Annotated in this window: 208 protein-coding genes and 1 pseudogene (2 of these 209 only partly in view); 71 read left to right on the top strand and 138 right to left on the bottom strand. The window is 66.1% G+C overall.

The window, feature by feature from the left end:
- From H7F35_RS24550 to H7F35_RS24500, 11 genes are all read right to left on the bottom strand, one after another.
- A protein-coding gene (locus H7F35_RS24550; RefSeq protein WP_261803332.1) for a DUF1800 domain-containing protein crosses the window boundary here: on the bottom strand, window positions 1–625 show its 5' end (the start). The gene continues 965 nt to the left of window position 1, outside the view; only the first 625 of its 1,590 coding nucleotides appear in the window; it begins with the start codon at window positions 623–625; the stop codon falls past the left edge of the window.
- 5 nt (window positions 626–630) lie between these two features.
- Window positions 631–1,110, bottom strand: a complete 480-nt coding sequence (locus H7F35_RS24545) for a hypothetical protein (RefSeq protein ID WP_187109163.1) — start codon at window positions 1,108–1,110, stop codon at window positions 631–633.
- 120 nt (window positions 1,111–1,230) lie between these two features.
- On the bottom strand, window positions 1,231–1,905 hold the full coding sequence (locus H7F35_RS24540) for a DsbA family oxidoreductase (RefSeq protein WP_187109162.1): 675 nt from the start codon (window positions 1,903–1,905) through the stop codon (window positions 1,231–1,233).
- Between the two features lie 46 nt (window positions 1,906–1,951).
- A complete protein-coding gene (locus H7F35_RS24535) occupies window positions 1,952–3,361 on the bottom strand; it encodes an MFS transporter (RefSeq protein WP_187109161.1) in 1,410 nt (469 codons plus the stop codon).
- Window positions 3,362–3,395: 34 nt separating this feature from the next.
- Complete coding sequence (locus H7F35_RS24530; RefSeq protein ID WP_187109160.1) at window positions 3,396–5,288, bottom strand: bifunctional sugar phosphate isomerase/epimerase/4-hydroxyphenylpyruvate dioxygenase family protein; 1,893 nt, start codon at window positions 5,286–5,288, stop codon at window positions 3,396–3,398.
- 134 nt (window positions 5,289–5,422) lie between these two features.
- Window positions 5,423–6,187 carry an alpha/beta fold hydrolase gene (locus H7F35_RS24525; protein WP_187109159.1) on the bottom strand — a complete coding sequence of 255 codons (765 nt, stop codon included), beginning with the start codon at window positions 6,185–6,187 and terminating at the stop codon, window positions 5,423–5,425.
- On the bottom strand, window positions 6,184–7,410 hold the full coding sequence (locus H7F35_RS24520) for a multidrug effflux MFS transporter (RefSeq protein ID WP_187109158.1): 1,227 nt from the start codon (window positions 7,408–7,410) through the stop codon (window positions 6,184–6,186). The genes H7F35_RS24525 and H7F35_RS24520 overlap by 4 nt, the downstream gene beginning before the upstream one ends.
- Window positions 7,407–7,841, bottom strand: a complete 435-nt coding sequence (locus H7F35_RS24515; RefSeq protein WP_187109157.1) for a carboxymuconolactone decarboxylase family protein — start codon at window positions 7,839–7,841, stop codon at window positions 7,407–7,409. The genes H7F35_RS24520 and H7F35_RS24515 overlap by 4 nt, the downstream gene beginning before the upstream one ends.
- Window positions 7,838–9,052, bottom strand: coding sequence for a 3-carboxy-cis,cis-muconate cycloisomerase (pcaB, locus tag H7F35_RS24510; protein WP_187109156.1), 1,215 nt, complete (start codon window positions 9,050–9,052; stop codon window positions 7,838–7,840). The genes H7F35_RS24515 and pcaB overlap by 4 nt, the downstream gene beginning before the upstream one ends.
- Before the next feature lie 16 nt (window positions 9,053–9,068).
- The gene (locus H7F35_RS24505) at window positions 9,069–9,902 is read right to left on the bottom strand and encodes a shikimate dehydrogenase family protein (RefSeq protein WP_187109155.1); all 834 of its coding nucleotides are present in this window, start codon (window positions 9,900–9,902) and stop codon (window positions 9,069–9,071) included.
- Window positions 9,903–9,938: 36 nt separating this feature from the next.
- On the bottom strand, window positions 9,939–10,862 hold the full coding sequence (locus tag H7F35_RS24500; protein ID WP_187109154.1) for a shikimate dehydrogenase family protein: 924 nt from the start codon (window positions 10,860–10,862) through the stop codon (window positions 9,939–9,941).
- A 199-nt stretch (window positions 10,863–11,061) separates the two neighbouring features.
- Here H7F35_RS24500 and H7F35_RS24495 point away from each other — a divergent pair, with 199 nt between their 5' ends.
- The 7 genes from H7F35_RS24495 to H7F35_RS24465 all read left to right on the top strand — a co-directional run bounded on the left by H7F35_RS24495 (window position 11,062) and on the right by H7F35_RS24465 (window position 17,157).
- Window positions 11,062–11,847, top strand: a complete 786-nt coding sequence (locus H7F35_RS24495) for an IclR family transcriptional regulator C-terminal domain-containing protein (protein WP_187109153.1) — start codon at window positions 11,062–11,064, stop codon at window positions 11,845–11,847.
- Window positions 11,848–11,861: 14 nt separating this feature from the next.
- A complete protein-coding gene (locus H7F35_RS24490; protein ID WP_187109152.1) occupies window positions 11,862–12,509 on the top strand; it encodes a hypothetical protein in 648 nt (215 codons plus the stop codon).
- Window positions 12,510–12,578: 69 nt separating this feature from the next.
- Window positions 12,579–13,586: a Bug family tripartite tricarboxylate transporter substrate binding protein gene (locus H7F35_RS24485; protein WP_187109151.1), complete on the top strand. Its 1,008-nt coding sequence runs from the start codon at window positions 12,579–12,581 to the stop codon at window positions 13,584–13,586.
- Between the two features lie 25 nt (window positions 13,587–13,611).
- The gene (locus H7F35_RS24480) at window positions 13,612–14,277 is read left to right on the top strand and encodes a response regulator (protein ID WP_187109150.1); all 666 of its coding nucleotides are present in this window, start codon (window positions 13,612–13,614) and stop codon (window positions 14,275–14,277) included.
- Window positions 14,278–15,696 (top strand): sensor histidine kinase, encoded by a 1,419-nt coding sequence (locus tag H7F35_RS24475; RefSeq protein WP_410010728.1) that lies wholly within the window; start codon window positions 14,278–14,280, stop codon window positions 15,694–15,696.
- Between the two features lie 19 nt (window positions 15,697–15,715).
- Window positions 15,716–16,732, top strand: a complete 1,017-nt coding sequence (locus H7F35_RS24470) for a Bug family tripartite tricarboxylate transporter substrate binding protein (protein ID WP_187109149.1) — start codon at window positions 15,716–15,718, stop codon at window positions 16,730–16,732.
- A 20-nt stretch (window positions 16,733–16,752) separates the two neighbouring features.
- Complete coding sequence (locus H7F35_RS24465) at window positions 16,753–17,157, top strand: DUF6194 family protein (RefSeq protein ID WP_187109148.1); 405 nt, start codon at window positions 16,753–16,755, stop codon at window positions 17,155–17,157.
- Window positions 17,158–17,169: 12 nt separating this feature from the next.
- Here the strand turns inward: H7F35_RS24465 and H7F35_RS24460 are convergent, their stop codons facing one another.
- The 4 genes from H7F35_RS24460 to H7F35_RS24445 form a co-directional block, all read right to left on the bottom strand.
- Window positions 17,170–18,393 (bottom strand): ROK family transcriptional regulator, encoded by a 1,224-nt coding sequence (locus H7F35_RS24460; protein WP_187109147.1) that lies wholly within the window; start codon window positions 18,391–18,393, stop codon window positions 17,170–17,172.
- On the bottom strand, window positions 18,386–19,183 hold the full coding sequence (locus tag H7F35_RS24455; RefSeq protein ID WP_187109146.1) for an ATP-binding cassette domain-containing protein: 798 nt from the start codon (window positions 19,181–19,183) through the stop codon (window positions 18,386–18,388). The genes H7F35_RS24460 and H7F35_RS24455 overlap by 8 nt, the downstream gene beginning before the upstream one ends.
- A gap of 416 nt (window positions 19,184–19,599) precedes the next feature.
- The gene (locus tag H7F35_RS24450; protein ID WP_187109145.1) at window positions 19,600–20,559 is read right to left on the bottom strand and encodes an ABC transporter permease; all 960 of its coding nucleotides are present in this window, start codon (window positions 20,557–20,559) and stop codon (window positions 19,600–19,602) included.
- 40 nt (window positions 20,560–20,599) lie between these two features.
- Window positions 20,600–21,601 (bottom strand): sugar ABC transporter substrate-binding protein, encoded by a 1,002-nt coding sequence (locus H7F35_RS24445; protein ID WP_187109144.1) that lies wholly within the window; start codon window positions 21,599–21,601, stop codon window positions 20,600–20,602.
- A 505-nt stretch (window positions 21,602–22,106) separates the two neighbouring features.
- On the opposite strand from H7F35_RS24445, the gene aspT (H7F35_RS24440) reads away from it, so the two are divergent.
- The 3 genes from aspT (H7F35_RS24440) (at window position 22,107) to H7F35_RS24430 (ending at window position 27,345) form a co-directional block, all read left to right on the top strand.
- Window positions 22,107–23,795 carry an aspartate-alanine antiporter gene (aspT, locus tag H7F35_RS24440; RefSeq protein ID WP_261803331.1) on the top strand — a complete coding sequence of 563 codons (1,689 nt, stop codon included), beginning with the start codon at window positions 22,107–22,109 and terminating at the stop codon, window positions 23,793–23,795.
- A 154-nt stretch (window positions 23,796–23,949) separates the two neighbouring features.
- A complete protein-coding gene (gene aspT / locus H7F35_RS24435) occupies window positions 23,950–25,638 on the top strand; it encodes an aspartate-alanine antiporter (RefSeq protein ID WP_187109142.1) in 1,689 nt (562 codons plus the stop codon).
- Window positions 25,639–25,692: 54 nt separating this feature from the next.
- A complete protein-coding gene (locus tag H7F35_RS24430; protein WP_187109141.1) occupies window positions 25,693–27,345 on the top strand; it encodes a bifunctional aspartate transaminase/aspartate 4-decarboxylase in 1,653 nt (550 codons plus the stop codon).
- Window positions 27,346–27,372: 27 nt separating this feature from the next.
- Here the strand turns inward: H7F35_RS24430 and H7F35_RS24425 are convergent, their stop codons facing one another.
- The 9 genes from H7F35_RS24425 to H7F35_RS24385 form a co-directional block, all read right to left on the bottom strand.
- Complete coding sequence (locus H7F35_RS24425) at window positions 27,373–28,566, bottom strand: MFS transporter (RefSeq protein WP_187109140.1); 1,194 nt, start codon at window positions 28,564–28,566, stop codon at window positions 27,373–27,375.
- Window positions 28,566–29,678 (bottom strand): chorismate synthase, encoded by a 1,113-nt coding sequence (gene aroC / locus H7F35_RS24420; RefSeq protein WP_187109139.1) that lies wholly within the window; start codon window positions 29,676–29,678, stop codon window positions 28,566–28,568. Before aroC ends, H7F35_RS24425 begins: the two co-directional genes overlap by 1 nt.
- A gap of 32 nt (window positions 29,679–29,710) precedes the next feature.
- Window positions 29,711–29,896 (bottom strand): hypothetical protein, encoded by a 186-nt coding sequence (locus H7F35_RS24415; protein WP_187109138.1) that lies wholly within the window; start codon window positions 29,894–29,896, stop codon window positions 29,711–29,713.
- Between the two features lie 51 nt (window positions 29,897–29,947).
- Window positions 29,948–31,531, bottom strand: coding sequence for an MFS transporter (locus H7F35_RS24410; RefSeq protein ID WP_187109137.1), 1,584 nt, complete (start codon window positions 31,529–31,531; stop codon window positions 29,948–29,950).
- Window positions 31,528–31,914, bottom strand: coding sequence for a YciI family protein (locus H7F35_RS24405; protein ID WP_187109136.1), 387 nt, complete (start codon window positions 31,912–31,914; stop codon window positions 31,528–31,530). The genes H7F35_RS24410 and H7F35_RS24405 overlap by 4 nt, the downstream gene beginning before the upstream one ends.
- On the bottom strand, window positions 31,911–32,282 hold the full coding sequence (locus H7F35_RS24400; RefSeq protein ID WP_187109135.1) for a YciI family protein: 372 nt from the start codon (window positions 32,280–32,282) through the stop codon (window positions 31,911–31,913). Before H7F35_RS24400 ends, H7F35_RS24405 begins: the two co-directional genes overlap by 4 nt.
- Window positions 32,283–32,374: 92 nt before the next feature.
- On the bottom strand, window positions 32,375–33,619 hold the full coding sequence (locus tag H7F35_RS24395) for an RNA polymerase sigma factor (RefSeq protein ID WP_187109134.1): 1,245 nt from the start codon (window positions 33,617–33,619) through the stop codon (window positions 32,375–32,377).
- Window positions 33,616–34,092, bottom strand: a complete 477-nt coding sequence (locus H7F35_RS24390) for an SRPBCC domain-containing protein (protein WP_187109133.1) — start codon at window positions 34,090–34,092, stop codon at window positions 33,616–33,618. Before H7F35_RS24390 ends, H7F35_RS24395 begins: the two co-directional genes overlap by 4 nt.
- The gene (locus tag H7F35_RS24385) at window positions 33,975–34,439 is read right to left on the bottom strand and encodes an ArsR/SmtB family transcription factor (protein WP_187114396.1); all 465 of its coding nucleotides are present in this window, start codon (window positions 34,437–34,439) and stop codon (window positions 33,975–33,977) included. The genes H7F35_RS24390 and H7F35_RS24385 overlap by 118 nt, the downstream gene beginning before the upstream one ends.
- Window positions 34,440–34,544: 105 nt before the next feature.
- On the opposite strand from H7F35_RS24385, the gene H7F35_RS24380 reads away from it, so the two are divergent.
- The 4 genes from H7F35_RS24380 to H7F35_RS24365 all read left to right on the top strand — a co-directional run bounded on the left by H7F35_RS24380 (window position 34,545) and on the right by H7F35_RS24365 (window position 39,294).
- Window positions 34,545–34,967 carry a cupin domain-containing protein gene (locus H7F35_RS24380; RefSeq protein ID WP_187109132.1) on the top strand — a complete coding sequence of 141 codons (423 nt, stop codon included), beginning with the start codon at window positions 34,545–34,547 and terminating at the stop codon, window positions 34,965–34,967.
- Window positions 34,968–35,194: 227 nt separating this feature from the next.
- Window positions 35,195–37,492 carry a TonB-dependent receptor gene (locus tag H7F35_RS24375; protein WP_187109131.1) on the top strand — a complete coding sequence of 766 codons (2,298 nt, stop codon included), beginning with the start codon at window positions 35,195–35,197 and terminating at the stop codon, window positions 37,490–37,492.
- A gap of 27 nt (window positions 37,493–37,519) precedes the next feature.
- A complete protein-coding gene (locus tag H7F35_RS24370; RefSeq protein WP_187109130.1) occupies window positions 37,520–38,206 on the top strand; it encodes a Fe2+-dependent dioxygenase in 687 nt (228 codons plus the stop codon).
- A 53-nt stretch (window positions 38,207–38,259) separates the two neighbouring features.
- Window positions 38,260–39,294 carry a DUF2167 domain-containing protein gene (locus H7F35_RS24365; RefSeq protein WP_187109129.1) on the top strand — a complete coding sequence of 345 codons (1,035 nt, stop codon included), beginning with the start codon at window positions 38,260–38,262 and terminating at the stop codon, window positions 39,292–39,294.
- A gap of 6 nt (window positions 39,295–39,300) precedes the next feature.
- Here the strand turns inward: H7F35_RS24365 and H7F35_RS24360 are convergent, their stop codons facing one another.
- From H7F35_RS24360 to H7F35_RS24335, 6 genes are all read right to left on the bottom strand, one after another.
- Window positions 39,301–40,089: an enoyl-CoA hydratase/isomerase family protein gene (locus H7F35_RS24360; protein ID WP_187109128.1), complete on the bottom strand. Its 789-nt coding sequence runs from the start codon at window positions 40,087–40,089 to the stop codon at window positions 39,301–39,303.
- A 324-nt stretch (window positions 40,090–40,413) separates the two neighbouring features.
- Window positions 40,414–41,244, bottom strand: coding sequence for an SDR family NAD(P)-dependent oxidoreductase (locus tag H7F35_RS24355; protein ID WP_187109127.1), 831 nt, complete (start codon window positions 41,242–41,244; stop codon window positions 40,414–40,416).
- 37 nt (window positions 41,245–41,281) lie between these two features.
- Complete coding sequence (locus H7F35_RS24350) at window positions 41,282–41,701, bottom strand: MaoC family dehydratase (RefSeq protein WP_187109126.1); 420 nt, start codon at window positions 41,699–41,701, stop codon at window positions 41,282–41,284.
- Window positions 41,702–41,718: 17 nt separating this feature from the next.
- Window positions 41,719–42,159 carry a MaoC family dehydratase N-terminal domain-containing protein gene (locus tag H7F35_RS24345; RefSeq protein WP_187109125.1) on the bottom strand — a complete coding sequence of 147 codons (441 nt, stop codon included), beginning with the start codon at window positions 42,157–42,159 and terminating at the stop codon, window positions 41,719–41,721.
- Window positions 42,160–42,170: 11 nt separating this feature from the next.
- Complete coding sequence (locus H7F35_RS24340) at window positions 42,171–43,355, bottom strand: lipid-transfer protein (protein WP_187109124.1); 1,185 nt, start codon at window positions 43,353–43,355, stop codon at window positions 42,171–42,173.
- Between the two features lie 47 nt (window positions 43,356–43,402).
- Window positions 43,403–44,962 (bottom strand): long-chain-fatty-acid--CoA ligase, encoded by a 1,560-nt coding sequence (locus H7F35_RS24335; RefSeq protein ID WP_187109123.1) that lies wholly within the window; start codon window positions 44,960–44,962, stop codon window positions 43,403–43,405.
- Between the two features lie 136 nt (window positions 44,963–45,098).
- On the opposite strand from H7F35_RS24335, the gene H7F35_RS24330 reads away from it, so the two are divergent.
- Window positions 45,099–46,136: an AraC family transcriptional regulator gene (locus tag H7F35_RS24330; protein ID WP_187109122.1), complete on the top strand. Its 1,038-nt coding sequence runs from the start codon at window positions 45,099–45,101 to the stop codon at window positions 46,134–46,136.
- 50 nt (window positions 46,137–46,186) lie between these two features.
- Window positions 46,187–46,771 (top strand): GbsR/MarR family transcriptional regulator, encoded by a 585-nt coding sequence (locus tag H7F35_RS24325; RefSeq protein WP_187109121.1) that lies wholly within the window; start codon window positions 46,187–46,189, stop codon window positions 46,769–46,771.
- A 341-nt stretch (window positions 46,772–47,112) separates the two neighbouring features.
- On the opposite strand, the gene cydX is transcribed toward H7F35_RS24325, so the two are convergent.
- The 12 genes from cydX to H7F35_RS24265 all read right to left on the bottom strand — a co-directional run bounded on the left by cydX (window position 47,113) and on the right by H7F35_RS24265 (window position 61,837).
- A complete protein-coding gene (cydX, locus tag H7F35_RS24320) occupies window positions 47,113–47,262 on the bottom strand; it encodes a cytochrome bd-I oxidase subunit CydX (protein WP_187109120.1) in 150 nt (49 codons plus the stop codon).
- Window positions 47,263–47,277: 15 nt separating this feature from the next.
- Window positions 47,278–48,432 (bottom strand): cytochrome d ubiquinol oxidase subunit II, encoded by a 1,155-nt coding sequence (cydB, locus tag H7F35_RS24315; RefSeq protein ID WP_187109119.1) that lies wholly within the window; start codon window positions 48,430–48,432, stop codon window positions 47,278–47,280.
- Window positions 48,429–50,045, bottom strand: a complete 1,617-nt coding sequence (locus tag H7F35_RS24310) for a cytochrome ubiquinol oxidase subunit I (protein ID WP_187109118.1) — start codon at window positions 50,043–50,045, stop codon at window positions 48,429–48,431. The genes cydB and H7F35_RS24310 overlap by 4 nt, the downstream gene beginning before the upstream one ends.
- 45 nt (window positions 50,046–50,090) lie before the next feature.
- Entirely contained in the window at window positions 50,091–51,797 is a 1,707-nt protein-coding gene (cydC, locus tag H7F35_RS24305; protein ID WP_187109117.1) for a thiol reductant ABC exporter subunit CydC, read from the bottom strand.
- Window positions 51,794–53,488 carry a thiol reductant ABC exporter subunit CydD gene (gene cydD, locus H7F35_RS24300; protein WP_187109116.1) on the bottom strand — a complete coding sequence of 565 codons (1,695 nt, stop codon included), beginning with the start codon at window positions 53,486–53,488 and terminating at the stop codon, window positions 51,794–51,796. The genes cydC and cydD overlap by 4 nt, the downstream gene beginning before the upstream one ends.
- Before the next feature lie 155 nt (window positions 53,489–53,643).
- Window positions 53,644–54,753 (bottom strand): acyltransferase family protein, encoded by a 1,110-nt coding sequence (locus H7F35_RS24295; protein WP_187114395.1) that lies wholly within the window; start codon window positions 54,751–54,753, stop codon window positions 53,644–53,646.
- Window positions 54,754–54,815: 62 nt separating this feature from the next.
- Window positions 54,816–55,778: an NAD(P)H-dependent flavin oxidoreductase gene (locus H7F35_RS24290; protein ID WP_187109115.1), complete on the bottom strand. Its 963-nt coding sequence runs from the start codon at window positions 55,776–55,778 to the stop codon at window positions 54,816–54,818.
- 87 nt (window positions 55,779–55,865) lie between these two features.
- Window positions 55,866–57,656 (bottom strand): acyl-CoA dehydrogenase, encoded by a 1,791-nt coding sequence (locus H7F35_RS24285; protein WP_187109114.1) that lies wholly within the window; start codon window positions 57,654–57,656, stop codon window positions 55,866–55,868.
- 86 nt (window positions 57,657–57,742) lie between these two features.
- A complete protein-coding gene (locus H7F35_RS24280; RefSeq protein ID WP_187109113.1) occupies window positions 57,743–58,675 on the bottom strand; it encodes an electron transfer flavoprotein subunit alpha/FixB family protein in 933 nt (310 codons plus the stop codon).
- Window positions 58,676–58,677: 2 nt separating this feature from the next.
- Window positions 58,678–59,427 (bottom strand): electron transfer flavoprotein subunit beta/FixA family protein, encoded by a 750-nt coding sequence (locus tag H7F35_RS24275; protein WP_187109112.1) that lies wholly within the window; start codon window positions 59,425–59,427, stop codon window positions 58,678–58,680.
- A gap of 136 nt (window positions 59,428–59,563) precedes the next feature.
- Window positions 59,564–60,844: a mechanosensitive ion channel family protein gene (locus H7F35_RS24270; protein ID WP_187109111.1), complete on the bottom strand. Its 1,281-nt coding sequence runs from the start codon at window positions 60,842–60,844 to the stop codon at window positions 59,564–59,566.
- 39 nt (window positions 60,845–60,883) lie between these two features.
- Window positions 60,884–61,837, bottom strand: coding sequence for a histone deacetylase family protein (locus H7F35_RS24265; protein WP_187109110.1), 954 nt, complete (start codon window positions 61,835–61,837; stop codon window positions 60,884–60,886).
- 75 nt (window positions 61,838–61,912) lie between these two features.
- Between H7F35_RS24265 and H7F35_RS24260 the strand changes: the two genes are divergently transcribed.
- From H7F35_RS24260 to H7F35_RS24240, 5 genes are all read left to right on the top strand, one after another.
- Entirely contained in the window at window positions 61,913–62,833 is a 921-nt protein-coding gene (locus tag H7F35_RS24260; RefSeq protein WP_187109109.1) for an AAA family ATPase, read from the top strand.
- Between the two features lie 61 nt (window positions 62,834–62,894).
- Window positions 62,895–63,872, top strand: coding sequence for a DUF58 domain-containing protein (locus H7F35_RS24255; protein ID WP_187109108.1), 978 nt, complete (start codon window positions 62,895–62,897; stop codon window positions 63,870–63,872).
- Window positions 63,866–65,890 carry a transglutaminaseTgpA domain-containing protein gene (locus H7F35_RS24250; protein ID WP_410010727.1) on the top strand — a complete coding sequence of 675 codons (2,025 nt, stop codon included), beginning with the start codon at window positions 63,866–63,868 and terminating at the stop codon, window positions 65,888–65,890. Before H7F35_RS24255 ends, H7F35_RS24250 begins: the two co-directional genes overlap by 7 nt.
- A 54-nt stretch (window positions 65,891–65,944) precedes the next feature.
- A complete protein-coding gene (gene mltB, locus H7F35_RS24245; protein ID WP_187109107.1) occupies window positions 65,945–67,042 on the top strand; it encodes a lytic murein transglycosylase B in 1,098 nt (365 codons plus the stop codon).
- Between the two features lie 5 nt (window positions 67,043–67,047).
- Window positions 67,048–67,668, top strand: coding sequence for an N-methyl-D-aspartate receptor NMDAR2C subunit (locus H7F35_RS24240; RefSeq protein WP_187109106.1), 621 nt, complete (start codon window positions 67,048–67,050; stop codon window positions 67,666–67,668).
- A 3-nt stretch (window positions 67,669–67,671) separates the two neighbouring features.
- Here the strand turns inward: H7F35_RS24240 and H7F35_RS24235 are convergent, their stop codons facing one another.
- The 9 genes from H7F35_RS24235 to H7F35_RS24195 all read right to left on the bottom strand — a co-directional run bounded on the left by H7F35_RS24235 (window position 67,672) and on the right by H7F35_RS24195 (window position 75,504).
- Window positions 67,672–68,175, bottom strand: coding sequence for a hypothetical protein (locus tag H7F35_RS24235; RefSeq protein ID WP_187109105.1), 504 nt, complete (start codon window positions 68,173–68,175; stop codon window positions 67,672–67,674).
- Window positions 68,172–69,242 (bottom strand): beta-ketoacyl synthase N-terminal-like domain-containing protein, encoded by a 1,071-nt coding sequence (locus tag H7F35_RS24230; protein WP_187109104.1) that lies wholly within the window; start codon window positions 69,240–69,242, stop codon window positions 68,172–68,174. The genes H7F35_RS24235 and H7F35_RS24230 overlap by 4 nt, the downstream gene beginning before the upstream one ends.
- Window positions 69,239–69,511, bottom strand: coding sequence for an acyl carrier protein (locus H7F35_RS24225; protein WP_187109103.1), 273 nt, complete (start codon window positions 69,509–69,511; stop codon window positions 69,239–69,241). The genes H7F35_RS24230 and H7F35_RS24225 overlap by 4 nt, the downstream gene beginning before the upstream one ends.
- Window positions 69,508–70,668 carry an ABC transporter permease gene (locus H7F35_RS24220; protein ID WP_187109102.1) on the bottom strand — a complete coding sequence of 387 codons (1,161 nt, stop codon included), beginning with the start codon at window positions 70,666–70,668 and terminating at the stop codon, window positions 69,508–69,510. Before H7F35_RS24220 ends, H7F35_RS24225 begins: the two co-directional genes overlap by 4 nt.
- A 17-nt stretch (window positions 70,669–70,685) precedes the next feature.
- Window positions 70,686–71,594 carry an ABC transporter ATP-binding protein gene (locus H7F35_RS24215; RefSeq protein ID WP_187109101.1) on the bottom strand — a complete coding sequence of 303 codons (909 nt, stop codon included), beginning with the start codon at window positions 71,592–71,594 and terminating at the stop codon, window positions 70,686–70,688.
- A 341-nt stretch (window positions 71,595–71,935) separates the two neighbouring features.
- Window positions 71,936–72,916 (bottom strand): BtrH N-terminal domain-containing protein, encoded by a 981-nt coding sequence (locus H7F35_RS24210; RefSeq protein ID WP_187109100.1) that lies wholly within the window; start codon window positions 72,914–72,916, stop codon window positions 71,936–71,938.
- Complete coding sequence (locus tag H7F35_RS24205) at window positions 72,913–73,308, bottom strand: hypothetical protein (RefSeq protein WP_187109099.1); 396 nt, start codon at window positions 73,306–73,308, stop codon at window positions 72,913–72,915. The genes H7F35_RS24210 and H7F35_RS24205 overlap by 4 nt, the downstream gene beginning before the upstream one ends.
- Window positions 73,309–73,310: 2 nt before the next feature.
- Window positions 73,311–74,447: a beta-ketoacyl-ACP synthase III gene (locus H7F35_RS24200; protein WP_187109098.1), complete on the bottom strand. Its 1,137-nt coding sequence runs from the start codon at window positions 74,445–74,447 to the stop codon at window positions 73,311–73,313.
- Window positions 74,437–75,504, bottom strand: a complete 1,068-nt coding sequence (locus tag H7F35_RS24195) for a dialkylrecorsinol condensing enzyme (protein ID WP_222621965.1) — start codon at window positions 75,502–75,504, stop codon at window positions 74,437–74,439. The genes H7F35_RS24200 and H7F35_RS24195 overlap by 11 nt, the downstream gene beginning before the upstream one ends.
- Window positions 75,505–75,581: 77 nt before the next feature.
- On the opposite strand from H7F35_RS24195, the gene H7F35_RS24190 reads away from it, so the two are divergent.
- Window positions 75,582–76,313, top strand: a complete 732-nt coding sequence (locus tag H7F35_RS24190) for a tetratricopeptide repeat protein (RefSeq protein ID WP_187109097.1) — start codon at window positions 75,582–75,584, stop codon at window positions 76,311–76,313.
- A gap of 16 nt (window positions 76,314–76,329) precedes the next feature.
- Here H7F35_RS24190 and H7F35_RS24185 read toward each other — a convergent pair whose 3' ends face one another.
- The 8 genes from H7F35_RS24185 to glpD form a co-directional block, all read right to left on the bottom strand.
- The gene (locus H7F35_RS24185; protein ID WP_187109096.1) at window positions 76,330–77,037 is read right to left on the bottom strand and encodes a hypothetical protein; all 708 of its coding nucleotides are present in this window, start codon (window positions 77,035–77,037) and stop codon (window positions 76,330–76,332) included.
- A gap of 180 nt (window positions 77,038–77,217) precedes the next feature.
- Complete coding sequence (locus H7F35_RS24180; RefSeq protein WP_187109095.1) at window positions 77,218–78,948, bottom strand: ABC transporter substrate-binding protein; 1,731 nt, start codon at window positions 78,946–78,948, stop codon at window positions 77,218–77,220.
- 91 nt (window positions 78,949–79,039) lie between these two features.
- Window positions 79,040–79,348 carry a DUF2160 domain-containing protein gene (locus H7F35_RS24175; protein ID WP_187109094.1) on the bottom strand — a complete coding sequence of 103 codons (309 nt, stop codon included), beginning with the start codon at window positions 79,346–79,348 and terminating at the stop codon, window positions 79,040–79,042.
- 10 nt (window positions 79,349–79,358) lie between these two features.
- The gene (locus H7F35_RS24170; RefSeq protein ID WP_187109093.1) at window positions 79,359–80,171 is read right to left on the bottom strand and encodes a carbohydrate ABC transporter permease; all 813 of its coding nucleotides are present in this window, start codon (window positions 80,169–80,171) and stop codon (window positions 79,359–79,361) included.
- Between the two features lie 349 nt (window positions 80,172–80,520).
- Window positions 80,521–81,411, bottom strand: a complete 891-nt coding sequence (locus H7F35_RS24165) for a carbohydrate ABC transporter permease (protein WP_187109092.1) — start codon at window positions 81,409–81,411, stop codon at window positions 80,521–80,523.
- Entirely contained in the window at window positions 81,408–82,478 is a 1,071-nt protein-coding gene (locus tag H7F35_RS24160; RefSeq protein ID WP_187109091.1) for an ABC transporter ATP-binding protein, read from the bottom strand. Before H7F35_RS24160 ends, H7F35_RS24165 begins: the two co-directional genes overlap by 4 nt.
- A gap of 1 nt (window position 82,479) precedes the next feature.
- Window positions 82,480–83,553, bottom strand: a complete 1,074-nt coding sequence (locus tag H7F35_RS24155) for an ABC transporter ATP-binding protein (protein ID WP_187109090.1) — start codon at window positions 83,551–83,553, stop codon at window positions 82,480–82,482.
- A gap of 27 nt (window positions 83,554–83,580) precedes the next feature.
- The gene (gene glpD, locus H7F35_RS24150; RefSeq protein ID WP_187109089.1) at window positions 83,581–85,230 is read right to left on the bottom strand and encodes a glycerol-3-phosphate dehydrogenase; all 1,650 of its coding nucleotides are present in this window, start codon (window positions 85,228–85,230) and stop codon (window positions 83,581–83,583) included.
- Between the two features lie 122 nt (window positions 85,231–85,352).
- Between glpD and H7F35_RS24145 the strand changes: the two genes are divergently transcribed.
- The 3 genes from H7F35_RS24145 to H7F35_RS24135 all read left to right on the top strand — a co-directional run bounded on the left by H7F35_RS24145 (window position 85,353) and on the right by H7F35_RS24135 (window position 89,770).
- Window positions 85,353–86,120: a DeoR/GlpR family DNA-binding transcription regulator gene (locus H7F35_RS24145; RefSeq protein ID WP_187109088.1), complete on the top strand. Its 768-nt coding sequence runs from the start codon at window positions 85,353–85,355 to the stop codon at window positions 86,118–86,120.
- Window positions 86,121–86,496: 376 nt separating this feature from the next.
- Window positions 86,497–87,990: a glycerol kinase GlpK gene (glpK, locus tag H7F35_RS24140; protein WP_187109087.1), complete on the top strand. Its 1,494-nt coding sequence runs from the start codon at window positions 86,497–86,499 to the stop codon at window positions 87,988–87,990.
- A gap of 115 nt (window positions 87,991–88,105) precedes the next feature.
- Complete coding sequence (locus H7F35_RS24135) at window positions 88,106–89,770, top strand: sulfatase-like hydrolase/transferase (RefSeq protein ID WP_187109086.1); 1,665 nt, start codon at window positions 88,106–88,108, stop codon at window positions 89,768–89,770.
- A 117-nt stretch (window positions 89,771–89,887) separates the two neighbouring features.
- Here the strand turns inward: H7F35_RS24135 and H7F35_RS34860 are convergent.
- From H7F35_RS34860 to H7F35_RS24110, 5 genes and pseudogenes are all read right to left on the bottom strand, one after another.
- Window positions 89,888–90,028 (bottom strand): annotated as a pseudogene (locus H7F35_RS34860) (hypothetical protein); the annotation flags it as partial.
- Window positions 90,029–90,354: 326 nt separating this feature from the next.
- Window positions 90,355–91,311 carry an alpha-E domain-containing protein gene (locus tag H7F35_RS24125; protein ID WP_187109085.1) on the bottom strand — a complete coding sequence of 319 codons (957 nt, stop codon included), beginning with the start codon at window positions 91,309–91,311 and terminating at the stop codon, window positions 90,355–90,357.
- A gap of 14 nt (window positions 91,312–91,325) precedes the next feature.
- Window positions 91,326–92,819 (bottom strand): circularly permuted type 2 ATP-grasp protein, encoded by a 1,494-nt coding sequence (locus H7F35_RS24120; protein ID WP_187109084.1) that lies wholly within the window; start codon window positions 92,817–92,819, stop codon window positions 91,326–91,328.
- Between the two features lie 96 nt (window positions 92,820–92,915).
- The gene (locus H7F35_RS24115; protein WP_187109083.1) at window positions 92,916–93,761 is read right to left on the bottom strand and encodes an oxepin-CoA hydrolase, alternative type; all 846 of its coding nucleotides are present in this window, start codon (window positions 93,759–93,761) and stop codon (window positions 92,916–92,918) included.
- A gap of 166 nt (window positions 93,762–93,927) precedes the next feature.
- Window positions 93,928–96,423 carry a DNA internalization-related competence protein ComEC/Rec2 gene (locus H7F35_RS24110; protein ID WP_187109082.1) on the bottom strand — a complete coding sequence of 832 codons (2,496 nt, stop codon included), beginning with the start codon at window positions 96,421–96,423 and terminating at the stop codon, window positions 93,928–93,930.
- Window positions 96,424–96,564: 141 nt separating this feature from the next.
- Between H7F35_RS24110 and H7F35_RS24105 the strand changes: the two genes are divergently transcribed.
- The 6 genes from H7F35_RS24105 to H7F35_RS24080 all read left to right on the top strand — a co-directional run bounded on the left by H7F35_RS24105 (window position 96,565) and on the right by H7F35_RS24080 (window position 105,902).
- A complete protein-coding gene (locus H7F35_RS24105) occupies window positions 96,565–100,092 on the top strand; it encodes a DUF2126 domain-containing protein (RefSeq protein ID WP_187109081.1) in 3,528 nt (1,175 codons plus the stop codon).
- Between the two features lie 62 nt (window positions 100,093–100,154).
- A complete protein-coding gene (locus H7F35_RS24100) occupies window positions 100,155–102,917 on the top strand; it encodes a circularly permuted type 2 ATP-grasp protein (RefSeq protein WP_187109080.1) in 2,763 nt (920 codons plus the stop codon).
- Window positions 102,918–102,949: 32 nt separating this feature from the next.
- Window positions 102,950–103,771, top strand: coding sequence for a basic amino acid ABC transporter substrate-binding protein (locus tag H7F35_RS24095; RefSeq protein WP_187109079.1), 822 nt, complete (start codon window positions 102,950–102,952; stop codon window positions 103,769–103,771).
- Between the two features lie 32 nt (window positions 103,772–103,803).
- The gene (locus H7F35_RS24090) at window positions 103,804–104,769 is read left to right on the top strand and encodes a transglutaminase N-terminal domain-containing protein (protein WP_187109078.1); all 966 of its coding nucleotides are present in this window, start codon (window positions 103,804–103,806) and stop codon (window positions 104,767–104,769) included.
- Window positions 104,766–105,224 carry a RidA family protein gene (locus H7F35_RS24085; RefSeq protein WP_187109077.1) on the top strand — a complete coding sequence of 153 codons (459 nt, stop codon included), beginning with the start codon at window positions 104,766–104,768 and terminating at the stop codon, window positions 105,222–105,224. Before H7F35_RS24090 ends, H7F35_RS24085 begins: the two co-directional genes overlap by 4 nt.
- 75 nt (window positions 105,225–105,299) lie before the next feature.
- Window positions 105,300–105,902, top strand: a complete 603-nt coding sequence (locus H7F35_RS24080) for a nucleotidyltransferase family protein (RefSeq protein WP_187109076.1) — start codon at window positions 105,300–105,302, stop codon at window positions 105,900–105,902.
- On the opposite strand, the gene H7F35_RS24075 is transcribed toward H7F35_RS24080, so the two are convergent.
- The 6 genes from H7F35_RS24075 to H7F35_RS24050 form a co-directional block, all read right to left on the bottom strand.
- A complete protein-coding gene (locus H7F35_RS24075) occupies window positions 105,874–106,887 on the bottom strand; it encodes a hypothetical protein (protein WP_187109075.1) in 1,014 nt (337 codons plus the stop codon). The genes H7F35_RS24080 and H7F35_RS24075 overlap by 29 nt on opposite strands.
- Window positions 106,884–107,801: a hypothetical protein gene (locus H7F35_RS24070; protein ID WP_187109074.1), complete on the bottom strand. Its 918-nt coding sequence runs from the start codon at window positions 107,799–107,801 to the stop codon at window positions 106,884–106,886. Before H7F35_RS24070 ends, H7F35_RS24075 begins: the two co-directional genes overlap by 4 nt.
- Window positions 107,802–107,898: 97 nt before the next feature.
- Window positions 107,899–109,212 (bottom strand): MFS transporter, encoded by a 1,314-nt coding sequence (locus H7F35_RS24065; RefSeq protein WP_261803330.1) that lies wholly within the window; start codon window positions 109,210–109,212, stop codon window positions 107,899–107,901.
- Between the two features lie 36 nt (window positions 109,213–109,248).
- Complete coding sequence (locus tag H7F35_RS24060) at window positions 109,249–109,911, bottom strand: aspartate/glutamate racemase family protein (RefSeq protein WP_187109072.1); 663 nt, start codon at window positions 109,909–109,911, stop codon at window positions 109,249–109,251.
- A 20-nt stretch (window positions 109,912–109,931) separates the two neighbouring features.
- Window positions 109,932–111,386 (bottom strand): MFS transporter, encoded by a 1,455-nt coding sequence (locus H7F35_RS24055; protein WP_187109071.1) that lies wholly within the window; start codon window positions 111,384–111,386, stop codon window positions 109,932–109,934.
- Window positions 111,387–111,733: 347 nt separating this feature from the next.
- Window positions 111,734–112,576, bottom strand: a complete 843-nt coding sequence (locus H7F35_RS24050; RefSeq protein ID WP_187109070.1) for a MurR/RpiR family transcriptional regulator — start codon at window positions 112,574–112,576, stop codon at window positions 111,734–111,736.
- A gap of 81 nt (window positions 112,577–112,657) precedes the next feature.
- Between H7F35_RS24050 and H7F35_RS24045 the strand changes: the two genes are divergently transcribed.
- Window positions 112,658–113,071, top strand: a complete 414-nt coding sequence (locus H7F35_RS24045; RefSeq protein ID WP_187109069.1) for a hypothetical protein — start codon at window positions 112,658–112,660, stop codon at window positions 113,069–113,071.
- A 25-nt stretch (window positions 113,072–113,096) separates the two neighbouring features.
- Here the strand turns inward: H7F35_RS24045 and H7F35_RS24040 are convergent, their stop codons facing one another.
- The 12 genes from H7F35_RS24040 to H7F35_RS23985 form a co-directional block, all read right to left on the bottom strand.
- A complete protein-coding gene (locus H7F35_RS24040) occupies window positions 113,097–114,011 on the bottom strand; it encodes a LysR family transcriptional regulator (RefSeq protein ID WP_187109068.1) in 915 nt (304 codons plus the stop codon).
- A 27-nt stretch (window positions 114,012–114,038) separates the two neighbouring features.
- Complete coding sequence (gene fdxA, locus H7F35_RS24035) at window positions 114,039–114,368, bottom strand: ferredoxin (RefSeq protein WP_187109067.1); 330 nt, start codon at window positions 114,366–114,368, stop codon at window positions 114,039–114,041.
- 18 nt (window positions 114,369–114,386) lie between these two features.
- The gene (locus H7F35_RS24030; protein WP_187109066.1) at window positions 114,387–115,163 is read right to left on the bottom strand and encodes an enoyl-CoA hydratase-related protein; all 777 of its coding nucleotides are present in this window, start codon (window positions 115,161–115,163) and stop codon (window positions 114,387–114,389) included.
- Window positions 115,160–116,326 carry a CaiB/BaiF CoA transferase family protein gene (locus H7F35_RS24025; protein ID WP_187109065.1) on the bottom strand — a complete coding sequence of 389 codons (1,167 nt, stop codon included), beginning with the start codon at window positions 116,324–116,326 and terminating at the stop codon, window positions 115,160–115,162. The genes H7F35_RS24030 and H7F35_RS24025 overlap by 4 nt, the downstream gene beginning before the upstream one ends.
- Complete coding sequence (locus tag H7F35_RS24020) at window positions 116,323–117,705, bottom strand: FAD-dependent oxidoreductase (protein WP_187109064.1); 1,383 nt, start codon at window positions 117,703–117,705, stop codon at window positions 116,323–116,325. Before H7F35_RS24020 ends, H7F35_RS24025 begins: the two co-directional genes overlap by 4 nt.
- Before the next feature lie 52 nt (window positions 117,706–117,757).
- Window positions 117,758–118,606: an ABC transporter permease gene (locus H7F35_RS24015; RefSeq protein ID WP_187109063.1), complete on the bottom strand. Its 849-nt coding sequence runs from the start codon at window positions 118,604–118,606 to the stop codon at window positions 117,758–117,760.
- A 10-nt stretch (window positions 118,607–118,616) separates the two neighbouring features.
- The gene (locus H7F35_RS24010) at window positions 118,617–119,420 is read right to left on the bottom strand and encodes an ABC transporter ATP-binding protein (RefSeq protein WP_187109062.1); all 804 of its coding nucleotides are present in this window, start codon (window positions 119,418–119,420) and stop codon (window positions 118,617–118,619) included.
- Window positions 119,421–119,424: 4 nt separating this feature from the next.
- Complete coding sequence (locus H7F35_RS24005) at window positions 119,425–120,456, bottom strand: ABC transporter substrate-binding protein (protein ID WP_187109061.1); 1,032 nt, start codon at window positions 120,454–120,456, stop codon at window positions 119,425–119,427.
- Window positions 120,457–120,740: 284 nt separating this feature from the next.
- On the bottom strand, window positions 120,741–121,277 hold the full coding sequence (locus tag H7F35_RS24000; RefSeq protein WP_187109060.1) for a hypothetical protein: 537 nt from the start codon (window positions 121,275–121,277) through the stop codon (window positions 120,741–120,743).
- 181 nt (window positions 121,278–121,458) lie between these two features.
- Complete coding sequence (locus H7F35_RS23995) at window positions 121,459–123,657, bottom strand: hypothetical protein (protein WP_187109059.1); 2,199 nt, start codon at window positions 123,655–123,657, stop codon at window positions 121,459–121,461.
- Between the two features lie 180 nt (window positions 123,658–123,837).
- Window positions 123,838–124,485: a response regulator transcription factor gene (locus H7F35_RS23990; protein WP_187109058.1), complete on the bottom strand. Its 648-nt coding sequence runs from the start codon at window positions 124,483–124,485 to the stop codon at window positions 123,838–123,840.
- Between the two features lie 30 nt (window positions 124,486–124,515).
- The gene (locus tag H7F35_RS23985; RefSeq protein WP_187109057.1) at window positions 124,516–126,075 is read right to left on the bottom strand and encodes a serine hydrolase domain-containing protein; all 1,560 of its coding nucleotides are present in this window, start codon (window positions 126,073–126,075) and stop codon (window positions 124,516–124,518) included.
- Between the two features lie 229 nt (window positions 126,076–126,304).
- On the opposite strand from H7F35_RS23985, the gene H7F35_RS23980 reads away from it, so the two are divergent.
- Entirely contained in the window at window positions 126,305–128,038 is a 1,734-nt protein-coding gene (locus H7F35_RS23980) for a GMC family oxidoreductase (RefSeq protein WP_187109056.1), read from the top strand.
- Here the strand turns inward: H7F35_RS23980 and H7F35_RS23975 are convergent.
- The 8 genes from H7F35_RS23975 to H7F35_RS23940 all read right to left on the bottom strand — a co-directional run bounded on the left by H7F35_RS23975 (window position 127,938) and on the right by H7F35_RS23940 (window position 134,801).
- Window positions 127,938–128,963, bottom strand: a complete 1,026-nt coding sequence (locus H7F35_RS23975; RefSeq protein ID WP_187109055.1) for a LacI family DNA-binding transcriptional regulator — start codon at window positions 128,961–128,963, stop codon at window positions 127,938–127,940. The two genes, H7F35_RS23980 and H7F35_RS23975, sit on opposite strands and share 101 nt — an antisense overlap.
- Before the next feature lie 124 nt (window positions 128,964–129,087).
- The gene (locus tag H7F35_RS23970; protein ID WP_187109054.1) at window positions 129,088–130,074 is read right to left on the bottom strand and encodes a 2-hydroxyacid dehydrogenase; all 987 of its coding nucleotides are present in this window, start codon (window positions 130,072–130,074) and stop codon (window positions 129,088–129,090) included.
- Entirely contained in the window at window positions 130,074–131,027 is a 954-nt protein-coding gene (locus tag H7F35_RS23965; protein WP_187109053.1) for a sugar kinase, read from the bottom strand. Before H7F35_RS23965 ends, H7F35_RS23970 begins: the two co-directional genes overlap by 1 nt.
- 12 nt (window positions 131,028–131,039) lie before the next feature.
- Window positions 131,040–131,783 (bottom strand): sugar phosphate isomerase/epimerase family protein, encoded by a 744-nt coding sequence (locus H7F35_RS23960; protein ID WP_187109052.1) that lies wholly within the window; start codon window positions 131,781–131,783, stop codon window positions 131,040–131,042.
- Complete coding sequence (locus H7F35_RS23955; protein WP_187109051.1) at window positions 131,783–132,565, bottom strand: amino acid ABC transporter ATP-binding protein; 783 nt, start codon at window positions 132,563–132,565, stop codon at window positions 131,783–131,785. Before H7F35_RS23955 ends, H7F35_RS23960 begins: the two co-directional genes overlap by 1 nt.
- A 33-nt stretch (window positions 132,566–132,598) precedes the next feature.
- Entirely contained in the window at window positions 132,599–133,396 is a 798-nt protein-coding gene (locus tag H7F35_RS23950) for a transporter substrate-binding domain-containing protein (protein ID WP_187109050.1), read from the bottom strand.
- A gap of 52 nt (window positions 133,397–133,448) precedes the next feature.
- A complete protein-coding gene (locus H7F35_RS23945) occupies window positions 133,449–134,102 on the bottom strand; it encodes an amino acid ABC transporter permease (protein WP_187108627.1) in 654 nt (217 codons plus the stop codon).
- 27 nt (window positions 134,103–134,129) lie between these two features.
- A complete protein-coding gene (locus H7F35_RS23940; protein ID WP_187108626.1) occupies window positions 134,130–134,801 on the bottom strand; it encodes an amino acid ABC transporter permease in 672 nt (223 codons plus the stop codon).
- A 205-nt stretch (window positions 134,802–135,006) separates the two neighbouring features.
- Between H7F35_RS23940 and H7F35_RS23935 the strand changes: the two genes are divergently transcribed.
- On the top strand, window positions 135,007–135,744 hold the full coding sequence (locus H7F35_RS23935) for a metallophosphoesterase family protein (protein ID WP_187109049.1): 738 nt from the start codon (window positions 135,007–135,009) through the stop codon (window positions 135,742–135,744).
- 9 nt (window positions 135,745–135,753) lie between these two features.
- Here H7F35_RS23935 and H7F35_RS23930 read toward each other — a convergent pair whose 3' ends face one another.
- Together H7F35_RS23930 and H7F35_RS23925 are read right to left on the bottom strand one after the other, a co-directional pair.
- Window positions 135,754–136,293, bottom strand: a complete 540-nt coding sequence (locus H7F35_RS23930; RefSeq protein ID WP_187109048.1) for a cysteine hydrolase family protein — start codon at window positions 136,291–136,293, stop codon at window positions 135,754–135,756.
- A 64-nt stretch (window positions 136,294–136,357) separates the two neighbouring features.
- Complete coding sequence (locus H7F35_RS23925) at window positions 136,358–137,950, bottom strand: esterase/lipase family protein (RefSeq protein ID WP_187109047.1); 1,593 nt, start codon at window positions 137,948–137,950, stop codon at window positions 136,358–136,360.
- Window positions 137,951–138,425: 475 nt separating this feature from the next.
- Between H7F35_RS23925 and H7F35_RS23920 the strand changes: the two genes are divergently transcribed.
- Entirely contained in the window at window positions 138,426–139,544 is a 1,119-nt protein-coding gene (locus tag H7F35_RS23920) for an MBL fold metallo-hydrolase (protein WP_187109046.1), read from the top strand.
- Window positions 139,545–139,581: 37 nt separating this feature from the next.
- Here H7F35_RS23920 and H7F35_RS23915 read toward each other — a convergent pair whose 3' ends face one another.
- The 9 genes from H7F35_RS23915 to H7F35_RS23875 form a co-directional block, all read right to left on the bottom strand.
- A complete protein-coding gene (locus tag H7F35_RS23915; RefSeq protein WP_187109045.1) occupies window positions 139,582–139,773 on the bottom strand; it encodes a hypothetical protein in 192 nt (63 codons plus the stop codon).
- On the bottom strand, window positions 139,773–142,187 hold the full coding sequence (parC, locus tag H7F35_RS23910) for a DNA topoisomerase IV subunit A (protein ID WP_187109044.1): 2,415 nt from the start codon (window positions 142,185–142,187) through the stop codon (window positions 139,773–139,775). The genes H7F35_RS23915 and parC overlap by 1 nt, the downstream gene beginning before the upstream one ends.
- A gap of 34 nt (window positions 142,188–142,221) precedes the next feature.
- Window positions 142,222–143,157 carry a lytic transglycosylase domain-containing protein gene (locus H7F35_RS23905; RefSeq protein ID WP_410010726.1) on the bottom strand — a complete coding sequence of 312 codons (936 nt, stop codon included), beginning with the start codon at window positions 143,155–143,157 and terminating at the stop codon, window positions 142,222–142,224.
- 22 nt (window positions 143,158–143,179) lie between these two features.
- On the bottom strand, window positions 143,180–144,289 hold the full coding sequence (locus tag H7F35_RS23900) for a DegT/DnrJ/EryC1/StrS family aminotransferase (RefSeq protein ID WP_187109043.1): 1,110 nt from the start codon (window positions 144,287–144,289) through the stop codon (window positions 143,180–143,182).
- Window positions 144,286–144,708 carry a sugar 3,4-ketoisomerase gene (locus H7F35_RS23895; RefSeq protein ID WP_187109042.1) on the bottom strand — a complete coding sequence of 141 codons (423 nt, stop codon included), beginning with the start codon at window positions 144,706–144,708 and terminating at the stop codon, window positions 144,286–144,288. Before H7F35_RS23895 ends, H7F35_RS23900 begins: the two co-directional genes overlap by 4 nt.
- Before the next feature lie 43 nt (window positions 144,709–144,751).
- Complete coding sequence (locus H7F35_RS23890; protein WP_187109041.1) at window positions 144,752–146,119, bottom strand: hypothetical protein; 1,368 nt, start codon at window positions 146,117–146,119, stop codon at window positions 144,752–144,754.
- Window positions 146,116–146,757 (bottom strand): GNAT family N-acetyltransferase, encoded by a 642-nt coding sequence (locus tag H7F35_RS23885; RefSeq protein ID WP_187109040.1) that lies wholly within the window; start codon window positions 146,755–146,757, stop codon window positions 146,116–146,118. Before H7F35_RS23885 ends, H7F35_RS23890 begins: the two co-directional genes overlap by 4 nt.
- A 6-nt stretch (window positions 146,758–146,763) precedes the next feature.
- Window positions 146,764–148,761, bottom strand: coding sequence for a DNA topoisomerase IV subunit B (locus H7F35_RS23880; protein ID WP_187109039.1), 1,998 nt, complete (start codon window positions 148,759–148,761; stop codon window positions 146,764–146,766).
- Between the two features lie 75 nt (window positions 148,762–148,836).
- Entirely contained in the window at window positions 148,837–149,745 is a 909-nt protein-coding gene (locus tag H7F35_RS23875; RefSeq protein WP_187109038.1) for a LysR family transcriptional regulator, read from the bottom strand.
- A gap of 90 nt (window positions 149,746–149,835) precedes the next feature.
- On the opposite strand from H7F35_RS23875, the gene H7F35_RS23870 reads away from it, so the two are divergent.
- The 8 genes from H7F35_RS23870 to H7F35_RS23835 all read left to right on the top strand — a co-directional run bounded on the left by H7F35_RS23870 (window position 149,836) and on the right by H7F35_RS23835 (window position 157,301).
- A complete protein-coding gene (locus tag H7F35_RS23870) occupies window positions 149,836–151,038 on the top strand; it encodes a serine hydrolase domain-containing protein (protein ID WP_187109037.1) in 1,203 nt (400 codons plus the stop codon).
- Window positions 151,031–152,239 (top strand): MFS transporter, encoded by a 1,209-nt coding sequence (locus tag H7F35_RS23865; RefSeq protein WP_261803329.1) that lies wholly within the window; start codon window positions 151,031–151,033, stop codon window positions 152,237–152,239. Before H7F35_RS23870 ends, H7F35_RS23865 begins: the two co-directional genes overlap by 8 nt.
- Before the next feature lie 109 nt (window positions 152,240–152,348).
- Window positions 152,349–153,572, top strand: a complete 1,224-nt coding sequence (locus tag H7F35_RS23860) for an MFS transporter (protein WP_187109035.1) — start codon at window positions 152,349–152,351, stop codon at window positions 153,570–153,572.
- Between the two features lie 18 nt (window positions 153,573–153,590).
- Entirely contained in the window at window positions 153,591–153,731 is a 141-nt protein-coding gene (locus H7F35_RS23855) for a hypothetical protein (protein ID WP_187109034.1), read from the top strand.
- 13 nt (window positions 153,732–153,744) lie between these two features.
- Window positions 153,745–154,314 carry a class I SAM-dependent methyltransferase gene (locus tag H7F35_RS23850; RefSeq protein ID WP_187109033.1) on the top strand — a complete coding sequence of 190 codons (570 nt, stop codon included), beginning with the start codon at window positions 153,745–153,747 and terminating at the stop codon, window positions 154,312–154,314.
- Window positions 154,315–154,435: 121 nt separating this feature from the next.
- Window positions 154,436–155,284, top strand: coding sequence for a 4-hydroxy-tetrahydrodipicolinate synthase (dapA, locus tag H7F35_RS23845; RefSeq protein WP_261803707.1), 849 nt, complete (start codon window positions 154,436–154,438; stop codon window positions 155,282–155,284).
- 143 nt (window positions 155,285–155,427) lie between these two features.
- Complete coding sequence (gene bamC, locus H7F35_RS23840) at window positions 155,428–156,519, top strand: outer membrane protein assembly factor BamC (protein WP_187109031.1); 1,092 nt, start codon at window positions 155,428–155,430, stop codon at window positions 156,517–156,519.
- A gap of 5 nt (window positions 156,520–156,524) precedes the next feature.
- Window positions 156,525–157,301 (top strand): MBL fold metallo-hydrolase, encoded by a 777-nt coding sequence (locus H7F35_RS23835; RefSeq protein WP_187109030.1) that lies wholly within the window; start codon window positions 156,525–156,527, stop codon window positions 157,299–157,301.
- Window positions 157,302–157,371: 70 nt separating this feature from the next.
- Here the strand turns inward: H7F35_RS23835 and H7F35_RS23830 are convergent, their stop codons facing one another.
- The 3 genes from H7F35_RS23830 to H7F35_RS23820 all read right to left on the bottom strand — a co-directional run bounded on the left by H7F35_RS23830 (window position 157,372) and on the right by H7F35_RS23820 (window position 159,383).
- Window positions 157,372–157,656, bottom strand: coding sequence for a hypothetical protein (locus tag H7F35_RS23830; RefSeq protein ID WP_187109029.1), 285 nt, complete (start codon window positions 157,654–157,656; stop codon window positions 157,372–157,374).
- A 94-nt stretch (window positions 157,657–157,750) separates the two neighbouring features.
- Window positions 157,751–158,251 carry a hypothetical protein gene (locus H7F35_RS23825; protein ID WP_187109028.1) on the bottom strand — a complete coding sequence of 167 codons (501 nt, stop codon included), beginning with the start codon at window positions 158,249–158,251 and terminating at the stop codon, window positions 157,751–157,753.
- Window positions 158,241–159,383 carry a cupin domain-containing protein gene (locus H7F35_RS23820; RefSeq protein WP_187109027.1) on the bottom strand — a complete coding sequence of 381 codons (1,143 nt, stop codon included), beginning with the start codon at window positions 159,381–159,383 and terminating at the stop codon, window positions 158,241–158,243. Before H7F35_RS23820 ends, H7F35_RS23825 begins: the two co-directional genes overlap by 11 nt.
- A gap of 14 nt (window positions 159,384–159,397) precedes the next feature.
- Between H7F35_RS23820 and H7F35_RS23815 the strand changes: the two genes are divergently transcribed.
- Window positions 159,398–159,922, top strand: coding sequence for a peptidylprolyl isomerase (locus H7F35_RS23815; protein WP_187109026.1), 525 nt, complete (start codon window positions 159,398–159,400; stop codon window positions 159,920–159,922).
- Between the two features lie 75 nt (window positions 159,923–159,997).
- On the opposite strand, the gene H7F35_RS23810 is transcribed toward H7F35_RS23815, so the two are convergent.
- From H7F35_RS23810 to coaBC, 4 genes are all read right to left on the bottom strand, one after another.
- Window positions 159,998–160,498, bottom strand: a complete 501-nt coding sequence (locus H7F35_RS23810; protein WP_187109025.1) for a glycine zipper 2TM domain-containing protein — start codon at window positions 160,496–160,498, stop codon at window positions 159,998–160,000.
- A 174-nt stretch (window positions 160,499–160,672) separates the two neighbouring features.
- A complete protein-coding gene (dut, locus tag H7F35_RS23805) occupies window positions 160,673–161,119 on the bottom strand; it encodes a dUTP diphosphatase (RefSeq protein WP_187109024.1) in 447 nt (148 codons plus the stop codon).
- Window positions 161,120–161,578, bottom strand: coding sequence for a hypothetical protein (locus H7F35_RS23800; RefSeq protein ID WP_187109023.1), 459 nt, complete (start codon window positions 161,576–161,578; stop codon window positions 161,120–161,122). It lies immediately after the preceding gene.
- A complete protein-coding gene (coaBC, locus tag H7F35_RS23795) occupies window positions 161,578–162,801 on the bottom strand; it encodes a bifunctional phosphopantothenoylcysteine decarboxylase/phosphopantothenate--cysteine ligase CoaBC (protein WP_187109022.1) in 1,224 nt (407 codons plus the stop codon). Before coaBC ends, H7F35_RS23800 begins: the two co-directional genes overlap by 1 nt.
- A gap of 123 nt (window positions 162,802–162,924) precedes the next feature.
- Here coaBC and H7F35_RS23790 point away from each other — a divergent pair, with 123 nt between their 5' ends.
- The 8 genes from H7F35_RS23790 to H7F35_RS23755 are packed head-to-tail and all read left to right on the top strand — an operon-like array spanning window position 162,925 to window position 169,704.
- Window positions 162,925–164,604: a CTP synthase gene (locus H7F35_RS23790; RefSeq protein ID WP_187109021.1), complete on the top strand. Its 1,680-nt coding sequence runs from the start codon at window positions 162,925–162,927 to the stop codon at window positions 164,602–164,604.
- Window positions 164,601–165,458, top strand: coding sequence for a 3-deoxy-8-phosphooctulonate synthase (gene kdsA / locus H7F35_RS23785; RefSeq protein ID WP_187109020.1), 858 nt, complete (start codon window positions 164,601–164,603; stop codon window positions 165,456–165,458). Before H7F35_RS23790 ends, kdsA begins: the two co-directional genes overlap by 4 nt.
- Entirely contained in the window at window positions 165,455–165,745 is a 291-nt protein-coding gene (locus H7F35_RS23780; RefSeq protein ID WP_187109019.1) for a DUF1330 domain-containing protein, read from the top strand. The genes kdsA and H7F35_RS23780 overlap by 4 nt, the downstream gene beginning before the upstream one ends.
- Before the next feature lie 52 nt (window positions 165,746–165,797).
- Entirely contained in the window at window positions 165,798–167,081 is a 1,284-nt protein-coding gene (eno, locus tag H7F35_RS23775) for a phosphopyruvate hydratase (protein WP_187109018.1), read from the top strand.
- A 15-nt stretch (window positions 167,082–167,096) separates the two neighbouring features.
- Window positions 167,097–167,375, top strand: a complete 279-nt coding sequence (ftsB, locus tag H7F35_RS23770; protein WP_187109017.1) for a cell division protein FtsB — start codon at window positions 167,097–167,099, stop codon at window positions 167,373–167,375.
- A gap of 22 nt (window positions 167,376–167,397) precedes the next feature.
- Window positions 167,398–168,021 carry a nicotinamide riboside transporter PnuC gene (gene pnuC, locus H7F35_RS23765; RefSeq protein ID WP_187109016.1) on the top strand — a complete coding sequence of 208 codons (624 nt, stop codon included), beginning with the start codon at window positions 167,398–167,400 and terminating at the stop codon, window positions 168,019–168,021.
- Window positions 168,018–168,692 (top strand): AAA family ATPase, encoded by a 675-nt coding sequence (locus tag H7F35_RS23760; RefSeq protein WP_187114391.1) that lies wholly within the window; start codon window positions 168,018–168,020, stop codon window positions 168,690–168,692. The genes pnuC and H7F35_RS23760 overlap by 4 nt, the downstream gene beginning before the upstream one ends.
- 37 nt (window positions 168,693–168,729) lie before the next feature.
- Window positions 168,730–169,704: a hypothetical protein gene (locus H7F35_RS23755; protein WP_187109015.1), complete on the top strand. Its 975-nt coding sequence runs from the start codon at window positions 168,730–168,732 to the stop codon at window positions 169,702–169,704.
- 27 nt (window positions 169,705–169,731) lie between these two features.
- On the opposite strand, the gene H7F35_RS23750 is transcribed toward H7F35_RS23755, so the two are convergent.
- Complete coding sequence (locus H7F35_RS23750; protein ID WP_187109014.1) at window positions 169,732–170,730, bottom strand: Hsp33 family molecular chaperone HslO; 999 nt, start codon at window positions 170,728–170,730, stop codon at window positions 169,732–169,734.
- Between the two features lie 41 nt (window positions 170,731–170,771).
- A complete protein-coding gene (locus tag H7F35_RS23745) occupies window positions 170,772–171,296 on the bottom strand; it encodes a gamma carbonic anhydrase family protein (RefSeq protein ID WP_187109013.1) in 525 nt (174 codons plus the stop codon).
- A 37-nt stretch (window positions 171,297–171,333) separates the two neighbouring features.
- On the opposite strand from H7F35_RS23745, the gene H7F35_RS23740 reads away from it, so the two are divergent.
- Complete coding sequence (locus tag H7F35_RS23740) at window positions 171,334–172,146, top strand: ferritin-like domain-containing protein (protein WP_187109012.1); 813 nt, start codon at window positions 171,334–171,336, stop codon at window positions 172,144–172,146.
- A complete protein-coding gene (locus H7F35_RS23735) occupies window positions 172,143–172,829 on the top strand; it encodes a pentapeptide repeat-containing protein (protein ID WP_187109011.1) in 687 nt (228 codons plus the stop codon). Before H7F35_RS23740 ends, H7F35_RS23735 begins: the two co-directional genes overlap by 4 nt.
- 2 nt (window positions 172,830–172,831) lie before the next feature.
- Here H7F35_RS23735 and H7F35_RS23730 read toward each other — a convergent pair whose 3' ends face one another.
- The 7 genes from H7F35_RS23730 to H7F35_RS23700 form a co-directional block, all read right to left on the bottom strand.
- Window positions 172,832–173,311 carry a MaoC family dehydratase gene (locus H7F35_RS23730; RefSeq protein ID WP_187109010.1) on the bottom strand — a complete coding sequence of 160 codons (480 nt, stop codon included), beginning with the start codon at window positions 173,309–173,311 and terminating at the stop codon, window positions 172,832–172,834.
- A 46-nt stretch (window positions 173,312–173,357) separates the two neighbouring features.
- Complete coding sequence (locus tag H7F35_RS23725; protein ID WP_187109009.1) at window positions 173,358–174,491, bottom strand: thiolase family protein; 1,134 nt, start codon at window positions 174,489–174,491, stop codon at window positions 173,358–173,360.
- A gap of 96 nt (window positions 174,492–174,587) precedes the next feature.
- Window positions 174,588–175,163, bottom strand: a complete 576-nt coding sequence (locus tag H7F35_RS23720; protein ID WP_187109008.1) for a TetR/AcrR family transcriptional regulator — start codon at window positions 175,161–175,163, stop codon at window positions 174,588–174,590.
- Window positions 175,164–175,223: 60 nt separating this feature from the next.
- On the bottom strand, window positions 175,224–176,222 hold the full coding sequence (locus H7F35_RS23715; protein WP_187109007.1) for a Bug family tripartite tricarboxylate transporter substrate binding protein: 999 nt from the start codon (window positions 176,220–176,222) through the stop codon (window positions 175,224–175,226).
- A gap of 23 nt (window positions 176,223–176,245) precedes the next feature.
- Window positions 176,246–177,211: a Bug family tripartite tricarboxylate transporter substrate binding protein gene (locus H7F35_RS23710; protein ID WP_187109006.1), complete on the bottom strand. Its 966-nt coding sequence runs from the start codon at window positions 177,209–177,211 to the stop codon at window positions 176,246–176,248.
- Between the two features lie 48 nt (window positions 177,212–177,259).
- Window positions 177,260–178,180 carry a site-specific tyrosine recombinase XerD gene (gene xerD / locus H7F35_RS23705; RefSeq protein ID WP_187109005.1) on the bottom strand — a complete coding sequence of 307 codons (921 nt, stop codon included), beginning with the start codon at window positions 178,178–178,180 and terminating at the stop codon, window positions 177,260–177,262.
- Window positions 178,181–178,247: 67 nt separating this feature from the next.
- Window positions 178,248–179,222, bottom strand: a complete 975-nt coding sequence (locus H7F35_RS23700) for a tripartite tricarboxylate transporter substrate binding protein BugE (protein ID WP_187109004.1) — start codon at window positions 179,220–179,222, stop codon at window positions 178,248–178,250.
- Between the two features lie 103 nt (window positions 179,223–179,325).
- Here H7F35_RS23700 and H7F35_RS23695 point away from each other — a divergent pair, with 103 nt between their 5' ends.
- On the top strand, window positions 179,326–180,243 hold the full coding sequence (locus tag H7F35_RS23695; protein WP_187114390.1) for an AEC family transporter: 918 nt from the start codon (window positions 179,326–179,328) through the stop codon (window positions 180,241–180,243).
- 14 nt (window positions 180,244–180,257) lie between these two features.
- Here the strand turns inward: H7F35_RS23695 and H7F35_RS23690 are convergent, their stop codons facing one another.
- From H7F35_RS23690 to H7F35_RS23680, 3 genes are read right to left on the bottom strand one after another with little or no spacing between them, the layout of a single operon-like run.
- Window positions 180,258–186,239 (bottom strand): DUF3320 domain-containing protein, encoded by a 5,982-nt coding sequence (locus H7F35_RS23690; protein WP_187109003.1) that lies wholly within the window; start codon window positions 186,237–186,239, stop codon window positions 180,258–180,260.
- A 38-nt stretch (window positions 186,240–186,277) separates the two neighbouring features.
- On the bottom strand, window positions 186,278–187,030 hold the full coding sequence (locus H7F35_RS23685; RefSeq protein ID WP_187109002.1) for a sulfite exporter TauE/SafE family protein: 753 nt from the start codon (window positions 187,028–187,030) through the stop codon (window positions 186,278–186,280).
- A gap of 40 nt (window positions 187,031–187,070) precedes the next feature.
- On the bottom strand, window positions 187,071–188,321 hold the full coding sequence (locus H7F35_RS23680; RefSeq protein WP_187109001.1) for an MFS transporter: 1,251 nt from the start codon (window positions 188,319–188,321) through the stop codon (window positions 187,071–187,073).
- A gap of 89 nt (window positions 188,322–188,410) precedes the next feature.
- Between H7F35_RS23680 and H7F35_RS23675 the strand changes: the two genes are divergently transcribed.
- From H7F35_RS23675 to H7F35_RS23660, 4 genes are all read left to right on the top strand, one after another.
- Window positions 188,411–189,292 carry an AraC family transcriptional regulator gene (locus H7F35_RS23675; RefSeq protein ID WP_187109000.1) on the top strand — a complete coding sequence of 294 codons (882 nt, stop codon included), beginning with the start codon at window positions 188,411–188,413 and terminating at the stop codon, window positions 189,290–189,292.
- 56 nt (window positions 189,293–189,348) lie between these two features.
- A complete protein-coding gene (locus tag H7F35_RS23670; RefSeq protein WP_261803328.1) occupies window positions 189,349–190,059 on the top strand; it encodes a phosphatase PAP2 family protein in 711 nt (236 codons plus the stop codon).
- A 115-nt stretch (window positions 190,060–190,174) separates the two neighbouring features.
- Window positions 190,175–190,429 (top strand): acyl carrier protein, encoded by a 255-nt coding sequence (locus tag H7F35_RS23665; protein ID WP_187108999.1) that lies wholly within the window; start codon window positions 190,175–190,177, stop codon window positions 190,427–190,429.
- On the top strand, window positions 190,426–191,634 hold the full coding sequence (locus H7F35_RS23660) for a beta-ketoacyl-[acyl-carrier-protein] synthase family protein (RefSeq protein WP_187108998.1): 1,209 nt from the start codon (window positions 190,426–190,428) through the stop codon (window positions 191,632–191,634). The genes H7F35_RS23665 and H7F35_RS23660 overlap by 4 nt, the downstream gene beginning before the upstream one ends.
- A gap of 8 nt (window positions 191,635–191,642) precedes the next feature.
- Here H7F35_RS23660 and H7F35_RS23655 read toward each other — a convergent pair whose 3' ends face one another.
- The gene (locus tag H7F35_RS23655) at window positions 191,643–192,554 is read right to left on the bottom strand and encodes a LysR family transcriptional regulator (RefSeq protein WP_410010725.1); all 912 of its coding nucleotides are present in this window, start codon (window positions 192,552–192,554) and stop codon (window positions 191,643–191,645) included.
- Window positions 192,555–192,700: 146 nt separating this feature from the next.
- Here H7F35_RS23655 and H7F35_RS23650 point away from each other — a divergent pair, with 146 nt between their 5' ends.
- From H7F35_RS23650 to H7F35_RS23635, 4 genes are all read left to right on the top strand, one after another.
- Window positions 192,701–194,053, top strand: coding sequence for a M20/M25/M40 family metallo-hydrolase (locus H7F35_RS23650; RefSeq protein WP_187108997.1), 1,353 nt, complete (start codon window positions 192,701–192,703; stop codon window positions 194,051–194,053).
- Window positions 194,054–194,137: 84 nt separating this feature from the next.
- A complete protein-coding gene (locus tag H7F35_RS23645) occupies window positions 194,138–194,596 on the top strand; it encodes a DUF2501 domain-containing protein (RefSeq protein ID WP_261803327.1) in 459 nt (152 codons plus the stop codon).
- Window positions 194,597–194,710: 114 nt separating this feature from the next.
- Window positions 194,711–196,438: a SulP family inorganic anion transporter gene (locus H7F35_RS23640; RefSeq protein WP_187108995.1), complete on the top strand. Its 1,728-nt coding sequence runs from the start codon at window positions 194,711–194,713 to the stop codon at window positions 196,436–196,438.
- A gap of 10 nt (window positions 196,439–196,448) precedes the next feature.
- A complete protein-coding gene (locus tag H7F35_RS23635; protein WP_187108994.1) occupies window positions 196,449–197,333 on the top strand; it encodes a LysR substrate-binding domain-containing protein in 885 nt (294 codons plus the stop codon).
- Between the two features lie 24 nt (window positions 197,334–197,357).
- On the opposite strand, the gene H7F35_RS23630 is transcribed toward H7F35_RS23635, so the two are convergent.
- The 5 genes from H7F35_RS23630 to H7F35_RS23610 form a co-directional block, all read right to left on the bottom strand.
- On the bottom strand, window positions 197,358–197,933 hold the full coding sequence (locus H7F35_RS23630) for a DUF3299 domain-containing protein (RefSeq protein ID WP_187108993.1): 576 nt from the start codon (window positions 197,931–197,933) through the stop codon (window positions 197,358–197,360).
- 70 nt (window positions 197,934–198,003) lie between these two features.
- Entirely contained in the window at window positions 198,004–198,411 is a 408-nt protein-coding gene (gene arfB / locus H7F35_RS23625) for an alternative ribosome rescue aminoacyl-tRNA hydrolase ArfB (RefSeq protein WP_187108992.1), read from the bottom strand.
- Window positions 198,412–198,427: 16 nt separating this feature from the next.
- Window positions 198,428–199,612 carry an acetyl-CoA C-acyltransferase family protein gene (locus tag H7F35_RS23620; protein WP_187108991.1) on the bottom strand — a complete coding sequence of 395 codons (1,185 nt, stop codon included), beginning with the start codon at window positions 199,610–199,612 and terminating at the stop codon, window positions 198,428–198,430.
- A 31-nt stretch (window positions 199,613–199,643) separates the two neighbouring features.
- The gene (locus tag H7F35_RS23615; RefSeq protein WP_187108990.1) at window positions 199,644–200,426 is read right to left on the bottom strand and encodes an enoyl-CoA hydratase/isomerase family protein; all 783 of its coding nucleotides are present in this window, start codon (window positions 200,424–200,426) and stop codon (window positions 199,644–199,646) included.
- Window positions 200,423–201,121 carry a TetR/AcrR family transcriptional regulator gene (locus H7F35_RS23610; protein WP_187108989.1) on the bottom strand — a complete coding sequence of 233 codons (699 nt, stop codon included), beginning with the start codon at window positions 201,119–201,121 and terminating at the stop codon, window positions 200,423–200,425. The genes H7F35_RS23615 and H7F35_RS23610 overlap by 4 nt, the downstream gene beginning before the upstream one ends.
- A 140-nt stretch (window positions 201,122–201,261) precedes the next feature.
- On the opposite strand from H7F35_RS23610, the gene H7F35_RS23605 reads away from it, so the two are divergent.
- The 6 genes from H7F35_RS23605 (at window position 201,262) to H7F35_RS23580 (ending at window position 208,328) form a co-directional block, all read left to right on the top strand.
- Complete coding sequence (locus H7F35_RS23605; RefSeq protein ID WP_187108988.1) at window positions 201,262–202,134, top strand: ABC transporter ATP-binding protein; 873 nt, start codon at window positions 201,262–201,264, stop codon at window positions 202,132–202,134.
- On the top strand, window positions 202,134–203,012 hold the full coding sequence (locus H7F35_RS23600) for a branched-chain amino acid ABC transporter permease (RefSeq protein WP_187108987.1): 879 nt from the start codon (window positions 202,134–202,136) through the stop codon (window positions 203,010–203,012). The genes H7F35_RS23605 and H7F35_RS23600 overlap by 1 nt, the downstream gene beginning before the upstream one ends.
- Before the next feature lie 408 nt (window positions 203,013–203,420).
- Window positions 203,421–204,458, top strand: coding sequence for a branched-chain amino acid ABC transporter permease (locus H7F35_RS23595; protein ID WP_187108986.1), 1,038 nt, complete (start codon window positions 203,421–203,423; stop codon window positions 204,456–204,458).
- A 35-nt stretch (window positions 204,459–204,493) separates the two neighbouring features.
- Window positions 204,494–205,675, top strand: a complete 1,182-nt coding sequence (locus tag H7F35_RS23590; RefSeq protein WP_187108985.1) for an ABC transporter substrate-binding protein — start codon at window positions 204,494–204,496, stop codon at window positions 205,673–205,675.
- Window positions 205,675–206,511: an ABC transporter ATP-binding protein gene (locus H7F35_RS23585; RefSeq protein ID WP_261803326.1), complete on the top strand. Its 837-nt coding sequence runs from the start codon at window positions 205,675–205,677 to the stop codon at window positions 206,509–206,511. Before H7F35_RS23590 ends, H7F35_RS23585 begins: the two co-directional genes overlap by 1 nt.
- A complete protein-coding gene (locus tag H7F35_RS23580) occupies window positions 206,508–208,328 on the top strand; it encodes an AMP-dependent synthetase/ligase (RefSeq protein WP_187108984.1) in 1,821 nt (606 codons plus the stop codon). Before H7F35_RS23585 ends, H7F35_RS23580 begins: the two co-directional genes overlap by 4 nt.
- Before the next feature lie 11 nt (window positions 208,329–208,339).
- Here the strand turns inward: H7F35_RS23580 and H7F35_RS23575 are convergent, their stop codons facing one another.
- Both H7F35_RS23575 and clpB read right to left on the bottom strand, forming a co-directional pair.
- Window positions 208,340–208,669, bottom strand: coding sequence for a hypothetical protein (locus H7F35_RS23575; RefSeq protein ID WP_187108983.1), 330 nt, complete (start codon window positions 208,667–208,669; stop codon window positions 208,340–208,342).
- A gap of 6 nt (window positions 208,670–208,675) precedes the next feature.
- Window positions 208,676–211,297 (bottom strand): ATP-dependent chaperone ClpB, encoded by a 2,622-nt coding sequence (gene clpB, locus H7F35_RS23570; RefSeq protein WP_187108982.1) that lies wholly within the window; start codon window positions 211,295–211,297, stop codon window positions 208,676–208,678.
- A gap of 154 nt (window positions 211,298–211,451) precedes the next feature.
- On the opposite strand from clpB, the gene H7F35_RS23565 reads away from it, so the two are divergent.
- Window positions 211,452–212,447: a Bug family tripartite tricarboxylate transporter substrate binding protein gene (locus tag H7F35_RS23565; protein WP_187108981.1), complete on the top strand. Its 996-nt coding sequence runs from the start codon at window positions 211,452–211,454 to the stop codon at window positions 212,445–212,447.
- Window positions 212,448–212,780: 333 nt separating this feature from the next.
- Here the strand turns inward: H7F35_RS23565 and H7F35_RS23560 are convergent, their stop codons facing one another.
- The 5 genes from H7F35_RS23560 to H7F35_RS23540 form a co-directional block, all read right to left on the bottom strand.
- Complete coding sequence (locus H7F35_RS23560) at window positions 212,781–213,257, bottom strand: molybdenum cofactor biosynthesis protein MoaE (RefSeq protein WP_187108980.1); 477 nt, start codon at window positions 213,255–213,257, stop codon at window positions 212,781–212,783.
- 91 nt (window positions 213,258–213,348) lie between these two features.
- Window positions 213,349–214,023 carry a hypothetical protein gene (locus tag H7F35_RS23555; protein WP_187108979.1) on the bottom strand — a complete coding sequence of 225 codons (675 nt, stop codon included), beginning with the start codon at window positions 214,021–214,023 and terminating at the stop codon, window positions 213,349–213,351.
- 210 nt (window positions 214,024–214,233) lie between these two features.
- Entirely contained in the window at window positions 214,234–214,785 is a 552-nt protein-coding gene (locus H7F35_RS23550) for a hypothetical protein (protein ID WP_187108978.1), read from the bottom strand.
- A 1-nt stretch (window position 214,786) separates the two neighbouring features.
- On the bottom strand, window positions 214,787–216,619 hold the full coding sequence (locus H7F35_RS23545; protein ID WP_187108977.1) for a LysM peptidoglycan-binding domain-containing protein: 1,833 nt from the start codon (window positions 216,617–216,619) through the stop codon (window positions 214,787–214,789).
- On the bottom strand, window positions 216,619–219,405 hold the full coding sequence (locus tag H7F35_RS23540; protein ID WP_261803324.1) for a type VI secretion system Vgr family protein: 2,787 nt from the start codon (window positions 219,403–219,405) through the stop codon (window positions 216,619–216,621). The genes H7F35_RS23545 and H7F35_RS23540 overlap by 1 nt, the downstream gene beginning before the upstream one ends.
- A 601-nt stretch (window positions 219,406–220,006) precedes the next feature.
- Between H7F35_RS23540 and dapA (H7F35_RS23535) the strand changes: the two genes are divergently transcribed.
- Complete coding sequence (gene dapA, locus H7F35_RS23535) at window positions 220,007–220,900, top strand: 4-hydroxy-tetrahydrodipicolinate synthase (protein WP_187108976.1); 894 nt, start codon at window positions 220,007–220,009, stop codon at window positions 220,898–220,900.
- Here dapA (H7F35_RS23535) and moaD read toward each other — a convergent pair.
- The 5 genes in view from moaD to H7F35_RS23510 are tightly spaced (at most 56 nt apart) and all read right to left on the bottom strand, a layout consistent with a single transcriptional unit that may run on beyond the window.
- Window positions 220,887–221,138, bottom strand: coding sequence for a molybdopterin converting factor subunit 1 (gene moaD, locus H7F35_RS23530; protein WP_187108975.1), 252 nt, complete (start codon window positions 221,136–221,138; stop codon window positions 220,887–220,889). The genes dapA (H7F35_RS23535) and moaD overlap by 14 nt on opposite strands.
- A gap of 5 nt (window positions 221,139–221,143) precedes the next feature.
- Window positions 221,144–222,430 carry a gephyrin-like molybdotransferase Glp gene (gene glp / locus H7F35_RS23525; protein ID WP_187108974.1) on the bottom strand — a complete coding sequence of 429 codons (1,287 nt, stop codon included), beginning with the start codon at window positions 222,428–222,430 and terminating at the stop codon, window positions 221,144–221,146.
- Window positions 222,423–222,968, bottom strand: a complete 546-nt coding sequence (gene mobB / locus H7F35_RS23520) for a molybdopterin-guanine dinucleotide biosynthesis protein B (RefSeq protein ID WP_187108973.1) — start codon at window positions 222,966–222,968, stop codon at window positions 222,423–222,425. Before mobB ends, glp begins: the two co-directional genes overlap by 8 nt.
- A gap of 18 nt (window positions 222,969–222,986) precedes the next feature.
- Window positions 222,987–224,402 (bottom strand): threonine synthase, encoded by a 1,416-nt coding sequence (thrC, locus tag H7F35_RS23515; protein WP_187108972.1) that lies wholly within the window; start codon window positions 224,400–224,402, stop codon window positions 222,987–222,989.
- Window positions 224,403–224,458: 56 nt separating this feature from the next.
- On the bottom strand, window positions 224,459–225,763 hold the 3' portion of the coding sequence (locus tag H7F35_RS23510) for a homoserine dehydrogenase (protein ID WP_187108971.1). The gene runs 18 nt beyond the window's last position; the window shows 1,305 of its 1,323 coding nt (coding positions 19–1,323); its start codon lies off the right edge, out of view; its stop codon occupies window positions 224,459–224,461.

Below are 225,763 nucleotides of genomic sequence, written 5' to 3'. Positions count from 1 at the left end.
GATCGCGGAACTTGCCGAGCGCATGCGGGCGGATGGCGTTCTCTTCGTAGTCGCCCACCATCGCGCGGATGTTGTCCTTGCGCAGGTTGACATTGAAGTGGTTCATCCAGAACCAGGTCATCTGCTCCTGGAGCTGGTTCGGCGAATAGAGCGCGCGCAGCACGAAGCGTTGCTCGGCTTCACGCGCGAGCTTGTTCAGTTCCTGCTGGTAGGCCTGACGCGCGGCCTTCTTCTGGTCTTCGTCGGGCATCGCATCGGCGGCCTTGCGCTGGGCATCGAGCCCGAGCACGAGCTGGTCGAGCGGCGTGTGCGAGATCGTCATCGCGTCGATCTGCGCCTGCGCGGCGGGCGGCAGCGGCGCTGGGCGCGGGTTCAATTGGTCGCGCATCCACAACGCGAGGCCGCGCTGCGTGAGCTGCGCGTCGCTGCTGGCGTTGGCGCCCCAGCTCACGCGGTCGAGCCAGCGCAGGCGCGTGGCTTCGTTCACCGGCGCGGACGGCAGCGAGACCGAGACCAGCGGACGCTGGTTACCCGGTGCGGTAGCGCAGGCCGCAAGCAGCGCCAGCGCACAGGCACCGAGCGTCAGCGACGCGCGGCGATGCAAAGACAGGCCGGAAGCTGTCACCGGCCTCACTCCCGGCGCATGTCGTGATGGCGAACGTCGCCGATGGCGTGCTGCGCAACATTGAGCGCCACGTCGACGTGCGCGAGGCCGCGTTGCTGGAACACCCGCGAGCGCGGATCGTCTTCTTCGCGCGCCACATCCGAGCGCACCTTGCGCAGCAGGTCGACGGCAGCGTGCAGCCGGCCTTCGCGTGGCAGCCAGGCGTCGGTGGGTTCGCGCCACTCGATGGGCTTGCCGTCGAGCCATGCGGCGCGTTGCAGGTCGCCAATGGCGGCATTGATCTCGTCGTGCACCACCATCTCGTCGCGCGAGACCTGTCCGTCTTCAGGGCGGCGGTGATCGACCTGCCAGGCGGCGGTGCGCAGGTCGGACAAGGCATGAAGGTAGAACGGATGCTTGCCGTATTCGTCCGCCAGTGCTGGCAGGGAGACCGCGGCCATGAGGGCCAGTGCGGCGGTGGCGGCGAGTAGGCTTTTCTTCTTCATTGGAGCTCCTGACGGTGACAGTGACTGAGGATGCTCTTCTCAACCACCGTGCACGGCTCCACGTTGACGCTCTTTACGTTCGTAACGGCGCGCAAAGTTGCGGCCGTTTGCACCGCCAGGTCAGGCCGTGGACAGGGTTGCTGGCGCAGCGCCGGCAATCTGGCGCAGCGCCCGCTCGAACACCTCGACCGGCTGGCCGCCCGAGATCAGGTGCTGGTCGTTGATGATGATCGCGGGCACCGAGTGAATGCCGGCGTCGGTGTACATGCGTTCGCGCTCGCGGGTCTCGGCCCCGAACTCGTCGCTTGCCAGAATCTCGCGGGCGCGTGCCGCATCAAGGCCCGCCTCGGTGGCCGCGTGCACCAGCACTTCGGTGTCCGAAGGGTTCTGGCTGTCGGTGAAGTAGGCCTTCAGCAGCAGCTTTTTCAGCGCCGCCTGCTTGGCGGGGCTTTCAAGCTCGGCCCAATGCAGCAGGCGATGTGCGTCGAAGGTGTTGTACACGCGTGGGCGGCCTTCGGGGCTGAACTCGAAACCCACGGCCGCGCCGCGCTGGCGGATCATCTCGCGCGACTGCGCCTGTTGTTCACGCGTGGAGCCGTACTTCTGGTTCAGGTGCTCGAAGGTGTCCTGGCCTTCGGGTGGCATCTGCGGGTTCAGCTCGAAGGGCTGGAAGTGCAGTTCCACGGACACGTCCGGTGCCACCCGCTGGATGGCCGCCTCGAGCGAACTCAGGCCAACGGCGCACCAGGGACAGGACACATCGGAGACGAAATCGATCTTGAGGTGGGAGGTCATGGCGCCATTCTTCACGGCGCCACAACCCTTTGCGCGGACAAGGTTTTCAGGCAGCGGCCTTGGCCATGCGGGCGTCCACCAGCGTCTGCTCGCGCAGGCGGTCGTATTCCTGCTTGTCGACCGGCACGGCATCGGGCTTGCCGAGGTCGTTCATGCGGATGCGGTAGGTCTCGCGTGCGCTCATGGCCGCGAGTGCCGCCAGGATGGTCACTGCGAAGGTGATCGCACCCACGGTCAGCCACACATTGGTCGAGCCCGGAGGCGCCACGGCGGCGAACAGCGCAGGCAGCAGCGCGGTGATGGTGGTGCCGATGTTCTGCGAGATGGCCATGGCCGACACGCGGTTGCGGGTGCGGAACAGCTCCGGATAGAAGCTCGGGAAGGTCGCGTTGTAGCCCTGGTAGACGATGCCCCACATCAGCAGCGACATGGCAATGGCCAGCGGCACGTTGCGGATGCTGATGGCATACAGGTACACGAAGGACAGCAGCCCCGAAGCCAGCGCGCCCACGATGATCGGCGGCTTGCGGCCGATGCGGTCCGACAGGTTGCCCACGTACGGAATCACCAGCACCGCGAGGATGTTGCCGAGCACCGGAATCCACAGGTACACGTCTTTCTGGAAGCCGATGCCGTAGGCGGCCTGCACGGCATAGGCCGCGCCGAACACGGTGGCCACCACCGGAATGACGTTCATCAGCGCCATGCAGACCACGCGCAGCATGTCGGCCCAGCTGTCGGTGAAGGCCTGCACGATGGGCGACTTCGGCACTTCGCCCTTCTTGTCGACTTCGGCGAAGGCCGGCGTTTCATCGACCTCGCGGCGGATGATGTAGCCGGCCACGATGACGAGGAAGCTCAGCAGGAACGGAATGCGCCAGCCCCACGAGTTGAAGGCTTCTTCAGGCATGTAGTGCGCGAGCGGCAGGAAGACGGCAGCCGCCAGGATCTGGCCGGCCTGCACGCCCTGCAGCGTGAAGCTCGCGAAGAAGCCGCGACGACCGAAGGGTGCGTGCTCAAGAATCATCGAGCTGGCGCCCGAGATTTCGCCGGCCACCGCAAAGCCCTGGATGAGCCGCAGCAGCACCAGCAGCGCGGGGGCCAGCAGGCCGACCTGGTCATAGGTCGGCAGCAGGCCGACGGCCACGGTCGAGAAGCCCATCAGGAACATGCACAGCACCAGCACCTGCTTGCGGCCGTGCGTGTCGCCCCAGTGGCCGAGCACAAAGGCGCCGATGGGGCGCGCGACATAGCCCACGCCGTAGGTCGCGAGCGACGCGATGATGGCGGTCTTGGGGTCGCCCTTGGGAAAGAAGATCTGCGGAAAGATCAGCGCCGCGGCAGTGGCGTAGATGAAGAAGTCGTAGTACTCCAGCGCCGAGCCGATCCAGCCGCTTGCCGCGGCCTTCTTCGACTGGTGCCTGCCTTGCGGCTCATGGGCTGTGGTGTTGGCCATGTGTTGTGTCTCCAGTGTTGACGAAAAAAATCAATCAGTCCTGCGCTTGCGAAGCCATGCGCGCCGGTGCGTTGAGGGCACCGTAGGCGTCGTAGGCACCGACGCGCTGTGCGACCTCGAAGAACAGTCCTCCCTCGAAACTCTCGGTATAGATATGCAGGTAGTCGCCGGCCGGCGAGCGGTCGAACAGCACGCCCGCCGCACGCATGCGTGCCAGCAGTTCGGGCGCGATGTCGATGCGCGTCGCAAGGTCGTCGTAGTAGTTGTCGGAGATGGGCACGAAGCGCGTGCCGTTGGCGCGCAGCCTGGCGACCGAATCGAAGATGTCTTCGCAGCTCAGCGCGATGTGGTGCACCGCACCGCCGCCCGTCACGCTCAGCGTGCGCGCGGTGCGGGTGCGCTGGCTCAGCGACACGTTGAGCACCAGGCGCAGGCGGCGGTCTGCATTGGCCACACCGCGGCTGCGAATGAGGCCGAAGGGGTCTGCCAGCTCCAGGCTTTCGCCAGGCTCCAGGCCGAGCACGGCGCGCGTGAACAGCACCCAGGTGTCGAGCTGGTCGAGCGCAAGGCCCAGGGCCACGTGGTCGATACGCTGCAGGCCGGCGTCGTTGGCGGCCTCGCCTTCGTCTTCTTCGAGGATGAAGTCGGCCTCGTACAGCCCGTTCGCGCCCAGCGCTTCCGGCACGAAATGAATGAGGTTGCCGCCCGGCGCGATGACGGCCGGCACACGCATTTCGTTCGGGCCGACCGGGCTGTCGTGCCGCTGCGAACGCATGGCGGTGGCGCGGCCCACGGCCGCGAGCGGGTCGGCGCAGCGCACGCCCAGCGCGCAGACCGAGGTGCCGTGTGCATCGAAGCGGCTGCGCGCGAAGGAGTCGGGCTGCGCGTTGACGATGAGGTGCGTCTCGCCCTGGCGGTACAGCGTCACGGCCTTGGAGCGGTGCGTACCGACGCGGCGAAAGCCCAGTTGCCGCAACAGCGTGCCCAGCGTTTCGGCCGAAGCCTCGTCGGCCGCGAACTCGATGAACGACAGGCCCGAAAGCGCCGGCGCCGCCGGCGGATGGAACAGCTCGACGCGCTGCGGCTGCGCGGGCGCATTCGCTGCCGAGGCCAGCCGCTGACGCGTTTCGCTTTCGAGGTACAGCAGCGAGCGCATCGCATCGACGGCGGTGCGGCGGTTGGGTGTCTCGCGAAAGATGTCGTTGAAGATTTCCAGCGACAGCGGCCCGGTGTAGCCCGCCAGCAGCACCTTCTCGAAGAAGCCGACCACCTCGAAATCGCCCTGCCCCGGGAACGAGCGGTGGTGCCGTGCCCACTGCAGCACATCCATGGCCAGCAGCGGCGCATCGGCCATCTGCAAGAAGAAGATCTTGTCGCCCGGAATGTCGACGATGCCCGCCGGATCGTCCTTCAGCGACAGCGTGTGAAAGCTGTCGAGGATCAGGCCGAGGTGCGCGTGGTTCGCCTGCTTCACGATGTCCCAGGCCTGGCGGTAGAGCGATGTGTGGCGGCCCCAGGCCAGCGCCTCGAAGCCCACGCGCAGGTTGCGGCGCGCGGCGCGCTCGGCCAATTCATGCAGTTGCGCGGCTGCACGCGCCGGGTCGTTGATTGCCAGCGGCGAGGTGTTGGAGCAGCACAGCACCATTGGCGCGCCCATCGCCTCCATCAGGTCGAACTTGCGCTCGGCGCGCTCCAGGCTGCGGCGGAACTGCGGCTCGGGCATGCCCTCGAAATCGCGGAAGGGCTGGTAGAGGTCGATGGCCAGGCCCAGGTCGGCGACGATGCCGCGCAACTCGGCGGCCGTGCCCTTGAAGTTGATGAAGTCGGCCTCGAACAGCTCGATGCCATCGAAGCCCGCGGCCGAGACGGCTTCGAGCTTCTGGCGAAGGGTGCCGCTGAGCGACACGGTGGCAATGGAGCGGTGCATGGGGGTGGACTTTAGGAACACCCGGGCCGCGCCACAATCTATTCGACGTCCACCTGATCGATTATCGAACGCCAGCGTTCATTATTCGGACGAAATACGGGATACACCTAGGTCAAGGAGCCGGCCGGCAGCCGTCAAAGGCTGCGCCAGAAATCGATCAGCAGTTGCGCGAACTCGGCCGGGCGCTCGACCGCGCTCACGTGCGCCGCGTCAATGGTCGCCAGGCGCGCACCCGGAATGGCCGCCGCCACGGCTTCGGACATCGCCATCGGCGTGGCCTCGTCCTGCAGCCCGCCGATCACCAGCGTGGGCACGGCAATGCGGTGGTTGCTGTCGCGAAAGTCGATGGCCGCCACGGCGTTGCAGCTCTCGATGTAGCCCTGCGCATCGGTGCGCACCAGCACGTCGTGCAGCGCCTTCGCCGCGATGGCGCCTTCGGGCGTGGCGACAAAGGCCGGCGTGAGCCAGCGCGCCACGGCGCCGGGTGCGATGGCAGCCACGCCCTTGGCGTTGACCGTTTCGGCGCGGGCGCGCCACGGAGACTGATCGGGGTAGTGCGCCGACGAATTGGCGATCACCACGGTCTTGAGCAGTTCGGGGTGACGCACTGCCAGCGCCTGCGCGGTCATGCCGCCCATCGACAGGCCCACGAAGTGCACGGGCTCGCCGTCCGCCTCGCGCTGGATGAGGTCGGCCGCGTCCTGCGCCAGCGTCTCGATGCGCAGCGCGCCGGGCACCACCTCGGACGCGCCGTGGTTGCGGTGGTCGTAGCGGATCACCGTGTGGGCGCGCGCCAGTCGCGCGGCCACGCCGTCCCACATGTGCAGGTCGCAACCGAGCGCATGGCTGAGCACGACGATCGGGCCATCGCCCTCGCGAACGACATTCAAACGGGTCATGGTGAGCTTTCCTTTATCGGGTGTTGATGAAGACGCGGCAGCCACAGGAACGCAATGGCCATCAGCACGCTGCCGGCGAGCAGCATCGGCACGACCATCGGCCAGGCGCCGTGCGAAAAATCGGCATCGACAAAACGCGCGGCCAGTTGCCCCGCGCAGAACGCAACCATCATCATGCCGAAGCCGGACCAAGACACGGCCCGGCCCGCAAGGTGCGGCAGGTCGCCCACCGCGCCGGCCTGCCCGCACGGTTGATGAATGCCGTGACCCAGGCAGTACACGGCATGGCCGAAGAGCAAAGGCACGGCGCTCAGCGGCATCAGCCAGCAGCCCAGCGCCTGGATGACGGCGCCCGTCAGGCTCAGCGAGGCACCGAGCCGCACGGTACGCACCGGCCCGTAGCGGCGCAAGAGGCTGCGGCACATGGTGGTGCTGAAGATGTAGACCAGCGAGCCACCGGCCGGAATCCAGCCGTACATCGCGGGCGACCAGCCCAGGTAGCCGATGTAGACCATCGGCGACAGCAGCAGAAAGCAGAACAGCCCGCCATAAGTCGTCGCCGCCACCGAGGCCCAAGCCCGGAAGGAACGGCTGGCGAACACGGCGCGCGTGCTGCCGCGCGGCGCGGACGATTCGCCATCCGCCATCGGCTTGCGCGTTTCGCCGAAGGAGCGCCAGCACAGCGCAAACAGCAGCAGCGAATAGACGGCCATCGCGACCATCACCCAACGCCACCCTGCGCCCTGCACCAGCCATGCACCGAGCAGTGGCGCCACCAGCCCGACCATGCCCAGCCCCGTGAGGCCGCGGGCCATGACATGCGGGCCTTCGTGCGCCGGATAGAGATCGCGCACCGCCGCGCGCGAACACACGAGGATGGCCGCCATCGAAAAGCCCTGCAGCGTGCGCCAGCCCGCGAGCACCGCCACGCTGCCTGCGAAGGCGCCGCCAAAGGCCGCGATCACGTAGCAGGCGAGTCCCGCGAGCAGCACGGGCCTTCTGCCGAAGCGGTCGGCCAGCGGGCCGCACAGCAGTTGCGCAAAGCCGAAGGCCAGCACGAACAGCGTGAGGCTGGTGCTGGCCGAGCCCAGCTCCTTCGCGATGGCGGGGAGCGCGGGCAGGTAGCTGTCGGTGGCCACCGGTTGCGCTGCCAGCAGCAGCGGCAGCAGCAAGGTGAAGCTGACGTCGAAGCGGCCCCTCTTCGGGGCGACCGGCGCGTTCACTGCGCCGCGGGCGCAGGTGTCGCGGGCAGCAGGCCTTTCTCGCGCAGGATGTTCGTGGCAATGCCGAAGGCATGGTTGGCCACCGGCACGCCGCAGTAGATGGCGGCCATCATGATCACTTCCTTGATGTCTTGCGGCGTGAGGCGCGACTCGGGCGGGCCGTCGAGCGCGGCGCGCACATGCATCGCGAACTCTTCGTAGGCGTGGATGCCCAGCATCATCGACAGCACCATGTAGCGGCGCGTCTTGTCGCCCAGCGCGGGGCGACCCCAGATGTCATTCCACGCGTGGCGCGTGATCAGTTCCTGGAACTCGGCGTTGAATTCATTGCGGTTGGCCAGCGACTTGTCGACCCAGGCGTCGCCGAGCACGCGGCGGCGGTTGAGCAGCCCGTCTTCATAGTCGTTGCTCGGGGTTTGGGGGGCGGTCATTGAGCGAGTTCCTTGTTTTCTGAAAGCTTGGCTTGAAGCGCTTTCACTTCCGCGAGCGCAATCTGGCCGGCGTTGATGGCAAGCGCGGGGTCGAACCATTCGTCGGCCGCGTCGCGCGGCAGCTCAGCGCGCAAGCGATCGATGTTGGCGCGCATGCGTGCAGCGTCGACCTGGAGGCCGGGCAATGCCCCGGCCATGGCGCGCACGCTGCCATGCGCCGACATCAGCAGTTGCGGCCATTCGGCCAGTTCGGCCTGCCATGCGCCGAGCGCGCGTTCGTGCTGCTGCGGCATGGCACCGAGCAAGGCGGCCACGCGCTGCGGCGCGCGGTGCGCGGCGGCAATGGCGACCATCGAGGCGACAGGGTTGCGCTTGTGCGGCATTGCCGACGAACCGCCACGGCCGGGCTCGCTGGGCTCGGCGACTTCGCCCACTTCATATTGGCCGAGCAGCGCGATGTCGACGGCGATCTTGCCAAGGCTGCCGGTGATCAGGCCCAGCTCGCAGCCGAGCGCGACCCATTCGTCGCGCTGTGTATGCCACGTCGCGCCGGGATCGCCCAGGCCCAGTTCCTTGGCCATGCGCTGGCGCACTGCTGCCCCCTGCCCCTTCATCTGCGCCAGCGTGCCGACGGCGCCACCGAGCTGCAACTGCAGCGCATGCCTGGCCGCCTCGCGCAGGCGGATGCGACTGCGCACCAGCGGCGCAGCCCAGCCCGCGCACTTGAAGCCGAAGCTGGTGACCGAGGCCGGCTGCATCAGCGTGCGCGCGAGCATCGGCGTTTCGGCGTGCGTGGTCGCCAGGCGCAGCAAGGCATCTGCCGCCTTGGCGAGATCGGCCTCGATGAGCGCCACCGCCTCGCGCGTGACCAGCGCCATCGCGCTGTCGATCACATCCTGGCTGGTGCTGCCGAAATGCACGAAGGGCACGGCGTCGGCATTGAACAGGCCCACGGCCTCGCGCAAAGCCTTGACCAGCGGGATCGCGACGCTGCCGGCACGTCCGCTTTCGCGGACGATCTTCGCCACGTCGAACAGCTCGACCTTGCAACTGCTGACGATCGAATGCGCGGCGCTTTCGGGAATCAGCCCTTCCGCGGATTGCGCCCGCGCGAGCGCGGCCTCGAAACGCAACATTGCGTCGACGAACGCGCGGTCGCTGAATGCGCCGAGCGTTTCGGATGTGGAAAGAAAACCTTCAAAAATACTCATGCGGTGACCTGGTCTTTCAGTATTTCAATTGGGCCACGGCACGCAATTCCTCCGGGGACGCTGTGCCAAAACCGAAGAACTCCAGGTAGGCCGGGATCATCTCGAAGAGCATGTCGGTGCCGACCTGCACCTGGCAGCCTTTGGCCTTGGCGGCCTGCAGCAGCGGCGTGTATTCGGTCTTCATCACGACCTCGCCGACGAAGGTGTCGGGGCTGATGCGGTCCACGTCGAAGGGCAGCGGGTCGCCCTCCTTCATGCCGAGCGGCGTGGCGTTGACAACCACGTCGAAGCCGGCCGGGTCTTTGGAGCCCGTGGTCACCGTCATCTGCGGGTAGTTTTCGCGCAGGCGCGCGGCCAGCGCATTGGCCGACGCATCGCTCATGTCGAACAGCATCAGCTCGGCCGCACCGGCCGCCGCGATCGACGCCGCAATGGCCGAACCCACACCACCGGTGCCGGACACCAGCACCCGCGTGCCCTTGAACAGCCGTCCCTTGCGCTCCACGCCGCGCACGAAACCGGCGCCGTCGAACTGGTCGCCCAGCAGCGTGCCGTCGGGCCGCTTGAGGATGGCGTTGCAGGCGCCCGCGACGCGCGCGGTCGGCGTCACTTCGTCCACCAGCGCCATCGTCGTGACCTTGTGCGGCATCGTGACGAGCGCGCCGCGGATGTTCGAGAGCTTGAAGATCTGCGGCAGCGAGGCCGCGTAATCCTCGGGCTTCACACCCATCGGCACCACTACCGCATCGATGCCCTGCTTGTCGAACCAGGGGTTGTAGATCATCGGCGCCTTGAAGGCCTCGGTGGGATAGCCGAGGTGGGCGATGAGCGTTGTCTTGCCGGAAATCATGGGACTCGTTTCGTTGAAAGGATGAGGCTCACCTTGTCAGGCGACGTTCACGGAGTGGTAGCGGATCGGCTGCGAAATCTCGCCATGCATGGCCGGCGGATAGACGATCTCGCGCAAAAAATTCGCATCGGCCCGCAGCGCCGTGGCCGCATCGGCGTGACCGAAGTAGCGCAGGTAATGCGGCATCTGCTGGATCAGCATCTCGAAGCCGGCCTGTGCATGAAGCCCGCGCGCACGGGCCGCGCGCACCAGCGGCGTGGGCTGGTTGCGCAGAAGAATGTCGAACAGCGCCGCATGGCTGTCCATGCGCGCCACGTCGAGCGGCAGCGCATCGCCCTCGACCAGCCCCAGCGGCGTGGCGTTGATCACGAGGTCGTAGCCCTCGGGCGCGTTGCTGTCGACCGCGACCACCGTGGCGTCGAAGAAGGCATCGAGCTTGGCGGCCACGCCAGCCGCCTTGCCCGCTGCGCTGTCGTAGAAGGCGATGTGCTCCGCGCCATTCACCGTGCCGCCCTCGGCCAGCGCCACGCCGATGGCCGCGGCGCTCACGCCCGCGCCGAGGATCAGCACGCGCTTGCCGCGAAAGGGCGTGTTGTAGTGGTCGAGCGCACCGATGAGGCCTTCGCCGTCGAACAGGTCGCCTTCGAGCTGGTCGCCCTCGGTGCGTCGCACCACGTTGACCGAGCCTGCCACGCGCCCGAACAGGCCGCAGCCGTCGAGCAGGTCGACCACCAGCGGCTTGTGCGGCGGCGCGATCACCATGCCGCGCACATTGCGCGCAAGAAAGGCCGACTTGAAGAACACCGCGAAGTCGCGCACCGGCACCTGCATGGGCAGCAGCACGGCGTCGATGCCGAAGCGCTCGAAGGCGGCGTTGAACATGCGCGGCAGCCGCACGTTGCGGACCGGATCGCCCGGGATCAGATACGCCTGGGTGCTGCCGCTGATGGAATGGCTCATGTGCTTGCTTTCCGTTCGTCAATCGCTCTTTGGGAGGCCGGATGCCGAGCTTTATAGTCCGATCCTCTCTCTTGCGCAGCCCCGAACAGGCCAAACGTTCGATCATCGATCTTTAAAAATCGTTAATCGTTCAAACCAAGGGTTTTCACCCCCACTTTATGCAGCTTCAAAACCGGCCACCGCAGGCACACTTCCGCCCATGAGCAAGGACGATTCGACCCCGCCCACCGGCCTGGACAAGCGCGACTGGATTGCCGGCCTGGAGCGCGGCGTGAGCATCATCGAAGCCTTCGACGATGCCAACCCGCGCCTGACCGCCAGCCAGGCCGGCCAGCGCACGGACATGACGCGCACCGCCGCAAGGCGCTACCTGCTGACGCTGCAGCACATGGGCTACGTGGCGAGCGACGGCAAGCTGTTCTGGCTCACGCCGCGTGTGCTGCGCCTGGGCCGCTCGTACCTGGAATCGGCCCGCCTGCCGCGCGTGGTGCAGCCCTTTCTGCAGCGCGTGGCCGCCGGCACCAACGAGATCGCCTACCTCAGCGTGATGGACGGCGACGAGGTGATCTACATCGCGCGCAACGGCCCCAACCGCAGCATGAGCACCGGCTACGTGCTGGGCGCGCGCGTGCCGGCGCAGGTCACGGCCGCGGGCATGCTGATGCTCGCGCTGCGCGGCGACGCGGAGCTGAACGAGTGGCTGTCGACGCGGCAACTGCAGGTGTTCACCCCGCACACCATCGCGAGCATGGAACGCATGAAGCTCGAACTCGCGCGCATCCGGACGCAGGGCTGGGCGCTGTCGGAGCAGCAGCTCGACCTCAATTCACGCGGCATCGCGGTGCCGCTGCGCGACCGGCACGGCGCGCTGGTGGGTGCGCTGAACATCACGATGCCGATGGGGCATGAAAGCTCCGAAGACGCGGTGGCGCGCGTGCTGCCGGTGCTGCGCGAGACGGCGCAGGCGATGCGCAACCTGATCTGATCGTCGCCACCGCCATGACCCTCCCCGCGCCCGAACTGCCTGAGTGGGCCCGGCAATCCGAGCCGGTGGAAGGCGTGCAGATCGACATCGGCTTCGTGATTGCGCCGTCGTTTTACTTCGGCCCAGAGAACGGTTTTTCGGCGGTGCAATGGGAAGCCCTGCGCGAGCCGCTGGAGCCGCCGGCGATTCCCCTCGTGGCGCAGCACTTCGTTCTGTCAGCAGACAGTATCGGCAAGGCAGACGCGCTGTGCCGGCACTACCGCGACGTGTTCGACAAGGCCGCGCACCACGGCAAGGACCCGCGCCGCGGCGCCTATTTCTGGAACCGACCGGTCGTCCATGTGCCGGGCGGGCTTGTGCTGAGCTTTCCGTGGCATGACCACTTCATCGACGGCCGGCTCTTCATCGAGTCGCTGGCCACCGACGAAGCGGGCGAAGTGTTTTCCTGCTATGAGCAGGGTTGGGAGTTCGACCTGCACCTGCACGACGGAACGCTCTACCTGCGGGAGGGCGACCCAGACTCGGGCGCCACGCACCACAACCTGCGCTTTGCCCACGAACCCGTGCGGGCGCAGGTCGCGGGCGTGATGACTCGCGTCGAAGCGCTCATCGCCAGGCTCACCCGCGAATTCGGCCGGGATTATTGGACCCCTAGAAACTGACAGCATTCCGACAGCATCCACCGGGCAGGATGCGCGCTTTCAAACCAAAAGCGCTGGAGACAAAGCCCCATGTCCGACCTCTTCCCGAATGACGCAGCACTGAACCGCCGCCACTGGCTGCAAGCCGGCGGCGCCCTGACGCTCGGCGGCCTGCTGCCTTCCCTGGCCTCGGCGCAAGACACCTGGCCCAGCAAGTCGATCCGCTTCGTTGTGCCCTTCGCGCCGGGCGGCAGCTCGGAAATCGTCGCGCGCTCCACGGCCGCTGAACTCTCGCGCACCTTGGGCCAGAGCGTGTTCGTCGACAACAAGCCGGGCGCGGCCGGCAACATCGCGATGAGCGAGGTGGCGCGCAGCACCGACCAGCACACGATCATCCTCGGACACATCGGCACGCTAGCGGTCAACCCGTACATCTTTGCCAAGCTGCCCTACGACGCCAACAAGGACTTCAAGCCCGTGAGCCTGCTGGCCAAGGTGCCCAGCTTGTACGTGGTGCACCCCGACGTGCCGGCGAAGAACCTCAAGGAATTCATCGCCTACGCCAAGTCGAAGCCGGGCAAGCTGAGCTACGGCTCCGCCGGCAACGGCAGCGCCGGCCACCTGGCCTTCGAGTACCTGAAGATGACGGCCGATGTGTTCATGCTGCACGTGCCCTACCGGGGCACCGGGCCGATGGTGACCGACCTGCTCTCGGGCCGGCTCGATGCCTCGGCCATCGGTGCGGCGGCCATCATTCCCTTCATCAAGGCCGGCAAGTTGCGCTGCATCGCCACCGGCTCGGTCAAGCGGCTGCCGCAGTTGCCCGATGTGCCGACCGTGGCCGAGCAAGGCTTCCCCGGCTTCGAGATGACGCAGTGGTACGGCATGCTGGCACCGGCCAATTTCGCGCCGGCCAACCTGGTCAAGCTCTCGGCCGAGACGATGAAGGCGGTGAAGTCGCCCGACTCGATGCAACGCCTGACCGCCGATGCGGCCGAAGCCGTTGGCGGCACGCCCGAGCAGTTCACGCAGTTCATCGCGGCCGAGCAGGCGCGCTGGCAGAAAGTCATCGCAAGGGCAAACATCAAGCCTGATTGAGCGTTTCACGCTCTAGCATCGCGCCATGCGCATCCTGCTGGCCGAAGACGAACACACCCTGGGCACCTGGCTCTGCAAGGCGCTGGAGCATGCGGGCATCCAGGTCGAATGGGTGGACGACGGGCGGCTGGCCGACCGGGCGCTGCAGCAGCGCGACCACGACGCACTGGTGCTCGACCTGGGCCTGCCCGGCATGGACGGCCACACGGTGCTGCAACGCCTGCGCGAGCGCGACCAGCGGCTGCCGGCGCTGATTCTCACGGCGCGCGATTCGGTGAACGAGCGTGTCGCCTCGCTCAACGCGGGTGCCGACGACTTTCTGGCCAAGCCCTTCGCACTGGCCGAACTGGAAGCGCGCCTGCATGCGCTGGTGCGCCGGGCGCGCGGCGTCGAGCATCCGCGCCTGGCTTGCGGCCCGCTGGTGTACGACAGCGCGCGGCGGCATTTCACGCTGAACGGCGAAGCACTCGCCCTGTCGCCGCGCGAGCTGGCGGTGCTGCGCGTGCTGGTGCAGCGCAGTGGCGAGCCGCTGTCCAAGCAGCAGATCCTGGAGCGGGTGTTTTCCGACGACGAAGAAGTGCACCCCGAGGCGGTAGAGGTTTTTGTCTATCGGTTGCGCAAGCGCCTGGACGGCAGCGGCGTGCGCATCGTCACGCTGCGCGGGCTCGGCTACGTATTGGAAGCGGACTGAGTGAGCGCGTTGCTGCGCCTGCGTGAACGGCTGCGCCGCGCGAGCCTGTGGCAGCGGCTCGCGCTGCTGCTGTTCCCCGCCCTGCTGGTGGTGACGGGCCTCGAACTGTGGATGACGCGGCACGATGCATTGGCTGCTGCCAATGCGGCCTACGACCGCTCGCTGCTGGGCGCGCTGAAATCCATCGACGCCAATATCTCGACCGCCTCGGGTGGCCTCTCGGTCGAACTGCCGTACACGATGTTCGAGTTCTTCGAGCTGACAGCCAGCGGTCAGGTGTTCTTTCGGGTCGCGACCTCCGACGGGCTGGTCGAACTGGGCAGCGCGGACCTGCCCGCACCGCCGGTCGAACTGGCGATGGGCGTGCCGGCCTTCTACGACGCCATCTACTTCGGCGAAGCCGTGCGGCTGGCCGCCTACCGGCGTGACCTCGACCGCGCACCAGCCGGCAGCGCGGGCCGCAGCGTGCTGATCCAGGTGGGTGAGAGCACGCGCTCGCGGCAGGAGTTCAGCGCGCGCTTCGTGCGCAGCGCAGCGCTGCGTGACGGGCTGGTGCTGGCGATGCTGTTGTGCGGCACCGCCTTTGCGCTCGCAGCGGCGCTGCGGCCGCTGTCGCGGCTGGCGCGCGAGGTGCAGTCACGCACGCCCGACGACCTGACGCGCATCGCGGAGGCCGACCTGCCGGCCGAGGTGCGGCCGCTGGTGGCAGCGGTCAACCAGCAGATGTCACGCACGCAAGACCTGGTGACGCAGCAGCGCCAGTTTCTGGACGATGCCTCGCACCAGTTGCGCACGCACCTGACCACGCTGCAGATGCAGGCCGACTACGCACGGCGCGAACAAGATCCGGCGCAGGTGCAGGTCGCGCTCGATGCGCTGGGCACCGAGATCGGCCGCGCGACGCGCAGCGCACAGCAACTGCTGGCGCTCGGCCGCAGCGACACGGTATCGGTCGAGCCCGCCGAATTCGATCTTGCGGCGCTGCTGCGCGAAGTGGCGGTCGACCTGCTGCCGCTGGCGCGTGCCAAGCGCATCGACCTGGGCATTCATTCGCCCGTGCCGGAATTTGCGGCCACTGCAGATCGGGGGCTCATGCGCGAGGCATTGAGCAACCTGGTGACGAACGCCATCGCCTACACGCCCGTCGAAGGAACGATCACGCTCTTCGCCGCGGGCGATGCGGCAGGCTGGAGCCTCAACGTCGAAGACGACGGCCCAGGCCTGAGCGAAGAAGAACGCGCCGCGCTGGGCCAGCGCTTCCGGCGTGGCGCGCGCGCAGGCAAGGGCGGATTCGGACTCGGTCTGGCCATTGCACGCTCCATCGCGCAGCGGCACCGTGGCGAGTTGCGACTCGAATCCCGCGAGGCCGGCACGGGCTTGCATGCGATCATCTGGTGGCCTCGCCCTGCCGCTGCCTGAACGGCACGCCGCCACACTCATGCAGCCAATCCCCGCCACCCGCCGCCATGCCCTTCGCGCGCTGTCCGCGCTGCTGATGCCATGGTTCGGCCTGCGCGCAATGGCGGCGGACGATCCCTCGCAGGGCCCTGCCGAATGCGTGATTCCCGCCAAGGCCGGCGGCGGCTTCGCATTGACTTGCGCGCTCGCACGCGACGCGTTGCAGGCGGTGCGCCCTGCACGTGCGCCGTTGGCGCAACGCTATCTGCCGGGCGGCATCGGCGCTGTCGCCTTCGACCGCATCGCCACCGGTCGCCTCGGCGGGCCGGGCACGCTGGTTGCGTTTTCAAGTGGCTCGCTGCTCAACCTCGCGCAAGGCCGCTTCGGCCCGCATCCGCCATCGGCCGTGCGCTGGATCGCCACGCTGGGCACCGACTACGGCGTGATTGCGGTGCACCGCGACTCGCCCTACAAGCGCCTGCAGGACCTGGTCGCCGCGCTGCGGCTAGAGCCGTCGCGCATCGCCTTCGGCGCGGGCGGCACCGTCGGCAGCCAGGACTGGGTGAAGGCCGCGCTGCTGGTGCGCGCCGCGGGGCGCGACCACAAGGCCATGCGCTTCGTGTCCTTCGAGGGCGGCGGCGACGCGCTGGGCGCAATGCAGGGCAAGCACGTCGACGTGTTCCCCGGCGACGCGGCCGAAGCCCTGCAGGCCATTGCGAGCGGCGCGACGGTGCGCCTGCTGGCCGTGCTGTCCGACAAGCGCCTGGGCGGTGTGCTCACCGGCGTGCCGACCGCGCGCGAGCAAGGCGTGGACCTGGTGTGGCCGACCGTTCGCGGCCTCTACCTGAGCGCGGACGTGCCCGAGGCCGCCGTGCGCGCATGGACCGCTGCCTTTCGCGAAGCGAGCGCCGCGCCCGGCTATGCCGCATTGCGCGAACAGCACGGGCTCTACCCCTTCGACCTGACCGGCCCCGCGCTCGACGACTACGTGCAGGCGCAGATCAAGACCTATCGCCAGCTTGCAGACGAACTGGGCCTTCGGCGCTGGCATCCCTGAACGCAGGCAAGATCGCGCCCATGACCGAAGACGCCATCACCGAACACTTCATCGACCTCCTGGCCGGCGGCCACTTTCAGGTGGCTGACGACAACACCTTCTTCTTCCACAACGCGGACAACAAGTTCCCCTTTGCCACGATCGTGACGAAGGACAGCGAGTTCGACAGCGCCTCGAAGCTGGACCGCCCCGGCGTGTTCCGCCTGAACACTGGCGTGGGCAAGGAGACCTTTCGCGCGCTGTTTGGCGAGGCGGATACCGCTGGCGTCGACTACGCCGCGTTGGACAAGCTGATGCCGCATCCCGTGTACGCCAAGATGTACTGGGTCAGCGTCATCAACCCGAGCGCGAAGACCTTCGCGACGGTGAAGCCGCTGATCGCCGAAGCACTCGCTCTCGCACGTTCGCGCGACAAGGCGAAGTAGCTGCAGTCCGTCTCAGGCAGCCTTCAGGAAGACATCGTGATCAGGCGCGAAGTTGGCGTGCAGCGGCAGCATCGCGCCACCGAGCGCGCAGGCCTGCGCGCCTGCCCTGCCGCCGTGTAGCTGCGGCGCCCACAGGCCTTCCCAGTTGCATTGCGCCAAGGCGGCGCGGGTCTGGTCGAGCAGCGCTTGCAGCAGCCCGCGCGACATTGAACCATCCATCACCACATCGGGCAGGTCGAGCATCGCGGTGCCGCTCACGATGGCGTGCGCCAGCGCCTGCGATGCGGTCGCCAGCCATGCCTGGGTGGCGGCGGCGTATGGCGCCTGCAACGCGCGGTCGTCATAGGCTGCGGTGGCATCGAGGCCTTCGCTGCGCAGGCGCTGCTCCAGCTCCCACAGCGAGGCTTGCGCCATCAGTTGCTGCGGCAGCGCGCCGCCGACGCTGGGTGGCTGCACGGGCAATGAAGCGAGTGCACCCGCATTGCCATGGCCACCCGTGTGCAGGTGCGAGTTGATGACCAGGCCGCCCCCCACGAAGGTATCGACAAAGATGTAGAGAAAGCTCTTGAGGTCGTGCCCCCGCCCACCGACCAGTTCGGCCACGCAAGCAGCCACCGTGTCGCGCGCGAAGCTCACCGGCACGTCGGTGCGCGCACGCACCTCGGCCGCCAGATCCATCTGGTTCCAGCGGTCGGACTGCGCCTTCGACAGCCCCAGCGTGCGGTGCCAGCCGCCGAGCTGGAACGGCGCCGCCACGCCTGCGCCGACATTGCGAACCGCCAACGGCCCGAGCCCGTCACGCAACCGATGGATGTGCTGCGCGATGGCGGGCAACAGCTCTTCCACGTCCGGAAAGGCATAGCTGATCGCATGGCGCTCGCGCACCTGCGCGGTGAAGTCGATCAGCAGCCATTCGGCGCCGCGCCGCCCGACCTTGATGCCAATGGCGAAGGCGCCATCGGGGTTGAGCGCCAGCGGCACCGAAGGTTGCCCTATGCGGCCGCGCACGCGGCTCTGCTTGACGATCAGTTGGTCTTCTTCGAGCCGCGCGGTGATGAGCCCGATGGTCTGCGCGCTCAGCCCGGTCAGCCGTGCGAGGTCGGCCTTGGGCAGGCTCGTGTGAACGCGCAGCGCCTGCAGTACCACGCGTTCGTTGAACTGGCGCATGCCGACCTGGTTGGAGCCGCGCGGGCGCAGCAGGTCGGGTGGGCGCGCAGTGGTTCCTGCATCAGGCATGCGCCTCCGCGGGCAACTGGTCGGCGGTCATGGCGCCGGTCATCACGGCCACCGTGTCGCTCATGCTGATCTTCTTCGGGTTGAGCACGGCGGCGCGTTTGCCGAGACGCGCGACGTGGATGCGATCGGCCACCTCGAACACGTGTGGCATGTTGTGGCTGATGAGCACCACGGGCAGGCCGCGATCGCGCACGCGGCGGATCAACTCCAGCACCATGTTGCCTTCTTTCACGCCGAGCGCGGCGGTGGGCTCGTCCATGATGACGACGTGCCGCGCGAAGGCCGCGCTGCGTGCCACCGCCACGCACTGGCGCTGTCCGCCCGAGAGCGTTTCGACCGCCTGCGTCATCGACTGGATGCCGACCTTCAGGTCGGACATGCGCGCCATGCTTTCCTGCAGCATCTTCTTCTTGTCGAGCATGCCAAGCACGTTGCCCAGGAAGCCGGGGCGACGCAATTCGCGGCCGAGGAAGAGGTTCTCGTAGATGGTCATGGCGGGTGCCACGGCCAGGTCTTGATAGACCGTCTCGATGCCGGCGCGGCGCGCATCGAGCGGATTGCGAAAGTGCACGAGCGCACCGTCGAGCAGGATCTCGCCCTGGTCGGGCACAACCGCACCCGACAGCGCCTTGATGAGCGAAGACTTGCCTGCGCCGTTGTCGCCGATCACCGCGAGGATTTCTCCTTCGCGCAGTTCGAAGTCGACACCGTCGAGTGCGACGACCTGGCCGTAGCGCTTCACCAGGCCCTTGGCCTGCATCACGATCTTGGGGTTTGCCACTGCGTTCATTTCAGTTTTCCATCACGCTGGTGTGCGCCCCACGACGCGCATGAAACTGGTCGAGGTGCTTTTGTTGACTTTGCTGTTTCGGGGGCGGCTGCATTCGGGGTGCGTGCGAATGGCACCAGGAGCTCCCCTCCGCGAATGTCCCCCGCTTCGCTCCTCCTTTATTTCGCTGCGGGGAGCACCCGGTGTCATTCGCACATGGGCACGCTGCTGGTGATCCTGCGATCAACCACCGCTCGGTCCAACGCTCACGTCGATACGGGGCTCTTTTTCGCGAAATAAAGGAGGAGCGAAGCGGGGGACATTCGCGAAAAAGAGCACCGTGTCGGCGTGAGCGACGCCCTGAACAGCAGCCCGAAACACCAAGAGCCGACCCAACAGCAACACAAAGTGCGCGAAGACAAAAGGAGCGTCTCATGCTAGCGAGCTCCCCGACGCGACAGCTGATCAGCAGCCACCGCAAGAATCACGAGCACGCCCGTCACCAGCACCTGGTAGATCGACGACACGCCCATCAGCGTGAGCCCGTTGCGGAACACGCCCACGATCAGCACACCGATCAGCGAGCCCAGCACGATGCCGCGTCCGCCGAACAGGCTGGTGCCGCCGAGCACCACCGCCGTGATGGCGTCGAGGTTCTCGGTCTGGCCTGCGTTCGGGTCGCCCACGCCAGTGCGTGCCACCGACAACAGCGAGGCAATGCCATACAGCACACCCGCCGCCACGTACACACCGAGCAGCACGCGCTGCGTCGGAATGCCGACCAGCCGCGTGGCCTCGGCGTTGTTGCCGACCGCGTAGATATGACGCCCCGCCGCCGTCTCGCGCAGCACGAACCACGCAAGCGCATAGAGCGCCACCATCAGCACCGAGCCCCACGCCACTTCGGCGCTGCCGATGGCGAAGGTGGTGCCCAGCCCCGTGAGGCCGGCGGGCAGGTCGGTGATGGTCTGCGACGACGAATAGAGTTGAGTGATCGCGAAGGCGATGTTCAGCGTGCCCAGCGTCACGATGAAAGGCGGCAGCTTGATGCGCGTGACCAGCAGGCCGTTGAGCAAACCGAACAGCGTGGTCACACCGATGCCGCACAGGATGGCCACCGGCACCGGCATGCCCAGCTCGGTCGCGAACTTGGTCATGATGATTCCGCCCAACGCCATCACCATGCCGCACGACAAGTCGATGCCCGCGGTGAGGATGATGAGCGTCTGGCCGATGGCGATCACGCCGACCACCATCACCTGCTGCAGGATCAGCGAGAGGTTGCCGCCCGTGAGGAAACGGTCGGACTGGGTCGCAAAGAAAATGCATGCGCCAAGAAGGGCCAGCCACGGCCCCAGGGCGCCCCACGGAATGTGGTGCGTTGCGGATTTCGCCATCGGTGTGTTCTCCCTGGGGCTCTCTGTTCTGTTCGCTTGTTTACTTCTTGCCCCAGCACAACTCGGCGCCGGTCTTGGTGTCCTTGCTTTCGACACCCGTCACGCTCTTGCCGGCGATCAGCGTCACGCCGGTGTCGACATAACCCGTGGCCTTCTTGCCGGTCTTGGCGAACTCCACGCCCGCGGCCACGCCCATGGCGGCCATCTTCAGCGGGTACTGCTGCGAGGTCGCGGCGATGATGCCGGCGTTGGTGTCCTTGATGCCCTGGCAACCGCCGTCGACCGAGACGATCATCACGCCCTTCTCCTTGCCTGCGCGCTTGAGCGCGTTGTAGGCACCGGCCGCTGCGGGTTCGTTGATCGTGTAGACCAGGTTCACCTCGGGCGCCTTCTGCAGGCAGTTTTCCATCACCGTCTGCGCCTTGGCCTGGTCGCCGTAGCTGTCGGCCATGCAGACGATCTCTGGCGCCTTCGACAGTTCGTTCGACTTGGCGTCGTTCGCTGCGAGCCCGAAGCCCTTCATGAAACCGTTGTGGCGTTGCGCGCCCACCGGGTGGCCCGGCAGCAGGTCGAGCGCGACGATCTTGGGCGTCTTGCCGGCCATCGCGGCCTTGGCGTATTCGCCGATCAGCACGCCGGCGGTGTAGTTGTTGGTGGCGAAGAGCGCGTCGGTGGCATCCGGTGGATCGGCCGGGCTGTCGAGCGCGATCACCATGATGCCCTTGTCGCGCGCCTTCTTGATCGCCGGCACGATGGCCTTCGCGTCGCTCGGCGTGATCAGGATGGTCTTGGCGCCGGCCGCGATCATGTTTTCCATCGCGGTGATCTGGCCCGCGTTGTCGCCGTCGGCCTTGCCCGCGCCCGACAGCAGCTTGGCGCCGAGCTTCTTGGCTTCTTCCTGCGCGCCTTCCTTCATCTTCACGAAGAAGGGGTTGGTCTCGGTCTTGGTGACCAGGCCGATGATGGGCTGGTCTGCTGCAAAGGCGGCCGATGCGGCCAAAGACATGGCCGCCATGGCCAGGATGGAGCGGGAGCTGAACATGGTTTGTCTCCGTGGGCAGGCGGCCATGCGCCTGCGGTCTGTTGAACCGGATGCGTGCCCTGCAAGAAGGCGCGGTATCCGAACGCAGGAGGACTATCGGTCAGCGAGGCGACTAAATCAAGTGACTTTAGTTATCGAAAACCCGAAGGCCGATGCGTTGAATTTGTAGCTGCAGATCGCCTTCGGCTCAGCGCGAGAAGTGCTGATCGACGATGGCATGGGACGACTTGTCGATTCTGAAAACAGGTTCCGGAAAGCCTGCCATCGCGCGGCCCGCCATGTCATTCATTTGCATGCCGTTCATCGCAAGAGGGTGCACAAAAAAATAGTCGACTCATTGCGTCAGAACAAAGTTTTCCCTCTTTCATCTGCTTTCCCAAAATTGATGCAAATAGGTGTCGCGCCCTTCCACGTCCTCGCGCATCAGCCTTGCGCATTGACCGAATCTCGACAGAATGGCCTGACGCCAATTCGGCAAAACAATCAGCGACGAGAGGAATGGCGGGTGATCGGTGATCTGACCGGAATACTGAAAAGCCAGCCCGAAATAGCGCTCTTCCTCGTGCTCGCCATCGGCTATGCCGTGGGCCAGATCCGCTTCGGGCCCATCCAACTCGGCGGCATCTGCGGCACGCTGATTGCCTCGCTCGTTGTCGGCCAGTTGGGCATCACGCTCGACGACAGCGTGAAGAACGTGTTCTTCATGCTCTTCATCTTCGCGCTCGGCTACGCAGGCGGCCCGCAGTTCTTTGCCAACCTCGATGCCAAGGGTTTGCGGCTCGGGTTGCTGTGTCTTGTCGAAGTCGTCGTGGTGCTCGCGCTGGTGCTGGGCGCCACCTTCTTGCTGTCGCTCGACCAAGGCACCGCTGCGGGCCTGATGGCCGGGGCCGCGACCGAATCGGCGGTGGTGGGCACGGCGACCGACGCCATCTCCAAGCTGGCCCTGCCGCTGTCGGACATCCAGCAGTTGCAGGCCAATGTGGTCACGGCTTATTCCATCACCTATGTGTTTGGCCTGATCGCCATCGTGGTCGTCACGAGCCAGGTCTTTCCGCTGCTGCTGCGCGTCGACCTGCGCGCCGAGGCCGACAAGCTCTGGAAGACGATGGGCGGTGGCGGCGACGATCCGGACGCGGCCAGCGCCACGCCCGAGATGGTGGGCCGCGTGTTCCAGGTCACGGTGGGCCGGGGCCGCACGGTCGGCGAACTCACGACCATCTTCGGTGGGCAGGCCCACATCGAGCGCGTGATGCGGCGCGGCCAGAGCCTCGCGGTCGAGCCCACGCTGCGGCTGCAGGCCTTCGACCAGGTGCTGGCCATCGGACGCCGCGCCGCGCTGGTCAACGTGGCCGAGTTGCTGGGCCGCGAGTTCGCAGACACCACGGCCTTCGATGCGGTCGTGGAGACCACCGAGGTCGTGGTCAACCGGCGCGAATGGTTCGGCCGCGAACTGCGCGTGCTGGACGCGGCCCTGCCGCCTGCCGTGCAGATCGTGGGCCTGGCACGCGATGGCAACGTCATGCCGCTGCTGCACGACGTGAAGCTGCAGCGCGGCGACGTGCTCAAGCTCTATGCGCCCGTGCCCGACATGAACAAGGCGCTGCCGCTGGTCGGCGACCGCGTGGTCGTTTCCACGCGCAGCAACATCAGCTTCGCGGCCATGGGCATCCTGCTCGGCGTGTTCATCGGCGGCTTCAGCGTCAAGCTCGGCGGCATTCCGTTCTCGCTCGGCACCGGCGGCGGCGCGCTGCTTACCGGCCTGGCCTTCGGCTGGTATCAGGCAAAGAACCCGCACCGCCTGAGCGTGCCGCCGGATGCGCTCGCGCTGATGAAAGACCTGGGCCTGGCCACCTTCATCGCCTGCGTCGGCCTGGCCTCGGGGCCGCAGGCGCTGTCGTTGATCAAGAAGTTCGGCATCGCGCTGCCGCTGGTCGGCGTGGCCGTCGCGGTGGTGCCGGCAACCATTTCGCTCTTCGTCGGCCACCGGCTGCTCAAGCTCGAAGCGCCGGTGCTGCTCGGCGCCATTGCCGGCCAGCAATGCAGCACGCCTGCGCTCAGCGCGGTGCAGAACGCTGCCGGCAATGCCACGCCGCTGCTCGGCTACACGATCACCTATGCCATCTCGAATGTGGTGCTGCCGCTGATGGGCCCGTTGATCGTGGCGCTGGCGGGGGTGGTGCATGCGGCGAAGTAAGGGATTGGCTCCTTCCCCTCCCGGGGGAAGACTGGGATGGGGGCAAGCGGCGCTTGCAACACGGCGGCGCTCAATCGATGGCCGTCGTGCCCCCACCCCAACCCGCCCCCGAAAGGGGAGGGAGAAAAACGAAAACCTGAAAGGACATTGACCTATGGAATGGCTGCATGAACTCTTCAAGAAGTCGCCAGAGATGGCGCTCTTTCTTTCGCTGGCGGTCGGCTACTGGATAGGCAAGATCAAGTTCGGCAAATTCCAGCTCGGCGGCGTGGCGGGCTCGCTGCTGGTGGCGGTGATCGTGAGCCAGGTGGGCGTGCACGTCGACGGCGGCGTGAAGGCCGTGCTGTTCGCCCTCTTCATCTATGCGGTGGGCTTCGAGAGCGGGCCGCAGTTCTTCAGCTCGCTCGGCAGGCAGTCGGTCAAAGAGATCATCCTGGCCGCGGTGATGGCGGCGACCGGCCTGGCGACCGTGGTGATCATGGCCAAGCTGGTCGGGCTCGACAAGGGCCTGGCGGCGGGCGTGGCGGCGGGTGGCCTGACGCAGTCGGCCATCATCGGCACGGCCAGCGATGCCATCGGCAAGCTCGGGCTCGCGGCGGCCGAAACAGCGCGGCTGCAGAGCAACGTGGCCATCGGCTATGCGGTGACCTATGTGTTCGGCTCCTTCGGCGCCATCATCGTGTGCGTCAACATCCTGCCCAAGCTGATGGGCCGAACCATCCGCGACGACGCCATCGCGGCCGAGACGGCCATGCAGGCCGGCGTGAAGGTGCTGGGCCCCGACCAGGAAGAAGCGGCGCCCTCGCTGGTCGGCCGCATCTACGAACTGACGAGCGATCCGAAGCGCACGGTGGCCGACATCGAGAACCAGAACCCGGCGACCACCATCACCATCGAGCGCGTGAAGCGCGGCGGCAAGTTCATCGAGGTCAGCCCCGAGCTGATGCTGCACCAGGGCGACATCGTGCTCGCGGTCGGCCGGCGCGATGCGGTGGTGGGCAGTGCCCCGCTGCTGGGGAAAGAGGTCTACGCGGTCGACGGCATGGAACTCACCCTGCAAAAGCGCGAGATCGTGCTGACCAACAAGCAGTTCGACCACAAGACGGTAGACGAGATCCGCAAAACCACCGCCGGCGGCGTGCGCCACGGCATCTTCGTGACGGGGCTGAGCCGCATGGGCAAGGTGCTGCCGATGCAGCCCGACACCGTGGTGCAGACCGGCGACCTGGTGTCGATCTTCGGTGCCGAGCAGGATGTGAAGCGCGTGGCCGCCATCATCGGCGACGTGATCGTGCCGAGTGCCAAGACCGACTTCGTGTACCTGGGCGCGGGACTGGTGGTGGGGCTGCTGGTCGGCCTGCTGAGCGTGAAGGTCGGCAACATCCCGCTGACGCTGGGTGCCGGTGGCGGCGCACTGCTGTCGGGCCTGCTCTTCGGCTGGTATCGCGCCAAGCGCCAGACCTTCGGCGCACTGCCGCCGAGCGCGGTGCAGTTGCTGAAAGACCTGGGCCTTGCGGGCTTCGTCGTGGTGGTGGGCCTGTCTTCGGGCCTGCAGGCGGTGGAGACGATCAAGCAACTGGGCCTGACCATCTTCGGCGTGGGCGTGGTGGTGACCATCGTGCCGATGCTGCTGACCATGCTGTTCGGCCGCTACGTGCTGCGCTACAGCAACACGGCCATCTTCGCGGGCGCGCTGAGCGGTTCGCGCAGCGCCAACCCGGCCTTCGGCGAAGTGCTCGACAAGGCGGAGAACACCACGCCCACCGTGCCGTTTGCCATCACCTATGCGCTGGCGAATGTGTTCCTCACCCTGCTCGGCCCGTTGATCGTCGCGCTCGTCTGAGCGCGGCACGCGGCCGCTTCCTTTCTCTTTTTTTCCTCAACCAGGAGCTTTGCAATGGACTTCAGCGACGTGAAAAAACTCGGCGGACTGAGCCCCTTCGAACTGAAGGATGCCCTGATCCAGGTCGCCAAGCAGAGCGACCGCCTCATGCTCAATGCGGGGCGCGGCAACCCGAACTTCCTGGCGACCACGCCGCGGCACGGCTTCTTCCAGTTCGGGCTGTTCGCAATGACCGAGAGCGAGCGCTCGTACATCTACATGGAGGGCGTGGGCGGGTTTCCGCAGCGCGAAGGCATCGAGTCGCGCTTCGAGATTTTTGCCAAGTCGCATGCGGGTGAGCCGGGCACGCGCTTCATCGAGGCGGCCGTCTCGTATGTGCGCGACCAGCTCGGCCTGTCGGCCGGCGATTTCATCTACGAGATGTGCGAGGCCATCCTCGGCTGCAACTACCCGGTGCCCGACCGCATGCTGCGCCTGTCCGAGATCATCGTGGGGCAGTACATCCACAAGGAGATGATCGGCACGCACCCCTTCGTGGGCAAGTTCGACATGTACGCGGTCGAGGGCGGCACCGCCGCCATGACCTACCTGTTCAACAGCCTGCGCGAAAACCACCTGCTGCAGCCCGGCGACACCATCGCGCTGGGCATGCCGATCTTCACGCCGTACATCGAGATTCCGCACCTCAACGACTACCAGTTGATCGAGGCGCTGATCGATGCGCCGCCGGAAAACAACTGGCAGTTCACCAAGAAGGAACTGCAGAAGCTGCTCGACCCGAAGGTCAAGGCCTTTTTCCTGTGCAACCCGAGCAACCCGCCCTCGGTGAAGATCAACGACGAGGTGCTGGGCTACATCGCCGACATCGTGAAGCAGCGGCCCGACCTCATCATCCTGACGGACGATGTGTACGGCACCTTCGCGGACAACTTCCGCTCGCTGTTCGCGATCTGTCCGAACAACACCATCCTGGTGTATTCGTTCTCCAAGTACTTCGGCGCCACCGGCTGGCGCATGGGCGTGGTGGCCACGCATGAGGACAACATCCTCGACCGCCAGATCGCGGCGCTTTCCGAAGCCAAGCTGAAGGAACTCGACGCGCGCTACAGCTCCATCACCACCGAGCCGCGCAAGCTGAAGTTCATCGACCGGCTGGTGGCCGACAGCCGCACCGTGGCGCTCAACCACACGGCCGGGCTTTCCACGCCGGTGCAGGCGCAGATGGTGATGTTCTCGCTGTTCTGCCTGATGGACGAGCCGGACGCCTACAAGAAATCGATGAAGCACATCGTCCTGCGCCGCAAGGAAGCGCTGTACCGCGAACTGGGCCTGCCGCTGGAGGTCGACCCGAACTCGGTGAGCTACTACCACCTGCTCGACCTGCAGGACATCGCCACGCAGATGCACGGCGAGCGCTTTGGCAAATGGATCGTGACCAAGCTGCAGCCGAACGAAGCGCTGTTCCGCATCGCAGAGGAAACAAGCATCGTGCTGCTGCCGGGACGCGGCTTCGGCGGGAAGCACGCGTCAGGCCGCGTGTCGCTGGCCAACCTCAACGAATACGACTACGCGAACATCGGGCGCTCGCTGCGCAAGCTGGCGTCGGAGTACTTTGCGTTGTTCGAGAAGGAGGACGGGGGTGGGCGCGCGGCCAAGGGCGGCGGAGCAGCCAAGAGCAAGAAGCCGGGCAAGGCCGGGAAGAAATAGATCTGTGCCCGGGGCAACCGCCTGCGGTCAGCCCCGGCTCTCGCGCTCCTGCCTGTCGAGCGTCACCACCCGCCAAGCGCACAGGCTGCCCACCACCGCGAGCACCGCAGCCAGCGCGAACATGGTCCGATACCCGAACTCCTGCGCCACGGCCCCGCCGAGCAGCACGCCCAGCACACCGCCGAAGCCGTAGCCGATCACCGTGAACAGCGCCTGCCCTCGCCCGCGCAACTGGCCGGGGAAGCGGCGCGACACCATGGCGATGCAGGTCGTGTGATGCGCCGCGAAGCTCAACGCATGGAGCCATTGGGCCACGATCAGCGCTGCGATGAAGCCGCCCAGCCCCGCCGTCAGGCCCAGCCGCGCAACGGCGGCAACGCCGCACAGCAGCATCCAGTGCGGCATCGGCAGCAGGCCGATGAGCCGGCCCTGCAGGAAGAACCAGACGATCTCTGCCACCACCGACAGCGCCCACAGCAAACCGATGGTGCTTTTGCCGTAGCCGATCGAATCCAGATAAAGCGAGAAGAAGGCGTACACCGAGAAGTGCGACATCACCTGGAAGAACAGGGCCGCAAAGAACCACCGCACCACCGGGTTGCGCATCACCGGCCCGATAGGCATCTTGACGGCATCGTGCGCCGCCGGCGGTTCGCGCAGATCGGGCAGCTTCATCGTCGCGATCAGCACGATGGCCAGCGTGCCGGCCGCCCAGAACGGAAAGTGCTTCATGCCGAAGCGCTCGAACCATTCACCCGCGACGAACACTGTGACGAGGAAACCGGCCGAGCCGCACAGCCGAATGCGCCCGTAGCGGCCCCAGTCGCCAGCCACCAGTTGCGCCATGGCCGCTTCGGTGAGCGACATCATCGAGCTGGTGTGGGTGAACATCACGAGCAGCACCAAGGCGAGCCACCATGCACCGCCGTGCCACCACAGGCCGAAGGAACTGGCCAGCGCCACCGCCGCGCTGAAGCGCAGCAGCTTCACGCGCTGCCCGGTGTGATCGCTGAGCGCGCCCCAGGCATAGGGCGCGAACACCCGCGTGATCGACTGGACCGAGGCCAGCAGGCTGATGGTGAAGATCGGCAGCCCCAGGTCCTTGAGCCACAGCGGCAGGTAGGGGTTGAAGAAACCGATGTGCGCGAAATAGCTGGCCGACAGACCAGCGAATGCCAACAGGTGGCCGCGTCCGGCGGCCACTGGTGGCGGGGCGGACACTAGAGGAAAGACGCCTGGGGCGACGAGGCTTCGGTCTTTTGTGCGTCGGTCTGCGTGTCACCGCACTGCGCGCGGTTGCGCAGCACGTGCTCGATGACCACCAGCGCCAGCATGGCCTCGGCGATGGGCGTGGCACGGATGCCGACGCACGGATCGTGACGGCCCTTCGTGACCACCTCGACCGGTTTGTTGTGGATGTCGATGGACTGGCGCGGGCTGATGATCGAGCTGGTGGGCTTGATCGCGATGCTCACCTCGAGGTCTTGCCCCGAGCTGATGCCGCCGAGGATGCCGCCGGCGTTGTTGGTGACGAAGCCGGTCGGCGTGATCGAGTCGCCGTGCGTGGTGCCGCGCTGCGTGACGCTGTCCCAGCCGGCGCCGATTTCGACCGCCTTCACCGCGTTGATGCCCATCATCGCGTAGGCGATCTCGGCGTCGAGCTTGTCGAACAGCGGCTCGCCCAGGCCGACGGGCACGTTCGTCGCGGTGACGCGGATGCGCGCGCCGCACGAATCTCCGGCCTTGCGCAGGCGGTCCATGTAGGCCTCGAGTTCGCTCACATCGGCGATGGGGGCGAAGAAGGGGTTGTGGGGCACGTGCTCCCAACTCTCGAAGGGAATGGTGATCTCGCCGATCTGCGTCATGCAGCCACGGAACACCATGCCGTATTTTTCGGCCAGCCATTTCTTGGCGACCGCGCCGGCCGCCACCATGGGCGCCGTCAGCCGAGCTGAAGAACGGCCGCCGCCGCGTGGATCGCGGATGCCGTACTTCTTCCAGTAGGTGAAGTCGGCGTGGCCGGGGCGGAACTGCTGGGCGATCTGCCCGTAGTCCTTGCTGCGCTGGTCGGTGTTCTGGATCAGCAGTGCGATCGGGGTGCCGGTGGTCTTGCCCTCGTACACGCCGGACAGGATCTGCACGACATCGGCTTCCTGCCGTTGGGTCACGTGGCGGCTGGTGCCGGGGCGTCGACGGTCCAGGTCGCCCTGGATGTCGGCCTCGCTCAGTGCCATGCCCGGTGGGCAGCCATCGATGACGCAGCCGATGGCCGGGCCATGCGACTCGCCGAAATTGGTGACTGCGAAGAGTGTTCCGAAGGTGTTGCCGCTCATGGCGGGGATTATCCCCACAAAGGGGCTGCCACTCAGTCTGTCGTGTTTTCCATGCGCCGGGTGAGCGTGCCGAGCTGCAGCTCGATGGAGAACAGCCGCTCGTTCAGCACGGCCGTCTGCAGCCGGATCGCCTCGATGATGGCCTTGGTCTGCGGGTCGGTGGTCTTCTCGGACAGTTCCGCCAGGTCATGCAGCTTCTTGCGCAGTTCGTTGCTCATGGGAGGCTCCGGTGATCTATCGCGTCGTGGAAGCCTCAGTATGGGGTTTCGTCAGCGCTCCGGCAATGCGGCGGCACCCGGTGGTACTTTGGGCGCGTCTTCGCCGCTGGCCCCGGTCCCGCGCAGCCGCACCGCCACCAGCACGCCCACGAACAGCAGCACCGCCGCGCAGATGCCGGCGGTGAGGCGCAGGCCGTGCATCAAGGCGCCACGGGCCGTGTCGAGCAACTCGGTGCCAGCGCCGCTGCCGAGCTGCCCTGCCAAGGCGACGGCGCCGCCGAGCGTGCTGCGCGCCGCCTCGATTTCGGCCGGGCCAGCCAACCCCATCGGCACGGCATCGGCCATGGTGCTGCGGTAGATGGCCGCGCCGATGCTGCCGAGGATGGCGATGCCCAGCGCACCACCGAATTCAGAACTGGTCTCGGAGATGGCCGAGGCCACGCCCGCGCGCTCCGGCGGCGCGCTGCCGACCACGAGGTCGGTGGCCAGCGTGAACACCGGCGCCAGGCCTAGCGAGGAAACGACCGCGCTCGCCACCATCCACGCCAGGCCGTCCTGCACCGGGAGCACGACGAGCATGCCGAAACCCAGCGCTGCCACCGCCAGCCCGCCGCCCATGACAAAGGCCGGCCGCATGCGCCGCGCCAACACCGGCACGACCATCGAGCCGACGATGAAGGCGCCCGCGCTGGGCATGCTCCACAGGCCGGCATGCAGCGGCGACAGGCCGAGCACCAACTGCAGGTACTGGGCGTTGTAGAGAAAGATGCCGAACATCACGAAGCAGGCCAGCATGTAGGCACCGAGCGAGACGCTGAAGGCCGGCAGGCTGAACAGGCGCAGGTCGATCATCGGATTCGGCAGCCGCTTCTGCCTGCGAATGAACACCCAGCCGAGCACCCCACCCACCGCGATCGACAGCAACGACACCACATCGGGCCCATGTTCCGCCGTCTGCTTGATGCCGTAGATGACGGTCAGCACCGCGGCCAGCGACAGCGCCACGCTGAGCAGGTCGAGCCGCGCCGCATCGGGGTCGCGGTACTCCGGCAGCAGCATCGGACCGAGCACCAGCAGCAGCACCATCACCGGCACGCCGATCAGGAACACCGAGCCCCACGGAAAGAACTGCAGCAGCACGCCGCCCAGCACCGGGCCGATGACAGCGCCCGCCGAGTAACTGGAAATCCACACGCCGATGGCCACGGTGCGCTGTGCCGGGTCGAGAAACATGTTGCGGATCAGCGAGAGCGTGGACGGCGCCAGCGTCGCCCCCGCTACGCCCAGCAGCGCGCGGGTGGCGATGAGCATGTTGGCGCTGGTCGAGAACGCTGCCAGCACCGAGGCCACGCCGAAAGCCGCCGCGCCGATCAGCAACAGGCGCCGGCGCCCGATGCGGTCGCCCAGCGTGCCCATGGTGACCAGCAGGCCGGCCACGAAGAACCCGTAGATATCGACGATCCACAGCAGTTGCGAGGCCGTGGGCTTGAGCTCTTCGCTGATCGCCGGGATCGCGAGGTTCAGAACCGTGAGGTCCATCGAATAGAGCATGCACGGCAGCGCGATGACGGCCAGGCCGGTCCATTCGCGCGCCGTGGCGCGGGCGGGAGGCGATGCGGTGTCGGCAACGTTCATCGACCTCCCTCGCTGCCCTGCTCGCCCTGGCTGCGGGCGAACGACTTGACCGGCCGCACCTCGATGCTGCTGAAGCGCGCCGAAGGAATGCCGGCCGCGAGCTGCAGCGCTTCTTCTTCGCTGTCGGCCTCGACCAGATAGAAGCCACCGAGCTGCTCGCTGGTTTCGGCGAAGGGGCCGTCGGTGACGGACAGCTTGTTGCCGCGCATGCGCACGGTGGTCGCCGTGTCAGCGCTCTGCAGCGCCTCTGAAACGACGAGCTTGCCGCGGTCGTGCAACTGCGCGTCGTAGTCGATGTGTTCGTTGATGTACATGTCCATTTCTTCAGGCGAGAGGTGGCTCGTCTGGTCTTCGGTTCCGTAGATCAGGCAAAGGTATCTCATGCGGCATTCCCCTCTGTCTTTCCGATGATTTCGATGGGCCGGACCTCGATGGCGCCGTAGCGCGCCATCGGGATGTGGCCCGCGATCTGGATCGCGGCGTTCAGGTCGCGGGCGTCGATCAGGATGAAGCCGCCGAGCTGCTCGCGCGCCTCCGCGTACGGGCCGTCGACATGCGAGCGCTTGCCGTTGCGCACCTGCACGACCTTGGCGGACTTGACCGACCCCAGCGCCTCGGCGGTGATGAAGTGCCCGCTCTTCTCAAGCTCGCGGTCGTAGGCCATGGATTGTTCGTTCAGTGCCTTGAGTTCATCGGGTGGCAGCGCGCGGATCACCGCTTCGTCGCAAAAAACGAGGCAGAGGTATTTCATGCGGAATCTCCTTGCAGATTGAATGTGGACACCAGTGGTCGATTGGCCGTCGCCGAAATCGACAAGTCGGCGCGATGGGTGTCAAAAAATTTCTAAGACGGCAACGACGCCAGTTGCCGTTCCAGGAATTGCCGCTCGGGCAACTGGCGAGCCAGCGACAGGGCACGCCCGTAGGCGGCGCGCGCATCGTCGATACGGCCGAGGCGGCGGCACAGTTCGGCACGCGCGCCGTGCGCCAGGTGGTAGTCGGCGAGTTCGCCGCGCGCGAGCAGCGCGTCGATCAGCGCCAAGCCGGCCGCCGGGCCGTCGCGCATCGCGATGGCGGCGGCGCGGTTCAGTTCGGCCACGGGCGAGGGGTCGAGCCGCAGCAGCACGTCGTAGAGCCCGACGATCTGCGGCCAGTCGGTGGCGCCGGGTCCGCTGGCTTCGGCATGCACGGCGGCAATGGCGGCCTGCAGCGTGTAGGGGCCGAAGCGGCGGGACAGCAGTGCGCGTTCGACCAGCGCCGCGCCCTCCTCGATCTGGCCGCGGTGCCAGAGGCTGCGGTCTTGCGCATCGAGCAGCACGATGTCGCCCTCGGGCGAGGTGCGCGCGGCGCGGCGGGAGTCGTGCAGCAGCATCAACGCCAGCAGGCCCAGTGCCTCGGGGTCGGGCAGCAGGTCGATCAGCAGGCGGCCCAGCCGGATCGCTTCCACCGAAAGATCGGCGCGCGTGAGGCTGTCGCCTGACGACGCCGCGTAGCCCTCGTTGAACACGAGGTAGACCACGCGCAGCACCGCATCGAGTCGCTCGGTCAACTCGGCCAGCGCGGGCACCTGGTACGGGATGCGGGCATCGCGAATGCGTGCCTTGGCGCGCACGATGCGCTGCGCGACCGTGGGTGCCGGCACGAGGAAGGCGCGCGCGATTTCCTCAGTGGCCAGGCCGCAGACCTCGCGCAGCGTGAGCGCGACTTGTGCATCGGGCGCTAGCGCCGGGTGGCAGCAGGTGAAGACCAGGCGCAGTCGGTCGTCTTCCAGGTCTTCGGTGTCGTCGTCCCAGGCGGGCGCGGGGTCGGCGAGTGCGGCGGTGTGCTCGGCCGCATCGTCCCAGGCGGTGAAGCGTGCTTGCCGCCGGATGCCGTCGATGGACTTGAAGCGCCCGGCCGACACCAGCCAGGCGCGCGGGTTCGCGGGCAGGCCGTCGCGCGGCCATTGCTCCAGCGCGCTGCGAAAGGCATCGTGCAGCGCTTCTTCGGCCAGGTCGAAATCGCCGAGCAGGCGCACCAGCGTGGCGAAGATGCGGCGCGACTCGGTGCGGTAGATCGCATCGACGCCGTCGGCAATCGATGCCGTCATGCAGCCCCGTTGCCTTGGCCAAGCCAGCCTTCGAGCTTGACGAGGGAGCCGGTCCAGCCGTGGTTGTGCCCGTCGCGTGCCGCTGCGTCGAAGAACTGCTCGTGCATCAGCACCAGCTCGCAGCCTTCGGCGTCGGGCTCGATCCTCACCGTGACGCGCGACTCGCGCTCTGGCGTGCTGCGCCATGCCCAGCTGAAAACCAGCTTGCGGTTGGGCACAAGCTCCAGGTAGGTGCCGCTCACGTCGTGCGTTTCGCCATCGGCCGCGCGCATGGCGACGCGGAAACGTCCTCCGACGCGCAGGTCGACTTCGGCCAGCGGCACCGAGACGATTTCCTCGGGGCCGAACCAGAGCTTCAGCGCTTGCGGGTCGGTCCACGCGCGCCAGACTTTGTCGGGCGAGACGCGATAGTGCCGGCGGAGGGTGAGCGAGGGGCGCTCTTCTTCGGCTCCTCTGTTGGCAGGGTTCGCCATTCGGTCTCCTCTTGGTGATAGAGAAAGCGCGCCAGCGCATCGAGGCGGCCGGTCCAGAATTTCTCGTAGCGCGACAACCACACGGCGGCCTCCTGCATGGGCCGCGCCGACAGTTCACAGCGCACGACACGGCCCTCTTTCGTGCGCGAGATGAGCCCCGCGTCTTCGAGCACGCGCAGATGCTTCATGAAGCCGGTGAGTGACATGCCATGTGGCTCGGCCAGTTCGGTCACGCTGAGGCTGCGTTCGCCCAGGGTTTCGAGCACCGCGCGGCGCGTCCGGTCGGAGAGCGCAGCGAAGACGGCGTCGAGGGTGGCCGGGTCGGACGGGGCTTCTGGGTGAACCATGCGGTTGAGTATCTTGATGGGGGATGGGGGCGTCAAGCGATCTCAGGAACGCTTTATGCGTGCTGCAACGCAGCACACAACCACCACCTGAAAAGGAGCCGCCCCATGCTGGACCGTACCGCCACCCAGTTTTCCCACGTGAAGCCTGGCGACACTGAATTCGTCTCAGGCGGCCTGCGCGACTTTTTCCTGTACCGCGACCTGGGCATTGCCGAGGCCACCAACGGCAAGGTCATCGCGCATCTGGTCAAGGCCAACATGGCACCGGAAACGGGCACCGGCTGGCACCGCCACGAGGCGGACTTCCAGATCGTGATCATGGTCAAGGGCTGGGCGCGTTTCATGTACGAGGACAAGGAAACGCTGGTTCAGGCGGGCGACGTGGTGCATCAGCGGCCGGGCATCAGGCACTTCCTGTTCGACTACTCGCCCGACATGGAATACCTGGAGATCGTCTCGCCGGCGGACTTCAAGAGCATCGATGTCGAACCGGTGTGCGAGATCCCGCCGCCTACGCCCTGGAAGTAATCCCGCAGCGCCAGGCTCGTCAACGCATCTCGGCGCCAGCCCATCGAAATCTGTCTTCCACCTGACCTGCAAGGTAAAGATGGAGCGCTGTCTCTCATGCCAGACACCGGGTCGGCAGACACTTTAAATAAGAGCGATTCGCAGTCAGAATTTCCGGCGATGGTGCTTTTGTTTGCACCACATTGCCCGGGCGCCATCGCCCGCGCCCCTTCCGGAAAGCCTCTCGAATGACCCGCCTCTACCGCCCGATGCGCCGCCGCACGCCCGTTGCCCTTGCCCTCATCGGTCTCTTTTCCTCGTTGCCCGCCGCGTTTGCACAGCAGGCTGTTCCGCCCGCAGCGCCAAGCGCCGCATCGGCGCCCTCGCCTGCCGTGGGCACTTCGGTGCCGGGCACGCTGCGTGAAGTGCAGGTTCAGGGAGCGCAGGACAAATCCAGCTTCGGTGCCAACCCGGCGTCGCTGAGCCGCCTGCCTGCGGATCTGCGCGATGCGCCGCAATCCGTCACCGTCATCAACCAGGCCGTGATGCAGTCGCAGGGCGCGACCTCGCTGGCGAGCGCGCTGCGCAATGTGCCGGGCCTCACGATCGGCGGCGCCGAAGGCGGCCAGATCGGCACCAACATCAACCTCAACGGTTTCTCGGCGCGCACCGACATCTTTCTCGATGGCGCACGCGATCGCGCCCAGTACTACCGCGACACCTTCGCGCTCGAATCGGTCGAAGTGCTCATGGGCCCGTCGTCGATGCTGTTCGGCCGTGGCTCCACGGGCGGCGTGATCAACCAGGTCACCAAGAAGCCGTCGCTCACGCCCGCTGGCGAGGTCTCCCTGTCGGCCAGCACCACGGGCCTGGTGCGCTCGACCATCGACATCAACCGCCCGTTGTCCGACACCTCCGCCTTCCGCATCGCGGCGATGGGCCAGCAAGGCGATGCCAGCACGCGCGACCAGACCAAGCTGAAGGATTTCGGCCTCGACGCCTCGGTCAAGTTCGGCATCAACACGCCGACGCAGGTGACGCTCTCGGCGCTCGTGCAGCACAACCGCGACATGCCCGACTACGGCGTGGCGCCGCTCAACGGCCATCCGGTGAAGGTCGATCGCGATACGGCCTATGGCTTCAACGACGACCGCACGATCTCCGACATCCAGGCCTACAGCGCGGTGGTGCTGCACAAGCTCACGCCCGACACCTCGATCCGCAACCAGACCCAGTACAACGACGTCACCACCGACGCGCGCGAGACCGCGCCGCAGAGCATCGGCACGCTGTCGGCCAAGGGCGTGTTCACGCCCTTCTCCACCGGTACCACCGCCGTGCCGGCCGCCGCGTTCACCACGCTGCCGCTCGAAAGCCTTTGGGTGCGCCAGCAAAGCCATGACCGCACGATCCACGACAAGTCGCTCTTCAACCTGACCGAGCTCAACACAAAATTCGAGACGGGCTCGATCAAGCACACGCTGCTGGTAGGCCTGGAGCTGGGCCACGACACCTACAGCAACCAGGCCTACTACCGCAACGGCACCTGCGGCGGCGTGGCGCTGAACCCGGCGGGCGGCACCAGCGGCTATGCGGCCTGCACGCCACTGCTCTCGCCGTTCCAGAGCAACACGCCGATCACTGCGCCGTCGCTGCCCGGCAACCTGGCCACGGCCAGCGCAAACACGGTGGCCGGCTACTTCAACGACACGCTGGAGCTGAGCCCGCAGTGGAAGCTGGTCGGCGGCCTGCGGCAGGACCACTACAGCGCGAACATCCAGAACACGATCTCGAGCGCGACCACGCTCGCGAGCGAAAGCCAGACCGTCAACTTCACCAGCGTGCGCGCCGGCGCCATCTGGCAGCCGGCACCCGAGCAGTCGTACTACGTGTCGTACAGCACCTCGTTCAACCCTTCGCTCGAACAACTGGTGGCCACCACGGGCAGCACGCAACCGCTGCCGCCGCAGAAGAACAAGGCCTACGAGTTCGGCGGCAAGTGGGACATGAACGACGGCAACCTCTCGCTGACGGCGGCCGCGTTCCAGATCACGCAGACCAACGCACGCTCGCAGAACAGCGACGGCACCTACAGCGCCACCGGCACCGTGCGTGTCAACGGCGCGCGCGCCGGCATCGCGGGCCGCGTGACCGACAAGCTGCAACTGTTCGGCGCCTACACGCACCTGGACGCCTCCATCATCGAAGGCATCGCGCCCGGCACGCTCGGCAAGACGCCGGCCAACACACCGAAGGACGCGGCCAGCCTCTGGGCCACGTACGCCGTCACACCCGAATGGGAAATCGGCGGCGGCACCACCTACAGCGCGAAGCGTTTCGCCAACAACACCGACCTGGTCCAGGTGGGCGGCTACGCGCGGCTGGACGCGATGGTGGCTTACCATCAGCCCAAGTACGACATCCGCCTGAACGTGTTCAACCTGGCCAACCGCCATTACTACGACGCGCTGATTCCATCGGATGGCGGCCGCGCGGTGCCGGGTTCGGGACGCGCCGCCACGGTGTCGTTCACCTACCACCTCTGAGCCTGCGGGCGGGAAGATCGATTCGCCATGCTGGTGTGCATTCCCGGTGTTCTGGATCGCGAGGCGCTCGCGGCCGTGCGTGCGCGCCTCGATGCGGCCGGCGATGCGTGGGTCGACGGCCGTGTCACCGCAGGCCATCAGGGTGCGCCGGTCAAGTTCAACCAGCAGATCGACGAAGGCTCGGTGGTGGCGCACGAATGCCAGGCCATCGTGGCGGGTGCGCTCGAACGCCATCCGACCTTCATCAGCGCCGCGCTGCCGAACCTGCTGTATCCGCCGATGTTCAACCGCTACAGCGAAGGCATGCGCTTCGGCCTGCACGTGGACGGCGGCGTGCGCATCGACCCGCGCACCGGCCGCAAGCTGCGCACCGACCTGTCGGCCACGCTCTTCCTGTCGGATGCCGACAGCTACGACGGCGGCGAACTGCAGATGGAAGACACGCACGGCATGCAGACCGTGAAGCTCGCGGCCGGCGACATGGTGCTCTACCCCGCCACCAGCCTGCACCAAGTCACGCCCATCACGCGCGGCGTGCGCGTCGCCTGCTTCTTCTGGGTGCAAAGCCTGGTGCGCGATGCGGGCGACCGCGCGCTGCTGTTCGACATGGACAACGCGATCCAGCGGCTCAACCAGAGCGGTGCCGATGAAGCGGCACGCCGCACGCTGGTGGGTACGTACCACAACCTGCTTCGCAAATGGAGCGACACCTGAGCTAGATAAACTCTCTCCGCTCGAAAAATCGATAACAACCGAGGAGAGAGAACTTGCGTATTCACACTACCCGCTTGACGGCCGGCTTGCTGCTCGCGTGCGCCGCTTTCGTGGCCCACACCGGCCATGCCGCATCGCCGTCCGACACCCCCACCAGCACCGCCGCTGCCATCTCGGCCGCCAACACGCTGGAAGCCGAACAGGAGGCCGCCTCCAAGGCCGCAAAGGCTGTTCAGAAAATCGGCCCCGCCGAGATCGCACTGCGCGACCAGGCTCATCTGCACCTGCCCGCAGGCTACGTCTGGGTGCCGACACCCGCCGCCGCGCAGTTGATGCGCAGCATGGGCAACCGCACCGACGACACCTTCATCGGCGTGATCTTCCCCGCCGACGACGCCGACTGGATGGCTGTCGTGAAGTTCGTCAAAGAGGGCTACATCAAGGACGACGACGCGAAAGACTGGAACGCCGACGACCTGCTCAAGAGCCTGAAGGAAGGCACCGAGGCCGCGAACGAAGAGCGCGCCAAGCGCGGCATTCCGGGCATCGAGGTCACGGGCTGGGCACAGAAGCCGCAGTACGAAGCCGAGACGCACCGCCTGGTGTGGTCGGCCCTGTCGAAGAAGAAGGGCGGCACCGACGGCAACCAGGGTGTGAACTACAACACCTACGCGCTGGGCCGTGACGGTTACCTGAGCCTGAACCTCATCACCAACGCGAGCGACCTCGACAAGTACAAGCCCGACGCTGCCAAGCTGCTCGCCGCGCTGCAGTACGACGACGGCAAGAAGTACGCGGACTTCAACTCGTCCACCGACAAGGTCGCTGCCTACGGACTGGCTGCACTGGTGGCGGGCGTTGCCGTGAAGAAGCTGGGCCTGTTCGCATTGGCCCTGGCCTTCCTTGCCAAGTTCGCGAAGATCGCCGTCGTGGCGGTCGGCGCAGCGCTGTGGGGCATTGCCAAGGTGTTCAAGAAGAAGGAACCCGCCGTCGTCGCGACGGCGCCTGTGGACGACAGCTTCAACGCCACAAGTAGCAGCAGCACCAGCGGCATCAACAACGAGCCGCCAAAGCCGCCCACCGTCTGACCCGCTTCAGCGACCAGTGAAGCGTGGCGCCCGCTTGGCAACGAATGCCGCCACGCCCTCACGCGCATCCGCGCTGCCCGCACGTTCGCGCAGCAGCTTCTGCTCCATCGCAAAGTGCGCCTCGATCGGCCGGCACTGCGCGCCGGCGCACAGTGCCTTGATGCCCGCGAACGAGGCACTGGCGCCGCTCGCCAGCCGCATCACCAGCGCTTCGGCTGCCGCTGCGAGTTCGGCATCCGGATAGACCGCATCGACGATGCCCCATTCAAGGCAGCGCCGGCTGTCGATGGCGTCGCTGAGCATCAGCAGTTGTTGCGCCCGCACGGGCCCGGCACGTCGCGCGAGGAAGTAGGAAGCCCCCGCATCGGGTGACAGCCCGATGGCCGCATACCCCGTGCGCAGCTTCATCGACGCCGCAGCCAGCACGAAGTCGCCGCACAGCGCCAGCCCCACGCCTGCGCCGCCCGCAGATCCGTTCACGGCCACGACCAGCGGTGCCGGGTTCGACGCCAGGCGCAGCAATGCGGGATGCAGCCCGTCCAGGATGTGGTCCACCAATTCGGGCAGTTTCTCGCCAACAGCGACGAACTCGTCGATGTCGCCGCCTGCGCAGAACACGCGGCCCTCGCCAGTCAGCAGGATGGCGCGCGGGTTGTGTGCCAGCACCTCGTCGATCGCCTGTACCAGCACGCGGGCGCTCGGTGATGACAGTGCGTTCGCGCGCTCGGGGCGTTTCAGCACGATGCGGGCGATGTCGTTCTGCACGCTCCAGGCGATGCCTTCGCTCTGATTCATCTTTGCTCCGCTGTGTCGGTTGGGTTGCTGAGTTTGCTCGTTTTAGGTTCTTGTTCGGGGCGAGTGCGAATGACACCAGGTGCTCCCCTCCGCGAATGTCCCCCGCTTCGCTCCTCCTTTATTTCGCTGCGGGGAGCACCTGGCGTCATTCGCACTGGGGCACGCTGCTGGTGATCGCCGATCAACGACCGCTCTGAGTGCTCGCGTCGATACGGGGCTCTTTTTCGCGAAATAAAGGAGGAGCGAAGCGGGGGACATTCGCGAAAAAGAGCACCGTGTCGGCGTGAGCGCCGCCCTGAACAGCAGCAACGCTTCAAAACAGCCTCAGATACCAGTAAGCCCCCCGGTACACATCAACGTCTGCCCACTCACATAGTCCGACTCAGGCGTACACAACAGATACACCGCCCCAGCCGCCTCCTCAGGTGTGCCGCCGCGCCCCAGAGGAATGGACTGCTCCATCATCGCCAGCAACCCAGGATTGATACCGACCTTGATCTCGCGCCCTTCGATGTTCGCGGTGGACGCCTCGGCCGTGCTCGCGGTGAGCCGCGTCTGGATGAAGCCGAAGGCCACGCAGTTGACCGTGACGTTCATGCGCCCCCACTCCTTGGCCAGCGTCTGCGTCATGCCGACGATGCCGGCCTTCGCTGTCGAGTAGTTGGCCTGCCCCGCGTTGCCGAACAGCCCCGCCACCGAAGAGATGTTGACCACCTTGCGCACCACACGCTGGCCCGCCTCGGTCTCTGCCTTCGACAACGCGCGGATCACCGGCTGCGCCGCGCGCAGGATGCGAAACGGCGCCGTCAGGTGCACGTCGATCATGGCGTACCACTGCTCGTCGGTCATCTTCTGCACCACGCTGTCCCAGGTGTAGCCCGCGTTGTTGACGATGATGTCGAGGCCCTTGTATTCGTTGACCGCAGTGCTGACGAATCGCTCCGCGAAGTCCGGCGCCGCCACGCTGCCGACGCAAGCCACGGCCTGGCCGCCGGCGGCGCGGATGGCCTGCACGGTTTCTTCGGCCGGCGCGGCGTCGAGGTCGTTGACGACCACGCGCGCGCCTTCCGATGCGAGCTTGAGTGCGATCGAGCGGCCGATGCCACGGCCCGATCCGGTGATGAGTGCGACCTTGCCGTCGAGTCTGGTTGTCATGTCCTGGTTTCCTTCTTTTCTCTTCTTCTTGAATGGATCAGCGCAGCGCCACCAGCGCCTCGCCGGCGATGCGGACCTGGCCGTACTGGTTGGCGCTTTGCACTTCGACGCGCACGCAGCGCTCGCCGTTGTGCTCCAGCTTCTCGACCACGCGGCCGGTGCATTGCACCGCGTGGCCTAAATGGGTGATGCCCTGGAAGCGCACGTCGAAGCGGCGCAGTTGCGACTGCGGCGCCCACTGCGTGAGCAGTCGCCCGAGCCAGGCCATGCCCAGCATGCCCTGCGCGAACACGTCGGGCATGCCGGCCTTGCGCGCGAAATCGGTGTCGATGTGAATGGGGTTGTGATCGCCCGAGGCGCCCGCGAACAACGCGAGCGTGGTGCGATTGACCGGCGGCAACTGCAGCGCGGGCAGCTCGTCGCCGATCTTGACGGCGTCGTAGGTGATGGCGTTCATGGCGTGTGCTTTCCTTGTCAATGCCGGCAGACGATCACCGTGCGCAGCTCGGCCACGAGTTCATCGCGCTGATTGGTGGCGCGCGAAGTCTTGACAACGAATTCGAGCGCCCCGTTCTTCTTGTCGTAGATGTCGCTGATGGTGGAGCGCACGGTCACCGTGTCGCCCACGCAGGCCGGCCGGTGGTAGCTGAAGCTCTGTTCGCCGTGCAGCAGCTTCGACAGCGGAATCTGCAGGTCGGTGAGCAACTGGTCCGACGCACCGGAGTCCAGCTCGGCCGCGAACAGGAAAGTGGGCGGCGCGGGCAGGTCCGGGTAGCCGGCATCGCGCGCGGCGGCGGCATCGGTGTAGACCGGGTCGGTCTCGCCGATGGCCTTGGCGAAGAACTGCAGCCGGGTACGCTCGATGGGCAACACCGAAGACGGCAGCGCGTGGCCGATCCATTTCTTGTCGATCATGGGTTCTTGCCTCAGACGCGTTCGTACAGCGTGACCACGCAGGCGCCGCCCAACCCGAGGTTGTGCTGCAGCGCCATGCGTGCGCCTTCGACCTGCCGCTTGTCCGCTGTGCCGCGCAACTGCTGGACCAGCTCCGTGCACTGCGCCAGCCCCGTGGCGCCGAGCGGATGCCCCTTGGACAGCAAGCCGCCCGAAGGGTTGGTCACCACCTTGCCGCCGTAGGTGTTGTCGCCGTCGACCACGAACTTCTCCGCGCCACCCACCGGGCACAGGCCCAGCGCCTCGTAGCTGATCAGTTCGTTGTGCGCAAAGCAGTCGTGCAGCTCGACCACGTCGATGTCCTGCGGGCCCACACCCGCCGCGTCGTACACCTTCTGCGCGGCTTCCTGCGCCATGCTGAAGCCGACCACTTCGCGCATGTCGCGGCTCTCGAAGGTGATGGCCCGGTCGGTGGTCATTGCCTGCGCCTTGATGCGCACGCTGCGGTCCAGGCCGTGGCGTTCGGCGAAGCGGGCCGAGCAGACGATGGCGGCAGCCGCGCCGCAGGTGGGCGGGCAGGCCATCAACCGCGTCATCACGCCGGGCCACATGACGGGCGCGGCCATCACCTCGTCTTCGGTGACGACGGTGCGGAACAGCGCCACCGGATTGTTCGACGCATGGCGGCTGGCCTTGGCGCGGATCTTCGCGAAGGTGGACATCCGCGTGCCGTACTGCTGCATGTGGGCCAGTCCCGCGCCGCCGAAGTAGCGCAGCGCAAGCGGCACCTGTTCGTTGCCGACCAGCTCGTCGGTGATGGTCTCGAAATGGTCGAAAGGACTCGGCCGGTCGTTGAACACCGCGCCCAGCGCGCCCGGGCTCATGTGCTCGAAACCGAGCGCGAGCACGCAGTCGGCCGCGCCGCTGGCCACGGCCTGGCGTGCGAGGAACAGTGCGGTCGAGCCGGTCGAGCAGTTGTTGTTGACGTTGACGACCGGAATGCCGGTCATGCCCACCTCGTACAGCGCGCGCTGGCCGGCGGTGGAGTCGCCGTACACATAACCGACGTAGGCCTGCTGTATCAGTTCGTAGCCTATGCCGGCGTCTTTCAGCGCGGCGTTGGTGGCATGGGCAGCCATCTGCGGATAGGGCTGGTTGGCGCCGGGCTTGGTGAAGGGGATCATGCCGACCCCGACGACGTGGACGTCTTGGCTCATGGAGGACTCCTGAAAGTTGAACGGGTAAAAGGAAAGGATGAGAGGGCTCAGGCGACTCCGCGCTGACGGCCTTGCCAGAAGGGTTCGCGCAGCTTGGTCTTCAGCACCTTGCCGGCGCCCGACAGCGGCAGCGCGTCGAGCACCGCCACGCTGCGCGGGCATTTGTAGTTGGCGATCAACGTCTTGCAGTGGGCAATGAGTTCTTCGGGCCGGATGCCCTGCCCCGGCTTGAGCACCAGTGCGGCGTGCACGGCCTCGCCCCACTCCTCGCTCGGAATGCCGATCACCGCGCAGGCGGCCACCGCCGGGTGCTGGGTGATGGCGTTCTCGACCTCGGCCGAGTAGATGTTCTCGCCGCCGCTGATGATCATGTCCTTCAGCCGGTCGACCACGAAGATGTAGCCGTCGTCGTCCATGTAGGCGCCGTCGCCGGTGTGCATCCAGCCGTCGCGCACGGCGGCGGCCGTCTGCTCGGGCTTGTTCCAGTAGCCCTGCATCACGTTGGGACCGCGCACGGCCACCTCGCCCACGGTGCCGCGCGGCGCTTCGGTGCCGTCCGCATCGACGATGCGCACTTCGGTGCAGTAGCTCGCGCGCCCGGCCGAGCGCAGCTTGCCGAACTTGCGGCCCTGCGCCGTGTGGTTGCGTGCCGGGTTGATGGTGGCCAGCGGCGACAGCTCGGTCATGCCGTAGGCCTGCACGAAGTCCACGCCCGGAAAGGCGTCGATCGCGCGGTTCAGCACCGCCTCCGAAATGGGCGAGGCGCCGTAGGTGATGCACTTCAGGCTGCTCAGGTCTCGCGGCTCTCGCATCGCGGGGTGGTCGACCAGCATCTGGATCATCGTCGGCACCAGCAGCACGTGGGTCACGCCGTCGTTCGCAATGGCGTTCAGCACGGCCTCGGGGCTGAACGCCGGCACGATCGAATGCGTGTTGCCCTCGAACCAGTGCGGCATGGCGAGCCCCATGTCGGCCAGGTGGAACATGGGCGCGGCATGCAGGTAGCCGCCGTCGGGCGGCGCCAGGTGCTCGGCATGCAGCGCCAGACCCGAGCTGCACATGTTGGTGTGGCTCAGCATCACGCCCTTGGGGAAGCCGGTGGTACCGCCGGTGTAGAAGATGCCGGCCAGGTCTTCGTCGCGGCGCACGGCATCGGGCACTGGCGAGGCGGCATCGACCAGACACTCGTAGCCGAGCATGCCGGGTGGCAGCGCACCGTCGCCGCAATAGATCACCTCGCGCAGGCTCGTGGCCTGGCCGCGAATCTGCTCGACCATGCCCTTGAAAGTCTCGTCGACCAGCAGGATGGAAGAGCCCGAATCTTCCAGCGAGTAGAGAATTTCCGCAGCCGACCAGCGGATGTTGCAGGGGTTCAGCACGCCGCCGCCCCAGGGCACGGCCATCTGGTATTCGAGGTAGCGGTCGGAGTTGAGCGACAGCATCGCGACGCGGTCGCCCGCCTGCATGCCAAGCTGCTGGAGCGCGCCCGCCAGCCGCGCCACCCGCCCGGCATATTCGCGAAAGCTGCGGGTGCGGCCGGCAAAGCGCACGGCCGCCTTGTCGGGATGCTGCTGCACGCTGCGGTGCAGGGCCTGGGTCATGTACATGGTGTGTCTCCGTCTCTTTTTTCTGTTGCCGAATGGTAGGAATCCGGCCACGCCCCGGCGATTGCGCTTCGCTTCGTTCGCATTGCAGAAAACGTCAATCGACACGGTGGCATGCTTGGGGTCTGATCGCTGCGCCATGCTGCAACCGCCCACCACCATTCCGATCGCCTTCGTGCAGGGCATGCTCTCGGGCATCCGCGCCCGGGGCAGCGCCGCGCCCATCGACATCGATGCCGCGCTGGAAGACGCCGGCATTGCACCGGCGCTGCTCGAAGAAATGGGATCGCGTGTCACCGCCGAGCAGTACGTCGCCCTGTTCGCGCTCCTGATGGACCGGCTGGACGACGAAGCCCTGTGCTTCCTCACGCGCCGCCTGCGCCGCGGCAGCTTCGCGCTGATGACGCGCGCCACGCTGGGCGCGCCCACCTTCGAGGTGGCGCTGCGCCGCGTAGCCCACACCTTCAGCCTGCTGCAGGACGACCTGACGCTGGTGCTGCTGCGGGAAGGCCCGCTCGCGGGCTTCGGCCTGCAGCTCAACAACCCCGTTGCCGCGCACCAGAACTTCCTGCACGAGCTGATGCTGCGCGTGTACTGGCGGCTGTTCGCCTGGCTGCACGGTGGCCGGCTGACGGCACGGCGTTTCGATTTCGGCTTCGAGCTGCCGCACTACGCCGACGGGTATGCGAAGGTTTTTCCGGGACAGTTGCAGTTCGGACAGCCCTGCTCGGCCGTGTGGTTCGACAGCAGCGCGCTCGAAACCCCGGTGCATCGCGACACACAGGCGATGAACGCATTCCTGGCGGCAGCGCCGGCCAATGTGATCCTGCCCCGGCTGGCGGAACAGGCGGTGAGCGCGCGCGTGCGCTCGGTGCTGCAGCAGAACCGCCCCGCCTGGGCCGATCTGGCAACGACTGCGAAGAGCCTGAACATGTCTGTCAGTACCTTGCAGCGCCACCTGGCGACGGAAGGCACCTCGTTCCAGTCGCTGAAGGACCAGTTGCGGCGCGACCTCGCCATCGTGCGGCTCAACACCAGCACCGTGCCGCTCGCGGCGCTGGCCGACGAGCTGGGTTTTGCCGACAGCGCAGCGTTCCAGCGGGCCTTCAAGGCTTGGACAGGCGGCGCTCCGGGGTCGTACCGGCGGCGCTCACCGCCCGGGTCATCAACGGAGTGAGTTTTCAGAAACTACCGAAACCCCAGCAATCCAGCGCGACAATCCGGCGCATGCCCAACTCCTCCGACCTCCCTTCCCTCAACCGCCAGTTCGTCGCGCACTTCGGCGAGATGGGCAGCAAATGGGGCATCAACCGCACCGTCGGGCAGATCTACGCGCTGATCTTCCTGTCCGAGCGCGCGCTCAATGCCGACGAGATCGCGGAGCTGCTGGAGTTCTCACGCTCGAACGTGAGCATGGGTTTGAAGGAGCTGCAGGCTTGGCGCCTGGTGCATCTGCGGCATCACCCGGGCGATCGCCGCGAATATTTCGAGGCGCCTTCGGACGTGTGGGAAATCTTCCGCGTGTTGGCCGAGGAGCGGCGCCGCCGCGAGATCGAGCCTACGCTGTCGATGCTGCGCAATGCGTTGCTCGAGTCACCCACGAGCGACGCCGAGCGTCACGCGCAGGAGCGCATGCGCGAGATGCACGAGCTGATCGACCGGCTGATGAAATGGTTCGACGACGTGCAGCGACTCTCGCCCGAAACCGTCATGAAGCTGATGGGCATGGGCGCGACCGTGACGCGGGTGCTGACGCTCAAGGACCGCATCACTGCTGGCGCCTCGAAGAAGAAAAATCCCGCTGCTGATTGATTCGGGCTCGGGAGTCTGCTGTCCGCTTTGGGGGTGGCGTTGTGCTTGATGACGTGCGTTGTTCAGGGCGTCGCTCACGCCGACACGGTGCTCTTTTTCACGAATGTCCCCCGCTTCGCTCCTCCTTTATTTAGCTAAAAAGAGCCCCGTATCGACGCGAGCGTTGGACAGAGTGGTCGTTGATCGCAGGATCACGAGCAGCGTGCCCATGTGCGAATGACACCGGGTGCTCCCCGCAGCGAAATAAAGGAGGAGCGAAGCGGGGGACATTCGCGGAGGGGAGCACCCGGTGTCATTCGCACTCGCCCCGAATGACTTCTGCATCACACCGCGCAAAACCCTCAAAGCCGCTCTTGCCCTTCGGATGATTCAGGCATTCCGAGCTTTTCCTTGCGGATGGCGTCGTCGTCCATGAGTTCGTACCACATGGCATTGAGTACGGCGAAGGCTGCTGCCAGCGGCAGGCCGAGGATCCAGGCGAAGTACCACATGTTTTTTTCCTCCGTTCAGTAGGCGTGACCGCTGTCGTCGCGGATGGCCTTTTCATCGACCTTGCCCCACAGCACGTGATAGACCCAGGTCGTGTAGGCCACGATCAGGGGAATGAAGAAGGCCGTGACCACCAGCATGATGAACAGCGTGAGGTGGCTCGACGACGAATCCCACACCGTGAGGCTGGCACGCGGATCGATCGACGACGGCAGGATGAACGGGAACATCGAGGCGCCCACGCTCAGGATGATGCCGGCGATGCTCAGAGCCGCTGTCAGCAGCGCCAGCACCGGACGGCGCAGCACCAGCCCGAGCAGCGCGCCCAGCGCACCGACGAAACCGGCGGCGGGCGCAGCGAGCGTCCACGGGTGCGCCGCGTAGTTGGCGGTCCAGGCGCCCGCATGCAGCTCGACGGTCTTCAGCAGCGGGTTCGATGGCCCGACCGTATCGACCACGCTGCTGATGCGATAGCCGCCGATGCTCGTGGCGAGCAGCACGCCAGCCAGCGCGTACAGCGCGATGGTGAGCACCGACGCGACGATGCCGTAGGTGCGTGCACGGTCGGCCACCGGCCCTGCCGTCTTGAGCAGCAACCACGCAGCGCCGTGCATCACGAGCATGGCCACCGACACCAGCCCGCACAAAATCGCGAACGGGTTCAGCAGCCCGAAGAAGCCTCCGTCGTAGAAGATGTGCATGTCGGTGCCGAAGCGGAACGGCACGCCCTGCAGCACGTTGCCCATGGCCACGCCAAAGATCAGCGAAGGCACGAAGCCACTGAAGAACAGCACCCAGTCCCAGCGCGCGCGCCATTGCGGCGACTCACGCTTGCTGCGGAACTTGAAGGCCACGGGCCGCAGGATCAGCGCTGTGAGAATCACGAACATCGCCAGGTAGAAGCCCGAGAACGACACGGCATACAACTGCGGCCAGGCCGCGAAGATCGCGCCGCCGCCCAGGATCAACCACACCTGGTTGCCTTCCCACACGGGGCCGACGCTGTTGATGACGACGCGGCGTTCGATGTCGTTGCGCGCCGCGAACGGCAGCAGCATGCCGCTGCCCAGGTCGAAGCCGTCGGTCACGGCAAAGCCCACCAGCAGCACACCGATCAGCAGCCACCAGATGAAGCGCAGGGTGTCGTAGTCGAGGAGTGTGTGGAGAATCATGCGGCGCTCCCGGAAGAAGACGAAGAAGCAATGGCGGCGTGGGCCGGCGGAACGTGCGAGCGTGCGTCGCCCTCGTCGGGCGAGTGCTCGGCTTCAGGCCCCTTGCGGATGGCCTTGAGCATCAGCTTCATCTCGATGATGAGCAGCGTGGTGTAGATCGCGATAAAGCCCGCAAGCGTGAGCAGCAGCGTCTTCACACCCAGGTTCGACACCGCCACCGCCGTCGGCAGCACGCCTTCGATCACCCAGGGCTGGCGACCGAACTCCGCCACCAGCCAGCCGGACTCGATGGCAATCCAAGGCAGGGGGATTGCGAACACCGCAACCTTGAGCAGCCACCGGTAGCGGTCAAGCATGCGCCGCGCCGAGAGCACGAAGAAAGTGCCGGTCAGCAAGATCAGCAGCATGCCGATACCGACCATCACGCGGAACAGCCAGAACAGCGGCGCCACCTGCGGCACGGTGTCCCATGCAGCCTTGCTGATCTGCTCATCGGTGGCGGTGCGCGGGTCATCGACATAGCGCTTGAGCAGCAGCGCGTAGCCCATGTTGATGCCGTTGTCCTCGAAGTCGCCACGCACGCCCTGCGTCACCTTGCTCGGACCGCCGGCTTCGCGGATCTTCTGCAGCGCGTCGTAGGCCTTGAGCCCTTCGCGGATGCGCGCCTCGGCGCGCTTCACGAGTTCATCGATGCCGGGCATCACGGTGTTGAGCGAGCGCGTGCCGATCAGGCCCATCACCGCGGGAATGTGGATCGCATAGTGCATCTCGCGCGCCTCCTGGTCGGGAAAACCGATGACGGTGAAGGCCGCGGGCGCGGGTTGGGTTTCCCACATCGCTTCGATGGCGGCCAGCTTCATCTTCTGGTGTTCGCCCGACAGGTAGCCACTTTCGTCACCGAGAACGGCGACCGACAGCGCGGCCGCCAGGCCGAACGAGGCGGCCACGGTCATCGAGCGCTTGGCCAGCGCGATGTGCCGGCCCTTGAGCAGATACCAGGCCGACACGCCGAGCACGAACACCGCTGCGCACACATAGCCGGCCGACACGGTGTGCACGAACTTGGCCTGCGCCACCGGATTGGTCAGCACTGCGGCGAAGTCGGTCACTTCCATGCGCATGGTCTGCGGATTGAAGGCCGCGCCCACAGGGTTCTGCATCCAGCCGTTGGCAATCAGAATCCACAGCGCCGAGAAGTTGGAGCCGATGGCCACCGCCCAGGTGGCCGTCAGGTGACCCACCTTGGAGAGCTTGTCCCAGCCGAAGAAGAACAGGCCCACGAAGGTCGCTTCCATGAAGAAAGCCATCAGCCCTTCGATGGCCAGCGGCGCACCGAAGATGTCGCCGACGTAGTGGCTGTAGTAGCTCCAGTTCATGCCGAACTGAAACTCCATCACGATGCCCGTGGCGACGCCCATCGCGAAGTTGATGCCGAAGAGCACACCCCAGAATTTCGTCATGTCGCGCCAGATCACGCGGCCGGTCATCACATAGACCGTCTCCATGATCGCCAGGATGATCGAAAGCCCGAGCGTGAGCGGCACGAACAGGAAGTGATACAGCGCCGTGACGGCGAACTGCAGGCGCGATAGCGCAACGATGTCGAGGTCCATGGGTTTTTCCTTTTATGTTCCCTGTTCTGCTTTTCTGATCCGGATTCAATCGGGGCGCAGGCTGCGCAATGCGGCGTCGAAGGCCTCGCTGCCGCGTTGCAGCTCGGCGACGATGCGGCCTTGTTCCACACACACGAGGCGGTCGGCAAGCGCGGCTTCGCGGCGCAGGTGCGTGGCGATCAGCAAGGTGCGCGGGCCGGCATGCTGGACAAGGCGATGCAGCACATCGTGGGCAGTGAGCGCATCGAGTGCTTCGGTGGGTTCGTCGAGCAGCCACAGTGGTGTTGGGCGCAGAAGCAGTCGCGCGAGTGCAAGCCGACGCGACTGGCCGCCTGAGAGGCCGAGGCCGCCTTCGCCCAGGCGTGTGTCGAGGCCTGTCGCGAGTGCGCGCACGTCGCGGTCGAGGCCGGCGGCTTGCAGCACGGCCCACAACTGCTCGTCCGTGGCGCCGAGGTCGGCAAGCCGCAGGTTGTCGCGCAGGCTGTCCTGGAAGAGTTCGGTGCGCTGGGTCAGCAGGCACGACGGTTGTGCGTGCACGCTGCCGGACCGGGGTGTGATCTCTCCTGCGATGGCTGCGAGCAGTGTGGACTTGCCGGTGCCGCTGGCACCGATCAACGCCACGCGCTCGCCGGCACGGAGGATCAGCGAGACCTTGCTCAAGACCTGGGTGTGGCTGCCGGGGTGTGCGATGCTGATGTCGATCAAGCACAGTGCAACTTGCGGATCGCCTTCGGCTGGTACCGCTTCTTCGCCGTCTTCCGCAGCCATGCGCGGCGCCAGACGGCGAACGGCCAGCCACGTGCGGCCCGCGTCGAGCGCACCACGGCGCAAGGCGGCGAAGGGTTCGGTGGCGGTGAGCGCGATCAGCAGGGCCAGCGCTGCGGCAGGCGCGCCGATCAGGCCCTCGTTCACCAGCGCCCCCACGGCCAGCAAGACGCCCACCAGGGTCAAGGTGCTCGCACTGCCGTAGGCAAAACCGGCTGCGGCTTCCAGGCGATTCAAGGCCAGGTCGGCCTTGGCAAGATGCATGTCGGCGTTCATCAGTGCGTCGCGCTGCGCATCGATGCGGCCCGCCATCACAAGGTCGGTTTGTCCGGCAACCAGATCGACGGCGCGCGCACGCAATGCCTCGATGGCATGCGCACGCTGCACAGCCGGCCGCCGCGCACGCCTTGCAATGAAGACCGCCATGCCCCAACCGACGATCACCAGCCAGAGCCCGAGCGCCAGCCCCATGCCCACATGCATGAAGCCGAGCACGACGCCCGCGAGCAGCGCGGCACCCAGCGCAGCCGCTGCGGGCACGAGCAGGCGCAGGTAGAGCGATTCGAGCGCGTCGATGTCGGATGTCAGGCGAAACAGCAGCCGCGCCGGGCGCATCAGCAGTTCGCGTGCCGCCTCGGCCTTGGCCCAGCCACGGAACAGGCGCACGCGCAGCGAGGCGAGCACCGAGAAGGTCGCGTCATGGGTCACCAGCCGCTCGCCGTAACGCGATGCCGTGCGGCCCAGCGCCAGCAGGCGGATGCCCGCCGATGGCATGAACACATCGAAAGTGAAGGCCGTGGCAACGTGCAGGCCCGCCAATGCGGTCGCGGTGATGAACCAGCCGGAGAGGCCCAGCAGCGCCATGCCCGCAAGCACTGTGACGGCCGCGAGCAGGCCGCCCAGCAGCAACGCACGTGGCTGCGCGGCGAAGAACGGACGCAGCACCAGACGCAGATCGCGCCAGCGGGTGGAAGACTGGCTTCTCATGCGGCCTTCTCCATCGTGTCGGCGCCGAGGTTCACCACGCGGTCCATGCGCGCTGCGAGCACCGGGTCGTGCGTCGCGACGACGAGGGTCTTGCCTCTTGCCAGGGCCATCAACGCATCGGCCACGCGTTCGGCTGTGTCGGTGTCGAGATGCGCCGTGGGCTCGTCGATCAGCAGCAGGTCGGCATGCAGATGCACCGCGATGCGCGCCAACGCGAGCCGCACGGCCTCGCCGCCCGACAGGCCGTTGCCGCCCTCGCCCAGCGTCACGCCGGGGCGCGCCTGCGCCACGTCTTCGAGCGAAGCGAAGCGCATGGCTGCTGCGACTTGCTGGGTGTCGATGCCTGTGCGTCCCAAGACCACATTGGTTTCGACCGAGCCGGCGAACACGTGGGGCGCCTGGCCCATCCACGCCATACGCTGGCGCAATGCGGCCACCGTGTGGTCGGTGAGCGTCACGCCGCCGATCGATATGTCGCCGCTGGCTGCGGGCACCAGTCCTGCGATCAGCGACAGCAAGGCCGTCTTGCCCGACCCGCTGGGGCCCGTCAGCGCGATGTGCTCGCCGGGCGCAATGCGAAGTTCGTAGCCGTCGAAGACTTCCTGCGACTCGCCCGGCCAGGAGAAATGCAGGCCGTGGACGGTGATGGCGGGCGCGGAGCCCGAACTTGCCACGCCCGTCGCGGCGCGTGTCACCGAGGCATTCGCGCCGGGCAACGGCAGCTCATTGCGCTGCAATTGGTCGAGCGCCTGCAAGGCGGCTTCTCCCGCCGCCCGGTCGTGCCAGACGGCCGAGAGTTCGCGCAGCGGCTCGAAGAAGGCCGGCGCAAGCAGCAGGATGAACAGTCCCTCGCCCAGGCTCAGTTGCCGGCCCCAGGCTCCGAAACTGAGTGATCCCAGCAGATAGAAGCCGACGTACGCCGCCACCATCGCGACGCCCAATGCCGAGAACAACTCCAGCACGGCCGAAGAGAGGAACGCGATGCGCAGCACAGCCATCGTCCGCCTGCGCAACGACTGCGCGGCGTCGCCCAGGCGCTGCGCCGTGGCATCCACCGCGTCGAGCGCGCGCAATGTGGCCAGGCCGCGAAGGCGATCGAGCAGGAACGCGTTCATGCCGCCCATCTCGACCATCTGCGCCTCGCTGGCGGCCTTGGCGCGCCAGCCGACGATGGCCATGAAGATGGGGATGAGCGGTGCAGCGAACAGCAGCACCAGCGCGGCCACCCACGAAAGGCTCACCACAGCGCAAAGGATGAAGATGGGCACAACCATCACGCGCCAACGCGCAGGCTGGTAGCGCACCAGATACGGCACCAGTGCTTCGCCCTGCTCGGCAAGCACGCTGGCCGCCTGTCCTGAAGGCGCACGGCCGCGGTCCATTGGCGAGCCAGCGGCCAATGCGGCAACCGTTTGCGCGCGCAAGGCCGAGAGCTGCGCTCTGGCGCGGCCGAAGGTCCGGCGTGCGCCCCAGGCCTCGCAGCCTGCGCGCAGCAGCCCCAGCACCAGGATCGCGCCGGCCGGCCACAGCACGGCCGCCATGCCCCGCCCCGACGCAAGCCCCTGAACCGCCATCGCCAGCAAGGCCGCCTGCGGCAGCCACAAGAGCGCGGCGGCGCCTTGCACCACGCTGCCGATGTCAGGCGACGCAACGGCCCGCAGCGGCGATCGTGGTGGCGAGTGCTTGGTCATTCCTTGGTTTCGTGTATTTTCAGTATTTACTGAAATTTCCACAATCATACCGAAGACGGAGGCGACTGACGAGCCCGGAGCCTGCACGCTCCGGGGCGCCAGCGCAACCCGTTCAGGAAGATTCGGCCAAGGCGCCTACACGGGCGCCGGGCTCGTTAATGAGAAACGACTATTCCGCTGACCAGCAGCGCGGCGAACAGCGTGAAGACCGCACGCCAGGATGCTGGCCGCACTTCCACCCAGCGATGCAGCAGCGCCGCGGCCACGACCGAGAGGCCGAAGGTCACCACCAGCCCGATCGCGTCGACCCACGCGCCGTGCGGCCCGGCGTTCGCGACCAGCGCATTCATCGCGAGCAGCACCGGAAAGTGAATCAGGAACAGCGAATAGGACATCCGCCCCAGCCGCTGCAGCGGCACCGCCGCCGCCGGCCAGTGCGCCGGCGAGAGCCAGTGCCTGCGCTGCGCGATGGCGATGAGCAACGCGGTCACCAGCGCGATGGCAATGCGGCTGCGCCAGTCGATGGCCAGCGCGCCCGCCCCCACCAGCGCCAGCAACGCGATCGCGCTCTGCCAGGTGCTGAAGCGCGTTGCGCGCCCGATCCAGAACACCAGCATGCCCAGGCCATAGGTGCCGAAGAAATAGAAAGCGGTGTCGTCCAGCCCCGCGTTGCGATTGAAAAGCGCGAGCGAAGCCACGGCCAACCCCAGCACCAGCGCCACGGGCAGCCAGCGCGCCCGCGCATTCATCGCCACCGAACCGGAACGCTGCAGCATCGCGGGCAAGCCGACCAACGTCAGCGCCAGCGCAAAGAGCTGAAAGTCGATGGCCACGTACCAGACACCGGTCGACAGCGACTCGTAGCCCAGCAAGTCCTGCAGCAGCAGCCCATGTGCGATCAATTGCCCCAGGGTCGGTGACGCGGGCACCACTTCTTCGTCGAGCCACGGCCGCACCAGCGCCGCGACCAGCACGCACACCGTGAGCGCCGCCAGATACGGCATCACCAGCCGACCATAGCGCTGCAGGATGCGCGCTACAGGACGGTCGCCGCGCAGCAGGCCGTCCGGCGCCAGGCTGGATGCCGCGAGAAAACCGGCAATGACCAGGAACACCTGCACCGCCAATCGCCCCTCGTTCGCCAGCCAGGCGAAGAAGTCAGGCGCGAGTGCGTACGCGCCAGCCGGCATCGGGCCGTAGCGCGAAAGATGATGGCCCACGATCACCGCGCAAGCGATGCCCTTTGCCGCGTCAAGCAGCGGCATGCGCCCTAGCGAAGATGAAGACGCCGACCTGCTGGCGGGCAGCAGGTCGCCCGCAAGGGTGGTCACAGCGCCAGCCGTTGCCTTGCTTCCTGGTATTCGCGCTTGAGCTTCTCGATGAAGGCTGCGGCGCTGGCCACTTCGGTCACGGCGCCGATGCCCTGGCCCGAGCCCCAGATGTCTTTCCAGGCCTTGGCCTTGCTGCCTTCGCCGCCGCCGAAGTTCATGGTCTTGACGTCGCCATCCGGCAGGTTGGCCGGGTCCATGCCGGCCGCGACGATGCTGGGCGCAAGGTAGTTGCCATGCACGCCGGTGAAGAGATTCGAGTAGACGATGTCGTCCGAATTGCCGTCGACGATGGCTTGCTTGTAGTCGTCGCTCGCACGCGCTTCCTCGGTCGCGATGAAGGCGGTGCCGATGTAGGCAAAGTCGGCGCCCATGGCCTGCGCCGCGAGCACCGCGCCGCCGGTGGCGATGGAGCCCGACAGCGCGATCGGGCCGTCGAACCACTGGCGGATTTCCTGTATCAGTGCAAACGGACTCTTCACGCCCGCGTGGCCGCCGGCACCGGCTGCGACGGCGATGATGCCGTCGGCGCCCTTCTCGATCGCCTTCTGCGCGAACTTGTTGTTGATGATGTCGTGCAGCGTCACGCCGCCGTAGCTGTGCACCGCGTCGTTCACGTCGGTGCGCGCGCCCAGCGAGGTGATGACGATCGGCACCTTGTACTTCACGACCATCTCCATGTCGTGATCGAGCCGGTCATTGCTCTTGTGCACGATCTGGTTGATGGCGAACGGCGCGGCGGGCTTGTCCGGGTTGGCCTTGTTGTAGGCCGCGAGTTCTTCGGTGATCTCGATCAGCCACTCTTCGAGCTGCGCCGCAGGGCGCGCATTGAGCGCCGGCATCGAGCCGACCACGCCCGCCTTGCATTGCGCAATCACGAGCTTGGGGTTGCTGATGATGAACAGCGGCGAGCCGATGATGGGCAGTGGCAGGTTCGCGAGGACGGGGGGCAGCTTGGACATGTTGTCTCCGGAAATGGGTTTCGGTTTTATAAGAGAGCAAGGCCTCTGCCGCCCGTCAGATGGGCGACAGGGCCATGACCCGGAACTTCAGAACGCGTCGAGCGCCAGGGCCGTGACGCTCTCGGCGCCGTCGACGATGCTGTCGCGAATGCCCGGCACCTTGTTCAGGATGTGCTCGGCATAGAAACGCGCCGTGGCGATCTTGGCCAGCATGAAGTCGGTGTCGAAGCTGCGCGAAGCCAGGTCCTGCGCAATGATCAGCGAGCGCGCCAACTGCCAGCCGGCCACGAGATTGCCCGCGAGCATCAGGTACGGCACGCTGCCCGAGAACACGGCGTTCGGCGAGGCCTTGGTCTGGCCTGCGACGAAATCGACCACGCCGATGAAAGCCAGGCGCGCGGCCGTCAGGCGCTTGAGCACCGCAGCAGCCGCCGGGTGGTCGCTCTTTGCCAGTTCGGCTTCGGTCTTCTCGATCTGCGCGGCAATGGCCTTCGCGGTCTGCCCGCCGTCACGCGCGGTCTTGCGGCCCACGAGGTCGTTCGCCTGGATCGCGGTGGTGCCTTCGTAGATCGTGAGGATCTTGGCGTCGCGGTAATACTGCGCCGCGCCTGTCTCTTCGATGAAGCCCATGCCGCCGTGCACCTGCACGCCGAGCGAGGTCACTTCGAGGCTCATCTCGGTGCTGTAGCCCTTGACCAAAGGCACCATGAATTCGTAGAAGGCCTGGTTCTGCTTGCGCGCGTCGGCATCGGGATGGTGGTGCGCGGCGTCGTAGGCAGCGGCGGCCACCGAGGCCATCGCGCGACAGCCTTCGGTGTAGGCGCGCATCGTCATCAGCATGCGCTTGACGTCGGGGTGATGAATGATCGGCGCGCTGGCGTTGATGGAGCCATCGACCGGACGGCTCTGCACACGGTCCTTGGCGTAGGCCACGGCGTGCTGGTAAGAACGCTCAGCAATTGCGATGCCCTGCATGCCCACGGCGTAGCGGGCCGAGTTCATCATGATGAACATGTACTCGAGGCCGCGGTTTTCCTGGCCCACGAGGTAGCCGATGGCGCCGCCGTTGTCGCCGTACTGCAGCACGGCGGTCGGCGAGGCCTTGATGCCCATCTTGTGCTCGATGCTCACGCAGTGCACGTCGTTGCGCTCGCCCAGCGAACCATCTTTGCCGACCATGAACTTCGGCACCACGAACAGGCTGATGCCCTTCACGCCTTCGGGCGCGCCGGTCACGCGGGCCAGCACGAGGTGCACGATGTTCTCGGCCATGTCGTGCTCACCGTAGGTGATGAAGATCTTGGTACCGAACACCTTGTAGGTGCCATCAGGCTGCGGCTCGGCACGGCTGCGCACCATGGCCAAATCGCTGCCGGCCTGCGGCTCGGTGAGGTTCATCGTGCCGGTCCACTGGCCGCTCACGAGCTTTTCGAGGTACACGGCCTTGAGCTCGTCGGAGCCGGCGGTGAGCAGCGCCTCGATGGCGCCGTCGCTCAACAGCGGGCATAGCGCGAAGCTCATGTTGGCCGAGTTGAGCATTTCGCCGCAGGCTGCGCCAATGGTCTTGGGCAGGCCCTGGCCACCGAAGTCGGTCGGATGCTGCAGGCCTTGCCAGCCGCCCGACACGTACTGCGCGAAGGCTTCCTTGAAGCCGGGCGTGGTGGTGACCGCGCCGTCCTTGAACGACGAGGGATTGCGGTCGCCCGGGATGTTCAGCGGCGCCACCACGTCCTGGTTGAAGCGCGCGCACTCTTCAAGAACAGCCTGCGCAGTTTCAAGGCCGGCGTCTTCAAAGCCGGGCAGCTTGGCGATCTCGCCGATGTTGGCCAGGTGTTCGATGTCGAACAGCATGTCCTTGAGGGGGGCGGTGTAGCTCATGGGGTCTTGTCTCCAGATACAGCAGATACGGCAGATGTAGAAAGGGCATCGCGAACGATGCCCTCTGGCTCATTGCGTCGATACGGTCAGAGCGCCTTCACCAGTTCGGGCACAGCCACGAACAGGTCGGCCACGAGGCCATAGTCGGCCACCGAGAAGATCGGCGCTTCTTCGTCCTTGTTGATCGCCACGATCACCTTGGAGTCCTTCATGCCGGCCAGATGCTGGATCGCACCCGAGATGCCCGCTGCGATGTACAGCTGCGGCGCGACGATCTTGCCCGTCTGGCCCACTTGCCAGTCGTTCGGGGCGTAGCCTGCGTCCACTGCAGCGCGGCTGGCACCTAAGCCGGCGTTGAGCTTGTCGGCCAGCGGGGCCATCACTTCGGTGAACTTCTCGGCGCTGCCCAAGGCACGGCCACCCGAGACGATGATCTTGGCCGCCGTCAGTTCGGGGCGTTCGCTCTTGGTGACTTCACGGCCCACGAAGCTGCTCTTGCCGCTGTCGGCCACACCTTCGGCCGTTTCGACGGTGGCGTTGCCGCCTGTGGCTGCTGCGGCGTCGAAGCCGGTCGTGCGAACGGTGATTACCTTGGTGGCATCGCTGCTCTGCATCGTGGCAATCGCGTTGCCTGCGTAGATCGGACGCTCGAAGGTGTCGGGGCTGTCCACCTTGGTGATGTCGCTGATCTGCGCCACATCCAGCTTGGCCGCCACGCGCGGGGCGACGTTCTTGCCGTTGGCGGTCGAGGGGAACAGGATGTGGCTGTAGTTGCCGGCGATGGCCAGCACTTGAGCGGCGACGTTCTCGGCGAGGTTTTCAGCGAGGCTCGGGCTGTCGGCGGCGATGACCTTGGTGACGCCCACGATCTGGGCGGCGGCCTTGGCAGCTTCGGCGGCGTTGGCACCGGCCACAAGGATGTGGACGTCGCCACCGCAAGCCAGCGCTGCGGTCACGGTGTTGAGGGTGGCCGGCTTGATGCTGGCGTGGTCGTGTTCGGCAATAACAAGTGCGGTCATGTTCAGATCACCTTCGCTTCGTTCTTCAGTTTGTCCACCAGCGTTGCAACGTCGGGCACCTTGATGCCGGCACCACGCTTGGGTGGCTCGCTGACCTTCAGGGTCTTCAGGCGCGGCTTGACGTCCACGCCCAGGTCTTCGGGCTTGAAGACATCCAGCTGCTTCTTCTTGGCCTTCATGATGTTGGGCAGCGTGACGTAGCGCGGCTCGTTCAGGCGCAGGTCGGTCGTGATGACGGCTGGCAGGCTCAGGGAGATGGTCTCCAGGCCGCCATCGACTTCACGCGTCACAGTGGCCTTGTCGCCAGCGACTTCGACCTTGGAGGCGAAGGTGGCTTGCGGCAGGTCCGCCAGCGCAGCCAGCATCTGGCCCGTTTGATTGGCATCGTCATCGATGGCTTGCTTGCCCAGGATGATGAGCGAAGGCTGTTCCTTGTCCACCAGCGCCTTGAGCAGCTTGGCCACGGCCAGCGGCTGCAGCTCTTCGGTGGTTTCAACGAGGATGCCGCGATCGGCACCGATGGCCATCGCAGTGCGCAGGGTTTCCTGGCACTTGGCATCGCCGCAGGACACGACGATCACTTCGGTCGCAATGCCCTTTTCTTTCAGGCGAACCGCTTCTTCCACCGCGATCTCGTCGAAGGGGTTCATGCTCATCTTGACGTTGGCAATGTCCACCCCGGTGCCGTCGCTCTTGACGCGCACCTTCACGTTGTAATCGACGACCCGTTTGACAGGCACAAGAACCTTCATTGACTTGACTCCATTGGATTGCAAAAAGGGGGCTTCGAGGGCAACCGGTCATTCTAGGACGCGACCTTTGCGGCCTCTCCATTCTTCTCGTCGGCATCGGCTGCCAATAAAAAAGAACGATCGTGCTTTTCCTCGATTATAAAACAGCGTCGGGCGCTGGCGCGATTCCCGGCGGCAAAGATGCCATGTGCAGCACCCGCTGCGGGTAGGGAATGTCGATGCCGGCGCCACGCAGGCCTTCGAGAATGGCGATGTTGATGGCCGAGCGCAGGTTGTCCTTGCCCTTGTCAGGGTCTGCGATCCAGAAATTCAGCGTGAACTCCAGGCCATCGGGCGCAAAGTTCACCAGGTAGGCGACCGGCGCCGGGTCGGTCATGACGCGCGGCTGCGCCTTGGCCGCCTCACTCAAGATGGACTGCACCTGCGCCACGTCGCTCTCGTAGCCGACCACGATGCTGGTCGTGATGTTGAACTTGCGGTCGGCCAGCGACAGATTTTCCACCCTGCTCGTGATGAGCGACTCGTTCGGCACGATCGCCTCGCGCCCGTTGCCTGCGCGAATGAGCGTGTAGCGCGTCTTGATGTCGGTGATGCGGCCCTCGAAGGTATCGACTTTCACGTTGTCGCCGATGCGGATCGAGCGTTCGAGCAGGATCACAAAACCGCTCACGTAGTTGGCCGCCAGCTTTTGCAGGCCGAAGCCCAGGCCCACGCCGAGCGCGCCGCCGAGTACCGACAGCGCCGTCAGGTCCACGCCCACCGCCGACAGCGCGAACAGCAGGCCGACCAGCAAGAGGAACGCACGCACGGCGTTCGACGCCACCTTGCGCATCGAAAGATCGGTGACGGCCTCGCGCAGGATGCGCTTTTCGATGGTGCTGGAAATCCAGAGCGCGATCACCATCACCAGCCCGGCCGACAGCACGCCCTGGAAGATCGTCTGCAGGCTCACGCGCGTCTTGCCGAAGGCCAGCGTGATGTTGTCGAGTTCGGCCAGCACCGGCGGCAGCAGTCCGACGATCCACAACACGGCCGCGATCCAGGCCAGCCACGAGATCGTGCGCTCGATCAGCCGCACGAGATTCGACGCGGGAAACACCGCACGCAGCACCCGCGCAAACAGCCGGATGACCACGAGCGAGAGGAACATCGACACCGCGATGCGCAACACCAGCACGGGCTGCAGTTCGATCACCACGCGCCGCGCCAGGTCGGTCAGCACCAGCGACAGCAGCGGGAACAGCAGGCCGTCGAAGGTGCGCTCGCCGAACCAGATCGAGTCCTTGGGCTGGTCGCGCCCGAACCATTTGCAGATGGCCCAGGCCAGCGCCACGCAGGCAACCAGTGCAGCAAGTTCGATCGCAAGGCCGCGCGCATCGACCTGGCTCAATCGTTGGGTGAAGTCGTTGAAGTTCATCGGTTGGGAAAGCACGGCGGCCAAATGACGCCGGCTGCGTTACAGGTCCGCGAGAACGCGAATGTGGGCTTCGACGCTGCGCGCCAGCGCATCGAGGTTGTAGCCGCCTTCGAGCATCGACACGATGCGCCCGCGCGAATGGCGTTTGGCCACATCGTGCACGCGACCCGTGATCCAGGCGAAGTCGTTTTCGTTGAGGCCGAGCTGGCCCAGGTCGTCTTCGCGATGGGCGTCGAAGCCGGCGCTGATGAAGACCATCTGCGGCTTGAATTCTTCGAGCCGCGGCATCCAGACCGCCTCGATCATCTCCCGCACGTCCATGCCCTTGGTGTAGGCCGGGATCGGCATGTTCAGCATGTTCGAGGCCGGGTGCTCGGTGCCGCTGTACGGATAGAACGGATGCTGGAAGAAGCCAACCATCAGCACCCGCGGGTCGCCCGAGAGAATGTTCTCGGTGCCGTTGCCGTGATGCACGTCGAAATCGACGATGGCCACGCGCTCCAGCCCATGCACATCCAGCGCATGCCGGGCCGCGATAGCGATGTTGTTGAAGAAGCAAAAACCCATCGCCTGCTCGCAACAGGCATGGTGGCCCGGCGGGCGCACCGAGCAGAACGCGTTCTCGATGTCGCCGGCCATCACCGCGTCGGTTGCGGCAATGGCAGCGCCGGCGGCACGGCGCGCGGCCAGCAGGGTGAAGCGGGTGAGCACGGTGTCGGGATCGACCTGCGCATGGTCGGGGCCGCCGGCGGGCTCGTCGGCCACCAGGCGCTGGTGCAGTTCTTCGAGGTGCTCGACATGCGCCGTGCTGTGCGCCCGGGTGATCTGCTCAAGGGTGGCCAGCGGCACGTCGCACTGCTCGAGCGCATCGCCCACGCCGGTGAGCAGCAGGCGGTCTTCGATGGCATCCAGTCGACCGGGGCACTCGGGGTGCCCGTTGCCCATGTCGTGCTTCCAGAAGTCGCGGTGTGTGAAGTAGCCTGTCTTGCCCATGTCTCTGTCGCGTCTAGACCTCACGCGGCATGGGGCCGCAAGGTCTTACGGTATCGTTTGCATATGGATACAAATATGGACGTTGCTGCGAAGCTAGCCACTTTGCTGAGTCAGCTTAACACGGTGATCGTGGGCAAAGAGGCGCAGGTGCGCGACTGTGTGGCCTGCCTGTTGGCGGGTGGACACCTGCTGATCGAAGACGTTCCGGGGGTCGGCAAGACCACCCTCGCCCATGCGCTGTCGCACACCTTCGGTTTACATTTTTCGCGGGTGCAGTTCACGGCCGACCTGATGCCGGGCGACCTGTCGGGCGTGGCGATCTACGACCGCGGGCAGCAAGCCTTCGTGTTCCACCCCGGGCCGATCTTTGCCCAGGTGCTGCTGGCCGACGAAATCAACCGCGCCAGCCCCAAGACCCAGAGTGCGCTGCTCGAGGCGATGGAAGAAAAGCAGGTCACCATCGAAGGCGAAACCCGCCCGCTGCCCACGCCCTTCTTCGTGATCGCCACGCAGAACCCGCAGGACCAGCTCGGCACCTTCGCGCTGCCCGAATCCCAGCTCGACCGCTTCCTGATGCGGATCTCGCTCGGCTACCCCGACCGCGCCGCCGAGCGCCAGTTGCTCTCGGGCATCGACCGCCGCGAAATGCTGGCCGGCCTGCCCGCCATGCTGACCGCCGGCGAGCTGACCGCCATCCAGCAGCGCGTGCAGCAGGTGCATGCGGCCGAGCCGCTGCTGAACTACGTGCAGGACCTGATCGCGGCCACGCGCTCGGGCCGCTGGTTCCTGCAGGGCCTGTCGCCGCGCGCCGGCATCGCCGTGCTGCGCGCCGCCAAGGCGCAGGCGCTGCTGGCCAACCGCAACTACGTCGCGCCCGACGACGTGCAGGCCGTGCTGCCGCAGACGATCGCGCATCGCCTCACGCCGGTCGGCGATGCCGGCCGTGGCGCCGTCGAGCAGGTGCGCGCGATGATCGCGGCCGTGCCATTGCCGTGAGCCTCCGCCCGGCCGCTCCGAAGGGCGCTCGCACCACGGTGCGAAGCACGAAGGCATTCCAATGACCCCTGTCGGCGCTCTCCGCTCACGCATCGACGGCTGGTTCCTGTCGCGACGACCACCGTCGGACACGCTGGAGCTTACGCAGCGCAACGTCTACATCGTGCCCACGCGCGCCGGCTGGACGCTGGCCGCCACCTTGCTCGTGCTGTTGGTCGCCTCGATCAACTACCAGCTCAACCTGGGCTACCTGCTGACCTTTCTTCTGGCCGGCAGCGTGGCCGTGGGCATGCACGTGTGCCACGGCACGCTGCGCGGCCTGGCCATGCACATGGTGCCGCCCGACGCGCACTACGCGGGCGCCGCAGCCGTCTTCCGGGTGGTGCTGCACAACGCGCGGCGCAGCGTGCGCTACGGCATCGGCATGGCCGTGCGCGGCAGTGGCCAGTGGGCGTGGACCGATGTGCCGGCCGAAGGCACGTCCACCGTCGATATCGCATTCCAGCCCGAGCGGCGCGGCCTGCATCCCGTGCCGCCGCTGACGGCCGAGACGCGTTTTCCGCTCGGCACCTTCCGCGTGTGGACCGTGTGGCGGCCTGCGGCGCAGATGCTGGTCTATCCCGCGCCGGAAGCGCATCCACCGCCCTTGCCGCCGGGCGAACCGTTGTCGGGGCCGGCGGCCGTGTCGGCCGCACTGCGGGCCCACAGTGCCGGCGAGTACGACGGCGTGCGCGCCTACCGGCGCGGCGATCCGCTGAAGCTCGTGGTCTGGAAAAAGGCCGCGCGGGCACAGGCCACCGGCTCGGAAGACCTTGTCAGCCGTGACACGCAGCAGACGCAGCGCGAGGAGCTGTGGCTCGATGCGCAGGTCACCGGCCTGGCGGATGGCGAAGCACGGATTTCGCGGCTCTGTGCCTGGGTGCTGATGGCCGATCGGTTGGGCGTGGACTATGGCGTCCGCGTGGCAGGCCGGGCCGTGAAGCCTTCGCAAGGGGAGGCGCATCGAAGGGCTTGCCTGGAGGCGCTGGCGCTATGTTGAAGAAGCTCCTGCAACAGCTCGCAGCCCTCCCCCGGGATGCCAGGGACACGCTCTTTCTGTTGGCCGTCATCGCGCTGATCGTGCTGCCCCAGGCAGAAAACCTGCCCTGGTGGTGCACCGCCATCACCGCCATGGTCCTGCTCTGGCGAGGCAGCCTCGCGGTGCAGGCACGCCCGCTGCCCAGCAGATGGTGGCGAGTCGCCCTGCTCGCCCTGACGCTGGCGGCCACCTACGCCACCCACCGCACGCTGCTGGGCCGCGATGCCGGCGTGACGCTCGTCGTCATCCTGCTGGCCCTCAAGACACTGGAGTTGCGGGCCAGAAGAGACGCCTTCGTCATCTTCTTCCTGGGCTTCTTCGCGATGCTCACGAACTTCTTCTACTCGCAGTCGCTGCTGACCGCCTTCACGATGCTGCTCGCGCTGCTCGGCCTGCTCACCGCACTGGTCAACGCGCACATGCCGGTGGGCCGGCCACCGCTGATGCAGGCCGCACGCACTGCGGGATGGATGGCCCTGGCCGGCGCGCCAATCATGCTGGCGCTGTTCCTTCTGTTCCCGCGCTTCGCGCCGCTCTGGGGCACACCGAGCGACGCCATGACCGGCCGCACGGGTCTTTCAAACACCATGCGCGTGGGCACCATCGCCGAACTCGCGCTCGACGACAGCATCGCCGCGCGCGTCAAGTTCGACGGCAACCGCGCACCGCCGCAAAGCCAGCTCTACTTTCGCGGCCCGGTGCTCGCGCAGTTCGACGGCCGCGAGTGGACGGCGCTGCCTTCCTGGATGCGCGGTACGCAGTGGTCCGCCAACCTGCGCGTCACTGGCGAGCCGGTGCGCTACGAAGTCACGCTCGAACCCAACAACCGCCCCTGGCTGCTGACGCTCGATGCCGCGCAGCGCGCACCCGAAGCACCGGGCTTCGAGGTCACGGGCACGCCCGACCTGCAATGGTTCGCGAACCGGCCGCTCAACGATCTGGTTCGCTACCGGGCCGAGAGCTACACCCAGTTCCAGAGCGGCCCGCTCAAGCGTACCGGCGGGCAGTTGCAGGCCTACCTGTCGCTGCCGCCCGGCACCAACCCGCGCACTGCCGCGCTCGCCGCAGAGATGCGCAACGATCCGGCACTGCACGACGCCACCACGCAGGCCTTCGTGCAGGCCGCGCTGAAACGCCTGCGCACCGGCGGCTACACCTACACGCTGGAGCCGGGCGTCTACGGCAACGACACGGCCGACGAGTTCTGGTTCGACCGCAAGGAAGGCTTCTGCGAGCACATCGCCTCGGCCTTCGTGGTGCTGATGCGCAACCTGCAGATCCCGGCGCGCATCGTGACCGGCTACCAGGGCGGGGAACTCAACAGCGTCGACAACTACTGGATCGTGCGCCAGAGCGATGCACACGCCTGGGCCGAAGTCTGGCAAGAGGGTTCGGGCTGGATGCGCGTGGACCCGACCGCCTCGGTGGCGCCCGGTCGCATCGGGCAGATGCAGCGGCTGGTGCAGCAACCGGGCCTGTTCGCCGGTGCCATCGGCGCGATGAGCCCCACGCTCGCCCAGAACATCCGCGCCGCTTGGGAGGCCGTGAACAACGGCTGGAACCAGTGGGTGCTCAACTACACGCAGAGCCGGCAGCTCAACCTGCTGAAAAACATCGGCTTCGAGGCGCCCAGCCTCGAAGACCTGGCCTATGTGCTGCTCTACCTGCTGATCGGCGCGAGCCTTGCCGGCGCAGCCTGGACGCTGTGGGAACGCAGCCGGCACGACCCGTGGCTGCGCCTGCTCGGCCAGGCACGTGCGCGCCTGGCCAAGTCCGGCCTGCGGCTGCCCGAGACAACCCCGCCGCGCCAGATGGCGCAAGAGGCCGATGCCCGCTTCGGGCCCACCGCGCAAGCCGTTCGCGACTGGCTGCTGAAGCTCGAAGCCCAGCGCTACGCCAAGGCCACGCCCCAGACGCTTTCGGCCTTGCGCCGCGAGTTCCGCCACCTCAATTGGCCCGCCGCGAACCCGCGCGGCTGAAACCACATGTGTCTCTGAAGAGGGGCCGCACGCACGAACGGCACAATCGGGCCCATGCGATTTTTTCTCTCCACGCCGTCCCGCGCCATCGCGGCAGTCGCCCTTCTCGCCGCCTGCTGCGCATGGTCCACAGCGGCTGTAGCCCAGAAGTCCTCCAATGGCCGCGTGGCGAGCAATGCCGTGCGCGGCACCATCCCCTACGCCACGCGCGACGACGCGATGCGCTTTGCCGACGAGGTGGCCGAGCGCCGCGGCCTCGACCGCGAATGGGTGCGCGCCACCATCGGCAACGCGCGCTTCCTGCCCAACGTGCCGCGCCTCATGCTGCCGGGCCCGGTCGGCACGGTGAAGAACTGGCAGACCTACCGCAGCCGCTTCATCGACCCGGTGCGCATCGCGGCCGGCGTGCGCTTCTGGCGCGCCAATGCCGACACGCTGGCACGGGCCGAAAAGGTGTACGGCGTGCCCGCGGAAATCATCGTCGGCATCATCGGCGTGGAAACGATCTACGGCCGCAACATGGGCAACTTCCGCGTGATCGATGCGCTGGCCACGCTGTCCTTCGACTTCCCGCAGGGCCACCCCCGCGCCGCCGAGCGTGAAGCCTTCTTCCGCGGCGAACTCGAAAGCTTCCTGAGCACCGAGAGCCGCACCTCCGACGATCCGCTCACGCCGCTGGGCAGCTACGCCGGCGCCATGGGCATGCCGCAGTTCATGCCCAGCAGCATCGCCAAGTACGCGGTCGACTTCGACGGCGACAGCCGCATCGACCTCGTCAACAACCCGGCCGACGTGATCGGCTCGGTCGCCAACTACTTCAAGGCCTTCGGCTGGAAGCCGGGCATGCCCGCGATCTATCCGGTGCATTTCGATGAAGCGCGGCTGCAGAAGGCGCTGCTGCTGGCACCCGACATCCTGCCGACCTTCAGCATCGACAGCTTCGTGGCGGCAGGCGCGGTGCCCGAGAGCGATGGCATCCGGCACAAGGGCCTGCTCGCGCTCGTCGAGCTGCAGAACGGCGCCGACGCACCACCGACCTATGTGGCCGGCACGCGCAACTTCTACGTCATCACGCGCTACAACTGGAGCAGCTACTACGCCATGTCGGTCCTCGACCTCGGACAAGAGGTCAAGGCAGCGATGGAGCAATAAGCGCCATGACGCCTGAAGCGCTGCACGCGAACTGGACCGGGGCCTGGCACGCGCTCGGCGTCGCATCCCCCGGCGACGCGCTGTTCACCGAGCTGCAACAGCGCTACAGCGAACCGCAGCGCCACTATCACACGATGCAGCACCTGGGCGAATGCCTCGCGTGGTTCGAGCGCGAGAAGGCCAATGCCGAGCACACCGGCGAAGTGGCGCTCGCGCTCTGGTTCCACGATGCCATCTACGACGTGCACGCGCACGACAACGAAGCGCGCAGCGCCGACTGGGCCCATCGCGCGTTGACCGATGCGGGTGCGAACGAAGCAGCCGCTGCACGCGTGCACGCCCTCGTCATGGCCACGCGCCACGACGCGGTGCCCGAAGGCCGCGATGCGGAATTGCTGATCGACATCGACCTGTCGATCCTCGGTGCCGAACGCACGCGCTTCGATGAATACGAGCGCCAGGTGCATGCCGAATACGCCTTCGTACCCGAAGACGTGCGCCTGCCGCGCCGCCGCACGATCCTTCAGCGCTTCCTGGATCGCAAGGCCATCTACGCCACGCCGCGCATGCACGCGCAGCTCGAAGCGCAGGCGCGCATCAACCTGCAACGCTCCATCGCAGGCTGAGGTTCAGGCGGGCACCAGCCGCCACCATTCGGAGCGCGGCAGTTCGTCATTTCGCTCTTCTTCCACGATGCCGAAGAGCAGGCCGTCTTTCGATGCGCCCAGCTTCGACAACTGCAGCAGGCGCGGCGGATCGCGGCACAGCATGAAGCTCGCATCGCCCTGCCATTCAAGACAGCGGCCGACCTCGGCCAGCATCAGCGCGGGCTGGCTCTGCATGAAGGTGAACGGCATCGGCAAGCCCGCATCAAGCTGTGCCAGCCCCGCGTGCGTGGCGCCCCAGGCACCGCGCTGGCTGGCCACACGCAGGCGCGCGGCGACGGGCAAGGCGGCCTCGCCTGCCGCGTCGAGACAGCAGCGCGCGCCGTACATCGCAAGCTCGGTCCACAGGCCGACACGGCGCGGGCGACGGCCGATGCGGCTCGCCAGAGCGTCGCGCCAGTCCGCGGGTGGCGGATGCGCGACGAAATGCGCGGCGGTGCGCCAGACGGTCGAGCTGTCCGCACTCATGCGTGGCAATCCCTGAGCACCAGCGAGGCATGCCCGCCGCCGAAGCCGACCACGTTGAGCAGGATGTTGCGCAGCGCCTGCGGCGGCTGTTCGCTCAGCTCAATGCCCAAGGTTTCGTCGAGCGCATAGCCAGTCACCGGCCATACGCCGCCTTCAATGCAGCCAACCAGCAAGGCCAGCTCCGCCGCACCCGCCGCGCCGAGCGTGTGCCCGATCGCCGCCTTGAGCGACACCAGCGGCGGCAGCGGATCGAACACCTGCTTCAGCGCCTCCACTTCGATCGCATCGTTGATGGGGCTGCCCGCAGCCTGCACCTTGATGAGATCGATGTCTTCAGGCCGCAATCCACTTTGCGCCAACGCGCCACGGCACATCGCATGCACCGCGCTGGCCTCCGTGCCCGAGGGGTTGCGCCCGTCAACCACGTTGGCACCACCCGCCAGTTGCCAGCGCGCCGGCTTTGCGCGCAGGCGCAGGGCCGCCACAGCCTCGCCCAGCACCAGCCCCTTGCGCCCGGCGCCGAAAGGCTGCGCGCTGTCGGGGGCCAGCAGTTGCATCGCGCCGAAACCGGCGACGGTGAAACGGTTGTCGGCTTCGACACCGATCACGAGTGCTTCATCGGCCTCGCCGCCGCGAATGAGATCGCTGGCCGCCAGCACGGCGTTGAGTGCCGAGGTACAGGCCGTCGAGACCGTGAACACCGGCCCCTGCCAATCGAGCGCAGCCGCCACGACCCCGGCAAAGTCCTGCAGGTCGCCGCCGAGCCGCAGGTCTTGCACGGTGTGCTCCATGAAGCCGATGTCGAGCGAGGACGAGGCCACGAACAACGGCGCAGTGCGGGCGCCCCATTCACCGGTCTGCGCGACCACACTGCGCAGGGTGTTGCGCAACCGCTGTGTCCAGTTGCCCTCTTGTGCCGGCAGCGTGTAGACCGGCCAATGAACGCCTTCGGCAACAACCACCGGCGTCGGCGGCACGCCGCCGCGCCGCAGCGCATCGAGCGTGCTCGGCATGTCATGGCCCAGCACACAGGCCAGGCCCACGCCGGCCAGGTAGACATCGCTCATGCCTTGCCCGCTTGCGCGAGATGTTCGGCCAGATGGGCGATGGACGTCATGGCCCGGCGCGTTTCCTTGCTGTCGGGCATGCGCACGCCGAAGCGCTGCTGGATCGTCATCGACACCTGCAGGGCATCGAGCGAATCGAGATCCAGTCGGGCCTCGGGACCGAACAGCGGTTCGTCGTCGCCCAGGCCGCCGGGCGGTGCCTCTTTCTCGACGGATTCGAGCACCATCGTCTTGAGGCTGGCGATGAACTCGGCGGAAACGGTGTTCATGAAGAAGTGCGCCTGCGAAACAGAAAGACAGCCAGAAGGAACATCAGCGCCGCGAACACGACCAGCCGGCCGATCTGCGGCAGCGCATCGGCCACGCCACCACCGCGCAGCAGCACGGTCAGCAGGGCTTCGAGCCCCCAGTTCATCGGCGAGACCTCGACCAGCCGCTGCATGAAGCCCGGCATGACGAACTTCGGCACCATGATGCCGCCCGCCGCAGCCATCAATACATTGACCATCGGCCCGATGGTCGCGGCCTGCGCGTGGGTGCGCACCGCGCAAGCGAGCACCAGCGACAGGCTCACCGCAGCAAGGCTCACGGCCGCGAGCGAGAGCAGCAGCGCCCCCCAATGAATGCCTACTAGCGACAGCGCATCGCCGCCGATCAGCGGCATGAACCAGATGCCCGCCGCCAGCATCAGCACCGCCTGCAGCGCATTCACGCCCAGGTACGGCAACGCCTTCGACGCCAGCAGGATGAAGCGCGACACGCCCAGGCTCTGCAGCCGCCCCAGCGCACCCGAACTGCGTTCCTGCACGAACAGGCTGGACAGCGAAGCCACCACGAAGAACATGCCGAAGACCAGCCACGCCGGCACGTTCTGCTGCACCGAGGTCGGCCGTGGTCCGGTCGTGGAAAAGCGCTCGGCACGCACCATGGCCTGAATGGATGCATCGGACGCAGGGCCGGCCGTGCCGGGCACTGCCAGCGCAAGGCGCGCCTTGAGTTCACCCGACGCGCCAATGAGTTCGGCGCGCAGCGCATTGAACAGATTGGCGTCGATACCCGGCTCGGCCAGCAACTGGATGCGCGCTTCGGTCGACAGCGCCGCCGACTCCAGCTCTTGCGACAGGCCAGGCTCCAGCACGATCACGTACTTGAGCGAGCCGTTGCGCAGCCGCGCCTGCCAGTCGGTGCCCAGCGGCTGCGGTGCGCCGTGGTTGCGCTGCCAGAGTTGCTGCAGCCACTTGGCGGGCGTGGCCGTGTCGCGCATGTCGATCGCGTAGCTCAGCTCGGCCAGCGGCGGTCGGTAGATGTCCTTGAGCGTGAGCGACATCAGCACGATGAAGACCATCGGCATCAGGAACAACGCAGCCAGCCCGTGCATGTCGCGCACGAGGGCGAGCAGTTCTTTCTTGATGAGCGCGAAGAGCATGTGCGTGTGTGGATCAGTCAGTCGCGCAACGAGCGATGGGTGAGCGCCATGAACAACTGCTCCAGGTCATGGCGACCGAACTCGGCATGCCGCACTTCGATGCCCTCGGCTTCGAGCGTGGCCAGCACCGGGCCGGGCCCCATGCCTTCGTTCAGATGGATGCGCCAGTGCACACCACCCTGTTCGACCGTGCCGAAGCGCGAGAGCATTTCCACATTGAGCCCGTCGGCAGCCAGCGTGAGCAGCATCGCGCTCTTCGACAGCAGTTCGTCGAGCGAGCCTTCGCGCAGCACGCGGCCATGGTCGAGGATGGCCACGCGATCGGCGATGGCCTCGATTTCTTCCATGTAGTGCGAGGCATAGATCACCGCCCCGCCAGCCTGTGCCAAGCTCTTGATGGCATCGAGGATGAAGGCACGCGACTGCGGGTCGACGCCCACGGTGGGCTCGTCGAACAGCATCAGCTCGGGTTCGGGCAGCAGGGCAATGGCGAGATTGAGCCGTCGCTTGAGGCCGCCCGACAGCCGCTCGGCGCGCACGCCTGCGAACTGTTCCAACTGGGAGAAATGCGTGCAGGTTTCGATGCGCGCCTTCTTTCGAGCGCCCGACAGGCCACTGGCCGCAGCAAAGCACGCGAGGTTTTCGGCCACCGTGAGCATCGGATAGAACGCCTGGTCCTGCGGTGCCACGGCGATGCGTGTGGGTGTCTTCGCGCGCACTTGCTGCAGCGGTTGGCCGTCGATGCGGATCTCGCCCGACTGCACCGCGAGCGCGCCCGACAAATGCGAGATCAGCGTGGTCTTGCCAGCGCCGTTGGGGCCCAGCAGGCCCAGCACACAGCCCTTCGGGACCGTCAACGACACCTCGGCCAGAGCGGCTGCATCGGCGTGCGGGTAGCGGTAGCTGAGGTTCTTCAGCTCGAGCATCTGTTCACCATTCAGTTGCTGTCCTGGGCGCTGCTGTTCGGGGCGCGTGCGAATGACACCGGGTGCTCCCCTCCGCGAATGTCCCCCGCTTCGCTCCTCCTTTATTTCGCTGCGGGGAGCACCCGGCGTCATTCGCACATGGGCACGCTGCGGTTGATCCTGCGATCAACGACCACTCTGTCCAACGCTCACGCCGATACGGGGCTCTTTTTCGCGAAATAAAGGAGGAGCGAAGCGGGGGACATTCGCGAAAAAGAGCACCGTGTCGGCGTGAGCGACGCCCTGAACAGCAGCGCTCCAAATCAAGCACAACGCGACAAACAGAAAAGCAAGATTCCATCTCAGGCAACAGCAGCCTTGAGATCACGGAAAAAGCTCTCCTCCTGCTGCGCCTGCTCACGCAGCTTCACAGCCAGCGCGGCGGGATCAACCGCCTCGCGGCCCTTAACCATGCGCGCCGCCTTCAACGCAAAGGCACGCCAGCCATCGCCGATGGCGGTGAGCCGGTCAGACATCTGCAGCAACTGCGGTTTGTCGAGCAGTTGCGCCGCTTCCTGCAGAAAGCCCGCGTAGATGAATCGGAAGCCCGCACCGCCCGTGCCGATTTCTTCCTGCATGCGAACCAGATGGCCGATGAAGTCGACGCTGCGCGGATCGGTGGCCGACAGGCGCTGCATACGGTTGGCCAGCGTGCGCATGCCACGCACGCCGACGATGGGAATGGGCGCGAGCATGTTGCGCACCGTCTTGCGGATGGCCTTGGTCACCGAGGCCGCATCGACCGCCTTGCGATCGATGGCCTGCGGGTAGTACATGAGGCCCTTCGGCGCGAGCACACCCTTGGCGAAGCGCGCGCGCGACAGGTCGCTGCTGGGGCAACGCACCGGCTCCTCGAACACGGGGTCGCTGATCAGGTAGTCGTCGCCGTCCTTGCCGTACACCAGCAGGTTGTGCGCGTTGAAGTGAAAGCGCATGTTCGGCGGAAAGTACGGCAGCCAGTAAACCGATGTCTGCAGCCCGACGATCTGCCCGTTCGCCAGCAGCGCATCGAGCCGCTGTTGCCCGGCTTCGGGGCTGCGGAAAGTCTCGAAGCTGAAACGCGCGGCCATCGGCGCCAACAGGCCCTTGATGATCGCCTTGGGCGGCATGCGGTACGAAATGAGCGGAAGGCCCGACAGCTTGATGAACGGCAGGTACGCGAACGACAGCGCCGACGACAGGCCCAGCGCCATGCTCTCGGTCATCGGCGCACCGTGGTGGCGCATCAGGCTCGAAATGACGCCGCTCTCGCAGTGCGCCGCCTGTTGGTGTTGAAAGTTCACGGCAGGCCTTGCAAGGTGGAAACGGGCAGGCCCAGCGCTTCGCCGTAGCGCGCCAGTTGGGCTTGCGACAGCGCGGCAAAGTGGCCCGGCCGCAGATGGCGGCGCACGCGCCATTGCCAGAAGCCGCTGGTCTGCGACAGCAGCGCCACGTCCATGCGGCGCTCGTACATCCAGTACTCCAGCGGCGAAGCGATGCCGGCCTTCACGCGCTGCCTTGCGGCTTGCGCCTGCTCGACCAGCACATCGACCGCATGGCTGGTGACGATCTCTTCCGCCTCCCATCCACGCGAAGTGGTGGTGACGACGCGGCCCTGCGCATCGCGCGCGTACATCAGCTTGGAATGGCCGTTGAGGGTCGCATTGCCCTCTTGCGGAACGGCGTCGAGGTCCATGGCTACACAGCCTCCATGTAGATGAAGCCGCTGGAGAAGCGGCCACTTTCAGGCACGAACATCAGCAACTTCTGGCCCCGCTGGATACGGCCCGAACGGAACAGTTCGTCGAGCATGATGTAAGGCGATGCCGAACCCGTGTTGCCCTTGCTCGCAAGGTTGCTGAACCAGCGCTCGCGCGGAATGTGCAGCCCCAGCGATTCGAGGCACTGGCTCACCGGTTCGACGAAATAGTTCGATGAGAGATGCGGCAGGAACCAGTCGATGTCCTTCGACTTCAACCCGCGCCGTTCGATGACGACCGCGAGCGGTTCGCCCAGCGTGGCGCGCACGATGTTTTCGTTGAGCAGGCGCACGTCCTGCTTGACGGCGAAGGTCGACTCGCGCTGCCAGTCCGAAGGCGAGAAGCGTGCCCAACCGTCGAGGCCGCCATCGGCATTCTTCTCGGCACCCGCGTACATGCACACCGGCAGTTCATGCGCAGCCGACGACAGATCGATCCATTCGACACGCAGCGACAGCGGCCCGCGCGGCTCGCGCTCCAGCAGCACGGCGCCGGCGCCATCGGACAGCATCCAGCGCAAGAAGTCTTTCTCGAAGGCCAGCTCGGGCCGTGCCTCGAGGGCTTCGAGCTTGTGTTCGAGTTCGGCCTCGAAGTTGGACCCGCGCATTACGGCCGATGCCAGCTCGGAGCCGGTGGCCACTGCACGGCGCGCATCGCCCGCGCGCACCGACAGCCACGCGTGCTTGAGCGCGGCAGTGCCGGCCAGGCAGATGCCCGCGCAGGCCACGACTTCGAGCCGGGGCCAGCCGAGTTCGCCGTGCACCATCACCGCATGGTTGGGCATGAGCTGGTCGGGCAGCGAGGTGCCGGTGACAAGGCAATCGACCGGGCCGATGTCGTCGCCCAGCGCGCGGATGGCCGACGCGGTGAGCTGTGCATTGGTCATGGCCAGTTGGCCGGTGGCGCGGTCGATGGCGTAGTGGCGCGACTGGATGCCGTTGCTGCGAAGAATCAAACGTCTTGCGCGGGACGCCTTGCCGCCGATGCGACCCAGGACGTCTTCGATCTCTTCATTGCTGACCGGGGCAAAGGGCAGAAAGGCGGCGGTACGGGTCAGGAAGACATCAGTCGTCATAGAGGTGGGAGCGGTCCGTGGCAGAGCCCGACGGGCACTCGAATTGGGCTGTCATTTTAGTCAGCCACCCTCTGAGAAAAGGTCGAAAGATCGCTTGAAGAGTCAGGCTGACCGGGACTACTGTCACGATCAGTACCAGCAAAAAGAGCACGTACAGCAGCAACAGCGGTTTGCGCGGCCACGCGCCGGGCCCTCCGGCCGCCATGATGAGCTTGCCCCAGAGGTAAAAGCTGCGGGTGCCGGCCTTCTCGCTGATCAGCAGCCGCGCATTGGCCTGTACCGCGCCCAGGCCGGCCAGCAGCGGTTGCGTGCCGCGCTCCAGGTGGTTGTGCAACGCGTCACGCAGGGCACGGCCGAAACGGCCGGTACTGCGGATCTGTCCGGTACTGAGCCCTGCATCCGGCATGCCCCAGAAACCGCGCTTGCGGCCCCAGATCAGCCAGGCCGGCGTGGTGAAGAAGGTGGCGAGCGTGGGGCCGGGGTCGGTCAGCACCACGTTGTCGATCAGCCGCGCGCCCACATCGTCGAGCATGCCCTTGAGCTTTTCATGGGCCAGCAGCCACATGTTGCGGCAGGCGATGACCGTCACCACCGGCTTGCCCTTGAGCAGGCGCGCCGCCACGGGGTGCTTCAGAAAGGCGGTGATGGGCTGCGACGGCGCAAGAAACCACACCTGGTAGGGCAGGATGACGAGGTCGAAGTCTTCCTCGCCCGTGAGCGACAACGGCGCCAGCGGCGGCGGCTTCATGTGGGCCGATTCGGGGAAGGCGTCGAAGAAGTTCAGGAAGGGCCAAGGGAAGGGAAAGGGCTTGTGCAGCCGCAGTGTTTCCTCGTGCACGTGGATCGACGGGTCGGTGCGCAACGGCGCGACGATCTGCTCTGCCACGCTGCCAAGCTGGCCCGACTGCGAGTAGTGAATGACCAGGACACGCTTGACGCGCGAAGCGCTGTCGGCGGAGGCTGAAGGGCTGGGGGAGCTTGAAATCACGTGCGATGGCGGTTCGAGGGCCGTCGAATGTAAGCCAAGCTTTCGCGCAGCGCATCTGCCATTGGTCATGTCGTCGCAACAATCAGACGGTCGACATCCACTGGGCGGGGCACGAAACGCTACATTCGGTGGCCCGCCTCGCACCGATGCCCATCCCACCCGCTTCTGTCGAACAACTGCTCGAGCTTGCGATCCGCCTTGTGAACGCAGGCGATGCGTCGCGTGCGCGACAGCTTTGCGAGCATGCGAAAGCCACGCAGGCGCCCCACCCCGCCGTGCTTCAGTTGCTGGCCCGTCTGCAAATGGAAGCGGGCGATCTTGCGATGGCCCAGGCGTCCATCACCGAAAGCCTCGCACTGCGCCCGGACCACGGCCCCTCATTGCTGGTGGCGGGCGATGTGGCGCGGGCCAGTAGCGACTTTGCGCTGGCGCTGCAACATCACGAACGCGCCGTGGCGCTGCTGCCCGGACGCGAGCAGGCACTGCACGCACTGGGCCTGACGCTCCGGGCTGCCGGCCGATGGTCCGATGCCGCGCAAACGCTGCGACGTGCCACCGCGCTGGCGCCCGCACATGGGGCCGTCTGGTTCGAGCTGTCGCTGGTGCTGCAGGACCTGCGCGACTTCGACGGCGCGGCCGGTGCGCTGCGGCAGGTGCTTCGCGTCTCGCCGCCACGTGCCGAGGTGGAAGTCAACCTGGGCATCGTGCTGCAGGAAGCCGGCCGGATGGATGAAGCGATGCAGGCCTACGGCCGCGCCTGGCGCCTGCACGAGAACACCTTCGGGCGCATCGCACATGCGCTGTCGACGGCACCCAACGGGCGCCTGTGGCTCGACCTGAACGATCTGCGCGCAGCGCTGCGGGCCACGGCGGCCTGAACGCGCGCCCAGGCTTTCAGCCCGCGCCGCGCTTGCTGCGGAACGACTTCCGGTAGACGCCCGGCCCGGCCATGATCTTCTCGGCGAGCTGCTCGTAGCCCTTCACCTGCGCCGCGCTCATGGGCTCACAAGACAGGGCGAGCGGCTCGCGTGGCACCGGATAGCACTGCGCCACCGGCGTGCCGCGTGCAAGCACGCCCTTGAATTCAGGATCGATCCAGACCGCAGGAAAGTTGATGCCGACCTCGTTGAAACGATCCGCATCGACCAGCCCCGTGACCAGCCTGAACGGCAGGTCGTCGCGGTTGACCGGATGAACGGCCATGAGCGACCAGCCTTCGTCGATCTCGACCGTCCAGAAGCTGTTGAACTTGATCGCCGAACGCGTGCCATGCGCCAGTGGCGAGCCGGCGATCTGCTCGGGCACATGAAAGCTCAGCGGCGCGCGCGGATGCCCGGGCACGGTCAGCACGGGCAGCGGCCAGTCCCAACTGAATTGCCCCGCCTCGACGGTCACGTCGCAGGGCAGCAGGAACATGAAGCCGTGCGTCATCGCATCGACGAACGGCGGGCATTGCTTGACGGTGCGGATGCTGCGCTGGTGCACCGGCGAAGGCGCCCTGGGCGCCATCCGGCGCAGCCAGTCGGGCAGCGCGGCCTTGGCCGGCACCGGGCGCGGCAGCAGGTCGAACAGCGCGGGGTCGCAACGGAATTGGATGTTCATGGGGCGGTGGCTGAAAAGGCCAGAGTGTCCGCGCCATTGTCTTTGCTCCTTCCCCCTTTGGGGGAAGGTTGGGATGGGGGCAAGCGGCGTTAAGCAGGCCGACGGCCATCGACGCGCCACCGTGCCCCCACCCCTGCCCTCCCCCAGCGGGGGAGGGAGAAAGAAAGGCGTGAGCCTTGCTTACCTGACGCGGCCTTCCTTCCAGGCGGTCAGCAGCTTCTCGTAAGCCACCGTCTCACCCTTGGGCTTTTCGTTGGCCAGCTTCTTCCACGGTGCGTGGTCGCTGCTCAGCCACTTGTTCGGATCGCCCTTGGCGTTGAGCTTTGGCGCGCAGTTGGCCATGCCCGCGCGTTGCAGGCGGCCCATCACGTCGTCCATCTCGTTGGCCAGGTTGTCCATGGCGGCCTGCGGCGTCTTCTCGCCGGTCACGGCCACGGCCACGTTCTTCCACCAGAGCTGCGCGAGCTTGGGGTAGTCGGGCACGTTGTTGCCGGTCGGCGTCCATGCCACGCGCGCTGGGCTGCGGTAGAACTCGATCAGGCCGCCGTACTTGGCTGCGTTCTTCGTGAAGTAGTCCGAACGGATGTCGCTGTCGCGAATGAAGGTGAGACCGACGATCGACTTCTTCAGCGAGGTCGTCTTCGAGGTCACGAACTGTGCATACAGCCACGCAGCGGTCGCGCGGTCAGGGTCGTTGGACTTCAGGAAAGTCCACGAGCCCACGTCCTGGTAGCCGTTCTGCATGCCGTCTTTCCAGTACGGGCCGTGCGGGCCGGGTGCCATGCGCCACTTGGGCGTGCCGTCGGCATTCACGACCGGCAGCCCCTGCTTGATCATGTCGGCCGTGAACGCGGTGTACCAGAACACCTGCTGCGCGATCTGCCCTTGCGCGGGCACCGGGCCCGATTCGCCGAAGGTCATGCCCATGGCTTCCTTGGGCGCGTACTTCTTCATCCAGTCGATGTACTTGGTGAGCGCATAGACGGAAGCCGGCGAGTTGGTCGCACCGCCGCGCGAGACGGCCGCGCCCACGGGCGTGCACTTGTCGTCGGCCACGCGGATGCCCCATTCGTCGATCGGCAGGCCGTTCGGAATGCCCTTGTCGGCGGCACCGGCCATCGACAGCCACGCGTCGGTGAAGCGCCAGCCCAGCGACGGGTCTTTCTTGCCGTAGTCCATGTGGCCATAGATCGGCTTGCCGTCGATGGTCTTGACGTCTTCGCTGAAGAAAGCGGCGATGTCTTCATAGGCCGACCAGTTGATCGGCACGCCCAGGTCGTAGCCGTACTTGGCCTTGAACTTGTCCTGCAGGTCCTTGCGCGCGAACAGGTCGGCGCGGAACCAGTACAGGTTGGCGAACTGCTGGTCGGGCAGCTGGTACATCTTCTTGTCGGGCGCCGTGGTGAAGCTGGTGCCGATGAAGTCCTTCAGGTCGAGGCCCGGGTTGGTGTAGTCCTTCCACGCACCCGTCATCTGGTCGGTCAGCGCCAGCGCGGTGCCGTAGCGGTAGTGCGTGCCGATGTGATCGGAGTCGTTGATCCAGCCGTCGTAGATCGACTTGCCCGACTGCATCGAGGTCTGCAGCTTCTCGACCACGTCACCCTCCTGGATGATGTCGTGCTTGACCTTGATGCCCGTGATTTCCTCGAAGGCCTTGGCCAGCGTCTTCGATTCGTACTCGTGCACGGTCAGTGTTTCCGACACGACCGAGATCTCCTTCACCCCCTTGGCCTGCAGCTTCTTGGCCGCTTCCATGAACCACTTCATTTCCTCCATCTGCTTGTCTTTCGACAAGGTCGACGGCTGGAATTCGGTGTCAATCCATTTTTTGGCTTCGGCCTCGCCAGCCCAAGCGCCGTGCGTGGCGAACATCGCCGCCGCCAGTGCCAGTGCCGTGTAGCGCATCTTCATGACTGTGTCTCCTCGGTTGGTGCTTCCCCGTCGTGTCCTGTCGCGGCTCCGGGGAGGCGGAGAGCCGGACGTTTGTCGAAAACCGGTGGGGTCAGCCCTTGCGCATGACCACGGCAAGGACGAGCATCGAAATCACGAAGCTGATCCAGATCGAAGGCTCTACCTCCAGGCTCATCCACTCCTGGAATTTGCCGGCCAGCCCGATGAAGGCCAGGTTGATGTAGGCAGCCATCAACAGGCCGATGAAGAGCCGGTCGCCGCGCGTGGTTTCGATCGGCAGCCAGCCGCGCCGCAGCGTGGTGGGCGACTTGATCTCCCACACGGTCATGCCGACCAGCATCAGCGCGATGCAGGTGAAGAACACGGCCACCGGGGTGGTCCAGACCATCCAGTTGAACATTCGGCGCTCCTTAAACGCGGCCCATCGCGAAACCCTTGGCGATGTAGTGGCGAACAAACCAGATGACGATGGCGCCGGGCACGATGGTCAGCACGCCGGCGGCCGCCAGCGTGGCCCAGTCCATGCCGGACGCGCTCACGGTGCGCGTCATGGTGGCCACGATGGGCTTGGCGTTCACGCTGGTGAGCGTGCGCGCCAGCAGCAACTCGACCCAGCTGAACATGAAGCAGAAGAACGCCGCCACGCCCACGCCGGCCTTGATAAGCGGCAGGAAAATGGTGACGAAGAAGCGCGGAAACGAGTAGCCGTCGATGTACGCCGTCTCGTCGATCTCGCGCGGTATGCCGCTCATGAAGCCTTCGAGAATCCACACCGCCAGCGGCACGTTGAACAGCAGGTGCGCCAGCGCCACGCCCAGGTGGGTGTCCATGAGGCCTACGGTGGTGTAGAGCTGGAAGAACGGCAGCAAAAACACCGCGGGTGGCGTCATGCGGTTGGTGAGCAGCCAGAAGAACACGTGCTTGTCGCCAAGGAACGAATAGCGCGAGAAGGCATAGGCCGCGGGCAGCGCCACGGTGAGCGAGATCACGGTGTTGATCGCCACGTAGATCAGGCTGTTGATGTAGCCCGAGTACCACGACTCGTCGGTGAAGATGCGCGCGTAGTTGGCCCAGGTCAGGTGCTGGGGGAAGAACGAGAAATGCGAAAGAATTTCCTCGTTCGTCTTGAAGCTCATGTTGATCATCCAGTAGATGGGCAACAGGGCGAACAGGATGTAGAGCAGCAGGAAGATGCTGCGTTTGTGGAATCGCTTCTCGGTCATTTCAGTTGCTCCGCCGCGCGTTGTGTTGCGGGTTGCCTGCGTTCTTGTTCGGGGCGCTGCTGTTCGGGGCGAGTGCGAATGACACCAGGTGCTCCCCTCCGCGAATGTCCCCCGCTTCGCTCCTCCTTTATTTCGCTGCGGGGAGCACCTGGCGTCATTCGCACAGGGGCACGCTGCTGGCAATCGCCGATCAACGACTGCTCTGAGCGCTCACGTCGATACGGGGCTCTTTTTCGCGAAATAAAGGAGGAGCGAAGCGGGGGACATTCGCGAAAAAGAGCACCGTGTCGGCGTGAGCGTCGCCCTGAACGGAGCCCTGAACAGCGACGCAAAGACGAAACAAGAACCGTCATTTCTCCACCTCCACTTCCTGCGTCCCAACCCGCTGCATCCAGTTGTAGAGCACGAAGCACAACAGCAGGATGATCAGGAAATAGATCAGCGAGAAAGCAGCCGCCGGCCCCAGGTCGAACTGCCCCACCGCCTTCTGCGTGAGGTACTGACTCAGGAAGGTGGTGGCATTGCCAGGCCCGCCGCCCGTCAGCACGAAGGGCTCGGTGTAGATCATGAAACTGTCCATGAAGCGCAACAGCACCGCGATCATCAACACACCACGCATCTTGGGCAACTGGATGTAGCGAAACACCGCGAACTTGCTGGCGCCGTCGATGCGCGCGGCCTGGTAGTAGGCGTCGGGTATCGAGCGCAGGCCCGCATAGCAGAGCAAGGCCACCAGCGGTGTCCAGTGCCACACGTCCATTACCAGCACCGTGAGCCAGGCGTGGGTGGCGTTGCCGGTGTAGTTGTAGTCGATGCCCAGGGTCTGCAACGCATGGCCCAGCAGGCCGATGTCGGCGCGGCCGTATATCTGCCAGATGGTGCCGACCACGTTCCATGGAATCAGCAACGACAACGCCACCACCACCAGCACCGCCGACGACTTCCAGCCCTTGGCCGGCATCGACAGCGCGAGCATGATGCCCAGCGGAATTTCGACCAACAGCACCGAGAACGAGAAGCCAAGCTGCCGCAGCAACGCTTCATGCAGTTCGTCGTCGCGCATCACCGAGGCGAACCATTCGGTGCCCACGAACACGCGGCGGTCGGGGGAGATGATGTCCTGCACCGAGTAATTCACGACCGTCATCAGCGGCACGATGGCCGAGAAGGCGACGCAGATCAGCACCGGCAGAACCAGCCACCAGGCCTTCTGGTTGATCGGCTTGTTGGTTGCGTTCATGCCACCAGTTCCTCGTTGAAGTAGTAGCAGGTGTGCGTGTCCAGCACGCGCAGCCACACGGTGTCGCCCACCGCCGGCGGTTGTTCGTCCGAATGCAGCCGCACCTTGATGACGCTGCCGTCCGCTTCTGCGCTCAGCATCGCGTGCGTGCCGACGTCCTGCACCTGCTTGACCACCGCGGGCACGGCACCGGCAGCGCCGGCGTTCGACAGGCGCAGGTACTCGGGGCGGATGCCGATCTTCAGCGGGCCTTGCGGCAAGTCACGCGTCGGCACCAGCGGCGTGCCCGCCACTTCGAGCGCGCCGTTCGTGCTGTTGGCCGACAGAAAGTTCATGCCCGGCGAGCCGATGAAGTGGCCAACGAAAGTGTGAGCCGGCCGCTCGAACAGCGCCTCGGCGCTGCCCACCTGCACGGCCTTGCCGCGTGTCATGACCACCACCTCTTCAGCGAAGGTGAGCGCCTCGACCTGGTCGTGCGTCACGTAGATCAGCGTGAGCTTCAGTTCGCGATGAATCTGCTTGAGCTTGCGGCGAAGCTGCCACTTCAGGTGCGGGTCGATCACCGTCAGCGGCTCGTCGAACAGCACGGCCGACACGTCGCTGCGCACCAGCCCGCGCCCGAGCGAAATCTTCTGCTTGGCATCGGCCGCGAGCCCGGCCGCGCGCTGGTTGAGCTGGCCGCTCATGTCGAGCATCTCGGCGATCTCGCCCACGCGCTTCTTGATCTGGTCGGCCGGCACCTTGCGATTGCGCAGCGGAAACGCGAGGTTCTCGGCCACCGTCATGGTGTCGTAGATCACCGGGAACTGGAACACCTGCGCGATGTTGCGTTCCTGCGGCGTGGCGCGCGTCATGTCGCGGCCGTCGAACTTCACCGAGCCCTGCGAAGGCACCAGCAGGCCCGAGATGATGTTGAGCATGGTCGTCTTGCCGCAGCCCGAGGGGCCGAGCAAGGCGTACGCGCCACCATCGCGAAAGCTCATCTGCAGCGGCAGCAAGGCGTAATCGCTGTCTTGCGTGGGGTTGGCGCGGTAGGCGTGCGCCAGGTCGAGATCGATGCGGGCCATGTCAGCTTCCTTTGCGCCATGCCGGCGCGCGCGCCAGCTTTTCGCTGGCATCGAACACATAGGCCTGCGACGCGCTGAAGTACAGCGTGATCGCGGCGCCCAGATCGAAGCGGTGCACGCCGGTGAGCTGGGCCACCAGCTCGCCGACCGCCGTTTCGACGTGCACGAAGGTGTCGGAGCCCGAGATCTCGGCCAGCTCCACCTTTCCGGGCAGGGCGATGTCGCCCTCCCCCGCGCCGACATTGAGCGCACTCGCGCGCAAGCCGACGGTGACCGCACCCGACACACCTTCGGGCAAGGCCAGCGCCAGGGCCGGCCCACCGGCCAGTTGCACCTGGCCGGCTGCAGCGGTGGCGACCAGCAGGTTCATCGGCGGATCGCTGAAGGCGCGTGCCACGCGCAGCGACTGCGGCGCATGGAACACCTCTGCGGTGGGGCCGTACTGCAGCAGTTCGCCGGCGTCCATGACGGCCGTATAGCCGCCGAGCAGCAGCGCTTCGCCGGGCTCGGTGGTGGCGTAGATCACGGTCGAGTCGCCGGTGGCAAAGAGCTGCGTGAGTTCTTCACGCAAGCCTTCGCGCAGCTTGTAGTCGAGGTTGACCAGCGGCTCGTCGAGCAGCATCAGCGGCGCGTTCTTGGCCAGTGCGCGCGCCAGCGCCACGCGCTGCTGCTGCCCACCCGACAACTCGGCCGGCAGGCGGTCGAGGAACATGCCGATGTGCAGCTTGTCGGCCAGCGCCCTCACGCGGGCCTCGATGTCTTTCTCGCCACGCAGCTTGAGCGGCGAGGCGATGTTGTCGAAGACCTTGAGCGAGGGATAGTTGATGAACTGCTGGTAGACCATCGCCACGTTGCGCTCGCGCACGGGCATGCCGGTGACGTCCTTGCCGTCGACCAGCACCTTGCCCGTGGTCGGCGTGTCGAGCCCTGCCATCAGGCGCATCAGGCTGGTCTTGCCGGCCTGCGTGGCACCCAGCAGCACCGTGACGGCGCCGCTTCGGGGGGCAATGCTCTGCTCGTAGAGCCATGTCTGCGCGCCGACCTTCTTGGTGACGCGCTCCAGAGTCAGTTGCATGGGCCTCCCTCGCTTCTCTTTTTTTGATCAGTTGTTCTTCGCGTGGGCCTGCAGCCAGATGGCCACCTGCTCGCGTTCTTCGGGGGTGTAGTGCAGCCCCAGCTTGGACCTGCGCCACAGCACGTCTTGCGCGCTGACGGCCCATTCGTGGTCCTGCAGGAAGCGCAGTTCGCGCTCGTGCAATCCGGGTGCAACCTCTGCGCCCATGTCATCCATGGACTGCGCATCGCCGAGCAGTTCCGCCACGCGGGCGCCGTAGCCACGGGCCAGCCGGCGCGCGAGCTTGGCGGAGAGCCATGTGTACTTTTCACACACCGCCGCCACGAAGCGCTCGAAATCGTCGTCGGGCCTTTTCGCGGCGCCGATCCAGGCCGACAGGTCGCCGCCCGCGAGGAAGGCGCCATCGGTCCATGCCGGGCGCTGCGCGGTCGACTGGCCCAGCATCTTGCCGACCTCGTCGGCCGCGTCTTCGGCCAGCTTGCGGAAGGTGGTGATCTTGCCGCCCCACACCGACAGCAGCGGCGCGGCGGTGGTGTTCGACTCCAGCATGTAGTCGCGGGTGACGGCGGACGGGTCGCCCGATGCGTCGTCCAGCAGCGGGCGCACGCCCGAGTAAGTCCACACCACGTCGGCCGGCACGATGGCCTTCTCGAAGTAGCGGCTGGCCTGGGTGCAGAGGTAGTCGATCTCTTCCTGCGCAATGCGCGCGGCGCCGGGGTCGTCGCCGTTGAGTTCGATGTCGGTGGTGCCGATCAGCGTGAACTCGTCCTGGTAGGGAATGGCGAAGATGATCCGCTTGTCGGGGTTCTGGAAGATGTAGGCATGGTCGTGCTCGAACAGGCGCGGCACCACGATGTGGCTGCCCTTCACGAGCCGCAGGCTCTTGGTGGCCAGCGCCTCGCCCTTGGCCGACTGCGCCACACCGCGCAGGAACGATTCGGCCCATGGCCCCGCGGCATTGACCACGGCGCGGGCACGCACGGTGCGGTGCGCGCCGTCGGCCCCTTCGAGGGTGGCGATCCAGCCGTCGCTGCCGCGCTGCGCATGAACGCAACGGGTGCGCGTAAGGATCTCGGCGCCGCGCGATTGGGCATCGAGCGCATTCAGCACCACGAGCCGCGCGTCGTCGACCCAGCCGTCCGAGTAGATGAAGCCGCGCTTGTACTGGTTCTTGAGCGGCTTGCCGGCCGCGTGCCGGCGCAGGTCGACGCTGCGCGAACCGGGCAGCACCTCGCGCTTGGCCAGGTGGTCGTACATGAACAGGCCGATGCGGATCATCCAGGCCGGGCGCATCGACGGGTCGTGCGGCATCACGAAGCGCAGCGGCCACATGATGTGCGGCGCGCTCTTGAGCAGCACTTCGCGCTCTTGCAGCGCCTTGCGCACCAGCGAGAACTCGTAGTACTCCAGGTAGCGCAGGCCGCCGTGGATCAGCTTGGTGGAAGAAGACGAGGTGTGCGAGGCCAGGTCGTCCTTCTCGCACAGCACCACGCGCCAGCCGCGGCCCGCGAGATCGCGTGCAATGCCGCAGCCATTGATGCCACCGCCGACGATCAGCACGTCGCAATCGGAAGCCGGATCGGGCGTTTGGGAGGAGAAATCGCTCACGGGAATGGGGTCCGCAGGGATGTGACTTTGGTCACCGACGGCGGCCATTGTATTTTCGAGTTTTTTCATTTGGATTCCTTTTAGCGCGATTTTCCTCCGAGTTTTCCCTTACTCGGATTCGTTTTCTTTCGTTTTAAAGTGACACGCGCTGTACCCTTGCCCGCAGTCTTCCAGCCCTGCACGACGCCCTTGTGAACTCCAATCCGCGCCAGATCAATCTCCTGGACACCGTGCGCACGCGCGGCTCCGTCACCGTCGAACAACTGGCCGACATGCTCGGCGTGACCCTGCAGACCGTTCGCCGCGACGTGCAGCGGCTGGCCGACCAGGGATTGCTGACGCGTTTCCACGGCGGTGTGCGTGTGCCCAGTTCCACCACCGAGAACATCGGCTACCAGCAGCGCGAAACGCTGAATGCCGAAGGCAAGGCGCGCATTGCCCGCCGTGTGGCCGAGCTGGTGCCGAACGACTGCTCGCTGATCCTGAACATCGGCACCACCACCGAGGCCATCGCCAAGGCGCTGCTGCGCCACACGGGGCTGCGCGTGATCACCAACAACCTGAATGTGGCGACCATCCTGAGCGGCAACACCTCGTGCGAGGTGATCGTGGCGGGCGGCTCGGTGCGACCGCGCGACCGCGCCATCGTGGGCGAGGCGACCATCGACTTCATTCGTCAGTTCAAGGTCGACATTGCGCTGATCGGGGTGTCGAGCATCGAGGCCGATGGCTCGCTGCGCGACTTCGACTTGCGCGAGGTGAAGGTGGCGCAAACCATCATCGCGCAGGCGCGCGAGGTGTGGCTGGCAGCGGATGCGAGCAAGTTCAACCGGCCGGCGATGATCCAGCTCGGCACGCTGTCGCAGATCGACCGGCTCTTCACCGATGCGGAGCCGCCTGTGCCTTTTGCCGATCTGCTGCATGCGGCGCAGGTGCGTCTTGAGATTGCGCGCGATTGAGTTGGAATGCGCTTTTTTGTCTGTCGCGTTGGGCTTGCTTCGAGGCGCTGCTGTTCAGGGCGGCACTCCCGCCGACACGGTGCTCTTTTTTGCGAATGTCCCCCGCTCCGCTCCTCCTTTATTTCGCGAAAAAAAGCCCCGTATCGACGTGAGCGCTCAGAGCGGTCGTTGATCGGCGATACACCAGCAGCGTGTCCATGTGCGAATGACACCAGGTGCTCCCCGCAGCGAAATAAAGGAGGAGCGAAGCGGGGGACATTCGCACAGGGGAGCACCTGGTGTCATTCGCACTCGCCCTGAATGAACCCGAACCCGCCCCCACCCCGAACAACAGCGCAAAGAAACGCAAGTTCAGATTCCGAGGAACATTGAACCCATGACCTACCTGCTCGCCCTCGATCAAGGCACCTCCAGCTCCCGCAGCATCGTGTTCGACCGCGAAGGCCACATCGTCGCCATCGCGCAAAAGGAACTTACCCAGATCTACCCGCAGCCGGGCTGGGTCGAACACGACCCCATGGAAATCTGGCGCAGCCAGCTCGCCACTGCGCGCGAAGTGCTCGTGAAAGCCAAGCTGCAGGCCAGCGACATCCACGCCATCGGCATCACCAACCAGCGCGAGACCACCGTGCTGTGGAACCGCGCCACCGGCCAGCCCGTGCACCACGCCATCGTGTGGCAAGACCGCCGCGCCGAGCCGCTGTGCGCGCAACTGCGCGACAAAGGCATGAGCGACACCATCCGCGAGAAGACCGGGCTGGTGATCGACGCCTACTTCTCCGGCACCAAGCTGCGCTGGCTGCTCGACAACGTGCCCGGCGCACGCGCCCAGGCCGAACGCGGCGAGCTGGCCTTCGGCACGATCGACAGCTGGCTGATGTGGCAGCTCACGGGCGGCAAGGCGCATGTGACCGATGTGAGCAATGCCTCGCGCACCATGCTCTTCAACGTACACCGCAACGAATGGGACGATGAACTGCTCGCGGCGCTGAAGATCCCCGCTGCGCTGCTGCCCAAGGTGCAGCCGTCGAGTTCGCATTTCGCCGACACCGATGCTGCATTGCTCGGCCGCGCGCTGCCCATCGGCGGTGTCGCGGGCGACCAGCAGAGCGCCCTGTTCGGACAGGCCTGCTTTGAAGCCGGCATGGCCAAGAACACCTATGGCACCGGCTGCTTTTTGCTGATGCACACGGGCGGCGCCTTCCAGCCTTCGCACAACGGCCTGCTGGTAACCAGCGCCGCGCAGACCGACACCACGCCTCAGTACGCCATGGAAGGCAGCGTGTTCGTCGGCGGCGCCGTGGTGCAGTGGCTGCGCGACGGCCTCAAGGCCATCAAGGGCAGCGCCGAGGTGCAGTCGCTCGCCGAAAGCGTGCCCGACGCGGGCGGCGTGATGATGGTGCCCGCCTTCACCGGCCTGGGCGCGCCCTACTGGGATGCGGATGCGCGCGGCACCATCACCGGCCTGACGCGCGGCACCACCGTCGCGCACATCGCGCGCGCCGCGCTTGAAAGCATCGCCTACCAGAGCGCCGCCTTGCTGCAGGCCATGAGCCGCGACGCGGTGGCGGCCGGCGGCAAGCCGGTGGCCGAGCTGCGCGTGGACGGCGGCGCGAGCGTCAACGACCTGCTGATGCAGTTCCAGGCCGACCTGCTGGGCATTCCGGTAGTGCGGCCCGAAGTGATCGAGACCACCGCGCTGGGCGCTGCTTATCTGGCGGGCCTGTCGACCGGCGTCTACAGCGACGCGCGCCAGTTGTCGAAGCTCTGGAAAATCGAACGGCGCTTCATGCCCACGATGGGCCGCGCGCAGGCCGAGGAATCGATGGCGCGTTGGGAGCGTGCGGTGCGGCAGGCCACTGCCACCTGATCCTTCGACCCATCGATCCGTTGTCCCCAAAGACCCCGCGACCGCCGGGGCACTGGGGTCTGCAGCACATGCAGCGGGGCAAAATCCGGCCGCCCCTACCTGCCGCGCAGTACTTTTGACCTCCTCTTTCAACGAAGCGGCCGTTTCCCGGAACGCGTCTCGCAAGAACGCCCTGCTCGCTTGCGGCGTGGTCGGCGTCACATTGCTGGCGTTGATCGCCCTGGGCCACGACGGCCGCCGCATCGCCCAGCTCGCAGTGCTCGCCGCGCCACTGGTGCTGTGGCTCGCATGGCCCTTGCGCAGCGCACGCATGCGGCGAGTGCGCACGGTGACGGTCTGGCTCTGGGCCATGGGCTTTGCGCTGGACGGCGTGGTGCGTGCCTACCTGCTCGACACCTATCAGGCCGCGCCCGACGGCGCCATGGTGCTGGGCGCAGCGGCCAACACCAATGCACGCGAAAGCGGCGAGTACCTGCAGATGCACTGGCGCTCCGCCGTCATCTGGTCGGGTGCACTCGCCATCGCGGGTGTGCTGGTGGGCGTGTTCGCGCGGCGCGGTGCTGTCGCCGAGGCGCCCACTTCTTCCGTGCGTCCACGCCTGCCGTTCTGGACAAGATCGCTCGTGCTGGTGCTGTTGCTGATCGCCTGCGTGGCCTACTTGAGCAAGCCGTGGCGCCGATTGCATCCGGCGATCTTCTGGGTCAACTGGTCGCACTCAGTGCAGACCTTGCGCGCCGCCTGGGCAAACCAACAAGAAGTGCGCGACCGATCAATGGCACAGGCCAAGGCCATCGCGCCCGTCATCACGAAAGCAGGCCCCTCCACGGTTGTGCTGGTCATCACCGACAGCATCAACCGCGACAACATGGCGCTCTACGGCTACGGCCGCCCGACCACGCCGCGCCTGCAGGCGCACAAGGCGCAGGCCGGCGACCAGATGGCGGTGCTGCAGAACGCATGGTCGGTGGACGCCAGCACATTGCCCGCGTTGCGCAACATGTTTTATTTCGGCCTGCCCGAGAGCGAAAACCCGCCGCACGTGCTGGCCCTGGCGCGCGCGGCCGGCTACAAGGTCTGGTGGATCAGCAACCATGACGACCTGGCCATCGAGCAGCAGCATGCGCGCTTCGCCGACGTGGTGGACATGGTCAACCGCACGCCCGGCCGCGCCAGTGCCTCGCTGGACGGCGAAATCCTCGATTGCGTGCAAGAGGCGTTGGCAGACACGAGTACCGACCGCAAGCTGATCGTGGTCCACCTCATGGGCGCGCACCCGCACTACAGCCTGCGCTTTCCCGAAAACGCCAACCCCTTCGACGACAACGTCGATGCGGTGGAAACCGCTCTGGTGAACAACGGGCGCTCGACGTGGGTGCGGCGCTTTCGCCAAGAGTACGACGCGGCGCTGCTGTACCACGACTTCGTGGTGTCGGAGCTTCTGCAGCAGACGCGCAGCGCCGGCAAGAGCGACGACTACCGCGCATGGATGTACCTGTCGGACCACGGTCAGGAAGTGGGCCACGGCAGCGACCGTGCGGGCCACAGCCCTTCGACCGCATCGGGCTATCGCATTCCGGCCGTGGTCTGGCGCAACAGTGAGGCGCTCCCGGCCGGCGCTGCGACGCAGCAGCCCTTTCGCGCGGACTGGACAGGCTGGACCTTGATGGACCTGCTTCACATCCAGTGGAGCGGGCAGATGCACGAACGCAACGTGCTGGGCGCCAGCTATCGCTGGCAGGCGCCGAAGATTCCCGTGGCGGTGGAGTCGTTCTCGCGCTGAAGGCCTCGCGGCCCTGAAAGCTCTTCGGGCCGGAGCGCCGTACAGCACGTCGGAGCGCAGTACGTACTTGGTTCCAGACTCGATGGCGGCGCCTTCATGCCACGTGTCGTGAATGAAAAGCAGGGCCGCGCCGGTCTCGGGCTTCACGCGGAATTCCCGAAAATCGGTGTCGCCGCCGGTGAAGCCATCGTTCAGGTACACGAGCAGCGTGAGCTGGCTGGTGAGCCCGTCTTCATGCCAGGGGCCGTCCTTGTGCATCTTGAAGCGCTGGCCAGGCGAGTACTTGTAGAAGCGCAGATCCTTCGGCAGACCCTTGGGAACTTGCGCATCGACCTGCGGCAACGCCAGGCTGCCAAGGCGCTGCCACAGCAGATCGACCCAGGCCGGTGACGGCAGCATCGCGCGCTCGTTGTTGCGGATCATCGGCATGGCCTTCGGTCCGTCCGCAGTCCGCACGCCGGCCGAGGCGAAGCCCTCGCTCTCGGCCAGTGCGATGAGCTGTTCGCACTCTTCGGGCTCGAGAAAGCCCTCGATGGAAAAAGCGCGGGACGAATGGGCCGTCAGCCGCATCGGCGCACGCCCAATCAGTGCGCGGGGACCAGGAAGTCCTGGCTGATACGTCCGCCCAATTCATTCACGCGGTCGAGGAACTGCGTGAGGTAGGCGTGCAACCCCGTCGCCAGGATCTCGTCGACGCGCGCGTACTGCAGGTCGGCCAGCAGCTTGCCGGCGCGGCGCTGCGTTTCGGCGCTCTGCTCGTTCTGCACCTTGGCGAGGTTGCTCACCACTTCGGCCAGGCTCGCATGCAGCGAACGCGGCATGTCGGCGCGAAGAATCAGCAGCTCGGCCACGCGCTCGGGCTTGATCACGTCGCGGTACACCTTGCGGTAGACCTCGAAGGCCGAGACGCTGCGCAGGATCGCGCTCCAGTGATAGAAGTCGTACTCTTGGTCTTCCTCGGTGGCGGCACCGAAGAACTCGCTGTTGAGCGCGTGGAACTTCACGTCCACCAGCCGCGCCGTGTTGTCGGCACGCTCGAGAAAAGTGCCCAGGCGCGAGAAGTAGAAAGCCTCGTCCTGCAGCATCGTCCCCAGCGTGACACCGCGCGACAGGTGCGAGCGGAACTTGACCCACTCGAAGAACTGGCCGGGGTCGCGTTCGAAGTCGCCGGCGCGCAGCATGCGGTTGACTTCAAGCCAGGTGGTGTTCTGGGTTTCCCACGCCTCGGTGGTGAGTGCGCCGCGCACGGCGCGCGCGTTCTCGCGCGCGGCCTTGAGGCAGGAAACGATCGACGAGGCGTTGCTCTCGTCCTTGACCATGAACTCCATCACGTCGTGCGGCGTGATCTGCTCGTACTTCTTGTTGTACAGGGGCAGCAGCTCGCTGATGGACAGCACGCCTTGCCAGCCGTACTTGGCGACTTCGGCGGACTGCGGCAGCAGCGAGGTCTGGTAGTTGACGTCGAGCATGCGCGCGGTGTTCTCGGCACGCTCGGTGTAGCGGGACATCCAGTAGAGATGGTCGGCGGTGCGGGACAGCATCTTTTGCGCTCCTACTACGATTGGCTTTGCGACTGCGTGGCCGCCTTGGGCTTGGGCGTGCGGTCGGCTTCGAGAATCCAGGTGTCCTTGGTGCCACCGCCTTGCGACGAGTTGACCACCAGCGAACCTTCTTTCAGCGCCACGCGCGTGAGGCCGCCGGGCACCATCTGCACTTCGCTGCCCGAGAGCACGAAGGGGCGCAGGTCGATGTGGCGCGGTGCGATGCCGGCGTCGACGAAGGTGGGCGAGGTCGACAGGCTCAGCGTGGGCTGGGCGATGTAGCCGTCGGGCTTGGCGATCACGGCCTTCTTGAAGTCCTCGATCTCGGCCTGCGTGGCAGCCGGGCCGATGAGCATGCCGTAGCCGCCTGCCCCGTGCACTTCCTTGACGACCAGGTCCTTCATGTTGTCGAGCGTGTACTGCAGCTCGTCCTTGTTGCGGCACATGTAGGTGGGCACGTTCTTCAGGATCGGCTTTTCGCCGAGGTAGAACTCGATCATCTTGGGCACGTACGGGTAGATCGACTTGTCGTCGGCCACGCCCGTGCCCACCGCATTGCAGATCACGACGTTGCCCGCGCGGTAGGCGCGCATCAGGCCGGCGGTGCCGAGGGTGGAAGTGGAGCGGAACACGTCGGGGTCGAGGAAGTCGTCGTCGACGCGGCGGTAGATGACGTCGACGCGCTTCGGGCCGCGCGTGGTGCGCATGTAGACGAAGTCGTCCTTGACGAACAGGTCCTGCCCCTCGACCAGCTCGATGCCCATCTGCTGCGCAAGGAAGGCGTGCTCGAAGTAGGCGCTGTTGTACATGCCGGGCGTGAGCACCACCACCGTGGGCTCGGCCGTGGCGGCCGGCGCGCTGGCGCGCAGGGTTTCGAGCAGCAGGTCGGGGTAATGGGCGACGGGTGCGATGCGGTTCTGGTTGAACAGCTCGGGAAAGAGCCGCATCATCATCTTGCGGTTCTCGAGCATGTAGCTCACGCCACTGGGCACGCGCAGGTTGTCTTCGAGCACGTAGTACTCGCCGTTGCCATCGGCGTCGGGCGCGCGCACGATGTCGATGCCCGAGATGTTGGAGTAGACGTTGTGCGGCACGGTCACGCCCATCATCTCGGGGCGGAACTGGGCGTTGTTCAGGATCTGCTCGGCCGGAATGATGCCGGCCTTGATGATGTCCTGGTCGTGGTAGACATCATGCAGGAAGCGGTTGAGCGCCGTCACGCGCTGCACCAGCCCCTTTTCCATGCTGTCCCACTCGTGGGCGGGAATGATGCGGGGCAGCAGGTCGAACGGGATGAGCCGCTCGGTGCCGGAGCCGTCTTCATCCTTGGCGCCATACACCGCGAAGGTGATGCCGACCCGGCGGAAAATCATTTCCGCCTCTTCACGCCGCGAACGCATCACCTCTCCGGGTTGCTTCGCGAGCCATTGGTCGTAGCGCTTGTAGTGCTGTCGGATTGCAGCCCCTGCGTAGGGCAACTGCTCATACATCTCATCGAATTTGTGCATGGAACGACCAATCTCCTTGAGCCATAGCTTAGCAAGTTCAGGGCCAGTGAAACCCCTAATCTGCTGGCCAAAGACGGGCCGCGAGACTTTTTCTCGTTACTGCAGGGAGCCTTCGTCCAGCGCCCGCTTCTTGCGGGGCGACAGGAATTCCTTGATGCGCTCCCCGCTTTCGTCGCTGTAAAGACTCGCGACGAAGGACTCCCGCTCGGCGTCGAGCTGTTCGCGCCGGCTTCGGCCGCGCGCCGAGTGCACCAGTTGCTTGATGCGCGCCTGAACCTCGAACGGGCCGCGCGCGAGCTGCTGCGCCCATTCCAGCGCGGTGGCAAAGGCACTGCCATGCGGCACGATCTTGTTGACCACGCCCCAGTCGTAGAGCCGGCCGGCGGTGCACGGCGTGCCGTCGAGCAGCATTTCGAGCGCGGCCTGCGGCGGCAATGCGCGCACCAGCGAATCGGTGCCGCCGCCGTCGGGTGTCAAACCGACGTTGACATAGGACATGGCGAACTTCGCATCCTCCGCCGCGACGATCAGGTCGCAGGCCAGGCACAGCGAAAAACCGCCGCCCATGGCCGCGCCCTCGACCGCGGCAATGATGGGCTGGGGCGCTTCCTCGATCGCCATGATCCATTCGTGCAGCGCCTCGATATGGCCTTGCTGCTCGGAAGCCGGCAGCCTGCGCTGGCGGGCCAGCCGCCGCAGATCGCCGCCGCCGCTGAAATGTTCGCCCTCCCCGCACAGCACGATGGCGCGCACGGTGCGAAAGCCCGAGGTGGCCCGTATCGCCTTGGCCGCCGCGCGGTAGACCGATGGATTGAGCGCATTGCGGGCGGCGGGGTTGCTGAGGGTCAGGATCAGCACCGGGCCTTCGCGGTGCATCTTGAGCCGGGCCCCCGACGCGGATGCCGCATTGGCGCTGGTGATGGCGGGAACGGCGGCCGTCATGCCGTCCGCCCGAAAAACTGCCTTTGCCGCGGATCGTTGTCATTGCGCATGTCGTCCCCTTGTGTTTTGTGTCCGACCTCTCCAACGGATCGGACTCTTCATTGCAAGACTCGGCAACTGCTTTTTCACCGCTCTTTTGACAATTTATTCACATTTCCGAGGATTGTCAGTCGATCTCGACTCGCCCGATGCGGGCCGGGAGCAAGGCGTGATGCCAGTAGCGCGCCATGCGCTCGCGCTCGCAGGCCACGTCGCCGGGCTCGGCGCTGCGCCAGAGGGCTGCCCCGCATCGGACGCTGTCGACCACCCGCACCCCGCGCGCCGCATAGCGCGCCATCACCTGCGCCGCCGGATGCCCGAACCGGTTGCGGTAGCCCGCCTGGACCAGCGCGACGCGCGGCCGCACGGCATCGAGCAGCCACTCGCTCGACGAAGACTTGCTCCCGTGATGGGGCACCAGCAGCACATCGGCCGCGAGCGCCGGATTCCGCTGCACCAGCGCCCGCTCCTGGTCACGTTCGATGTCGCCAACCAACAGCGCCGTCGCACGCCCATTGCCGATGCGCAAGACGCAGGAGATCGCATTCGGCTTGACGCCCGCCCGGTAGTCCGAGGCGAGCGGATGCAGGATCTCGAAATGCACGCCGTCCCAGTCCCATTGCTGGCCGGCCTCGCAGGGCGGCCCCGGGCGCAGTGACCGCAGCGGGTGCGTGGGCTCGATGGAACTCAGCAACGCGGCCTGTGGCTGCGTCGCCAGCACCGCAGACGCGCCGCCGGTGTGGTCCGAATCGCGGTGGCTCAGCAGCAGCATGTCCAGCCGTTCGCCATGCGCGCGCAGCAGCGGCACGAGCACGCGATGGCCGGCATCGCTTTCGAGGCTGTAGCGCGGCCCGGCGTCGTAGAGCAGGCTGTGCGTCGCGGTACGCACCAGCACCGCGTTGCCCTGCCCGATGTCGGCTGCGAGCAGCTCGAATTCGCCGGTGGCAGGCCGTGGCGCCTGCCACAGCAGCACCGGCAGCAGAAGCGGCAACCCGAGGGTGCGCAACGACCACGGCAACGACATGGCGAGCAGCACGCCGCCCGCCACGCCACCAGCCGCCATCCATCCCGGCGGCGCGGCCATCGACAGCGTGGCGAAAGGCAGACCGGCGCCCCACTGGAGCAGCACCACGAGCGCATGCACGGCCCAGCCCGCGAGGTCCCACAGGGGCGGCACCGCTGCACCCAGCATGGCCAGCGGCGTCACCACCAGCGTGACCCACGGAATGGCGATCGCATTGGCCAGCAAGCCGACCAGCGACACCTGCTGAAACAGCAGCAGGCTCAGCGGCGTGATCGCCAGCGTGATGACCCATTGCTCGCGAAAGAGCTGGAACACATGCGCGCGAAAACCCTTCTTCGCCTCGCCGGGCGCCGCCACGTCGGTGGCGAACAGCACGCCCACCGCCACGAAGCTGAGCCAGAAGCCGGCCTGCATCAAGGCCCATGGATCGAGTGCCACCACCACCGCCGCGGTCAGCAGCCACACATGCGGCCAGGGCCAGCGCCGCCCCGAAAAGCGCAGCAGTGCGACGGTCGCCAGCATCCAGACCGTGCGCTGCGACGGCACGCCCCAGCCGCTGAACAGCGCATAGAGTGCGGCCAACAGCACGCCGCCGACCAGCGCGGCCTGCTGCGCGGGAAGCCACAGCATCAGCCGCGCACTGCGACGCCACAGCAGACCGACAACGTGCGCGGCCAGCCACGCGAACATGGTCACGTGCAGCCCCGAGATCGACATCAGGTGCGCCACGCCGGTCGCGCGAAACACGTCCCAGCCGGCGCGGTCGATGGCGCCCTGGTCGCCGGTGACCAGCGCGGCGATCACGCCGGCCTGCCTGCGGTCGGGCACGCGCTCGAACACCTTGTCGCGCACGGCCTCGCGTGCGCGTTCGATCGGATGCCGCCATGTGACGGCCACGAGCGCAGGTGCCGCATCGCGCGCGCCGGTTCGCACATAGCCGTTGGCGTGCACGCCCTGCTCCCACATCCACAGCTCGCTGTCGAAACCGTGGGGATTGACGTTGCCATGCGGCGCCTTGAGCCGCACCGTCAGGCGCCATCGCTCGCCGGCATGCAGCGAGCCCACGGTGTTTGCGGAGGGCATGCGCTCTTCGGAAGACCGCCCCCACAGGCCGGTGTTCTCGGCATACCAGCCCAGCGCGATGCGCTCCGGCACGGTCGGCGGGGCTTCGGTGGTCGTGCCCGTGCCGGCCCAACGCGCCGACTCGACATCGAGGCGAAAGCGCGTGGCGACCTCGCCGCGCTGCGGCATCTCCGACACCACGCCGGTGACCTGCAGGTCACGCCCTTCGAGTGCCGGGTCCAATGCACCGCCCGCATGGACCACGGCGCGCCAACCCGCTTGCCCCGCGCCTGCCAGTGCCCCGCACATCAGCGCGATGACCAGAAGCCCCCAGCCCGGATTTCGCCGCGCCAGCGAAGACGGCCGCCATGACCACCCCATGACAACAAGCGCCGTGAGCAAAAGCGTGACATAAGCCCACGTCTGCCAGAGCGCCGGCTGCCGCAACTGCAAGGCCGCGCCCAGCACCGAACCACCCAGCAAGGCGAAGGCCCACGAACCAGCCGCGGCATTGCCGGACGCGCGCGGCGCCGTCACCGAAGAACCTCGGAACACATGATGCAAACCCTCCCCGAACCCACGCTCAGTGGCGCGTTAATTGCTTGGCTTCTGGGCTAGTATGCGTCTCACCAGAGACATCTTTTCGATGCAATCTGTCAGTACTGCACACAAAAACGCATGTCAATTCACGCCGCACTCCACCACGTCACCCACTACAAATACGACCGCCTGGTGCAGCTGGGCCCGCAGGTCGTTCGGTTGCGGCCCGCGCCACATTGCCGCAGCAATGTCATTTCGTACTCGCTGCGGGTCGAGCCCGCGGAGCACTTCGTCAACTGGATGCAGGACCCGTTCGCCAACTACCAGGCGCGGCTCGTATTCCCGGAGAAGACGCGTGAATTCAAAGTCACGGTCGATCTCGTCGTCGAGATGGCGGTCTACAACCCCTTCGACTTCTTCCTCGAACCGCAGGCCGAGAACTTTCCGTTCAAGTACACAGCCTCGCAGGCCGAAGAACTCGCGCCCTACCTCGTGGCCGATCCGGTCACACCGCTGCTGGAGGCCTACCTCGACAAGGTCGACCGCAAGGAACAGCGCACCATCGACTTCCTGGTCGGCATCAACCAGCAGGTGCAGCAGGACGTCAACTACCTCATCCGCATGGAGCCCGGCGTGCAGACGCCGGAAGAAACGCTCACCAACGGCAGCGGCTCGTGCCGCGACTCGGGCTGGCTGCTGGTGCAACTGCTGCGCCACATGGGCCTGGCCGCGCGCTTTGTCTCGGGCTACCTGATCCAGCTCACGCCCGACGTGAAGTCGCTCGACGGCCCCAGCGGCACCACGGTCGACTTCACCGACCTGCACGCCTGGTGCGAAGTGTTCCTGCCCGGCGCAGGCTGGATCGGCCTCGATGCCACCTCGGGCCTGATGGCCGGCGAAGGCCACATTCCACTGGCCTGCACGCCGACGCCTTCGAGCGCGGCGCCCATCGAAGGCGGCGTGGACGAGGCCGAGGTCGAGTTCGGCCACGAGATGACCGTCACGCGCATCTACGAATCGCCGCGTGTCACCAAGCCCTACACCGAAGAGCAGTGGTCCGAGGTGCTGGCCCTGGGCGACGTGGTCGATGCGCGCCTGAAGGCCGGCGACGTGCGCCTCACGATGGGCGGCGAGCCGACCTATGTGGCCACCAGCGACCGCGACGCGCCCGAATGGAACACCGACGCCCTGGGCCCCACCAAGCGCGGCTACGCCACCGAACTGGTTCACAAGCTGCGCGCCGAATACGGCAACGGCGGCTTCCTGCACTTCGGACAGGGCAAGTGGTATCCGGGCGAGCAACTGCCGCGCTGGGCGCTGTCGATCTTCTGGCGCGCCGACGGCCAGCCGTTGTGGCACGACCCCGAGCTGTTCGCCGACGAGCGCGTGCCCACGCACTACACGAGCGAAGACGCACGCCGCTTCACCACCGTGCTGGCGCACAAGCTCGGCATCACCGAGCGCTACATGCAGGCCGGCTACGAGGACGTCTACTACTACCTCTGGCGCGAACGCCGCCTGCCGGTGAACGTCGACCCCTTCGAGTCGAAGCTCGACGACGAACTGGAGCGCGTGCGCCTGCGCCGCGTCTTCACGCAAAAGCTCGATGCGGTGATCGGCTACATGCTGCCCATCGAGCCCGGCAACGCGGACGGCGACGCCCCCGCGCTCGAAGGCCCAAGCTGGAAGACCGGCCCCTGGTTCCTGCGCGACGACCGCCTCTTCCTGATTCCAGGCGACTCGCCCATGGGCTATCGCCTGCCGCTCGACTCGCAGCCGTGGGCCAGCAAGGGCGACTACCCCTACCTGATCGAGCGCGACCCGACCGCGCCGCGAGGCGTATTGCCCAGCGCAACCGACTACCGCACACGCTATGCCGCAACGTCGGCCGCGCCGACTGAAGGCTTGGGCGCCGTGCCCTACACCTTCGGTGCACCGCCCGTGGTGCCCGCGGCTGTGCGAATGCAGGGGCCCGCAAGCGCTGCTGCAGCGGCAACAACGACCGCGTCGGCAGCCTCGGCAACGACCAACCCCGAAGCCATCGACACCAGCGCCACGCGCCAGCCGCGCCGCGGTGAATCGGCCCACTGGGTAACGCGCACCGCGCTGTGCGTCGAAGTGCGCGACCCGCGCCGCGCCAACGGTCCCTCGGCCGAGAAAAAGGGCAGCGCATCGGGCGTGCTCTACGTCTTCATGCCGCCGCTCGCGCGCCTGGAGGACTACCTCGACCTCGTGACCGCTGTCGAAGCCACGGCCAAGCAACTGGGCGTGAAGATCGTGATGGAAGGCTATCCGCCGCCGCGCGATCCGCGCCTGAAGATGCTGGCCGTCACGCCCGACCCGGGCGTGATCGAAGTCAACATCCATCCGGCCCACAACTGGAAGGAACTGGTCGAGCACACCGAGTTCCTCTACAACGCCGCCTTCGAGACGCGCCTGTCGGCCGAGAAGTTCATGACCGACGGCCGCCACACCGGCACCGGCGGCGGCAACCACTTCGTGATGGGTGGCGCCACGCCGGCCGACAGCCCGTTCCTGCGCCGGCCCGAGCTGCTGGCCAGCCTGCTGCTGTACTGGCACAACCACCCGTCGCTGAGCTACCTGTTCTCGGGCATGTTCATCGGCCCGACCAGCCAGGCGCCGCGCGTGGACGAAGCGCGCAACGACCAGGTCTACGAGCTTGAAATCGCCCTGCAGGAAATCGCGAAGAACCGCGAAATCTACGGCGCCAACATGCCGGCATGGCTGGTCGACCGCACGCTGCGCAACATCCTGATCGATGTGTCGGGCAACACGCACCGCAGCGAGTTCTGCATCGACAAGCTCTACTCGCCCGATTCGAGCACCGGCCGTCTCGGCCTGCTGGAGCTGCGCGCCTTCGAGATGCCGCCGCATGCGCGCATGAGCATTGCGCAGCAACTTCTGATTCGCGCGCTGGTCGCCCGCTTCTGGGACGAGCCCTACAAGGCCCCCGTCACGCGCTGGGGCACCGAGCTGCACGACCGCTTCCTGCTGCCGACCTTCGTCAAGATGGACTTCGACGACGTCATCAGCGAAATGCGCCAGGCCGGCTTTGCGTTCGACCCCGACTGGTTCGCGCCGCACTTCGAATTCCGCTTCCCGCTGGTCGGCCAGATGCAGGCGATGGGCGTGGAGCTGTCGCTGCGCAACGCACTGGAGCCGTGGCACGTGATGGGCGAGGAAGGCTCGGCCGGCGGCACGGTGCGCTATGTCGATTCGTCGCTCGAACGCATCGAGGTGCGCGTGACCGGCCTGAACGAAAGCCGCCACGTCGTCACCGTCAACGGCAAGGTGCTGCCGCTGCAGCCCACGGGCGTGACGGGAGAGTTCGTCGCGGGCGTGCGCTACAAGGCGTGGAATCCCCCCTCGGCGCTGCACCCCAGCATCGGCGCCCATGCGCCGCTGACCTTCGACCTCGTCGACACCTGGATGAAGCGCTCGCTGGGCGGCTGCCAGTATTTCGTCGCCCACCCGGGCGGGCGCAACTACGACACCTTCCCGGTCAACGCCTACGAGGCCGAAAGCCGCCGCCACTCGCGCTTCACCCGCATGGGCCACACGCCCGGCCTGCTGCGCACGCCGCCCGCCACCATCGAGCTGCCGGGCAGCCGCGAGTTCCCGTTCACGCTGGATCTGCGGCGCTGAGGGGTCTCCTAGCACATTGCCCGAACGGCCATGCCGTGACGGCAGTGTGACAATCCCCCTCTGTGGAACCTTTGAACGAATCCCTGTTCGACGCCCAGGCACTGGAGTTTCCAGCGGCCCTGGCGTCGGCGCTCGCACCGGCCGCCCTGCCCGGTCATTTCGACGAACTGCGTGGGCAAGCCACGCCGGCCGCCCCTGTGCGGCCCGTTTCGGGCGGCGCGCCGACGCCGCCGCCCGCACCGCTGCTCTACGACACGGCGGCTGAACGACCGGCGGCACCGGCGCCATCCCAGTCGCAGTCTCAATCGCAGTCCCAGTCGTCCTCGCAGCAATCGCAGACACAAACGCAGTCCCAGTCCGGCGAACAGCCTGCGCTCACGCCCGCCTGGAACGCCTTCTTCGAGCAGCTCGGCCCCGGCGGCTTCAACGACCTGCCCCGGCGCGCGGCCAGCCTCGAGCGGCAGATCCGCGACAACGGCGTCACCTACAACGTGTACGCCGACGCCAACGGCCCGCAGCGGCCGTGGTCGCTCGATCTGTTCCCGCTGATCGTCTCGCCGGAAAGCTGGAGCCAGATCGAAGCCGGCGTGCTGCAGCGCGTGCGCGTGCTCGACCGCGTGATGGCCGACGTCTACGGCCCGCAGCAGTTGCTGGCCGAAGGCCTGCTGCCGCCGGCGCTGGTGCGCGGCCACCCCGGCTATCTGCGCGCGCTGCACGGCGTGAAGCCACCGGGCGACACTTGGCTGCACATCGCCGCCTTCGACCTCGCACGCGGCCCCGACGGCAACTGGTGGGTGGTGTCGCAGCGCACCCAGGCGCCTTCGGGCCTGGGCTATCTGCTTGAAAACCGTCTTGCCATCACGCGGCAGTTTCCTCAAGCTTTCGAGGCCCTGCAGGTGCAGCGCCTGGCCGCCACCTACAGCGCCATGATGGACGGCCTGCAGCGCATGTGCCCGGCCGGCGTGCCGCCGCACATCGCGCTGCTGACGCCCGGCCCGTACAACGAAACCTACTTCGAGCACGCCTACCTTGCGCGCTACCTGGGCGTGACGCTGGTCGAGGGCAGCGACCTCACGGTGCGCGACCAGCGGCTCTACCTCAAGACCCTGCAGGGCCTGCGCCCGGTGCACGGCCTCATCAAGCGGCTCGACGACCAATACCTCGACCCGCTGGAGCTGCGCCCCGATTCCACGCTCGGCGTGCCCGGGCTGCTGCAGGCGATTCGCGCCGGCAATGTGCTGGTGGCCAACATGCCGGGCTCGGCCTTCCTCGAATCGCCGGCGCTGCTCGGCTTCCTGCCGGGGCTGGCGCGCCGACTGATCGGTGAAAAACTCAAGCTGCCCGCGCTGCCCACCTGGTGGTGCGGCGAGCGCGCCGCGCTCGAAGCGGTGCTGCCGCAGCTCGGCGACTGCGCCATCAAGCCCACCTACCCCGGCTTCGAAGGCCGCGCCAGCTTCGATGCGGTGCTCGGCAGCCAGCTCAGCCGGCGCGAGCTGGACGAATGGGCCGGGCGCATCGTGCGCCAAGGCGATGTGCATACCGTGCAGGGCTACCAGCCGCTGTCGCAGATGCCGACCTGGGCCAACGACCTCGGCCCCGGCCACATCGCGCCGCGCGCGGTGCTGCTGCGCGTGTTCGCAGTGAGCGACGGCGCGCAGTCGTGGCGGGTGCTGCCCGGCGGCTTGGCGCGGCTCGCGGGGTCCGATGCGCAGATCGCGTCGATGCAGCGCGGCGGCAGCAGCGCCGATGTGTGGGTGCAGACCCACGGCGAAGTCGACCGCACCACGCTGCTGCAGCCGCACGCCACGCCGGCGTCGCTCGCACGGCACCGTGCCCCGGTCACCAGTCGCGCCGCCGAGAACATGTTCTGGCTGGGCCGCTACACCGAGCGCGCAGAAAACGCGGTGCGCCTGGCGCGCCTCACGCTCAACCTGCTGGGCGGCGAAGACCAGTCTTCACGCCCGCTGCTCGAATGGCTGCACCGCATGGCGCTGCGCAATTCACTGGTGCCGGCCGAAGTGCCGAGCGCGCCGCAGTCGCGCCGCGTGTTCGAGCGCGCGCTGGTGGCCGAGCTCGGCGACGTCGACAAGGGCGGCAGCGTCGGCTACAGCCTGCGCTGCATTCGCGAAGCCGCAGCCGCGGTGCGCGAGCGACTGTCGCAGGACAACTGGAACCAGATCGTGCGCGCCGAAGCCGATTTCTTGCGGCGCGCCGCAGAGCAGGCCGACGAAGGCAGCTTTGCCACCAGCGCCGCGCTGCGCGCGCTCGAATCCGCCAGCACCGCGCTGGCCGCGATGACCGGCGCGCAAACCGACCGCATGTCGCGCGACGACGCGTGGCGCCTGCTCTCCATCGGCCGCCACATCGAACGCCTGGGCTTTCTGTCGAACGCGCTGGAAGCCGGCTTCGAGAACGGCGCCGTGCATGAAGTGAGCGGCTTCGAGGCGATGGTGGCGATGTTCGACAGCACCATCACCTTCCACGCCCGCTACCAGCAGCGGCGCGACGTCGCCACGCTGGTCGACCTGCTGGTGCTCGACGCCGAGAACCCGCGCTCGCTCGCCTGGGTCACGCAGACCCTGCGCGGGCGCATCGCGCGGCTGGCCGGCAGCGCGCCCGGCAAGCTGACGGCCCTGTCGTACGAGCTGCCCGATCCGGCCACCTGGACGCTGGAGCACCTGTGCGCCGCCGGGCCCGACGCGAACTACCCCGCGCTCGTGCAGTTGCTCGCCAACTGCGAGACGGCGGCCTACCATGTGTCGGACGCCATCAGCACACGCTACTTCACGCTCACATCCGAATCGCTGCGCTCCGTAGGCGCTTGATTCCATAACGATATTTCGCAGGAGGCATTTCCATGTCAGGCATCGCCATCAACCGTCGCTTCGCACTCACCGCCGCGGCGCTCTTCGCGGCCCTGGCCATTGCCGCCTGCGGCAAGCAGGAGCCCGCGGCACCCGCCGCCGCGTCCGCCCCGCCCCCACCGGCCGCAGCGCGCGTGCTGGTGGTCGGCACCGATGCCGCCTACACACCCTTCGAGTCGCAGAACGACAAGGGCGAGGCCGTGGGCTTCGACATCGACGTGGTCAAGGCCGTTGCGGCAAAGGCCGGCATCGAGGTCAAGTTCGTCAACACGCCGTGGGAAGGCATCTTCAATTCGCTCGACCAGGGCGACCGCGACCTGCTGGTGTCGGCCATCACCATCACCGACGAGCGCCGCCAGACAATGGACTTCTCGCAGCCTTACTTCGACGCCAAGCAACTGATCGCCGTCAAGGCCGACTCGCCCGTCGCGAAGTTCGAGGACATCAAGCCGCTGAAGGTCGGCGTGCAGAACGGCACCACCGGCGACGAAGTCGTGGGCAAGCTGCTGGGCAAGTCGAGCACCGCCATCAAGCGCTTCGAGTCCACGCCGCTCGCACTGAAAGAGTTGGAGGCCGGCGGCGTGCAGGCCGTGGTGGCCGACAACGGCGTGATCGTGCACTACCTGGCCAACAACCCGGCGGGCGGCTTCAAGACAGTGAGCGACGCGGGCTTCCCGGTCGAGCACTACGGCATCGCGGTCAAGAAGGGCAACGCCGAACTGCTGGCCAAGATCAACAAGGGCCTGGACGAGATCAAGGCCGACGGCACCTACGCGAAGATCTACGCTTCGCACTTCGGCGCCGAGTCGAAGTAAACACAAAGCCTCCCCATCCACCGGCCTGCGCGATGCTGCTTCACGTCACCCACGAAACCCGCTACGAGTACGCGCCGCCGGTCGAGACGGCGCAGCACCTCGCGCACCTGAAGCCGCTGGCCACGGACTCGCAGCGGCTGGTGAGCCACAAGCTCGCGATCGATCCGCCGCCCGCGCAGCGCAGCGAGCTGCCCGACCTGTACGGCAACACGCGCGCCTTCTTCGCGCTCGAAGCCACGCACGACAGGCTCGTGGTCACGGCCGAAAGCGTGGTCGAGACCTCGACGCCGGTGCTGTCGCCGGCTGTCGCGCGCGAACTGCCCTGGGAGGCCGTGCGCGAGCGCTTTCGCTTTCGCAAGGACGCCACCTTCGACGCGGCCTCCGAGTTCGTCTTTCCCTCGCCCTACGTGCCGCGCCACGACGACTTCACGGCCTACGCGCGCGCCAGCTTCGTGCCGGGACGCCCCACCTTCGACGTGGCGATGGACCTCACCGAGCGCATGTACGGCGACTTCGCCTACGACGCCGACAGCACCGAGATCAACACGCCCGCCGTCGAAGCGCTGGCGCAGCGCAAGGGAGTGTGCCAGGACTTCGCCCACATCATGATCGCGTGCTTTCGCACCATGGGCCTGCCCGCGCGCTACGTGAGCGGCTACCTGCTGACGCAGCCACCACCCGGCCAGCCGCGGCTGGTGGGCGCCGATGCCTCGCACGCCTGGGTGTCGGTGTACCTGCCCGGCGAAGGCGACGGCCCCGGTGGCGTGGGCGGATGGGCCGACTTCGACCCCACCAACGGCCGCCAGCCGGGCGAAGACTACGTCACGCTCGCCATCGGCCGCGACTACTCCGACGTCTCGCCGATGCGCGGCGTACTACACGGCGGCGCACGCCACACGCTGCGGGTCGGCGTGACCGTGCAGCCAGTGGGGGAAGTGATCGAGGCGCTGCCCCAAACCCGGACACAATCGCAATCCCAAGACAAGGAATCTCCATGAGCGTTTACGACAAACTTTCCAGCCTCGGCATCACCCTGCCGCCCGTCTCCGCCCCCGCGGCCGCCTATGTGCCTTTCGCGCGCACCGGCAACCTCGTGTTTCTGTCCGGCCACATCGCCAAGAAGGACGGCAAGGTCTGGACCGGCCAGCTCGGCGCCAACATCAGCACCGAAGAAGGCAAGCAGGCCGCACGCGCCATCGCCATCGACCTGCTGGGCACGCTGCACGCGGCCGTGGGCGACCTGAACAAGGTCACGCGCATCGTCAAGGTGATGAGCCTGGTCAACTCGGTCGGCACCTTCACCGAACAGCATCTGGTGACCAACGGCGCGAGCGAGTTCTTCGCCGAAGTCTTCGGCCCCGAAAAGGGCGCGCATGCACGCAGCGCCTTCGGCGTGGCGCAGATCCCGATGGGCGCCTGCGTCGAGATCGAACTGATCGCCGAAGTCGGCTGATCCGCTTCTTTCGCACATCCGCATTCGAGGCCTGACGGCAATGGTCGTCAGGCCTCTTTGCATTGCATCGACAACATGCCATTGACACCTACCGGCTTGATCGAGCAAGCCATGCAAGACCCTGTCAACGCTGCACTGCTTTCACGCTTGCCCGGCCTCGGGCTTCGCCAGGGCTTCCTGACCGCCGGCTGCCTGTTCCAGGCGACGTGGAACCGCCTTTCAGACAAGCCTCCCGGCTGGGGCGTGAAAGACTACGACGTCTTCTATTTCGACGACTCGGACCTGTCGTGGGACGCCGAAGACGCCGTGATCCAGCGCGTGCAGAAAGCGGTGGCCGACTTGGGCGTGAGCGTGGAGGTCAAGAACCAGGCGCGCGTGCACCTCTGGTACGAACAGCGCTTCAAGTCGCCCTACCCCCGGCTCGGTTCTGCGCGCGACGGAATCGACCGCTACCTGATCTCATGCACGCGCGTGGGCATCGACCTGGCCGACGGCTCGCTCTACGCGCCCGACGGACTGGACGATCTGGAAGCAGGCATCCTGCGCATGAACCCGCTGCTTCCGATGCGTGAGCTCTTTCTCAAGAAGGCCGGCGACTACCAGGCACGATGGCCGTGGCTGCAGATCGTGCCGCCAGAAGCGGCTACGGCTACTTCCGCTTCCAGCTCGACACCGTGATGAACACGCCGGTTTCCTTCGCATCATGCAAGCGGATGCTGTAGCGGCCCGCGCCATCGGTGCCGTTGAACACGGTTTCGCGCCTGCCTTCTTCCAAGCTCGCGCCCTTCGCCAGTTCGCGGTAAGTGCCGACCAAGGTGTCGAGTTCGGCGTAGCTGCGCAGCGTCACTTCGGCATCGGGTAACTGGGGCTCGTTGCGCTGGGACCGTTCGTAGTCCGTGCGCATCGGCATGCCGGCAAGGCCCTTGGGCAACACGATCTTGCCGGCGCTCGCCGTGCTGTTCACTTCGGCCGTCTGCAGCAGCAAAGGCCGCAGCGAGGCCGGAAAGCCCGCAGGCAATTGCTCAATGCGCCAGCCCGCCACATCCGGCTGGCCGGCGATGTATTCGACGCTCGCGATCTTCTGCGCGTCCGCCGCCTTCGCCGGATCGTCGCTGTCGGCCATGGCTGCGAGGAATGCCGGCAGCGTCTTGCCCCACACGATCAGCGGTTCCGCATCTGCCTGTTTCGCACCAGCAGCCTGGAAGATCGACAGCACGGTCTGCGGCGCGGGGTTGCACGCCTTGGGCTTGTCGCGGCTCTCAGGCGCGCGGCAATGGCCGTTGACCAGCCCCAGCGCCAGCAGCCGGCCTTCGGCGTCGAGCAACATCGCGGCGCGCTCTTCGCCGTGGTCACCGCCGTTGACGGAAGCAATGACCTTGCGGCCATCGGGCCAGACGGTGCGCGTGATGTCGTGCCTGGAGCGCATGCCTTCGAGCACCTGCTGCGCAATCAGCGCATCGGGCTCGGTGTAGCTGCCGCGCGCGTAGCCGACCATGGCGACCACGGCGCTTCGTATCCGGGGCTGCTCGCTCAATCGCAGCGGTGGCGCGGGCACCTCGGTCGTGACAGGGCCCGGGGCCGCAGCTTGCGTGCCCTGCGCATGAGCGCCCAAGGCGCAAGCGAACAGCAGCGACGCGATGGTTTTCGGAATCAGCGCATTCATTCGGAAATCTCCACTTCGATGTTCGTGATCGCCAGCATGTCCCGCCCGTGCTTCACGCCGACGGAAAAGGCCACCCCCTTGCGGGTGCCCGCGACATAGCCGGAGCGCGCATCCAGGTTCGACTCCATCTCCTCGAGCGGTGGCGACAGCTTCTTGTAGAAGGCCAGCACCTGTTCCATGCTGTCGGTCGTCTGCAGGCGCAGCACGCGCCTGGCCTTGGCGTCGCTCAGCGCGTCCTGAGCGGTGCGGTAGATCTGCGACTTCGGGTACAGCGGCACGTCGGTCGAGAAGCCCGTGGGCCGTTCGACGGGACGTGCGGCGGTGTGCGCGGCATCCAGCGTGGCGTACTCGGTCGTCGCGATCTTCTCGCCCTCGCCGAACTGCAGGGTTTCGGGTACCTCACGGCTCCATGCCATCAGCGGCTGCGCCTTGGCCCGATCGAAACCGGGACGCAGAAAAACCGAGAGCACCGCGTGCTGATCGTCCAGGCAGCCGGTGGACGACGAGTCCTTGCCGCATTGGCGGTGCACCAGTGCCGCAGCCAGCACATCGCCGCTGCGGCTGTCGACCAACACGGCCGCGCGCTCGCTGCCGCCATAAGGCCGCCGGTACGACGACACCAACTGCAAGCCGCCCGGCAATGCCTGGGCCTTGCGGTCATGGCGCGAGGACAAGCCCTCGATCAGTTGTTCGGCCAGCAAGCCTTCGGGCCAGTAGTAGGAGCCGGACGCCATGCCGGTGAAGCGGGTCACGGCGCGATCGAGGGCGGGGGCTTGGGTGGCTTCCTGCACGCGGTCGGTGTTCAGCGTCAGGACGACATCGGCGGCGAAGGCGGGAGCCGTTGCGCCGATGGTGGAGGAGAGAAGAAGAGCCAGGAAAGTGGGAGAAGCGGAGCGAAGTCGGAAAAAAGGCATGCAGAGAAATGAGATGAACGATGCGCTCGCCCGTGTTGTGCCGGGCGTGCGCGGGCCTGGATTCTAGGAGGCGCGCACTACGCAAGCGTTCATCGTTTCATCGCGCAGGCGCCGGGCTGCGCGCCTTCTCGCGCGACACGAACAGCAAGATCAGCACGGTCGCCACGAACTCCACGAGCGCGATGACCGTCAGGCCCTGCGCGTACTGCCCCGTGCTGGTCTTGAGATAGCCGAGCAACTGCGGCGAAAAGTACCCCGCAAGGTTCGCCACCGAATTGATGAAAGCCAGCCCGACCACCAGCGCGGTGGCCGAGAGATAGCGGCTCGGGATCTGCCAGTAGATCGGAATCGAGCCCATCGTGCCCGCCGACGACAGCGCCAGCGACACGATCACGCCGACCATGTTTTTCTGCCCCAGAAAGTAGGCCGTGAGCAGCAGACCCAGCGCGCCGAGCGCCGCCGCAATGGCCGTGTGCCACTTCACTTCCTTGCGCCGGTCCGACAGGTAGCCGTTGCCGATCATGCCCGCCCAGCCGCAGGCGTAGATGCCGGCCATGATCCAGCCGAGCGTCTTGATGTCGGTCACGCCGACCTCGCGCACGATGCTCGGGCCGTAGTACACCAGCGTGGCATTGCCCGCGACGATGCAAAAGAAGATGAGCGTCAACACCCACAACTGGGCATTGCGCATTGACGCGAAAAAGCTGTGCTCGCGGCTGCCCAGGCCTTTCGCTTCCGCGGCCAGTTCGCTTTCGACATGCGCCTTCTGCCGCGCGCTCAGCCAGCGCGCCTTGGCCGGCGAATCGCTCAGGATGAAGTAGGCCGCGAAGCCCGCCAGGATGGACGGAATGCCCTCGAGCACGAACAACCACTGCCAGCCGCGATAGCCGCCCGCACCGCTCAGCGTTTCCATCAGGTAGGCCGCGATCGGACTGCCGAGCATCAACGACAGGGCCGAGGCCGACAGGAGGAATGCGAGCGCCTTGCCGCGCCGGTGCGCCGGCAGCCAGTACGTCAGGTACAGGATCACGCCGGGCTGCAGACCTGCCTCGAAGGCGCCCATCAGGAAGCGCAACACATAGAACTGCAGCGGCGTCTTCACCAAGGCCATCAACACGCACACCACGCCCCAACCGATGGTGATTCGCATGATGGTTTTCTTGGCGCCGAACTTCTGCAGCAGGACGTTGCTGGGCACCTCGAAGAAAAAGTAGCCGATGAAGAACACGCCCGCACCCGCGCCGTAGACGGCGTCGGACCATTGCAGGTCGCTCATCATCGTGAGCTTCGCGAAGCCGACGTTGACCCGGTCGATCCACGCCAGGAACCAGACCAGCGTGAGAAAGGGAATCAGGCGCCAGACGATGCGCCTGAAAGTCAGGTCGCGTTCCGCGAGGGTGTCCACGGACATGTCTGACGCTGGAGGCAAGACCACAGTGCTCATTCCTCATGCTCCTCGGGTTGCTGCGAGCCGCGAACACAGCAGTCGCATGGCGGCCGAGATCGGCGCGATCACCGGCACATCGAAGCGCGAGGCGAGTGCCAATGCAGCCTGCCCGAGCGGACCGCCGCCGATGATCACCGCCTGGGCGCCGTCTTCGTCGATGCAGCGTTGCACGGCCTGTGCCAGCGCTTCTTCCAGCGCCTGCGGATCGGCCGCCAACGCGCGCGGGTCGCCTTGCGTCAGGCGGATGCCCGTGTAGAGATCGCGCAGTCCCAGCGCGGCCGCGCGACCCTCGATGGGCGACACCAGCTCGGGCGTGACCGTGGCAATGCCGAAGCGGCGACGGCCCTCGCTGGCCACGAGCATCGATGCTTCGGCGATGCCGACCACCGGCACGCTCGCTTCACGGCGCAGCCACTCGATGCCCGGATCGCCGAAGGCGCTGACGATCACGCCATCCCATCGCCCGCCTGCGGAACGCCACGCCTTCAGGACCTCCGTGGCCGCCGCATCCAGCTCGTGTTCATTGACGATCATGGTCGGGCCGCCGGCTGCGGTAACACCGGTCACGCGACAGCCGGCCGGTGCTTCGCTGTTGGCGATCTTCACCATCATGGCGGTGGTCGCCGACGAAGAGTTGGGGTTGATGAGCAGGATTTCTTGCATGCGTGGGACTCTCTGGAAATTCAACCCGGCTGCACGATCTTCGTGGCCGGGGCCGTGTCATCGCCGGGGGTTTCACCCGGCAGCGGCAGTGCATCGGGTGACTGGCCGTAGGTCTCGGGCACGCTCTGCACGCTGACCACGAAGACCGCGTACATGCCGGCCGCCAGGCTGAACACGCCGACCAGGCCGAAGGCATCGAAGAGGCGGCCAGCCACCAGCGGCATCAGCGCGCCTGCGGCCGTGCCGGTGGCAAGGATGAAGGCCGTGCCGAAGGCGCGCACCCGGGTCGGGTACAGCTCGGGCGCGAAGATCCAGATGGTCGTGTTGAGCAGCAGCACGAAGAACTGGAACACCGCGCCCGCAATCAATATCACCACGATGCTCTTGGCCGCGAAGCCGATGGTCAGCGCCGCAAGGCAGGCGCACACGGCACCGGCCGTCAGCACGCGCTTGCGCGGAAAGTGAAAGCCCAGCAACGAGGCCGCGATGGCCCCCAGCAGGCTGCCGCCCTGCATCACCATCGTGAAGAGCAGGCTCTTCGACATGCTGTAGCCCAGCGTGACAAGAATGGTCGGCATCAGCGTGAGCACCGAAATCTGCGCGCCGTAAGTCATCCAGATCGTGATGCACAGCGGAACAGTCCGCCGTGCCAGCGCACCGCGAAATATCTCGGTCACGCGCACCTTGACGCGGGCATTCGGCGCAGCAAGCCCGTCGTCGGTGATGTACTGATGCTGCGGCACGCTCTTCGCCGAAAGGCGGCCCGACGCCAGCCGCGACAACACCGCGTTGACTTCCTTCACCTTGCCCTGCGACAGCAGAAAGCGCGGCGTCTCGGGGATGTAGCGGCGATAGAAGGCACCGAGCAGCGCCGGCACCATCAGGCAGGCGAACAGCCAGCGCCATGCGTTGTCGCCCGGGAACATCCAGAACACCAGCAGGCCGAAACCCGGCGCAAGGAAGTTGCCGAGCCCACCGGCGCCGACGTTCACCAGCCCGACCGCGGTGCCGCGGAACTTGGTCGAGCAGAACTCGGCCAGCATGGTGACGGCAATCGCGATCTCGCCGCCCAGCCCGAAGCCGACGACCGCACGGCCCAGCGCCATCACCGCAAGGTTGGGCGCCATCGCACAGATGCCTGCGCCAAGGGTGAACAACAGCAGATCGATAGACAGCATCACGCGCCGGCCGTAGCGGTCGGCGATGAAGCCCGAGATGATCCGCCCCACGGCCGCGCAGGCAAAGGTGACGGTGTTCAGCAAGCCGATGTCGGAAGCGCTCAGCCCCCACTGCTCGCGCAGCATCGGCCCCACGATGCCCACCGCGTTCTGCTCGAAGCTGTCGAACAGGCAGCCGATGAGGATCAGAAAGATGATCGTGTGATGCGATCGCGTGACGCCGATCTTGTCGAGCGCCCGATCGAGCTCGGCAACCCGGGGCGAGTCGGGCCCGGAAGAAAGTGCAGGTCCAGCCATTGGAAACCCCTTGGGAAAGGAATGAAGTGCTTTGCTCGGTGCTGTCTGGAATCGCCTCGGATGCTATCGACGACTCCGATGGACTGACATATAGATTTCACCTAGTTTGATTTTGTGAAATCTAGATTTCAGAATTGAGCAACCCCATGCAAGTGACATGCCCGGTTTTTCGCAACGACCGGAAACCCGGTGCCGCGCGGCACTGTTCAGAGAGGAAAGCGTGGAAAGGCCGTCACGGACCCTTCGCATCTGCGGTGCGCGGCAGCCCGTACGCATGCACCTTGGTCGGGCGGATACGCACCGTCGTCGTGCGCTTTTTCAACGAGATCCGGCCGGGATCGCGCCGATCAGAACTCGCCGTTTTCCTCGTGCCCGAGTTCAATCGCGGCCAGCCGCTTGCGCCCGGCAGAGCCCGAGGCCTCGATCACCATCGTGGCGATCAGGTCGCAGATGCCCATCACGGCCGTGTGATTGTCCAGAAGCCCCGGCCCCCGGCAATCACATTGCAGCGACCAGGTGGCACCGGCGAAATCCGGCGAGGCCTTGTCGCTGATGTAGACGATCTTCGCCCCGGCCTTGCTGGCGCCAGCAAGCAGGATGTCCATCTGCCGCGTCTGGCGGCGCGTGCCGAAAACGATCACGCAGTCGCGCGCGGTCAATCCCACCAAGTGTTCGGCCAGCGTCTCGCCCGGCCCGGGAATCGCGGTGACGCGCGGCACCACCTGCACGATCTGCCAGCGCAGGTAGAGCGCGAAGGCATGGCTGCTGCGGCTGCCGAAGATCAGCACCTGTCCCGCGCCGATGATCGCCTTGACGATGCCGGCCATCTGCCTGTCGTTGAGCCGGTCGAAGGTGCTGGCCAGGTTGGCCTGCGACTGCTGGAAATGCGTGGCGACCAGGCGGCCGCGCTTGGACGCCTCGGTCGCGTTCTGGAACAGCGGCGAGCCGGTCTGCTTTTCCTCGCGAACCTGGCGCCGGGCCTCTTCGTAGTTCTCGTAGCCGATGCGACGGATGAAGCGGCTCACCGTCGATGGCGACACCCCCGCCAGCTCCGCCAGTTCGTTGCCCGCATAGCTGGCCAGCTCGCCCGGAAACTCCAGCACGAAATCGGCAAGCTGCCGCTCGGTTGCGGACAACTGGTCGAGCTGGCTGCGGACGCGGCGGACGAAGGAATCTGCGGACATGGGCATGCGGGTGGGAGAGGCGCACGATGATGCCATGCCCGCCCGCAGCAGAATGCGCCTTCCGCCCCTTCCCTGGAGATCCCGGCCTTGATCGCAGCATCCCGCACTTTCGTCGCCCTGGCCACCCTGTTCGTTGCAGCGCATGCGATGGAGAGCCATGCGGCAGAACCGACGTGGTTCATCATGAGCCACGAATCGGGCTGCGTGCCGCTCGCGGAGTTGCGCGAAGTCTTCCCATCGCTGACGAACCGCGCGACGCCGCACGAGGTCTTCGAGGCCTCGCGCAAGCAGCACCCGGACACGCGCCTGCTCACATTCCGTCAGGCGCTCGCTGAAGAGGCACGGCAGACGGGCAAGCCACTGGCCCCGCAGACGCTCATGGCCTATCGCCTCTTCAACGACAGCAACGCCTTCGTGGTCTCGAGCCAAAAAGCCGGCCGCGACACCGTCCTCCTGACCGAGGCGCTGTGCCGGACCGTCGGCATCCTGGAAGGCGAATAGAGCAAAGCCGCTCGCGCCGGCACGGTCACACGGCAGCGGCAGCGATCTCCAGTTGGGTCAGCCGCCGCGCCATGCGCCCGACAAAATTCTGCGTGACATGCGGCAGCACCCGCTGCGACGGCACCACGATGCCCACCTGCAACTGGTCGAGCGCGGGCAGCTCGAAGGGCCGCCAGATCAGGTCGCCGCGCTTCAGGTCTTCGATGAAGGCGATCTTCGAGAAGCACGAAATGCCCTTGCCCGCCATGATCAGCCGCTTGAGCATCGGCGTTGAATTGCAGGTGGCGGCCGGCTCCATGTCGTCCCAGAACGCGGCGAACTCGGGCGACAGCGCCGCACTGATGACCGGGTGCGAGCTGGAGCGTAAGAAGGGATAGCGCGCACATTCCTTCAGCGACACACTGGCCTGCTTTGCGAGCGGATGGCCAGGCGGCATCACCACGCCGATCGGCAGATTCGCCAGCGCCACAGCGGCCACGCCGCCCGGCAGCCGGCTCACGAAGGTCATGCCCACGTCGACCTGCCCCGACATCACCATCTGCGCCACATCCATCGGCTGCACGGCGGTGATGGTGTACGTGACGGCCGGGAACACCTGCAAAAAGTCTTCCACCGCCGAGGGCAGCAGGTCCTCGAAGAAGGAGTCCATCGCCGCCACCTTCACATGGCCGGTGCGCTCGCCCTTGAGCGCATCCAGTTCGGTGCGCATCACCTGGTATTGATGCAGCGTTTCCTGCGCGTGCTTGAGCAGGCGCTCGCCGGCCGCATTGAGCCGCAGGCCGTTGGGCATGCGGTCGAACAGCTCCACACCCAGTTCGTCTTCCAGCTTGTGGATCTGCCGGTTGACGGCGCTGGCCGCAACATAGAGCCGTTCGGAGGCCTTGCGCACCGAGCCGCAACTGGCGACTTCAATGAAGTACTTGAGGATGCTGGCGTGCATCAGCCGGCCCTCCCCTCTGCCACCTGCTCAACCAGCCATATGCGGCGTCGCAGCAATGGCCGGATGGTCGCAGGCGATGCGCTTCGCGTCGGCGCCACCGGGCGAACCGAGCCCGCTGACGTTGGCCGCGAAGAACTCGCGGTTGATGGCCGCGAAGTGTTCCATTTCGGGCGGCAGCCGAAGGTCTTCGTAGATGGCCTGCGTGGGGCAGGCGGACACGCAAACGCCGCAGTCGATGCATTCATCCGGGTGAATGTACAGAGTGCGCTCGCCTTCGTAGATGCAATCGACCGGACAGCACTTGACGCAGGCGCCGTCCTTGATGTCGATGCAGGCGCCGGTGATGACGTAGGCCATGGCATGAAGGGCGGGCGCCTAGCGGCCCAGCCACTGCGGCTTGCGCTTCTGCTGGAACGCCAGCACGCCTTCGTTCGCGTCTTCGGACTGCAGCGCGGCCACCAGCGCCGGCAACCGCATGCGGTGCGCCTCTGCCGGCGCGAGCGTGCCGGTGCGGCGCACCACCTGCTTGATGGCCTTGAGCGAGAGCGGCGCGCAGGCCAGCATCTGCTGCACCCAGCGGTGGACGGCGGTGTCGAGTTCGGCGCGTGGCACCACCTCGTTGACAAGGCCCATCTCCAGCGCGCGCTGCGCCTTCACGCGTTGGCCGGTGAGCATCATGCCCATGGCCTGGCGGTACGGAATCTGCCGTTGCAGCAGCAGCATGCCGCCGTCCAGCGGCAGGCGACCCACCAGCGGCTCGGGCAGACCGAAGCTGGCCTCTTCGCAGGCCACGACGATGTCGCAGCCCAGCACCATCTCGAAACCGCCGCCGAGCGCCAGGCCGTTGACGCGGGCGATCACCGGCGCGTCGAGCGTCTCGCGCAATGCGATGCCGCCGAAGCCACCGGGGCGCGCTGCGGCCCAGTACTCCACGCCCTTGAGGTTCGAGGTGTTCTTCAGGTCGGCGCCCGCGCAGAACGAGCGTTCGCCCGCGCCGGTGAGCACCACCGCGCGGATGTCGTCGCGCGATTCGATGTCGGTCCAGATGCGCTGCAGTTCAGCCTCGGTCGGCAGGTCCACCGCATTCAACACCTCGGGCCGGTCGATGGTGACCGTGGCGACGTGGTCGATGACTTCATAAAGGACGCTCATGCATCGGCCTCTTCGATCAGCGCGCGCGCCTCGGCCAGCACTTCTTCGGTGTGCTGCCCCAGCTTGGGCGGCTCACGCCGCAGGCCGGCCTTGGCGCCCGACATCTGGATCGGGCTGGCGATGAATTTCAGCGGCCGGCTCGACGAAGAATCACCTTCGAGAATCATCGCGTTGTGCAGGGTCTGCGGATCGACCAGAGCCTCGCGCATGTCGCGCACGGGGGCCGAAAGCAGGTCTTGCTCTTCGAGCCGCGTCAGCCAATGGTCGCGCGTGTTGCTCGTAAAGCGCTCGCGGAAGATCGCGTGCAGTTCCACCTTGTTCGCGAACTGCACCGCCATGCTGGAGAAACGCGCATCGAGCGACAGGTCATCGATGCCCAGCGCCGTGCAGATGTCGCGCAGCGGATTCGCCTTGAACGCGCCCACCAGCACCAGCGGCCCGGTCTGCGTGTCGAACACGCCCGACAGCGGCATCGCGGCCCAGTTCACTTCGGAGTCTTCCATCATCACCATGGCCGCTTCCTGCATCTGCATCGCGAGCATGGAGTTGTAGAGCGATACAGCGATCTTCTGGCCTTCACCCGTGCGCTCGCGCTGCAGCAGCGCCAGCAGGATGCCCTGCACCATGTGCATGCCGGCGGTGTAGTCGGCCAGCGCGGTCGGGTAGATCGACACCGGCACCGAGGCATCGGCGCGGCGCGCCATCACACCGGTGAGCGCCTGCGCCAGCACGTCCTGCCCGCCCTTGTGGGCGTAGGGGCCGGTCTCGCCGAAGCCGGTGCCCACCGCGTAGATGATGCGCGGGTTCAGGCGCTTGCAGTCTTCGTAACCCAGGCCCAGCCGCTCCATCACGCCGGCGCGGAAGTTGTTGGTGACCACGTCGGCACCGGCGATGAGCGCCTTCACCAGCTCCATCTGCTCCGCATCGCGCAGATCGATTTCCACGCTGCGCTTGTTGCGGTTCAGGCTGCAGAAGATCGGGTTGTCATTGCCTGCCACCGGCGCAAAGGTCGAACGGCTCAGGTCGCCCGCGCCCTTGCGCTCGATCTTGATGACGTCGGCGCCGTGGTCGGCCAGCATCTGCGTGCAGACCGGGCCCATCATGACCTGCGTGAAGTCGATCACGCGGATGCCGTCCAGCGGCAATGCGTTGGCGCTGCTCATGCGGCCTCCTTCACGAACGAACGGGCGATGGCGGGCACGTCGGCGTTCGGCCCCTTCTGGTCGCCCGGGTCGGCGCCCTGTGCGCGCAGCGTCTTTTGCAGCTTCGCCACATCGACATCGCGCACTGACACGCCTGCATTCAACGCCAGCGCGGCGGCCGTGCCGGTGGCCTCGCCCATCGCCATGCAGGGCGGGATCTCGCGCGAGATCTTCTGCGCAGCCGAGGTGGCCGAATAGTGGCGGCCGGCCACCAGCAGGTTCTCGACGCTGCGCGGCAGCAGCGTGCGGTACGGGTAGTAGTAGTCGCGCCCGCGCGCCACGCTGTCGTCGAAACGGGTGCGCTGCGCCACGTCTTCCTTGGTCATCACATAGGCGCCTTCGAGCAGGCGGGTCTGGCGGATGCCGGTCTGCGGCGCCATGTCGATCAGCGTGCACTTCGAGAAACCCGGCAGCCTGGCGCGCACGAAATCGATCACCTTGTGGATGGTGGCGCGGCCCTGCACTTCGGCGCGCGTGAGGTCGCTCACCTTCAGGCCGTCAAGACCCGGCATGTGCGGGCAGTTGCACCACACCACGCCAGGCAGCGGCGTCTTGAGCCACCAGGCATCCCAGGCGCCGCCGAGCATGTGCTTGATCTCGCGGTCCAGCGCCTGCCAGGCCACGGGCTCTTCGCGCTCGAAGCGCTCGGCTTCTTCCGTGTCTACGGCACCGAGGCGGAACACGGTCGTCACGATGTAGCTGCCGCTGATGTGCGGCGCGCCGGCCGAGGCGGCCACGTCGAGGTCGCCGGTGGCGTCGATCACCACCTTGCCCAGGATGGCTTCGCGGCCGCCCTTGGTTTCGCAGACCACGCCCTTGACCTTGCCGTCTTCCACCAGCGTGCGCGAGAACCACGAGTGCAGCCGCAGTTCGATGCCGGCCTGCTGCACCATTTCGAGCGAGGTGCGCTTCCACGCATCGGGGTCGAAGGCGGCGGCAAAGCAGATGGGATGCGGCTTCTCCTTGCTGTGAAAGTCGTAGGTACCCCAGCGCTTCCAGCGGCGCACCGAATCGGGCAGCGTGCCCCAGTCCTGCTGACGCGGGTACTCGGCCAGGCCCAGTGCCGACATGCGCTCGATCATTTCGAGGCAGATGCCGCGCACCGAAATCTCCTGCTGATGGCTGTCCCACATGTCGTCCAGCACCAGCACCATGCCGCCCGAGGCCAGGCCGCCCAGGTGGTTGTAGCGCTCCAGCAGCGTCACGCTCGCGCCGTTGCGCGCGGCGGCCAGGGCCGCGGCCTGCCCCGCGGGGCCGCCACCGACCACCACCACGTCCGATTCGGCTGCCACGCGCACGTCGTGCGCGGGCTCCTGCATCCAGTCGCCAATACGGCTCATAGAACTCTCCTGTTGAATTGTTTGGATGTGCGTTTGAAATGCGCCCGATGGATCACGGCGCAGCTTCCGGTTGCCATCGGATGACCCAGCGTTCGGCCAGCGTCACCAGCAGGAAGAACAGGCCCGAGAGCGTGGCGCTCATGACGATCGCGGCGTAGAGCAGCGGCGAATCGAAGTTGAAGGTGGCTTGCAGAATCATGGCGCCGATGCCCACCGTGGCACCCACCCACTCGCCCACCACTGCGCCGATGACACACATCGATGCAGCAATGCGCAGGGCCGAGAACAGGTAGGGCAACGCATTCAGCAAGCGCAGCCGAAAGAAGATCTCGGTCTTGCTCGCCGACAGCACGCGCATCAGTTCCATCGCCTGCGGGTTGACCGACTCCAGCCCGCGCACCATGTTCACCAGCGTCGGGAAGAAGCAGACCAGCGCGGCAATGGTGATCTTCGGCTCCATGCCGTTGCCCATGATGAGCACCAGCACCGGGGCCTTGGCCACCAGCGGCACGGCGTTGAACATCAGCACCACCGGAAAGAAGATGTCCTGCAGCGTCTTGTTGTGCACGAAGACCGTCGCCACGGCGATGGCCGCGAGGTTGCCCAGCACGAAGCCGCCAGCAGCCTCCATTGCGGTGGGCAGCAGGTTGTCGAGCAGCACGTCGCGTTTGGCGTAGAGCGTCTCCAGCACGGCCCAGGGCGTGGGTGCGATGAAGGGCTTGACGTCGAACACGACGATCACGGCCCACCACAAAAAGACCAGGCCGCCGATACCGAGCGCCGGCAATATGCGGCGGCGCCACAGGCGTCGTTGCCGCGCGGCGGCCCATGCGAGGTATTCGGGGTCGGCCGGTGCGGCGAAGGCGCCGGACACTGCGGAATCGAGGGAGCGGGTGTTCATGGCATCGGCCTCAGCAGGTTTCCAGCACACGGCGCAGATGGCTCGTGAGGCGAACGAATTCGGGGGTCTCGCGCATCTCCAGCGTGCGCTCGCGCGGCAGCTCGACCGGCACGATCTCGCGCACGCGCCCCGGGTTGGCGGCGAGCATCAGCACGCGCTGGCCCAGGAAGGCGGCCTCGTGGATGCTGTGGGTGACGAAGAGAATCGTCACGCCGGTCTCGCGCCACACGCGCAGGATTTCTTCGTTGAGCCGGTCGCGCGTGATCTCGTCGAGCGCACCGAAGGGCTCGTCCATCAGCAAAATCTTCGGGTCGCTGGCGAGCGCGCGGGCAATCGACACGCGCTGGCGCTGGCCGCCCGACATCTCGTGCGGGAAGGCATTCAGCCGGTCCTTCAGGCCCACCAGTTCGAGCAGTTCCCGCGGCGAACGGCGGCCCTTGCGGCTGGCACCACCGCCGACCTGCAGCGGCAGCTCCACGTTCTGCAGGGCGGTGCGCCAGGGCAGCAACGCCGCATCCTGGAACACGAAACCGATGTCGCGGTTCTTGCGCGCGGCCTGCGGCGTGGACGACAGCACCTCGATGCGGCCACGGCTGGGCTGCAGCAGGTCCGCCACCACGCGCAGGAAGGTCGACTTGCCGCAGCCCGACGGGCCGAGCAAGGTCAGGAACTCGCCCTGCGCCACGTCGAGATCGAGGCTGCCGATGGCGGTGACGTCGCGGCGCTCGGTGAAGAAGCGCACACCGATGTCGCGGCAGGCAATCGCTGGTGCAGCGGGCGCGGATGCGGGTGGCGCGTTGAGAACGGCGGCCATCGCGTCAGGCCTTCACTGCACGTGCGGCTGCGGTGGCCTTGAGCGCATCGAGCGAGATCACGTCCTCGACCTTCGGCGTGCGTGCGGTGAACTGGCCCAGGTCCGCATAGGTGGTGATCTGCTCCTGCCACACGGCCGGGTCCATCGCGCCCCAGCCCTGGGTCTGCGCCATGCCACCGAAGGCGTACTCGAGCATCACGTCGACGGCGACGCGTTCATCCTCGCGCTTGAGGTTCGGGTACTCCTTGACCAGCATGTCCACCGACTGGTCGCGGTTGGCGCGCACGTAGTGCCAGCCCTTGGCCGTGGCGCGCAGGAAGGCCTCGATGACCTTGGGCTGCGTCTCCAGCGTCTTGGTCGATGCGTAATAAGGCAGCGCGTACAGGCGCACGCCCGCATCCCACTGCGTGAGCGAGGCGATGTCGGGGCCCAGCACCTTGATCGCGGTGGTGTTGGTGAGCCAGCCCGTGACCACGTCGACCTGCCCCGTCAGCAGCGGCGACATGTCCGCGCCGATGGAGATGACCTTGACATCCTTCTCGGCGATCTTGTTCTTCGCCAGCAGCGCGCGCAGCAGGATGGCCGCCGTCGACGGAATGCCCACGCGCTTGCCCACCAGGTCGGCCGGCTTGCGCACCGGATTCTTCGCGAGCGAGAAGTAGGTGTAGGGGTGCTTCTGCGCACCGATGGCAAAACACTTGATCGGTAGGCCCTGCGACACCGCCAGCATGATCGACGGGCTCGAAGACACCTGCCCCACCTCGTAGCGACCCGAGGCGATGATCGCCACGCCATCGATGTTGGGGCCGCCCGGCTGGATCGCGAAGTCGATGCCCTCCTGCTCGTAGAAGCCCATGCGCTTGGCGACCACCTCGCCGATCTGGTTGCCGCCGACGATCCAGCCCAGCTGCATGTTGATGCGCGCCTTGCCCTGTGCGAAGGCATCGACGGACAGCAGGCCACCTGCGGAAAGTCCGCCGGCGATGAGGGACGTCTTCAGGAGACTTCGGCGACCGGGGTCCCGGAGGTTGGCCATGGCGGATTCCTTTTCTTCGATGCGATGAGGTGGAGTCATTCGGCTTGTGCGCCGGCCTGTGGTGCGAGACACCGAAGGCCAGCGAGGCGAATGCTAGGAGTGCGGGGCGAGCGCACCAAGCACCGTTTTTCGCAACGGGCGAACTAAAAAATAGTTCTCCTTGCGTGTCTCCCAATGACACCGTGGTGCGCGTGGCGCACAGGCGTGCACCAGCATCGGGAAAACGATAGGTCCCGGCTGGTGCGTGGAGATGAGAAGTGGCTGCGCGCGGCCGCGCGCGACGATCACCCGCCTGCTGGCGAACGAAGGCCGGTCGCGGGGCGGGCACCCTGCCGCGCCGAAACGCGCGGTGTCGCCGAGACACGGCGCTGGCGCAGGCCGGGTGAGCCATCGCGCACACGTTCACGCGCCACGCGCACTTGCGCAGCGGGCTTTGGCGGCAACGGCGGAATCTGGTGCGCTTCGAACAGCGCTTCCTTGCGCTTCAGGTAGTGCATGAGCACATGCGAAACCATGTTGAGACCGAAGGTGCCGAAGGCCGCCGGAAAAATGTAGAGCGCGATCGACAGTTCGGAAGAAAAAACAATGTCGTCCGCCAGCGAGGGCGTGGCCTGCGCCGTGATTGCTAGCGCTCGCAACAGGAAGATGTCCAAGCCCGCCAGCAGGATCAGCAGCAGGCCGAAGGCCAGCACGGTGACTTTAGAGAACTCGCGCCGAACGAACAGCGTGACGAAGATCGCAGCGGGCAGCACCAGCGAGCAGAGCACCAGTGCCCAGAAGCGCAACTGCGTGAAGATCGTCGCGTCCGAGAAGATGTGCATAGGCAGAACGTTGATTGACGACGGCCGCACGAATCTGCCCGGCCGATGGCGAATTGAGCCACGGCCGGCGCCTTGCAATTTGTCCGGGAAGTGAACCGGGGGTAAAGGCGGCAGGTGGAATCCGGCGGTGATGAAACACCGGGAAACGTCTTCCCGCGCTATGTCACGCGCACGTCATCTTTCAGCGCCACTTCATCACGCCCTGCCCCGGCGAAGCCAGCCACAGCGTGCCGCTGGGGGAGACCCTTGCGTAAAGACCGAAGGTATAGGCCAATCCATGGTTCTGTGCCGTCCAGCCCGAAGCACCGTTCGCGCTGGTGAGCACGCCCAGGCTGTCCGCCGCATAGCCGCCGGCATGCACCGCGCTCGAACTGCCGAGGTAGACGCGCCCGCTGGTCGGATGCACCGTGACCGTTCTGGCCCAGTTGCTGGCCTGTACGCGGGCCCAGCTCTGGCCGTAGTCCGCCGACTGGTACAGGCCCTTGCCGCTGCCATTGACGGCCATCCAGACGTTGTTGTCCTTGCTGGCCAGGTCCATCGGGCCGCTGTAGGTCCATGCGTTGTGCAGCCAGTGCGTGCCCTGTGCGCTGGTCTCCCAGCCGGCCGTCATGGCGGCGGGAAGCGCCAACTGCTGCCATGTGTTGACCTGCCCGCCCTGCCACGAACGATAGACAGCGCCGGCCGACAAGGCGAAGACGCCGTTGGTTGCGGTGTAGTAAACCCTGAAGCAATCCTTGTTGGGGCAGCTCAGCGCCACCGCCCACGAGTTGCCGTCGTCCTGGCTCAGGTAGATGTCGCCATTGACGGCGGCGTAGACCCATCGGAAGTTGACGGCGCTGTCGGGTGCCACCGTCAGCCCTTCGAGGCGCTTGATGGGGTCGGGCAACCCCTGCGTGATGCGCTGCCAGTTCGCGCCACGGTCCGTGCTCTTGAGCAGGTACATCGGCTCCGCGCAGGGCGTGCCGCAGTTCTCCAGGTTGCCGCCCAACTGCGCCCACACCACGTTGGCACGGCTCGGGTCTGCCACCACGCTCAGGGTGTTGCCGCCCTTGCCGCTCCATCCACCGGTGTATTGCGCGGCGTTCAGGCTGGCCCAGCTGTTGCCGCCATCGTCCGAGCGCCACAGGCCGATGTCCATGTACCCGGCATACACCAGGTTGGGGTCCGCAAGGCTTTGCTCGACGACGATCGGCACGACGTTGTCGATGCCCCGCGAGCGCCAGTTGTTGCCGACCGCCGTGGAGACGCCGTCGCTCCAGTTCTTTGCGCCGTCGCTGCTGCTGAAGAGGAACTGGTTGTTCGTCCACAGCACGGTGTTCGGGGTCGCCGGGTTGTAGCCGATGGTCTGCCCCATGCCCTGGTAGCTGTAGCCCATGCCCCAGGCCTCGTCGCTTTGCGACCATCCGCCGCTCACGCTCAAGGTTCGCCGGGTCCAGGTCGCGCCGGCATTGGCGCTCTCCCACAGGAAGCTGCCGTAGGTTTGCGGCGGACGCAAGGCCTGGTTGTCGAGATCGACGATCCGCACCCGGCCCGGGTTGGAAGGGTCCGCCAGGATGATGCCCGAAGGCGCCTGCGCACCGGGCGTGATGTTGGTCCATGAGAAGCCGGTTTCGAGCGACTTGTAGACCTTGCCCACGTTGCCTGTCTGCACCACCGTGGCGTACATCAGGTTCAGGTTCTGCGGGTCCAGGCCGTAGGCGATGTCGACCAGCTTGCCCTGTTGCGGATCGCGCCGGACGAAGGTCGTGCCGCCGTCGGTCGAGAAATGGGCCTGGTAGACCACGCTGCTTTCCACCTGATCGGGAAAGCGTCCCTTGCCGCTGATCACCCAGACGCCGTTGGCATCGACCGGGTGCGTGCGCAGGCCTGTCACGCGCAGATTGGCCGGCAGGTTCGAGTTGGTCGGGCTCCAGGTTTCGCCCGCATTGGTGGAGCGGATCACATAGGGCTGCAGGCTGTTCCACTGCGGATGCACCACGGCATACACGATGTTCGGATTGGCCGACACCGCAATGGCAGCGATGTAGCCGCTGCTGTATTTCTGGCTGAAGCCGGTGCCGTTGCTGTTGCCGACAAAGAGGCCGCCGTCGGTGCCCACCAGCAGCTTGCCTGCAGGGTGGGCTGCGATCGAAGCGATGTGGGTCACGGTCAGTCCGCTGCTCGAACCGACCGCCTTCCAGCTGGTGCCGGTGTCGGTGCTCAGGTAGAGGCCACCGAGATCGGAGCCCACTGCCCAGTAGCCTTCGCTGGTGACCACGGGCGAATTGAAAGCGCCACCGCCGCCGGGATTGCCGGGCTTCCAACTCAGTTGCGCGTGGCTGCACAACGATGCGAAGAAGAGCAGCGCAGCCATCAGGTTGCGCAGGAATGTGCGTGTCATCGATCCCTCCGATTTTTTCCATCGCATCACTGCAGATCGTGATGGGCCGTGCCGCGCGCATGGCTCTCCTCCCGCGGCTGCCGTTGACTGCTCTTCTGGATGGCGAGGGCAGACTAGGTGGCGCCCCCTGCCTTGTCAATCTAAGGCATTGGCACTAACAGACAGCGCCAGAGAGACAGCTCAGCGCGGCTTGCCCAGCAACCCGGCGCGGCGCGCCGCCATCGCTGCCTGCGTGCGGTTGGACACGCCCAGCGCGGCAAAGATCGCGGAGATGTGCGCCTTGACTGTCTTCTCGGTCGTCTCCAGCCGCTCGGCGATCTGTGCATTGCGCAAGCCTTCGCACAGCAGGTGCAGCACCTCGGTCTGGCGCGACGTGAGCTGGCTGAGGATGTCGGCCGGCGCCGACAGCACGGGCATCGGCGAAGCACTCTGCGGCGACGCCTGCACCACGTTCTGCTCGCCGGCGATCACGCGGCGCAGCGCCTGCAGCAACTGCTGGCTGTCGGCCGACTTGTGGACAAAGCCATGCGCGCCCGCTTCGAGCGCGGTCTCGATGTCGTGCGGATCTTCGGAAGCCGACAGCACCAGGATGCGCAGGCCGCCCCGGCGCCGGTGCAGTTGCTTGACCAACGCGGCACCGCCCAGGTCGGGCAGGTAGTAGTCGGTCATCACGGCGTCGAGCCGGGGCAGCGTCGACAGCGCCTCCAATGCTTCGCTGCCGCTGCTGGCGGTTGCTATCTGCATCGAAGGCTCTGCCTCGCGCAAGGCAAGGAACAGGCCTTCGCGAAACATCGCGTGGTCGTCGATCAACAGAATCGTGGAGGGCATCCTCCGATTCTGTCTCCAAAGGCCGCGCGCTCAGGTTTTGGCGCGGGTTCCGTTGAGCGTGGGCAACTCGGTCGCGCTGGAGTTGACGTTCACGCTGCGATCGAAGCGCAAGTGGGGCCCCGCAAAGCGACACACCACCGTGTCGCGGAAGGCCGACTCGACGAAGGTCCATGTCATGACGAAGGTGCGCTCGTCGCGCCACTCGCCGCTGGCCACCACGCGCATGACCTCGGGCTGGTACTCGTGGTGCAGCTTGTTGCCGGTGATGGTGGTGTCGCCCTCGAAGGGCTTGCGCAAACCGACCTGTACCTTGTGCGTGCCGCGCTCGTCTTCCATCGTGAAAGTGCAGGCCTCGGGCGTGAAGTCCAGCCGCATCGACTTGACCTTCTCCGGGTTCTCGGGAAAGTCGAAGCGCTGGCCCGAGACGTTCGCGGCGACGGGCGATGCACTCGGCCTCATGGGCGGCTGCAGTTGCAGCGTGCGCGTGCGTGTCTTCAGCGCGGCGTAGTCTTTCTCGCTGGCGGCCACGGCGCCACCGAACGCTGCGGGAAAGTGCTTGTACAGAACGCCCGCGTTGAAGCCCGCCTTGGGCGGCAGTGCCGAGTTGAGCGCCAGCACCGCGTTCTGCTCGGGGAAGACGACCGAGTACTGGCCGAACAACCCGTCAGCGTTGTACGCGCCGTTCGGGCCCAGCCACCACTGGTAGCCGTACTTGTCCTTGGTGTGCGGCGCGTGCACCGAATCCACCCACTCTTTCGTGAGGATCTGCCGGCCGTTCCACTGCCCGTTCTGCGCATGCAGGATGCCGAGCTTGAGTGAGTCGACCGTCTTCCAGCTCAGGCCGTTGGCGCCGGGCGAGATGCCCTCGGGGCCCACGTCCCATTCATAGCCGGTGATGCCCATGGGATCGAACATGCGCGGCTTGAGGTAGTCGGCCGTCGATTGCCCGGTGGTCTTGGTCACGATGGCCGACAGCATGTAGGTCGCAGCGCTGGTGTAGACGAACCTGCTGCCCGGCGTGTAGACCACCGGGATCTTGAAGAACTCGGCGATCCAGCTCGTGCGGATCGGCCGCCACACCGAGCCCGACACCATCGACTCGTGACCGGTGCGCATGGTCAGCAGGTCGCGCACCGCCATCGCCGCGAGGTTGGCGCTGACGGTGGCCGGCAGGTGCTCGGGAAAGAACGACACCACCTTGTCGTCGAGGCCGAACTTGCCATCGGCAATGGCCATGCCGACCGCACACACGGTCACGCTCTTGGTGAGCGAATGCGTCATGTGGCGGCGCTCGGGCTTGTATGGGTCCCACCAGCCTTCGGCCACCACATGGCCGTTGCGCCACAGCATGAAGCTGTGCAGCTCGAACGCGCCACGCTCGGCATCGTCGAGAAAGGCAAGGATCGAGGCGGACGAAATGCCCTGCGCCTCCGGCCGGCTGCGCGGCAGGCCGTCCGCGAAGACAGGTGCCGCAGCGCCCACGGCAGCCCAGCCGATGCCGGGTATGGAAGCCATGGCCGTGCCGCCGAGTGAAAGGCGCAACAGGCCGCGGCGCGAGATGTGAGGAATGGAGGGGGTTGTTTCTTGCATGGTTCTTGGTGTTGTCTCTTGCGGGCCGTAAGCCTCACACAGTTTCGCGCCGATAGCTGTCAATCGCCTGTCGGCAATCGCAGAGAAAACCCGGTCGCCCCTGCGTGCCGGCACCCCGCAATGAGTACCTTCGACCAGAGGGAAAACGCCAAGGCCCACCTCCCCGTTCATTCCTACAGTTGAACTCGCCCGACAGGACGCCGCAGCAACAACCAAAGGAAGACGCGCCATGGAGTTCGACTACGTGATCGTGGGTGGGGGTTCCGGTGGCGCCACGCTGGCGTCCCGGCTCAGCGAAGACCCCGCCGTGAAGGTCTGCCTGATCGAAGCCGGCGGCGATGGCCGGGGCATCCTCGTGCGCGCGCCGGCGGGCACGGTGGCCATGCTGCCGGGTCGCCCACCCATCAACAACTACGCCTACCAGACGGTGCCGCAGCCGGGCCTGAACGGGCGCCGTGGCTACCAGCCGCGCGGACGCTGCCTGGGTGGCTCCAGCGCGATCAACGCCATGCTCTATGTGCGCGGCCACCGCGACGACTACGACGACTGGGAGCGTTCGGGCTGCACGGGCTGGTCCTTCGACGACGTGCTGCCCTGGTTCAAGCGCTCCGAAGGCAACCAGCGCGGCGCGAGCGCACTGCACGGCGCCGACGGCCCGCTGCAGGTGTCGGAACAGCAAAGCCCACGCGCCATCAGCGAGGCCTTCGTGCGGGCCGCAACGGAATGCGGCATTCCGCGCAACGACGACTTCAACGGCGACGAACAGGAAGGCGTGGGCCTCTACCAGGTCACGCAGTTCCACGGCGGCGCGAAGAACGGCGAACGCTGTTCTGCCGCCGCGGCCTACCTGCACCCGGTGATGGACAGCCGCCCCAACCTCACGGTGCTCACGGGCACGCAGGCCCTGCGCGTGGTGCTCGAAGACCGGCGCGCAGTTGGCGTGGAGGTGCGGCGCGGCGGCAACATCGAAACCATCCACGCGCGGCGCGAAGTGGCGTTGTGCGGCGGCGCCTTCAACTCGCCGCAGTTGCTGATGCTCTCGGGCGTCGGCGACCCCACCGAGCTGGGCCGCCACGGCATCGCGGTCAAGCATGCGCTGCCGGGCGTGGGCCAGAACCTGCAGGACCACACCGATTTCATCCTGGCCTACAAGTCGAAGGAAACCGACCTGTTCGGCATCGGCCTGGTCGGCGGCGTGCACCTCGTGCAGGCGATGCTCGAATGGCGCAGGCGCGGCACGGGCCTCATTGCCACGCCGTTTGCCGAAGGCGGTGCCTTCATCAAGTCGTCGCCCGAGCTGCGCCGCCCCGATCTGCAACTGCACTTCGTCATCGCGATCACCGACGACCATGCGCGCAAGCTGCACATGGGCTTCGGCTTTTCATGCCATGTGTGCGTGCTGCGCCCCAAGGGCCGGGGCGACGTGCGCCTGACCGACGCAAGCCCCGATTCGGCGCCGCGCATCGACCCGCGCTTTCTGTCGGATGCGGAAGACATGGCGCTGCTGCTGCAGGGCGTGAAGAAGACACGCGAGATCCTGCGCGCACCGTCGCTCGAAAAATACCGGCACAGCGAGGTCTACACGGCCGATGCCCACACCGACGAAGAACTCACGCAGCACATTCGCGCGCGCGCCGACACCATCTACCACCCGGTGGGCACCTGCAAGATGGGCATGGATGCCATGGCCGTGGTCGATGCGCAGTTGCGTGTGCACGGCATCGAGAACCTGCGCGTGGTCGATGCCTCGGTGATGCCGACGCTGATCGGCGGCAACACCAATGCGCCGACGATCATGATGGCGGAGCGCGCGGCCGGCTGGATGCGCGGGCCGATCACCTTCGACCGCGCGGTGCCAGACGCTAGAGCGCCTGCGACGAGCCCCGCACCACAAGCGCTCCCGGAAGCAGCAACTGGCGCGGCGCCGCATCCAGCCCCCGCAGCCGTTCGATCAGGCATGTAGCCGCCGTGCGGCCGATGGCATCGGTCGGTTGTGCCACGGTGCTCAGGCCGGGGCCGATCAGCGACGCCCATTCGGGATCGTCGAAGCCGACGAAGCCCAGATCGCTGCCGAACTGCCAGCCCAGCCGCGCCATCGCCTGCGCCACGCGCAAGGTGACCACGGCATTGCCGGCGACCACCGCCGCGCGACGCCCGCGCTTGGCGCGCTGGCGCAGGGCGCGCAGTGCATCGTCGAGCGCATCGCTCTCGCCTTCGACGCACTCGAAGATCTCGCCCGCCACGCGCGGCTCGTGCGCGGCCACGCAGGCGCCGAAAGCGGCCGTGCGCTCGCGCCGCGAGCTGACGCCCTTCTGCGGTTCGGTGACGTAGAGCAGCTCGCGGTAGCCGCCGTCGACCAGATGGCCGCAGGTGTCTTTCATCGCCGCATGGTTGTCGAGCGAGACGAAATCAGTGTGCATGCCGGTGTGGCGGCGGTCCACCAGAACGGCAGGCTTGCCATGCAGCGTGACCGCGTCGACCACGTTGCTGCCGCGCCCCAGCGTGTTGAGGATGAAGCCGTCGACCTGGTAGCCCGCCAATGCGTCGATGGCCTCGCGCTCGCGTTCGCTCTCGTTGCCGAGGTTGAACAGCATGACGAGGTAGCCGGCGTCCTGGCAGGCCTTCTCGGCGCCGCGCAACACCGCGACCGAGTACGGATTGGTGATGTCGGCCACGATCAGGCCGATGAGCCGCGAGCGGCCGTGGCTCAGCGCCTGCGCCATCGGGCTGGGGGAATAGGCCAGCTTGGCGATGGCGACTTCGACGCGCGCGGCGATGTCGGGGCTCAGCAGCCGCTCGCGGTGATTGAGAAAGCGCGAGACGGTGGCTTTGGAAACACCGGCGGCTTCGGCGACGTCGCCGATGGTGGCGCGACCCGTGGGCTTCATGGTCTTGCTCCTTCCCCCTCTGGGGGAAGGTTGGGATGGGGGCAGGCAGAGCGCTCGATGGAAGCGCTGCTGGCCCCCACCCCTGCCCTCCCCCGGAAGGGGAGGGAGAAAGGCCTGGCAGAGGTCATGCGGCAGCCGTGTCGAACGGCGCAGTCGGCTTCTCTCCCGCCAGCACCTGCAGCAGATTGGTCGTCGCCAGCTCCGCCATCGCATGCCGCGTCTCGTGCGTGGCCGAGCCGATGTGCGGCAGCGGCGTCACGCGCGGGTGCGTGCGCAAGGGCGAATCCTGCGGCAGCGGTTCTTTCGCGAACACGTCCAAGCCGGCCGCGCGCAGCGTACCGTGGTCCAGTGCATTCAGCAGAGCGCCTTCGTTCACCGTGGCACCGCGGCCACCGTTGATGAAGGCCGCGCCCGGCTTCATGCGGGAGAAGAAGGCGGCGTCGATCATGCCGCGCGTGGCATCGGTCAGCGGCAGCATCGCCAGCACGATGTCGGCGCGCGCGAGCAGGTCGTCCAGCGGCGTGTGGGTGGCGCGGCCTTGCAGCTCTGGCGCCTGCGCGGCCAGGTCGACCGGGCGGCGTGCGTGGTACAGCACCGGCATGCCGAAGCCCAGCGCGGCGCGGCGGGCCACGGCCTGGCCGATGCGGCCGAAGCCGAGGATGCCCAGCGTCTTGCCGTGCACGTCGGTGCCGAACAGTTCTTCGCCGATGTTCTTGGTCCAGCGGCCTTCGCGCACGAGATTCGACAGCTCGACCACGCGGCGCTGTGTGGCCATGAGGATCGCGAACACGGTGTCGGCCACGGTCTCGGTCAGCACGTCGGGCGTGTGGCACAGCACGATGCCGCGCTTGTGCAACTCGGCCAGCGGATAGTTGTCGACACCGACCGACACGCTCGATATCACCTGCAACTGCGGCGCTGCATCGAGCAGCGCGGCATCGACCGTGTGGCTCGAACCGATGAGCCCGTTCGCGGTGGCAAGCGCAGCAGCAAAGGCCTCGGGCTCCTTGCGCGGATCGGCCACGGTGACGTGGTGCGCGGCCTGCAGGCGCGCCAGTTGGTCTTCGGGCAGCGGCCGGAAGACGAGCACGTTCTTTTGCGTCATGGTCATCACAGTCCCGCTTCTTCGAGTTCGGCGCGCGTCGGCAGCCCTTCGGTATCGCCCAACACCTGCACGGCGCGTGCGCCGATCCACGCACCGCGGCGCACAGCCTCGGGCACGCTCTTGCCTTCGAGCAAAGCGTTCACCACGCCAGCCGCGAAGCCGTCGCCCGCGCCCACGGTGTCGATCACTTCCTTCACCGGAAAGCCGTCGACGCGGCCGGTGCCGGCCACATCGCTGTCGTAGTACGCGCCCTCGGCGCCGAGCTTGACCACCACCAGCTTTGCGCCGCGCTCGCGGTAGAAGCGCGCGACGGCTTCAGGCTGTGTGTGGCCGGTGAGCAGCAGGCCTTCTTCGATGCCGGGCAGCACCCAGTCGGCACGCGAGGCGAGTTCGTTGACCCAGTGGCGCATGGTCTCGGTCGACGACCACAGCGTGGGCCGCAGGTTGGTGTCGAACGAAATGGTGCGGCCGGCGGCGCGCATCACGTCCATGGACTTGAGCGCAGCCTGCAGGCTGGTGTCGGAGATGGCGGCGAACACGCCGGTGGCATGCAGGTGGCGCGCCGAGCGCAGCCAGGCCTCATCCACATCGGCCGGGCCCATGTGGCTCGCGGCGGAACCCTTGCGGTGGTATTCGATCGGCGGGTCGCTGCCATCGGTCACGCGGCCCTTGAACTGGAAGCCGGTGCGCTGCGTCGCGTCGGTGATCACGTGCGAGCAGTCGATGCCCTCGGCGCGCATGGCAGCCAGCAGCGCGCGGCCCATCGAGTCGGTGCCCAGGCGGCTGGCCCAGCCCACCTTCAGGCCCAGGCGCGACAGGCCGATGGCCACATTGGTCTCGGCACCGGCGGTGCGCTTGTGGAACGCCTGCGCGTTTTCCAGCGGGCCGGGCCGGTCGGCCACGAGCAGCAGCATCGCCTCGCCAAAGAGAGCGACATCGAAGGCGGTGGGTTCTGTCATGTGATGTGTGTTCTACGCGCGTGCAGCGCGGATGAAGTCGATCTGCGTGCGGGTGACGGCCAGCAGGTCGTCGCCCATGAGCGGGTATTCGATGGCGTGCGGCACATCGGCTGGCAGTGCGCGCAGCACCGCGCGCCACGGCGCGACTGAATCGCCCAGCGGCACCGCCACCCACTTGTGGGGCAGGCGCTGCGCACCCTTGCAATGCACGTAACGCACGCGCTGGCCGAGTGCCTGCGCGGCCTGCAGCGGGCATTCGCCGAGCCAGTGCCAGTTGCCCATGTCGAAGGTCATGCCGAGTTCGACGCCAGCGCGGTCGGCCACGTCGAAGAAGGTCTGCAATGCGGCCAGCGTGCCGGCGCGCACCGTCTGGTCGTTCTCGATCACCAGCTCGACGCGGGTTTGCGACAGCTCCACCTTCAGGCCCCAGAGCGAGCCGTGCGATGACGTTTGAAAGTCGCCGATGGACATCTTCAACCGCTTGGCACCCACGCGCGTGGCAGCGGCGATGCCGCGCTTGAGCGCGGCGCTGTCGAGCCAGCCGCCTTCGGCCCACAGGCCCTCGGGGCTGGAATACACGGAGGCGAGGCCGTTCAGCGCGGGCAGTTCGGCATCGGCGTCGCGCAACATCTCGCCGCGCACTTCCACCGAATCGGCGCCTGCGGCCAATGCGAGCTGCGAACACCAGAGCTGGCCGTGCCGCCCCACCTCGGCCGCACCGAAGGACGACAGAGAAATCAGGACCTCGAAGGACATCAGTGGCCCTGGTGCGAGCTGAGGATCTGGCCGAGGAACTGGCGCGTGCGCTCGTCCTTGGGGTTGCCGAAGAATTCTTCGGGTGGCGCCTGCTCGACGATCTTGCCTTCGGCCATGAAGATCACGCGGTCGGCCACGCTGCGGGCAAAGCCCATCTCGTGCGTCACGCATAGCATGGTCATGCCGTCTTCGGCCAAGCCGATCATGGTGTCGAGCACTTCCTTGACCATCTCGGGGTCGAGCGCCGAAGTGGGCTCGTCGAACAGCATGATCTTGGGCGACATGCACAGCGCGCGCGCAATCGCCACGCGCTGTTGCTGCCCACCCGAAAGCTGGCTCGGGTACTTCTTCGCCTGCTCGGGAATGCGCACGCGGGTGAGGTACTTCATGGCCACCTCTTCCGCCTGCGCCTTGGTCATGCCACGCGAACGCATCGGCGCCAGCGTGCAGTTCTCAAGAATGGTGAGGTGCGGGAACAGGTTGAACTGCTGGAACACCATGCCGACTTCGGCGCGCACCGCGTCGACGTTCTTGCCGCCGGCCGTCAGGTCGATGCCATCGACCACGATGCGGCCCTTCTGCACCGTCTCCAGTCGGTTGATGCAGCGGATGAGCGTCGACTTGCCCGAGCCCGACGGGCCACAGATCACGATGCGCTCGCCCTGGCGCACCGACAGGTCGATGCCCGTCAGGACCTGGAATTCACCGTACCACTTGTTGACCGCTTCCATGCGGATGATGGCATCCGTGGTGGTGGCGGCGGTTGTGACTGCGTCCGTCATGCTTTGGGTTCCGTCGTCGGTTCAGCGCTGGGCTCAGTTCATCTTCGGCAGGTCGACCTGCAGCCACTTCTGGTAGAGCTTGTTCAGCTCGCCATTGGCGGTGTTCTTCTGCACGAACTCGTTGACGGCCTTGGCCAGCTCTTCCTGGCCCGGACGCATCGCGATCCCCATCGATTGCTGCACCAGCGTGAACTTGTTTTCGTAGGTGTTGGCAGGCACGCGCTTGGCGATTTGCGCCGCGACAGTCACCGAGCAGCCGATGGCATCGACCTGGCCAGAGATCAGCGCCTGCATGGCCGATGCGTCGTCGTCGAAGCGGCGGATTTCGGTGCCTTCCGGTGCGGCCTTGGTCACGGCCACGTCTTGCGTGGACGCACGGGCCACGCCCACGCGCAGGCCCTTCAGGTCGGCTGCCGCCTTGATGGGGGTCTTGCTCGCGCCATACAGCACGATGGTCGCTGCCGCATACGGCTGCGAGAACTGCACCTGCTTCGAGCGCTCGGGCGTGATGGCCAGCGAAGCGACGAGCACGTCGACCTTGTTGGTCAGCAGGAAGGGAATGCGGTTCGGGCCGGTCACCGGCACGATGTTGGCCTTGACGCCCCAGTCCTTGGCCAGCAGCTTGGCCACGTCGGCGTCGTAGCCGTCGGGCTGGTTCTTGGCGTCGGTGGTGCCGTAGGGCGGAAAGTCGACCAGCATGCCGATGGTGATCTCGCCCTTCTTCTTGATGTCGGCCACGCTCTGGGCCGAGGCGAAGGGTGCGAACACGGTCAGCGCGGCGCCGAGGCCCAGGGCTGCGATGGCAGCGCGGCGGGTGGTGGTAATGCTCATTGGATGTGTCTCCTGAATAAAGAAAGGAAGCGACGAGAAAAAGAAACGGGAATCAGCGTGCAAGCGCCTGGGCTTGCTTGCGCTCCATGCGCGCGGCCAGCAATGAAAGAGGCCAGCAGATCACGAAGTAGATGGCGGCCACCACCGAGAACACGATCAGCGGCTGGAAGGTGGCGTTGTTGATGATCTGCCCGGCGCGCGTGATCTCGGTGAAGCCGATGATGGCCGCCAGCGATGTGCCCTTGATGATCTGCACCAGGTAGCCCACCGTGGGCGCAAGCGCGATCTTGAAGGCCTGCGGCAGCACCACGTCGCGCATGCGGGCGGTGTACTTCAGGCTCAGTGCCTCGGCCGCTTCCCACTGGCCGCGCGGAATGGCCTCGATGCAACCGCGCCAGATTTCGCCGAGGAAGGCCGCGCTGTTCAGGATCAGCGCCACGCCCGCGGCAATCCACGGGTTGATGTCCAGCCCCAGCACCGGTGCGCCGAAGAAGATCAGGAACAGCTGCAGCAGCAGCGGCGTGCCCTGGAAGATCTGGATGAAGGTGGTCGCAACGGCGCGCGCGCCCTTCGACTCGGAGGTGCGCATGAGCGCGATGATCAGCCCGAGGATCGCGCCGCCGACGAAGGCGATGGCCGAGAGCGCGAGCGTCCACTTGGCCGCTTCGAGGATGAAAAGGAATTCGGGAAAGCCGAAGGTACGCATGATGGTTCTTGCTCCGTCCGTCGCCTGTTACCGGCGGTCCGGGTAGTTGAGCGCGCGCTTGTAGATCAGCTTGAACATGGCCGAGAAGGCCAATGCCAGCGCCAGGTAGATGGCGGCCACCACGATGTAGATCTCGAAACTGCGGAAGGTCTGCGACTGCAGGTTGGCGGCCACCGAGGTCAGGTCGTCGGCCGAGATGACCGACACCACGGCCGAACTGAGCATCAGCAGGATGAACTGGCTGGTGAGCGCCGGATAGATGGCCTTGAGCGCGGGCTTGATGATGACGAAGCGGAAGATTTCCCAGGGCTTGAGGTTCAGCGCCCTGCCCGCCTCGATCTGCCCCTTGGGAATCGACTCGATGCCCGCGCGGATGATTTCGGTCGCATACGCGCCGAGGTTCACCACCATGGCCACCAGCGCGGCCGTCTGTGGCGACCAGCGCAGCCCGATGGCCGGCAGCGCGAAGAAGAAAAAGAACAGCTGCACGATGAACGGCGTGTTGCGGATCACCTCGATGTAGGCATTGACGATGAAGCGCAGCCAGCCCGGCCCCGAGGTCTTGCCCCAGGCGCAGAAGATCGCGACCACCAGGCCCAGCACCGTGGCAATGAGCGAGAGCTGGACGGTGATCCAGGTGCCCTTGAGCAACAGCGGCCAGGCGGCGAAGACGGCGTCGAATTGAAACTGGTAGTTCATGGTGGAGCGACCGCGAATGGCCACATGCATGCTCAAAAAGCAATGCTTGCAGCTTATATGAAACCGGTTTCAGGCCGAGCTAGGGATTCCCCTAGGTGGGCGTTTTATCCCACCTTGCGCAGGCCCTGCCGGGCCGGGGGCGCAGATATTGCACACGGCCTAATATCCCGTTGGCCCCCTTCGGAACACCGCTCAGGATCAGTGCATGCGCATCGCCATCGTCTCCGACATCCATGGAAATCTTCCCGCGCTCGAAGCGGTGGTCAAGGACATCGGTCGCCGCGGCGTCGACGCCGTCGTCAATCTGGGTGACAGCCTCTCGGGTCCGTTGAGGCCACTGGAGACTGCGCAATTCCTGATGGCGCAAGACTGGGTTCATCTCGCCGGCAACCACGAGCGGCAGCTCCTCACCGTGCCCGCCGGCCGGCGCGGCCCGTCCGATGCGTTCGCGCATTCACAGCTTGGCGCGAAGGAATTCGAGTGGCTGGCCTCGCTGAAACCGAGTCTTCGCTTCAGCCCGCAAGTCATGCTCTGCCACGGCACGCCGGACAGCGACCTTGCGTACTTTCTGGAGACGGTCGAGCCCGGGTGCTTTCGCGCGGCCACGATGCCGGAGATCGACGAGCGGCTCGGTCAGGTCGATGCCGAGCTGATCGCCTGCGGGCACACGCATGTGCCGCGCGTGGTTCGCGCATCCAGCGGGCAGTTGATCGTCAATCCGGGCAGCGTCGGGTTGCCGGGGTACGACGACATTCATCCCTGGCCGCATGTCGTGGAAACGGGTTCGCCGGATGCGCGCTACGCCATCGTCGAGCGATCGGAAGACGGCTGGATTTCCACGCTGGTTTCGGTGCCGTACGACCACGCGAAGATGGCGGCACTGGCCTTGTCGCGCGGGCGGCCCGACTGGGCGAGTGCGCTGTCTACCGGGCGTCTGCCGTAGGGCCTTCGATCAATCGCCCAACACGATGTCGGCGCTCGCGATCGCGCGGATCGGCACGCCGAAGCTGGAGATGTCCGACAGCGTGGCGTTGTGGTGCGCCCTGATCTGCGCGCCCGTGGCGTGCGGCTTGTCGTGCGAGGTGTGCGCATCGGCCGCGAGCACCACTTCGTCGTAGGCCAGCGCGGCGGCACGTCGCGTGGTGGTGTCCACGCAGAACTCCGATGAATAGCCACAGATGACCACGCGCCGCACGCCCTGCCCCGACAGCCACGCTTCGAGCGGCGTGCGCAGGAAGGAGTCGGGCGTGGTCTTGCGGATCTTCGTGTCGCGCGTGTCGACGTGCAGTGCACCAGCGAGCTGCCATCGTTCGGAATCGAATTCCAGGTCGACGGCGTTCTCGTGCTGGATGAAGACCACGGGCACGCCGGCCGCGCGGGCGCGCTCGGTGAGCGCGTTGATGCGCCGGATCACTTCTTCGGCTTCGTGAGGACGCGGCACATCGTCATAAAGGCCGTGCTGCATGTCGATGACGAGGATGGCAGTTTTCATGGGATTGGAAAGAAGGGCTCTGGACGGGGCAGAGTATGCCGCCCACCACGAACCGCGCGCCGACTCACTGCCAGGCGCTGACTTCCAGCCGCACCTTGCCGCTGATGCCCGGCGCCGCCGGCGCAGCGCCCAGGCTGGACAGTGGCACGATGAATTGCAGCTTGCCGCCGGTCAGTTGCTTCGGGCTCATCGGCAGCGAGGCCTGCCCCGCGGTGTCGGTCTGCCAGCCGTACTTGACGTTCCAGTTCTGCGCCGCGTCGTCCGCCGCGGGCGGCGTCAGTTCGATGACCAGCGTGTCGCGAAACAGCGAGCTGCCTTCGTAGTGGCCGTCGAGCCAGAACTTGTTGTTGACCTGGTAGTCGGGCACGCGCACGCCCAGCGTCATGGCATAGGCGAGTGTCGGGCGGTCCTGGTTCACGCGGGCCTTGTTGGCAAGGAACACGGTCGACAGGTAGATCGAGCGGCGCTCGGGCGTGGCCGGGTCGGTCAGCTCCTTGTGCGTGCGGCAGGCGGGCGAGTCTTCTTCCGCCACGCGTCGGCTCAAATACCAGCGCTTGCCGCGCGGCGCGGCGAGTAATTCGACCTGGTAGAGCGCATCGACGTCGGCGCCCGCGGGCAGGTCGGGCGGCAAGGTCACGCCATCGACATCGAACCACAGGTCGACCCGCACGTCGCCGAACAGAAAGCGCACGAGGTTCTGGTAGGCCTCTTCGGAATTGACGATGCCGAAGTAGCCCGAGTGCGAACGGAAGGCGTAGGCGGTGGCCACCGGGCGCGTGTTGCCCGCATCGTCGATGGACCAGAGCGAGGCGTTCTCGATGCGCACCAGCCCGTCGCTGCCGTGGCCCGCGAACATGCGCGACAGGCCCTTGGCGGTTTCGTAGTCGCCCCGGTTGGAGCCGACCATGCAGAAGAAGCGCTCGGCCGGAAAGGCCGAGGTCGGCAAGTAGTCCATGCGTCCGTTGACCGCTGGCGTGGCGAGGTAGTCCGACATCTTGTCGCGGTTGAAGGTGTTCATCTCGTTCGCCGTGAGCCAGGCCGGCACGTTGATGCCGCCCATCTCGATGCCGTTGTGCGGCGTGGCATAGGTGAACACCTTGTCGACGCAGGCGCGCGCATCCGCGTCGCCCAGCGCGGGGTTCTGCAGGAAGGCGCGCACCACGAGGCCGCCCATCGAGTGCGCGACGAGGTAGCAGCGGAAGTCGGCGAGCGAATAGCCCGGCCCCTCGCGCTGCGCCACGAGGTCGCGCACGCGCAGGATCAACTGGCTCAGGCCCTGCGCGTAGACCTTCACGTCTCTAGCCTGGCCATCGCCCAGCAACTCGGAGCCGCTGTCGTAGTAGCGGTAGATGACGACCGAAGCCGAGGGAATGCCGTCCACGTTGTTGCCGTTCTCGTCGGGCGAAGGCTTCCAGTCGTCATCGAGGATGTCCAGGCCGTTCTGGTAGACGCTCTGGTACTGGAAGTCGGCCAGCAAGCGCACCACCGGCGACTCGAAAACGAACTTCTGCGCCGCGGCATCCTTCTTGACGGTGGCGCGATAGACCGTGGAGCCGGCGTTGAAGCCGCAGAACGGATCAGCCGCGGTGTCGTCGCGCTCGGCCTCGGTCATGGCGTAGCCGCGCACGTAGATGATGGGATAGCGATTGCCACTCATGCCTTGCCTCCTTCAAGCCCGATGGAAGCCCGCCAGTGTGCCGGGCCGGGATGACGGTCGCCATACCGCGCATGGCATAGGACTCGGACTGTTCAGGGCGCTGTTGTTCAGGCCGACGCTCACGCCGACACGGGGCTCTTTTTCGCGAATATCCCCCGCTTCGCTCCTCCTTTATTTAGCTAAAAAGAGCCCCGTATCGGCGTGAGCGTTGGACAGAGCGGTCGTTGATCGGCTGTACACCAGCAGCGTGCCCTGGTGCGAATGACACTGGGTGCTCCCCGCAGCGAAATAAAGGAGGAGCGAAGCGGGGGACATTCGCACAGGGGAGCACCCGGTGTCATTCGCACTCGCCCTGGACAGCAGCGCCTCGAACAAATGCCCCTGCACCCAGAATGTTTCTACGGCTGAAACCATTGAAACGTCCGTCGTGGCTAGTCTCACGTCATCCCACAAACACAATGCAGAGGGCTTTCTTATGGCTGAAGATTCGGGCTCGCAGGGGTCATATCTGCCCCAGATCCTGCGCCGAGGCACCGCGCTCGCCGCAGCCAGTTGCGCCTTTGTCGCGGGCTGCAGCGCCGCCAGCGGCGAGGCGCGCTACGACAACTCGCCGCAGTTCAAGGACGGCGGCTTCCACAACATGGCCAACCCCGACCTGCCGGCCCAGGCCAGCGCATGGCGCATCTGGTCGCGCTTCATCGTGGGCAGCAAGGTCGACAGCGTGCCGGTCGATGCGATTCCCGTGCAACCGATCGACAGGGCTGCGCTCGACGCGCTCGACGTCAAGGCCAACCACGTGGTGCGCCTGGGCCATTCGTCGCACCTGCTCAAGCTGCGCGGCAAGTACTGGCTGATCGACCCGGTGTTCAGCGAGCGCGTCTCGCCGGTGCAATGGGCCGGGCCGAAGCGCTTTCACAAACCGCCGATCGCGCTGGAGCAACTACCGCCCATCGAGGGCGTGGTGCTCTCGCACGACCACTACGACCACCTCGACCTGGCGACCATCGAACACCTCGCCAAGAGCGCGCAGCGCTACTTCGTGCCGCTGGGTGTGCGCTCACGCCTGCTGGTGATGGGCGTACCGCCCGAACGCGTGACCGAACTCGACTGGTGGCAAGAGGCCGAGCACGACGGCGTGAAGCTCACCGCCACGCCCGCGCAGCATTTCTCGGGCCGCACGCTGGGCGACCGCGACCGCACGCTGTGGGCCTCGTGGGTGCTGCAAAGCGGCGACCAGCGCATCTTCTACAGCGGCGACTCGGGCTACTTCCCGGGCTTCAAGCAGATCGGCGAGCGCCTCGGCGGCTTCGACATCGCGCTGATGGAAAACGGCGCCTACGACGCCATGTGGCCCGCCGTGCACATGACGCCCGAGCAGAGCGTGCAGGCCTTCGAGGATCTGCGCGGCAAGGTGTTCTTCTCGGTGCACAACAGCACCTTCGACCTGGCCTTCCACACCTGGCACGACCCGCTGGACCGCATCGCGGCGCTGACCGAAGCGAAGAAGATCGAGCTGGCGACGCCGGTGATCGGCGAAGCGGTGACGGTGGGTGTGGCGCGGACCAACACGCGCTGGTGGGTCGGGCTGAAGTAGCACGCGCTGCCGCCACCCGGCGCACCGGGCAGGCAGCTCAGCCGCCGCGTTCCTTGCGCTCCCGCGCCCGACGCACCTGCCGGGTTTCACCGGCCTGCGAGGCAATGCGCTCCTTCGCGCGCTTCTTCGCCGCCCGCTTCGCACGCATGCGCCGGCCCAGCACGAAGCTGCCGAGGCCCGTGACCACCGCAATGAAGATTCCGATGACGCTGATGTCGATGCCACCCATCACAGCACCCGCACGATGCTGGTCGGCTTGAAGCCCAGGTCGGCCGCCTTGCCCTTGCGCGCGCGGGTGCCGCGCGCGTTGTTGAGCGTGCGGATTTCCAGCGTCTCTTCGCGCTCCTTGGCGCCCCGGCCGATGCCTTCGATCTTCACGCTGCGCGTGTAGGCCGCTGCACCTGCCAGCGTGTCCTTGTCTTCGAGGTCGATCAGCGTGAGGCCGCGACCGCCCTTGGGCAGGCTCTTGAGTTCGGTGATGTCGAAGGTCAGGATGCGGCCGCCGGTCGAGGCGCAGGCCACGTGCGTGGCCGCGGCCATCGGCTCGGCGCCGCTCGCGCCGCCCACCAGCGAAGGACGGCAGAGCTGTTCGCCCTCGCCCACGTCGATGAAGGCCTTGCCGCCGCGCTGGCGCGACATCATGTTCTCGACCGTCGCGATGAAGCCGTAGCCGCCGGTGTTGGCCAGCAGCACGCTCGCGCCCACCGGGCCCGCGAAGAAATGCGTGACATGCGTGCCGGCATCGAGCTCGACCAGCGTGGTGACAGGCTGGCCGTCGCCGCGCGCGCCGGGCAGCGAGGCCACGGGCACGGTATAGACGCGCACGGTCTTGTCCTTGGAGGAGCCGAACACCAGCAGCGTGTCGACGCTGCGGCACTCGAAGGCGCCGTAGAGCGTGTCGCCGGACTTGAAGCTGTACTCGGGCGTCGCCGTTCCCTTTTCTCCATTCGCGCCATTGGCGGCTGCAGCCTTCTCGCTGGCCCAGCCCTTCTGCGCGCGGACCCAGCCTTTCTGCGAGACGATCACGGTGACGGGCTCGTCGACCACCTTCACTTCGGCGATGGCGCGCTTTTCGGCCTGAATCAGCGTGCGGCGCGGGTCTTCAAAAGTCTTGGCGTCGGTTTCGATTTCCTTGATCAGCAGGCGGCGCAGCGTGGCCGGGTTGCCAAGGATGTCTTCGAGCTTCTTCTGGTCTTCGCGCAGTTCCTTGAGCTGCTGCTCGATCTTGATCGCTTCGAGCCGCGCAAGCTGGCGCAGCCGGATTTCGAGGATGTCCTCTGCCTGAATCTCGCTGAGGTTGAAACGAGCGATGAGCGCGGCCTTCGGGTCTTCCGCCGCGCGGATGATCGCGATGACCTCGTCGATGTTGAGCAGCACCAGCTGCCGGCCTTCGAGGATGTGGATGCGCTCCAGCACCTTGTTGAGCCGGTGGCGCGAGCGCTTCTCGACGGTGATCTCGCGGAACGCGATCCACTCGGTGAGCATCTGGCGCAGCGACTTCTGCGTGGGCTTGCCGTCGATGCCGACCATCGTGAGGTTGATCGACGACGAGGTTTCCAGCGAGGTCTGCGCGAGCAGCGTGGTGATGAACTCGTCCTGGCTGATGCGCGAGGTCTTGGGCTCGAACACCAGGCGCACGGCCGCGTCTTTGCTGGACTCGTCGCGCACCACGTCGAGCATCGACAGCATGGCGGCCTTGAGCTGGGTCTGGTCGGCACTCAACGCCTTCTTGCCGGTCTTGACCTTCGGGTTGGTGATCTCCTCGATCTCTTCGAGCACCTTCTGTGTGCTCACGCCGGGCGGCAGCTCGTTGACCACGAGCTGCCACTGGCCGCGCGCGAGTTCCTCGATCTTCCAGCGCGCGCGCACCTTGAGCGAGCCGCGGCCGGTGCGGTAGGCATCGGCGATGTCGCTCGCGCCGCTGATGATCTGCGCGCCGCCCGGGTAGTCGGGGCCGGGCACGATCGCCAGCAGTTCTTCTTCGCTGAGCTTGCCGTTCGACTTGATCAGCGCGACGCAGGCGTCGGCAATCTCGCGCAGGTTGTGGCTCGGGATTTCGGTGGCCAGGCCGACCGCGATGCCGCTGGCGCCATTGAGCAGCGTGAACGGCAGCCGCGCGGGCAGCAGGCGCGGCTCTTCGGTGCTGCCGTCGTAGTTGGGGATGAAGTCGACCGTGCCTTCGTCGATCTCGTCGAGCAGCAGGCTGGTGATGCGCGCCAGGCGCGCTTCGGTGTAGCGCATGGCCGCGGCGCCGTCGCCGTCGCGGCTGCCGAAGTTGCCCTGGCCGTCGACCAGCGGATAGCGCTGCGAGAAATCTTGCGCCATGCGCACCAGCGCGTCGTAGGCGGCCTGGTCGCTGTGCGGATGGAAGCGGCCGAGCACGTCGCCAACCACGCGCGCACTCTTGACGGGCTTGGCGCCCACGGTGCCGTTGGTGCCGCCAAAGCCCAGGCCCATGCGCGACATCGAGTACAGGATGCGCCGCTGCACCGGCTTCTGGCCATCGGACACGTCGGGCAGCGCGCGGCCCTTGACCACGCTGAGCGCGTATTCGAGGTAGGCGGTCTGCGCGTAGTCGGCCAGCGTGAGGGTGGTGTCGCCGTCGGTGGGGCCCGCGAGGTCGAGCGGAGGTTGGGAATCCATCGTCTGTCGTTTCCGGAAGATTTCTGTTGCTTGTTTATTCGGCCATGGCCAGCGAAGGCGATCCGGTCGTCGTCAACGACGACGACGAGGCGGCCGGCACTTCGGGCATGTAGGGAGAGCTTGGCGCAGCGGCCGGATCGGGCATGGCGGGCAACGCAGGCATTCGCGTGGGCTGCTCGGGCGGCATGTTGCCGCGGCCGACGGCGCCGCCCATTTCCATGCGGATGCGCCCCGGCGACTTGCCGCCGTTGCTGCTTCGCCCCGTCACGCCGGGCTTGAGGTACGCGTAGAGCTGCAGCACGGTCTGCACGTAGTTCTGCGTTTCCTTGTAGTTCGGGATCTTGTTGCCCGCGCGCTGCACCGCGCCCTCACCCGCGTTGTAGGCGGCCAGCGCCAGTTCGATCTGGCCCGGGAACATGGCGATCAGGTCGCGCAGGTAGCGCGAGCCGGCAGCGATGTTGATGCGCGGGTCGAACAGCTTTTTTTCGATGGTCGTGCGCTTGTCCGCCGACACGCCGTAGCGCTGCGCTGTAGCGGGCATCAGTTGCATGAGGCCCATCGCGCCCTTGGGCGAGACGGCCTGCGCGTCGAAGCCCGATTCGGTGGCGATCAGGGCCTGCAGCAGCTCGTAGTCGATGTCGTGCTTGTTCGACGCATCGCGCAGTGCGGCCTTGGCCGTCTTGTAGCTGGGCGAGGCCTCGAACAGCGCAAGCAATGTCTGCGACGCTGGCGGCACCTTGCCGTCGAGCTTGCCCGCGCCACGGCCCAACGGCGAAAGGCCCTGCGCGGTGTCGAAGCTCTGGCCACCGCGAAAGAAGACCTGGTAGCGCTCATCGATCTTTTCGGATGCGAAGTGCGCGACGCCCTTGCTGTCGATGAAGCCGTAGATGTCCGCGGCGTGCGCAGCGCGCTGCCAGCCCCCCAGCAGGAGGGCCAGCATCATCCAGCAGGCAACGATTGCGCGATTCATCAGCGAAGGAAGAGACGTCGGATCAGAGGTTTGGCGTGATGTCCTGGATGGCGGACACCACAACTTCAACATCGCCCGAGGACATGTGCGGTCCGATGGGCAGGCTCAGCACACGATCAGCCAGTCCCGAGGCGATGGGAAAGTTGTCCGGTGCCAAGTGCATGTCCGCATAGCACTGCTGCTTGTGCGGGGGCAGGGGGTAGTGGATCAAGGTTTCGATGCCCTTGCCTTTCAGCGCATTTTGCAACGCATCGCGCCGATCGCTCTGGATGACGAACTGGTGCCAGACCGGCTGGGCCAGCGGCAACACGCCTGGAACGGCAACCGGGCTTCCCGCAAGGCCCGCCCGGTAGGCGTCCGCCAATTGCAGCCGCCGCGCGTTCCAGGTGTCCAGATGTTTCAGTTTGACCCGCAGTACAGCCGCCTGAAGCGGATCGAGCCGGCTGTTGTAACCATGGACTTCATTGATGTATTTGGTCCGGGAGCCGTAGTTGCGAAGCATGCGCAAACGCGTGTCGAGCGCCGGATCGGTGGTTGTCACCGCGCCCGCATCGCCCAGCGCCCCCAGGTTCTTGCCGGGGTAGAAGCTCCAGGCCACCGCATCGCCGTGACCACCGATCCTGGTGCCACGATACCGCGCGCCCTGGGCCTGCGCGGCGTCTTCGAGCACGCGCAAGCCATGTCGCTTCGCGACCGCCAGGATTGCGTCCATGTCCGCAGGCTGCCCGTAGAGATGCACCGGCAGGATGACCTTGGTCTTGCCCGTGATCGCAACTTCGATCCGTGCGGCATCGATGTTGTGCGTCAGCGGGTCGGGCTCGACCGCCACCGGCGTAGCGCCGCAATGGCTGACCGCCAGCCAGGTGGCGATGTAGGTGTTGGAAGGCACGATGACCTCGTCGCCGGGGCCGACATCCATGGCCAAAAGGGCCAGCTGGAGCGCATCGAGGCCATTACCGACCCCGATGGCATGCGGCACGCCGCAGTACGCGGCGAACTCGGCCTCGAAGGCTTCGACCTCCGGGCCGAGGATGTACCAGCCGCTGTGCAGCACGCGCTGGACGGCTTCGTCGATTTCGTCCTTCAGCTCCAGGTACGGTGCCTTCAGGTCGATGAAGGGGAGCGATTTCATAGGCCTTGCGCCTTCATGAACTGACCGTAGTCGCGGTAGTAGTCGTCCTCGGAGTACCGGTTCGAGGCCAGCACCATGCACACGGAGCCCGAGGAAAAATTGTCGAGTTCGCGCCAGATCATTGGGCAGACATAGAGCCCCGTGTAAGAGCGATTCAGGTGGTAGCGCGCTTTTTTCGTGCCGTCATCCAGCACGACGTCGAAGCTCCCCGACATGGCGATGATGAACTGGTGGAGATCCTTGTGCGCATGCCCGCCCCGCTCGGCGCCACCGGGCACGTCATACAAATAGTAGACGCGGCGTATGTCGAACTCGACGTGCCGCCCACCTTCCACAAAGGTGAGGTTCCCGCGCGGATCGGAGATCTTCGGCAGATCCAGCCGCTTGCAGAAATCAAGACTCCCAATTGCATCGCTCATGGATTGCGCCTCTCTGTGTCGATTTCAATCAAAGGCATACCGGCTACTCGAAGTGCCGCGCCAACGAATCCTCGTGGAACGGCAGCAGCTTCTTCATGGGCGGCTCGAACCCGGGGTCGGTCACGCACATCTGCAGGACCTCGGGCCGATGGTATTGGGTGTAGCAAAACCGCGATCTGTGGCCGTGCCGCTTCAGCACCGCAGGATTGCATGCGCGAATGTGCGCCTTCAACTCGTCGAGCGTTTCCCAATGGAAAGCGCCCTGGTATGCAAACTCTGGCGTGGAATGGAAACGCGACAGGCGGCTGCGATAGACGATCATCGGAATGCCGGCCCCCATGGTCTCCACCATCCCCTTGAAGCCTTGCGTGGGAAATGAATTGATGCACAGGTCAATCTTGTGCGCCAGCAGCCAATCCCACAGGCTCGGCACATGACCGAAGGAGACGAGGCGCGCGGGGTCCACGCCCGCTTCGGCGGCCTTGCTCAAGATCTCGGCCTGCATCGAATCCGAAAGCACGCCCAGGTGAAAGTGCCTGCCATTCGCCGCGCTCAGGCGGGCGACCACGACATCTGCGTAGCTGTAGGGAATATTGGGTTCCAGGCGCTCGAACTTGTTGCCCGATCCATGGGAGGCGGTCAGGAGTTCACCATCTTTCATGAACGCGTGCGAATCGGGCAATGCGCCACGATCGGCCGCGCTCAACGGCCACAACGTGTTGTTCGTGACGCCGAAGCGGTGACGACATTGCTCGTACGACGCCTCCGAGCAATCGACATGGACCGCATGGGGAATGTGAACGCCCAGGCACAGGCTGTGATCCCCGTGATGGAAGAAATAGACCTTTCCGGCCAGTTCAGGCTGTGCGAACCCCACTGCGAGCGCGTCGTAGTGGTGATTGAAAAGGTAGAGCCGCTCCGGCTTTTCCTGCCCGAGCTGCGCGAGCAACCAGTCCGCCTTGGCGTGATATTCGATAGCTGGCGCCACATGCACTTCGACCTTGCCGCCGAACTCCTCGAAGATCTTGGCGCATTCCTCGTCGTTCAGCGCCGGATCGTTCATCGGGTTCGTGACGAGCACCACGTGTCGAATACCTGGCCTTGCTCGAATGACATCGCGCAACGCCTGCGTGTGCCCACCCGTGACGTGCATCAGAGCGCTCGCAACATAGAAGGCACTGTCTGCACCGGCCTTGCGATCGCCACGGGAGCGCAACTCATCCTCTCCAAGCAACGCACGCCCCAACTGAAGGCACAGGTCGTCCAGAGGGCGGGACTCGAACACCCGGAAGATATAGCGCGGGTCCGCCCAGACGCCCATCACGAAATTCGCAAGGTCGTAGAGGAGCCGAGCACTTTCTCCTTGAGATAGCGAGTCTTCAAGACTTTGAATTTTTTCCTGATAGTTCATCCGGGCACCACCTGGATTCCGTGGGGCAGGAAGCGCGCATAGCGGCTCAGGGAGTACTGAATCGCAGCCTCGTCGATCGAATAGAAGTAGTCGGTCCCGCTCTCGCTCAGGCGCATGGCGCCAAACCTCTCGTGAAACTGCCAGACCGAGCGGTTGTCCTTGCGCACGTCGAAATGGGCGGCACTGAAGCCCAGGGACATGGCGTAGCGATAGACGATCAGCGCGGATTCGATTGCGAAAGCCGTCGGGCTGCCCGCCCGAAGCAGCCATGACCCCCAGCAGAAGGAATCTCCGACTGCGTCGTAGAGCCGCACGGTTCCAAAGCGCTCGCCAGCCTTGTTCTCGATGATGAAATACGCCTGCCCCACATCGGCTTGATACCGCGCCAGCCATTCGACCTGTGGCTGCAGGTCCGGGGCAACCTTGGAGAGATAGCGCCCTTTCGACTCGTCCAGGCGCAACCCGAGGATGAAGCTCGCATCCTCGGGATTCGCGTCCCGCAACACCAATTGGTGCCCGATCACGCGTCGGCACTTCAATATCTTTTTTTTCTCCACGTCACTCCCCGAGAAAACCTGTCGGTTGCATGCGCGCATGCGCCGGGAACGCGCGAAAGAACCCGATCGCGTGCCCATCATGCTCAGCTAGACGTCGATGTCCACGTCGTCAGCGCGCAGTTCCATCAACTCGCGCCGCGCCGCCGCCTCGCCCTTGCCCATGAGCTTGGTGATCTCGCCCTGGGTGGAGGTGAAGTCGAAGCGGCCCAATTGGACCTTCATCAGGCGGCGGGTGTCTGGGTTGAGCGTGGTTTCCCACAATTGTTCCGCGTTCATTTCGCCCAGGCCCTTGAAGCGGCTGATGCTCCAGGCGCCTTCGCGCACGCCGTCTTTACGCAATTTGTCGAGCGTGGCGGTGAGTTCGCCTTCATCGAGCGCGTAGACCTTGGAGGCCGGCTTCTTGCCGCGCGCGGGCGCATCGACGCGAAACAGCGGCGGCTTTGCGACATACACGTGGCCGGCTTCGATGAGCTTGGGAAAGTGCCGGAAGAACAGCGTGAGCAGCAGCACCTGGATGTGCGAGCCGTCCACGTCGGCATCGCTCAGGATGCAGACCTTGCCGTAGCGCAGGCCGCTCATGTCGGGCGAATCATTGGGGCCGTGCGGATCGACGCCCACAGCCACCGAGATGTCGTGGATTTCGGTGTTGGCGAAGAGCCGGTCGCGCTCGACCTCCCAGGTGTTGAGCACCTTGCCGCGCAGCGGCAGGATGGCCTGGCTTTCCTTGTCGCGCCCCATCTTGGCGCTGCCGCCGGCCGAGTCGCCCTCGACCAGGAAGACTTCGTTGTGGCCGATGTCCTTGCTCTCGCAATCGGTCAGCTTGCCGGGCAGCACAGCCACACCGGAACCCTTGCGCTTCTCGACCTTCTGGCCGGCGCGCTGGCGGGTTTGCGCGGCCTTGATGGCGAGTTCGGCGAGCCGCTTGCCGTAGTCGACGTGCTGGTTGAGCCACAGCTCGAGCGCGGGGCGCACGAAGCTGGACACCAGGCGCACGGCGTCGCGCGAATTCAGGCGCTCCTTGATCTGCCCCTGGAACTGCGGGTCGAGCACCTTGGCGCTGAGCACGTAGGAGGCGCGCGCGAACACGTCTTCAGGCAAGAGCTTCACGCCCTTGGGCAGCAGCGAGTGCAGCTCGATGAAGCCCTTGACCGCGGTGAAGAGGCCGTCGCGCAGGCCGCTCTCGTGGGTGCCGCCGGCGCTGGTGGGAATCAGGTTGACGTAGCTCTCGCGCACCGGCTGGCCGTCTTCGGTGAAGGCCACGCACCAGTCGGCGCCCTCGCCTTCGGCGAAGTTGTCGGCGTTCTTGTCGGCATGGCCGCTGCCTTCGAACAGCGGGATCACCGGGTCGCCGTTGAGCGTCTGCATCAGGTAGTCGCTCAGGCCGCCCTTGTAGAGCCACTGCTGGGTTTCCTTCGTCTTCTCGACGGTCAGCGTGACGCTGACGCCAGGCATCAACACGGCCTTGCTGCGCAGCAGGTGCATGAGTTCGTTCATCGGCAGCGCAGCCGTCTCGAAGTACTTGGCGTCGGGCCAGGCTCGCACGGTGGTGCCCTGCTTGCGCTCGCCGGCTTCGAGTTTGCGGATTTCGAGGGCCTCGATCACGTCGCCGGCGCTGAAGGCCAGCTTGGCGACGGAGCCTTCGCGGTGCGATGTGACTTCGAGCCGCTTGGACAGCGCATTGGTCACCGACACGCCCACGCCGTGCAGGCCGCCGGAGAAGCTGTAGGCGCCGCCGGAGCCCTTGTCGAACTTGCCGCCCGCGTGCAGCCGGGTGTACACCAGCTCGATCACCGGCGCCTTTTCTTCAGGATGCATGCCGAACGGAATGCCGCGGCCGTCATCCTCGATGCTGGCCGAGCCGTCGATGTGCAGCGTGACCTTGATCTTCTTGCCGTAGCCCGCCAGCGCCTCGTCGGCGGCGTTGTCGAGCACTTCCTGAATGATGTGCAGGGGGTTGTCGGTCCGGGTGTACATGCCCGGGCGCTGCTTGACGGGCTCTAGGCCCTTGAGCACGCGGATGGAACCTTCCGAGTAACCGGACGAGTCGGACGATGAATTGGGGGGAGTCTTGGGGGGAGTCGCCATGGGGGCGGATTGTAGTCAGTGGTCTTGAAATAACTGGATACCCATACAGGCATCGCTTCGGCGGCGCGGCGAAATTCAGGAACTTTCCCCGTCTTGCGGCTTGAACATGCGGGCGCCCAGGTGGTCGATCAAGGCCCGCAGCTTGGGCGAGGGGTAACGCCCGGACGGCCACAGCACGCTCAGGCCGATCGTATGGGGTCGCACATGGTCGGGCAGCACGGGGCGCAACTGCCCCGCAGCCAAGGCCTCGCGCACGCTGAAATCCGGCAGGCAGGCGATGCCACGGCCGCGCAGCGCAAAGCACAGGCGGGTTTCCATGTTGTTGCAGATCATGGAAATCGGTGGCTTGGCCTCGGTGCCGTCGGGCGCAGGCTTCAGCGGCCAGACCTCGACCTTGCCGGTGGCCGGGTAACGGTAATGCAGGCAGGAATGGCTCGCGAGGTCGGCCGGGGTGGCCGGCCTGCCGTGGCGCGCCAGGTAATCGGGCGAGGCCACGAGCAATTGCGAGAACTCGCCCAGCCGGCGTGCCGAGAGCCGTGAATCGGCGTGCTCGCCGGTGCGCACCACGGCGTCGAAACCCTCTTCGATGACATCGACGAGGCGGTCGCTGAAATCCAGGTCGAGTTCGATGGCCGGATGCTCGCGCATGAAATCGGCCAGCACCGGCAGCACCAGCGAGCTGACCAGCGGCAGGCTCACGCGCAGCTTGCCGCGCGGCCCCCCGGCGGAGTGCAACAGCTCCTGCTCGGCCGCCTCGATCTCGGCCAGCACCCGGCGGCTGCGCGCCAGGAACAGCGCGCCTTCGGCGGTGAGCGTGATGCTGCGCGTGCTGCGGTGGAACAGGCGCACGCCCAGCCGCTCTTCGAGCCGTGCCACGCGCTTGCCCACGGCCGACGCGGAGACGCCGAGCGCACGGCCGGCGGTGACGAAGCTGCGGGTTTCGGCCACCTGGATGAAGACGGTGAAACCGCTGAGGCTGTCCATGGGGAGGTTCCATTGCGGACTTCAACGTCCGTATTGAGCGGAACTGTATCCCCCTTTTTCCGCAGTCGTCTTCTTCCTATCGTTGACGGCATGTCACTCATCAACGAAATCTCACCCCCTTCTTCCACGACAGCGACAGCCTGGCGTGGCCCGAATGCGTCGCGCATCGACGCGGTCATCGACCGCGCGGTGGCCGACCAGCGGCTGGTCGGCGCCGTGGTGCTGCTCGCCCATGACGGGCACATCGTGCACCGACGTGCCGCTGGCGTGGCGGACCGCGAGGGCGGCCTGCCGATGCGCGAGGACGCGCTGTTCCGGCTCGCCTCGGTCTCCAAGCCCATCGTGTCGACCGCCGTCATGGTGCTTGCGGGACAGGGCCGGCTCACGCTGGACGACCCGGTCACCCGCTGGCTGCCGGACTTCCGCCCTCGCCTGCCTGACAGCATCGGAGGCGGCGAGGCCACGATCACGCTGCAGCAGTTGCTCACGCACACATCCGGCCTGGGCTATCGCTTCTTCGAACCCTCGGAAGACGGCCCGTATGCGCAGGCCGGCGTTTCCGACGGCATGGACAGCAGCAACCTGACGCTGACCGAGAACCTGCGGCGCATCGCGCAGGTGCCGCTGCTGTTTGCGCCCGGCACGGGCTGGCTCTATTCGCTGGCCACCGACGTGTTGGGCGGCGTTGTCGAGGCGGTTTGCGGCGTTCCTTTGGCCGAAGCGGTGCGCACCCTGGTGACCGGCCCGCTGCAGATGCATGACACCGATTTCTTCGCGCCCCGCAACGGCCGGCTGGCCACGGCCTATGTGAACGGCCAGGGCACGGCGCCCCAACGCATGGAGGGCCTGACCGTAGCGCCGGCCTTCGAGGGCACCGTAGGCATCCGCTTCGATCCGGCGCGTGCCTTCGACGCGATGGCGTTTCCCTCTGGCGGCGCAGGCATGGTCGGCAGCGCGGAAGACTTCATGCGCCTGCTCGAAAGCCTGCGCGGCGGCGGTGCGCCGCTGCTGCCCGCGGGGCTTGTGGACGACATGGGCCGCAACCACACGGGCGCGTGGGGGCCGGCCGATGCGCCCGGCTACGGCTTCGGCCTGGGCTTCTCGGTGCTGCACGACCCGCAGGCCGCGCAATCGCCCGAGTCCGGGGGCACCTGGCGGTGGGGCGGCGCGTATGGGCATTCGTGGTTCGTCGACCGTGCTCGCGCGCTCAGCGTGGTGGCCTTCACCAACACGCTGTACGAAGGCATGTCGGGCCGCTTCGTGGCCGATCTGCGGGATGCCGTCTATGCATGAGCACACGCCACAACCGGCCGAACGGACACGGCTGCCGCTTTCAGGCCTGCTCGCGCTGGCAGCCGCCGGCTTCATCACGATCCTGACCGAAGCCATGCCGGCGGGCTTGCTGCCGCAGATCGGGGCCAGCCTGGCAGTCACGCCCGCACTGGTCGGCCAGCTTGTGACGGTCTATGCCATCGGCTCGCTGGTGGCGGCGATTCCGCTGGTGGCCTTCACGCGCGGCTGGCGGCGGCGTCCGCTGCTGATGCTGGCGATTGGCGGCTTTGCCATCGTCAACACGGTCACTGCGCTGTCGACCCACTATCCGCTGACGCTGGTCGCGCGCTTCTTTGCGGGCGTGTTCGCGGGGCTGCTCTGGGCGCTGCTGGCCGGGCACGCGGCCCGGATGGTGGCGCCGTCGATGCAGGGCCGGGCGATCGCGGTGGCGATGCTGGGCGCGCCGCTCGCGCTGTCGCTGGGCATTCCGGCGGGCACGCTGCTGGGCGCGGGCGTGGGCTGGCGTCCGGCGTTCCTGATCATGTCGGCGCTGTCGGTGCTGCTGCTCGGCTGGGTTCGCTGGCAGGTGCCGGACTTTCCCGGCCAGGACGCCGGGCGGCAGCAGAGCGTGCGCCGCGTGTTCCTGATGCCGGGCGTGCGGCCGGTGTTGGCGGTCATGCTGGCCTTCGTGCTGGCGCACAACATCCTCTATACATACATCGCACCGTTCCTGGCGTATGCCGGGCTGGGCGAGCGGGTCGACCTGGTGCTGCTGGTCTTCGGCGCGGCGTCGCTCATCGGCATCTGGGTCACAGGCATCCTGATCGACCGCTGGCTGCGCGAACTGGTGCTGGCCAGCACGGCCGCCTTCGGGCTGGCCGCATTGCTGCTGGGCACGGCCACGGGCTCGCCGGCGGCGGTCTACCTGGGCGTTGCCGTCTGGGGCGTCGCGTTCGGCGGGGCGGCCACGCTGTTCCAGACCGCCTCGGCGCAGGCGGCCGGCGACGCGGCCGATGTGGCGCAGTCGATGGTGGTCACGGCGTGGAACCTGGCCATCGCGGGTGGCGGGCTGATCGGCGGCGTGCTGCTGCAAAGCCGCGGCGCAAGCGCGCTGCCGTGGTCGCTGGTCGTGCTGCTGGCCCTGGCGCTGATGCTTGCCTGGCGGGCCTGCGCGCATGGCTTTCCGGGTGTTCGCGCTGTCGCGGGTGCGACAGCGCGCTGAGGCCAACGGCTTTGATGACCGGAGCGCATTGAAACGGCTCCGATAAATCATCAATGGCTTTGGCCACCGGTTCGCCTGCCAAAGCAGGCAAATCGCTACATTCAACGCCATGCAAGCCCCCGCCCCCACTCTTTCGATCAAGCAGGTCCTGATCTGCGGCGCCATGATCGTCACGCTCTCGATGGGCATCCGCCACGGCTTCGGCCTCTGGCTGCAGCCGATCACCCAGGCCCAGGACTGGAGCCGCCAGACCTTCTCGTTCGCGCTGGCCATCCAGAACCTGTCGTGGGGCATCTTCGGCGTGTTCGCCGGCATGCTGGCGGACCGCTTCGGGGCCTTCCGCGTGCTGATCGGCGGCGCGGTGTTCTATGCGCTGGGCCTGTTCGGCATGGCGCATTCGCCGACGCCCTTGCTGTTCACGCTGAGCGCGGGCGTGCTGATCGGCGCGGCGCAGGCGGGCTCGACCTATGCAGTGATCTACGGAGTGATCGGCCGGCAGATTCCGGCCGAGCGGCGCTCGTGGGCCATGGGCGTGGCGGCGGCGGCCGGGTCGTTCGGGCAGTTCCTGATGGCGCCCATCGAAGGGCGACTGATCGGGCACCTGGGCTGGCAGACGGCGCTGGCCGTGCTCGCGGTTCTGGTGCTGGTGATCATCCCGCTGGCCTTCGGCCTGCGCGAGCCGAAGACCGAAGCCCTGGCCGGCCACCGCGAGCAATCGGTGCTGCAGGCGGTGGGCGAAGCCTTCCGCTACCCCAGCTTCGGGCTGCTGATGGCGGGGTACTTCGTCTGCGGCTTCCAGCTCGCGTTCATCGGCATCCACATGCCGACCTACTTGCGCGACAAGAGCCTGTCGGCCGACGTGGCCGGCTACGCGCTGGCGTTGATCGGGCTGTTCAATGTGTTCGGCACCTACACGGTCGGGCTGCTGGGGCAGACGCTGGCCAAGCGCAAGATCCTCGCGGCCATCTACCTGGCGCGGGCGGTGTCGATCGCGCTGTTCCTGCTGGTGCCGATCTCGCCGTTGAGCGTCTACGTCTTCTCGGCAGCCATGGGCTTCCTGTGGCTGTCCACCGTGCCCGCGACCAATGCGATCGTGGCGGGCATCTTCGGCGTGGCGCACCTGTCGATGCTCAGCGGTTTCGTGTTCCTGAGCCACCAGGTCGGCTCGTTCCTGGGCGTGTGGCTCGGGGGCTTCCTGTATGACACGACGGGCAGCTACAACATCGTCTGGTACATCTCGATCGCGCTGGGCGTGTTCGCGGCGCTGATCAATCTGCCGGTCAAGGAGAGCGCGATCGCGCGATCGTCGGGGCCGGTGGGTGCTTCGGCCTGATTTCGTACAACGGCAGCCATGACACCTCAGATGCGCCAGCACATCGTCCACGCGGGCTGGCTCGCCGCCGCGCTGGTGGTGCTGGGCGGCGTGTTCGCTCTTTATGTGCACCCGGCCTTTCTTGTGACGCTGGTCGACCAGATCTGGTCCTGTTTCTGAATTCCGATCCGCCATGAAAGATGCAGCGCCGATGCACGGCTCGAACGCCCCTTCGGACTGGATCGTCCGCTGGTCGCACCTGCTCGCAGCCGAAGCGACGGTGCTCGACGTGGCCTGCGGGTCCGGGCGCCACATGCAGTGGTTCGGGGGGCGCGGGCATGCGGTCACCGGTGTCGACCGCTCGCCCGAGGCCATCGAGGCGGCCGGCGCCTTCGGCCGCACGGTCACCGCCGACATCGAATCCGGCCCCTGGCCTTTCGACGGCCAGACCTTCGGCGCAGTGATCGTCACCAACTACCTCTGGCGCCCGCGCCTGGCCGACATCGTGGCCGCCGTGGCGCCGGGCGGTGTGCTGCTCTACGAAACCTTCGCAGCAGGCAACGAAACCGTGGGAAAACCCTCGCGTGCCGACTTCCTGCTGCAGCCCGGCGAACTGCTGGCAGCCTGCGCCGGCCTGCGCGTGGTGGCCTACGAAGACGGCTTCATGGCCGAACCGCCGCGCTTCGTACAGCGTATTGCCGCGATCCGCCTCGGTGCCCGCGCCACCAGCGAGCCTCCCCGCCCCCTCCTTAAGGGAAACTGAGGGGTCCCGGGATGGCTGTCTCGCAGGCCCCCGGAGTAAGTAGAATCGGCGCTTTCGTCCACCGACAAAGAGATTCCCCTTGGAGCAACTGACAGGCAGCATCGTCGCTCTCGTCACGCCGATGCACGACGACGGCAGTGTCGACTACCCCGCCCTGCGGCGGCTCATCGATTGGCACATTGACGAAGGCACCGATTGCCTTGGCGTGGTCGGCACCACCGGCGAATCGCCGACGGTCGACGTCGAAGAGCACTGCGAAATCATCCGCGTCTCGGTCGAGCAGGCCAGGGGCCGCGTTCCCGTGATGGCCGGCTGCGGCGCCAACTCGACCAAGGAAGCCATCGAGCTTGCCAAGTTCGCCAAGGGCGTGGGCGCCAATTCGCAACTGCAGGTCGTGCCGTACTACAACAAGCCAACGCAAGAAGGCCAGTACCAGCATTTCAAGGCGATTGCCGAAGCCGTGGGCGACCTGCCCGTCGTGCTTTACAACGTGCCCGGCCGCTCCGTCGCCGATATGGCGCACGACACCGTGCTGCGGCTGGCACAGGTGCCCGGAATCATCGGCATCAAGGAAGCCACCGGCAACATCGAACGCGCCCAGTGGCTCATTCGCGATCTGCCCAAGCACTTTGCCGTCTATTCCGGCGACGACCCCACAGCGGTCGCGCTCATGCTCTGCGGTGGCCAGGGCAACATCAGCGTCACGGCCAACATCGCGCCGCGCAAGATGCACGAGCTGTGTGTCGCGGCCCTGGCGGGCGACGTCAAGCGCGCCATGCAGATCCAGTTCGAGCTGATGCCGCTGCACCGCAACCTGTTCGTCGAGCCCAACCCCATCCCGCTCAAGTGGGCCATGGCCAGGCTCGGTCTGTGCGGCGGCGCCCTGCGGTTGCCGCTCACCGAACTCGGCGAAGCGAGCCGTCCGGCGGTCGAGGGCGCCTTGCGCGCCACCGGCCTGCTCAAGAACTGAGCCCATCTACTCAATCCCTCCCCAATCTGCGTTTACCCTGGGCCGCAACAAGGTTAAGCAACCTTTTGCCCGAACTGTGCTCTGAGATGGCGGGCACTGCGGCCCATAGATTGACCGAACCCATTCCAACAAGGAAGACGACGTTGAAGAACCTTTCGCAACTTTCGCGATATGCACTGCTGGCCACTCTCGTTGCCAGCCTCGCCGCCTGCTCCGTCCTCGAGAGCGACAAAATCGACTACAAGAGCGCGGGCAAGGCCCCCACTCTTGAAGTTCCGCCCGACCTTTCGCAACTCTCGCGCGACAACCGCTACGCAGTGCCCGGCGGTGCCGTGACGGCCAACGCCTACCAGGCTGGCATTGCCAATGCCCCGGGCATTCCCACCGCCGTGAGCAATATCGGCGACGTGCGCATGGAGCGCGCAGGCACGCAGCGCTGGATCGTCGTCAACCGCACGCCCGACCAGCTCTGGGACCCGGTGAAAGACTTCTGGCAGGAAAGCGGCTTTCTGCTGACCACCGACCAGCGCAACCTCGGCATCATGGAAACCGACTGGGCCGAGAACCGCGCCAAGCTGCCGCAGGACATCATCCGCGGCACGCTGGGCAAGCTGGTCGAATCGGTCTATTCGACCGGCGAACTCGACCGCTTCCGCACCCGCCTGGAACGCACGCCCAACGGCACCGAGATCTTCATCAGCCATCGCGGCATGCAAGAGGTCTACAACAACTCGCGCCAGGACCAGACCGTCTGGCAGCCACGTCCCAGCGACCCTGAACTCGAAACCGAATTCCTGCGCCGCCTGATGGTCAAGCTCGGTGTCTCGCAAGAGCAGTCGAAGATCCTGGCCGCAACCACGGCACCGACCAAGACCGCCACCATCGCCAATGTGGGCGGCCAGCCGGTCGTGCAGATCAGCGAAGGCTTCGACCGCGCATGGCGCCGTGTTGGCCTGGCGCTCGACCGCACCGGCTTCACCGTGGAAGACCGCGACCGCAGCGCCGGCCTGTACTACGTTCGCTACGTGACGCCGAACCCCGAGAAGAAGGAACCCGGCTTCTTCGGCAAGTTCTTCAGCAGCTCGAACAAGGACGAAGCGCCGATCAAGTTCCGCATCTCGGTCAAGAGCCAGGGCGAAGCCAGCACCGTCGCTGTGCTGAGCGAAGCCGGCGTGCCCGAGACCTCGGCCAACGCACAGCGCATCGTCAAGGTCATTGCCGACGATCTGAAGTAACCCGCATGCTGCGCTTCCGAAGCCTCGGTAGCGGCAGCACGGGCAATGCCGCGCTGGTCGAAGCGACCAGTGGCGGCCGCACCTCCCGGATGTTGATCGACTGCGGCTTCGGCCTCAAGCAGCTCGATCTGCGGCTGGCCCAGGCGGGCCTTGCCGCCTCCGATATCGATGCAGTCTTCGTCACCCACGAGCACGGCGACCACATCGGCTGTGCCCACTCGCTGTCGCGGCGCAACCGCATTCCGGTCTGGATGAGCGAAGGCACGTGGCTCGCCACCGGCGGGCGTGATTTCGAGGGCCTGCTGAACCTGGCGCGCGACGATGCCGAGTTTTCTGTCGGCGACATCAGCGTGCAGCCCTTCACCGTTCCCCATGACGCGCGCGAGCCGCTGCAGCTTCGCTGCACGGACGGCAATCGCAGCCTGGGCGTGCTGACCGACCTGGGACATGCCACAGCGCACGTGCTGGCCCGCCTGAGCGGCGTGCACGCGCTGCTGCTGGAGTTCAACCACGACAGCGACCTGCTGGCCAATTCGGCCTACCCGGCTTTTCTCAAGCTGCGCGTGGGCGGCAACTATGGGCATTTGTCGAATGCCGCCGCGGCGGACATCGCGCAAGCGGTCCTTCACGATGGGCTGCGGCATGTGGTCGCGGCGCACCTGAGCGAGCAGAACAACCGGCCCGAGATCGTGCGGCGCCTGATGGCGCAGGCACTGGGAGGCCAGGAAGAAGAGATGCTCACCGCCACCGCCGCCGAAGGCTCGCCCTGGCTGGACGTCTGACCGACACCGGCCAGGAACCCAAAGAAAAAGCCGCCAGATGGCGGCTTTTTGCATGGTGAAGGCGCAACGCTCAGGGCTTGGGCGCTTCGTTCTTCTTGGCTGCTTCCGTGGCTGCATTCGCTGCGTCCAGCGCCGACGAAGCGCCGGGTGCCGGGGTCGCCGACGAATCGGTAGAGGGTGCGGCTGGAGTTGCTGCCGGATCGGCGGCGGGCGCCGGGGCCGGAGCGGCGGGTTCGGACACAGGTGCAGGAGGCGGCGTCACGACCGCAGGTGCGGCGTCCTCTTTCTTTCCGCAGGCAACGAGCGCGGCAGCGGCAATCAGCGAGGCAATCAGGACGGACGAGGACTTCTTCATGAGGACTCCTTTGGCAATGAAGGTCTGGAACCAAAAAATTCTAGACCTGCATACCGGCTCGAATATGTCTCGCAGCCGCATTCGCGGCATTGGCTTACAAGCCGAGCGTCGATGCCGGAAATGCGGGCCGCCCACGGTGCCAGCACTCGTCGATCGCTTCGCGCAACGCGCGGCGGGCGCCTGGGTCGATGCCACTCACGCCTCGGCTGCGCTCGGGGTCGATGCGATGCACGAACCACGAAGGCGTCCAGATGGCGCTCGGCACCTCGGCACCCTCGGCCTTACCGGTCGCGCGGCATTCGACGATGTGGTCCCACGTGCGGCGCCAGGGCACAAAGCGCGCGTGACCACGCTCGAGGATGTCGAAGCGCTGCGCCAGCAGCATGAAACGCCGGCCGCTGGCCGCCCAGGCCTGCAGCGCTTCGATGCTGGCGCGTTCGCCCAATGGCCAGTCGGCAAAGTCAGGGTCGCTGAAGACGATCTCTTTCCAGCCTTGCTGCGCGGCAGCGGACAGCGCGCGCCGAAGAATCACGTCGAAGGCTTCCCGGCCGTCGAAGCGGCCCTCGGTCAGCGGCTGGGCTGCGTCATCCGGCATGCAGCCAACCTGCCTCGCACCACTCGCCCAGCAGCGCCAGCGCACCTTCGCTTGCTCGGGCCAGCTCGCGCGGGCCGAGTTCGCGCTTGTCGGCCAGGCGGCGCATCAGCGTCGCGTCGGCGCCGCCGGCGCGAAAGCTCTCGCCGTTGATGTAGACATGCCGGGTGTCGTAGAGCATGCGCGTGCGGCGGTCGAGCGTCACGTGTTGCATGGCGTCGGGCACCTCGCCGCCTTCGTCGAACCAGATGTTGGCCTTGGGCTCGGTCAGCGATTCGCCCAGCGCGCGGTCGATGGCATCGGCATCGCGCAGCGCGGCCTCGATGGCCTTGCGCGCAAAGCCCTGCAGCGCGGCCGGCATGGCGGCCGGCGCATCGACGGCGGGCTGCGCCGGGTCGCGGTAGCGCGCCAACTCGGCGGGGCCGGCGTCTTCCAGGTCTTCCGAATAGGCCTGCGCCATGCGCGCCAGCAGGTCGGCGCCGAGTTCGCCCAAGGCGGATGAACGCAGGCCGATGGAACAGGTCATGCAGTCGTCGCCCACAGCCACGCCATCGTGGGCGTACTTGGGCGGCAGGTAGAGCATGTCGCCCGGCTCCAGCACAAAGGTCTGCTCGGGCTCGAAGTTCTCGAGAATCTTGAGCGGAACGCCGGGCTGCAGGCTCAGGTCGCTCTGCTTGCCGATCGACCAACGGCGACGCCCCTGCGCCTGCAGCAAAAACACGTCGTAGCTGTCGAAATGCGCGCCGACGCCGCCGGTGTCGCTCGCATAGCTGATCATCAGGTCATCCAGGCGCGCGTCGGGCAGAAATCGGAACTGGCGCAGCAGCTCGTGCACGCCCTCGTGATGCAGGTCGACGCCCTGCACCAGCAGCGTCCAGGCCGGCTGCTTCAGGGGCGGCAAGGCGCGCCGGGGCAGCGGCCCGTGCTTCAGCGACCAACCTGTCTTGCCCTGCCGAATAAGGCGCGACTCGACCCCTTCACGTTCGGCCAGCGCAAACAACGCATTGCGATCGATCGGTGGCACCATTGCGGGAATGGCCTGGCGAACCAGCAAGGGCTTTTTCTGCCAGTACTGCCGCATGAACTGCGCGGCACTCAGGCCGCCGAGCAACGGCAGCGGTTGTGTAATCTCCATGGGAGAATTCTGCAATGGAAATCTCTGAACAATGCGTGGTCGGCTTGACCTGGACAATGAAAGACACGCTCGGCGACGTGCTGGACGTGCTCGATGAGCCGGTGGAATTCATGGTAGGCGGCGACGATCTCTTCGACGTGATCGAGGCCGTCCTGCAAGGCCATGAGCCCGGCGCCCGCGTGCAATTGCAGGTCGAACCCGAACAGGGCTTCGGCGACTTCAACGACCAGTTGCTCTTTCTGGAGCCACGCTCGCTGTTTCCCGAAGGCACCGAAGAGGGCATGACCTTCGACGGCTCCGCCCTGCCCAAGGGCGTGAGCGACAGCATCCCCAAGGACACGATCTACACCGTGGCCGAAATCTACCCCGACCACCTGGTGCTCGACGGCAACCATCCGCTGGCAGGCATTGCGATCCGGCTCGACATCACGGTGCGCTCGGTGCGCGAGGCCACGGAAGAAGAAGTCGGCCGGGGCACGGCGGGCACGGCCTTCTTCAAGGTGCCGCCGATGGCGCCTGGCAACCAGATGCTGCACTGACGGCACACCCCATTCGGCAAAAAAAAGAAAAAGCCGGGCAGTGCCCGGCTTTTTCGTGTCCCGCGTACGGGAGGTTTACATGCGCGAGAGCTGACCGTTGTCGATACGCACGCGGTCGCCGATGCGCAGGTCGCCCGGACTCTGGACGTCGAAGGCGCGGTAGCCGCCACGGTCGGTCTGCACCGACACGCGATAGCTTTCATAGGCACGCGGCCCGTTCTGCTGAGCCTCGATGGTGTTGCCCAGCAGGGCGCCACCCACGATGCCCAGTGCGGTGGCCGCGGCACGGCCGTTGCCACGTCCGAACTGGTTGCCCACCACGCCGCCGATGACACCGCCAGCAACGGCGCCGCCGCCCGAGGTGCCGGTGCCGGCCGTTTCGCTGCGCATCACTTCGATGTTGGCCACCCGGCCGTACTCGACGTACTGCGCTTCACGGTACTGAATGGCCTGTGGCGGCGCCTGGTAGGGATAGCGTGAGGTCTGGTAGACCGGCGCCGGGGCAACGCACGCCGTGAGCGTGGCCAGGGCCAGCACGGAGGCGGTGATGGATACGAAGCGGATCGAGATCTTCATGTTGGGAGGCTCCTCAAATAGAACTGCGCACGGGAAATGCGCCTGCCTGTGCCTAACGCCGCAGCTTTCGCTGCGATGACGCAAAACACATGCTGAAACTTTCGAGCGCAGGGGCGCTTGGGCAGTTCCGTTCTTTACCCCTTGGTTACTCAGGCTCCCTTCAGCTTTCTCTGCTCAGTGCTTGCCTGTGGAGCCGTAGCCGCCCTCGCCGCGTTGCGAAGCTGCAAACTCCGTGACCACACGAAACTGCGCCTGCACCACCGGCACGATCACCAGTTGCGCGAGCCGCTCCATCGGCTCCAGCACGAACGGCGTGTCGCTGCGATTCCAGGCGCTGATCTTCAGCTCACCCTGGTAGTCGCTGTCGATCAGGCCCACGAGATTGCCCAGCACGATGCCGTGCTTGTGGCCCAGGCCCGAACGCGGAAGGATCAGCGCCGCAAAGGCCGGGTCGGCCAGATGGATCGAGATGCCGGTGCCCACCAGTTGCCAGCCGTTGGGCGCCAGCGTGATCGGTGCATCGAGACAGGCCCGCAGGTCGAGGCCTGCGCTTCCCGGGGTGGCATACGCGGGCAATTGATCCACCATGCGCGGATCGAGGATACGGACGTCGACTTTCACTTACTTGCTGCCTTGCTTGTGTTGCTGTTCTCTTTGCTTGCGGGCGGCCTCTTCGAGGACCTGCTGCCACTTGGCGACGCCAGGGGTCAGCTTCACACCCTTCAATTTCTTGCCGAACCACAGGGCCACCCCCAGGAGCAGGACCAGCGCACTGATCGGCACACCCGCAGCCCACAGCACCAGGAACACCACCGCGCCGACAGCGCCGAGGACCTTGAGCAGCAGTGGGTCGAACGAGGCGCTTTGCTGCGGGGCCTCACCGCTCGACGTTGTTTCGCGCTGCCGCATGGCGGCCGACACCGGGCCTGAACTCTGCTGTCCGGGCGCCGGCGCCATACCGACGTCAAGCCCTGGCTCGCCGGGCTGTGCCGCGCGCTTGGGCAGCGCGGCACGGGCCGCGAGCTGCTCCACGTAGCGAGCGAAGTCGCCATTGGGCGGTGTGTTCGATTCGGTATTCATCAGACGCTCCAGTCGGGAAGCCGTGCGGCGATCTCGGTCATCAGTTCACGTGCCAGCGTGAGCTTGGGCGCACGCGGCAATTCGCGTACGCCTTTCGCGTCCACCAGCAACAACGCGTTGTCGTCCTGCCCGAAGGTCAGCGGACCGATGTTGCCGACCAGCAGCGGAATGCCCTTGCGCTCGCGCTTGGCCTTGGCGTGCTCGGCGAGGTTCTCGCTCTCGGCCGCAAAGCCGACGCAGAACAGTTTCTTGGCCTGGGCCCGCTCGCTCTTGGCCACCGTGAGGAGGATGTCGGCGTTCTCGACGAAGTGAAGCACCGGCGTCTTGCCGCTGCCGTCCTTCTTGATCTTCTGCTCGCTGTGCGTGGCCGGGCGCCAGTCGGCGATCGCAGCCGTTGCTACAAAAATGCTAGCGCCCTGCGCAGCACGGACGGTCGCTTCGAGCATGTCTTGCGCAGAAAGCACGTCGATGCGCGTCACGCCGCGCGGCGTGGTCAGGTGCACCGGGCCGGCCACCAGCGTGACCTCGGCTCCCGCCTCGCGGGCGGCCCGGGCGATGGCAAAGCCCATCTTGCCGGACGAATGGTTGGTGATGCCGCGGATCGGGTCGAGCGGCTCGAAGGTCGGGCCCGCGGTGACCAGCACCTTCTGCCCTGCCAGCAGCTTGGGCTGGAAGAAGGCCGTGATGTCTTCGAGCAGTTGCGCGGGTTCGAGCATGCGCCCGTCGCCGGTTTCGCCGCAGGCCTGCCAGCCGCTGCCCACACCCAGCACGGTCGCGCCGTCGGCCGACACCTGCATCAGGTTGCGCTGGGTGGCAGGGTGGGCCCACATCTCGCGGTTCATGGCCGGGGCGATCAGCAGCGGCACGCGATCGGTCGGGCGGGCCAGGCACATCAGGCTCAGCAGGTCGTCGGAGCGGCCCTGCACCAGCCGCGCGATGAAATCGGCACTGCAGGGCGCGAGCACGATCGCGTCGGCCTCGCGGCTCAGGTTGATGTGCGGCATGTTGTTGGGCTCGCGGGTGTCCCACTGCGAGGTGTAGACGGTACGGCCCGACAGCGCCTGCATCGTCACCGGCGTGATGAACTGCTCCGCCGCCTCCGTCATGACGACCTGGACCGTGGCACCGGCCTTCACGAACAGGCGGCACAACTCGGCCGACTTGTAGCAGGCAATGCCGCCTGTGAGACCGAGGACGATGTGTTTGCCGGCGAGATCTTGCATGGCCCGTATTGTTGCTCACATGCCATTCGGCGCACGGCAACAAGCCCTTAGCCAAAGGTGTCGCGAAGGGCACACCTATAATCGCAATTTCCCACTGCCCGGATTCACGTGTCCGGAACTGGCATGACCAAATTTGTCTTCGTCACCGGTGGTGTCGTATCTTCCCTTGGCAAGGGAATCGCCTCCGCCTCGCTCGCCGCGATCCTCGAATCGCGCGGCCTTCAAGTCACCCTCATCAAGCTCGATCCGTACATCAATGTCGACCCCGGCACGATGTCACCGTTCCAGCATGGCGAAGTGTTCGTCACCGATGACGGCGCCGAGACCGACCTCGACCTCGGCCACTACGAGCGCTTCATCAACACGCGCATGCGCAAGGCCAACAACTTCACGACCGGTCAGATCTACAAGACCGTGCTCGAGAAGGAACGCCGCGGCGACTACCTCGGCAAGACGGTGCAGGTGATCCCGCACATCACCAACGAAATCCAGGAATACATCAAGCGCGGCGCCGGCATCGGCACCTCGCACGAGGTCGACGTGGCCATCGTCGAGATCGGCGGCACGGTGGGTGACATCGAATCGCTGCCCTTCCTTGAAGCGGTGCGCCAGATGAGCCTGCGCAACGGCCCGAACAACTCGGCCTTCGTGCACTTGAGCTACGTGCCCTGGATCGCCGCTGCCGGCGAACTCAAGACCAAGCCGACCCAGCACACGGCCAAGGAACTGCGCGCCATCGGCATCCAGGCCGACGTGCTGCTGTGCCGCGCCGACCGCCCGATCCCCGACGACGAGCGCGCCAAGATCTCGCTGTTCTCGAACGTGCCCGAATGGGGCGTCATCTCCATGTGGGACGTCGACACTATCTACAAGGTGCCCCGCATGCTGCACGAACAGGGCCTGGACGGCCTGATCTGCGACAAGCTGCGCATCAACACCCCGCCCGCCAAGCTGCAGCGCTGGGACGACCTGGTCTACGAAGTCGAGCATCCGCAGCACGAAGTGACCATTGCCATGGTCGGCAAGTACGTCGACCTGTCGGACAGCTACAAGTCGCTGAACGAAGCCCTGCGCCACGCCGGCATGAAGAACCATGCGCGCGTGAAGATCGACTACATCGACTCCGAAACGATCACGGCGCAAGACGTGTCGCGCCTGGCCAAGTACGACGCGATCCTGGTGCCCGGCGGCTTCGGCCAGCGCGGTGTCGAAGGCAAGATCGCGGCCGCCCGCTTCGCCCGCGAAGGCAAGGTGCCCTACCTGGGCATCTGCCTGGGCATGCAGGTCGCCACCATCGAATACGCCCGCCACGTGGCCGGCCTGAAGAACGCCAACAGCACCGAGTTCGACCCCGAAACCCCCATGCCCGTGATCGCGCTGATCACCGAGTGGAAGGACGCCGACGGCACCGTCAAGACGCGCGACGAGAAGTCCGACCTTGGCGGCACCATGCGCCTGGGCGCGCAAAGCTCCGACGTCACGCCCGGCACGCTGGCCCACAGCATCTACGGCGACGTGGTCACCGAGCGCCATCGCCATCGCTACGAAGCCAACGTCAACTACCTCGACGAGCTGCGCGCAGCCGGCCTCGTGATCTCGGCGCTCACGCAGCGCGAGCACCTGACCGAAATCGTCGAACTGCCGCAGAGCGTGCACCCGTGGTTCATGGGCGTGCAGTTCCACCCCGAGTTCAAGTCGACCCCGTGGGGCGGCCATCCGCTGTTCAACGCCTTCATCAAGGCTGCGCTCGAACACAAGGACAAGGGCGCGGGCAGCACCAAGACGCTGAAAGCCGTCGCATGAAGCTCTGCGGATTCGACATCGGGCTCGACCAGCCCTTCTTCCTGATCGCCGGCCCCTGCGTGGTCGAATCCGAGCAGCTGCAGATGGACACCGCCGGCACGCTGAAGGAAATCACCTCGGCGCTCGGCATTCCGTTCATCTTCAAGAGCAGCTTCGACAAGGCCAACCGCTCGTCGGGCACGAGCTTTCGCGGCCCCGGCCGCGACAAGGGCCTCGAAATCCTCGCGAAGGTCAAGCGCGAACTCGGCCTGCCCGTGCTGACCGACGTGCACACCCTCGAAGACATCACCGAGGCCGCCAAGGTGGTCGACGTGCTGCAGACGCCCGCCTTCCTGTGCCGCCAGACCGACTTCATCTACGCCGCGGCGCAGTCGGGCAAGCCGGTCAACATCAAGAAGGGCCAGTTCCTCGCGCCGCACGACATGAAGAACGTGATCGACAAGGCGCGTGCTGCTGCAAAGGAAGCCGGCCTCGACGAAGACAGCTTCATGGCCTGCGAACGCGGCGCCAGCTTCGGCTACAACAACCTCGTATCGGACATGCGTTCGCTCGCGATCATGCGCGAGACGAAAGCGCCCGTCGTGTTCGATGCGACCCACTCGGTGCAGTTGCCGGGCGGCCAGGGCACGACCTCGGGCGGCCAGCGCGAAATGGTGCCGGTGCTCTCGCGCGCGGCCGTGGCGGTCGGCGTGGCGGGCCTGTTCATGGAAACCCATCCCGACCCCGCACACGCCATGAGCGACGGCCCCAACGCCGTGCCGCTCAAGCACATGAAGGCCCTGCTCGAAACGCTGCTGGCGCTCGACCGGGTCACCAAGAAAAACGCTTTCCTAGAGGACAGTTTTCAAGCATGAGCAGCGGATACGTCATCGCCCACGTCGAGGTCACGAACCCGACGCAGTACGAGGAATACAAGAAGTGGTCCAGCGTGGCGATGCAGGCGCACGGCGCCGAAGTCTGCGTACGCGGCGGCCAGGTCCAGCCGCTCGAAGGCGACTGGAAGCCGACCCGCGTGGTCGTGCTCAAATTCCCCAGCTTCGAGAAGGCCAAGGCCTTCTACGACGCGCCCGAATACCTCAAGGCCCGCGAAGCGCGTGCCGGCGCCGCCATCATGAACATGATCGCGGTCGAAGGTCTTTGACCCCGTTTTTTTGCAAGCGAACTCTCCAAAGAGACCCAGAGAAAGACAAAAGATGAGTGCAATCGTTGACATCGTCGGCCGCGAAATTCTCGACAGCCGAGGCAACCCCACCGTCGAATGCGACGTGCTGCTCGAATCGGGCACCATGGGCCGCGCGGCCGTGCCCTCGGGCGCATCTACCGGTTCGCGCGAAGCCATCGAGCTGCGCGACGGCGACAAGAGCCGCTACCTCGGCAAGGGCGTGCTCAAGGCGGTGGAGAACATCAACACCGAGATCTCGGAAGCCGTGCTCGGCCTGGACGCCAGCGAACAGGCCTTCCTCGATCGCACCATGATCGACCTGGACGGCACCGACAACAAGGCCCGCCTAGGTGCCAACGCCACCCTCGCCGTCTCGATGGCCGTGGCACGCGCCGCAGCCGAAGAATCGGGCCTGCCGCTGTACCGCTACTTCGGCGGCATGGGCGGCATGCAACTGCCGGTGCCGATGATGAACGTCATCAACGGCGGCGCGCACGCCAACAACAGCCTCGATCTGCAAGAGTTCATGATCATCCCCGTGGGCGCCAAGAGCTTCCGCGAGGCCGTGCGCTATGGCGCCGAAGTGTTCCATGCACTGAAGAAAATCCTGGGCGACCGCGGCATCAGCACGGCGGTCGGCGACGAAGGCGGCTTTGCCCCCAGCGTCGAAAGCCATGAAGCGGCGATCCAGCTCATCCTCGAAGCCATCGACAAGGCCGGCTACGTTGCAGGCGAACAGATTGCCCTGGGCCTGGACTGCGCAGCGAGCGAGTTCTACAAGGACGGCAACTACGTGCTGTCCGGCGAGAACCTCACGCTGTCGGCCGGCAACTGGGTCGACATGCTGTCGACCTGGGTCGACAAGTACCCGATCATCAGCATCGAAGACGGCATGCACGAAGGCGACTGGGACGGCTGGAAGCTGCTCACCGACCGCCTGGGCAAGCGCGTGCAGCTGGTGGGCGACGACCTGTTCGTCACCAACACCAAGATCCTGCAAGAAGGCATCGACAAGGGCATCGCCAACTCGATCCTGATCAAGATCAACCAGATCGGCACGCTGACCGAAACCTTCGCCGCCATCGAGATGGCCAAGCGCGCGGGCTACACGGCCGTCATTTCGCACCGCTCGGGCGAAACCGAAGACAGCACCATCGCCGACATCGCGGTGGGCACCAATGCCGGCCAGATCAAGACCGGCTCGCTGTCGCGCTCGGACCGCATCGCCAAGTACAACCAGCTGCTGCGCATCGAAGAAGACCTCGGCGACATCGCCAGCTACCCGGGCCGCGGCGCGTTCTACAACCTGAAGTAAGGCCCGGCCTGCGGCATGCGCGCGCGCTTCGTTCCACCGATCATCCTGCTGCTCCTGCTGGCCGTCCTGCAGTGGCAGCTGTGGAACGGGCGCGGCAGCGTGCGCGACGTGCAGCAGATGCAGACCAAGCTGACCGACCAGAAAGAAGCCAACGCCAAGGCTGCGCTGAACAACGAGCGGCTCACGTCCGAGGTCAACGACCTCAAGGACGGGCTCGAAATGGTCGAGGAACGTGCGCGGGCGGAACTCGGCATGGTCAAACCGAACGAAGTGTTCGTACAGATCGCGCACTGACCCCTCACCATCCCGTCCGCTGATGCCCGAGCTTCTCTCGGCCCCCGCCTTTGCGCTCTGGGGCTCCCCCGTCAGCTGGCTCGAACTTGTCGCCGCCGTCCTGGCGCTCGCCATGGTCGGCTGCAACATGCGCGAGATCCACTGGGGCTGGCCACTGGCCATCATCAGCTCCCTGCTCTACGTGGTGGTCTTCGCCAAGGCGCGCATCTACGGCGATGCGTCCCTGCAGGTCTTCTTTGCCTTCGTGGCGCTCTGGGGCTGGTTGCAGTGGTTGCTCGGCCACCGGCTCGATGGCAGTGCGCTGCGGGTCAGCCGGCTTTCATCGCGCGGCATCGCTTTCACGCTGGCCGCCTGTGCACTGGCATGGCCGGCCGTCGCCCTCTTCCTTCGCCGCTTCACCGACACCGACGTGCCCTGGTGGGACGGCTTCGCCACCGGCCTGAGCCTTGTCGGGCAGTTCCTGCTCGGGCGCAAGTTCATCGAGAACTGGCTGGTCTGGCTCGCCGTGAACGTGGTGAGCGTGGGCCTGTTCATTCACAAGGGCCTGTGGCTGACCGTCGGCCTCTATGCGGTGTTCGCCGTGCTCAGCGTGGCCGGCTACCTGGCATGGCGTCAACGCCTGCCTGCTGCGGCGGTGCCTGCATGACGCCCACGCTGCCCACCGGCTGTGTCATCGCGGTGCTCGGCGCCGAGAGCACAGGCAAGACCGAACTGGCAACGGCGCTCGTGCAGCGCCTGCGAGAGCGCGGCATGCCGACGACGATGGTCGGCGAGTACCTGCGCGAATGGTGCGAGCGCGAAGGCCGCACGCCGCGCCCCGACGAGCAACAAGCCATCGCCGACGAGCAGACCCGCCGGATCAATGCCGCTGCGGTCACGGGCGTCGTGGTGGCAGACACCACGGCCGTCATGACCGCCGTCTACAGCGAACTGCTGTTCGACGACCGCTCGCTCTACGCCGATGCACTCGCCGCCCAGCGGCGCTGCGCCATCACCCTGCTCACTGCGCTCGACATCCCTTGGGTGGCCGATGGCCTGCAGCGCGATGGTCCGCACGTGCGCGAGCCGGTGGATGCGATGGTGCGCAGCGCGCTCACAAGCGCTTCGTGTGCCTTCGCCGTCGTGCACGGCACCGGCGCCGAACGGCTGGCCAGTGCATGGAATGCCATCAATGCCATCGCCGGCGGCGAAGGCCGGGCGCGGGCACGTGGCCGGTCCGACGCGAAGCCCGCCTCGTGGTCATGGCCTTGCGAGAAGTGCTCCGACCCGGAATGCGAACATCGGCTTTTCACAGACCTGATCGGGCGGCGCGAGTAAACATCGACGGCCGGCCGACACCTCTTCCGGAGACTTGATGCCCTTGCGCCCTGCGACGTTCTTCCTGCCCGCCCTCATTGCCACGCTGTTGGCGGCCAACACAGCCACCGCAGCGCCTGTTGCGGCCACCGTCGAAAACGGCACAACCCTCACGGCGTGCGCCGAAGAAGACAACGTGTCGATGGTGCTGCGCGGCGACGGCATCCGCCGCATGCGCATCGAGGCGCTGCAGCCCGACTACCTCGACAAGATCGGCAACGACGTCACCGCGCCCGACTTCTCGGGCTGCAACTTCGACGGCGGCGCGCACCCCACCGACCCGGCCCATCGCTTCAAGAAGCGCACCGTGGTGCTGCTCGACAACGCCGAATTGCGCATCGTCGGCATGACGCTGCCGACCTTCTGGCGCCCTCAGCGCGTGCCGGTGCAGGTCGGTACGCGCAGCGATCGCGGCTTTCATCTGCTGCAGGTGTTCAAGAAGGAAAACGGCAAGGCGCTCGAAGCCATCGTGCTCTACCCGTCGGACGGCTACTGGCGGCTCAAGCCGCTGCCGGACGCCCGCTTCGGCGACGGCGCCTATGGCTCGTCGTTCCTGCTCGGCCCGGTCGAGCAGGCGGGCCGTCCGGTGGTCAATATCGCGTCGATCCGCATCGTGCCGAAGCCGCTGGCCATCCATCTGCGCTTCACCAACGGTGGCAGCGCGGTAGCGCGCGTCGACGAGATCAGCCGTACCCGCACCGCGCTCGACGTGACGCTCTCCGCACCGACCGCGAGCGCGCAGCCCTTCGCTGTGCTGCGCTCGATGTACGTCGCGGCGGACAACGCCGACATGAGCGAAGTGCGCTGGCAGGATTCGCCGGATGCCGCAGCGCAGGCCAAGCCATTGCCGGAAGTGAAGTCGCTGCAGGCCACGCAGGTGCGCTTCGGACGCAGCCTGCCGTCCAAGCACAACACCAGCGCGCCCGACATCGAATTCAGCGGTTTCGACAACGAAGCACGCCCGCGCAAGTGAAGGGGCGGCCCGGCGCGGGCCTTGCCGCTACTGGACGATCGGGCTGCCCGGAATCTGCTCGGTCGGCGGCCTGAAGATCTGCGCCGCATCGATCGCGTCGAAGCGGTACTGCTTGCCGCAGAAGTCGCAGCCCACCTCGATGTCGCCGCGCTCGGCCAGGATCTCCTCGGCCTCTTCGACGCCCAGCCCACGGATCATCTGCGCCACGCGTTCACGCCCGCAGGTGCAGGCGAAATGCGGGCCGAGCGCGCCGGCTTGCGGCTCGAAGCGCAACAGCTTTTCTTCCCAGAACAGGCGGTGAAGAATCGTGTCGATGTCCAGCGTCAGCAGTTCGTCGCGCTTCAGGCTCGACGCAAGGATCGAGATGCGGTTGTAGTCCTCGTTCAGGCCGATCTGGTCTTGGTTGCCCTGGTCGCGGTCTTTGTCCGACGTGCCTTCAAGGTTGCCCTCGCCCTTGACCGGCAGGCGCTGGATCAGCAGGCCCGCTGCCACCTTGTCGTCGGCCGCGAGCACCAGCGTGGTGTCGAGCTGTTCGCTTTGCAGCATGTAGTGCTGCAGCACATCGCTGAGCTTGCCGAGCTTGTCGCCGTTGTCGTCGAACAGCGGCACCACGCCCTGGTAGGGCGTTGCGCCCGGCAGCTTGTCCTTGGGGTCGAGCGTGATCGCGCAACGGCCCTTGTTGTTCACGTTGACCATGTCGGGCAGGCGCGCATCGGCTGGCAGGTCACCGATCACCTTGGCGGTGGCACGAATCCTCAGGTCGGGCTTGGCCTCGGCCACGGCCACCTTGACCGGGCCGTCGCCGAAGATCTGCAGGATCAGCGCGCCGTTGAACTTGATGTTGGACTGCATCAGCGTGGCCGCGGCCGTCATCTCGCCCAGCAGTTCGGCCACGTTCGGCGGATAGGCGCCGGTGGCGGTGTTGGAGGCGCGCCGCGCAAGGATCTCCTGCCACGCATCTGTCAGGCGCACGATCATGCCGCGCACCGGCAGGCCATCGAACAGGAATTTGTGCAGCTCGCTCAAAACGTTTTCTTTCTATCTCTGTGTGCCCGCGACCGAAGCGGTCAGGCGATCTTCTTGAGGCCCTTCGCGAAGCGATGGGCGTTTTCTACATAGTGCTCTGCGCTCTGGCGCAACCGGGCGGCTGCGGCGTCATCGAGGGTGCGCACCACCTTGGCGGGCGAGCCGATGATGAGGGAGTTGTCCGGAAACTCCTTGCCCTCGGTCACGACGCTGCCGGCGCCAACGATCGAGTTGCGGCCGATCTTCGCGTTATTCAAGATCACCGCCTGAATGCCGATCAGCGAGTTGTCGCCCACGGTACAGCCATGCAGCATCACCTGGTGGCCCACGGTGACGTTGTCGCCGATGGTCAGCGGGCAGCCGATGTCGGCGTGCAGCACCGACAGGTCCTGGATGTTGCTGTTGCGCCCGATGGTCAGCGTCTCGGTGTCGCCGCGCAGCACGGCGCCGAACCAGACGCTCGCGTTCTCGGCCAGCTTGACGTTGCCCATGACCTGCGCGCTGTCGGCCACCCATGCGCCGTTGCCGAGCGTCGGCGCAACGCCGTCCAATTCATAAATCGCCATCGTGGTTGTCTCCGGGGGCAAAACTAGAATTGTAGGGATGCACCCCCGATTGAGCGCGCTGGCCGCGCTGCGACTGACCGACCCTGAACAAAAGGTGGCTGCCACGCGCGCCGCTGCTGCGCTTGGCGCTACCGATTCAATAGCAGCCGACCCTGTTCGCGCGGCGAGCGATGACCTCGGCGTGCCGGGCCGCCCCGAGCGCCCGCTGCGCGTGTCGGCCACCGCCGTGCAAAAGCGCTCGCCCTTCACGCCCGACGGCCGCGCCGCGCTGATCCATTCGATCTGCCACATCGAGTTCAACGCGATCAACCTCGCGCTCGACGCCGTGTGGCGCTACGACGGCATGCCCGAGGCCTACTACCGCGACTGGCTGCGCGTGGCCGATGAAGAGGCACAACACTTCTCGATGCTGCATGCGCACCTGCAGGACATGGGCCACCGCTATGGCGACTTCCCGGGCCACGACGGCCTCTGGAACATGTGCGAGAAGACGAAAGACGATGTGCTCGCCCGCATGGCGCTGGTGCCGCGCACGCTGGAGGCGCGCGGGCTCGATGCCACGCCCCTGATACAGGCCAAGCTCAAGCGAGTGAACACGCCCGATGCACTGCGCGCGGTCGAGATCCTTGACATCATCCTGCGCGACGAAGTGGGCCATGTGGCCATCGGCAACCACTGGTATCGCTGGCTGTGCGAGCGCGCAGGCATCGACCCCGAAGCCAGCTACCCGGCACTGGTCGCGCGCTACGACGCGCCGCGCCACAAGCCGCCTTTCAATCTCGAGGCACGCAGCCGGGCGGGCTTCAGCCCCGAAGAACTGCGCGCACTGACCGACTCCCGACCCGAATGAGCCATGTGATTTCCGACCAGACCTGGTCACGCCCCGACCTGCTGGCCTGCCTGCAAGACCGCAAGGGCGCCGAGCCCCTGCATTTCGAACGCTGCGATTTCAACGAGGCGGACCTCTCGCGGCTCGACCTGCGCGGCGCGCAGTTCACCCTTTGCAACTTCGCCGAGACCTCGTTCGACCGCACCCTGCTGTCGGACACCCGCTGGGCCGGATGCAGGGCGCGCCAGGCCGACTTCGGCCTTGCGGACCTGACGAACGCGCGCTTCCAGGACTGCGACCTGAACAACACGCAGTGGTCGCGCGCCAAGATGGCCTCGGCGTTCTTCAGCGGCGTGAAGCTCACGGGCGCGCATTTCGGCGAAGTGTCGGCGCTGGGCATCGGCTTCAAGGACTCGCTGCTGGTGGATGCGCACCTGCGCGGCATGTCGTTTCGCAAGCAGACACTTGAACAGCTCGACTTCTCCGAGGCGGACCTGTCGGGCTGCGATTTCCGCGAGGCGGTGTTCGAGGGCGGCAGCCTGCGCAACGCGCACCTGAAGCTCGCGCGCTTCGAAGGCGCCGACTTGCGCGAGGTCGATCTCGGCGGGCTGCGGCTCGCGAACGCGGCCCAGTTCAAGGGCGCCACCATCTCGCACCGGCAGGCCGCGTCGCTGGTCGAGGAACTGGGCCTGCGCGTGGTCTGAACTCAGGCTGACGTGGGCCGACTGTGCACCACCAGCTTCGGTGTGAAGTACTGAAGCACTTCGCCGCGCTGGTTGCGTGTCTGGCAACGCATCGTGACCATTGCGCGGCCGGGCTTGGAGCGCGAAGGCGTGATGTCGACCACTTCGCTCACCACATGCAGCACGTCGCCGGGGCGCGTGGGCTTGGGCCATTGCAGCTCGCCGCCCGAGCCGATGATGCCTTCGGCCAGGGGAATGCCGCTGTCCACCAGCAGCTTCATCGTGAGGGCGGCGGTGTGCCATCCGCTCGCCGCGAGGCCGCCGAAGAAGGTTTTCTTCGCGGCCTCTTCGTCGGTGTGAAAGGGCTGCGGATCGAACTGCTGCGCAAAGGCCTTGATCTGTGCCGCGTCCAGCAGGTGTTCACCGCTTTGAAAGCGATCGCCGACCGACAGGTCTTCGAGGTACAGCGACCGCTTCGCGCCGGTTTCAGGGAGTGCAGCCATGGAGGTTCCTTGTTGTTCCTGCCGGCATTCTCGATCGAAGCAGGCTTCAGACGCGCTCGAGGATCGTCGCGATGCCCTGCCCGCCGCCGATGCATTGCGTGGCCAGCGCATAACGGCCCTTCTCGCGTGCCAGCAGCGATGCCGCCTTGCCCGTGATGCGCGCGCCGGTCGCGCCCAACGGATGACCGATGGACAGGCCACCGCCGTCGAGGTTGATCTTCGACGGATCGAGCCCCAGGTCGCGAATGCAGGCCAGCGCCTGCGACGAGAAGGCTTCGTTGATCTCGATCACGTCCAGGTCCGATGCGCTCAGGCCTGCGCGTGCCAGCGCCTTGCGGGTCGCGGGGATCGGGCCGATGCCCATGATGGCCGGGTCGACGCCCACGGTCGCGAACGAGCGGATGCGTGCCAACGCCTGCAGGCCGTGCTTCGTGGCGAAGGCATCGCTGGTGACGAGCACCACGGCCGCGCCGTCGGTGAGCGGCGACGAGGTGCCGGCCGTGACCACGCCGTCCGGGCGAAAGGCCGGCTTGAGCGATGCAAGCGCTTCGGCCGAGGTCGTGGGGCGAATGCAGCCGTCCGCATCGATGACGTCGCCCGAAGCCAGACGCACCGGCACGATCTCGCCGGCCAGGCGCCCTTCAGCGCGGGCGGCAGCGGCCTTGCGATGCGACTCGACCGCGAAGGCCTCCTGGTCGGCACGGCTCACATTCCAGCGCTGGGCGACGTTCTCGGCGGTCTCGCCCATCGAGATGTAGGCGTCGGTGTTCGCCAGCAGTTCGGGACTGGGCGAGAAGTTGAAGCCGCCCTGCGGCACCATCGTCATCGACTCCACACCCACGCACAGGAAGGCGTCGCCCATGCCCGCCTCGATCTGCGCAGCGGCAATGTGCACCGCCTGCATCGACGAACCGCAGAAGCGGTTGACCGTCATGCCGCCCACTTCATGCGGCAGGCCCGCCAGCAGCCCGACGACGCGCGCAAGATTGTTGCCCTGCGAGGCTTCGGGGTAGGCGCAGCCCAGGATGATGTCTTCGAGCAGCGCGGGGTCGAGGTCGGTGCGCTTCAGCAGGCCACTGACCACGCCGGCGGCCAGCGTGTCGGGTCGCACTTCAGCAAGCGCGCCCTTCTTCGAGAAATGGAAGGGCGAGCGTGCGTAGGCGGAAATGACGGCTTTCATGAAAACTCTCCTTGGTGCAAATACCTACCATCCAATCGGTAGGCTTTGAAGTCAAAAAATAGGCACGCCCTGCGTGCCTGCGATGCAGCCCGGCCGTCAGCCGGGCAATGAACTCTTCAGTTGCGCGATGGCTTCGTCGAAGTCTTCGACGCGGCCCGTCATGCGCGAGGTGATCAGCGCCCCCTGGCAGACGGAAAACACATAGGCGGCCAGCGAAGCGACCGGGCTGCCCTTCTCTCGCGCCGGTGCCAGCGCGCCCAGCACGCCGGTGAGCCACATCACCTGCGTGTTGCGCAGCTCCTGCACCGCCTGGCGCAGGTCTTCGTTGATGCAGTCCCAGCCCGGCGCCAGCGCCCCGGCCGGACACACGCCCGAGCCGGCCCGCAGCGTGTTGCGGTACATGCGGAAATAGGATTCGAGCGCGTCTTCAGGCTCGCGCGCCCGTGCCGCGTCCCAGTCCTTGAAGAACTGGGTGGCCTGGCGGATCACGGCCACGCCCAGTGCTTCCTTGGTCGGGAAGTGGTGGTACAGGCTGGCCTTGCGGACGCCGACCGCATCGGCCACATCCTGGAAGCTGAAGCCCAGGTACGAGCGTGTTTCGATGAGCTTGCGCGCCACCCCGAGGATCTGGTCCCGGGTGCTGCCGCTGGCGAGGGCTGTGGCGCTGGTCATCTACCTACTATAAGGTAGGGAACATCCCACCACAAGCCGAGGTGTCATCCATGCGTCAGTTCAATCGGCCTTGATGCTTGCGGCCTTCACGATACGACCGTTGCTCTCGAACTCGCTGGCGATCTCCTTGGCAAAGGCGGCCGGGCTGCCGCCGGTCGGCACGTTGTCGGTGGCCGTGAGCTTGGCGCGCAGCTCGGGGCTGGCCAGCGCCTTGTTGATCTCGGCGTTGTACCGGGCGATCAAAGCGGGCGGCGTGGCAGCGGGCGCGAACACGCCGAACACCGAATTGATGTTCGCCGCCTTGTAGCCCAGCTCGCCCAGCGTGGGCACCTGCGGCAGGCTTTCCAGCCGCGCCGGCGCACCCACGGCCAGCGGGCGCAGCTTGCCCGACTGGATGTGCGACGAGAGCGTCGGGCTCGCATTGGTCGACAAAATCTCGAACTGCCCGCCGATCGCATCGTTGAGCTGCTGGCCGCCGCCCTTGTAGGGCACGTGCGTGATGTCCACACCCGCCGCCGCATGCAACTGCTCCAGCACGATGTGCCCCAGCGACGCCGAGCCCGACGTCGCCCAGCGCACCGCGCCCGGATGCGCCTTGGCTTCGTCGATCAGCGCGCGGAAATCCTTCGCCTTGCTGGCCGGCGTGGCGATCAGCAGCACCGGCGAATACATCACGCTCGCCACCGGTGCCACGTCCTTCAGCGGATCGAAGGGCAGCTTGCCCAGGTGCGGGCTCAGCACCAGCGGGCTGATGGCCGAAAAGCCCAGCGTCGCACCGTCGGGCGCGGCCTTGGCCACGGCGTCCATGCCGATGGCGCCGCTGGCACCCGCACGGTTGTCGACGATCACCGTGGTGCCCATCTGCGCGGCGAGCCGGTCGCCCAATGCACGCGCGACCACGTCGCTGACGCCGCCTGCCGGATACGCGACGATGAGGCGCAAGGTCTTGGGAACGGCAACCTGTTGCGCGTGCGCGCCGGAGGCAGCGCACAGCGCGGCAACGGCCAGGAGTCGGGTCGCCGTGCGGCGCGAATGCTTCGAGGAAGCGAGAAAGTTCATGGTGATGTCTGCGTGAGATGGCCTCAGTCCAGCTGCAGCTTGCGCTCCTTGATCAGCCTGGACCACTTCTCATTGTCCGCCTTGACGAAGGCCGCGAACTCGACCGGGCCAAGCGAATGCACCTCAGCGCCCGCCGCAGCGAACTTCGCCTGAATGGCCGGTTGCGCCAGCGCCTTGGCCAGCTCGCCCGACAACCGATCGACCACCTCCTTCGGCATGCCGGCCGGCCCCACCAGCCCCTGGAAGCCGACCGCCTCCATGCCCGCCAGGCCCTGCTCCTTCACCGTCGGCACATCGGGCAATTGCGGATCGCGCACGGGCCCGGTCACCGCCAGCGCTTTCAGCTTGCCGCCCTTCACCTGCGGCAGCAGCACGCTGCCCGCGTCGATGAGGATCTGCGTCTGCCCGCCGAGCAGGTCCTGCACGGCAGGCGCGCTGCCCTTGTAGGGCACGTGCGTCATGTCGAGCCCCGTCACCTGGTTCATCAGCTCGCCGTTCAGGTGCGTCGATGTGCCATTGCCGCCCGAGGCAAAGTTGACCTTGCCCGGCTGCCCCTTGGCCCACGCGACGAACTCCTTGAGGTTCTTCGCCGGATGGTCCGGCCGCGTCACCGCGATGTAGCTGCCCTGGCTGATCTGGCCGATGTAGGTGAACTGCTTGATCGGGTCGTAAGGCGGCTTGCTCTGCAGATACGGCGCAATGGCGAACGGGCCCGTGTTGGCCAGCAACAGCGTGTAGCCGTCGGCCGGCTGGCGCGTGAGTTCGGTGGCCGCGATCATGCCGCTCGCGCCGGGCTTGTAGTCGACCACCAGTTGCTGCTTGAGCGCCTCCTGCAGCGGCACCTGCACCGTGCGCGCCGCAAAGTCGATGCCGCCGCCCGGCGGGTAGCCGACGATCAGGCGGATGGGTTTGGCGGTGGGAAAGCCTTGCGCCATGGCCGTGGCGCCTGCGGCGAGCAATGCCGCCGCGATCCAGATGTTCTTCTTCATGAACGGAGTCTCCTTATTGTTGGTTTGAACGAATGAAACCGCGCGCCCTCATCCGCGCGGGTGGTGCTGCGCATGCAGCTGCTTGAGGCGCTCGCGCGCCACATGGGTGTAGATGGTGGTGGTCGAAATGTCCGCATGCCCGAGCAGCAGTTGCACCGCGCGCAGGTCCACGCCGTGGTTCAGCAGATGCGTGGCGAAGGCGTGTCGCAGCGTGTGCGGCGACAGCGGCACGTGAATGCCCGCCGCAGCCGCCTGCTTCTTCACGATGACCCAGAACATCACGCGCGTCATGCCTGCGCCGCGCGCGGTCACGAACAGGTCGGGCGTCTGCTGCCCGTCGAGGATGACGGGGCGCGACTCTTCCAGGTAGCGCTCGATCCAGCGCCGCGCCTCGCCGCCGAAGGGCACGAGGCGCTCCTTGTTGCCCTTGCCGAGCACGCGCAGCACGCCGTCGTTGAGGCTCATGTCGATGGCCTTGAGCGCCACCAGCTCGCTCACGCGCAGGCCGCTCGCATACATCAGCTCCAGCATCGCGCGGTCGCGCAGGCCGAGCGGCGATTCGACATCGGGCGCGGCCAAGAGATCGTCAACCTGTTTCTCCGACAGCGTCTTGATGGCGCGCGGCATCTGCCGCGCGGGCGCCAACCGGATGCTCGGGTCGGCCGTGATGCGCCGCTCGCGCAGCGCCCAGCGAAAGTAGCGCTTGAACACGGTGAGCCGGCGGTTGGCCGATGTGGCCTTGCCCTTGCTGGACAGGCGCGCGCCCATGTAGGCCTGCAGGTCGGTCTCTTGCGCGGCGTTGAGTGCGGCACCGCTGCGCTGCGCGTGCAGCCATTGCGCGAACAGCGCCAGGTCGCGCCGGTAGGCGGCCAGCGTGTTCTTCGACAGGCCGTCCTCCAGCCAGAGGGCGTCGATGAAATCGTCGATGTCGGGCGTGGATGGAGTGGGGGGAGCAGCGGCCTCGGTCATGCGTTGCAAGATAACAAAAAGAAAAAGCCGCCCGTGGCGCGGGCGGCTTTTGTCGAAAGAAAACCGATCAGTCGAGCTTCAGGTTCTGCTTTTTCACAACCTGCTTGTAGACCTCGAACTCGGCCTTGATCTGCGCGGCGAACTGCTCGGGCGAGTTGGCCACGATCAGCGAGCCGGTGTCCTCGATGCGCTTGCGCACCGCCGGTTCTTCAACCGCCTTCTTCACGCCGGCGCTGATCTTGTCGACCACTTCCTTCGGCAGGCCCTTGGGGCCGAGGATGCCGTAGTAAGCCATGCGGTTCACCGGCTCGAGGCCGACTTCCTTGAAGGTCGGCACATTAGGCAGCGCGGCCAGGCGCTGCGGCGCCGACACCACGATCGGGATCAGCCGGCCGCTGGTGATGAAGGGCATGGCCGAGGGGATGTTGTCGAACATGATCGGCACTTGGCCGGCCACCACGTCGTTCAGCGCCGGGCCCGCGCCGCGGTACGGGATGTGCGTGACGAAGGTGCCGGTGAGGTTCTTGTACAGCTCCATCAGCAGGTGGCCGATGCCACCGGTGCCCGACGATGCGTACGAGTACTTGCCGGGGTTCTTCTTCAGCTCGGCCACGAACTCGGCGTAGTTCTTCGCCGGAAAGCTCGGGTTGACCGCAATGATGTTCGGCGTGGCCGCGATGTTGATGATCGGCGTGAAGTCGTTGATCGGGTCGTACGGCGTCTTCGGGTTGATGGCCGGGTTGGCCGCCGTGCTCGACACCGTGGCAATGCCGAGCTTGTAGCCGTCGGGCGTGGCGCGCGCGGTTTCGGCCGCGCCCACGATGCCGCCGCCACCGGCGCGGTTGATCACCACCACCGGCTGGCCCAGCACCTTGCCCAGCGGGTCCGAAATCACGCGCGCCACGATGTCCGTCGTGCCACCGGGTGCGAACGGCACGCTCAGCTCGACCGGCTTGTTGGGATAGCCCTGCGCAAAGCTCTGGCCCGCAACCGCGACCAGCGCGGCTGCTCCCACCAGGGTGCTCCATTGACGACGTAGCATCGATAACTCCTTGATTTGACTGATGTCGAAAAAACGAAAGCCCGGATGCTAGCGGCAAGGGAGCCGTTTCCGTGCTCTGGAATACCCACGGTCCGGCCGGTTTATCCTCGAAGCGGTGAACTACGCGCAGCTTCTCTTTCCCGACTTTTCCCTCATCGCCATCGGCTGGCTCCTGTGCCGCTACACCGCGCTCGACCGCCGCGTGTGGGACCAGGTCGAGAGCCTCGTCTACTACTTTCTTTTTCCGGTGCTGCTGTTCCACTCGATCGTGCGCAGCCCGCTCGATTTCGGTGCAACATCGAACCTGCTGACCGCCGGCCTGTGCATCGGCGCCTGCGGCATCGCGTTGGCCTACGCCCTGCCCTTCGTGCCCGGCCTCGGCTCGCACATTAACCGCCGCGACCATGCGGCCAGCGCCCAGGTCGCGTTCCGCTTCAACTCGTTCATCTGCCTGGCGCTGGCCGAGCGGCTGGCGGGGTCCGAAGGCCTGCTGCTCATCGCGGTGCTGATCGGCGTGTGCGTGCCCATCTTCAACATTGCGGCCGTGTGGCCGATGACGCGGCATGCGCAGACCGGCTTCGTGCGCCAGTTGGTGCGCAACCCGCTGATCGTCGCGACCGTGGCGGGGCTGCTGGCCAATGTGCTGGGCTTCACCGTGCCGGGCTGGGCCACGCCGACGCTCACGCGCATCGGCGCCGCGTCGCTGGCGCTCGGGCTGCTGGCCGCGGGCGCGGGCATGAAGTTCTCGACGCTGGGCACGGGCAAGGTGCTGGCGGTGTCGATACTGGCCATTCGGCACCTGATCCTGCCGCTGGTCGCATGGGGGCTGGCCCTGGCATTGCGGCTCGACGCAATGCAGGCCTCGGTGTTGATGGCTTTCTCCGCCGTGCCGACCGCGTCGAGCGCGTACGTGCTGGCGGCACGCATGGGCTACAACGGGCCGTATGTGGCGGGGCTGGTGACGCTGTCGACCTTGCTGGGGGTGTTGAGCCTGCCGTTTGCGCTGGCGTTGCCGAGGTAGGCCGGTAGGTCGGCTCAAGCCCCCTGGTAGAGGCGCAACGCACCCGACGACTCAGTCACCCGCTTCGCCGCAACCAGTGCTTCCACCGCGTCCATGACGCGGCGCTCTGCATCCGCCGGCGTGCGCGACATGCCCAACAGGCGGCACACGGCCCTGGCGGTGTCCGAACGCGCCGGCGTTCCCGCCTCGCGCACGACGTGCAGCACCAGCGCGGCCACCTCCTCCATGCAGACCTCGGTGACGTGCCGCTTGGACCCCTCCGTTGCATCGGCAATGCGGAACGCATCCCAGGCGACCGGTTCAGCGTGGGCCGGCCAATAGAAGGTCTCGTGAGCTTCCGTCGTACGCGGCAACGCGTGCGGCACCAGCGCCTTGAGCCGATCGACGATCCGGGGGCCCGTACGTTCAAGCCCCCAGGCGCGCGCCACGCGCTTGAACAGCGTCGACTCCGGCAACGGTCCCTCCGTGTCGATCACGAACTGAAGCTGCTCGGAGAGCCGTTGCGCCGACACGGCGCCATAGAAAGCGACCGGATCGCCAGCCGCAACGATCGCGGGTGTGTAGATGCGACGACCTGCATCATGTGCACCGACGGTGGATTTGGCGACCGATCCCATCGCCACCGTGGGCTGCGCCTCTGGTTCCGGCTCCAACAGATCGATGCCGGACACGACGACTGGCTCGACTGCATCGTCATCGCCGCCGACCTCCTGCTCGACGAGCGATTGAAGCAACAGCGAGAGCTTCTGGACCTCCGCCTCGATGTTCATCCACCAGTCCGTCGACCAGATGCGGTGAATCCGCCAGCCGAGCCCTTCGAGAACCAGTTGCCGGAGCCGGTCGCGGTCGCGCGCGGTGGCGCCCGAGTGATAGGCCCTGCCATCGCACTCGATGCCGACCAGGTAGCGGCCGGGCGCACGCGGGTCCACCACGGCCATGTCGATGCGATAGCCCGAGCAACCGACCTGGGGATGCACTGTCCAGCCCATGTCGCGCAGGGCCTTGATGACCGCGATCTCGAATGGGCTCTCCGGGTCCATGCCCGTCGGCACGCTCTGTTCGGCCAGCGCTCTCGCGCCGCGAATGGCGAACTCCAGGTAGTGCTTCAGATCGCGTACACCCGCAGCGCGCACCCGTGCCAGATCGATCTGCTCGGGCATCAGCGTGCTGTAAATGACCACGGCTTCTCGCGCACGGGAGATTGCGACGTTCAACCGGCGATGACCACCTTCGCCGTTGAGCGGCCCGAAGTTCATCGTCGTCTTGCCGGCGGCGTCCGGCCCGTAGGTGATCGAGAAAAAGATGACATCGCGTTCATCACCCTGGACGTTCTCCAGATTCTTGACGAACAGCTTCTCACCCGTTTGCGCCGCGATGGCGCGGTCCAGGTCCGGATTGGCACGACGGCGCGCGTCCAGCAAGGTGTCGATGAGCGCCTGCTGGGTCTGGTTGAAGGTGACCACGCCCAAGGTCTGGTTTCGCTTTTTCGGATTCAGAAAATGCGCTTCGATGCCCTCGACGATGGCTTCCGCCTCGGCGCGGTTCGTCCGGCTGCCGCCGCGGTCGTAGACACCCGCAACGCGCTGGAACCGGACGGCCACGTCATCGGTCACCGGCGAAGGGAAGGTGATGAGCGAGTCGTCGTAGTAGCGATGGTTGCTGAAGGTGATGAGGCTTTCGTGACGGCTGCGGTAGTGCCACTTGAGGCTGAGCTTGTTCATGCCCGCGCCAAGGCATTCGTCCAGGATGCTTTCCAGGTCTTCGACGCGCTCGTCGTCACCCGTTGCCTCGTCGCTGTCGGATGACTTGTTGAAGAAGTTGGTGGGCGGCAGTTGCTTGGGGTCGCCGACCACCACGAGCTGCTTGCCGCGCGCAATCACGCCGATCGCGTCCCACACGGGGATCTGGGACGCTTCGTCGAAGATGACCAGATCGAACTGGGAGAACCCTGCGTCCAGATACTGCGACACCGACAGAGGCGACATCAGCAGGCACGGCTTCAGCTTGGGCAGCAGCGTGGGCATGGCCTGCACGAGCTGGCGCACGGGCATGTGCGCGCGCTGCTTCTGGCGCTCGCGCAGAAGGCGCCCCATTTCCGGACTGGCCTTCGCCTCGACGCCCGCGGCGGACGGGATTTTTCCGGCCAGGGTCGCGGCGAGATAACGCTCCGTGAGCTTCTGGAAATTGGCATCCGCGACCCTGAACTCGCCGATCTTGCGTTCGTGATCGGCACTGGCAAAGTTGCGAAGAATCGGGTCGACGTCGATGGCCTTCTTGGCCCACCAGTTTCGATAGCTGAATTCGAAGTGCTGCGCCACATCACCCAGCCCGACAAGGCCGCGCTCCAGGTCGGACACCAAGCCCTGCAACCCTAGTGCGATAGCTTGCTCGCGCGCATTGCGCCACAGGCACCACGCCTGCAAACGCTGCCTGGCCGATTGCCAGCCGGCCACGACGCCCTGGATGCGTTCGAGCGCGCCGTCCGCTTGACTCGGGCCAGCGACAGGAGCCACCGGCTTCGCGGTGTCGTTCAGCGTGTCGAGTTTCTGGCGCATGTCGCGCAGCGCGCTTCGGAAATCGAGAAGGGCTTGCCCGACCTTCGCATCGGGCTCCAGCGCCGCGCGGTTTTCAGCGACGAGCGGCGACAGAGCGCTTCTCAGAGCCTGCGCGCGTTGTTCATCCCCGGCTGCGACCCGCGACACCGCCTGTGCGAACTGCCCGGCCCATTCCTCATGGGATGCCAACGACTGCCAATCCGTATGGATGCCGTCGTAGGCGCCTTCGAGCAGCGCCTGCGCATCCGCATGCATCGACTGCAGCACCAGGTCCTCTTCGTTCAATTCGACCAGTGGCTGCAGCATCGCATCGACCTGTGCGGTCTGGGGTCGCTTCATGTCTTCACGGAAAGCGGCCAGTTTCGCGGTGACTGCACGCTTGCCCAGCAGCGCTTTCAGCCACCAAGAGGCCTTCGCGGCAGACCAACTCGCGAGCAGCTCGGCACCGTTGAGCTTGGCAAGTTGTGGCGTCCAACCGGAACCGACGCTCGCCCAATGCTTGGCGCGGGCCGCGCCGTGCTTCACCAGCGCCTGGACACGCGCACGCGCCGATGGGTCGTGTGCTTGCCGGGCAAGGCTCGCAGGAACCTTGGGGGCCGCGAGCAAGGTGTCGGCCAGCGCATCCAGATTGGCATAGCCATCCATGCTCAAGCCTGTGAGCCCCTGGCCCAGGACCGGTTCCAGCGCCTGCGCCCTGGCATGCAGCACCGTGGTCACGCGGGCCAGCTCCTGACAGGCGGCCAGCAGATCGTCGCCCCAGGTCGGACGCCATTGCGTCATGCCGATGAGACTGAGCGGATGCCCGTTCAGTCCGCCGATGGAACCCGCCAGCGCGGCCATGCTGCGTGAGCTTTCCCGCAGCTTGTCGAGTTGGTCGCGCTGGTGCGTCAGTGCATCGGCCCAGGGCATCGCCGAAGGCTCCTTGCCCGCATGGCCCAGGCAGGCGCCGATCGCGTCGAACACCGTCAGGCCGTTGGGGTAGCTCCGGTGCAGGGCATCGACGAGGCCATTGAGGTCCTGGCGCAGTTGCGCAAGACGCTCCGCCTCCCGGGACCAGTCGTCGGTCGTGCGCTGGCCGGCCATGTCCAGCGCGCTTCCCAGTTGCTGCAGCACCTCGGCCTTTTTCGACTTCGAGGAATGCAGTTCCAGGCAGAACGGCCCCAGCCCGATGGCGGTGAGCCGCCGGTGAACGACCGACAGCGCGGCCATCTTCTCGGACACGAAGAGAACGGTTTTCCCCTTCCCGAGGCTGTGGGCAATGATGTTCGCAATGGTCTGGCTCTTGCCCGTGCCGGGTGGCCCCTCCAGCACGAGGTCGCGTCCGGTATCGACCGCGCAGATGGCCTTCAACTGGGAGGAGTCCGAGAGCAACGGCGCCAGGATGTCCTGCGGCTTGTAGCTCTGGTCCAGCCGCTCGAATTCACCTGCTTCCCCGTCGCGCACGAACGGCTGGCCCGGGTTGTCGATGAGGTGCCGCACCACGCGATTGGCCCTGAGCTGGTCCGTGCGATCCTGCAGGTCCTTCCACATCAGGTACTTGGTGAAGGAAAAAAGGCCCAGGTGCGCTTCCTCGCGGACCTCCCACTTCCTGATTTCGGCCACGGCCAGGCGAAAAGCCTGCAGCACGCGGTTCACGTCGATGCCCTTCTCGTCGACGGGCAGGGTGTCGAGCCCCGGAATCCGCAACTCGAAGTTCGCCTTGAGGAACTGAAGGAGCGTCGGATTGACGATGGCTTCGTCGTCGTGCCGGGTCAGCCTGAAACCCGAGCGCACGGACTGGCGCTGCAAGGTGACGGGCACCAGCAGGATGGGCGCGACGTTCTTGCGCTCGGACTTCTCGTCCTCGGTCCATTGCAGCAGGCCGAGGGCCAGGTAGAGGGTGTTGGCGCCGCCTTCCTCCAGGCCCGTTCGCGCCGCCGTATGGATGGCCAGGAGGCGACCGTCCAGTTCTTCCTGGGCAACCTTCGCCAGCAGGTCGCGATTCGACAGTGCCTCGAGCGCCATGTCGTCCAACGGCGTGCGACCGTTGCGGTCGGCATGCACTTGCGCCATGCGCGGGTCTGCGCCTTCCATGATCGACGGCAGCGCCCGGACCTTGAAGTCCTTGCCTTCGGACAAGACGTCTTCCAGCCGCGCAAGGTCGGGGGCAACGAATTGCAGCGTCGTCTTCGTCGCCTTGAAATTCAGGAGCTTGTTGCGAAGCGTCAGGTCCAGCAGCCGCGACTTCCACTTCGACAGGCGACCTTCGGGCGTGTCGGCGTAGCTCAGGTCCAGGGGCACCAATGCGCCGACATCCAGGTCGGGCATGTGAGGCATCGACTCGATGCCGGCAGGCTGCTCTTCCATCGGCTCACCGTCCGGCCGCTTTGGCGATGCGGCCTTCGAGGGCAGCGGCCGGATCTGGACTTCGCGGGCACGATGAATGTCCACCGCGTAGCGAAACGCCTCCTCTTCGAGCAGGAGCGCATTGCCTTGTTCCATCGCGATGCGAAGCGTCGGACGATGGCTGGCGTGCAGCGCCACGCCCGTGGTCTCGAACACAAGCAATTCGCCGCTGTCGACCCGCTTGCGTATGGCTTGCACGTCGTCGGTCAGAGGGTCCGGAAAACTCGCCGGATGAAGCCAGACACCCACCCAGGCGTGCCCTTCCTTGAAGAGGACCACAGCACGCAATCCGGCCTGCTCGAAGCAGGAGGCAAAGAGCATCGCCAGGTCGAGGCATGTCGCCACGCTCGTGTCGAGGATGCGGTCGGGCGTGCGGATTTTCTGGCCGTCGGTGCCGAACGATGCGGGCGGCTCCGCGTAGTGCAAGCCCGCGGCGCTGATGGTGCTGTAGATGGCGGATATCTGCTTCCAGACGACGTCGCGGCTTTTTGACTGGTAGCCGTCCATCGAGAGTTCATGGTGGGCAGCCCTGAGAAGACTCGCGGCCTTGCCGACCAGCACGTCGACGGCCGGGTTGTTCGGCATGCAGAACGCCGCCAGGAGTTCGGGAAGGGCGCGCGTGCCGGCCCATTGGTCATAGGCAAGCACCTGCACCGCGCGATCTGCACGCGCAACTTCCTGGTTGCCTACATGCGCGGTGATCGTGATCGATGCCGTCAGAGCCTCCTGGAGTTCAGCCAGGTAGCTGTGGTCCGGCCGCAGATCGAGCGGAGAAATGCGCCGTGATTCGCCGGGCCCCAGACGGTCGAAGCGCAGCTTGACGCCTTCGGCGAAGCGGGGATTGCACGCCACCAGAACCTCGAAGTTTTCCAGCGCATCGGCGCCGGTGTTCGTCAGGCGCAGCGAGCGGATAACCGGCACGGCGTTCTGGATGGAGGCGTAGCCGAGCGTCGCATCGGCCTCGACCTCGATGCGCATGCGCTGGAGGGACATGGCGGGTTCCGGCGTCGCCGCCACGTCCATCTCCGAAGACTCGGCGCTGTCCTGCGCATTCATAGGCGGCTCCCTCGTTGTTGTTGAAGCAAGGCAATTTTTCAGAAACGCTGCAGCATCGCCGGCACAGCCGACGCCAACATGGCCACGCCCGAAGCGGTCAGCAGGCCCAGCACCAGCTTGCGAAACGCCGCCTCGCTGATGCCCACATAAAGCCGTGCGCCGAGCAGCACCGGCACCGCGACGGCCAGCGCCACCACCGCCAGCAGCGGCACGGTCGAGGCCCCGATGCTGCCACTCGCGAGATGGATCGCGAACGCGACCATCAGCATCGACAGGTTGAAGTTCTGGATCACCGCGCGCTGCGTGTCGCGCTGAAAGCCGCGCAGCGTGCACCAGAGCGTGGGAATGGTGCCCGAGAAACCGCCGATGCCGGCCATCGCACCGCCGATGGCACCAGCCACACCGTCCGCCGCGCGCCCACCGAAGGTGATCTTCGGCAGGTGCTGCGACATCAGCATGGCCGGGCACCACAGCACCAGCAGCACACCGAGGCACAGCTTGAAGACCACGAGATCGAGGTGCGGCAACAGCCACACACCGAAGGGCACGCCCACGAGCCCGCCAAGCACGAAGGGCCAGAGAAGACTCTTGTCGAAGGCACGGCGCACGGTGATGGCGGCAATCACCTGCCCGGTGAGCGCGCCGAACAGCGCCAGCAACGCGGCCAGTTGGGGCTCCAGCGTCCAGGCCCAAACCGACATGGCGACCAACCCGAATGCAAAGCCCGACAGGCCTTGCACAAAACCCGCCAGCACGGCGCCAGCGATCACAGACACATACAAGGCTTGCATGCGGCCGATGATATCGGCCGCACCCGCTTCAGACGCCCGCTCAGGCCGAGGCCGGCACCAGCGCCGTGCGACGCACGCGGCGCACGTTGAAGGCGCTGGCGATCAGCACGCCCTGCACCAGCGCCAGGCCGACGATCACGCTCGTGTACTGGCCCGCATCCATCAGGCGGCCGAACACCAGCGGTGCCAGGGCCTGCCCGATGTCGAGCCCTGCATACACCACGCCGTACACGCGGCCGGTGGCATTGGGCGGTGTCGATTTCTTGACCAGCAGATCGCGCGACGGCCCGGCGATGCCCGAGACAAAACCCATCGCGCCGAACAGCACCGGCACCATGAACGGCGGGAACTCGGCGAAGGCCAGGATCAGCGCCAGCATGGCCGCGATGCCGAAGCCCGCGCCCACGATGCGCTCGCAGCGCGACGGGTCCGACGCCAAGAAGCCGCCCACGACCATGCCCACGGCGCTCGCCACCATGTAGACCGTGAGGCACACCGCCACCAGCGCCACCGGCACTGCGTGCAGATGGCCCGCAGCCGCCGGCGCGAAGGTCTGCACCACGCTGATCACCGCGGCATAGAAGAAGAAGAAACCGAAGCACATCCACACAGCCGGGATGCGCAGAAAGTCGAACTCGCCACCGGCCGGCGCGTGCTCGCCCTGCCCCGTGGCCTTGTGCACGGCGGCTGCATCGAGCGACAGCACGCTGCGGTACACCCACAGGATCAGCAGCACCACGACGGCCACCGCGCCCGCCGAGGCCAGCGCCACGCGCCACGAAAAGGCAATGGCAATCGGCACCACGAAGGCCGGCGCCAGCGCCCAGCCCAGGCTGCCGGTGATGCCGTGCACGCTGTAGGCATGGCCCAGCCGGGTCGGCGCGACCTTGCGGTTGAACAGCGTGTAGTCGACCGGGTGGAACACGCCGTTGCCGATGCCGCCGACCACCGCGCACAGCAGCAGCATCCAGTAGCTTTGCGCCATCGCGTAGCCGAAGGCGGCCAACCCCAGCGCCCCCAGCCCGACGAACAGCACCGGGCGCGGGCCCAGCTTGTCGACGATGAAGCCCGAGGCCGCCTGCACGATGCACGACACGACGAAGAACACGGTGAGCACCGCACCCAGCTCGGTGTAGCTCACGTTGAACGCGTCCTTGAGCCACGGAAACAGCGGCGCCAGGATGAGCTGGCTGAAATGGCTGACCGCGTGGGCCAGGCCGACCAGCCCGATCAGCTTGGCGTCGGTGCGCAAGGTGGTGGGGGGAACAGCGGTCGAGGAAGTGGAGGACATGGATTGCTACAAAAAACCGGAGCGGGCTCCGATGCTATGCGGCGCCGACGCGGCAGAATGGCGATACAGCGACAACATTTGTCGAAACTATGCCAAGCGCCGCCTTCCCCTACTCCGAGAACGCCGCACCCGCCAAGCCGCGTGGGGCGGCGAGTGCGCCCGCGAACAGCGTCGGCCCGCTCACGCCGCACCTGTACGCGCCCGACGCGGTGCGGCCATTGCGCGCCAAAGAGCACTTTCTGAGCGCCGACACGCTGGTCGAGCTGCACGAGCATCCGTGGCCCCAGCTCACCTTCTCGACGCGTGGCGTGATCCGGCTCAGCACGCAGGACGGCAGCTACATCGTGCCGCCCTCGCGTGCGCTCTGGGTGCCGGCCAACATGCCGCACAGCATCACGCTGATCGAAGACGCGGAACTGCGCACCGTGTACCTGCACGCATGGCTCGCGCCCACCTGGGAAAAATGCGAGGTGCTGGAGATCAGCCCGCTGCTGCGCGCGCTGATGCTGGCGCTGGACACCACGCCCGACGGCCTGCCGCCCGCCGATCCGCAGGCACCGCAGCGCGAACGCATGATCGCTCCGCTGCTGGTCGACGAGGTGGAGCGCGCCACGCAAATCCGCATCGACGTGCCCCTGCCCACCGACAAGCGCCTGCGCCAGTTGTGCGAGACGCTGCTGCGCAACCCGGCCGACCGCGCCACGCTGGCCGAGCGCGCCGCCACCATCGGCGCCAGCGAGCGCACGGTGGCGCGGCTGTTCCGCGACCAGCTCGGCATGAGCTGGCAGCAATGGCGCCAGCAGGCCGTGATGGCGCACGCGCTGCCGTTGCTGGCGCGCGGCATGGCGGTCAGCCAGGTGGCGGCCGCCAGCGGCTATGCCACCGACAGCGCCTTCTGCGCGATGTTCAAGGCGGCCACCGGCCGCTCGCCGACTTCGTTCCAACACCGAAAGCGCCCCGCCGCCACGTGAGGTCGCCAGGGCTGCCGTTCACGGCGGCTCTGGCAAGATCGGCGACCGACGACACCATGCACCCACCGATCCCCCTGCAGATGGCGCCTCCCTCCGGGCCGCGAACGTGGACCGCCGACATCGGCCTGCGCATCCGCCGCCATTTCCTGCTGAAGGCGGTGGGCACCACGGTCTTCACGTGGCTGTTCTTCATCGGTTACTTCCACCTGCTGCGCAACCCGGCCTTTCCGGTCACGGTGATGCCGCTGACAGCGCTGGACCACCTGATTCCGTTCCAGCCCTACACGCTGGGCGCCTACCTCTCGCTCTGGGTGTACGTCGGCATCGCGCCGGGGCTGCTGCTCAGCTTTCGCGAGCTGGTTGTCTACGGGCTGTGGATCGGCGCGCTGTGCCTCAGCGGCCTGAGCCTCTTTTACTTCTGGCCGACCCAGATACCCCCTTTGTCCATCGATGTCTCGGGCTTCCCCGGTTTCGCGATGCTGCAAGGGGTGGACGCGGCGGGCAATGCCTGCCCATCGATGCATGTGGCCGTGGCGATCTTCACCGCCATCCGCCTCGGGCAGGTGCTGCGCGAAGCCCGCACGCCGGCCCTGCTGCGGGTGCTGAACTGGGCCTGGTTTGCCGCCATCGCCTACTCGACGCTGGCGGTCAAGCAGCATGTGGTGCTGGACGTGCTGGCCGGCGCCCTGCTCGGTATGGCGTTCGCAATACCCTCGCTGCGCTGGCGGCCCCACAGGCGTTTTCGAGGGGATGCCCCTGCCGTTTGAGCGGATATCATCGGTCATCACTGACCACAGGCCGAAGAGGAAGGGATCGATCCATGGCATACCCGACATGGGTGGCAATCGACCGGCGGCAGCACATGACGACAGGCATCGCACGATGAGTTCGCTGAAGGAATTGCAGGACCTGATCCACGAGAAATACGGCATCGAACCGTCGAAGCTCGATCCCCACGCATCGATGCGCGAAACCGGCGGGCTCGATTCGCTGGCCCTTGCCGAATTCCTCTTTGCCATCGAAGACCATTTCGGCATCACCATGCCCGACGAGGACGCGAACATCGACACCCTGGCCGACCTCTCGGCGCTGGTCGACAAGGTCGTTGCCGCGAAGGCGGCGCAGAAAGCCGCGTGAACCACGAAGTCGCCGTCACCGGGCTGGGCGTCATGGCGCCGCACGGCGACGAGCCCGGCGCGTTGTTCCAGTCCTTGCTGCAAGGCCGCTCGGCCATCCAGCCCGTCTTTCCCGAACTGCCCAAGCCAGCGGCCGCAGCCACGGTCGCATTCGATGAAACGCGCTGGTTCACCAAGCTGCAGCTCGCGGGCGTCGACCGCGTCAGCCAGCTCGCGGTGGCCGCCGCCGACCTGGCGATGCGCGACGCGGGCATTCAGACAGGTGACGCCGACCCCGAGCGCATCGGCGTGTTCGCCGGCTGCGGCATGGGCGGTGCCGCCGCGCTCGAAGCGGCCTATCGCGGCAACGGCCGCGTGTCGCCGCTCACCATTCCCGCCTTCATGCCGAACGCGCCCGCCGCCCATGTGGCGATGCGCCAGGGCGTGCAGGGCCCGGTGCTCACCTATTCCGTCGCCTGCGCCTCGTCGTCGGCGGCCATTGCCGAAGCGGCCAAGGCGATACAACGCGGCGAAATCGACATCGCCATCGCCGGTGGCAGCGAAGCGCTGATCGTGCCGGGCGTGGTACTGGCCTGGCAGGCGATGCAGACGCTGGCCACCTTCCCGCCGGGCGAGGCGGCCAGTGCGGTGCGCCCCTTCGCCACCGACCGCAGCGGTTTCGTGCTGGGCGAAGGCGCGGCCTTCCTGGTGCTCGAATCCGTCGAACGCGCACGCCGCCGCGGCGCCCGCAGCTACGCCACGCTGGCCGGCTGGGGCCTGAGCAGCGACGCCACCCATCTGACCAAGCCCGACGCCCCGGGACAGGCCCGCGCCTTGCGCACCGCCCTGCGCCAGGCCGGCCTGCAGCCGCGCGACGTGGGTTATTGCAATGCGCACGGCACGGCCACGCGCATCGGCGACGTGGTCGAGCGCAATGCGCTCGCGGATGTGTGGGGCAACGACCTCGACCTGCTGCGCGTCAGTTCGACCAAGGCGCTGCACGGCCACATGCTGGGTGCGGCGGGCGCGCTCGAAGCGCTCATCACTGTGCTCGCGCTGCACAACCGGCAACTGCCGCCCAATGCGAACTGCAGCGAGATCGATCCGGCCTGCAGCCTTCACCTGGTGACGCCGAACGACACGGCCGCGCCGGCGCTCGAAGCCGCCATCAGCAACTCCTTCGCCTTCGGCGGCACGAACTCGGTGCTGCTCTTTCGCCGCGCCTGACGCGCAGGCTACGCGGGCCTGGCCTGCGGCGCCACCGCGCAGAGCCACGTCACGAAAGCGCTGACCAGCGCGTCGTCCGTCCTGCTCGGCGCCACGAAGACGCTGTAGCCCCGGCTCGACGGCGCCCGGTGCGGGCAGGCCAGCACCAACTCTCCCGAACGCAGCTCGCGCTCGACGAAATACTCGGGCACCAGCCCCACGCCCAGGTCTGCGCGCACGGCGGCGACCAATGACGAGAACAGATCGAAGCGATGCCCCGCCACCAGGTTCTCGGGCGGGCGCGCATGCGCCACCTGACCGAACCATTCCTCCCATGCGCCCATCCGCGTGCGAAGCTGAAGCAGCGGCGCGGCGCTGAAATCGCCCAGCGCCATCGCGGCCCGGCCCTTCGCATGCGGAGAGCACACCGCCACGCAGAACTCGCCCATCAAGGGCCGCGCATTGGCACCGGGCCACACCGCATCGTCGTACTGCACGCCCACGTCGAAGGACATGTCTTCCATGTAGAGGTGCGTCGGAAACACCTGCAGATGCAGGCTGCAGCCCGGATGCAGCGCCATGAACTGCGGCAGCAGCGGCATCAGCCAGCCCTCGGCCACCACGGGCACCGCGCCCACCAGCAGGCGCAGGCCATCGGTGCGCTGGGCCATCGCTTCGAGCGTGTGGTTCTGCAGCCGCAGCAGGTCGCCGGACACCTGGCCGTGGTAGCGCCGCCCGGCCTCGGTAAGTTCGGTGCCGCGCGCCGTGCGCTGCACCAGCCGCACGCCGATCTGCGATTCGAGCAGCCGCAGTTGCTGGCTCACCGCGCTGTGCGTGAGGCACAGCTCTTCCGCGGCCTTGCCGACGCCGTGGTGACGCGCCACCGCATCGAAGATCAGCAACGCGCGGGTGCTTGGAATGTGGCGACGCATGCCGGCCATGGGGTGCTCGCTCGTTAGAAAAACTGACAACGCCGAAGATTAAACCAGAGCAGGCACTTATCACAGCCGCAAGAATCGCTGACGACGCCGCGCCAGCGGCGCCTGCCTGCCCTCGTTCTTTTTTCCTTCAAGGACATCACCGCACCATGCCCCGCTCCGTGTCTTTCCGCCTCGCTCCGCTCGTCCTCGCCCTGGCGTCCGTCGCCGGTGTCGCCCACGCCCAGAACGCCGCCGTCGCGGCCACGCCTGCGCAGGTGCGGCCCGAAATCGACAAGGCCTACACGCAACTGATGGCCTCGCCCGCCATCCAGAAGCTGCTCGAATCCGTCAAGGACGACCATGCGCGCTCGGTCGAAGACCTGAAGATGCTCACCGAGATCGAGGCACCGCCGTTCAAGGAACAAAAGCGCGCTGAAGCCTTTCTCGCACGCATGAAGGCGCTGGGTCTTGCCGACGCGAAGATCGATGCCGAAGGCAATGTGGTTGGTCTGCGCAAGGGCACGGGCAACGGGCCCAAGCTGCTGATCTCGGCCCACCTCGACACCGTGTTCCCTGCGGGCACCGACGTGAAGGTCAAGGAGCGCGACGGCAAGCTCTACGCGCCCGGCATCTCGGACGACACGCGCGGGCTGTCGGTGCTGCTCTCGTGGATCAAGGTGCTCAACGACAACAAGATCCAGACCGTGGGCGACCTGCTGATCGTGGGCAATGTGGGCGAAGAAGAACTGGGCAACCTGCGCGGCATCAAGGCGGTCTTTCGGGACAACCTCGACATCGACGGCATGGTCGGGCTGGAGCCTGCGCCCGAAGGCACGGTGCTGATGCTGGGCACGGGCAGCCACCGCTACGAGGTGAACTTCAAAGGCCCGGGCGGCCACAGCTTCGGCGCCTTCGGCCAGGTGCCGAGCGCCATCCACGGCATGGGCCGCGCCATCGCGAAGATCGCGGAGATCCGCACGCCGAGCTTCCCGAAGACCACGTTCACTGTCGGCACGGTGGGCGGAGGCACTTCGGTCAACACCATCGCGCCCGATGCGCGCATGGCCGTGGACATCCGCTCGGACGAAATGGCACCGCTGCTGGAAACCGAGAAGAAGATCCTCGCGGCCATCGACGAAGCCGTGGTCGAGGAAAACAAGCGCTGGAACGTGAACACGCTGAGCGTGAGCACCCGGCTGATCGGCGACCGTCCGGGCGGCCGCACGCAGTCCGACACGGTGATCGTCGAGGCGGCCACGCGCTCGAACGCGGCCTTCGGCCACAAGACGCTGCTGACGGGCGCGAGCACCGACGCCAACGTGCCGATGGCGCTGGGCATCCCGGCCATCATCATCGGCGGCGGCGGCAAGACCGGTGGCTTCCATGCGCTGAGCGAGTGGATCGACGTGACCGACGGCTGGAAGGGCGCGCAGAACTCGCTGGTGACGGTGCTGGGCCTGGTCGGCGTGCAAGGTACGAGCACGCCCCTGCTGGAAAAGCGCCCGCCTCGCACGAAGTAAGCGGGTACGACCGCAGGCGTGGGCCGGGGACTCTCCGGTATGCTGGTGGCCGCTTTCCACCATGCTTACCGACAGGAGGCCACCATGCACGCTCGCTCCACCCTCATCGCCCTGGCACTGCTCGCAGCGGGCGCCTCGGCGCAAGCCAACAACCTGCTCGACCAGTTGAAGGAAAAAGCCGGCGAAGCAGCCAGCGCCAACACGCAAGGCGGCGGTGCCAGCGGCGGCTCCGCGCTCGGCGATCTGGGCAGCAAACTCGGTTTCAAGATGCCCGCCATCGGCTCCAGCACCATGGGCAATGCAGCCGGCGTGCTGCAGTACTGCGTCAAGAACAACTACCTGGGCGGCGACGCGGCCTCGGTCAAAGACAAGCTGCTCGCCAAGATCACCGGCCAGAAGCCGCAAGAGACCGGTTTTGCCAGCGGCGCGAAGGGCCTGCTCAAGGGCGGCGACGGCCAGACGCTCAACTTCAAGGTGCTGTCGTCGAAGGTCAAGACCAAGGCCTGCGACTACGTGCTCAAGAACGCGACGTCGCTGATCTAGCCCCGGCCCCGGCCACGCCCCATCTTTCTTCAGACCTCCGTGCGCCCGGGCGTGGCGCACCGCGTGCCCGAGACCTCGACCCCCGTCTCGACCTCGCGCACCAGCATTTCCTTCATGAATCCGGCTACCACCTCCCCTACCCTGCGCCAGCGCCTCTCCCGCTGGGTCCCCTGCCTTGCCTGGCCCCGCCCGTCTGCCGCGCTGCTGCGCAACGAGGCGATGGCCGGCATCACGGTGGCGCTGATGGTCATTCCGCAAGGCGTGGCGTATGCCGCGCTGGCCGGCATGCCGCTGGTGACGGGTGTGTATGCGGCGCTGTTCCCGGCGCTGATCGCGGTGATGTTCAGCTCGTCGCAGCGGCTGTCGGTCGGGCCCACGGCGCTCACCAGCCTGCTGGTCGGTGCCTCGCTTGCGCCGCTCGCGGTCGCGGGCAGCGCCGAGTGGGTGGCGATGGCGGTGTGGCTCACGCTGATGTCGGGCGCCGTGCAGATCGTGCTGGGCGCAGGGCGCTTCGGCTGGCTGCTGCGGCTGGTCAATTCGCCGGTGCTGATCGGCTTCACGCAGGGCGCGGCGGTGCTGATCGCCATTTCGCAACTGCCGGCGCTGCTGGGCTTCACGGGCCGCACCATTCCGCAGGTGCTGCAGGGCGGCCCGCTGCCCGACCTCGTGGCCATCGCCTTCGGCCTGGGCAGCATCGCGGTGCTGTTCCTGGGCAAGCGCATGGTGCCGCGCTTTCCGAGCACGATGGCGCTGGTGGCCGGCGCGGCCGCGATCAGCTGGGTCATCGACTACGCGCTGCGCGGCGGTGCCGTGGTGGGCAGCCTGCCTTCGGGCCTGCCGTCGTTCTACTGGCCTGGCCTGCTGCCGCTGGGCACGCTCGGCGCGCTGGTGCTGCCCGCGCTGATGATCACACTGGTGAGCTTTCTTGAAACCGCGTCGAGCGCCAAGGTCGACAACGCGCGCGCCGGCACGCTGTGGAACGAAAACCAGGACCTGATCGGCCAAGGGCTCGCCAAGCTGGCCTCGGGCTTCTCGGGCGCGTTCCCGACCAGCTCGTCGTTCTCGCGCTCGGCGATCACGCTTTATGCGGGCGCGCAGACCGGCTGGGCCACGCTGTTCAGCGTGGTGGTGGTGGCCGGCGCGCTGCTGTGGCTGATGCCGCTGCTGTACCACGTGCCGCAGGCGGTGCTGGCGGCGGTGGTGGTCACGGCCATCCTGGGCCTTGTGAAGCCTGCGAGCTTTCGCGCGCTGTGGCGCATCTCGCGCATCGAGGCGGGCATTGCCTTCGGCACCTTCGTGCTGACCATCGCGACCGCGCCCAATATCTACTGGGGCGTGCTCGGCGGGCTGCTCGCGAGCATGGCGCACTACATGTACCGCCACCTGCATCCGCGCATCATCGAAGTGGGCCTGCACCCGGACGGCAGCCTGCGCGACCGCAACCTCTGGAAGCTGCCGCCGCTGGCGCCGCAGCTCTATGCGCTGCGCATGGACGCAGAACTCGACTTCGCCTCGGCCTCCACGCTGGAGCGCTCGCTCACCGTCGCCCTGGCCGAGCGGCCCGGGCTGACCGACGTGTGCCTGTTCGCGCAGCCCATCAACCGCATCGACATCACCGGCGCCGAGGTGTTCGGCTCGATCCGGCGAATGATGGAATCCAAGGGCATCCGCCTGCACCTGAGCGGCATGAAGCTGCCGGCGATGCAGGTGCTGGAGCGCGCCGGCCTGCTGGCACCGGGGCCGATGCTCTTCAGCTACCGCACCGATGGCGAAGCACTCGCGGCGCTCATGCCGCGCATCGACGTGCCGGTCGATACAGCGCCCGCGCAAGCCACGAGCTGAACCTTCGGCCATGAAGACCACCATCGAAGAACTGGTCGCGTTCCGCACCGTGGTGGACACTGGCTCGATCACCGCCGCGTCCGAGCAGCTCGGGCAAACGGTCTCGGGCATCAGCCGCGCGCTGAGCCGGCTTGAACAGAAACTCGACACCACCCTGCTTCGCCGCACCACGCGGCGGCTGGAACTCACTGAGGAAGGCGCCACCTTCCTGCAGCGCACACGCGCCATCCTCGATGCGATCGACGATGCCGAGGAACAACTGGCCGCGCGCCGCCAGCAGCCCGCCGGGCGCTTGCGGGTGAATGCGGCCTCGCCCTTCATGCTGCACGCCATCGTGCCGCTGATGCCGGAGTTCCGCCGGCTGTATCCGCAGATCAGCCTCGAACTCGACACCGACGACCTTCCCATCGACCTGCTGGAGCGGCGCACCGACATCGCGATTCGCATCGGCCCGCTGCGCGATTCCACGTTGCACGCACGCCCGCTCGGCACCCATCGACTGCGCGTGCTGGCAAGCCCCGGTTATCTCGAAGCGCACGGCAAGCCGCGCAAGGTGGCCGAGCTGGCCGACCATGCGCTGCTGGGCTTCACCCAGCCCGAATCGCTGAACCGCTGGCCCTTGCGCGGCGTGCATGGCGATGAATGGCAGATCACGCCGACGGTGGCTGCATCGAGCGGCGAAACGCTGCGCCAGTTGGCGCTGGCCGGTGTCGGCATCGCCTGCCTTGCGGACTTCATGACGAATGCCGACCGTGACAGTGGCGCGCTGGTGCAGGTGCTGGCGAAAGACACGCTGGACGTGCGCCAGCCGGTCAATGCCGTGTACTACCGCAACACGCAACTGGCGGCGCGGATCACGTCCTTCCTGGACTTCCTGACGCAGCGAATGACCTGAAGGACAGGGTGCGCGCGAGCGGTGTCAGTCGCCGGCCGCGACGAAGCGCTCGACCGATGCGCCGGTGATCTCGTAGCCGCTCACGCCCATGTCTGCCGAGGCATAGCGCGCGGCCCTCAGCACGCCGCTGACCTTGACCGTGTCCATCGCGTGCAGGCCCTTGAAGGTCTCGCCCGCAACCACGCGCACGATCTGGTTGGCTGGCGGTGGCGGGGTGTGGATGCAGGCGCCGAAGTACGGCACCAGCAGAAATTCACGGATGCCGCCCTGCGTGTTGTCCAGTGGCACCACGAAGCCCGACAGCTTGGCCGCCTTGCCGTCGAGCGCCACATTGATCGGCGCGTTGTCCCAGACGGCACGCATCTCGTCGAGCATCTGAATGGCACGCGGGTCGTTGTCGCGCAGCGCTTCCAGGCTGATGTTGCGATAGCGCTTGGTCGGGTCCCAGCTCTTGGGAATCAGCTCTTCCCACTTCAGCTCCGGGGCCGCGGCGATGTTCGTGGTCGACCCGGTCTGGGATGCAGGCCCGCAGCCTGCCAGGAAAGTCGCGACAAGCGCCAGAAGAAGCGCGCCCAGGGCGCGCGGAAGGAAGCCTCTCATGGGCTCGATTGTGCGCGGCGGATGTTTCAGAGCCGTAAAGCGGGGCTTTGCCCTCTTTTGCGGCCGGATGTCAGTCTCGCACCGGCCCGCGCAAGTTCTTGATCTGCGAACGCTGGCTCTTGCCTTCGAGCCGGCGCTGCTTCGAGCCATAGGTAGGCTTGGTCGCGCGCCGCGCGCGCGGTGGCGTCGCCACGCTGTCGACCACCGCCTGCAGCCGCGCGAAGGCGTCGGCGCGGTTCATCTCCTGCGTGCGGTGTTGCTGGGCCTTGAGCACCAGCACGCCTTCCTGCGTGATGCGGCTGTCGCGCAGCGCGAGCAGCCGCTCTTTCACGTCGTCGGGCAGCGAGCTTGCCGGGATGTCGTAGCGCAGGTGCACCGCGCTCGACACCTTGTTGACGTTCTGCCCGCCCGCCCCCTGCGCACGGATGGCGCTGATCTCGACTTCGTCGGGGTTGATCAGGAGGGGCGGTCGGAGCATGCAGGCGAGTGTGCCTTCAAACGCGCTCGAAGACGGCGGCGATGCCTTGGCCGCCACCGATGCACATGGTGACCAGTGCATAGCGGCCACCGGTGCGGTGCAGCTCCGCAATCGCCTTCGTCGTGATGATCGCGCCAGTCGCGCCCACCGGGTGCCCCAGCGAAATGCCCGAGCCGTTCGGGTTCACCTTGGCCGGATCGAAACCCAGCTCCTTGATGACCGCGCAGGCCTGCGCCGCGAAGGCTTCGTTCGACTCGATCACATCGAAGTCGCTCACCTTCAGGCCGGTGCGCTCCAGCACCTTGCGCGTGGCCGGCACCGGGCCGATGCCCATGTATGCAGGCTCGACGCCGGCGTGTGCGTAGCCGACCAGGCGCGCCAGCGGCTTGAGGCCCAGCGCCTTCACGCGCCCGCCTTCGGCCAGCACCACGGCGGCAGCGCCGTCGTTGATGCCCGATGCATTGCCGGCGGTGACGAGCCCGTCCTTCTTGAACGCAGGCTTCATCTTCGACAGCGTCTCGACGGTGGTATCGGCACGCACGTGTTCATCGGTGTCGAACAGCACGATGCCCTTGCGCGTCTTCACCTCGACCGGAACGATCTGCTCCTTGAAGCGCCCCGCCGCAATCGCCGCCGCTGCGCGCTGCTGGCTGGCCACAGCCAGCTCGTCCATCTGCTCGCGCGTGATGCCGTAGCGCGCCGCCACATTCTCGGCCGTGATGCCCATGTGGATCTTCTCCCACGGGTCGTGCAGGATGCCCAGCATGTAGTCGAGCAGCACCGCGTCGCCCATGCGCGCACCGTAGCGTGCCGAGGTGTCGAAGTACGGGCCGCGGCTCATCGATTCCGAACCGCCGCCGATGGCGATGTCGCAGTCGCCCAGCGCAATGGCCTGCGCCGCCGACACGATGGCCTGCAGGCCCGAGCCGCACAGGCGGTTGACGTTGAAGGCCGGCGTCTCGACCGGGCAGCCCGCGTCGATGGCGGCCACGCGGCTCAGGTAGGCGTCTTTCACGTCGGTCGGGATCACGTTGCCCATGACCACATGGCCGATGGCATCGGGCGCCACGCCGCTGCGTTCGATGGCGGCCTTGACGACGGTGGTGGCCAGTTGCGTGTTGGGCACGTCCTTCAGCGCGCCGCCGAAGGTGCCGATGGCGGTGCGGGCAGTGCCGACCACGAAGATGTCGCGTTGGGTCATGGTGTGGATCTCCTGGATTGAAAAATGAGGTTCAGCGGCCGGTGAAGGCGGCCGGTTTCTTGTCGAAGAAGGCGTCGATGCCGATGCGGAAGTCGTCGGTGGCCGCGCAAGTGCGGAAGGCGGCCGATTCGGCATCGAGCTGGCCGGCAAGGTCGCGGTCGAGCGAGCCGCGCATCAGGCGACGCAGGTTGCCCAGCGCCACGGTCGGCCCAAGGGCCAGCCGCTGCGCGAGTGCCATGGCCTCGGCTTCGAGGTCGGCGGCAGGCACCACGCGGTTGATCAGCCCCATGCGCTCGGCGGCGGCGGTGTCGTAGGCGTCGCCGAGCATCGCGATCTCCAGCGCGCGGCGCATGCCGATAAGGCGCGGCAGCGCCCACGAGGCACCCACGTCACAGCTCGTGCCGATGTTCACGTAGGCGAGGTTGAAGCGCGTGCCCTCGGCGGCGAGCACGAAGTCGGCCTGCAGCATCAGGCTCAGGCCTGCGCCGGCGGCCACGCCGTGCACCTGCGCAACCAGCGGTGCGTCCATGCTGTTGAACACGGTCAGTGCTTCATGCAGCGGCCCGATCAGGTCGGCTGCGCCCTGCAGCGGATCGGCCCGCAGCACGGCCAGGTCGCCACCCGCCATGAAGCCCTTGCCTGCCCCGCTCAGGAGCACGGCGCGCACGCCCTTGTCGGCGGCCAGCTCGCGCGCGGCGGCAAGGAAGGCATTGGCCATCGGCACGCTGATCGCATTGAGCGCGGCCGGCCGGTTGAAGCGGATCGTGGCCACCGCGCCATCGCGGCCCAGCAGCAGTGGAGCGTCTGTCGTCATGTCTTTCCTTTGGCTTTGGTCGCACGGGGTTTGCGGCTCGCCGCAGCCGGACGCTGCAGCACGCCGTTCAGAAGCAGTTCGATGCCCTGGTCGGCAATCTGGTCGGGCGTGAGGTCGCCGTCCGGGCGATACCAGCGGCCGATCCAGCTCAATGCGCCGGCCAGCATGAAGGCCGCCATCTTCGGGTCGCAGGGCGCCAGCGAGCCTTCGGCCACGCCGTCTTCGATGAGCCGGCGGAACTGCCCGTCGATACCGGCCTTCAGGCGCCGCAGCTCCTTCTTGAGCGGATCGGGCAGCGGGTCTTCGCCGATGCGGATCACGCACATGCCGAAGTCCTGCGTGACCACGCCCGAATAGATGCGCATGCAGGCCTTGAGCTGCTCGATGGCGCTGCCGCCCGAGGCGCGCACCTCGCCGATGCCGACCTTCATCAGGTCGAGCGCGATGCGCACGCACTCCAGCAGGATCTGGTCCTTGCTCTCGACGTAGTAGTAGAGCGTGGGCTTGCTGACGTTGAGCCGCTCGGCAATGTCGTCGAGCGACGTTGCATGGAAGCCGCGCTCGTTGAACAACTGGGCAGCCGTCTGCAGCACGGCATTGCGCTTGACTTCGCGCTGCTGCGCGCGCTTGTCGGCGGGCTCCCAGGGCGAGGACGGGGTGGAGGAAACGGGCGAACGAGGTGCAGGACGGGGCATGGGGTTTGTGCGGGCGCGGGAAAGTCCGGATGCCGCGCAATGCAGCGACCAGTGACATTACCCGTCAGTAGGAATTTTACGTACCAGTAGCTTTCTTGCTCCTGGACACAAACCCTGACCTTACAACGACGCGCTTAGCCATGCCTGACGAGCCCCGCGGGGACTCCCCCTCCCCCCAGACACCCCCGGTGCTGCAAGTCGATGCCTTGACGCTCGCCTTCGGTGGCGTGAAGGCATTGACGAACGTCGGCTTCAGCGTTGCGCCCGGCTCGATCACCGCGGTGATCGGCCCCAACGGTGCCGGCAAGACCTCGCTGTTCAACACCATCTCGGGTTTCTACAAGCCCTCGCAGGGCCGTGTGCTGTTCGAGGGCCAGGACATCACGCGCCTGCCCGCGCCCCGGCGCGCCGCGCTGGGCCTGGCGCGCAGCTTCCAGAACATCGCACTGTTCCGCGGCATGACGGTGCTCGACAACATCAAGCTCGGCCGCCATGTGCATCTGAAGACCAACGTGTTCGACGCCCTCTTCTACCTGGGCCGCGCGCGCCGCGAAGAAGCCGAGCTGCGGCGCGACGTGGAGGAACGGATCATCGATTTCCTGGAGATCGATCACATCCGCCACGCCTCGGTCGCCGCCCTGCCCTACGGCCTGCAGAAGCGCGTGGAAATGGCCCGCGCCCTCGCCATGCAGCCCAAGGTGCTGATGCTCGACGAGCCCGTGGCCGGCATGAACCGCGAAGAGACGGAAGACATGGCGCGCTTCATCCTCGACGTTCGGCGCGAGTGGGGCATCACGGTGCTGATGGTGGAACATGACATGGGCATGGTGATGGACCTGTCGGACCACGTGGTGGTGCTCAACTTCGGCCAGGTGATCGCGCAGGGCACGCCGGCACATGTGCAGGCCGACCCGGAAGTCATTCGCGCCTATCTTGGCGCGGGTGACGTGGGCGAGTTGCGGCGCAGGCTGCGCGGTGAAGTTGCGTCAACAACAGCCGCAGAGGTGGCCTGATGGATTGGGCCTACCTCTTCGAGATCGCGCTGACCGGCATTGCGGGCGGCGGCCTGTATGCGCTGGCGGCGCTGGCCTTTGTGCTGGTCTACAAGGCCACGCGCGTCGTCAACATCGCCATCGGCGAGATGCTGATGGTCGGCGCCTACCTGTTCTTCACCTTCGCCGCGAGCTTCTCGCTGCCGATCTGGCTGGCCGTGCTGGGCTCGGTGATAGGTACCGGTCTGCTGGGCGCGGTGATCGAGCGCACCATGATCCGTCCGCTGCTGGGCGAGCCGCCGATCTCGGTGTTCATGGTCACGGTGGGGCTGGCGTCGGTGCTCGTGGGATTGGTCGAGATCATCTGGACCGCGGACCAGCGCCGCCTGCCGGAATTTCTGCCGAACACACCGGTGATGGTCGGCGAGGCTTTCCTCGCGCCGAAGATCGCCTACGGTGCATTGATCGCCGTGGTGCTGATCGGGCTGGTGCTGTTGCTGTTCCGCTTCTGGCGCGGCGGCATCGCGCTGCGGGCCACGGCATCGGACCAGGCCGCCGCTTACTCGATGGGCATCAACGTGCCGCGCGTGTTCTCGCTCGCCTGGGTGGCCTCGGCCATGATCGCGGCGGTGGCCGGCATCATCGTCGGCTCCATCGGCGGCATCTCTTCGTCGATGGGCGTGTTCGGGTTGTCGGTGCTGGTGGTGGTGATCGTCGGCGGGCTCGACAGCGTGCTCGGCGCGCTGGTCGGCGGCATCTTCATCGGGCTGGTCGAGGCGTTGGCCGGTTCTTATCTGGGCGGCGAATACAAGTTGCTCGCGACCTTCATCGTGCTGGTGCTCGTGCTGATGGTTCGGCCTTATGGGCTGTTCGGTACGCACGAGATCGAGAGGCTCTGAGATGAACGCCTGCCTTTCTGTTCTTCGCGTTGTTCGTTTGGGGCGCTGGTGTTCAGGGCGCGGTTGTTCAGAGCGCCGTTGTTCAGGGCGGCACTCACGCCGACACGGTGCTCTTTTTCGCGAATGTCCCCCGCTTCGCTCCTCCTTTATTTCGCGAAAAAGAGCCCCGTATCGACGTGAGCGCTCAGAGCACTTGTTGATCGGCGATCACCAGCAGCGTGCCCCTGTGCGAATGACACCGGGTGCTCCCCGCAGCGAAATGAAGGAGGAGCGAAGCGGGGGACATTCGCGGAGGGGAGCACCCGGTGTCATTCGCAATCGCCCTGAACAGCAGCGCCCCAAACAACAGTGCCCTGAACACCAGCGCCCCGAACAAGAACGCCAAGAACACAAGCGGCAGGCAACCCAATGCGCATAGGCACCTCCAAGCAAAGCTACACAGCCGACGCAGCGCTGTTCGACTCGCGCACACAGAAAACGTGGCTCGCCATCGGCGCAGCGCTGCTCGTGTTGTTCCCGTTCATGGCCAGCGACTACTGGCTGTACCTCGCGTGCCTCGTTGCCATCAACGTCGCAAGTGCCACGGGCCTCAACATCCTCACCGGCTACACAGGACTCGTGAGCCTGGGGCAAGCGGCCTTCATGGGCCTCGGTGCATATACCGTCGCCATCATGCAGACGCGGCTAGGCACACCCTTCCTGCTGAACATCCTTGCGGGCGGCGTGGTCGCGATGCTCGGCGGGCTGATCGTTGGCATTCCCTCGCTGCGCGTGAAGGGGCTCTACCTTGCGATCGCAACCATCGCGGCGTCTTTCATCACGCACTTCCTGTTCGCCAACCTCAAGCTCACGGGCGGCACGACTGGCATCTCGCTGCCACCGGCGCAGTTCTTCGGCCTGCCGCTGGACACGTCGTTTCGCCTCTACTGGGTCATCGTGCCAGTGATGCTCCTCATGGTGCTGGGCGCGGCCAACCTGTTTCGCACACGCGTGGGCCGGGCCTTCATCGCGATCCGCGACCGCGACATCTCGGCCGAGGTGCTGGGCATTCCGCTGCTGCGCTACAAGCTGCTGTCGTTCGGGCTCTCGTCGTTCTACGCAGGCGTGGCCGGCGGGCTGTGGGCCTACTTTTTCCGCGTGGTCACGCCAGAAAGCTTTCCGCTGCTCATGTCGATCTTCTTCCTCGCCGCAATCATCGTCGGCGGCATGGGCACCGTGCTCGGCGGCATCTTCGGCGCGGTGTTCATGACCATGGTGCCGGAGCTGCTGAAGCTGGTGGTCGACCTGCTGCCGGGCGGCGTCGAGATGACTGTTTTTCTCTCGCCCGTTCGCACCGTCGTGTTCGGGCTGCTAATCGTCGGATTTCTGGTGTTCGAGCCACACGGGCTCGCAGAAGTGTGGCGGCGCATACGCCGCTTCTTTCATCTATGGCCTTTTCGCAATTGACGCAATTCGCGTAACCAGAACCAGGAGACAAAAGCATGCCCAAGACACCGAAACTTTCCCAACACCGCCGCGCCCTGCTGATCGCCGCCAGCCTTGCAGCAGCCGTGCCGTTCGCTTATGCGCAAGGCAACGAAGACATCGTCATCGGCGGCTCGATCCCGATGACCGGCGTGTTTGCTTTTGCGGGCGTGGGCATCAACGCCGGCATTGCCGACTACGTGAAGATCGTCAACGACGCGGGCGGCATCAAGGGCCGCAAGCTGCGCTACGTGCCCGAAGACACGGGCTACAAGGTCGATGTGTCGGTGGCGGCCTTCAAGAAGATCACCAGCCAGAACAAGGTCAACCTTTACTACGGCGACTCGACCGGCTTTTCCAAGACCATCAACCCCGAGCTGGACCGTGGCGGCCAGATCCTGATGGCGGGCGCCTCGTTTGCGACCGAACTCAACGATCCGGCCAAGTACCCGAACCAGTTCCTGGTGGGTCCCGACTACACCGAGCAGATCGGCATTCTGCTGCGCCACATCGCGAAGGAAAAGCCGGGCGCCAAGGTGGCCTTCGTCTACTCCGATTCGGAATTCGGCCGCGACCCGATCGAGGCCAGCGAAGCCGCCGCCAAGAAGCTGGGCCTCACGGTGCCCGTGAAGCTCATGACGCCGGCCGGTAGCGTGGACGTGTCGACCGAAGTCATCAAGCTGCGCCGCGCCGCGCCCGACTACACCATCTTCCACGGCTACATCCTCGCGCCCATTCCCGAGTTCATGCAGCAGGGCAAGCAGATGGGCATGACCAGCAAGTGGATGGGCACCTTCTGGACCATGGACAGCTCCACCGTGATGAAGATGGGCGAAGTCGGCGACGGCTTCATGGGCGTGATGCCCTACCGCTACTACTACGACACCACGGCCAAGGCGCCAATGCTCGACAAGATCCGCGCGCTGCGCACCGACTACCAGAGCACGGCCTACACGCAGGGCTTTCTCACGGCGATGCTGTTCACCGAAGCGGCAAAGCGCACGCTCGACGCCGGCAAGCCGCTGGACGGCAAGAACCTGAAGGCCGCGCTCAACACCATCAAGGACTTCGACACCGGCGGGCTGATCGGCACGCCCATCACCATCAAGGGCAACTCCATTCCCGTGGGCCGCGTCTACAAGGCCGACATGAAGGCCCAGAAGATGCTGCCGGCCTCCGACTGGATCGCATTGAACTGATGACGATGGACGCGCGCGTGGCACCGCCCGACCTCGTGCTGGAGGTCAACAACATCGAAGTGGTCTACAACAAGGTCGTGCAAGTCTTGCGCGGCCTGTCGCTGGCCGTGCCGCGCGGGCAGATCGTGGCGCTGCTGGGCAGCAACGGCGCGGGCAAGTCGACCACGCTGAAGGCGGTGTCGGGCCTGCTCGCGCTGGAAGACGGCGAGGTCGAGGCCGGCCGCATCGCATTCGACGGCGCGCCGACCGCGCAGCTCGCGCCGCAGCAACTGGTGCGGCGCGGCCTGAGCCATGTGATGGAAGGCCGCCGTGTGTTCGAGGACCTGACGGTTGAAGAAAACCTGGTGGCCGCGACCTATGCGCTGACGGGGCGCGACGGGCCCGCGCCCTCGCGCAACTTCGACAACGTGTATGCCTATTTCCCGCGCCTGCACGAACGCCGCAAGGGCCTGGCGGGCTATCTCTCGGGCGGTGAGCAGCAGATGCTGGCCATCGGCCGCGCGCTGGTGGCGCAGCCCAAGCTCATCCTGCTGGACGAGCCCTCGCTGGGCCTTTCGCCCAAGCTGGTGGAAGACATCTTCACGATCATCGCGCGCATCAACGCCGAGCGCGGCACCTCGATGCTGCTGGTGGAGCAGAACGCGAGCGTGGCATTGGCGATCGCGCACACGGGCTACATCATGGAAAGCGGCAAGGTCGTGATCGACGGCAGCGCCGAGCGGCTGGCGGCCGACCCGGACGTGCGCGAGTTCTATCTGGGCGTGGGCGGCAGCGGCGAATCGCGCAGCTTCCGCGAGCTCAAGCACTACAAGCGCCGCAAGCGCTGGCTCTCATGACCGATTCATCGCTCCCTTCCCTCACGCTGCCGCAGATGCTGCGCGAGCAGGCGCGCCAGCAGCCGCATCGCATCGCGATCCGCCAGAAGGACTTCGGCATCTGGCATCCGCTGGACTGGGCCGACTACCTGCAACGCGCCAGCCACTTCGGGCTGGGCCTGCATGCGATGGGCCTGGCGCCGGGCGGGCACCTGGGCGTGATCTCCGAGAACCGCGTCGAATGGCTGCTCGCGCAGATGGGCGCGGGGCTGATCGGCGCCGTGACGGTCGGCGTGTACCCCACCAGCCCGAGCAACGAGGTGGCCTACGTGGTCGGGCACGCGGACATCGAGGTGATCGTCTGCGAAGACCAGGAGCAGACGGACAAGGTGCTGGACGCCATCGACCAGTTGCCACGCCTGCGCAAGATCGTCGTCATCGAGACCAAGGGACTGGCGAGCTATCCGCCTGAGGTGCGCGAGCGCATCGCGACATTTGCAGAAGTCGAACAAGCCGGCGAACAGGCGCAGGCACGCGACGGCAACGCGCTGATCGACGCCGCGCTGCAACGCCAGAAGCTGGGCGACATCGGCCTGATGATCTACACCTCGGGTTCGACCGGCAAGCCCAAGGGCGCGATGATTTCGTACCGCAACATCCGCGGCGTGGTGCCCGGCATCGTCGAGCGGCTTGGGCTCGACGGCGACACCACGCACCTGTCATACCTGCCGCTGTGCCATGTGGCCGAACAGATGCTCACGGCCTTCGTGCCTGTGTACCTGGGCTCGCAGGTGAATTTCGGCGAATCGATCCGCACCGTGCAAGAAGACCTGCGCGAAGTGGCGCCCACGATGTTCCTCGGCGTGCCGCGCATCTGGGAGAAGTTGCATGCGGGCATCAGCATCAAGATGCAGGAAGCAGGCCGCCTGCAGCGCGGGTTGTTCCAGCGCGCGCTGGACGCATGCGCACCGCTGGCCGAGAAGCCGCGCAGCAGCTGGACGCTGGCCGAACGCGGCCGCTTCGCCCTCGCCTACTGGACCGTGCTGCGTGCGCTGCAGAACTTCATCGGCCTGCGGCGTGCGCGCATCGCGCTCACCGGAGCGGCGCCGATCCCTGCCGACGTGGTGCGTTTCTTTCGCACGCTGGGCGTGCCGCTGGTGGAGGTGTACGGCCTGACCGAGTCGACCGGCATGATCGCTGGCCACCGCAGCGATGCGGTGAAGATCGGCACGGTCGGCCCGCCCACGCTGGGCACCGAGCATCGCGTCGGCGAAACGGGCGAGTTGCTGGTGCGTGGCGACATGGTGTTCGAGGGCTACTACAAGAACCCCGAGGCCACGGCGACGTCGATCCGCGATGGCTGGCTGTACACCGGCGACGTGGTGCGCGAGGAAGACGGGCAGTTGCGCATCGTCGACCGGCTCAAGGACATCATGATCACCGCCGGCGGCAAGAACCTCACGCCCTCGGAAATCGAGAACACCATGAAGGGCAGCCCCTTCATCAAGGAATGCATCGTGGTGGCGGATGGCCGCAAGTTCGTCGGCGCGCTGCTGCAGATCGACTACGAGACGGTGGGCAAGTGGGCGGAGGCGCAGCGCATTTCATTCACGCATTTCCGCTCGCTGGTGGAAGAGCCCCAGGTGCGCGCGCTGATCGACACGGAGATTTCAAGGGGCAATGAAAAGCTGGCGCAGGTGTCGCAAATTCGGCGCTTTCATCTGCTGACCAAAGAGCTGGACCATGACGACGGTGAAGTCACCGCAACCATGAAGGTGCGGCGCTCCAGCATCTACAAGACCTACGCCAGCGAGATCGAGGCGCTGTACAGCGCCTGATCGGAGGGGGCTTAGTCGCCGCGCACGGGGCGGGCCCGCACGTCGGTCACGTCGTCGACGGAGCCGATGGCGATGGGGCTGCGCACCGACTCGCCGCGGGCGCGGGCGCTGACCACATCGGCAGCGGTGGGCTCGGCCGGCGCGGCAGGATGGCGAAAACGGTCGAAACCCGAGCGCGGGTTGAAGCGCATCACCCAGGGCGTCACGGGCTTGCCCGTGAGACGCCCCCAGGCGTAGCGCACACCCCACACTGCGGCCAGCAGCATGACCGCCACGGCCAGGCTGGCCGCGAAGACCAGCCCCAGGAGCAGAAGAATGACGCGAAGAATAAAGTTCATCATCCGACTTTAGGCCGAAGCGGCCGCCGTTGGTTCCCCGGCCTTGGTGAACGAGAACTGGCCTGGCGACTGGATCGGGTCGGTATTGACCTCGATCGTGTCCTTCGGCCCGAAGGTCCCGTCGAGCAGCAGCTTCGACAGCGGGTTCTCCAGGCGCTGCTGGATCGCACGCTTGAGCGGACGCGCACCGAACACCGGATCGAAGCCGACCTTGGCAATCTCGGCCAGCGCCGCGGGCGACACCTCCAGGCCCAGGTCCATCTTCGCCAGGCGCGCCTTCAGCACCTTGAGCTGGATACCGGCGATCGATTCGATGTTCTTTGCGTCGAGCGCATGGAACACGACCGTCTCGTCGATACGGTTCAGGAACTCGGGACGGAAGTAGTTCTTCAGCTCGTCCCACACCGCTTCCTTGATCTCTTCGGAAGGCTTGCCCACCATGGCCTGGATGATCGGCGAGCCGATGTTGCTCGTCATCACGATCACGGTGTTCTTGAAGTCCACGGTGCGACCCTGGCCATCTGTGAGCCGGCCATCGTCGAGCACCTGCAGCAGCACGTTGAACACGTCGGGGTGGGCCTTCTCGACCTCGTCGAGCAGCACCACGCTGTAGGGCTTGCGGCGCACGGCTTCCGTGAGGTAGCCGCCCTCTTCATAGCCCACGTAGCCCGGTGGCGCGCCGATCAGGCGGGCGACCGAGTGCTTCTCCATGAACTCGCTCATGTCGATGCGGATCAGGTGGTCTTCGCTGTCGAACAGGAAGCCCGCGAGCGCCTTGCACAGCTCGGTCTTGCCCACGCCCGTGGGGCCGAGGAACAGGAACGAGCCCGTGGGGCGGCTCGGATCGGACAGGCCCGAGCGCGAGCGGCGGATCGCATTGGCGACCGCACCGATGGCCTCGTCCTGGCCGACCACGCGCTCATGCAGCTTGTCTTCCATCACGAGCAGCTTGTCGCGCTCGCCTTGCATCAGCTTGGCGACCGGAATGCCGGTGGCACGCGCCACGACCTCGGCGATTTCTTCCGCACCGACCTGCGTGCGCAGCAGCGTGGGCGCGCTGGACTTGCCCTTGCTCGCCTCGCTGGCCTCGGCTTCCTTCAGGCGCTTTTCGAGCGCCGGCAACTGGCCGTATTGCAGCTCGGCCACCTTGTTGAAGTCGCCCTTGCGCTTCCATTCCTCGATCTGGAACTTGATCTTGTCCATCTCTTCGCGCACATGTGCACTGCCCTGGGCCTGCGCCTTTTCGGCCTGCCAGATCTCGTCGTAGTCGGCGATTTCCTTTTGCAGCTTGGCGATCTCGTCCTCGATCAGGCCGAAGCGCTTCTGCGAGGCTTCGTCTTTTTCGCGGCGCACGGCTTCGCGCTCGATCTGAAGCTGGATGAGGCGACGATCGAGGCGGTCCATGACCTCGGGCTTGGAGTCCATCTCGATCTTGATCTTGGCCGCAGCCTCGTCGATCAGGTCGATGGCCTTGTCGGGCAGGAAGCGGTCGGTGATGTAGCGGTCGGACAGTTCGGCCGCGGCCACGATGGCCGGGTCGGTGATCTGCACGCCGTGGTGCACTTCGTATTTTTCCTGCAGGCCGCGCAGGATGGCGATGGTGGCCTCGACGCTCGGCTCGCCCACGATGATCTTCTGGAAGCGGCGCTCCAGGGCCGCATCTTTCTCGATGTACTTGCGGTATTCGTCGAGCGTGGTGGCGCCTACGCAATGCAGCTCGCCGCGTGCGAGTGCGGGCTTGAGCATGTTGCCCGCATCCATTGCGCCTTCGGCCTTGCCGGCACCGACCATGGTGTGCAGCTCGTCGATGAAGACGATGGTCTGGCCTTCGTCCTTCGCGAGTTCGTTCAGCACGGTCTTCAGGCGCTCTTCGAATTCGCCGCGGAACTTGGCACCCGCCAGCAGCGCGGCCATGTCGAGCGACAGCACGCGCTTGCCCTTGAGCGACTCGGGCACTTCGCCCGCAACGATGCGCTGCGCGAGGCCTTCGACAATGGCGGTCTTGCCCACGCCGGGTTCGCCGATGAGCACGGGGTTGTTCTTGGTGCGGCGTTGCAGCACCTGGATGGCGCGACGGATTTCCTCGTCGCGGCCGATGACCGGGTCGAGCTTGCCCAGGCGCGCGCGCTCGGTCAGGTCGGTGGTGTATTTCTTGAGCGCTTCGCGCTGGCCTTCGGCATCGGCGCTGTTCACACCCTGCCCGCCTCGCACGGCGTCGATGGCCGATTCGAGCGACTTGCGGCTCAGGCCGTTTTCGCGGGCGATCTTGCCGACATCGGCCTTGCTGTCGGCCAGCGCGAGCAGGAAGAGTTCACCGGCGATGAACTGGTCATTGCGCTTGATGGCTTCCTTTTCGGTGGCCTGCAGCAGCTTGCCCAGTTCAGGGCCGACCTGCACGATGTCGTGGCCCTGCACCTGCGGCAGGTTCTTGATGGCGACCTCGGCCGCCTGCACCAGGCCCGGCACATTGACGCCGGCACGCTCCATCAGCGCGCGGGGGCCATCGTCCTGGCGCAGCATCGCGACCAGCAAGTGGGCCGGCTCGATGTAGGCGTTGTCGTTGCCGAGCGCCAGCGTCTGCGCATCGCTCAGCGCTTCCTGAAATTTGGTGGTGAGTTTGTCTTGTCGCATGGTGGTATTCCTGCATCCAAAATAGGGCCGTTCGGGCACGATTCAAGGCTGCCGGCCACGCCGGTGCTTTGGGCATGGCTATTGCACGGGATCCGCTTCCCCTTGTCCGTAGGCATTTATCTCTTTTTCTTCTTTCTCTCGAATGGAGTCGATCATGGTTTTTTCAATGCAGCGCGTTCAACCGGTTCGCCGGGCGATCAGCGCCGGCCTCATCCTGGCGGCCCTGGGTCTGTCGAGCCTTGCGCAAGCGCAAAGCGGCACGCCCATCCGCCTGCTCGTCGGTTTTCCGGCTGGCGCGGGCACGGATGCCATTGCACGCACTTTGGGCGAAAAGCTCAAGGACGTGCTGGGCGTGCCGGTGATGGTCGAGAACCGCGCGGGCGCGGGCGGGCAGATCGCGGCCACTGTGCTGAAGTCGTCGCCGGCCGATGGCCATACGCTGCTGCTGTCGCATGACCACACCATCTCGATCCTGCCGCAGGTGATCAAGAACCCCGGTTTCAACCCCGCCACCGACTTTGTGCCCGTGGCCGGCTTCGCCACTTTCGCCAACGTGCTGGCCGTCTCGGGCGGCACGCCGGCCAAGAGCATCGACGAGTACGTGAAGTGGGTCCGCACGCAAAAGGGCGGCAAGGAAACCATCGGCATTCCGGCACCCGCGTCGATTCCCGAATTCCTCGTGAAGATGATCTCGGACAAGTACAAGATCGACGTGCAGCCCGCGCCCTACCGCGGCAGCGCGCCCATGACGGCCGACATGCTGGGCAACCAGATCACCGCGGGCATTGCCTCGGTGCCGGACTTCATCGAGAACCACAAGGCCGGCAAGGTGCGCATCGTGGCCTCCATCGGCGCCAAGCGCCAGGCGGTGCTGCCGAATGTGCCGACCTTCACCGAGCTGGGCTTTGCGAACCTGGAAGACCTGCCCTACTACGGCATCTTCGCGCCAGTGGGCACGCCGCAGCCGATCATCGACAAGTACGGCGATGCACTGCAGAAGGTGCTGGCCATGCCCGACGTGAAGCAGAAGCTGACGACGATGGGGCTGACGGTTGGCTACGAGCCACAGGGCCAGTTCGCGGGCCGCGTGCGCACCTATACGCAGACCTGGGAGCGGATCATTCAGGCCAGCGGGTTCAAGCCTCTTTGACACCTGTTCGCCGCCGCGCAGCAGCTTGTTGAGGGTTGCGCGCGGTTTGTTCGGGGTGCGTGCGAATGACACCGGGTGCTCCCCTCCGCGAATGTCCCCCGCTTCGCTCCTCCTTTATTTCGCTGCGGGGAACACCCGGTGTCATTCGCACCTGGACGCGCTGCTGGTGCATCGCCGATCAACGACCGCTCTGTCTAACGCTCATGTCGATACGGGGCTCTTTTTCGCGAAATAAAGGAGGAGCGAAGCGGGGGACATTCGCGAAAAAGAGCACCGTGTCGGCGTGAGCGTCGCCCTGAACAGCAACGACCCAAACAGATCCCAGACAGGTTCCTACGCGTTCGGACTGGTGATGCCCCAGCGCGCCAGCGCCGCGTCATCGGCCACACGCGCATCGACCCATCGGGCGCCTTCGGGCGTCTGTTCTTTTTTCCAGAACGGCGCCTGCGTCTTGAGGTAGTCCATCAGGAACTCGCAGGCCTCGAAGCTCTGGCCGCGATGCGCCGACACCACCGCCACCATCATGATCTGGTCCAGCGGCTGCAAGAGGCCCACGCGATGGATCACGCGCACACCGAGGATGTCGAAGCGCTTGTGCGCCTCGTCGATCATGGCCTCGATGGACTTCTCGGTCATGCCGGGGTAGTGCTCCAGCTCCATCGATGCGATGGTGCTGCCGTCATTGCGGTCGCGCACGGTGCCGACGAAGCTGCAGACGGCACCCACGCGTTTGTCGCCCGCGCGCAACGTGGCGACCTCTTCGGAGAGATCGAAATCGGCCGTCTGGATCGAAACACGCGCAACGCTCATGTCCGAATTGTGGCATCGCAATGTAGATGCTGCGTTGGAGCGTGCGCGCCAGCGCGGCTTCAATTCGATCAACGCGTTCGCCTCACCTTGATCAACCCGCCGCAAGCCGGTCGGTACGTATCAGCGTCTGTTTGATGAAGATCAGTTTGCGTTGTTTGCCCTGCGGCCCATGCGCCTGCTGGCGAAAGTGGCCGCGCCGCCAGTGCGGTGACACTTGTCCATCCAAGCCCAATTCATCAGCCTGCGCGCCAGCCCAATCGGTGGCCCTGGCGGGACCGACGATGCATCGGTCATAAAGCTGCTCAACCTCCGCCAGCCTGAGTTCGCGCTTGCGCCTGCCCAGGCCGAGAAACGTCCTTGGCGCACTGCTGTAGGCCCGGTCATGTGAGATCACGGTGTCATCCAGGCTCAGGTACAGCAAGGTTTTGACGGTGTAGTCAACCGCGAAGGACCACAACGCCAGCCCTCTCTTGTAATCGTCGACCCTGCTTTCGTCATCGCAGCCTCCCATCGACTCCGAGACCAGACGTTGCACAGCACACGTCTCGTCATCAATGCGCAGTTGCAGACTGCGCTCCTCGACATACCCGGCACTTCTGAATGTCATCGTGTTCAGCGTAATGGCGCGCCGTGCACCTGCTGCGGAATCCACGCGCTCCAGTTCGGAGGTAAACACAAAGATCGCCCCGACATCCGCGCAACGCGAGCGCTGCTCCGCGGGAACAAGGATGCACATGGCCTTGACCGGTGGGCGCAGCAAGCCCACCGGGAGATCGAGGGCGATGTCAACGCCCCCCAGCTCCGGCCATGCCAAATAAAAATTTTGGATTCCACACCAAGCGACGAAAAAAAATCATCGAGAGCACCCTTTGGGGTGCTTCCCCCCAAAAAAGAAAGTGCCTACCGAGGTGAATACTCCACGGAGCCCGCTGGCCAGACCTGCAAATCCCCCAAACCCCCACATCTAACAATTGAGCTATGGCGCGCGCGTAATTGGAGGCAAAAGCGCGCAAAACGCATCCTCCACATCCTTCTTCATGGGTCGATTGCCACGTGAAGCGAGAACTACAGATTGAATCTCCTTCTTTTTCGTCGTCAAACTCATCATTTTTGCGACACCTTGATTTGAGTAAACAACAATCCCATCAAGGCCATCGTAATGCCGAAATCCAATTTCGCTATATTTTCTCAGCGCGTCGCTCAAGTATTTTCTTTGAATAGCGTCCCTCTTCAAAAAGACTTTTCTTACCAAATCATCATCAATCAATGGCGGGCGCTTTTTCATATACAACAAAGAATCCCCCGATTTCCATTGTCCATCGCAATTAATCGAATTGCTCGCAACAAAATCGGCAACTACTGAATCAATCCTCTCTCCGTCGAAGGAATGATCGAGATTTACCCATACCACGTAAGGGCCACCAGCATATCCCGCAGAAGCAGAGAGGTGAATTATAAAAGATGATGCAAAAACAAGAACCCCCTGCCGCGAGAGTCGTCGCAACAACGAAGACCAAAAATTGATCATACTATGTAATCGTCGGGGTTGCTTTGTTTGCATCGATTCCCATTCCTTCATTTATCTCGGCTGCATTCATTTCTTCAAGCTCGGAGCTAGAGGCATCCTTCTTGGCTTGCTCATAATATGCAACTGGAACAAAATATTTCAGATGATTCGGATCACCCTTATGCGCGACTTTTTTCCCTTCTTTGTTTTTTGTTGTGTATCCGGCAACGGGTGTGGCGTTGAAGTATGAGAAGTTTATTTGCTGACTTTGATTTCCGCCAAGCAATATTAATCCATTGGCACCATTTTTCGCATACACAAATCCAACATGATGCCCATGATCGGATTTTGATGTGACCATCGCGATGGCACCATATATGGGTTTTTCCATTTCAACAAACAAAGGATTTCGAATAGTGGCGGAGGTCTTTTCTGTTTTTTCTTTTGGACCACTCACCTCATAAAATCCATGCGCACGTGCTTTTGCAGTTCTATGCCCGGGATAGGTTGCATTGTCAATTGGATATTTTGCCTGCAATAGGCACCAATTGACGAACGCGGCGCACCATGCGCTGTTAGGTCCATATAAAGATTTCAAACCATCATCAATTTCGATATGGTAATTAATCTTGTTTTGCAGTGTAAGCTCGACTTCTCCAGCTCTAAGTTTTGCTTCTGCTATGGCGATGGGCATCCAAGGGGCTCTGCCAGACAGAGTGTTGATCAGAGCCAACTGCTTCCCTGCTCCCTTCTTGGATCGCTCCGAATCTGATGGCTGCACGCTGGAGGAAATAGGTGGCACTGGTGGTGTGGTGTGGCGTGACCGCTTTTTCGGAACTGCTGCCATGCTTGTCGAGGTAGATTTTGGCGTTGCAGTTGTTGGAGCCGCGCTTGATTCTGCCTCACCACTCCCATTGATCAGCAGCACCTCTCCAGGATAGATGGTGTCGCTTTTCAGACTATTGCTGATTTTGATCGTAGCTACATTAGTTCGATACAGTTTTGCGACATTTCCCAGACTATCTCCGGGCTGGACCACATATTTCATCGACTTCTTCTGCCTAAATGAAGAGCCATTAATCTTCTCCGACCCCGCAACACCTTTCCATTTTCTGAATTTCGCCAGAAGATTGAAATCCTTTCCGACGTCACCTTGAATCACCCCAATTTTTACGGATTCTTTGGTCTTTGAATCTACTATCTTAACGTAAACAGGAGTTTTATCAGCCGGATGAATTACTGGTGGAAAACGTCCTACCGCATCAGATTTGACCTTTTGCTCTTTGCCTCCTATTTGGAGAATTATCTCTGCATCGGGCAAAGGCTGACTACCATCGGTCGCATTGATCCTGCTCACAACCACCCACAATTCTTTGCGAGTTGCAGGCTTGGCGTAATACCCCTCAATCTCCGCAATACTGTCTGCAATCTTTTCAAACTCCTCGGCACTGCATGAGTCAATTTTCTTGTCAATCGGAATCTTGCCAATCTTAAGCAAGTCTTCTATGTATTTTTGTGTGTTGTTTTCTTTTTCTGGTGCGTAGTCAGGAATGGCTTTTAGAATTGTTTTTTCTCCATGCATTCTTTTTAAATTGGCCTTCAGCTCTGCGCGCCCAGCATCTTCATCCGGGAATATCAAAAATACCCTGCCTGATTTTGTGGTGGCAAATCCCACATAGCCTTTGGCTTTTTTAGGCGCAGGCACTCCATCCACAAGACGGGCTGTCAAATCTCCGGGATTATTTATTCGCCATGGCAGCGTTCCTCCGGAGCGCAAAAAATGCCGACCATCGTCGCAAATAAATTCAGCAACCTCGATATTTTTGTGATAGATCGCAGATATAAATCTTGACATTATTTATTCCGAATTTGAACCAATTCAATCAGAAAAGCCTCAACTGCGGACTCCGAAAGAAAATGATTGAATTCAGAATTACCTTCTGTTTGTGCGTACTTCGATTTTTCGACATCGAGTAAGCCATCATCTGAATTATTGCTATCGGCTTCTTCGATTTCTGTGTTGGAAGCGTCGAGATTTCTGTGCACCGTTCTGCTCGTCGGGACAACATTCCAACTCCAAGTCTCTTCGCCCACGATCAATACTGCTTCGTCTGGCGTTTCAAAAGTAACTCTCGGCAGCCGGCCGTTGGCCGGGATGACTCCTTCCGCTTTGATTTCCTCTCGCTCGTCCAGAATCTTGTAGGGCAATCCCGTCATTTGCATGTGTTTGAAGATCTCGTCACTGCCAAGTGGCGCGAAGCGAACGCTGTACTTGTCGTCGTGACTTACGCCCCGCATCCGCAGGAGCTTTTCCATGCTCATTGGCCCGGCGAAGCTGTGCGTGGCCGCATGCTCGCGCCACACCCCATTGGTGCCATGCACGATGCCTGAGGCATTCCATCGCGTGTAGCTGCTCCCCCCGTTGATCAGGATCTCTTCCTTGGCGGTGATCGTGATCCTGTTGGCCTCCAGCTTGATGTCGAGCTTGGCCATGAGGTTGATGCTGTTCTGCAGCGCCACGATGTCGATGCCCGCGGTGGCCGCTGTCAGGCGGATGGCCTTGTAGGCAAAGAAGCGCACGGCGTCCTTGACGCTGGCCAACAGGCTCTTGCCCGCGCTGATGCTGGTGTGCCCGCCACTGCTCAGGGCGATATGCTCGATGCTCGCGATGTGCGTCGTCGTGCCGGCCGTGCTGTGAATACCCGCCGGACTGGCAAGTACCAGATGAGGTTCGTTGAGTTCCGGGAACTGCCCTTCCGATGCGTTGCCGCCCTTGCCCTTGATTGCGTCGTTGTGTTCCTTCAGGACCTTCGTGACGGCATCCTGATCGCCTGCCTTGTGTGCCTTGGCCTGCTGCGCAACCTCGCTCATCCCTTCGTGCAGATCCTGCGCCTGCGTGAGTCTGACGACGGTCTCTCCCATGTCGGTGATGTGGGCCTGCGCATTGGGTCTGGCCTCCGTGGTGAGCAGCAAACCTTGGGCGGCGCGGATCGCGCCATGCCCATCGGTACGCAACTCGACGCCCTGGCCCCGGTCATCCTTGCGGCCGGCCGTGTCTTCGATGCGCCCGATGTGCCCCAGGCTCAGGCTGCTGCACTGGTGATCGCTTTTGAGCTGGGCCTGGATCTTTCCGGCCTTGTCGTCCAACGCGATATGGTTGCTTCGTCCACCCGGGCCTTTGCCGTCCGAGCTCAGTTCGCGGCTGCGAAAGCCCGAAAGATTCTTCTGTTCGGGCAACAGCCTGGGTGGCATGTTCAAGCGGTTGTAGACCCGGCCAGTGACGATAGGCCGGTCGGGATCGCCGTTCTCGAAGTCGACGATCACTTCCTGGCCGATGCGCGGAATGTGCATGCCACCTAAGTTGGTGCCGGCCCAGGGGGAGGACACACGAATCCAGCAGGAGGCGTTCTCGTCTTTCGTGCAGTAGCGGTTCCAGTGGAAGCTGGCCCGGATCCGGCCGTATTCGTCCGTCCATATTTCCTGACCGCTGGGGCCGGTGACGATGGCCGTCTGCGGGCCCGTGGTTCTGGGCTTGGGCTGGGTCTGCGGTGAGCGAAAGATCTTGTGGGCGGGCTGAACCTCGAAGTCGGTACGGCAAACGTAGTCTTCCTGACCACTGGCATGCGCGCTTTCGTGCAGGCGCAGGGTGCTGGCGATGACCAGGTACTCGAGGTTCGCTGCGTCTTGTGGGTAGTGGGTCAGCGAGAAGGTGCATCCCGTCACGATTGCCCGCAGGTTGCCGCTTCCCCGCCCGCGGCTGCCAGGAGCGCCGATTGCCTCCATGCGCGTGCGCGCAAGGTCCCGGCCTTCGTCCGGATCGCTGTAGTCGCCCGGCCACTTGTACATCTCCTGCGCACTGTTGCCCGTGTTGCGCGGCATCCTGGCGACCTGCTGGAGCCGGGCGCGCGGCTTGGTGAAGTCGAAGTCGTCGGTCACCCACTGGCCCGATTCCAGGTTTTCGACGCTGCAGAAGTTGTCGCAGTATTCCTCGTCGATCTTGTGACCCGGCGGATGGTAGGCAATGGCGTGATACGCCGGGCTCTCGAACTTCATGTGCGCGCCGACGTCGTCCACCAAGACCAGCTTGTGCGCCCCATCCTTGTGTTCAAAGAAGTAGTAGATGCCGAATTCCTGCATCAGCCGCGTGATGAACTCGAAGTCCGTCTCGCCGTACTGGACCTGGAACACCCGCAGGGGATACCGATGGGTGACGCGCTTTTCGGTCAGAAAGCTATAGCCGGCGAGCACCTCCTCGATGATCTCCAGCGGGGTCTTGTTCTGGAAGATCTTGTAGTCGCTGGTGCGTGTGGCCAGGGTCAGCCAGGGGCGAAGGGAGATTTCGTAGATGCCCCGGCGGTTCTCGTGCTGCACGAACCTTGCGCTGGTCACCAGGGCGTTGATCTCGCGTGTGCCTGCGCCCGTGCGGGCCGCCACACCAAAGCCCTTGCCGTCGAGTTCGATGCAGATGCTGAACTCTTTGCCGATCAGTTGTTTGACCGGAACATTGGCTGTGACGTACTCGGTCAGGGCCGGGCTGTCGGGGGTCTGCAGCCGGACGGTGTATTCAAAGAGTTCACCCAACGCCTCACGGCCATCGAGTGACTTGAATTCCAGCGCGGGCTGGCCCAGCAGGCTGGGCATGGCGGCGCTGACGACACAGATGGTTCGCGAAACTGTGAAGAGGGAAGACACGCATGGGACCTTGACGAGTGATCGTTCAAAAAGTCTGGGGCATGCGTGCCCAGCACCATTGCAAACAATCATCGCCCGGGCCCTCTCAGCGGACAAACACGGAAAGAGTGCGGAGTAGTTTGCAAAACCATCGCACTCCGACCACGTAAGAACGCCTCATTGGCGTGGCTGCAGCAGGGCCTTCCTTCAAGATTTCTCTTGCAGAGAACTCCTGTCCTCACATGCTCGCTCTGGATTCGCGACCGTCCATGGGAGGAGCTCGAAGAGCTCCAGCAGCCCATTCAAAACTTCGGCGCTGCACCAGTCCAGGCCTCCTAGGCTAGACTGTTGCAATGCCTTGTCTCGCCACGCTCCTCCCGGTGCTTTCGCACCCCGAGAGCCGTTGCGCGCGCCAAGGCTGCAAAGCAAAAAAACCAAAGCTCGTCTGACCGGAGCCGAGGTTCCGTCGTCGGATGAGCGACGGAACCTGCCAAGGCTTTGGCCCCTCATGGGTTGCGCGCGCATCGGACGGTGGTTCTTTCCATCGGTCGATTCCTGAGAGGAAGCCTGCGTGCCACAACAAACTACCGCCCCCACCCCCGATTTTTCGGGCCTCTGGATCCCGCTCGTCACCCCGTTCCGCGATGGCGCGGTCGACCACGCCGCACTCGCCGCGTTGACCCGACGGCTCGCCGGCGACGGTGTTGCCGGCTTCGTGGTCTGCGGCTCGACCGGCGAGGCCGCCGCGCTCGACGAGACGGAGCAGTTGGCCGCGCTCGATACCGTGCAAGCCGCTGCCGGTGGCCTGCCGATCGTCATGGGCCTGTCGGGCTATCACCTGGGCAAGACGACGGCCTGGGTGCGCAAGCTCGCCGAACGCCCCCTGGCGGCCCTGCTGGTGCCCGCGCCGCACTACATCCGCCCTTCGCAGGCGGGCCTGCTCGAATGGTTCCGCGCCATCGCCGACGCGACCGCGGTGCCACTGCTGATCTACGACATTCCCTACCGCACCGGCGCGACGCTTGCACGCGAGACGCTGCTGGCACTGGCCGACCATCCGCGCATTCGCGGCATCAAGGACTGCGGCGGCGACATGGCGAAGACACGCGCGGTGATCGCCGATGGCCGGCTGCAGGTGTTGTCGGGCGAAGACCACCAGATTTTCAGCACGGTGGCCGAAGGTGGCGTGGGCGCCATCGCGGCCAGCGGGCATGTGCAGACGCGGCGCTTCGTGCAAGTGCTGCGCCTGCTGGCCGACAACCGCGTGGCCGAGGCGCGTGCCGAATGGCAGCCGTTGCAACCGCTGATCGAGATGTTGTTTGCCGAGTCGAACCCGGGGCCGCTGAAGGCACTGCTGGCACACCAGGGTGGGATGCACAACGAGTTGCGCTCGCCGATGACCCGTGCGTCCGATGGCCTGCGCGAGCGCCTTGTCGCGCTCGACGCCCGGCTCAGCCGCCCGTAACCGGCGGGAAGAAAGCGACTTCGCAGCCTTCGTGCAGGGCTGCGGCTTCGTCGCTCATGGCTTGGTCGAGCGCCATGCGCACGGCCTTGCCACGTGCCAGCGCGGTGGCATGCGCGCCGCCACGGGCGATGAGTTCGTCGCGCAGCGCGGCCAACGTCTGTGCGTTCGTCTCGACGGTTTCGCTGCTGCTTGAGAGCGCCTCGCGCACCGACGCGAAATAACGGACCTGTACCTTCATGCGATTCAGGACAGCAGCGAGGCGAAGGGAATGAAGTTCACGGTGTCGCCCGAACGGATCGTCTGGCCCGCGGGGTTGTCGACCACGCCATCGCCCCAGACCATCGACGTGAGCACGCCCGAACTCTGGTTGCCGAACAGTTCGAGCCCACCGGCCGCATTGCGGCGCGCGCGCAGGAACTCACGGCGCTTGTCGGCGCGGAGCCAGTCGAAATCAGCGCGCATCTGCACGGGCTCGGGCGTCACGCGTGTGGCGCCTTGCAGTGTCAGCAAGAAGGGCCGCACGAGCATCAGGAAGGTCAGGAAGCTGGACACCGGGTTGCCGGGCAACCCCGTCACGTGGCAATGGCCCTGCCCGTCGCTGCGCGCGATCGAGCCGTAGGCGAAAGGCTTGCCGGGCTTCATCGACAGCGACCAGAGCTGCAGCTCGCCCAGCGACTGCAGTGCGGCGCGGATGTGGTCTTCTTCGCCGACCGACACGCCGCCGGTGGTGATGATCAGGTCGCTGGTTTCGGCCGCGTCGCGCAGCGCCGTGATGGTGGCTTCGCGGTTGTCCGGCACGATGCCCAGGTCATTCACCTCGCAGCCCAACCGATGCAGCAAGGCGCGCATGAAGAAGCGGTTGGAGTTGTAGATCGCGCCGGGCTTCATGGCATCCGGCGCGACTTCACCCGGCATCACCAGTTCGTCGCCGGTGGAGAGCATGGCCACGCGCGGCTTGCGGGCCACCTGCAGCTTGTGGAAGCCGACGCTGGCGGCAAGGCCCAGCGCGGCGGGCGTGAGGCGCTCGCCCTGCTTCAGCACGACGTCGCCGGAAGCCACGTCTTCACCTTCGCGGCGCACCCATTGGCCGACTGCGGGGACGATGGCGATGCGAACCGAGCCCAGGCGGCCTTCCTGCGGCGTGGCGGTGGTGTCTTCCTGCATCACCACGGCATCGGCGCCATCAGGGATCTGCGCGCCAGTGAAGATGCGCGCGGCGGTGCCGGCCGCCAGCGGCGTGCCGACGGTGCCCGCGGGAATGCGCTGCGCCACGACCAGTTCGGCACCAGGCGCTGCGCAATCGGCCACGCGCACCGCGTAGCCATCCATCGCGCTGTTGTCGCGCGGCGGCACGGTCAGGCCGGAGACGAGGTCCTGTGCCAGCACGCGGCCATCGGCCTCGAAGGTCACGACGCTTTCGGCGGGCAGCTTCGGCTGCGCCTTCGCCAGAAGCACCGCGATGGCCTCGTCGAGCGGCATCAGCGGTGGGCGCAGGGACGAAGCGGCGAAGGGAACGGGGGAATCAGCCATGGTGTTCCGGGTTGTACTCGAAGCGGTCGCCGCTGGCGATCAGCCATTGCGCGATGGCCTCGGCGTCATTGAGGTCGAACAGCGGGCGTTCGGTGGGCAACGGCAGGCTGGACGGTGCATCGGTGGCCACGGCGGTGACGAAGGGATCGTCCGTGTACAGCACCGGCCGCGAAGGCTGGCCATCTTCGGGCAGGCGCCAGACTTCGATCTTCAGCACATCGCTGTGCCGGAAGCCCTCGACCAGCACCCAGTCGGCGGCCGGATGCAGCTCTGCCAGCAGCTGGTGCACCGACAGCTCCACGGGAGTCTCGAACTCGCGCATCACGGCCAGCCGCTTGTCGGAGGCCACGACCACCTCGAAGGCACCGGCCTCGCGGTGGCGGTACGTGTCCTTGCCCGGATGGTCGATGTCGAACTTGTGGTGTGCGTGCTTGACCACCGAGACGCGCTGGCCGAGCCGCTTGAGCACCGGGATCAGGCGCTCCACCAGCGTGGTCTTGCCCGCGCCCGAATAGCCGGCGAAGCCGACGACCTTCATGACGGGGCCCGACCGGGCTCAGTCACAGTTCTGGGCAATGTAGGCTTTCACAGCCTCGGCATCGGCCGGCAGCTTGACCACGCGCTTGGGCAGCGCCTCGATGCCCTCGAACTTCTTCGGGCGCGCGGGCTCTTCGCCCAGCGCCTCGACGAGCGTCTCGGCAAACTTGATCGGCAATGCGGTTTCGAGCACCACCATCGGCACGCCCGGCACGATGTGCTCACGCGCGGCCTTGAGGCCGTCGGCCGTGTGCGGGTCGACCAGCGTGGCAAAGCGCTTGTCGGTGTCGCGGATGGTGGCCAGGCGGTCGGCGTGCGTGCTGCGGCTGCTCTTGAAGCCGAAGCGTTCGGCGGCATCCTTGAAAGCCGGATCGGCGCTCAGGTCGAAGCGGCCTTCGAGGCCCAGGTCGTCCACGAACAGCTTGCGCAGCTTGACGGCATCGCGGCCGACCAGATCGAACACGAAGCGCTCGAAATTGCTGGCCTTGCTGATGTCCATCGACGGGCTCGATGTCTCGTGCGTGTCGGCAGCCCCGCGCACGCGGTAGATGCCGGTGCGGAAGAACTCGTCGAGCACATCGTTCTCGTTGGTGGCGACCACCAGCGTCTGGATCGGCAGGCCCATCATGCGCGCCACATGGCCCGCGCAGACGTTGCCGAAGTTGCCCGAGGGCACGGTGAAGCTCACCGGCTTGTCGTTGCTGGCCGTGGCCTGGAAGTAGCCGGCAAAGTAGTAAACGACCTGCGCGAGCAGCCGCGCCCAGTTGATCGAGTTGACCGTGCCGATGCGGTACTTGCGCTTGAAGCCCAGATCGTTCGAGACCGCCTTGACGATGTCCTGGCAGTCGTCGAACACGCCGGTGATGGCGATGTTGTGGATGTTCTCGTCCTGCAGGCTGAACATCTGTGCCTGCTGGAACGGGCTCATGCGGCCGTCGGGCGAGGTCATGAAGACGCGCACGCCCTTCTTGCCGCGCATGGCGTATTCGGCCGCGCTGCCGGTGTCGCCGCTGGTGGCGCCCAGGATGTTGAGTTCCGCACCGCGACGGCCCAGTTCGTACTCGAACAGATTGCCCAGCAGCTGCATCGCCATGTCCTTGAAGGCCAGCGTGGGGCCGTTCGACAGGGCTTCGAGGTACACGCCGTCTTCGAGTTCGCGCAGCGGCACGATCTCGTCGGAGCCGAACACTTCGGCGGTGTAGGTTTTCGCGCAGATCGCCTTCAGGTCGGCGGGCGGAATGTCGTCGATGTAGAGCGAGAGGATCTCGAAGGCCAGCTCGGCGTACGGCAGATCGCGCCATTTGGCGAGCGTGGCGGTGTCGACCTTCGGGTACTGCACGGGCAGGTACAGGCCGCCATCGGGTGCGAGGCCTTCGAGGAGGATGTCGCAAAAGCGCTTGCGGTCGGGGTGGCCGCGGGTGCTCAGGTAGTTCACGGGAGGGTCCTGTCGTACCGGTTCATTCAATGTCTTGCTTGTGCTGGCGCCGCCGCTCAGGACAGCTCTTCCTTGCGAATGCGCACGATGGGCTCCAGCACCGTGGGCAGTGCCTGCAGCTCGGCCAGCACGTCGTTGACGGTGCCTTCGCGCGCGTCGTGCGTGAGGATGATGAGGTCGGTCTGCGTGGAGCCTTCGCCGCCCACTTCGTCGGCTTCGCGCTGCAGCACCGCGTCGATGCTGATGCCGGCGGTGGCGAGCAGGCCCGTCACCTTGGCCAGCACGCCGGCCTGGTCGGCCACGCGCAGGCGCAGGTAGTAGCTGGTGACGACCTCAGTCATCGGCAGCACCTTCAGGTCGCTCATGGCGTCAGGGTGGAAAGCCAGGTGCGGCACGCGGTGCGCGGCGTCGGCGGTGTGCAGGCGGGTGATGTCGACCAGGTCGGCGATCACGGCGCTGGCGGTGGGCTCGCTGCCCGCGCCCTTGCCGTAGTACAGCGTGGTGCCGACGGCATCGCCATGCACCACCACCGCGTTCATCGCGCCTTCGACATTGGCCAGCAGTCGCTTGGACGGCACCAGCGACGGATGCACTCGCAGCTCGATGCCCTTGGCCGTGCGCTTGGTGATGCCCAGCAGCTTGATGCGGTAGCCGAGCTGCTCGGCGTACTTGATGTCCTGTGCCGCGAGCTTGGTGATGCCCTCGATGTGTGCCTTGTCGAACTGCACCGGAATGCCGAAGGCAATGGCGCTCATCAGCGTGACCTTGTGGCCGGCGTCGACGCCTTCGATGTCGAAGGTCGGGTCGGCTTCGGCGTAGCCCAGGCGCTGTGCTTCCTTGAGCACGGTGGCGAAGTCCAGGCCCTTGTCGCGCATCTCGGACAGGATGAAGTTGGTGGTGCCGTTGATGATGCCGGCCAGCCACTGGATGCTGTTGGCCGTGAGGCCTTCGCGCAGCGCCTTGATGATCGGGATGCCACCGGCCACCGCGGCCTCGAAGGCCACCATCACGCCCTTGGCATGCGCGGCCGCGAAGATCTCGGTGCCGTGCACCGCGAGCAGCGCCTTGTTGGCCGTGACCACGTGCTTGCCGGCCGCAATGGCTTCGAGCACCAGCTGCTTGGCGATGCCGTAGCCGCCGATCAGCTCGATGACGATGTCGATGTCGGGGTTGGCAATGACTTCGCGTGCGTCGGCCACCACCTTCACGCCCTCGCCGGCCACTTCGCGTGCACGGGCGGTGTCGAGGTCGGCCACCATGGTGATCTCGATGCCGCGGCCGGCGCGGCGCTTGATTTCTTCCTGGTTGCGCTGGAGCACCTTGAAGGTGCCGCTGCCGACCGTGCCTGCACCGAGCAGGCC

It is taken from the genome of Variovorax sp. PAMC26660 (assembly GCF_014302995.1).
In the GTDB taxonomy this organism is placed as follows: Bacteria; Pseudomonadota; Gammaproteobacteria; order Burkholderiales; family Burkholderiaceae_C; genus Variovorax.
Note: the sequence above shows the minus strand (reverse complement) of the source record. Positions and strands in the feature narration are given on the sequence as shown.

What these genes read in the sequence shown, in the direction of transcription:
- H7F35_RS23560 (WP_187108980.1), bottom strand. Translation starts at nt 213,257, where the DNA reads ATGAGCGTTGCGCGTGTTTCGATCCAGACGGCCGATTTCGATCTCTCC.
- H7F35_RS23810 (WP_187109025.1), bottom strand. Translation starts at nt 160,498, where the DNA reads ATGAAGATCTCGATCCGCTTCGTATCCATCACCGCCTCCGTGCTGGCC.
- H7F35_RS24460 (WP_187109147.1), bottom strand. Translation starts at nt 18,393, where the DNA reads ATGCCTGATGCAGGAACCACTGCGCGCCCACCCGACCTGCTGCGCCCG.
- coaBC (WP_187109022.1), bottom strand. Translation starts at nt 162,801, where the DNA reads ATGCAAGATCTCGCCGGCAAACACATCGTCCTCGGTCTCACAGGCGGC.
- H7F35_RS23860 (WP_187109035.1), top strand. Translation starts at nt 152,349, where the DNA reads ATGCAAGCCCCCGCCCCCACTCTTTCGATCAAGCAGGTCCTGATCTGC.
- H7F35_RS23730 (WP_187109010.1), bottom strand. Translation starts at nt 173,311, where the DNA reads ATGGCTGCACTCCCTGAAACCGGCGCGAAGCGGTCGCTGTACCTCGAA.
- mltB (WP_187109107.1), top strand. Translation starts at nt 65,945, where the DNA reads ATGCGATTTTTTCTCTCCACGCCGTCCCGCGCCATCGCGGCAGTCGCC.
- H7F35_RS23900 (WP_187109043.1), bottom strand. Translation starts at nt 144,289, where the DNA reads ATGAAATCGCTCCCCTTCATCGACCTGAAGGCACCGTACCTGGAGCTG.
- H7F35_RS24200 (WP_187109098.1), bottom strand. Translation starts at nt 74,447, where the DNA reads ATGACGACTGATGTCTTCCTGACCCGTACCGCCGCCTTTCTGCCCTTT.
- kdsA (WP_187109020.1), top strand. Translation starts at nt 164,601, where the DNA reads ATGAAGCTCTGCGGATTCGACATCGGGCTCGACCAGCCCTTCTTCCTG.
- H7F35_RS24515 (WP_187109157.1), bottom strand. Translation starts at nt 7,841, where the DNA reads ATGACCGCCCCCCAAACCCCGAGCAACGACTATGAAGACGGGCTGCTC.
- H7F35_RS23825 (WP_187109028.1), bottom strand. Translation starts at nt 158,251, where the DNA reads ATGCCGGATGACGCAGCCCAGCCGCTGACCGAGGGCCGCTTCGACGGC.
- pnuC (WP_187109016.1), top strand. Translation starts at nt 167,398, where the DNA reads ATGCCCGAGCTTCTCTCGGCCCCCGCCTTTGCGCTCTGGGGCTCCCCC.
- H7F35_RS23955 (WP_187109051.1), bottom strand. Translation starts at nt 132,565, where the DNA reads ATGACGGACGCAGTCACAACCGCCGCCACCACCACGGATGCCATCATC.
- H7F35_RS24525 (WP_187109159.1), bottom strand. Translation starts at nt 6,187, where the DNA reads ATGACCCGTTTGAATGTCGTTCGCGAGGGCGATGGCCCGATCGTCGTG.
- H7F35_RS23820 (WP_187109027.1), bottom strand. Translation starts at nt 159,383, where the DNA reads ATGGAGATTACACAACCGCTGCCGTTGCTCGGCGGCCTGAGTGCCGCG.
- H7F35_RS23640 (WP_187108995.1), top strand. Translation starts at nt 194,711, where the DNA reads ATGAATCCGGCTACCACCTCCCCTACCCTGCGCCAGCGCCTCTCCCGC.
- H7F35_RS24350 (WP_187109126.1), bottom strand. Translation starts at nt 41,701, where the DNA reads ATGAACGCCATCACCTACGACGCCGTCAAGATCGGCGACGAGCTGCCC.
- H7F35_RS24060 (WP_187109072.1), bottom strand. Translation starts at nt 109,911, where the DNA reads ATGCAAGAAATCCTGCTCATCAACCCCAACTCTTCGTCGGCGACCACC.
- H7F35_RS24540 (WP_187109162.1), bottom strand. Translation starts at nt 1,905, where the DNA reads ATGACCTCCCACCTCAAGATCGATTTCGTCTCCGATGTGTCCTGTCCC.
- H7F35_RS24400 (WP_187109135.1), bottom strand. Translation starts at nt 32,282, where the DNA reads ATGAAATACCTCTGCCTCGTTTTTTGCGACGAAGCGGTGATCCGCGCG.
- cydX (WP_187109120.1), bottom strand. Translation starts at nt 47,262, where the DNA reads ATGTGGTACTTCGCCTGGATCCTCGGCCTGCCGCTGGCAGCAGCCTTC.
- pcaB (WP_187109156.1), bottom strand. Translation starts at nt 9,052, where the DNA reads ATGAGTATTTTTGAAGGTTTTCTTTCCACATCCGAAACGCTCGGCGCA.
- H7F35_RS24170 (WP_187109093.1), bottom strand. Translation starts at nt 80,171, where the DNA reads ATGACCGAGAAGCGATTCCACAAACGCAGCATCTTCCTGCTGCTCTAC.
- H7F35_RS24180 (WP_187109095.1), bottom strand. Translation starts at nt 78,948, where the DNA reads ATGAAGATGCGCTACACGGCACTGGCACTGGCGGCGGCGATGTTCGCC.
- H7F35_RS23550 (WP_187108978.1), bottom strand. Translation starts at nt 214,785, where the DNA reads ATGATCAATTTTTGGTCTTCGTTGTTGCGACGACTCTCGCGGCAGGGG.
- H7F35_RS24165 (WP_187109092.1), bottom strand. Translation starts at nt 81,411, where the DNA reads ATGAACGCAACCAACAAGCCGATCAACCAGAAGGCCTGGTGGCTGGTT.
- H7F35_RS23885 (WP_187109040.1), bottom strand. Translation starts at nt 146,757, where the DNA reads ATGATGGGCACGCGATCGGGTTCTTTCGCGCGTTCCCGGCGCATGCGC.
- H7F35_RS23715 (WP_187109007.1), bottom strand. Translation starts at nt 176,222, where the DNA reads ATGAACTTTCTCGCTTCCTCGAAGCATTCGCGCCGCACGGCGACCCGA.
- H7F35_RS24205 (WP_187109099.1), bottom strand. Translation starts at nt 73,308, where the DNA reads ATGGACCTCGACGCCGTTCCGCAAGAGGGCAATGCGACCCTCAACGGC.
- fdxA (WP_187109067.1), bottom strand. Translation starts at nt 114,368, where the DNA reads ATGGCCTACGTCATCACCGGCGCCTGCATCGACATCAAGGACGGCGCC.
- H7F35_RS23970 (WP_187109054.1), bottom strand. Translation starts at nt 130,074, where the DNA reads ATGACCATGACGCAAAAGAACGTGCTCGTCTTCCGGCCGCTGCCCGAA.
- H7F35_RS24530 (WP_187109160.1), bottom strand. Translation starts at nt 5,288, where the DNA reads ATGCACCGCTCCATTGCCACCGTGTCGCTCAGCGGCACCCTTCGCCAG.
- H7F35_RS23690 (WP_187109003.1), bottom strand. Translation starts at nt 186,239, where the DNA reads ATGAATGCGCAGGACAGCGCCGAGTCTTCGGAGATGGACGTGGCGGCG.
- H7F35_RS24385 (WP_187114396.1), bottom strand. Translation starts at nt 34,439, where the DNA reads ATGGTTCACCCAGAAGCCCCGTCCGACCCGGCCACCCTCGACGCCGTC.
- H7F35_RS24070 (WP_187109074.1), bottom strand. Translation starts at nt 107,801, where the DNA reads ATGCCTTTTTTCCGACTTCGCTCCGCTTCTCCCACTTTCCTGGCTCTT.
- H7F35_RS23985 (WP_187109057.1), bottom strand. Translation starts at nt 126,075, where the DNA reads ATGCAAGAAACAACCCCCTCCATTCCTCACATCTCGCGCCGCGGCCTG.
- H7F35_RS24340 (WP_187109124.1), bottom strand. Translation starts at nt 43,355, where the DNA reads ATGAGCCAAGACGTCCACGTCGTCGGGGTCGGCATGATCCCCTTCACC.
- H7F35_RS24495 (WP_187109153.1), top strand. Translation starts at nt 11,062, where the DNA reads ATGAGCAAGGACGATTCGACCCCGCCCACCGGCCTGGACAAGCGCGAC.
- H7F35_RS23645 (WP_261803327.1), top strand. Translation starts at nt 194,138, where the DNA reads ATGCACGCTCGCTCCACCCTCATCGCCCTGGCACTGCTCGCAGCGGGC.
- H7F35_RS23635 (WP_187108994.1), top strand. Translation starts at nt 196,449, where the DNA reads ATGAAGACCACCATCGAAGAACTGGTCGCGTTCCGCACCGTGGTGGAC.
- H7F35_RS23650 (WP_187108997.1), top strand. Translation starts at nt 192,701, where the DNA reads ATGCCCCGCTCCGTGTCTTTCCGCCTCGCTCCGCTCGTCCTCGCCCTG.
- H7F35_RS23600 (WP_187108987.1), top strand. Translation starts at nt 202,134, where the DNA reads ATGGATTGGGCCTACCTCTTCGAGATCGCGCTGACCGGCATTGCGGGC.
- H7F35_RS23610 (WP_187108989.1), bottom strand. Translation starts at nt 201,121, where the DNA reads ATGCCCCGTCCTGCACCTCGTTCGCCCGTTTCCTCCACCCCGTCCTCG.
- H7F35_RS24325 (WP_187109121.1), top strand. Translation starts at nt 46,187, where the DNA reads ATGCCCAACTCCTCCGACCTCCCTTCCCTCAACCGCCAGTTCGTCGCG.
- H7F35_RS24335 (WP_187109123.1), bottom strand. Translation starts at nt 44,962, where the DNA reads ATGTACATGACCCAGGCCCTGCACCGCAGCGTGCAGCAGCATCCCGAC.
- H7F35_RS24360 (WP_187109128.1), bottom strand. Translation starts at nt 40,089, where the DNA reads ATGAATCAGAGCGAAGGCATCGCCTGGAGCGTGCAGAACGACATCGCC.
- H7F35_RS24055 (WP_187109071.1), bottom strand. Translation starts at nt 111,386, where the DNA reads ATGGCTGGACCTGCACTTTCTTCCGGGCCCGACTCGCCCCGGGTTGCC.
- H7F35_RS24195 (WP_222621965.1), bottom strand. Translation starts at nt 75,504, where the DNA reads ATGACCAATGGCAGATGCGCTGCGCGAAAGCTTGGCTTACATTCGACG.
- H7F35_RS24265 (WP_187109110.1), bottom strand. Translation starts at nt 61,837, where the DNA reads ATGGGCAAGACAGGCTACTTCACACACCGCGACTTCTGGAAGCACGAC.
- H7F35_RS24085 (WP_187109077.1), top strand. Translation starts at nt 104,766, where the DNA reads ATGAGCGTTTACGACAAACTTTCCAGCCTCGGCATCACCCTGCCGCCC.
- H7F35_RS23760 (WP_187114391.1), top strand. Translation starts at nt 168,018, where the DNA reads ATGACGCCCACGCTGCCCACCGGCTGTGTCATCGCGGTGCTCGGCGCC.
- H7F35_RS24040 (WP_187109068.1), bottom strand. Translation starts at nt 114,011, where the DNA reads ATGCACGCCAGCATCCTCAAGTACTTCATTGAAGTCGCCAGTTGCGGC.
- H7F35_RS24505 (WP_187109155.1), bottom strand. Translation starts at nt 9,902, where the DNA reads ATGATTTCCGGCAAGACAACGCTCATCGCCCACCTCGGCTATCCCACC.
- H7F35_RS23700 (WP_187109004.1), bottom strand. Translation starts at nt 179,222, where the DNA reads ATGCTACGTCGTCAATGGAGCACCCTGGTGGGAGCAGCCGCGCTGGTC.
- H7F35_RS24225 (WP_187109103.1), bottom strand. Translation starts at nt 69,511, where the DNA reads ATGAACACCGTTTCCGCCGAGTTCATCGCCAGCCTCAAGACGATGGTG.
- clpB (WP_187108982.1), bottom strand. Translation starts at nt 211,297, where the DNA reads ATGCGACAAGACAAACTCACCACCAAATTTCAGGAAGCGCTGAGCGAT.
- H7F35_RS23725 (WP_187109009.1), bottom strand. Translation starts at nt 174,491, where the DNA reads ATGAAAGCCGTCATTTCCGCCTACGCACGCTCGCCCTTCCATTTCTCG.
- H7F35_RS24345 (WP_187109125.1), bottom strand. Translation starts at nt 42,159, where the DNA reads ATGATCGACAAGAAATGGATCGGCCACGCGCTGCCGTCTTCGGTGTTG.
- H7F35_RS24185 (WP_187109096.1), bottom strand. Translation starts at nt 77,037, where the DNA reads ATGAACATCCAATTCCGTTGCGACCCCGCGCTGTTCGACCTGCTGCCG.
- H7F35_RS24445 (WP_187109144.1), bottom strand. Translation starts at nt 21,601, where the DNA reads ATGTTCAGCTCCCGCTCCATCCTGGCCATGGCGGCCATGTCTTTGGCC.
- cydC (WP_187109117.1), bottom strand. Translation starts at nt 51,797, where the DNA reads ATGAGAAGCCAGTCTTCCACCCGCTGGCGCGATCTGCGTCTGGTGCTG.
- H7F35_RS23780 (WP_187109019.1), top strand. Translation starts at nt 165,455, where the DNA reads ATGAGCAGCGGATACGTCATCGCCCACGTCGAGGTCACGAACCCGACG.
- H7F35_RS24490 (WP_187109152.1), top strand. Translation starts at nt 11,862, where the DNA reads ATGACCCTCCCCGCGCCCGAACTGCCTGAGTGGGCCCGGCAATCCGAG.
- H7F35_RS23655 (WP_410010725.1), bottom strand. Translation starts at nt 192,554, where the DNA reads ATGGCCGGCATGCGTCGCCACATTCCAAGCACCCGCGCGTTGCTGATC.
- xerD (WP_187109005.1), bottom strand. Translation starts at nt 178,180, where the DNA reads ATGACCGAGGCCGCTGCTCCCCCCACTCCATCCACGCCCGACATCGAC.
- H7F35_RS24415 (WP_187109138.1), bottom strand. Translation starts at nt 29,896, where the DNA reads ATGAGCAACGAACTGCGCAAGAAGCTGCATGACCTGGCGGAACTGTCC.
- H7F35_RS23545 (WP_187108977.1), bottom strand. Translation starts at nt 216,619, where the DNA reads ATGTCAAGATTTATATCTGCGATCTATCACAAAAATATCGAGGTTGCT.
- H7F35_RS24295 (WP_187114395.1), bottom strand. Translation starts at nt 54,753, where the DNA reads ATGCCGCTGCTTGACGCGGCAAAGGGCATCGCTTGCGCGGTGATCGTG.
- H7F35_RS23675 (WP_187109000.1), top strand. Translation starts at nt 188,411, where the DNA reads ATGCCAAGCGCCGCCTTCCCCTACTCCGAGAACGCCGCACCCGCCAAG.
- H7F35_RS23930 (WP_187109048.1), bottom strand. Translation starts at nt 136,293, where the DNA reads ATGAAAACTGCCATCCTCGTCATCGACATGCAGCACGGCCTTTATGAC.
- H7F35_RS24285 (WP_187109114.1), bottom strand. Translation starts at nt 57,656, where the DNA reads ATGAGCTACACCGCCCCCCTCAAGGACATGCTGTTCGACATCGAACAC.
- H7F35_RS23580 (WP_187108984.1), top strand. Translation starts at nt 206,508, where the DNA reads ATGACCGATTCATCGCTCCCTTCCCTCACGCTGCCGCAGATGCTGCGC.
- H7F35_RS23720 (WP_187109008.1), bottom strand. Translation starts at nt 175,163, where the DNA reads ATGACCAGCGCCACAGCCCTCGCCAGCGGCAGCACCCGGGACCAGATC.
- H7F35_RS23585 (WP_261803326.1), top strand. Translation starts at nt 205,675, where the DNA reads ATGACGATGGACGCGCGCGTGGCACCGCCCGACCTCGTGCTGGAGGTC.
- H7F35_RS23800 (WP_187109023.1), bottom strand. Translation starts at nt 161,578, where the DNA reads ATGAATACCGAATCGAACACACCGCCCAATGGCGACTTCGCTCGCTAC.
- H7F35_RS24270 (WP_187109111.1), bottom strand. Translation starts at nt 60,844, where the DNA reads ATGAACTTCAACGACTTCACCCAACGATTGAGCCAGGTCGATGCGCGC.
- H7F35_RS23790 (WP_187109021.1), top strand. Translation starts at nt 162,925, where the DNA reads ATGACCAAATTTGTCTTCGTCACCGGTGGTGTCGTATCTTCCCTTGGC.
- H7F35_RS24160 (WP_187109091.1), bottom strand. Translation starts at nt 82,478, where the DNA reads ATGGCCCGCATCGATCTCGACCTGGCGCACGCCTACCGCGCCAACCCC.
- H7F35_RS24450 (WP_187109145.1), bottom strand. Translation starts at nt 20,559, where the DNA reads ATGGCGAAATCCGCAACGCACCACATTCCGTGGGGCGCCCTGGGGCCG.
- H7F35_RS24050 (WP_187109070.1), bottom strand. Translation starts at nt 112,576, where the DNA reads ATGCCCATGTCCGCAGATTCCTTCGTCCGCCGCGTCCGCAGCCAGCTC.
- H7F35_RS24095 (WP_187109079.1), top strand. Translation starts at nt 102,950, where the DNA reads ATGTCAGGCATCGCCATCAACCGTCGCTTCGCACTCACCGCCGCGGCG.
- H7F35_RS23880 (WP_187109039.1), bottom strand. Translation starts at nt 148,761, where the DNA reads ATGGCGACTCCCCCCAAGACTCCCCCCAATTCATCGTCCGACTCGTCC.
- H7F35_RS23665 (WP_187108999.1), top strand. Translation starts at nt 190,175, where the DNA reads ATGAGTTCGCTGAAGGAATTGCAGGACCTGATCCACGAGAAATACGGC.
- moaD (WP_187108975.1), bottom strand. Translation starts at nt 221,138, where the DNA reads ATGAAGGTACAGGTCCGTTATTTCGCGTCGGTGCGCGAGGCGCTCTCA.
- cydB (WP_187109119.1), bottom strand. Translation starts at nt 48,432, where the DNA reads ATGATTCTCCACACACTCCTCGACTACGACACCCTGCGCTTCATCTGG.
- H7F35_RS24355 (WP_187109127.1), bottom strand. Translation starts at nt 41,244, where the DNA reads ATGACAACCAGACTCGACGGCAAGGTCGCACTCATCACCGGATCGGGC.
- H7F35_RS24405 (WP_187109136.1), bottom strand. Translation starts at nt 31,914, where the DNA reads ATGAGATACCTTTGCCTGATCTACGGAACCGAAGACCAGACGAGCCAC.
- H7F35_RS24190 (WP_187109097.1), top strand. Translation starts at nt 75,582, where the DNA reads ATGCCCATCCCACCCGCTTCTGTCGAACAACTGCTCGAGCTTGCGATC.
- H7F35_RS24220 (WP_187109102.1), bottom strand. Translation starts at nt 70,668, where the DNA reads ATGCTCTTCGCGCTCATCAAGAAAGAACTGCTCGCCCTCGTGCGCGAC.
- H7F35_RS23605 (WP_187108988.1), top strand. Translation starts at nt 201,262, where the DNA reads ATGCCTGACGAGCCCCGCGGGGACTCCCCCTCCCCCCAGACACCCCCG.
- H7F35_RS23960 (WP_187109052.1), bottom strand. Translation starts at nt 131,783, where the DNA reads ATGTCCTTCGAGGTCCTGATTTCTCTGTCGTCCTTCGGTGCGGCCGAG.
- H7F35_RS24390 (WP_187109133.1), bottom strand. Translation starts at nt 34,092, where the DNA reads ATGGCGAACCCTGCCAACAGAGGAGCCGAAGAAGAGCGCCCCTCGCTC.
- H7F35_RS24075 (WP_187109075.1), bottom strand. Translation starts at nt 106,887, where the DNA reads ATGAATGCGCTGATTCCGAAAACCATCGCGTCGCTGCTGTTCGCTTGC.
- H7F35_RS23850 (WP_187109033.1), top strand. Translation starts at nt 153,745, where the DNA reads ATGAAAGATGCAGCGCCGATGCACGGCTCGAACGCCCCTTCGGACTGG.
- H7F35_RS23590 (WP_187108985.1), top strand. Translation starts at nt 204,494, where the DNA reads ATGCCCAAGACACCGAAACTTTCCCAACACCGCCGCGCCCTGCTGATC.
- H7F35_RS23975 (WP_187109055.1), bottom strand. Translation starts at nt 128,963, where the DNA reads ATGAAGCCCACGGGTCGCGCCACCATCGGCGACGTCGCCGAAGCCGCC.
- H7F35_RS24485 (WP_187109151.1), top strand. Translation starts at nt 12,579, where the DNA reads ATGTCCGACCTCTTCCCGAATGACGCAGCACTGAACCGCCGCCACTGG.
- glp (WP_187108974.1), bottom strand. Translation starts at nt 222,430, where the DNA reads ATGGCTGATTCCCCCGTTCCCTTCGCCGCTTCGTCCCTGCGCCCACCG.
- H7F35_RS24015 (WP_187109063.1), bottom strand. Translation starts at nt 118,606, where the DNA reads ATGAACACCCGCTCCCTCGATTCCGCAGTGTCCGGCGCCTTCGCCGCA.
- H7F35_RS23990 (WP_187109058.1), bottom strand. Translation starts at nt 124,485, where the DNA reads ATGCCCTCCACGATTCTGTTGATCGACGACCACGCGATGTTTCGCGAA.
- H7F35_RS23925 (WP_187109047.1), bottom strand. Translation starts at nt 137,950, where the DNA reads ATGAGTGGCAATCGCTATCCCATCATCTACGTGCGCGGCTACGCCATG.
- H7F35_RS24280 (WP_187109113.1), bottom strand. Translation starts at nt 58,675, where the DNA reads ATGACCGCACTTGTTATTGCCGAACACGACCACGCCAGCATCAAGCCG.
- dapA (WP_261803707.1), top strand. Translation starts at nt 154,436, where the DNA reads ATGCACGACGACGGCAGTGTCGACTACCCCGCCCTGCGGCGGCTCATC.
- H7F35_RS23905 (WP_410010726.1), bottom strand. Translation starts at nt 143,157, where the DNA reads ATGAATCGCGCAATCGTTGCCTGCTGGATGATGCTGGCCCTCCTGCTG.
- eno (WP_187109018.1), top strand. Translation starts at nt 165,798, where the DNA reads ATGAGTGCAATCGTTGACATCGTCGGCCGCGAAATTCTCGACAGCCGA.
- mobB (WP_187108973.1), bottom strand. Translation starts at nt 222,968, where the DNA reads ATGAAGGTCGTCGGCTTCGCCGGCTATTCGGGCGCGGGCAAGACCACG.
- H7F35_RS24175 (WP_187109094.1), bottom strand. Translation starts at nt 79,348, where the DNA reads ATGTTCAACTGGATGGTCTGGACCACCCCGGTGGCCGTGTTCTTCACC.
- H7F35_RS24255 (WP_187109108.1), top strand. Translation starts at nt 62,895, where the DNA reads ATGACCCCTGTCGGCGCTCTCCGCTCACGCATCGACGGCTGGTTCCTG.
- H7F35_RS23565 (WP_187108981.1), top strand. Translation starts at nt 211,452, where the DNA reads ATGGTTTTTTCAATGCAGCGCGTTCAACCGGTTCGCCGGGCGATCAGC.
- H7F35_RS24010 (WP_187109062.1), bottom strand. Translation starts at nt 119,420, where the DNA reads ATGGCCGCCGTTCTCAACGCGCCACCCGCATCCGCGCCCGCTGCACCA.
- H7F35_RS24080 (WP_187109076.1), top strand. Translation starts at nt 105,300, where the DNA reads ATGCCATTGACACCTACCGGCTTGATCGAGCAAGCCATGCAAGACCCT.
- H7F35_RS23830 (WP_187109029.1), bottom strand. Translation starts at nt 157,656, where the DNA reads ATGAAGAAGTCCTCGTCCGTCCTGATTGCCTCGCTGATTGCCGCTGCC.
- H7F35_RS24120 (WP_187109084.1), bottom strand. Translation starts at nt 92,819, where the DNA reads ATGCACAAATTCGATGAGATGTATGAGCAGTTGCCCTACGCAGGGGCT.
- H7F35_RS23875 (WP_187109038.1), bottom strand. Translation starts at nt 149,745, where the DNA reads ATGGACAGCCTCAGCGGTTTCACCGTCTTCATCCAGGTGGCCGAAACC.
- H7F35_RS24465 (WP_187109148.1), top strand. Translation starts at nt 16,753, where the DNA reads ATGACCGAAGACGCCATCACCGAACACTTCATCGACCTCCTGGCCGGC.
- H7F35_RS24375 (WP_187109131.1), top strand. Translation starts at nt 35,195, where the DNA reads ATGACCCGCCTCTACCGCCCGATGCGCCGCCGCACGCCCGTTGCCCTT.
- H7F35_RS24020 (WP_187109064.1), bottom strand. Translation starts at nt 117,705, where the DNA reads ATGAGCCGTATTGGCGACTGGATGCAGGAGCCCGCGCACGACGTGCGC.
- H7F35_RS23940 (WP_187108626.1), bottom strand. Translation starts at nt 134,801, where the DNA reads ATGAACTACCAGTTTCAATTCGACGCCGTCTTCGCCGCCTGGCCGCTG.
- H7F35_RS24000 (WP_187109060.1), bottom strand. Translation starts at nt 121,277, where the DNA reads ATGCACATCTTCTCGGACGCGACGATCTTCACGCAGTTGCGCTTCTGG.
- H7F35_RS24395 (WP_187109134.1), bottom strand. Translation starts at nt 33,619, where the DNA reads ATGACGGCATCGATTGCCGACGGCGTCGATGCGATCTACCGCACCGAG.
- H7F35_RS23685 (WP_187109002.1), bottom strand. Translation starts at nt 187,030, where the DNA reads ATGCAAGCCTTGTATGTGTCTGTGATCGCTGGCGCCGTGCTGGCGGGT.
- H7F35_RS24500 (WP_187109154.1), bottom strand. Translation starts at nt 10,862, where the DNA reads ATGAGCCATTCCATCAGCGGCAGCACCCAGGCGTATCTGATCCCGGGC.
- ftsB (WP_187109017.1), top strand. Translation starts at nt 167,097, where the DNA reads ATGCGCGCGCGCTTCGTTCCACCGATCATCCTGCTGCTCCTGCTGGCC.
- H7F35_RS24250 (WP_410010727.1), top strand. Translation starts at nt 63,866, where the DNA reads ATGTTGAAGAAGCTCCTGCAACAGCTCGCAGCCCTCCCCCGGGATGCC.
- H7F35_RS24260 (WP_187109109.1), top strand. Translation starts at nt 61,913, where the DNA reads ATGGACGTTGCTGCGAAGCTAGCCACTTTGCTGAGTCAGCTTAACACG.
- H7F35_RS23950 (WP_187109050.1), bottom strand. Translation starts at nt 133,396, where the DNA reads ATGAGCATTACCACCACCCGCCGCGCTGCCATCGCAGCCCTGGGCCTC.
- H7F35_RS24030 (WP_187109066.1), bottom strand. Translation starts at nt 115,163, where the DNA reads ATGAGCGTCCTTTATGAAGTCATCGACCACGTCGCCACGGTCACCATC.
- H7F35_RS23835 (WP_187109030.1), top strand. Translation starts at nt 156,525, where the DNA reads ATGCTGCGCTTCCGAAGCCTCGGTAGCGGCAGCACGGGCAATGCCGCG.
- H7F35_RS24370 (WP_187109130.1), top strand. Translation starts at nt 37,520, where the DNA reads ATGCTGGTGTGCATTCCCGGTGTTCTGGATCGCGAGGCGCTCGCGGCC.
- H7F35_RS23745 (WP_187109013.1), bottom strand. Translation starts at nt 171,296, where the DNA reads ATGGCGATTTATGAATTGGACGGCGTTGCGCCGACGCTCGGCAACGGC.
- H7F35_RS24470 (WP_187109149.1), top strand. Translation starts at nt 15,716, where the DNA reads ATGCAGCCAATCCCCGCCACCCGCCGCCATGCCCTTCGCGCGCTGTCC.
- H7F35_RS24105 (WP_187109081.1), top strand. Translation starts at nt 96,565, where the DNA reads ATGTCAATTCACGCCGCACTCCACCACGTCACCCACTACAAATACGAC.
- H7F35_RS23980 (WP_187109056.1), top strand. Translation starts at nt 126,305, where the DNA reads ATGGAGTTCGACTACGTGATCGTGGGTGGGGGTTCCGGTGGCGCCACG.
- H7F35_RS24545 (WP_187109163.1), bottom strand. Translation starts at nt 1,110, where the DNA reads ATGAAGAAGAAAAGCCTACTCGCCGCCACCGCCGCACTGGCCCTCATG.
- H7F35_RS23670 (WP_261803328.1), top strand. Translation starts at nt 189,349, where the DNA reads ATGCACCCACCGATCCCCCTGCAGATGGCGCCTCCCTCCGGGCCGCGA.
- H7F35_RS23995 (WP_187109059.1), bottom strand. Translation starts at nt 123,657, where the DNA reads ATGACACGCACATTCCTGCGCAACCTGATGGCTGCGCTGCTCTTCTTC.
- H7F35_RS23870 (WP_187109037.1), top strand. Translation starts at nt 149,836, where the DNA reads ATGTCACTCATCAACGAAATCTCACCCCCTTCTTCCACGACAGCGACA.
- H7F35_RS24155 (WP_187109090.1), bottom strand. Translation starts at nt 83,553, where the DNA reads ATGCAACTGACTCTGGAGCGCGTCACCAAGAAGGTCGGCGCGCAGACA.
- H7F35_RS23945 (WP_187108627.1), bottom strand. Translation starts at nt 134,102, where the DNA reads ATGCGTACCTTCGGCTTTCCCGAATTCCTTTTCATCCTCGAAGCGGCC.
- H7F35_RS24430 (WP_187109141.1), top strand. Translation starts at nt 25,693, where the DNA reads ATGGACTTCAGCGACGTGAAAAAACTCGGCGGACTGAGCCCCTTCGAA.
- H7F35_RS24535 (WP_187109161.1), bottom strand. Translation starts at nt 3,361, where the DNA reads ATGGCCAACACCACAGCCCATGAGCCGCAAGGCAGGCACCAGTCGAAG.
- H7F35_RS24065 (WP_261803330.1), bottom strand. Translation starts at nt 109,212, where the DNA reads ATGTCCGTGGACACCCTCGCGGAACGCGACCTGACTTTCAGGCGCATC.
- H7F35_RS23915 (WP_187109045.1), bottom strand. Translation starts at nt 139,773, where the DNA reads ATGGGTGGCATCGACATCAGCGTCATCGGAATCTTCATTGCGGTGGTC.
- H7F35_RS24290 (WP_187109115.1), bottom strand. Translation starts at nt 55,778, where the DNA reads ATGTCCAAGCTGCCCCCCGTCCTCGCGAACCTGCCACTGCCCATCATC.
- H7F35_RS24090 (WP_187109078.1), top strand. Translation starts at nt 103,804, where the DNA reads ATGCTGCTTCACGTCACCCACGAAACCCGCTACGAGTACGCGCCGCCG.
- glpD (WP_187109089.1), bottom strand. Translation starts at nt 85,230, where the DNA reads ATGAAAAAACTCGAAAATACAATGGCCGCCGTCGGTGACCAAAGTCAC.
- H7F35_RS24115 (WP_187109083.1), bottom strand. Translation starts at nt 93,761, where the DNA reads ATGACGGCCGCCGTTCCCGCCATCACCAGCGCCAATGCGGCATCCGCG.
- H7F35_RS24125 (WP_187109085.1), bottom strand. Translation starts at nt 91,311, where the DNA reads ATGCTGTCCCGCACCGCCGACCATCTCTACTGGATGTCCCGCTACACC.
- aspT (WP_187109142.1), top strand. Translation starts at nt 23,950, where the DNA reads ATGGAATGGCTGCATGAACTCTTCAAGAAGTCGCCAGAGATGGCGCTC.
- H7F35_RS23895 (WP_187109042.1), bottom strand. Translation starts at nt 144,708, where the DNA reads ATGAGCGATGCAATTGGGAGTCTTGATTTCTGCAAGCGGCTGGATCTG.
- H7F35_RS23615 (WP_187108990.1), bottom strand. Translation starts at nt 200,426, where the DNA reads ATGACGACAGACGCTCCACTGCTGCTGGGCCGCGATGGCGCGGTGGCC.
- H7F35_RS23855 (WP_187109034.1), top strand. Translation starts at nt 153,591, where the DNA reads ATGACACCTCAGATGCGCCAGCACATCGTCCACGCGGGCTGGCTCGCC.
- H7F35_RS23710 (WP_187109006.1), bottom strand. Translation starts at nt 177,211, where the DNA reads ATGAAGAAGAACATCTGGATCGCGGCGGCATTGCTCGCCGCAGGCGCC.
- parC (WP_187109044.1), bottom strand. Translation starts at nt 142,187, where the DNA reads ATGGATTCCCAACCTCCGCTCGACCTCGCGGGCCCCACCGACGGCGAC.
- H7F35_RS23740 (WP_187109012.1), top strand. Translation starts at nt 171,334, where the DNA reads ATGCACCCCCGATTGAGCGCGCTGGCCGCGCTGCGACTGACCGACCCT.
- H7F35_RS24380 (WP_187109132.1), top strand. Translation starts at nt 34,545, where the DNA reads ATGCTGGACCGTACCGCCACCCAGTTTTCCCACGTGAAGCCTGGCGAC.
- arfB (WP_187108992.1), bottom strand. Translation starts at nt 198,411, where the DNA reads ATGCTCCGACCGCCCCTCCTGATCAACCCCGACGAAGTCGAGATCAGC.
- H7F35_RS24025 (WP_187109065.1), bottom strand. Translation starts at nt 116,326, where the DNA reads ATGAGCAGCGCCAACGCATTGCCGCTGGACGGCATCCGCGTGATCGAC.
- H7F35_RS24275 (WP_187109112.1), bottom strand. Translation starts at nt 59,427, where the DNA reads ATGAAGGTTCTTGTGCCTGTCAAACGGGTCGTCGATTACAACGTGAAG.
- H7F35_RS24410 (WP_187109137.1), bottom strand. Translation starts at nt 31,531, where the DNA reads ATGAACGTTGCCGACACCGCATCGCCTCCCGCCCGCGCCACGGCGCGC.
- H7F35_RS24310 (WP_187109118.1), bottom strand. Translation starts at nt 50,045, where the DNA reads ATGGACCTCGACATCGTTGCGCTATCGCGCCTGCAGTTCGCCGTCACG.
- H7F35_RS24230 (WP_187109104.1), bottom strand. Translation starts at nt 69,242, where the DNA reads ATGAGCGATGTCTACCTGGCCGGCGTGGGCCTGGCCTGTGTGCTGGGC.
- H7F35_RS24480 (WP_187109150.1), top strand. Translation starts at nt 13,612, where the DNA reads ATGCGCATCCTGCTGGCCGAAGACGAACACACCCTGGGCACCTGGCTC.
- cydD (WP_187109116.1), bottom strand. Translation starts at nt 53,488, where the DNA reads ATGACCAAGCACTCGCCACCACGATCGCCGCTGCGGGCCGTTGCGTCG.
- H7F35_RS24215 (WP_187109101.1), bottom strand. Translation starts at nt 71,594, where the DNA reads ATGCTCGAGCTGAAGAACCTCAGCTACCGCTACCCGCACGCCGATGCA.
- H7F35_RS24235 (WP_187109105.1), bottom strand. Translation starts at nt 68,175, where the DNA reads ATGAGTGCGGACAGCTCGACCGTCTGGCGCACCGCCGCGCATTTCGTC.
- H7F35_RS24455 (WP_187109146.1), bottom strand. Translation starts at nt 19,183, where the DNA reads ATGAACGCAGTGGCAAACCCCAAGATCGTGATGCAGGCCAAGGGCCTG.
- H7F35_RS23630 (WP_187108993.1), bottom strand. Translation starts at nt 197,933, where the DNA reads ATGAGAGGCTTCCTTCCGCGCGCCCTGGGCGCGCTTCTTCTGGCGCTT.
- H7F35_RS23595 (WP_187108986.1), top strand. Translation starts at nt 203,421, where the DNA reads ATGCGCATAGGCACCTCCAAGCAAAGCTACACAGCCGACGCAGCGCTG.
- H7F35_RS23965 (WP_187109053.1), bottom strand. Translation starts at nt 131,027, where the DNA reads ATGACAGAACCCACCGCCTTCGATGTCGCTCTCTTTGGCGAGGCGATG.
- H7F35_RS23920 (WP_187109046.1), top strand. Translation starts at nt 138,426, where the DNA reads ATGGCTGAAGATTCGGGCTCGCAGGGGTCATATCTGCCCCAGATCCTG.
- H7F35_RS23865 (WP_261803329.1), top strand. Translation starts at nt 151,031, where the DNA reads ATGCATGAGCACACGCCACAACCGGCCGAACGGACACGGCTGCCGCTT.
- H7F35_RS23935 (WP_187109049.1), top strand. Translation starts at nt 135,007, where the DNA reads ATGCGCATCGCCATCGTCTCCGACATCCATGGAAATCTTCCCGCGCTC.
- H7F35_RS23890 (WP_187109041.1), bottom strand. Translation starts at nt 146,119, where the DNA reads ATGAACTATCAGGAAAAAATTCAAAGTCTTGAAGACTCGCTATCTCAA.
- H7F35_RS23575 (WP_187108983.1), bottom strand. Translation starts at nt 208,669, where the DNA reads ATGATGAACTTTATTCTTCGCGTCATTCTTCTGCTCCTGGGGCTGGTC.
- aroC (WP_187109139.1), bottom strand. Translation starts at nt 29,678, where the DNA reads ATGAGCGGCAACACCTTCGGAACACTCTTCGCAGTCACCAATTTCGGC.
- H7F35_RS23620 (WP_187108991.1), bottom strand. Translation starts at nt 199,612, where the DNA reads ATGACCCAACGCGACATCTTCGTGGTCGGCACTGCCCGCACCGCCATC.
- H7F35_RS24330 (WP_187109122.1), top strand. Translation starts at nt 45,099, where the DNA reads ATGCTGCAACCGCCCACCACCATTCCGATCGCCTTCGTGCAGGGCATG.
- H7F35_RS24005 (WP_187109061.1), bottom strand. Translation starts at nt 120,456, where the DNA reads ATGGCCAACCTCCGGGACCCCGGTCGCCGAAGTCTCCTGAAGACGTCC.
- H7F35_RS23680 (WP_187109001.1), bottom strand. Translation starts at nt 188,321, where the DNA reads ATGTCCTCCACTTCCTCGACCGCTGTTCCCCCCACCACCTTGCGCACC.
- H7F35_RS23540 (WP_261803324.1), bottom strand. Translation starts at nt 219,405, where the DNA reads ATGCCCAGCCTGCTGGGCCAGCCCGCGCTGGAATTCAAGTCACTCGAT.
- H7F35_RS23735 (WP_187109011.1), top strand. Translation starts at nt 172,143, where the DNA reads ATGAGCCATGTGATTTCCGACCAGACCTGGTCACGCCCCGACCTGCTG.
- glpK (WP_187109087.1), top strand. Translation starts at nt 86,497, where the DNA reads ATGACCTACCTGCTCGCCCTCGATCAAGGCACCTCCAGCTCCCGCAGC.
- H7F35_RS23815 (WP_187109026.1), top strand. Translation starts at nt 159,398, where the DNA reads ATGGAAATCTCTGAACAATGCGTGGTCGGCTTGACCTGGACAATGAAA.
- H7F35_RS23755 (WP_187109015.1), top strand. Translation starts at nt 168,730, where the DNA reads ATGCCCTTGCGCCCTGCGACGTTCTTCCTGCCCGCCCTCATTGCCACG.
- H7F35_RS24240 (WP_187109106.1), top strand. Translation starts at nt 67,048, where the DNA reads ATGACGCCTGAAGCGCTGCACGCGAACTGGACCGGGGCCTGGCACGCG.